The sequence below is a fragment of the Streptomyces bikiniensis genome (genome assembly GCF_000716625.1).
GTDB classification, from domain to species: Bacteria; Actinomycetota; Actinomycetes; order Streptomycetales; family Streptomycetaceae; genus Streptomyces; species Streptomyces bikiniensis.
In genome coordinates, this window is sequence record NZ_JNXJ01000005.1 from 1 (window position 1) to 206,295 (window position 206,295).

The 206,295-nt window shown below is 73.1% G+C and carries 184 protein-coding genes, 1 tRNA gene, 1 rRNA gene and 2 pseudogenes; 68 read left to right on the forward strand and 120 right to left on the reverse strand.

Translation table 11 applies throughout. The annotated features are described in order from the left end of the window. Positions 1-73: 73 nt before the first annotated feature. Positions 74-532, forward strand: a complete 459-nt coding sequence (locus OO47_RS04350; RefSeq protein ID WP_030213143.1) for an ABA4-like family protein — start codon at positions 74-76, stop codon at positions 530-532. A 66-nt stretch (positions 533-598) separates the two neighbouring features. Beyond that, complete coding sequence (locus OO47_RS04355; protein ID WP_030213140.1) at positions 599-1,528, forward strand: ADP-ribosylglycohydrolase family protein; 930 nt, start codon at positions 599-601, stop codon at positions 1,526-1,528. 117 nt (positions 1,529-1,645) lie between these two features. Here OO47_RS04355 and OO47_RS04360 read toward each other — a convergent pair whose 3' ends face one another. From OO47_RS04360 to OO47_RS04420, 13 genes are all read right to left on the reverse strand, one after another. Further along, entirely contained in the window at positions 1,646-3,082 is a 1,437-nt protein-coding gene (locus OO47_RS04360) for a cytochrome P450 (protein WP_407696281.1), read from the reverse strand. Between the two features lie 184 nt (positions 3,083-3,266). After that, a complete protein-coding gene (locus OO47_RS04365) occupies positions 3,267-6,095 on the reverse strand; it encodes a DEAD/DEAH box helicase (RefSeq protein ID WP_030213137.1) in 2,829 nt (942 codons plus the stop codon). Between the two features lie 91 nt (positions 6,096-6,186). Further along, on the reverse strand, positions 6,187-7,167 hold the full coding sequence (locus tag OO47_RS04370) for a diacylglycerol kinase (protein ID WP_030213135.1): 981 nt from the start codon (positions 7,165-7,167) through the stop codon (positions 6,187-6,189). Between the two features lie 41 nt (positions 7,168-7,208). Beyond that, positions 7,209-8,105, reverse strand: a complete 897-nt coding sequence (gene tatC / locus OO47_RS04375; RefSeq protein WP_199812270.1) for a twin-arginine translocase subunit TatC — start codon at positions 8,103-8,105, stop codon at positions 7,209-7,211. 104 nt (positions 8,106-8,209) lie between these two features. Beyond that, on the reverse strand, positions 8,210-8,500 hold the full coding sequence (tatA, locus tag OO47_RS04380) for a Sec-independent protein translocase subunit TatA (protein WP_030213125.1): 291 nt from the start codon (positions 8,498-8,500) through the stop codon (positions 8,210-8,212). A gap of 183 nt (positions 8,501-8,683) precedes the next feature. Further along, the gene (locus tag OO47_RS04385) at positions 8,684-8,881 is read right to left on the reverse strand and encodes a hypothetical protein (protein ID WP_030213123.1); all 198 of its coding nucleotides are present in this window, start codon (positions 8,879-8,881) and stop codon (positions 8,684-8,686) included. Between the two features lie 51 nt (positions 8,882-8,932). Beyond that, positions 8,933-9,196, reverse strand: coding sequence for a CpXC domain-containing protein (locus OO47_RS04390; protein ID WP_033208068.1), 264 nt, complete (start codon positions 9,194-9,196; stop codon positions 8,933-8,935). 296 nt (positions 9,197-9,492) lie between these two features. Next, on the reverse strand, positions 9,493-10,446 hold the full coding sequence (locus OO47_RS04395) for a helix-turn-helix transcriptional regulator (RefSeq protein ID WP_030213119.1): 954 nt from the start codon (positions 10,444-10,446) through the stop codon (positions 9,493-9,495). 15 nt (positions 10,447-10,461) lie between these two features. Continuing rightward, positions 10,462-11,418, reverse strand: coding sequence for a helix-turn-helix transcriptional regulator (locus OO47_RS04400; protein ID WP_030213117.1), 957 nt, complete (start codon positions 11,416-11,418; stop codon positions 10,462-10,464). 130 nt (positions 11,419-11,548) lie between these two features. Then, positions 11,549-11,929: an FKBP-type peptidyl-prolyl cis-trans isomerase gene (locus OO47_RS04405; protein ID WP_030213114.1), complete on the reverse strand. Its 381-nt coding sequence runs from the start codon at positions 11,927-11,929 to the stop codon at positions 11,549-11,551. A gap of 161 nt (positions 11,930-12,090) precedes the next feature. Then, entirely contained in the window at positions 12,091-13,071 is a 981-nt protein-coding gene (locus tag OO47_RS04410; protein WP_030213109.1) for an FKBP-type peptidyl-prolyl cis-trans isomerase, read from the reverse strand. 218 nt (positions 13,072-13,289) lie between these two features. Next, positions 13,290-14,651, reverse strand: a complete 1,362-nt coding sequence (gene pafA, locus OO47_RS04415; protein ID WP_030213106.1) for a Pup--protein ligase — start codon at positions 14,649-14,651, stop codon at positions 13,290-13,292. A 69-nt stretch (positions 14,652-14,720) separates the two neighbouring features. Next, positions 14,721-16,001: an MFS transporter gene (locus OO47_RS04420; RefSeq protein ID WP_030213103.1), complete on the reverse strand. Its 1,281-nt coding sequence runs from the start codon at positions 15,999-16,001 to the stop codon at positions 14,721-14,723. A gap of 123 nt (positions 16,002-16,124) precedes the next feature. Between OO47_RS04420 and OO47_RS04425 the strand changes: the two genes are divergently transcribed. Further along, a complete protein-coding gene (locus tag OO47_RS04425) occupies positions 16,125-17,144 on the forward strand; it encodes a LacI family DNA-binding transcriptional regulator (protein ID WP_030213100.1) in 1,020 nt (339 codons plus the stop codon). A gap of 73 nt (positions 17,145-17,217) precedes the next feature. Here the strand turns inward: OO47_RS04425 and prcA are convergent, their stop codons facing one another. The 5 genes from prcA to arc form a co-directional block, all read right to left on the reverse strand. Next, entirely contained in the window at positions 17,218-17,970 is a 753-nt protein-coding gene (gene prcA, locus OO47_RS04430) for a proteasome subunit alpha (protein ID WP_030213097.1), read from the reverse strand. Positions 17,971-18,014: 44 nt separating this feature from the next. After that, complete coding sequence (gene prcB, locus OO47_RS04435; RefSeq protein WP_030213094.1) at positions 18,015-18,854, reverse strand: proteasome subunit beta; 840 nt, start codon at positions 18,852-18,854, stop codon at positions 18,015-18,017. 161 nt (positions 18,855-19,015) lie between these two features. Then, positions 19,016-19,228 carry a ubiquitin-like protein Pup gene (locus OO47_RS04440; RefSeq protein ID WP_030213091.1) on the reverse strand — a complete coding sequence of 71 codons (213 nt, stop codon included), beginning with the start codon at positions 19,226-19,228 and terminating at the stop codon, positions 19,016-19,018. A 160-nt stretch (positions 19,229-19,388) separates the two neighbouring features. After that, positions 19,389-20,900: a depupylase/deamidase Dop gene (gene dop / locus OO47_RS04445; RefSeq protein ID WP_033208071.1), complete on the reverse strand. Its 1,512-nt coding sequence runs from the start codon at positions 20,898-20,900 to the stop codon at positions 19,389-19,391. A gap of 188 nt (positions 20,901-21,088) precedes the next feature. Beyond that, complete coding sequence (gene arc / locus OO47_RS04450) at positions 21,089-22,855, reverse strand: proteasome ATPase (protein ID WP_030213088.1); 1,767 nt, start codon at positions 22,853-22,855, stop codon at positions 21,089-21,091. Positions 22,856-23,095: 240 nt separating this feature from the next. On the opposite strand from arc, the gene OO47_RS04455 reads away from it, so the two are divergent. Next, on the forward strand, positions 23,096-23,407 hold the full coding sequence (locus OO47_RS04455; RefSeq protein WP_030213086.1) for a ferredoxin: 312 nt from the start codon (positions 23,096-23,098) through the stop codon (positions 23,405-23,407). A 4-nt stretch (positions 23,408-23,411) separates the two neighbouring features. On the opposite strand, the gene OO47_RS04460 is transcribed toward OO47_RS04455, so the two are convergent. From OO47_RS04460 to OO47_RS04470, 3 genes are all read right to left on the reverse strand, one after another. Next, on the reverse strand, positions 23,412-23,993 hold the full coding sequence (locus tag OO47_RS04460) for a hypothetical protein (RefSeq protein ID WP_030213084.1): 582 nt from the start codon (positions 23,991-23,993) through the stop codon (positions 23,412-23,414). Positions 23,994-24,178: 185 nt separating this feature from the next. Further along, entirely contained in the window at positions 24,179-25,066 is an 888-nt protein-coding gene (locus tag OO47_RS04465; protein WP_015032448.1) for a tRNA (adenine-N1)-methyltransferase, read from the reverse strand. Positions 25,067-25,084: 18 nt separating this feature from the next. Next, complete coding sequence (locus OO47_RS04470) at positions 25,085-26,218, reverse strand: site-2 protease family protein (RefSeq protein ID WP_234323082.1); 1,134 nt, start codon at positions 26,216-26,218, stop codon at positions 25,085-25,087. Between the two features lie 181 nt (positions 26,219-26,399). On the opposite strand from OO47_RS04470, the gene OO47_RS04475 reads away from it, so the two are divergent. Both OO47_RS04475 and OO47_RS04480 read left to right on the forward strand, forming a co-directional pair. Then, positions 26,400-27,302, forward strand: a complete 903-nt coding sequence (locus tag OO47_RS04475; protein WP_234323080.1) for a RecB family exonuclease — start codon at positions 26,400-26,402, stop codon at positions 27,300-27,302. A gap of 79 nt (positions 27,303-27,381) precedes the next feature. Continuing rightward, on the forward strand, positions 27,382-28,056 hold the full coding sequence (locus tag OO47_RS04480) for a response regulator (RefSeq protein ID WP_030213079.1): 675 nt from the start codon (positions 27,382-27,384) through the stop codon (positions 28,054-28,056). A 76-nt stretch (positions 28,057-28,132) separates the two neighbouring features. Here the strand turns inward: OO47_RS04480 and OO47_RS04485 are convergent, their stop codons facing one another. The 4 genes from OO47_RS04485 to metH all read right to left on the reverse strand — a co-directional run bounded on the left by OO47_RS04485 (position 28,133) and on the right by metH (position 36,184). Next, on the reverse strand, positions 28,133-29,716 hold the full coding sequence (locus OO47_RS04485) for an ABC transporter substrate-binding protein (protein ID WP_030213077.1): 1,584 nt from the start codon (positions 29,714-29,716) through the stop codon (positions 28,133-28,135). A gap of 65 nt (positions 29,717-29,781) precedes the next feature. Next, complete coding sequence (locus OO47_RS04490; RefSeq protein ID WP_030213075.1) at positions 29,782-31,371, reverse strand: ABC transporter substrate-binding protein; 1,590 nt, start codon at positions 31,369-31,371, stop codon at positions 29,782-29,784. Between the two features lie 443 nt (positions 31,372-31,814). Then, positions 31,815-32,513, reverse strand: a complete 699-nt coding sequence (locus OO47_RS04495; protein WP_030213070.1) for an HAD family hydrolase — start codon at positions 32,511-32,513, stop codon at positions 31,815-31,817. Positions 32,514-32,659: 146 nt separating this feature from the next. Continuing rightward, positions 32,660-36,184 (reverse strand): methionine synthase, encoded by a 3,525-nt coding sequence (gene metH / locus OO47_RS04500; protein WP_030213066.1) that lies wholly within the window; start codon positions 36,182-36,184, stop codon positions 32,660-32,662. Between the two features lie 243 nt (positions 36,185-36,427). Between metH and OO47_RS04505 the strand changes: the two genes are divergently transcribed. The 6 genes from OO47_RS04505 to OO47_RS04530 all read left to right on the forward strand — a co-directional run bounded on the left by OO47_RS04505 (position 36,428) and on the right by OO47_RS04530 (position 43,901). After that, positions 36,428-37,192 carry an IclR family transcriptional regulator gene (locus OO47_RS04505; protein WP_033208076.1) on the forward strand — a complete coding sequence of 255 codons (765 nt, stop codon included), beginning with the start codon at positions 36,428-36,430 and terminating at the stop codon, positions 37,190-37,192. Positions 37,193-37,482: 290 nt separating this feature from the next. Next, positions 37,483-38,241 carry an MIP/aquaporin family protein gene (locus tag OO47_RS04510; protein ID WP_030213060.1) on the forward strand — a complete coding sequence of 253 codons (759 nt, stop codon included), beginning with the start codon at positions 37,483-37,485 and terminating at the stop codon, positions 38,239-38,241. A 35-nt stretch (positions 38,242-38,276) separates the two neighbouring features. Then, on the forward strand, positions 38,277-39,812 hold the full coding sequence (gene glpK, locus OO47_RS04515) for a glycerol kinase GlpK (protein ID WP_030213057.1): 1,536 nt from the start codon (positions 38,277-38,279) through the stop codon (positions 39,810-39,812). A 27-nt stretch (positions 39,813-39,839) separates the two neighbouring features. Further along, the gene (locus OO47_RS04520; protein WP_030213055.1) at positions 39,840-41,444 is read left to right on the forward strand and encodes a glycerol-3-phosphate dehydrogenase/oxidase; all 1,605 of its coding nucleotides are present in this window, start codon (positions 39,840-39,842) and stop codon (positions 41,442-41,444) included. A 144-nt stretch (positions 41,445-41,588) separates the two neighbouring features. Beyond that, positions 41,589-42,650: an LLM class flavin-dependent oxidoreductase gene (locus tag OO47_RS04525; RefSeq protein ID WP_030213052.1), complete on the forward strand. Its 1,062-nt coding sequence runs from the start codon at positions 41,589-41,591 to the stop codon at positions 42,648-42,650. Between the two features lie 141 nt (positions 42,651-42,791). Continuing rightward, on the forward strand, positions 42,792-43,901 hold the full coding sequence (locus OO47_RS04530; RefSeq protein ID WP_078489475.1) for a PAC2 family protein: 1,110 nt from the start codon (positions 42,792-42,794) through the stop codon (positions 43,899-43,901). 89 nt (positions 43,902-43,990) lie between these two features. Here the strand turns inward: OO47_RS04530 and mshC are convergent, their stop codons facing one another. The 4 genes from mshC to OO47_RS04550 form a co-directional block, all read right to left on the reverse strand. After that, the gene (gene mshC / locus OO47_RS04535) at positions 43,991-45,220 is read right to left on the reverse strand and encodes a cysteine--1-D-myo-inosityl 2-amino-2-deoxy-alpha-D-glucopyranoside ligase (RefSeq protein WP_030213048.1); all 1,230 of its coding nucleotides are present in this window, start codon (positions 45,218-45,220) and stop codon (positions 43,991-43,993) included. 205 nt (positions 45,221-45,425) lie between these two features. Beyond that, on the reverse strand, positions 45,426-46,232 hold the full coding sequence (locus OO47_RS04540) for an SCO1664 family protein (protein WP_030213044.1): 807 nt from the start codon (positions 46,230-46,232) through the stop codon (positions 45,426-45,428). Beyond that, positions 46,229-46,819, reverse strand: a complete 591-nt coding sequence (locus OO47_RS04545) for a DUF3090 domain-containing protein (RefSeq protein WP_030213041.1) — start codon at positions 46,817-46,819, stop codon at positions 46,229-46,231. The genes OO47_RS04540 and OO47_RS04545 overlap by 4 nt, the downstream gene beginning before the upstream one ends. Positions 46,820-46,886: 67 nt before the next feature. Then, entirely contained in the window at positions 46,887-47,576 is a 690-nt protein-coding gene (locus OO47_RS04550) for a histidine phosphatase family protein (RefSeq protein ID WP_030213038.1), read from the reverse strand. A 209-nt stretch (positions 47,577-47,785) separates the two neighbouring features. On the opposite strand from OO47_RS04550, the gene OO47_RS04555 reads away from it, so the two are divergent. Next, the gene (locus OO47_RS04555; RefSeq protein ID WP_030213035.1) at positions 47,786-48,781 is read left to right on the forward strand and encodes a magnesium and cobalt transport protein CorA; all 996 of its coding nucleotides are present in this window, start codon (positions 47,786-47,788) and stop codon (positions 48,779-48,781) included. A gap of 71 nt (positions 48,782-48,852) precedes the next feature. Here OO47_RS04555 and OO47_RS04560 read toward each other — a convergent pair whose 3' ends face one another. Both OO47_RS04560 and OO47_RS04565 read right to left on the reverse strand, forming a co-directional pair. Further along, complete coding sequence (locus tag OO47_RS04560; protein WP_030213028.1) at positions 48,853-49,638, reverse strand: hypothetical protein; 786 nt, start codon at positions 49,636-49,638, stop codon at positions 48,853-48,855. Between the two features lie 343 nt (positions 49,639-49,981). After that, complete coding sequence (locus tag OO47_RS04565) at positions 49,982-51,031, reverse strand: LLM class F420-dependent oxidoreductase (RefSeq protein WP_030213025.1); 1,050 nt, start codon at positions 51,029-51,031, stop codon at positions 49,982-49,984. Between the two features lie 128 nt (positions 51,032-51,159). Here OO47_RS04565 and OO47_RS04570 point away from each other — a divergent pair, with 128 nt between their 5' ends. Beyond that, a complete protein-coding gene (locus OO47_RS04570; protein WP_078489476.1) occupies positions 51,160-52,137 on the forward strand; it encodes an aldo/keto reductase in 978 nt (325 codons plus the stop codon). Beyond that, on the forward strand, positions 52,134-54,299 hold the full coding sequence (locus OO47_RS04575) for an ATP-binding domain-containing protein (protein WP_030213019.1): 2,166 nt from the start codon (positions 52,134-52,136) through the stop codon (positions 54,297-54,299). The genes OO47_RS04570 and OO47_RS04575 overlap by 4 nt, the downstream gene beginning before the upstream one ends. A gap of 80 nt (positions 54,300-54,379) precedes the next feature. On the opposite strand, the gene OO47_RS04580 is transcribed toward OO47_RS04575, so the two are convergent. Continuing rightward, a complete protein-coding gene (locus tag OO47_RS04580; protein ID WP_030213018.1) occupies positions 54,380-55,039 on the reverse strand; it encodes a hypothetical protein in 660 nt (219 codons plus the stop codon). Positions 55,040-55,086: 47 nt separating this feature from the next. Between OO47_RS04580 and OO47_RS04585 the strand changes: the two genes are divergently transcribed. Beyond that, the gene (locus OO47_RS04585; RefSeq protein WP_015032473.1) at positions 55,087-55,275 is read left to right on the forward strand and encodes a DUF5703 family protein; all 189 of its coding nucleotides are present in this window, start codon (positions 55,087-55,089) and stop codon (positions 55,273-55,275) included. A gap of 103 nt (positions 55,276-55,378) precedes the next feature. Here OO47_RS04585 and OO47_RS38560 read toward each other — a convergent pair whose 3' ends face one another. The 3 genes from OO47_RS38560 to OO47_RS04600 all read right to left on the reverse strand — a co-directional run bounded on the left by OO47_RS38560 (position 55,379) and on the right by OO47_RS04600 (position 57,955). Further along, positions 55,379-56,089 carry a chaplin gene (locus tag OO47_RS38560; RefSeq protein WP_030213015.1) on the reverse strand — a complete coding sequence of 237 codons (711 nt, stop codon included), beginning with the start codon at positions 56,087-56,089 and terminating at the stop codon, positions 55,379-55,381. A gap of 140 nt (positions 56,090-56,229) precedes the next feature. After that, a complete protein-coding gene (gene chpH, locus OO47_RS04595; protein WP_030213014.1) occupies positions 56,230-56,463 on the reverse strand; it encodes a chaplin ChpH in 234 nt (77 codons plus the stop codon). Between the two features lie 166 nt (positions 56,464-56,629). Beyond that, a complete protein-coding gene (locus tag OO47_RS04600; protein ID WP_030213011.1) occupies positions 56,630-57,955 on the reverse strand; it encodes a M20/M25/M40 family metallo-hydrolase in 1,326 nt (441 codons plus the stop codon). A 237-nt stretch (positions 57,956-58,192) separates the two neighbouring features. Here OO47_RS04600 and OO47_RS04605 point away from each other — a divergent pair. Beyond that, positions 58,193-58,280: transfer RNA gene (locus OO47_RS04605), tRNA-Leu, on the forward strand. 41 nt (positions 58,281-58,321) lie between these two features. Further along, a complete protein-coding gene (locus OO47_RS04610; protein WP_051715943.1) occupies positions 58,322-59,269 on the forward strand; it encodes a pseudouridine synthase in 948 nt (315 codons plus the stop codon). Here OO47_RS04610 and OO47_RS04615 read toward each other — a convergent pair. The 4 genes from OO47_RS04615 to OO47_RS04630 form a co-directional block, all read right to left on the reverse strand. Next, positions 59,253-59,882 carry an MBL fold metallo-hydrolase gene (locus tag OO47_RS04615; RefSeq protein ID WP_030213005.1) on the reverse strand — a complete coding sequence of 210 codons (630 nt, stop codon included), beginning with the start codon at positions 59,880-59,882 and terminating at the stop codon, positions 59,253-59,255. The two genes, OO47_RS04610 and OO47_RS04615, sit on opposite strands and share 17 nt — an antisense overlap. After that, complete coding sequence (locus tag OO47_RS04620; protein WP_030213001.1) at positions 59,882-60,967, reverse strand: S-(hydroxymethyl)mycothiol dehydrogenase; 1,086 nt, start codon at positions 60,965-60,967, stop codon at positions 59,882-59,884. Before OO47_RS04620 ends, OO47_RS04615 begins: the two co-directional genes overlap by 1 nt. 113 nt (positions 60,968-61,080) lie before the next feature. Further along, positions 61,081-62,553, reverse strand: coding sequence for an amino acid permease (locus tag OO47_RS04625; protein ID WP_030212998.1), 1,473 nt, complete (start codon positions 62,551-62,553; stop codon positions 61,081-61,083). A 195-nt stretch (positions 62,554-62,748) separates the two neighbouring features. Then, on the reverse strand, positions 62,749-63,450 hold the full coding sequence (locus tag OO47_RS04630; RefSeq protein WP_030212995.1) for a FadR/GntR family transcriptional regulator: 702 nt from the start codon (positions 63,448-63,450) through the stop codon (positions 62,749-62,751). Between the two features lie 164 nt (positions 63,451-63,614). Here OO47_RS04630 and OO47_RS04635 point away from each other — a divergent pair, with 164 nt between their 5' ends. From OO47_RS04635 to OO47_RS04645, 3 genes are all read left to right on the forward strand, one after another. Then, positions 63,615-64,136, forward strand: coding sequence for a gluconokinase (locus tag OO47_RS04635; protein WP_030212992.1), 522 nt, complete (start codon positions 63,615-63,617; stop codon positions 64,134-64,136). A 65-nt stretch (positions 64,137-64,201) separates the two neighbouring features. Beyond that, on the forward strand, positions 64,202-65,599 hold the full coding sequence (locus OO47_RS04640) for a GntT/GntP/DsdX family permease (protein ID WP_030212980.1): 1,398 nt from the start codon (positions 64,202-64,204) through the stop codon (positions 65,597-65,599). Positions 65,600-65,651: 52 nt separating this feature from the next. Continuing rightward, on the forward strand, positions 65,652-66,083 hold the full coding sequence (locus OO47_RS04645; protein ID WP_030212978.1) for an ASCH domain-containing protein: 432 nt from the start codon (positions 65,652-65,654) through the stop codon (positions 66,081-66,083). A 148-nt stretch (positions 66,084-66,231) separates the two neighbouring features. Here the strand turns inward: OO47_RS04645 and OO47_RS04650 are convergent, their stop codons facing one another. Then, positions 66,232-67,887 carry an FAD-binding dehydrogenase gene (locus OO47_RS04650; protein ID WP_030212975.1) on the reverse strand — a complete coding sequence of 552 codons (1,656 nt, stop codon included), beginning with the start codon at positions 67,885-67,887 and terminating at the stop codon, positions 66,232-66,234. A gap of 105 nt (positions 67,888-67,992) precedes the next feature. Here OO47_RS04650 and OO47_RS04655 point away from each other — a divergent pair, with 105 nt between their 5' ends. From OO47_RS04655 to OO47_RS04695, 9 genes are all read left to right on the forward strand, one after another. Then, positions 67,993-68,643, forward strand: a complete 651-nt coding sequence (locus OO47_RS04655) for a TetR/AcrR family transcriptional regulator (protein ID WP_030212973.1) — start codon at positions 67,993-67,995, stop codon at positions 68,641-68,643. Then, the gene (locus tag OO47_RS04660; RefSeq protein ID WP_030212970.1) at positions 68,640-69,404 is read left to right on the forward strand and encodes a glucose 1-dehydrogenase; all 765 of its coding nucleotides are present in this window, start codon (positions 68,640-68,642) and stop codon (positions 69,402-69,404) included. Before OO47_RS04655 ends, OO47_RS04660 begins: the two co-directional genes overlap by 4 nt. Before the next feature lie 33 nt (positions 69,405-69,437). Next, positions 69,438-69,971 (forward strand): NUDIX domain-containing protein, encoded by a 534-nt coding sequence (locus tag OO47_RS04665; protein WP_030212962.1) that lies wholly within the window; start codon positions 69,438-69,440, stop codon positions 69,969-69,971. 324 nt (positions 69,972-70,295) lie between these two features. Beyond that, positions 70,296-70,688 (forward strand): YidH family protein, encoded by a 393-nt coding sequence (locus OO47_RS04670; RefSeq protein WP_030212960.1) that lies wholly within the window; start codon positions 70,296-70,298, stop codon positions 70,686-70,688. Positions 70,689-70,708: 20 nt separating this feature from the next. Continuing rightward, a complete protein-coding gene (locus OO47_RS04675; RefSeq protein ID WP_030212958.1) occupies positions 70,709-71,014 on the forward strand; it encodes a DUF202 domain-containing protein in 306 nt (101 codons plus the stop codon). 141 nt (positions 71,015-71,155) lie between these two features. Then, positions 71,156-71,452, forward strand: coding sequence for a hypothetical protein (locus tag OO47_RS04680; RefSeq protein WP_030212956.1), 297 nt, complete (start codon positions 71,156-71,158; stop codon positions 71,450-71,452). 93 nt (positions 71,453-71,545) lie between these two features. Then, positions 71,546-72,493 (forward strand): MBL fold metallo-hydrolase, encoded by a 948-nt coding sequence (locus tag OO47_RS04685; RefSeq protein WP_051715941.1) that lies wholly within the window; start codon positions 71,546-71,548, stop codon positions 72,491-72,493. Between the two features lie 117 nt (positions 72,494-72,610). After that, positions 72,611-73,669, forward strand: a complete 1,059-nt coding sequence (locus OO47_RS04690; protein WP_051715938.1) for a phosphotransferase family protein — start codon at positions 72,611-72,613, stop codon at positions 73,667-73,669. Between the two features lie 5 nt (positions 73,670-73,674). After that, entirely contained in the window at positions 73,675-74,889 is a 1,215-nt protein-coding gene (locus OO47_RS04695; protein WP_030212947.1) for an acyl-CoA dehydrogenase family protein, read from the forward strand. Between the two features lie 42 nt (positions 74,890-74,931). Here the strand turns inward: OO47_RS04695 and OO47_RS04700 are convergent, their stop codons facing one another. Then, positions 74,932-75,525 (reverse strand): TetR/AcrR family transcriptional regulator, encoded by a 594-nt coding sequence (locus OO47_RS04700; protein ID WP_030212945.1) that lies wholly within the window; start codon positions 75,523-75,525, stop codon positions 74,932-74,934. A gap of 78 nt (positions 75,526-75,603) precedes the next feature. Continuing rightward, the gene (locus tag OO47_RS04705) at positions 75,604-76,443 is read right to left on the reverse strand and encodes an SDR family oxidoreductase (protein WP_078489477.1); all 840 of its coding nucleotides are present in this window, start codon (positions 76,441-76,443) and stop codon (positions 75,604-75,606) included. A gap of 221 nt (positions 76,444-76,664) precedes the next feature. On the opposite strand from OO47_RS04705, the gene OO47_RS04710 reads away from it, so the two are divergent. From OO47_RS04710 to OO47_RS04720, 3 genes are all read left to right on the forward strand, one after another. Further along, positions 76,665-77,963: an exo-beta-N-acetylmuramidase NamZ family protein gene (locus tag OO47_RS04710; protein ID WP_030212941.1), complete on the forward strand. Its 1,299-nt coding sequence runs from the start codon at positions 76,665-76,667 to the stop codon at positions 77,961-77,963. A 485-nt stretch (positions 77,964-78,448) separates the two neighbouring features. Next, entirely contained in the window at positions 78,449-79,573 is a 1,125-nt protein-coding gene (locus OO47_RS04715) for a hypothetical protein (protein WP_030212940.1), read from the forward strand. 157 nt (positions 79,574-79,730) lie between these two features. Next, positions 79,731-80,345: a hypothetical protein gene (locus OO47_RS04720; RefSeq protein ID WP_030212939.1), complete on the forward strand. Its 615-nt coding sequence runs from the start codon at positions 79,731-79,733 to the stop codon at positions 80,343-80,345. A 119-nt stretch (positions 80,346-80,464) separates the two neighbouring features. Here OO47_RS04720 and soxR read toward each other — a convergent pair whose 3' ends face one another. After that, on the reverse strand, positions 80,465-80,947 hold the full coding sequence (soxR, locus tag OO47_RS04725; protein WP_030212938.1) for a redox-sensitive transcriptional activator SoxR: 483 nt from the start codon (positions 80,945-80,947) through the stop codon (positions 80,465-80,467). A gap of 145 nt (positions 80,948-81,092) precedes the next feature. On the opposite strand from soxR, the gene OO47_RS04730 reads away from it, so the two are divergent. After that, the gene (locus OO47_RS04730; RefSeq protein WP_030212936.1) at positions 81,093-81,554 is read left to right on the forward strand and encodes a MaoC family dehydratase; all 462 of its coding nucleotides are present in this window, start codon (positions 81,093-81,095) and stop codon (positions 81,552-81,554) included. Here OO47_RS04730 and OO47_RS04735 read toward each other — a convergent pair. From OO47_RS04735 to OO47_RS04745, 3 genes are all read right to left on the reverse strand, one after another. Further along, positions 81,545-82,171 carry a TetR/AcrR family transcriptional regulator gene (locus tag OO47_RS04735; RefSeq protein ID WP_030212934.1) on the reverse strand — a complete coding sequence of 209 codons (627 nt, stop codon included), beginning with the start codon at positions 82,169-82,171 and terminating at the stop codon, positions 81,545-81,547. The genes OO47_RS04730 and OO47_RS04735 overlap by 10 nt on opposite strands. An 89-nt stretch (positions 82,172-82,260) precedes the next feature. Then, positions 82,261-82,548, reverse strand: a complete 288-nt coding sequence (locus tag OO47_RS04740; protein WP_033208123.1) for a YiaA/YiaB family inner membrane protein — start codon at positions 82,546-82,548, stop codon at positions 82,261-82,263. A 71-nt stretch (positions 82,549-82,619) separates the two neighbouring features. After that, positions 82,620-83,771 (reverse strand): acyl-CoA dehydrogenase family protein, encoded by a 1,152-nt coding sequence (locus OO47_RS04745; protein ID WP_030212930.1) that lies wholly within the window; start codon positions 83,769-83,771, stop codon positions 82,620-82,622. Positions 83,772-83,841: 70 nt separating this feature from the next. Between OO47_RS04745 and OO47_RS04750 the strand changes: the two genes are divergently transcribed. Beyond that, positions 83,842-84,525, forward strand: a complete 684-nt coding sequence (locus OO47_RS04750; protein ID WP_030212928.1) for a TetR/AcrR family transcriptional regulator — start codon at positions 83,842-83,844, stop codon at positions 84,523-84,525. An 18-nt stretch (positions 84,526-84,543) separates the two neighbouring features. Continuing rightward, on the forward strand, positions 84,544-85,239 hold the full coding sequence (locus tag OO47_RS04755) for an ArsR/SmtB family transcription factor (protein ID WP_030212925.1): 696 nt from the start codon (positions 84,544-84,546) through the stop codon (positions 85,237-85,239). Between the two features lie 15 nt (positions 85,240-85,254). On the opposite strand, the gene OO47_RS04760 is transcribed toward OO47_RS04755, so the two are convergent. Continuing rightward, complete coding sequence (locus OO47_RS04760) at positions 85,255-86,214, reverse strand: hypothetical protein (RefSeq protein ID WP_078489478.1); 960 nt, start codon at positions 86,212-86,214, stop codon at positions 85,255-85,257. A gap of 205 nt (positions 86,215-86,419) precedes the next feature. After that, on the reverse strand, positions 86,420-87,625 hold the full coding sequence (locus tag OO47_RS04765; RefSeq protein ID WP_030212919.1) for a S1 family peptidase: 1,206 nt from the start codon (positions 87,623-87,625) through the stop codon (positions 86,420-86,422). A 463-nt stretch (positions 87,626-88,088) separates the two neighbouring features. Between OO47_RS04765 and OO47_RS04770 the strand changes: the two genes are divergently transcribed. Beyond that, on the forward strand, positions 88,089-88,406 hold the full coding sequence (locus OO47_RS04770) for a hypothetical protein (RefSeq protein WP_030212915.1): 318 nt from the start codon (positions 88,089-88,091) through the stop codon (positions 88,404-88,406). Here the strand turns inward: OO47_RS04770 and OO47_RS04775 are convergent. Then, on the reverse strand, positions 88,403-91,273 hold the full coding sequence (locus OO47_RS04775) for a helix-turn-helix transcriptional regulator (RefSeq protein WP_030212910.1): 2,871 nt from the start codon (positions 91,271-91,273) through the stop codon (positions 88,403-88,405). The two genes, OO47_RS04770 and OO47_RS04775, sit on opposite strands and share 4 nt — an antisense overlap. A 964-nt stretch (positions 91,274-92,237) precedes the next feature. On the opposite strand from OO47_RS04775, the gene OO47_RS04780 reads away from it, so the two are divergent. Together OO47_RS04780 and OO47_RS04785 are read left to right on the forward strand one after the other, a co-directional pair. Then, positions 92,238-93,794: an ABC transporter substrate-binding protein gene (locus OO47_RS04780; RefSeq protein ID WP_030212907.1), complete on the forward strand. Its 1,557-nt coding sequence runs from the start codon at positions 92,238-92,240 to the stop codon at positions 93,792-93,794. Positions 93,795-93,861: 67 nt separating this feature from the next. Next, positions 93,862-94,776, forward strand: coding sequence for a DMT family transporter (locus OO47_RS04785; protein WP_030212904.1), 915 nt, complete (start codon positions 93,862-93,864; stop codon positions 94,774-94,776). Between the two features lie 104 nt (positions 94,777-94,880). On the opposite strand, the gene OO47_RS04790 is transcribed toward OO47_RS04785, so the two are convergent. Continuing rightward, positions 94,881-95,549 carry a TetR/AcrR family transcriptional regulator gene (locus OO47_RS04790; protein WP_030212901.1) on the reverse strand — a complete coding sequence of 223 codons (669 nt, stop codon included), beginning with the start codon at positions 95,547-95,549 and terminating at the stop codon, positions 94,881-94,883. Between the two features lie 213 nt (positions 95,550-95,762). On the opposite strand from OO47_RS04790, the gene OO47_RS04795 reads away from it, so the two are divergent. The 3 genes from OO47_RS04795 to OO47_RS04805 all read left to right on the forward strand — a co-directional run bounded on the left by OO47_RS04795 (position 95,763) and on the right by OO47_RS04805 (position 98,360). Beyond that, the gene (locus OO47_RS04795; RefSeq protein WP_030212898.1) at positions 95,763-96,710 is read left to right on the forward strand and encodes a DMT family transporter; all 948 of its coding nucleotides are present in this window, start codon (positions 95,763-95,765) and stop codon (positions 96,708-96,710) included. A 94-nt stretch (positions 96,711-96,804) separates the two neighbouring features. Beyond that, a complete protein-coding gene (locus tag OO47_RS04800; protein WP_030212895.1) occupies positions 96,805-97,605 on the forward strand; it encodes an MBL fold metallo-hydrolase in 801 nt (266 codons plus the stop codon). A gap of 53 nt (positions 97,606-97,658) precedes the next feature. Beyond that, the gene (locus tag OO47_RS04805) at positions 97,659-98,360 is read left to right on the forward strand and encodes a DsbA family oxidoreductase (protein ID WP_030212891.1); all 702 of its coding nucleotides are present in this window, start codon (positions 97,659-97,661) and stop codon (positions 98,358-98,360) included. An 82-nt stretch (positions 98,361-98,442) separates the two neighbouring features. Here the strand turns inward: OO47_RS04805 and OO47_RS04810 are convergent, their stop codons facing one another. From OO47_RS04810 to OO47_RS04860, 11 genes are all read right to left on the reverse strand, one after another. Next, positions 98,443-99,525 carry a Zn-dependent alcohol dehydrogenase gene (locus OO47_RS04810; RefSeq protein WP_030212889.1) on the reverse strand — a complete coding sequence of 361 codons (1,083 nt, stop codon included), beginning with the start codon at positions 99,523-99,525 and terminating at the stop codon, positions 98,443-98,445. Between the two features lie 110 nt (positions 99,526-99,635). Further along, complete coding sequence (locus tag OO47_RS04815) at positions 99,636-101,027, reverse strand: aldehyde dehydrogenase family protein (RefSeq protein ID WP_030212887.1); 1,392 nt, start codon at positions 101,025-101,027, stop codon at positions 99,636-99,638. 393 nt (positions 101,028-101,420) lie between these two features. Beyond that, a complete protein-coding gene (locus OO47_RS38565) occupies positions 101,421-102,296 on the reverse strand; it encodes a class F sortase (RefSeq protein ID WP_324606507.1) in 876 nt (291 codons plus the stop codon). Between the two features lie 49 nt (positions 102,297-102,345). Then, positions 102,346-103,029: a hypothetical protein gene (locus OO47_RS04825; RefSeq protein ID WP_030212882.1), complete on the reverse strand. Its 684-nt coding sequence runs from the start codon at positions 103,027-103,029 to the stop codon at positions 102,346-102,348. A gap of 179 nt (positions 103,030-103,208) precedes the next feature. Further along, positions 103,209-104,666, reverse strand: a complete 1,458-nt coding sequence (locus OO47_RS04830; RefSeq protein ID WP_030212879.1) for a CitMHS family transporter — start codon at positions 104,664-104,666, stop codon at positions 103,209-103,211. Between the two features lie 342 nt (positions 104,667-105,008). Then, the gene (locus OO47_RS04835; RefSeq protein WP_030212877.1) at positions 105,009-107,210 is read right to left on the reverse strand and encodes a molybdopterin-dependent oxidoreductase; all 2,202 of its coding nucleotides are present in this window, start codon (positions 107,208-107,210) and stop codon (positions 105,009-105,011) included. 106 nt (positions 107,211-107,316) lie between these two features. After that, complete coding sequence (locus OO47_RS04840; protein WP_033208086.1) at positions 107,317-108,864, reverse strand: flavin-containing monooxygenase; 1,548 nt, start codon at positions 108,862-108,864, stop codon at positions 107,317-107,319. A 417-nt stretch (positions 108,865-109,281) separates the two neighbouring features. Continuing rightward, the gene (locus tag OO47_RS04845; protein WP_030212872.1) at positions 109,282-110,001 is read right to left on the reverse strand and encodes a TetR/AcrR family transcriptional regulator; all 720 of its coding nucleotides are present in this window, start codon (positions 109,999-110,001) and stop codon (positions 109,282-109,284) included. A gap of 36 nt (positions 110,002-110,037) precedes the next feature. Next, positions 110,038-111,333, reverse strand: coding sequence for a hypothetical protein (locus OO47_RS04850; protein ID WP_030212869.1), 1,296 nt, complete (start codon positions 111,331-111,333; stop codon positions 110,038-110,040). Continuing rightward, positions 111,330-112,142: a cupredoxin domain-containing protein gene (locus OO47_RS04855; RefSeq protein ID WP_106969338.1), complete on the reverse strand. Its 813-nt coding sequence runs from the start codon at positions 112,140-112,142 to the stop codon at positions 111,330-111,332. Before OO47_RS04855 ends, OO47_RS04850 begins: the two co-directional genes overlap by 4 nt. Beyond that, a complete protein-coding gene (locus OO47_RS04860; protein WP_030212861.1) occupies positions 112,142-114,274 on the reverse strand; it encodes a right-handed parallel beta-helix repeat-containing protein in 2,133 nt (710 codons plus the stop codon). Before OO47_RS04860 ends, OO47_RS04855 begins: the two co-directional genes overlap by 1 nt. 369 nt (positions 114,275-114,643) lie before the next feature. On the opposite strand from OO47_RS04860, the gene hmgA reads away from it, so the two are divergent. The 4 genes from hmgA to OO47_RS04880 all read left to right on the forward strand — a co-directional run bounded on the left by hmgA (position 114,644) and on the right by OO47_RS04880 (position 119,274). After that, entirely contained in the window at positions 114,644-115,966 is a 1,323-nt protein-coding gene (gene hmgA / locus OO47_RS04865; protein ID WP_030212858.1) for a homogentisate 1,2-dioxygenase, read from the forward strand. A gap of 39 nt (positions 115,967-116,005) precedes the next feature. After that, complete coding sequence (locus OO47_RS04870) at positions 116,006-116,755, forward strand: GntR family transcriptional regulator (RefSeq protein ID WP_030212855.1); 750 nt, start codon at positions 116,006-116,008, stop codon at positions 116,753-116,755. Positions 116,756-116,788: 33 nt separating this feature from the next. Then, a complete protein-coding gene (locus tag OO47_RS04875; protein ID WP_030212852.1) occupies positions 116,789-118,000 on the forward strand; it encodes a type ISP restriction/modification enzyme in 1,212 nt (403 codons plus the stop codon). Between the two features lie 77 nt (positions 118,001-118,077). Further along, entirely contained in the window at positions 118,078-119,274 is a 1,197-nt protein-coding gene (locus OO47_RS04880) for a CaiB/BaiF CoA transferase family protein (protein WP_030212849.1), read from the forward strand. Between the two features lie 301 nt (positions 119,275-119,575). Here OO47_RS04880 and OO47_RS04885 read toward each other — a convergent pair whose 3' ends face one another. Next, positions 119,576-119,848, reverse strand: a complete 273-nt coding sequence (locus tag OO47_RS04885; RefSeq protein WP_030212846.1) for a hypothetical protein — start codon at positions 119,846-119,848, stop codon at positions 119,576-119,578. 336 nt (positions 119,849-120,184) lie between these two features. Between OO47_RS04885 and OO47_RS04890 the strand changes: the two genes are divergently transcribed. Continuing rightward, entirely contained in the window at positions 120,185-121,258 is a 1,074-nt protein-coding gene (locus OO47_RS04890) for a serine/threonine-protein kinase (protein ID WP_030212843.1), read from the forward strand. Here the strand turns inward: OO47_RS04890 and OO47_RS04895 are convergent. Beyond that, on the reverse strand, positions 121,242-122,048 hold the full coding sequence (locus OO47_RS04895; protein WP_030212838.1) for an SGNH/GDSL hydrolase family protein: 807 nt from the start codon (positions 122,046-122,048) through the stop codon (positions 121,242-121,244). The two genes, OO47_RS04890 and OO47_RS04895, sit on opposite strands and share 17 nt — an antisense overlap. Positions 122,049-122,683: 635 nt before the next feature. Between OO47_RS04895 and OO47_RS04900 the strand changes: the two genes are divergently transcribed. The 4 genes from OO47_RS04900 to OO47_RS04915 all read left to right on the forward strand — a co-directional run bounded on the left by OO47_RS04900 (position 122,684) and on the right by OO47_RS04915 (position 126,576). Next, positions 122,684-123,514: a glycosyltransferase family 2 protein gene (locus OO47_RS04900; protein ID WP_030212835.1), complete on the forward strand. Its 831-nt coding sequence runs from the start codon at positions 122,684-122,686 to the stop codon at positions 123,512-123,514. After that, the gene (locus OO47_RS04905; protein WP_051715936.1) at positions 123,511-124,581 is read left to right on the forward strand and encodes a glycosyltransferase family 2 protein; all 1,071 of its coding nucleotides are present in this window, start codon (positions 123,511-123,513) and stop codon (positions 124,579-124,581) included. Before OO47_RS04900 ends, OO47_RS04905 begins: the two co-directional genes overlap by 4 nt. Positions 124,582-124,619: 38 nt before the next feature. Continuing rightward, positions 124,620-125,384 (forward strand): polysaccharide deacetylase family protein, encoded by a 765-nt coding sequence (locus OO47_RS04910; RefSeq protein WP_037665014.1) that lies wholly within the window; start codon positions 124,620-124,622, stop codon positions 125,382-125,384. A gap of 73 nt (positions 125,385-125,457) precedes the next feature. Then, positions 125,458-126,576: a DUF5925 domain-containing protein gene (locus OO47_RS04915; protein ID WP_030212825.1), complete on the forward strand. Its 1,119-nt coding sequence runs from the start codon at positions 125,458-125,460 to the stop codon at positions 126,574-126,576. A 3-nt stretch (positions 126,577-126,579) separates the two neighbouring features. Here OO47_RS04915 and OO47_RS04920 read toward each other — a convergent pair whose 3' ends face one another. Then, positions 126,580-126,954 (reverse strand): GntR family transcriptional regulator, encoded by a 375-nt coding sequence (locus OO47_RS04920; RefSeq protein WP_030212822.1) that lies wholly within the window; start codon positions 126,952-126,954, stop codon positions 126,580-126,582. A 73-nt stretch (positions 126,955-127,027) separates the two neighbouring features. Here OO47_RS04920 and OO47_RS04925 point away from each other — a divergent pair, with 73 nt between their 5' ends. Together OO47_RS04925 and OO47_RS04930 are read left to right on the forward strand one after the other, a co-directional pair. Beyond that, a complete protein-coding gene (locus tag OO47_RS04925; protein WP_033208099.1) occupies positions 127,028-127,951 on the forward strand; it encodes a GNAT family N-acetyltransferase in 924 nt (307 codons plus the stop codon). Then, positions 127,932-128,420 (forward strand): DUF402 domain-containing protein, encoded by a 489-nt coding sequence (locus OO47_RS04930; protein WP_030212815.1) that lies wholly within the window; start codon positions 127,932-127,934, stop codon positions 128,418-128,420. Before OO47_RS04925 ends, OO47_RS04930 begins: the two co-directional genes overlap by 20 nt. A gap of 9 nt (positions 128,421-128,429) precedes the next feature. On the opposite strand, the gene OO47_RS04935 is transcribed toward OO47_RS04930, so the two are convergent. The 4 genes from OO47_RS04935 to OO47_RS04950 all read right to left on the reverse strand — a co-directional run bounded on the left by OO47_RS04935 (position 128,430) and on the right by OO47_RS04950 (position 132,078). Beyond that, complete coding sequence (locus OO47_RS04935; RefSeq protein WP_030212813.1) at positions 128,430-128,954, reverse strand: DUF6299 family protein; 525 nt, start codon at positions 128,952-128,954, stop codon at positions 128,430-128,432. Between the two features lie 74 nt (positions 128,955-129,028). Further along, a complete protein-coding gene (locus OO47_RS04940) occupies positions 129,029-130,534 on the reverse strand; it encodes a tripartite tricarboxylate transporter permease (RefSeq protein WP_030212810.1) in 1,506 nt (501 codons plus the stop codon). A gap of 3 nt (positions 130,535-130,537) precedes the next feature. Further along, entirely contained in the window at positions 130,538-131,020 is a 483-nt protein-coding gene (locus OO47_RS04945; RefSeq protein WP_030212807.1) for a tripartite tricarboxylate transporter TctB family protein, read from the reverse strand. Between the two features lie 74 nt (positions 131,021-131,094). Then, complete coding sequence (locus tag OO47_RS04950) at positions 131,095-132,078, reverse strand: Bug family tripartite tricarboxylate transporter substrate binding protein (protein WP_030212805.1); 984 nt, start codon at positions 132,076-132,078, stop codon at positions 131,095-131,097. A gap of 135 nt (positions 132,079-132,213) precedes the next feature. Between OO47_RS04950 and OO47_RS04955 the strand changes: the two genes are divergently transcribed. Beyond that, the gene (locus tag OO47_RS04955) at positions 132,214-132,882 is read left to right on the forward strand and encodes a response regulator (protein ID WP_030212802.1); all 669 of its coding nucleotides are present in this window, start codon (positions 132,214-132,216) and stop codon (positions 132,880-132,882) included. Positions 132,883-133,051: 169 nt separating this feature from the next. After that, positions 133,052-134,071, forward strand: coding sequence for a lytic polysaccharide monooxygenase auxiliary activity family 9 protein (locus OO47_RS04960; protein ID WP_030212799.1), 1,020 nt, complete (start codon positions 133,052-133,054; stop codon positions 134,069-134,071). Positions 134,072-134,133: 62 nt separating this feature from the next. On the opposite strand, the gene OO47_RS04965 is transcribed toward OO47_RS04960, so the two are convergent. From OO47_RS04965 to OO47_RS05015, 11 genes are all read right to left on the reverse strand, one after another. Then, positions 134,134-135,360, reverse strand: coding sequence for a hypothetical protein (locus OO47_RS04965; RefSeq protein ID WP_234323081.1), 1,227 nt, complete (start codon positions 135,358-135,360; stop codon positions 134,134-134,136). A gap of 200 nt (positions 135,361-135,560) precedes the next feature. Beyond that, positions 135,561-136,442, reverse strand: a complete 882-nt coding sequence (locus tag OO47_RS04970) for an esterase/lipase family protein (protein WP_030212790.1) — start codon at positions 136,440-136,442, stop codon at positions 135,561-135,563. Positions 136,443-136,720: 278 nt separating this feature from the next. Continuing rightward, complete coding sequence (locus tag OO47_RS04975) at positions 136,721-137,614, reverse strand: S1 family peptidase (protein WP_199812269.1); 894 nt, start codon at positions 137,612-137,614, stop codon at positions 136,721-136,723. A gap of 180 nt (positions 137,615-137,794) precedes the next feature. Further along, positions 137,795-138,583 (reverse strand): DUF1684 domain-containing protein, encoded by a 789-nt coding sequence (locus tag OO47_RS04980; protein ID WP_030212783.1) that lies wholly within the window; start codon positions 138,581-138,583, stop codon positions 137,795-137,797. Further along, on the reverse strand, positions 138,580-139,896 hold the full coding sequence (locus tag OO47_RS04985) for an NtaA/DmoA family FMN-dependent monooxygenase (protein WP_030212778.1): 1,317 nt from the start codon (positions 139,894-139,896) through the stop codon (positions 138,580-138,582). Before OO47_RS04985 ends, OO47_RS04980 begins: the two co-directional genes overlap by 4 nt. Continuing rightward, entirely contained in the window at positions 139,893-140,930 is a 1,038-nt protein-coding gene (locus tag OO47_RS04990; protein ID WP_030212775.1) for an LLM class flavin-dependent oxidoreductase, read from the reverse strand. The genes OO47_RS04985 and OO47_RS04990 overlap by 4 nt, the downstream gene beginning before the upstream one ends. A gap of 183 nt (positions 140,931-141,113) precedes the next feature. Continuing rightward, entirely contained in the window at positions 141,114-142,088 is a 975-nt protein-coding gene (locus OO47_RS04995) for an ABC transporter substrate-binding protein (protein WP_030212773.1), read from the reverse strand. A 49-nt stretch (positions 142,089-142,137) separates the two neighbouring features. Further along, positions 142,138-142,938 carry an amino acid ABC transporter ATP-binding protein gene (locus OO47_RS05000; protein WP_051715933.1) on the reverse strand — a complete coding sequence of 267 codons (801 nt, stop codon included), beginning with the start codon at positions 142,936-142,938 and terminating at the stop codon, positions 142,138-142,140. After that, on the reverse strand, positions 142,935-143,819 hold the full coding sequence (locus OO47_RS05005) for an amino acid ABC transporter permease (protein ID WP_030212767.1): 885 nt from the start codon (positions 143,817-143,819) through the stop codon (positions 142,935-142,937). The genes OO47_RS05000 and OO47_RS05005 overlap by 4 nt, the downstream gene beginning before the upstream one ends. 120 nt (positions 143,820-143,939) lie before the next feature. After that, on the reverse strand, positions 143,940-145,745 hold the full coding sequence (locus tag OO47_RS05010; protein WP_030212765.1) for an FAD/NAD(P)-binding protein: 1,806 nt from the start codon (positions 145,743-145,745) through the stop codon (positions 143,940-143,942). After that, positions 145,742-146,599 carry an amino acid ABC transporter permease gene (locus tag OO47_RS05015; RefSeq protein ID WP_030212762.1) on the reverse strand — a complete coding sequence of 286 codons (858 nt, stop codon included), beginning with the start codon at positions 146,597-146,599 and terminating at the stop codon, positions 145,742-145,744. The genes OO47_RS05010 and OO47_RS05015 overlap by 4 nt, the downstream gene beginning before the upstream one ends. 541 nt (positions 146,600-147,140) lie before the next feature. Between OO47_RS05015 and OO47_RS05020 the strand changes: the two genes are divergently transcribed. Further along, on the forward strand, positions 147,141-147,638 hold the full coding sequence (locus OO47_RS05020) for a GNAT family N-acetyltransferase (protein ID WP_030212760.1): 498 nt from the start codon (positions 147,141-147,143) through the stop codon (positions 147,636-147,638). Then, positions 147,635-148,612 carry an ABC transporter substrate-binding protein gene (locus tag OO47_RS05025; RefSeq protein WP_030212758.1) on the forward strand — a complete coding sequence of 326 codons (978 nt, stop codon included), beginning with the start codon at positions 147,635-147,637 and terminating at the stop codon, positions 148,610-148,612. Before OO47_RS05020 ends, OO47_RS05025 begins: the two co-directional genes overlap by 4 nt. A 61-nt stretch (positions 148,613-148,673) precedes the next feature. On the opposite strand, the gene OO47_RS05030 is transcribed toward OO47_RS05025, so the two are convergent. After that, positions 148,674-149,939: a DUF5685 family protein gene (locus OO47_RS05030; protein ID WP_030212756.1), complete on the reverse strand. Its 1,266-nt coding sequence runs from the start codon at positions 149,937-149,939 to the stop codon at positions 148,674-148,676. A gap of 371 nt (positions 149,940-150,310) precedes the next feature. On the opposite strand from OO47_RS05030, the gene OO47_RS05035 reads away from it, so the two are divergent. Beyond that, positions 150,311-150,742, forward strand: coding sequence for a cell division protein SepF (locus OO47_RS05035; protein WP_030212754.1), 432 nt, complete (start codon positions 150,311-150,313; stop codon positions 150,740-150,742). 42 nt (positions 150,743-150,784) lie between these two features. On the opposite strand, the gene OO47_RS05040 is transcribed toward OO47_RS05035, so the two are convergent. Next, positions 150,785-152,524, reverse strand: a complete 1,740-nt coding sequence (locus OO47_RS05040) for an MFS transporter (RefSeq protein ID WP_030212752.1) — start codon at positions 152,522-152,524, stop codon at positions 150,785-150,787. 470 nt (positions 152,525-152,994) lie between these two features. Here OO47_RS05040 and OO47_RS05045 point away from each other — a divergent pair, with 470 nt between their 5' ends. Further along, complete coding sequence (locus OO47_RS05045) at positions 152,995-153,813, forward strand: phosphatase PAP2 family protein (RefSeq protein ID WP_407696284.1); 819 nt, start codon at positions 152,995-152,997, stop codon at positions 153,811-153,813. Positions 153,814-153,905: 92 nt separating this feature from the next. Here OO47_RS05045 and OO47_RS05050 read toward each other — a convergent pair whose 3' ends face one another. From OO47_RS05050 to OO47_RS05065, 4 genes are all read right to left on the reverse strand, one after another. Next, the gene (locus tag OO47_RS05050) at positions 153,906-154,121 is read right to left on the reverse strand and encodes an I78 family peptidase inhibitor (protein WP_030212747.1); all 216 of its coding nucleotides are present in this window, start codon (positions 154,119-154,121) and stop codon (positions 153,906-153,908) included. A gap of 291 nt (positions 154,122-154,412) precedes the next feature. Continuing rightward, positions 154,413-155,402: a helix-turn-helix transcriptional regulator gene (locus tag OO47_RS05055; RefSeq protein WP_030212744.1), complete on the reverse strand. Its 990-nt coding sequence runs from the start codon at positions 155,400-155,402 to the stop codon at positions 154,413-154,415. A gap of 78 nt (positions 155,403-155,480) precedes the next feature. Next, a complete protein-coding gene (locus OO47_RS05060) occupies positions 155,481-156,755 on the reverse strand; it encodes a glycosyltransferase family 4 protein (RefSeq protein ID WP_030212742.1) in 1,275 nt (424 codons plus the stop codon). 124 nt (positions 156,756-156,879) lie between these two features. Continuing rightward, positions 156,880-157,482, reverse strand: a complete 603-nt coding sequence (locus tag OO47_RS05065) for a LysM peptidoglycan-binding domain-containing protein (RefSeq protein ID WP_030212734.1) — start codon at positions 157,480-157,482, stop codon at positions 156,880-156,882. A gap of 216 nt (positions 157,483-157,698) precedes the next feature. On the opposite strand from OO47_RS05065, the gene OO47_RS05070 reads away from it, so the two are divergent. Together OO47_RS05070 and OO47_RS05075 are read left to right on the forward strand one after the other, a co-directional pair. Beyond that, entirely contained in the window at positions 157,699-158,481 is a 783-nt protein-coding gene (locus OO47_RS05070; RefSeq protein WP_030212731.1) for a hypothetical protein, read from the forward strand. Between the two features lie 212 nt (positions 158,482-158,693). Further along, positions 158,694-158,975 carry a hypothetical protein gene (locus OO47_RS05075; RefSeq protein WP_033208105.1) on the forward strand — a complete coding sequence of 94 codons (282 nt, stop codon included), beginning with the start codon at positions 158,694-158,696 and terminating at the stop codon, positions 158,973-158,975. Positions 158,976-159,056: 81 nt separating this feature from the next. Here OO47_RS05075 and der read toward each other — a convergent pair whose 3' ends face one another. From der to aroH, 5 genes are all read right to left on the reverse strand, one after another. Further along, positions 159,057-160,505, reverse strand: a complete 1,449-nt coding sequence (gene der, locus OO47_RS05080; RefSeq protein ID WP_030212719.1) for a ribosome biogenesis GTPase Der — start codon at positions 160,503-160,505, stop codon at positions 159,057-159,059. Positions 160,506-160,574: 69 nt separating this feature from the next. After that, positions 160,575-161,219 carry a lysophospholipid acyltransferase family protein gene (locus OO47_RS05085; protein ID WP_030212716.1) on the reverse strand — a complete coding sequence of 215 codons (645 nt, stop codon included), beginning with the start codon at positions 161,217-161,219 and terminating at the stop codon, positions 160,575-160,577. Positions 161,220-161,299: 80 nt separating this feature from the next. Continuing rightward, on the reverse strand, positions 161,300-161,995 hold the full coding sequence (gene cmk, locus OO47_RS05090; protein ID WP_030212713.1) for a (d)CMP kinase: 696 nt from the start codon (positions 161,993-161,995) through the stop codon (positions 161,300-161,302). Positions 161,996-162,125: 130 nt separating this feature from the next. Then, positions 162,126-163,214 carry a prephenate dehydrogenase gene (locus tag OO47_RS05095; protein ID WP_030212710.1) on the reverse strand — a complete coding sequence of 363 codons (1,089 nt, stop codon included), beginning with the start codon at positions 163,212-163,214 and terminating at the stop codon, positions 162,126-162,128. Next, positions 163,211-163,573, reverse strand: a complete 363-nt coding sequence (gene aroH / locus OO47_RS05100) for a chorismate mutase (RefSeq protein ID WP_030212707.1) — start codon at positions 163,571-163,573, stop codon at positions 163,211-163,213. The genes OO47_RS05095 and aroH overlap by 4 nt, the downstream gene beginning before the upstream one ends. A 221-nt stretch (positions 163,574-163,794) precedes the next feature. On the opposite strand from aroH, the gene OO47_RS05105 reads away from it, so the two are divergent. Both OO47_RS05105 and OO47_RS05110 read left to right on the forward strand, forming a co-directional pair. Further along, positions 163,795-164,286 carry a Rieske (2Fe-2S) protein gene (locus OO47_RS05105; RefSeq protein ID WP_030212704.1) on the forward strand — a complete coding sequence of 164 codons (492 nt, stop codon included), beginning with the start codon at positions 163,795-163,797 and terminating at the stop codon, positions 164,284-164,286. A gap of 10 nt (positions 164,287-164,296) precedes the next feature. Continuing rightward, positions 164,297-164,986, forward strand: coding sequence for a nucleotidyltransferase domain-containing protein (locus tag OO47_RS05110; protein WP_030212702.1), 690 nt, complete (start codon positions 164,297-164,299; stop codon positions 164,984-164,986). On the opposite strand, the gene OO47_RS05115 is transcribed toward OO47_RS05110, so the two are convergent. The 19 genes and pseudogenes from OO47_RS05115 to OO47_RS05205 form a co-directional block, all read right to left on the reverse strand. Continuing rightward, entirely contained in the window at positions 164,966-165,754 is a 789-nt protein-coding gene (locus OO47_RS05115; protein WP_030212699.1) for a nucleotidyltransferase domain-containing protein, read from the reverse strand. The genes OO47_RS05110 and OO47_RS05115 overlap by 21 nt on opposite strands. Before the next feature lie 3 nt (positions 165,755-165,757). Further along, positions 165,758-166,651, reverse strand: a pseudogene (locus tag OO47_RS05120) (ADP-ribosylglycohydrolase family protein); the annotation flags it as partial. Between the two features lie 15 nt (positions 166,652-166,666). Continuing rightward, entirely contained in the window at positions 166,667-167,584 is a 918-nt protein-coding gene (locus OO47_RS05125; protein WP_030212694.1) for a recombinase family protein, read from the reverse strand. Positions 167,585-167,860: 276 nt separating this feature from the next. Continuing rightward, positions 167,861-170,188 (reverse strand): carbohydrate-binding protein, encoded by a 2,328-nt coding sequence (locus OO47_RS05130; RefSeq protein ID WP_158708627.1) that lies wholly within the window; start codon positions 170,186-170,188, stop codon positions 167,861-167,863. Between the two features lie 138 nt (positions 170,189-170,326). Further along, positions 170,327-171,499 (reverse strand): hypothetical protein, encoded by a 1,173-nt coding sequence (locus OO47_RS33850; RefSeq protein ID WP_051715931.1) that lies wholly within the window; start codon positions 171,497-171,499, stop codon positions 170,327-170,329. Between the two features lie 408 nt (positions 171,500-171,907). After that, on the reverse strand, positions 171,908-175,120 hold the full coding sequence (locus OO47_RS05140) for a Tn3 family transposase (protein ID WP_051715929.1): 3,213 nt from the start codon (positions 175,118-175,120) through the stop codon (positions 171,908-171,910). Positions 175,121-175,249: 129 nt separating this feature from the next. Continuing rightward, positions 175,250-175,432 (reverse strand): annotated as a pseudogene (locus tag OO47_RS05145) (ADP-ribosylglycohydrolase family protein); the annotation flags it as partial. Continuing rightward, complete coding sequence (locus OO47_RS05150; protein WP_030212682.1) at positions 175,429-176,166, reverse strand: NUDIX hydrolase; 738 nt, start codon at positions 176,164-176,166, stop codon at positions 175,429-175,431. The pseudogene OO47_RS05145 and the gene OO47_RS05150, both read right to left, overlap by 4 nt. Continuing rightward, positions 176,163-177,272, reverse strand: a complete 1,110-nt coding sequence (locus OO47_RS05155; protein WP_030212681.1) for an AAA family ATPase — start codon at positions 177,270-177,272, stop codon at positions 176,163-176,165. Before OO47_RS05155 ends, OO47_RS05150 begins: the two co-directional genes overlap by 4 nt. Beyond that, a complete protein-coding gene (gene pnuC / locus OO47_RS05160) occupies positions 177,269-177,922 on the reverse strand; it encodes a nicotinamide riboside transporter PnuC (protein ID WP_051715926.1) in 654 nt (217 codons plus the stop codon). The genes OO47_RS05155 and pnuC overlap by 4 nt, the downstream gene beginning before the upstream one ends. Positions 177,923-178,106: 184 nt before the next feature. After that, the gene (locus OO47_RS05165; RefSeq protein ID WP_030212675.1) at positions 178,107-179,363 is read right to left on the reverse strand and encodes a pseudouridine synthase; all 1,257 of its coding nucleotides are present in this window, start codon (positions 179,361-179,363) and stop codon (positions 178,107-178,109) included. After that, the gene (gene scpB / locus OO47_RS05170) at positions 179,363-179,920 is read right to left on the reverse strand and encodes an SMC-Scp complex subunit ScpB (RefSeq protein ID WP_051715946.1); all 558 of its coding nucleotides are present in this window, start codon (positions 179,918-179,920) and stop codon (positions 179,363-179,365) included. The genes OO47_RS05165 and scpB overlap by 1 nt, the downstream gene beginning before the upstream one ends. A 62-nt stretch (positions 179,921-179,982) precedes the next feature. Then, entirely contained in the window at positions 179,983-180,774 is a 792-nt protein-coding gene (locus tag OO47_RS38715; protein ID WP_063831879.1) for a segregation and condensation protein A, read from the reverse strand. A 671-nt stretch (positions 180,775-181,445) separates the two neighbouring features. Continuing rightward, on the reverse strand, positions 181,446-181,913 hold the full coding sequence (locus OO47_RS05180; protein WP_030212667.1) for a hypothetical protein: 468 nt from the start codon (positions 181,911-181,913) through the stop codon (positions 181,446-181,448). Then, positions 181,910-182,935 (reverse strand): ParA family protein, encoded by a 1,026-nt coding sequence (locus OO47_RS05185; protein WP_030212665.1) that lies wholly within the window; start codon positions 182,933-182,935, stop codon positions 181,910-181,912. Before OO47_RS05185 ends, OO47_RS05180 begins: the two co-directional genes overlap by 4 nt. 447 nt (positions 182,936-183,382) lie before the next feature. After that, entirely contained in the window at positions 183,383-184,498 is a 1,116-nt protein-coding gene (ald, locus tag OO47_RS05190) for an alanine dehydrogenase (protein ID WP_030212663.1), read from the reverse strand. A gap of 148 nt (positions 184,499-184,646) precedes the next feature. Then, the gene (locus tag OO47_RS05195; RefSeq protein ID WP_033208108.1) at positions 184,647-186,632 is read right to left on the reverse strand and encodes a tetratricopeptide repeat protein; all 1,986 of its coding nucleotides are present in this window, start codon (positions 186,630-186,632) and stop codon (positions 184,647-184,649) included. A gap of 202 nt (positions 186,633-186,834) precedes the next feature. Continuing rightward, on the reverse strand, positions 186,835-187,461 hold the full coding sequence (locus OO47_RS05200; RefSeq protein WP_030212658.1) for an NUDIX domain-containing protein: 627 nt from the start codon (positions 187,459-187,461) through the stop codon (positions 186,835-186,837). A gap of 82 nt (positions 187,462-187,543) precedes the next feature. Continuing rightward, positions 187,544-189,193 carry a CTP synthase gene (locus OO47_RS05205; RefSeq protein ID WP_030212653.1) on the reverse strand — a complete coding sequence of 550 codons (1,650 nt, stop codon included), beginning with the start codon at positions 189,191-189,193 and terminating at the stop codon, positions 187,544-187,546. 512 nt (positions 189,194-189,705) lie between these two features. Here OO47_RS05205 and OO47_RS05210 point away from each other — a divergent pair. The 3 genes from OO47_RS05210 to OO47_RS05220 all read left to right on the forward strand — a co-directional run bounded on the left by OO47_RS05210 (position 189,706) and on the right by OO47_RS05220 (position 194,796). Further along, positions 189,706-191,508 (forward strand): glycoside hydrolase family 15 protein, encoded by a 1,803-nt coding sequence (locus tag OO47_RS05210; protein WP_030212650.1) that lies wholly within the window; start codon positions 189,706-189,708, stop codon positions 191,506-191,508. A gap of 99 nt (positions 191,509-191,607) precedes the next feature. Beyond that, positions 191,608-192,999, forward strand: coding sequence for an FAD-binding oxidoreductase (locus tag OO47_RS05215; protein WP_030212646.1), 1,392 nt, complete (start codon positions 191,608-191,610; stop codon positions 192,997-192,999). Positions 193,000-193,167: 168 nt separating this feature from the next. Continuing rightward, a complete protein-coding gene (locus tag OO47_RS05220) occupies positions 193,168-194,796 on the forward strand; it encodes a PucR family transcriptional regulator (RefSeq protein WP_030212643.1) in 1,629 nt (542 codons plus the stop codon). Positions 194,797-194,835: 39 nt separating this feature from the next. Here OO47_RS05220 and OO47_RS05225 read toward each other — a convergent pair whose 3' ends face one another. From OO47_RS05225 to OO47_RS05250, 6 genes are all read right to left on the reverse strand, one after another. Next, on the reverse strand, positions 194,836-195,915 hold the full coding sequence (locus OO47_RS05225) for a glycosyltransferase family 4 protein (RefSeq protein ID WP_030212637.1): 1,080 nt from the start codon (positions 195,913-195,915) through the stop codon (positions 194,836-194,838). Between the two features lie 109 nt (positions 195,916-196,024). Next, positions 196,025-196,744 carry a hypothetical protein gene (locus OO47_RS05230; protein WP_030212635.1) on the reverse strand — a complete coding sequence of 240 codons (720 nt, stop codon included), beginning with the start codon at positions 196,742-196,744 and terminating at the stop codon, positions 196,025-196,027. Beyond that, on the reverse strand, positions 196,741-198,489 hold the full coding sequence (gene recN, locus OO47_RS05235; protein ID WP_033208114.1) for a DNA repair protein RecN: 1,749 nt from the start codon (positions 198,487-198,489) through the stop codon (positions 196,741-196,743). The genes OO47_RS05230 and recN overlap by 4 nt, the downstream gene beginning before the upstream one ends. 89 nt (positions 198,490-198,578) lie before the next feature. Continuing rightward, positions 198,579-199,502: an NAD kinase gene (locus OO47_RS05240; protein ID WP_030212629.1), complete on the reverse strand. Its 924-nt coding sequence runs from the start codon at positions 199,500-199,502 to the stop codon at positions 198,579-198,581. Next, positions 199,499-200,314, reverse strand: a complete 816-nt coding sequence (locus tag OO47_RS05245; protein WP_030212626.1) for a TlyA family RNA methyltransferase — start codon at positions 200,312-200,314, stop codon at positions 199,499-199,501. Before OO47_RS05245 ends, OO47_RS05240 begins: the two co-directional genes overlap by 4 nt. A 7-nt stretch (positions 200,315-200,321) precedes the next feature. Then, positions 200,322-200,636 (reverse strand): hypothetical protein, encoded by a 315-nt coding sequence (locus OO47_RS05250; protein ID WP_030212623.1) that lies wholly within the window; start codon positions 200,634-200,636, stop codon positions 200,322-200,324. Between the two features lie 42 nt (positions 200,637-200,678). On the opposite strand from OO47_RS05250, the gene OO47_RS05255 reads away from it, so the two are divergent. Then, a complete protein-coding gene (locus tag OO47_RS05255) occupies positions 200,679-201,026 on the forward strand; it encodes an SCP2 sterol-binding domain-containing protein (protein WP_030212621.1) in 348 nt (115 codons plus the stop codon). Between the two features lie 6 nt (positions 201,027-201,032). On the opposite strand, the gene OO47_RS05260 is transcribed toward OO47_RS05255, so the two are convergent. Together OO47_RS05260 and OO47_RS05265 are read right to left on the reverse strand one after the other, a co-directional pair. Continuing rightward, complete coding sequence (locus tag OO47_RS05260) at positions 201,033-201,884, reverse strand: ABC transporter ATP-binding protein (RefSeq protein WP_030212616.1); 852 nt, start codon at positions 201,882-201,884, stop codon at positions 201,033-201,035. 125 nt (positions 201,885-202,009) lie between these two features. Next, positions 202,010-203,083, reverse strand: coding sequence for an HAD hydrolase-like protein (locus OO47_RS05265; RefSeq protein WP_078489481.1), 1,074 nt, complete (start codon positions 203,081-203,083; stop codon positions 202,010-202,012). A 78-nt stretch (positions 203,084-203,161) separates the two neighbouring features. Here OO47_RS05265 and OO47_RS05270 point away from each other — a divergent pair, with 78 nt between their 5' ends. After that, positions 203,162-204,457, forward strand: coding sequence for a DUF1015 domain-containing protein (locus tag OO47_RS05270; protein ID WP_030212609.1), 1,296 nt, complete (start codon positions 203,162-203,164; stop codon positions 204,455-204,457). Positions 204,458-204,525: 68 nt separating this feature from the next. Here the strand turns inward: OO47_RS05270 and OO47_RS05275 are convergent, their stop codons facing one another. The 3 genes from OO47_RS05275 to rrf all read right to left on the reverse strand — a co-directional run. Next, complete coding sequence (locus tag OO47_RS05275; RefSeq protein WP_234323083.1) at positions 204,526-205,314, reverse strand: tetratricopeptide repeat protein; 789 nt, start codon at positions 205,312-205,314, stop codon at positions 204,526-204,528. A 424-nt stretch (positions 205,315-205,738) separates the two neighbouring features. Continuing rightward, positions 205,739-205,981 (reverse strand): hypothetical protein, encoded by a 243-nt coding sequence (locus OO47_RS36760; protein WP_051736382.1) that lies wholly within the window; start codon positions 205,979-205,981, stop codon positions 205,739-205,741. A gap of 219 nt (positions 205,982-206,200) precedes the next feature. Continuing rightward, a 5S ribosomal RNA gene (gene rrf, locus OO47_RS33860) occupies positions 206,201-206,295 on the reverse strand; the annotation flags it as partial.

Below are 206,295 nucleotides of genomic sequence, written 5' to 3' on the forward strand. Positions count from 1 at the left end.
CCTAGTCTCGTGGGCTCGGAGATGTGTATAAGAGACAGACCCCTCCCACCGCCCCCACCGAGGAGCTCTCGGCATGACCGGATTCCTCTTCGAGCTGACGTTCTACCTCGCGGCGCCCGTCTGGTTCCTGATGATCCTCGCGCCCCGGTGGCGGTTCACCGAGCGCATCGCGGCCTCACCGCTGACCGTCCTCCCCCTCCTGGTCCTCTGGGCGGTGTCGGCCGCCCCGGTGCTGCCCGAGTTCTGGGCAGCGGTCGGCGCTCCGGACCTCGACGCCTTCCGGGACCTCGCGGCGCTCGCGAACGGCGCCGGCGCGATCTGGGCCCAGGTCCTCGCCTGGGACCTGCTGCTCGGCCAGTGGATGTACCGGGAGGGCCGGCGCCTGTCCGTACCGCCCCTCCTGATGGGTCCTCTGCTCTTCCTGACGATCCTCCTCTCTCCCGTCGCCCTGCCGATCTTCCTGGTGGTCCGCGCCCTCTGGACCGCACGCGCACGGCACGGGGAACGCGACCCGGCCCCCGCACCGGCGTGAACCGGCGGCTCCCCGCACCCTCCCCCGAGCCGTGGGGAGTCCGAACTCCCCGACTACGCTGGCCCGATGACGGACATCGACCGCGCCGTGGGCGCAGTCCTGGGCTCCGCCGCGGGTGACGCCCTGGGCGCCCCCTTCGAGTTCGGCCTCCCCGGCGTCTTCCGGGAACGCTTCCCCGAGGGTGCCGGCGAGCTGTGCGGAGGCGGCGGCTGGGACCCGGGCGAGGCGACGGACGACACCCAGATGGCCGTTCTGCTCGGGGAATCGCTCCTCGAACGGGGCGGCCTCGACCTGCCGGACGTCTTCGACCGCTTCCGGCGCTGGGCGGTGGCCGACCCCAAGGACATCGGCCTCCAGACCGAACAGGTGCTCCTCGGCGGCGACCCGTGGGACCTCGCCGCCGCCCGCCACTTCCAGGTCAACACGCACGCCGCCGGGAACGGTTCGCTCATGCGGGCCGCCACCTCCGCCGTGTACTTCGCGGGGCGGGGCCGCGCGGAGACCATGGACGCCGCCCGCCGCATCGCCGCCCTGACCCACGGCGACGGCGCGGCCTGGGAGGGTACGGCGGTCCTCCACGAACTGGTCCGGGTCGCCCTCCTCGGCGGGGACCCGCTCGCCGCCCTGCCCGCCGCCCTCACCGAAGTGGCCCCCGCCCACCGGGACCGGTGGGCGACGGTGCTCGCCCCGGACTGGCACCCGAACGACGCGACCGAGTTCAACGGCGCGGTCTGGCCCTGCCTCGGCTCGGCGGTGTGGGCGCTGCGCACCACCCGCTCCTTCGAGGAGGCGCTCGTCGCGGCGGTCGACCTGGGTGGCGACACCGACACGGTGGCGGCGGTGACCGGCACCCTGGCGGGCGCGGTGTACGGCGCCGTCGCCGTCCCCGCCCGCTGGCTGCCCGTCCTGCACGTCCCCCTTCCCGGCTTCGGCGGCCGCGTCCTGCGCGCCGACGACCTGCGGGACCTGGCGAGGGCCCTGGTCTCGGCCGGCTGAAGGCCCGAACCGGTCGCAGGCCCGGCCGTAGGCCCCATCACAGGCCCGGTCCCGGTCTCACTCCCGGTCCAGGCCCAGGTCCAGGCCCAGGTCCAGGTTCGGGTCCAGGTCCAGGTCTCAGCCTCTGGCCCGGACCGTCGCCAGCACGTCGCGGTCCGGCTGGAGGGTGAGGCTGGGGACCGGGCGTATCCCGTCGGCGGTGACGTCCAGGTGGAAGCGGCGGGCGAGGACCGCGAGGACGAGGACCGCCTCGACGAGGGCGAAGCGGGTACCGAGGCACACGCGGGGACCGCCGCCGAACGGGAACCAGGCGTACTCGGGTATCTCCTCCGTCCCCTCGGCCGGTCCGGCGCCCTTCCCCTCCTCCAGGTCTGCGGTCAGCCAGCGCTCGGGGCGGAAGGCCTCGGGGTCTCCGTACCAGCGGGGGTCCCGGTGGGTGACCCACTGGCTGGACCAGACACGGGTGCCGACGGGGACGGGGGTGCCTCCGACGGTGGCGCCCTCCTTCGCCAGGCCGGTGATGAGCCAGATGGTGGGGTAGAGCCGCAGGGTCTCCTTGACGACGGCCTGGGTGTAGGTGAGGGAGGCGTAGTCGTCGTATCCCGGTTCGTGGTCGGCGAGGACCCGGTCGAGTTCTTCGGTGAGGGCGTCCCGGACCCGGGGGTCGCGGGAGAGCAGGTGCCAGGCCCAGACGAGGGTGGAGCTGGTGGTCTCGTGGCCCCCGATGTAGAGGGTGACCGTCTCGTCGCGGATCTCCCGGTCGGAGAGGCGGGCGCCGGTCTCGTCCCGGGCGGCGAGGAGCCGGCTGAGCAGGTCGGGGCGCTCGGTGTCGCCGTCGCGGTGGCGGGAGACGATCCGGGAGACCTCGGCGTCGATGACGGCCGTGGCGCGTTTGATGCGGGCGCGTCCGGGAGTGGGGACCCAGTCGGGCAGCAGGGCTCCGATGCCGCTGAACTCGGCGCCGATCTCCTTCTGCGCGACGTCCATCGCCCGGCCGATGGACTCGGCGTCGGCGGCCGTGTCGACGCCGAAGATGGTGCGGACGGCGATGAGCTGGGTGAGGGCGGCCATCTCCCTCTTGACGTCGATCCGTTCTCCGTCGGTCCACCGGTCGGCGAGGTCGACGGCGCATTCGGTCATGGTCGCCGCGTAGGAGCGGACCTGCTTGGGGCGGACGGAGGGCTGGACGAGGGAGCGCTTGCGCCGCCAGTCGGCGCCCTTGGCGACGACGACGCCGTTGCCGAGGAGGGTGCGGAAGGCGATGCCGAGGTCGGGCTGGTCGAAGGTGCGCTCGACCTCGGTGAGGAGTTCGCCGATGTTGTCGGGGTGGGCGATGAAGAGGGCGTGGCTGCGGCCGAAGCGCCAGCGGACGAAGTCCCCGCGGTCCCTGAGCTGTTCGAAGAAGGCGAGGGGGTCCTTGCCGAAGGCGGGCAGGTTGCCGAGGAGGGGCACGCCCCGTGGTCCTTCCACGAAGGCCGCCGGCTTCTGGGCCGAAGTCCCCGTCGGTCGTTCTCCGTCGCGCGCCCGGGCATCCGGACCTGTGTGTACGGCCATCCGCTTCCCCTCCCCAACTGCCCTTCCCTGCATGTGAGTCCATGCAAGCGGAAGGGTCGGGCTCCGCGCCACCCCTGTGGACGACGGCCTGTGGACAACGGCGGTGAGAACACGACGGAGGCCGGGGCCCGTGGCATGATCGCCATGGGCTCCGGCCGGAACTCACCCGATGGGGTGAGGGCGGTCAGCCCACTGAGCTGTAGGCGACGACGCCCCGCAGCAGCGAGTCGACGGCCTTGCGGGCGTTCTTGGCGACGGTGCTGTTCTCCTTGGGAGCTGCGGCGGCGATCTGTCCGAGGACGTCGATCACCTGCTTGCACCAGCGGACGAAGTCTCCGGCGGGCATCTCCGCCTCGCGGAGGACCTGGTCGAGGCTCTTGTCGGAGGCCCACTGGTAGGCCGCCCAGGCGAAGCCGAGGTCGGGCTCGCGCTGGCCCACGCCTTCCGCCTGGTTGATCCTGAACTCCTCTTCGAGGGCGTCGAGGCGTCCCCAGATCCGGACCATCTCGCCGAGTGCCGCCTTGGCGTTGCCGGTGGGCAGCTTGGGCGCGACGGCGTCGTCGGCCTGGCGGGACTCGTACACGAGGGCGGAGACGCAGGCGGCGAGTTCGGGCGGGGTGAGGCCTTCCCAGACGCGGTCGCGGAGGCATTCGCTGGCCAGCAGGTCGAGTTCGCCGTAGAGGCGGGCGAGCCGCTTGCCGTTGTCCGTGACCTCGTCGCCGCGCAGGTAGTCGAGTTCGGTGAGGAGCGCGACGATCCGGTCGAAGGTGCGGGCGATGGTGTTGGTGCGGCCCTCGATGCGCCGCTCCAGCTGCCGGGTGTCGCGCTGGAGGCGGTGGTAGCGCTCGGCCCAGCGGGCGTGGTCCTCGCGTTCGTCGCAGCCGTGGCAGGGGTGGGCGCGGAGGGCGGTGCGCAGCCGGGCGATCTCGCGGTCGTCGGCGGCGGCGGAGCGGTTCTTGCGGTGCCGCTCGGGGTTGATGTGGCCGGCCTTGCTGCGGAGTGCGGAGGCGAGGTCGCGGCGGGACTGCGGGGAGCGCGGGTTGAAGGACTTGGGGATCCTCATGCGCTCCAGTGCCTCGACCGGGACGGGGAAGTCGATGGAGGCGAGTCTCTTGACCTGCCGCTCGGCGGTGAGGACGAGCGGGCGGGGTCCGTCGTGGTGCTCGAAGCCGCGGTGTCCGTTGGTGCGGCCCGCGGGGATGCCGGGGTCGAGGACGAGGGCGAGTCCGGCGAACTTGCCGGTGGGGACGTGGATGACGTCGCCGGGCTTCAGCTTCTCCAGGGAGCTCGCCGCCTGGGCGCGGCGCTGGGCGGCGCCCTGCTTGGCCAGTTCCGTCTCGCGGTCCTTGAGTTCGCGGCGGAGCAGCGCGTACTCCTCGAAGTCCCCGAGGTGGCAGGTCATGCCCTCGCGGTAGCCTTCCAGGCCTTCTTCGTTCTTCTGGACCTGGCGGGAGATCCCGACGACGGAGCGGTCGGCCTGGAACTGCGCGAACGAGGTTTCGAGGAGTTCGCGGGACCGGTGCCGGCCGAACTGGTCGACGAGGTTGACCGCCATGTTGTACGAGGGCTTGAAGCTGGAGCGCAGCGGGTACGTGCGCGTGCCGGCGAGTCCGGCGAGGTGGCCGGGGTCGAGGCCGCGCTGCCAGAGGACGACGGCGTGTCCTTCGACGTCGATGCCGCGGCGTCCGGCACGGCCGGTGAGCTGGGTGTACTCGCCGGGGGTGATGTCGGCGTGCTGCTCGCCGTTCCACTTGACGAGCTTTTCGAGGACGACGGACCGCGCGGGCATGTTGATGCCGAGGGCGAGGGTCTCGGTGGCGAAGACGGCCTTGACGAGGCCGCGGACGAACAGCTCCTCGACGACCTCCTTGAAGGTGGGGAGCATGCCCGCGTGGTGGGCGGCGATGCCCCGCTCCAGGGCTTCGAGCCACTCGTAGTAGCCGAGGACGTGGAGGTCTTCGGCGGGGATGGAGGCGGTGCGCTCCTCGACGATCTCGCGGACCCGTCGGCGGGCCTCGTCGTCGTTGAGGCGGAGTCCGGCGTGGAGGCACTGCTGGACGGCGGCCTCGCAGCCGGCGCGGCTGAAGATGAAGGTGATGGCGGGCAGCAGGCCCTCGGCGTCGAGGCGGTCGATGACCTCGGGCCGGCCGGGGGTCCAGATGCGGGAGCGCTGGCGGCGCTCGCGCTCGCGGTCGGCCTCGCGGACCATCTTGCCGCGCCGCCGGTCGCGCGGGTTGTACGTGCGCGTGTTCTCGGTGCGGGCGAGGCGGAGGAGGTCGGGGTTGACCTCGCGGCGGGAGGCGCCGCGGCCGCCGTGGTCGGTCTCCTCCTCGAAGAGGTCGTACATCCGGCGTCCGGCGAGGACGTGCTGCCAGAGCGGTACGGGGCGGCTCTCGGAGACGATGACCTCGGTGTCGCCGCGGACGGTGTCGAGCCAGTCGCCGAACTCCTCGGCGTTGGAGACGGTCGCGGAGAGTGAGACGAGGGTGACGGATTCGGGGAGGTGGATGATCACTTCCTCCCAGACGGCACCGCGGAAGCGGTCCGAGAGGTAGTGCACCTCGTCCATGACGACGTATCCGAGGCCGGAGAGGGCCTGGGAGCCGGCGTAGAGCATGTTGCGGAGGACTTCGGTGGTCATGACGACGATCGGCGCGTCGCCGTTGACGCTGTTGTCCCCGGTGAGCAGGCCGACCTTGTCGGCTCCGTACCGCTTGACGAGGTCGGCGTACTTCTGGTTCGACAGCGCCTTGATGGGGGTCGTGTAGAAGCACTTGCGGCCCTGGGTGAGGGCGAGGTGGACGGCGAACTCGCCGACGATGGTCTTGCCGGAGCCCGTGGGCGCGGCGACGAGTACCCCCTTGCCCGCTTCGAGGGCCTTGCACGCCTCGATCTGGAAGGGGTCCAGGTCGAAGTCGTACATCTCGCGGAAGGGGGCCAGCGCAGTGGCTCGCTCGGCGTTGCGGGCGAGGGCGGCCGCGTACGCCTCGGCTGGTGTGAGGTCCTCTGTCATCGTGTTGTCGAGCCTACCCGCCACCTCTGACAGTGACGCGATCTTTATCGCGGGACGTGGGGCGGCGGGGAGGGTGCCGGGGCGGCTGCGGTCAGGCGGGTCCGGGGGCGGCCGGGGCGAGGACGCGCAGGGCTCCGGGGACGCACTCCACGGCGAGGGGCAGCGGGCCGAGGGGCTCGCCGTCGGCGTAGCCGGTGGTGTCCGGGGCGTCGAGGGCGAGGGTGCGGGTGCGGTACGTGGTGACCTTGGGGTGGTCGAGGTGTGTGCCCTTGTAGACGCGGGGGAAGACCTTGATCAGGGTGGTGCGGTCGCAGTCCCCGACGACCGTGACGTCGAGGAGGCCGTCGTCGGTGCGGGCGTCGGCGCAGATCCGCATGCCGCCTCCGTAGGAGGTGCCGTTGCCGACGGCGACGAGGGTGGCGTCGACCTCCACGATCCGTCCGCCGTCGAGGGTGAGGCGGTAGGGGACGGGGCGGAAGGCGGCGAGTTCGGCGAGGATCGCGAGGTCGTACTTGAAGCGTCCGGCGGGAACGCGCATGCGGTTGCCGCGGTCGTTGACCCGGGAGTCGAAGCCGGACGCGAGGACGGTCGCGTACCAGCGGGTCCCGGCCTCCGGGATGGCGGTTCCTGCGGTGGTGGTTCCTGCGGCCGCGGCCCCTGCGGCTGTGCTCCCGCCCGTGACGCGGCCGAGGTCGACGGCCCGGCCGCCGGTGTCCTTCAGGGCCGCGGCGGCGGCGCGGGCCGCGGTGGCCGGGTCGCGGACGGGCAGGCCGAGGGTGCGGGCGAAGTCGTTGCCGGTGCCCGCGGCGACGATCCCGAGGGGGACGGAGGTTCCGGCGACGACCCGGAGGGCGAGGGAGACCATGCCGTCACCGCCGACGGCGACGAGGGCGCCGGTGCCGTCCGCGACGGCCTCGCGGGCGCGTCGCAGGGCGTCGGCGGCGTCGTGCCCGAGGACGGTGCGGACGGTGAGTCCGGCGTCCCGCAGGGCGTCGAGGGCGGGCCGGGCGGCCTGGGCGCCCCGGCCGCGGCCCGCGGTGGGGTTGACGAAGAGGGTGATGTCGCTGGTCATCGGTGGTCCCCCCGGACGGAGTCTGGGGGGACCCTACAAGATCAGGTGATGTCGTCGTAACCGTTGAGGCGCCGGACGCCGCCGTGGTCCCCGGTGGCCTGCTCGGGCAGGGCGCGGGGGGCGTTCACGGGCTCGACGGCACCGACCGTCTCGGGGGTGAGGTCGAGCACGGAGGCCTCGTCGTCGTCGAGCCCGGCGTCGGGGTTGTTGCGCCTGCGCCGCCGGTCGTTGAGGAGGGAGAAGCCGACGGCCCCGAAGTACAGGACGGTGATGGGCCCGGCGAGGGCGATCATGCCGACGGGGTCGGTGGTGGGGGTGATGACGGCGCCGAAGACGAAGACGCCCATGATCACGCCGCGCCACCAGCCGGCCATGCGGCGGCCGGTGAGGACACCGGTGAGGTTGAGCATCACCAGGACGAGCGGGAGCTCGAAGGCGAGGCCGAAGACGAGCACCATGCGCAGGGTGAAGTCGAGGACGTCGCCGAGCGAGAGGATGTTCGCGGAGCCCTCGGGCGTGAGGCTGATGAGGACCTTCACGCTGATGGGGAGGATGAGGTACGCGAGGTAGGCGCCGGCGGCGAAGAGCGGCACGGCCGCGCCGACGAAGGCGTACGTGTACTTCTTCTCGTTCTTGTGCAGTCCGGGCGCGACGAAGGCCCACAGCTGGTACAGCCAGATCGGGCTGGCGACGACGAGGCCCGTCGTCAGCGACAGCTGGATCGTCGTGCTGAAGGGGGCCATCAGCGTGTTGAAGGAGACGATCGCGCAGTTTCCGCCGTTGCTGGTGACGTCCGGCGCGCAGGTGGGCACCGACTTCGTCAGGAACTGCATCAGCTCCTCGCTGTACACGAGGGCGACGATCGTCACCGCTGCGATGGCGAGGAGGCCCTTCGCCATGCGGTTGCGGAGTTCGCGGAGGTGCTCCACGAGGGGCATCCGGCCCTCGGGGTCCTTCTCCTGCTTGCGGGCAGACTTGAGCAACCCACGTCCTCATCTCGTGCGGCAGCCGCCGCCCGGTGCGGCGGCCGCGGCGGACCGGGTCAGCGCTTGGTGGTGTCCGTGGGCTCGGTCACGGGACGCGCGCTGGTCACGTCGCCGGGAGCGGCCTGGATGGTGCGCGGGGCGGGCTGGTCCGGCGTTCCGGTTCCGGCGTGCGGCGGGTCGGCGGGCGCGCTCTGCTGGTCGTCGGACTTCATCGCCTTGGCCTCGCTCTTGAGGATGCGGGCCGACTTGCCGAGCGAGCGGGCCATGTCCGGGAGCTTCTTGGCGCCGAACAGCAGGATGATGACGACGAGAATGAGGATGATCTCGGTGGGGCCGAGCCTACCCATAGCTTTTACCTTCTTCACCGAGGCGACATGGTGTGCGTGCCCGGCGGGTCGGACAGGTGTCCGGCCACCGCGCTGTCTGCGATCGTAACCCGCAGGAGTAAACGGGGGGCAATGCCCGTGCGTACTCCCGATTGCGTCCCGCGCGCCTGGCCGGGGCCGCTTCCCGCAGCGTACGGCACAGGTTCAGCGGAGCGTCTCGCCGGTGCGGGCGAGGCCGGTGGCGGCGTCCTCCAGCTCTTCGGCGGCCCGGGTGATCCGCTCGGTGGTGCGGGCCACTTGGCGGCCGAGGCGCTGGACCTCCAGGAAGACCTTGACGGCGAGGACGCCGAGGACGGCGAGGCCGAGGAAGCCGAGGGCGATGGCGATCATGGGCCAGAACATGGGACGAGCCTAGACGTTGGGCGGCGGCGGCCGGTTCGGACGGGCGGCGGTTCAGACGGTGGTGTGGAGGCGCAGCGTCCGGACGCCGCCGCCGGTGAGGAGTTCGACGATGCGCTCGCCGGCGGGCTTGCGGACGGAGCTTCCGCATGCGGGGCAGGTGAAGGAGTAGAAGGTGGTGCGGCGGCTGGCCCCGATGGCGAGGCGCAGGGCGTTGGCCGAGAGTTCGAAACGGGAGCGGCAGTCGGGGCAGGCGGCCTTGAAGAGGACCGGGGCCACCGTCGCCGCAAAACCGTGCATCACGGACATCTCCCTCATCTCTCCCACTCCCGATCCCTTCATCCCACCGGCCTGAAACCCACCGGTCCGAGCCCTACCGGCCCGAGCCACTCCAGTCCGAGCCCTACCGGTCCGAGCCACTCCAGTCCGAGCCCTACCGGCCCGATCCCTACCGGTCCGAGCCACTCCGGCCCGAGTTCCACCGGCCCGAGCCACTTCGACCCGAGCTCCACCGGCCCGAGCCACTCCGGCCCGGAACTCACCTGCCTGGAACTCACCGGCTCGCGGCTCTCCGGCCCTCGGCGGTCCGCCCGCCGGACCGTCCCCGCCGTGCCTCACTCGCTCTCGTACGCGGCGAGCGCGGCCGCCGCCGCCGTCCTGGCGCTGTCGGCGAGCTCGGCCGGCGCGACGATGCGCCCGTCGCTGCCGAGCCGGAGCGCGAGCCTGCGCAGCGAGGCGGGGTCGGGCGTCCGCAGGGTGATCCGCAGGCCGCCGTCGGGCAGCTCGTCGGCCCGGTCGTGCGGGTAGTACTCGGCGACCCACCGGCCGCCGGGGCCGACCTCGACCACGACCTCGGGGTCGTCGGCGGAGGGCTGGACCAGGTTCTCGGAGAGGTCCCGCAGCTCCAGCTCCGGCGGCGCGGCGGGCTCGTCGAGGAGGCGGATCTCCGCGACCCGGTCGAGCCGGAAGGTGCGGCGCGCCTCGGAGAGGCGGCACCAGGCCTCCATGTAGGTGTGACCGACGGCGAAGAGCCGGATCGGGTCGACCTCGCGCTCGGTGAGCTCGTCGCGGGCGGGCGAGTAGTAGCGCACCCAGAGCCGGCGGCGCTCGGAGATCGCCCGGTCGACCTCGGCGAAGACCCCGCCCTCGGCCTCGAAGGTCACCGAGAGCCGGGCACTGGCCCCGGCGGCCTCGCCGGCCGCGGCCTCCAGCTTGGCGGTGGCGCGCAGCAGGGCCTCCCGGTCGCTCTCGCGGAGGCCCGGCAGGGTGGCGACGGCGCGGGCGGCGACGAGCAGGGCGGTCGCCTCGTCGGCGGCGAGGCGCAGCGGGGCGGCGACGTCGTCGGGGTTGTGCCACCAGATCCGGTCGCCGTCGGTGTCGATGTCGAGGAGGTCGCCGCCCCGGAAGCTGGTGCCGCACATGGGCAGCACGTCCAGGTCGGAGATCAGCTCGTCCTCGGTGATGCCGAAGGCGCGCGCCACGTCGGCGACGTGGGCGCCGGGGCGCTCGCGGAGGTAGGTGACGAGGGAGAGCATCCGCCTCGTCTGGTCGATCGCGTTGGCAGCCATGCGTCCGTCTCCCCCTCAGCCCTTGGCCACGGCGCGCAGCCGGTCCACCACGTCGGCCCGCAGATCGGCCGGTTCCAGTACGACGACGTCGGGGCCGAACTCGACGAGCCAGGCGTCGAGGCCGTGCCCGTACGGGATCTCCAGCTCGTCCCAGCCGTCGGCGCCCTCCCGCACGGACTGGGCGCGGGCCCGCAACGGGTAGCCGGCGCCGGCGCGGAGCCGGATGCGGGCGGAGCGGGTGGCGGTCTCGCCGGCCCAGCTCTCGACGGTCTCCCGCACGGTGACGACGTCGGGCACGGGGGCGGTGAAGGCGCCGGCCCGGGAGCGGACCTTGCCGGTGATCCGGGAGAGGCGGAAGACGCGCTCGGCGCCGCGGTCGCGGTCCCAGCCGGCGAGGTACCAGTGGCCGCGCCAGCATTCGAGGGTCCAGGGCTCGACGTGGCGGGTCTCCGGCCGGGCGGCGTTGGCCTTGCGGTAGTCGAAGACGACGGGCCGCCGGTCGCGGCAGGCCAGCATGAGGGGCTCGAAGGCGGCCTCGCGGACCGGGATGCGGGGTTCGAGGGCGCTGGGCTGGACGTCGTACGAGTCCTCCGCCTCGGGCATGCCGGCGGCGCGGAGCTTCTGGAGGGCGCCGCTGGCGGCCCCGGCGAGGCGGGCCTGCTGCCAGACCTTGGCGGCGAGGCCGAGCGCGGCGGCCTCCTCGGCGTCGAGGGTGATGGGTGGCAACCGGTTGGAGTCGCGGCGGGCCAGGTAGCCGGTCTCGCCGTCCAGGTTCTCGACGGTCTCGATGACGAGGCCGAGTTCGCGGAGGTCGTCCTTGTCGCGCTCGAACATGCGGTTGAAGGCGTCCTCGCCGCTCGCTTCGAGGTACGCCTCGATGGAGCCGCGCAGTTCGCGCTTGCTGAGCGGGCGGCGCGTCCCGAGCAGGCACAGCGCGAGATTCATCAGCCGCTCGGACTTGGCAATCGCCATCGACGCCCCGCACCTCTTCCGCCGGTTGCACTTCTCGGACGTCCGACCGTACCGCCCCGGGGTCCCGGGAACCAAAGCCGAGGGCCCCCGCCGTGGACGGCGGGGGCCCTCGGTGCCTCGTCGGACCGGATCAGCGCTTGCCGACGGCCACGAGGTCACAGACGAAGATCAGCGTCTCGCCGGGGGCGATGGCGCTGCCGGCACCGCGGTCGCCGTAGGCGAGGTGCGCGGGGATGACCAGCTGGCGGCGACCGCCGACCTTCATGCCCTGGACGCCCTGGTCCCAGCCCGCGATGACCTGGCCGACGCCGAGCTGGAAACCGAGCGGGGTGCCGCGGTTCCAGGAGGCGTCGAACTCCTCGCCGGTGGAGAAGGCCACGCCCACGTAGTGGACCTGCACGGCGTCGCCGGCCTCGGCGACCTCGCCGTCGCCCTCCCAGATGTCCTTGATCTCCAGGTCCTTCGGCGGCTCGCCACCCGGGAAGTCGACCTCGGGCTTCTCGATGCTCACTGCTGTGTGCTCCTTCTTGTGGTGCGTCGATCCGGAACAGTCTCACAGATCGGTGATCGGATCGGTGATGCCGGTGATCGGATCGGTGAGGGGATCGACGATCAGGCCCGCGATCGGGCCGGTGATCGGGCCGGCGATCGGGCCGGCGATCGGGCCGGCGATCAGGCGACGCCCAGGATGTCGACGGAGAAGACCAGGGTGTTCTTCGCCAGCTCGCTGCTCGGGTTGGCTCCGTAGCCCAGTGCCGGGGGGATCACCAGGAGCACGCGGTCACCGACGTTCTTGCCGACCAGGGCCTTGTCCCAGCCCTGGATGACCGCTCCGGTGCCGATCTGGAAGGCGGTGGCGCCCCCGTGGTCCCAGGAGGAGTCGAACTTCTTGCCGTCCTCCCACTTCACGCCGGTGTACTGGGCGATGAGCCCCTGGCCCGCCTCGACCTTGGGGCCGGTGCCCTTGATGAGCACCTGCTCCTTGAGCTCGGTGGGGGCCTTCTGCCCCTTCGGGATGGTGATCGTGGCGGCGGCCTGGGAGGGGGCCTTCACCTCGGGCATCCCGGCCGCGGGCGCCGCCTGGGTGCCCTTGGCCTCGGCCTTGGAGTCGACCGTGGCGGCCCCGGCGACGTCGACGACCCAGACGAGGGTGTCGGTGGCCTTCAGGCCCGACTGCGGGTTCAGGCTCTCGCCGACCAGGTCGCCAGCGGTCCCCTGGACGAGGAGGCGGGAGCCGACCTTCTTGCCCTCCACCGCGTTGAGGACCTTGTCCGGCAGCTGCTGGCTCGGCTGGCCGAGCCGTTCGACGGCCTGCGGGTGCGTCCCCTTGGCGGCGGGCGTCTGCTGGGCCCACGTGCCGCCGAGCGGCTTGTCCTCCTGCCACTTCTCGACCGTCCAGTCCAGCCTGACGAAGTCGCCCTTCTTGACCGTCGCCCCGCTGCCCTCCGTCACGGTCTCGATCACCGTCTTGTCGGCGGCCTTGGCGTCCTTGGGGACGACGACGTCGGGCTGGGCGCCGAACTTCCCCTTGACCTCGGCCACCGCGCCGTCCGAGGAGCCGCCCTTCTCCGAGTCCGAACCGCACGCGGCGGTGATCAGCAGGACGGGCACGGCGAGGAGCGCGGCGATACGTCGCTTCGTGTTGTAGTTCATCAGTCCAACTGGGAGTCGGGGCCATGGGAACGCCCACACTCTACGGTGCGGCCCCTGCCCCGCAGGGGTTCTGCCGCACCCCGACCCGCAGAACCGGGGCCGCGCCCCCGGAGGGACGCGGCCTTCGGCGCACGGAGCGGGCCCGGGCCCCGGGTCAGCTTCCGTACACCGTGTTCACCCTTGCGGTGACGCGGTGGTCCGGTGATCCGGTGATCCGGTCACATGCCGGCGATCAGCTTCTCCACCCGGTCGTCGACGGAGCGGAACGGGTCCTTGCACAGGACCGTGCGCTGCGCCTGGTCGTTGAGCTTGAGGTGGACCCAGTCGACGGTGAAGTCCCGGCGCTGCTCCTGGGCTCGGCGGATGAAGTCGCCGCGGAGGCGGGCCCGGGTGGTCTGCGGGGGCACGGACTTGCCCTCGAAGATCTTCAGATCGTTGCAGATGCGGGCCGCCTGCCCGTTCTTCTGCAGCAGGTAGTACAGGCCGCGGCGGCGGTGGATGTCATGGTAGGCGAGGTCTATCTGCGCGACCCTCGGGTTCGACATGGTCATGTTGTGCTTGGCCCGGTACCGCTCGATGAGCTTGTACTTCATGACCCAGTCGATCTCGGTCTCGATGCGGTCCAGCTGCTCGGCCTCGATCGCGTCGAGCGTACGGCCCCAGAGCTCCAGGACCTGGGCGACGGTGCCGCTGCGGATGCCGCGCCGGTCGACGAAGTCCACGGCCTTCTCGTAGTACTCGCGCTGGACCTCCAGGGCGGAGGCCTCGCGGCCGCTGGCGAGCCGGACCTTGCGCTGGCCGGTGATGTCGTGGCTGACCTCTCGGATGGCCCGGATCGGGTTCTCCAGGGTCAGGTCGCGCATCACGGTGCCGGCCTCGATCATGCGGAGGACGAGGTCGGTGGCGCCGACCTTGAGCAGCATGGTCGTCTCGGACATGTTCGAGTCGCCGACGATGACGTGGAGCCTGCGGTAGCGCTCGGCGTCGGCGTGCGGCTCGTCCCGGGTGTTGATGATGGGGCGCGAGCGGGTGGTGGCGGAGCTGACGCCCTCCCAGATGTGCTCGGCGCGCTGGGAGACGCAGTAGACCGCGCCGCGCGGGGTCTGGAGGACCTTCCCCGCCCCGCAGATGAGCTGCCGGGTGACGAGGAAGGGAATGAGGATGTCCGCGAGCCGGGAGAACTCACCGTGGCGGGCGACGAGATAGTTCTCGTGGCAGCCGTAGGAGTTTCCGGCCGAGTCGGTGTTGTTCTTGAAGAGGTAGACGTCGCCCGCGATTCCCTCCTCGTGCAGGCGGCGTTCGGCGTCGACGAGCAGGCCTTCGAGAATGCGCTCGCCGGCCTTGTCGTGGGTGACCAGTTCGGTCACGTTGTCGCATTCCGGTGTGGCGTATTCCGGATGCGAACCCACGTCCAGGTACAGGCGGGCGCCGTTCCGCAGGAAGACATTGCTGCTGCGGCCCCATGACACGACACGGCGGAAGAGGTAGCGCGCCACTTCGTCAGGAGACAGTCGGCGCTGTCCCCTGAACGTGCACGTGACGCCGTACTCGTTCTCCAGCCCGAAAATGCGGCGGTCCATGACTGAACATTACGCCTGACGGCCTGTGCTGAAACCGGGTTGGACACTCACGTTCGGATCATTTTCCGATCAGGGCGTGTTCTTTTCGCCGTGCGCGGCGGCGGGAACGTCCGCGCCGGCGGCGTGTCGCGCCCCGGCACCGGGGGTTTCGGGGGCCGTGGAGGCGTCCAGGACGCGGGTAGTGGCGAGGAGGACGGCGAAGGCGACGAGGCCGCCCGCTCCGGCGACGGCGAAGCCGGACGCCGTTCCGGCGAGTTCGACGGCGGGTCCCGCGACGGCGGAGCCGAGGGCCGAGCCGACGCCGAAGGTGGTGACGAGCCAGGAGAAGGCCTCGGTGACGGTGCCGCGCGGCGCGTGCCGGTCGACGACCACGAAGGCGCAGGCGAGGGCGGGGGCCAGGAAGACGCCGGAGAGGACCGAGAAGCCCGTCATGGCCGCGGGGCCGGGGACGAGGACCAGCGGCAGGTAGCAGACCGCGAGGAGCAGGACGAGGGCGCGCAGGCGCCGCTCGGGCTCCCCGGCCCACTGCCGGGCGCCGTAGGCGACGCCGCCGAGGAGCGCGCCGAGGCCGAGCGCGGCCATCAGCCAGCCGTAGACGGCGGGGGTGCCGCGGTCGTCGGCGTAGGCGACGGCGGCGACGGTGATGGAGCCGAGGGCGAGGCCGACGAAGAAGAAGGAGCCGAGGAGGGCGAGGAGGCCGGGCGAGCGCAGGGCGCCCAGCCAGTGGGCCTCGCGGGGCGCGGAGCGCCAGGCGCGGGAGGGCTCGGAGAGGACGACGGCGAGGGCGCCGAGGACGCCCAGGGCGTTGATGACGAGGAGGGCGGCGGCGGGCGACCACAGGGAGACCAGGAGGGTCAGGAGGAGGGGCCCGGCGGTGAACATGACCTCCTGGGCGACCGCGTCGAGGGCATATGCGCGGTGGACCCGGTCCTCGCGGCCGAGGACGCTCGGCCACAGGGCCCGCAGTCCGCCCTCCAGGGGCGGGGTGAAGAGCCCCGCGAGGACGGCGGCGGCATAGGCGAGGCCGAGGTGGCCGATGCCGGTGAGGGCGAGCAGGAGCATTCCGAGGGCGGAGAGGACGGCGGCGGGCAGCTGGACCCGGGGCTGGCCCTTGAGGTCGACGGCCCGGCCGAGGAGGGGCTGGCCGAGGGCGGTGGCGACGCCGTAGGCGGCGATGAGGCCGCCGGCGAGGGTGTAGCTGCCGCCCTGGTCGCGGACGAAGAGGGTGAGGGCGACGGGGCCGACGGCATGGGGCAGGCGTCCCACGAGGGTGCCGGCGAGCAGCCGGGCCGCGTGCGGCGCCCGGAGTATGTCGAGATAGCCGCCGTGCGGCGGTGCCTCGGTGGCCATGTCGGTCTCCCCTCGCCCGGGATCCCCCGAGGTTTTACGTATAACGTGCGACGTCATACGTACCATGTCGGCTGTACGCGGGTCCACCCCGCGCCCCTGGGACCGTCCGACGCGGAGGCTTGTGTGCAGACCCCGGAGCCGCTCGGCGGCGCCCGCCCGACCAGCCGGGACGTCGCCCGGGCGGCGGGCGTCTCGCAGGCCACCGTCTCCCTGGTGCTCGGCGGCAAGTGGCGCGGCCGGGTCTCCGAGCGCACCGCGGGCGCCGTGCGGGAGGCCGCCCGGGAGCTCGGCTACCGGCCCAACCTGGCCGCCCGCAACCTCCGGCTCGGCCGCACCAGGACGGCCCTGCTCGTCGTCCCGGCCCTCACCAACGAGTTCTTCGCCCACGTCCACACGGGCGCCGCCGCGGCGGCGGCCCGGCACGGCTTCGGCGTCGTCCTCTACCCCTCCCCCGACGGCGTGGGCCCGGCCCGGGACCCCTTCGCCTCGGCGCAGGCCGCCCTCGACGGCGTGATCGCCTCCTCCATGGCGACCGACGCCCTGGACGCCTTCCGGGGCACCGACCTGCCGCTCGTCATGCTCGACAGCGACCCGGCCGGCACCGGCGCCGCCGCCCATGTGAACCTCGACGTCGCGGACGGGATGCGCCGGGTGACCGGGCACCTGCTCGGCCTCGGCCACCGCCGCTTCCTGCACCTGGCGTCCGCGGCCCCGTCCTGGACCTTCGACGTCCGGGCCGACGCGCTCGCCCGGGAGCTGCGCGGCACGGACGTGCGCACCGTGCGGTCGCCGCTGAACGTCGCGGACGCGCGGGAGGCGGCGGAGCGGGCCCTGACCGACTCCGGGCCCCGTCCCACGGCGGTGGTCTGCGACGACGACATCCTCGCGGCCGGCGTCTACAAGGCCGCGCGCCGGCTCGGGCTGCGCGTTCCCGAGGACCTGTCGGTCACCGGCTTCGACGACATGACCCTGGCCACGGTGGTGGAGCCCGGGCTCACCACCGTCCGGCTGCCCGCCGAGGAGTTCGGCCGACGGGGCATGGAGGCGCTCCTCGCCGTCCTCGCGGGCGAACCGCCCCGTCCGGAGACCCTTCCCGTCGCCCTGGTCCCCCGGGGCTCCTCCGGGCCCGCCCCGGCCGCCTGAGGCGCTTCCGGAAGCGGACGCGCCGAGGGGCCCCGGCCGCTCGCGCGCGCCGGGGCCCCTCGGACCGTGCCGTCTACTCCTCGGGAGCCTCGTCGGAGGGCTCGTCCGTCTTCGTCACCGCCGCGTCGTCCGCCTCCAGGAGGCGGGAGAGCTGCCGGCCGACGATCCGCTTGAACTTGCGCTGCTGCGGGCGCGTGCGGTCCAGGACCGCCACCTCCAGGCGCTCGGCGGGAATGTCCCGCTCGCTGCCGTTGGTGTCCCGCGAGAGCGCCTGCACGGCCAGCTTCAGGGCCTCGGCCAGGGACATGCCGTCCCGGTGCCGCTGGTCCAGGAAGGAGCTGATCTGCTCGGCGTTCCCGCCGACCGCGACCGAGCCGTGCTCGTCGACGATCGAGCCGTCGTGGGGCAGCCGGTAGATCTGGTCGCCCTCCGGCTCGGTGCCGACCTCGGCGACGACCAGCTCCACCTCGTACGGCTTCTCCCCCGCGCTGGAGAAGATGGTGCCGAGCGTCTGCGCGTAGACGTTGGCCAGGCCGCGCGCGGTGACGTCGTCCCGGTCGTAGGTGTACCCCCGCAGGTCGGCGTAGCGGACGCCGCCGATGCGCAGGTTCTCGTACTCGTTGTACTTGCCGGCGGCCGCGAAGCCGATCCGGTCGTAGATCTCGCTGAACTTGTGGAGGGCGCGGGACGGGTTCTCGCCGACGAAGACGATGCCGTCGGCGTACTGGAGGACGACGAGGCTGCGGCCCCGGGCGATGCCCTTGCGGGCGTACTCGGCCCGGTCGGCCATGGCCTGCTGGGGTGAGACGTAGAACGGAGTGGACACCGGCGGTCCGTCCCTTTCTTCTGGGCTTCTGGAGCGACGAGTGGTCAGAGCAGGGCGGCGCGCGGCCCGTCGGGCTGCTCGAGCCGTCGCTCGGTGATCGACCGGGCAAGCTCGGAGGACTCGGCCTCGGTGAGCCTGCGGAAGCCCTCGTCGGTGATGACGGTGACGATCGGGAAGATCCGGCGGGCCAGGTCCGGGCCGCCGGTCGCGGAGTCGTCGTCCGCCGCGTCGTACAGCGCCTGCACGACCAGCGTGGTGGCCTGCTGCTCGGTCAGGTCGTCGCGGTAGAGCTTCTTCATCGAGCCGCGCGCGAAGATCGAGCCCGAGCCGGTGGCGGCGAAGCCGTGCTCCTCGGAGCGGCCGCCGGTCACGTCGTAGGAGAAGATCCGGCCCTTCTCCCTGCCCTCGTCCCAGCCCGCGAAGAGCGGCACGACGGCGAGGCCCTGCATGGCCATGCCGAGGTTGCCGCGGATCATGGTGGAGAGGCGGTTCGCCTTGCCCTCCAGGGAGAGCGTCGCGCCCTCCACCTTCTCGAAGTGCTCCAGCTCCAGCTGGAACAGCTTGACCATCTCCACCGCGAGGCCGGCGGTGCCGGCGATGCCGACCGCGGAGTACTCGTCGGCCGGGAACACCTTCTCGATGTCCCGCTGCGCGATCATGTTGCCCATGGTGGCGCGGCGGTCGCCGGCGAGGACGACCCCGCCGGGGAACGTGGCGGCCACGATGGTCGTGCCGTGGGGGGCCTCGACGATGCCCTCCGGAAGCTTCCGGTTGCCGGGGAGCAGATCCGGCGAGTGCGCGGACAGGAAGTCCATGAACGAGGACGAGCCCGGCGTCAGGAAGGCCGCCGGCAGACGCCCGGTGCTACGAGGGTTGGCTTCCACGCGATTCCTTCCGGGTGGGAGAGTCGGCCCGCCGTGGGGAGCGCGGGCCGATCTTGCTTGCTGTGCACGGACCTTACCCGTGCCACGGCCTGTCACCCGTCCCCGGACCCGCGGCTTTCTCCGGGGCTCCGGGGACGGAGGACGACAGGTGCGCGAGGGGGCTACTCGCCGCCCTTCTGCACGAACGATCGAACGAAGTCCTCGGCGTTCTCCTCCAGGACGTCGTCGATCTCGTCTAGGACGGAGTCCACGTCCTCGCTCAGCTTCTCCTGGCGCTCCTGGAGGTCGGAGCTCGCCTCCGTGGTGGTCTCCTCGACCTCCTCCGTGGAGCGCGTCGCCTTCTGCTGTCCGCCGCCGGTGTCCTTGGTCGCCATATCCCTCACCCCGCTCGAATCGGCCCGCTCGGTTGAGTCCTTGCAAGATCAGACCCTATAGGTCGGGTCCGACTTCGGCCTCGTGGTTTCCACAACGCCCGGGCACTGTTTCCATGATTCCCAGTGCCGGGGCATTTCAGGCTCGTACCGGGCTCCCGGTTCAGTCGCCCGAGAGCACGCGCACCAGTTCCTCCGCCGTGCGGCAGCGGTCCAGGAGCGATTTCACGTGCGCCTTGGTGCCCCGGAGGGGCTCCAGGGTCGGGACGCGCTGGAGCGAGTCCCGGCCCGGCAGGTCGAAGATCACCGAGTCCCAGGAGGCCGCGGCGACGTCGTCGGCGTACTGCTCCAGACAGCGGCCCCGGAAGTAGGCGCGGGTGTCCTCGGGGGGTGCCGTCTCGGCCCGCTCGACCTCCGCCTCGTCCAGGAGCCGCTTCATGCGCCCGCGGGCCGCCAGGCGGTTGTAGAGACCCTTGTCGGGGCGCACGTCGGCGTACTGGAGGTCCACCAGGTGCAGCCGAGCGGCGTCCCAGTCCAGGCCGTCGCGGCGTCGGTAGCCCTCCATGAGCTCCCGCTTGGCGATCCAGTCGAGCTCGCCGGCCAGGCTCATGGGGTCGTTCTCCAGCCGGCCCAGGGTGTCCTCCCAGCGGGTCAGGACGTCCCTGGTCTGCTCGTCCGCGTCCGTGCCGTACCGCTCGTCCACGTACTTCCTGGCCAGCTCGAAGTACTCCATCTGGAGCTGTACGGCGGTGAGTGTCCGGCCGCTGCGGAGCGTGACCAGGTACTGGAGGGAGGGGTCGTGCGAGACCTGGTGGAGGGTGCGCACCGGCTGGTCGACGGCGAGGTCGACGGTGATGAAGCCGTCCTCGATCATCGACAGGACCAGCGAGGTGGTGCCCAGCTTGAGGTAGGTCGAGATCTCGGAGAGGTTCGCGTCGCCGATGATCACGTGCAGCCGGCGGTAGCGCTCGGCGTCGGCGTGCGGTTCGTCCCGGGTGTTGATGATGGGCCGTTTGAGGGTGGTCTCCAGGCCGACCTCGACCTCGAAGTAGTCGGCGCGCTGGCTGATCTGGAAGCCGTGCTCCCGCCCGTCCTGGCCGATGCCGACCCGTCCCGCGCCGGTGACGACCTGGCGGGAGACGAAGAAGGGGGTGAGGTGGCGCACGATGTCCGAGAAGGGGGTCTCCCGCTTCATCAGGTAGTTCTCGTGCGTGCCGTAGGACGCGCCCTTGTTGTCGGTGTTGTTCTTGTACAGGTGGATGGACTGGGCCCCGGGGAGCTGGGCGGCGCGCTCGGCGGCCTCGGCCATGATCCGCTCGCCGGCCTTGTCCCAGAGGACGGCGTCGCGGGGGTTGGTGACCTCCGGGGAGCTGTACTCCGGATGGGCGTGGTCCACGTAGAGCCGGGCACCGTTGGTGAGGATCACGTTGGCCAGGCCGATGTCCTCGTCGGTGAGCTGGCTGGAGTCGGCGGCCTCGCGGGCGAGGTCGAAGCCGCGGGCGTCCCGCAGCGGGTTCTCCTCCTCGAAGTCCCAGCGGGCGCGGCGCGCCCGGTGCATCGCCGCCGCGTAGGCGTTGACGATCTGGGACGAGGTGAGCATGGCATTGGCGTTCGGGTGTCCCGGAACGGAGATCCCGTACTCCGTCTCGATGCCCATTACTCGCCGTACGGTCATGCGGCCCTCCTTGCCCGGCGGCGCTCACTGTGCGCGACTCGGCGGTACCGAAGAGCCTAGATCGGCTCCGCGCTGGTGGGGAGATCGTTTGCGGTATTTCCCTGAGCCTGTGGTGCCGGGGGAAATGCTGGATGGAATGCGACGGCTGCGGATGCCCGGTTTCCGGACATCCGCAGCCGGTGGGCGTTCTACAGGTACTGACCGGTATTGGCCACCGTGTCGATGGAGCGCCCGGTGTCCGCACCCTGCTTTCCGGTGACGAGCGTGCGGATGAACACGATCCGCTCGCCCTTCTTTCCGGAGATGCGGGCCCAGTCGTCGGGGTTGGTGGTGTTGGGCAGGTCCTCGTTCTCCTTGAACTCGTCCACGCACGCCTGGAGGAGGTGGGAGACCCGGATGCCCTTCTGGTTGTGGTCGAGGAAGGCCTTGATGGCCATCTTCTTGGCCCGGTCGACGATGTTCTGGATCATCGCGCCGGAGTTGAAGTCCTTGAAGTACAGGACTTCCTTGTCGCCGTTGGCGTACGTGACTTCGAGGAAGCGGTTCTCCTCGGACTCCGCGTACATCTGCTCGACCACGGACTGGATCATTCCGTGGGCCGCGGCGGCCTTCGATCCCGCGTGCTCGGAGACGTCGTCCTCGTGCAGCGGCAGGTTGCCCGTGAGGTACTTCGCGAAGATGTCCTTCGCCGCCTCCGCGTCCGGACGCTCGATCTTGATCTTGACGTCGAGCCGGCCGGGCCGCAGGATCGCGGGGTCGATCATGTCCTCGCGGTTGGAGGCGCCGATGACGATGACGTTCTCCAGGCCCTCCACGCCGTCGATCTCGGCGAGCAGCTGCGGGACGATGGTGTTCTCCACGTCCGAGCTGACACCGGATCCGCGGGTGCGGAAGAGGGATTCCATCTCGTCGAAGAAGACGATGACGGGGGTCCCCTCGCTCGCCTTCTCCCGCGCACGCTGGAAGACGAGGCGGATGTGCCGCTCGGTCTCGCCGACGTACTTGTTGAGGAGCTCGGGGCCCTTGATGTTGAGGAAGTAGGACTTCCCCGCGGGCTGACCGGTCACCTCGGCGACCTTCTTGGCCAGGGAGTTGGCCACGGCCTTCGCGATCAGCGTCTTGCCGCAGCCGGGCGGGCCGTAGAGCAGGATGCCCTTCGGCGGCCGCAGTTCGTGCTCCTTGAAGAGGTCCGGGTAGAGGTACGGGAGCTCGACCGCGTCGCGGATCAGCTCGATCTGGTTGCCCAGACCGCCGATCTTCTCGTAGTCGACGTCCGGGACCTCTTCGAGGACGAGCTCTTCGACCTCGCTCTTGGGGACCACTTCGTAGACGTAGCCGGACCGGGGGTCGAGCAGCAGGGCGTCGCCGGAGCGGATGGTGACGTCCAGCAGGGGCTCGGCGAGCCTCACCACCCTCTCCTCGTCCGTGTGCCCGACCACCAGGGCGCGCTCGCCGTCCTCCAGGATCTCCTTGAGGGTGACGATGTCGCCGGCGCGCTCGAACTCCATGGCCTCGACCACGTTGAGCGCTTCGTTGAGCATGACCTCCTGGCCGCGCTTGAGCTCTTCGAGCTCGATGCTCGGGCTGACGTTCACCCGGAGCTTGCGACCACCGGTGAAGATGTCGCACGTGCCGTCCTCGTTGGCCTGCAGGAAGACACCGAAGCCGGCCGGCGGCTGCGCGAGCCGGTCGACCTCCTCCTTGAGGGCCACGATCTGGTCGCGGGCCTCACGGAGCGTGTTCGCCAGACGTTCGTTCTGCGCGGACACGCCGGCCAGGTTGGTCTGCAGCTCGACGATCCGCTCTTCGAGAATCCTCGTGTGACGCGGAGAGTCGGCGAGCTTGCGGCGCAGGACGGCGATTTCCTGCTCGAGATAGGCAACCTGGCCGGCGGGGTCTTCAGACCCCCGCCCCGGCCGGATGCCGCGGTTGATGTCGTCGTCGTGGGCTGCCACGGTCCTCACCTCCTCCAAGGGGAGCTGGACGCTTCCTGACCCTACCTGCGTGGGTGGTGATTGAAACCCCTAGATCAAAAAGACTCCGGGGTGTGTCCGATCTTCACCCTTGCGCTTCCCCTCTCGCCAGGGGAATACCCACCCTTCACCATCTGAAAGCGGGCGGTTGTATCGTCGTTACCGGCCAACACCCGCCAAGGGTGGCCCGACTTAACGCGCGAAGCAGAAACGGCAGGAGACATGACCGTGCAGAACGAGGCCCCGGCGACGGGCGCCGGCGAGGCGCTGGAGGTCTGGATCGACCAGGACCTGTGCACGGGGGACGGGATCTGCGCGCAGTACGCTCCCGAGGTCTTCGAGCTGGACATCGACGGGCTCGCTTATGTGAAGAGCGCCGACGACGAGCTCCTCCAGGACACCGGTGCCACCGCCCCGGTGCCGCTGCCGCTGCTCCAGGACGTGGTGGACTCCGCGAAGGAGTGCCCGGGCGACTGCATCCACGTGCGCCGGGTCGCGGACAAGGTCGAGGTGTACGGCCCCGACGCGGAGTGACGGGTCAGGCGCCGCGCGCCTCGTCCTGCCCGGCGCGGACGAAGGCGCCGCCCTTCCAGCGCCAGCTGACCTGCTCCTTCTCGTCCGGGCAGCAGCGGGGCACGTCGAGGGACGAGTAGCCGAGGAGGGTGGCGAGCACCGCCCCGTCGCGTACGGCGAGCTCGGTGACGCTGCGGTGCCGGTCCGGTGCGACGAGCGTGGCCACCACGCGCGCGGGTGCCTCCGCCCCCTTGCCGCGGGTGAGGACGTAGACGCCGCTCGGCGGGGTGCCGGAGCCGGCTTCGCAGTGCACGACCGCAACGGTCTCGGGGTTCCCGTCGCCGTCGAGGTCCCCGGAGACCCGTTTGGCGACCGTATGGGAGCCTCCTCCGCATTCCAGGGGGTACGCGACTCCGGCGGCCTCGGGAGCGGCCGCCGGGCGCGGGGCGGCGGCGGCCGTGGCGGCGGTGGTCCCGGCGGGGCCGGGCTGGAGGAGTCCCGCGAGGGCGACGACCGCGGCGGTCGCGGTGGCGGTGGCCAGCCAGTGCATCGGCCCGGCGTGGGTGTGCGCGAGGTCGGTGAGGTCCGGGGCGGCGGGGAGCTGCACGCGAGACGTCTCCTGTGGGGTGGTGCGGCGAGGGTTTCCGGCATCGTGCCACACGTCACAGGGGGACGGAACACGTGGGGTGAGCGGCGGACGGCCGCCTCGCGGGGGCTCGAACATGAGGACGCCGCCGCCGAGTTCCGCCCGGGGCGGGAACTCGGCGGCGGCGTGCCGCGGGTGTCGGGACGTCAGCCCTTGTTGGGGCCCTCGTAGTCCTCGCCGTAGGCGCCCTTGGCGGGGCGGCGGCGGCGCATCGGGGGTTCGACCCCGTCCGCGAGGCGGCGGGCGGTGACGAGGAAGCCGGTGTGGCCGATCATGCGGTGGTCGGGGCGGACGGCGAGGCCCTCCACGTGCCAGTTGCGGATCATGGACTCCCAGGGCTGCGGCTCGGCGTAGCAGCCGAACTCGCGGATGGACTCCACGGTGCGGGCGAGCTGGGTGGTGGTCGCCACGTAGCAGCAGAGGATGCCGCCGGGGACGAGGGCCTTGGAGACGGCCTCCAGGCACTCCCAGGGGGCGAGCATGTCCAGGATGACGCGGTCGACGTCGGTGTCGGACAGGTTGTCCTGGAGGTCGCCGACGGTCAGCTGCCACGCGGGGTGGGGGCCGCCGAAGTAGCGCTCGACGTTGCCCTTCGCGATCTCGGCGAAGTCCTCGCGGCGCTCGTAGGAGTGCAGCATGCCGCTGTCGCCGATGGCGCGCAGGAGGAAGCTGCTCAGCGAGCCCGAGCCCACCCCGGCCTCCACGACGCGCGCACCGGGGAAGATGTCGGCGAAGGCCAGGATCTGCCCCGCGTCCTTGGGGTAGACCACGGCGGCGCCGCGGGGCATGGACAGGACGTAGTCGGGGAGCAGGGGGCGCAGCGCGAGGTAGGCGACGTTTCCGGTGGTGCGGACAACGCTGCCCTCGGGGGCGCCGATCAGTTCGTCGTGCGGGAAGGAACCCTTGTGGGTGTGGAAGTTCTTTCCCTCTTCGAGCGTGAACGTGTAGTGACGGCCCTTGGGGTCGGTCAGCTGAACCTGGTCCCCGACCTTGAAGGGCCCGCGTCGGCGGGCGGCACCGGTCGGTTCGGACATACGAGCAGGATACCGGGGTTACGAGCCGGGTCGTGCCATGGCCCTGACGAAGGCCCGTTCGACGTCCGCGGTGGACAGGACGCCGTAGATCTCGCCGGTCTCCTCGACCACCAGGTACTCGGTGGCCGGGCTGGCGCGGAGGTGGTCGAGGAGGGGCTGTCCGGTGAGCTCAGCCGGGACCCGCATGCCGTCGGCGAGGTCCTGGGAGAGGGCGCTGACGGCGACCCAGGGGCGCCGGTGCTGGGGCACGGCGGCGATGGCGGCCTCGCGGACGATGCCGGTGGGCTCGCCGGTGCCGTCGACTACGACCAGGGCGCGGGCGCCCGCCTCGTTGGCCCGGCGGAGGGCCTCGGAGAGCGGGGTGGCGGGCTCCACGGGGATGGCGCGCCGGGTGAGGGAGCGGGCGCCGAGCCCGGGCAGGTGCTCGCGCAGCCGGGCCATGCGGAGGCTGTTGCCGGCGCCGGTCCAGATGATGGCGGCGAGGATCGCGGCGAGCAGGGCGTCGGTGACGGTGTCGAAGCCGCTGATGTCCTCGGTGGAGTTGCCGAGGATTCCGGTGCGGGTCAGCAGGGGCAGGCCGACGAGGACGAGGACGGCGAGGGCGCGGCCGACCCAGGCGGCGGCGACGGTGCCGCTCATGGGCTTGCCGGTGATCTTCCAGATGACGGCGCGGAGCATCCGGCCGCCGTCGAGCGGGAGGCCGGGGAGGAGGTTGAAGGCTGCGACGATCAGGTTGGAGATCATCAGGCCGGCGAGGAGGACGCCGGGGACGGTGCCGGGCTCGACGGCGTACAGGGAGAGGTAGAACAGGCCGGCGAGGACGAGGGAGAGGAGGGGGCCGACGAAGGCGAGGACGAACTCGCGGCCGGGGGTCTCGCTCTCCTTCTCGATCTCGGAGACGCCGCCGAAGAACTGGAGCTGGATGCGGCGCACGGGCAGCTTGAAGCGGAGCGCGGCGATCGTGTGGGCCAGCTCGTGGACGAGCACGGAGGCGTAGAAGGCGACCGCGAAGAAGAGGGAGACGAGGTAGCGGGCGGCGCCGAGGTCGGGCAGGACGCGTTCGATCTGGTCGCCGAAGACCCAGGTGATGAGGGCGGCGACCAGGAACCAGCTGGGGGCGACGTAGACGGGCACGCCGAAGGGCCGGCCCATGAGGATGCCTCCGCCGGGCTCCTCGGTCCGCTGCGGCTTGGGCTCGTCCTGGTTCACGGGTTCCTTTCGTCGCGCCGGTGTGACCCGCGTCGGTGCGTCACGGTTCGATCATGCAGTGCGACGGGGTCCCGGGTCGATGGTATGCGGCCGGTTGTCGGTGGCGGGTCGTAGGGTCGGGGTCATGAGTACGAGCGAGCGGGTGCCGGTGGAGCCGAGGCCACCCATGTCGTTGTCGCCCTCGCGGGCGAGCGATTTCATGCAGTGTCCGCTGCTGTACCGGTTCCGGGTGATCGACCGGCTGCCGGAGAAGCCGAGTGCGGCGGCGACCCGGGGCACGCTGGTGCACGCCGTCCTCGAGCGGCTCTTCGACGATCCGGCGGCGGAGCGGACGGCGCCGCGGGCGAAGGCGATGGTGCCGGGGCAGTGGGAGCGGCTGCTCGCGTCGAAGCCGGAGCTGGGCGAGCTGTTCGCGGAGGACCCGGACGGGGAGCGGCTGGCGGGCTGGCTGGGCGAGGCGGAGCGGTTGGTCGAGCGGTGGTTCACGCTGGAGGACCCGACGCGCCTGGAGCCGGCCGAGCGCGAGCTGTTCGTGGAGACGGAGCTGGATTCGGGGCTGCGGCTGCGCGGGGTGATCGACCGGATCGACGTGGCGCCCTCGGGCGACGTGCGGATCGTCGACTACAAGACGGGCAAGGCGCCCCGGCCGGAGTACCGGGACGGCGCGCTGTTCCAGATGACCTTCTACGCGCTGGTGGTCCGGCGGCTGAAGGGGGTGGTCCCGAGGCGGCTCCAGTTGGTGTACCTGGGCAGCGGGGAGGTGCTGACGTACGACCCGGTGGAGGCGGACCTGCTGCGGGTGGAGCGGAAGCTGCTCGCGCTGTGGGAGGCGATCCGGCTGGCGACGGAGACGGGCGACTGGCGGCCGCGGCCGACGAAGCTGTGCGGCTGGTGCGACCACCAGGCGGTCTGTCCGGAGTTCGGCGGGACTCCCCCGGTCTATCCGCTGGAGATCGTTTCGGTGCGGCCGCCGGAGTCGGGCGAATCCGGGCAGGGCAGAATGGACCCGGCCCCGCCCGCACCGTAGGGGCCCGCCCGTACCTCGGGGGCCGGCCCGCGCCCCCGTGGGTCCAGCACCGTGAGTCCAGCCCCGTGAAGGAGCCCCCGTGACGATCCGCGTCCTCCTGGTCGACGATCAGCCGCTGCTGCGCACCGGCTTCCGGATGATTCTGGAGGCGGAGCAGGACATCGCGGTGGTGGGTGAGGCCGGGGACGGTCTCCAGGCGCAGGAGCAGGTGCGCGCCCTCCAGCCGGACGTGGTGCTCATGGACATCCGGATGCCGCGGATGGACGGGGTGGAGGCGACCCGGCAGATCACGGGTCCGGGGCGGGACGGTCCGGCGAAGGTGCTGGTCCTGACCACCTTCGACCTGGACGAGTACGTGGTGGAGGCGCTGCGGGCCGGTGCGAGCGGCTTCCTCCTGAAGGACGCTCCGGCGAACGAGCTGGTGCAGGCGATCCGGGTGGTGGCCGCGGGCGAGGCGATGCTGGCGCCGTCGATCACGCGCCGGCTGCTCGACAAGTACTCGGCGCACCTGCCGACGGGCGAGGAGCAGGTCCCGGACACGCTCGGTACCCTGACCGACCGCGAGGTGGAGGTGCTGAAGCTGGTGGCTCGGGGCCTGTCGAACGCGGAGATCGCCGCGGACCTGTTCGTCAGCGAGACGACGGTGAAGACGCACGTGGGGCACGTGCTGACGAAGCTGCGGCTGCGGGACCGGGTGCAGGCGGCGGTGTACGCGTACGAGAGCGGTCTGGTGCGGCCCGGCGGCAACCAGTAGCGGCGCGGACGGACGACGGGAGGGGCCCGGCGCACCCGCGCCGGGCCCCTCTCGTCGTGGGGGACACGTGTCTCCGTCAGCTCTTGCGGAGCTCCCAGAAGCGGAAGACGGTCGAGGCGTCGAGGGTCCATTCGAGGCCGGTGACGCCCGTGCGGGAGACGGCGTACTGCTTGCCCTGCCAGAGCGGCAGCATGGGCAGTTCCTCGGCGACGATGTCCTGGAGCCTGCCGTACTCGTCGGTGGTGGAGGCGCGGTCGGCCGCGGCGGCCGTCTTCGGGAGGAGGGCGCCGGTGATGGCGGCGTTCTCGTAGTGGTTGCCGAGGACGTTGTCCTCGCCGAAGAAGGGGGCGGTGAAGTTGTCGGGGTCGGGGTAGTCGGGGACCCAGCCCTTGACGTAGACGCCGTACTTGCCGGCCGCGACGTCCTTCTCGTACTGCTCGAAGGCGACGGACTTGACGTCGGCCTCGAAGAGGCCGCTGGCGTTGAGCTGGCCGGCGATGGCCTTGAGCTCCTGGTCGGTGGAGGGGCCGTAGCGGCTGGGGGTGGACCAGAGGGTGAGCTTCACCTTGTCGGTGACGCCGGCGGCGCGCAGGGCCTTCTTCGCCTTGGCCGTGTCGGGGGTGCCGTAGGTGTCGTAGAAGGCGGTGTTGTGGCCGGTGATGCCGGCCGGGACGATCGAGTAGAGCGGGGTGGCGGTCGACTTGTAGACGTCCTCGACGAGCGCCTCGCGGTCGACGAGGTGGGCGATGGCCTGCCGGACGCCGAGCTTGCCGACGACCGGGTCCTTCATGTTGAAGACGAGGTGCTGGACCTCGGCGCTGCTGCCCTGGACGACCTCGATGCCCCGGTCGTCGGTGGTCTCGGAGGTCTCCAGGGTGGCGATGTCGTCGGCGGAGAGGCCCCGGTAGGCCACGTCGACCTGGTCGTCGGCGAGGGCCTTGGCGAGGGCGGCGCGGTCGCCGCGGTAGAGCTTGAGGGTGACCGACTCGCTCTTGCGCTCGGCCTCGCCGCGGTAGCCGGTGTTGCCGGAGAAGGTGGCCTCGGTGTCGCTGAGGGAGTCCAGCTTGTACGGGCCGGAGCCGATGGCCCTGCCGTCGGTGCGCAGCGCGTCGGCGGGGTACTCGCGGTGGTCGACGATGGAGCCGGCGCCGGAGGCGATCTTGCTGGGGAAGGTGGCGTCCGGGACCTTGAGGCGGAAGACGACGGTCTTCTCGTCGGGGGTCTCGATGGTGTCGATGCCGGCGAGCAGGGGCGCCGGGCCGTTCGGGTCGGCGATCTTGATGGCCCGCTCGAAGGAGTACTTGACGTCCTCCGAGGTCAGCTTGTTGCCGTTGGAGAAGGTGAGGCCGTCCCGCAGGGTGCAGGTGTAGACCTTGCTGCCGGCGGAGAAGGCGCACTCGTCGGCGGCGTCGGGCTCGGGTTCGAGGCCGCCCTTGGGGAAGGTCAGGAGGGACTGGAAGACGTTGTTGAACAGCAGCCAGGAGCCGGGGTCGTAGCCGGCCGCCGGATCGGTGGCAAGGATCTCGTCGGACATGCCGACGCGTATGCCGTCGCCGGAGCCGCCGGAGCCGCCGCCCTGTTCGGTGCCGCAGCCGCTGAGGAGGGCGGCGGACAGGCCGGCGGCGAGCGGGGCCGTCAGCCACTTGTTGTGTGCCTTCACAGTCGTGCCTCTTGATCTCTTGCCATGACCGGCCGCGCGGGCGCGCGGCCGGGACAACGAAGGGGTCAGGCGGTGCCGCGACCCAGTTCCCAGAGCAGCAGGTCGGAGGAGGTGTTGAGCGCGTACTCGACTCCGCTGAGGTCGTTGCGGGCGGCAACGTACTGCTTGCCCTGCCACAGGGGCAGGACGGGGACGTCCTCGGCGACGATCTTCTGGATCTGCGCGTAGACGGGGGCCGCGGCGGTGCGGTCGGCCTGGCGGCGCGAGCGCGGGATGAGCTGGTCGCGGACGACCTTGTTCACGTACGGGGTGTTGAGGAAGTTGTCGCTGTCCAGGAAGGGCGCGATGTAGTTGTCCGGGTCCGGGTAGTCGGGGAACCAGCCGAGACCGTAGACGGCGTAGTCGCCGCGCTTCTGGGCGGTGCGGAAGGTGGACCACTCGGTGCCCTTGACGGTGGCGTCGAAGAGCTCGCTGGCGTTGAGCTGCTTGCCGAGGGCTTCGAACTCCTGGGCGGTCTCGGCGCCGTAGTGGTCGGTGGTGTAGTTCAGGGTGATCTTGACCGGGGTCTTGATGCCGGCCTTCTTGAGGATCCGGGCGGCCCGGTCGGCGTCGGGCTCGCCGTACGCGTCGAAGAAGGGGGTGGCGTGGCCGGTGATGCTGGAGGGGATCAGCGAGTACAGCGGCTGGGCGGTGGGGCCGTAGACGAGGTTGACCAGGGCGCCGCGGTCGACGACGGCGGCCATCGCCTGGCGCACGGCCTTCTGCTCGACGGAGGGGGCCTTGGTGTTGAAGCCGAGGTAGCGGATCTCCAGGCCGGGGACCTCGACCGTCTTGATGCCCTCCTTGGGCTTCTCGGCGAGGTCCTTGATCTGCTTCTGCGACAGGGAGCGGGCCATCATGTCGATGTCGTTGCTCTCCAGGGCCTTGCCCATGGCGGCCGAGTCGGCGAAGGGGCGCAGTTCGACCTTGTCGTTGCGCAGGGTGATGTCGCCCTTGTACTTCGGGTTCTTGGTGAAGACGAAGCGGTCGACCTTGTCGCCCTGGCGCTCGACCTTCATGGTGTACGGGCCCGAGCCGTCGACGTCGAAGCCGTCGCGGAGGCTGTCGCCGGCGTACTTGTCCTTGCTGAGGATGCCGGCGACCGGGGTGGAGAGCTTGTACGGGAAGGTGGCGTCGGGGGTCTTGAGGTGGAAGACGATCCCGTCGGCGCCCTGGGTCTCGACGGTGTCGACGTTCGAGAGGAGGGCGGCCGTTCCGTTGTCCGACTTGATCTTCAGGACGCGCTCGATGGAGTACTTGACGTCCTCGGCGGTGATGGGGGTGCCGTCGGAGAAGGTGAGGCCGGGGCGGAGGGTGCAGCGGTAGCTCTCGCTGGCCTTGTCGGAGAAGCCGCAGCTCTCGGCCGCCTCGGGGACGGGCTCGCCGCCTTCGCGGGGCACGTGCAGCAGGGTCTGGACGGTCTGCCGCAGGATGTTCCAGGCGCCGGTGTCGTAGGCGTAGGCCGGGTCGAGCGGGGCGGGGGCGTCCTCGGTGGCGATGAACTGGTCCGTGGTGCCGACCACGATGGCCCGGTCGCCCTCGGATCCGCCGCAGGCGGCGAGAAGGGGGGCGAGCAGGCCGGCCACGGCCGGGAGCACCAGGGTCTTGCGGTTCATCAGGGACGATCTCCTCATCCGGCACTGGGTTGCAGCGTTCAGTGACACTCCGCCGCCTGCCGCCCGGTCGGGGCGGGAGCGATCGGGCCGGGTGTTGCGATCGGTCCTGTGTTCACGGCGACTTGGGTGTGCGCCGGTGCACGCGGTTATGCGGCGAAGTACTCGCGAAAGATTAGTGGGCCGCGCCCCTATTGCCGGACCACGGCCCGGGGGCGGGGGTAATCGCACAGTGATCATGAATGCGCGCGGTTCGATAGTCATGCGTCGGACGATGCGGACGGGCGCGAGCGAATCGGGGCACATGGGGGCGTCGAAAGCACGCATTCCGGGCCTTGGACGAGGACGGGCCACCCGCCGTCCGGCACTCTGAGTGACCAAGGTCACGCGGGGTTCTTTTCGGCAAATGACCTGATCGTTTTCCCGGGGGAAAGCTCAGTGAAAGCTCAGATTCCCGTGATCAACGTGCGGAGAAAGGGCACGTCGACCTCTTCGAGCGAGCGCACGACGACCCGGCCCGGGGAGGGCGCGATCGGGGCGACGGAGGGCACGGCGACGACCCGGCAGCCGGCCGCCTCCGCCGCCGCGACACCGGTCGCGGTGTCCTCGACGACGGCGCAGAGCGCGGGGTCGGCCCCGACGCCCCGGGCGGCCGCGAGGTACGGCTCGGGGTGCGGCTTGGTCCGTACGACCTCGTCGCCCGCGACGGTGAGGGAGAAGCGGTCGTGGCCGAGCGAGGCGAGGACCCGGTCGATGATCCGGCGGTGCGAGGCGGAGACCAGGGCGGTGGGGATGGAGTGCCGGGCCAGCTCGGCGAGGAGCCGTTCGGCGCCGGGCATGAGCGGGACGCCCCGCTCGATGCGCCGCTCGAACTTCTCGTTGAGGAGGACGGTCAGCTCGGGGAGCGTGATGTCGGCGCCGGTGGCCTCGATGAGGTAGCCGGCGCTGCGGGTCATCGGCCCGCCGACCACCACGTCCCGCCAGGCCTCGTCGAGCCGGTGCCCGAGGTCGGCGAAGGCCTCGACCTCCGCGTCCCACCAGAAGCCCTCCGTGTCCACGAGGGTCCCGTCCATGTCGAGGAAGACCGCCTGCAGGGCGGAGCTGCCGTTCGCACGGAACAGGGACGCGGGAACCGTACTGGTCATCCGGCACACCTCCATGAAGGGACGAGAAGGCCGGTCTTCCTCCCGTGCGGGAGGAGGACCGGCCTGCTGGACGGACAAGTGTACGTCCCGATCAGTGGAAACGCGTCCCTTTACGCGTCGGCGGCTTACGGGAGGTCAGCGATCCGTCACCGCGCGTTGAAGTACTTCGCCTCCGGGTGGTGGAGGACGATGGCGTCGGTGGACTGCTCGGGGTGGAGCTGGAACTCCTCCGAGAGGTGCACGCCGATCCGCTCCGGCCGCAGCAGGTCCGCGATCTTCGCGCGGTCCTCCAGGTCGGGGCAGGCGCCGTACCCGAGGGAGAAGCGGGCGCCGCGGTACTTGAGCGCGAACATGTCCTCGACATCGGCCGGGTCCTCGCCGGCGAAGCCGAGCTCGGCGCGGACGCGGGCGTGCCAGTACTCGGCGAGGGCCTCGGCGAGCTGCACGGAGAGGCCGTGGAGTTCGAGGTAGTCGCGGTAGGAGTCGGACTCGAAGAGCTTGGCGGTGGCCTCGCCGATCCTCGAACCGACGGTGACGACCTGGAGGCCGACGACGTCGGTCTCGCCGGACTCCTCCGGGCGGAAGAAGTCCGCGAGGCAGAGGCGGCGGCCGCGGCGCTGGCGCGGGAAGGAGAAGCGGGTCCGCTCGTTGCCGGCCTCGTCCAGGAGGATCAGGTCGTCGCCCTTGGAGACGCAGGGGAAGTAGCCGTGCACGACGGCCGCCTCCAGGAGGTTCTCGGTGTGCAGGCGCTCCAGCCAGCCGCGCAGCCGGGGCCGGCCCTCGGTCTCCACCAGTTCCTCGTACGCCGGTCCGTCGCCGGCCCGGTTCTGCTTCAGGCCCCACTGGCCCTTGAACAGGGCGCCCTCGTCGAGCCAGGAGGCGTACTCCTTCAGCGGGATGCCCTTGACGACGCGGGTGCCCCAGAACGGCGGGGTCGGGACCGGGTTGTCGACGGCGACGTCGGAGCGGCCGCCGGGCTCCGGCTCCTCGACCTGGAGGGCTGCCGCGTCCCGCTTGGGCACGCGGCGCTGCTTGAGCTCGGGCAGGGCCGCGCCGGGCACGCCGCGCTTGATGCCGATGAGGGCGTCCATGAGGCGCAGGCCCTCGAAGGCGTCGCGGGCGTAGCGGACCTCGCCCTGGTAGATCTCGTGGAGGTCCTGCTCGACGTAGGCGCGGGTCAGGGCGGCGCCGCCGAGGATCACGGGGTACTTGGCGGCCAGCTCGCGCTGGTTGAGCTCCTCCAGGTTCTCCTTCATGATCACGGTGGACTTCACCAGGAGGCCGGACATGCCGATGACGTCGGCGTTGTGCTCCTCGGCGGCCTCCAGGATCGCGGAGACCGGCTGCTTGATGCCGATGTTGACGACGTTGTAGCCGTTGTTGGACAGGATGATGTCCACGAGGTTCTTGCCGATGTCGTGGACGTCGCCGCGGACGGTGGCGAGGACGATGGTGCCCTTGCCCTCGGCGTCGGACTTCTCCATGTGCGGTTCGAGGTAGGCGACGGCCGTCTTCATGACCTCGGCGGACTGGAGCACGAACGGCAGCTGCATCTGACCGGAGCCGAACAGCTCGCCGACGACCTTCATGCCGTCGAGCAGGATCTCGTTGACGATGTCCAGGGCGGACGTGGTGGTCAGGGCGTCGTCGAGGTCGGCCTCCAGGCCGTTCTTCTCGCCGTCGACGATCCGCCGCTTCAGGCGCTCCTCCAGCGGCAGGGCGGCCAGCTCCTCGGCCTTGCCGGCCTTGAGGGACTTGGTGGTGGCGCCCTCGAACAGCGCCATCAGCTTCTGCAGCGGGTCGTAGCCCTCCGCGCGCCGGTCGTAGATCAGGTCCAGGGCGGTGGTGACCTGCTCCTCGTCGAAGCGGGCGATGGGCAGGATCTTCGAGGCGTGCACGATCGCCGAGTCCAGGCCGGCCTTCACGCACTCGTCCAGGAAGACCGAGTTGAGCAGGATGCGGGCGGCCGGGTTGAGGCCGAAGGAGATGTTCGACAGGCCCAGGGTGGTCTGCACCTCGGGGTGGCGGCGCTTGAGTTCGCGGATCGCCTCGATGGTGGCGATGCCGTCCTTGCGGGACTCCTCCTGCCCGGTGCAGATGGTGAAGGTCAGGGTGTCGATGAGGATGTCCGACTCCTGGATCCCCCAGTTGCCGGTCAGGTCCTCGATCAGGCGCTCGGCGATCGCGACCTTGTGCTCGGCGGTGCGGGCCTGGCCCTCCTCGTCGATGGTCAGCGCGATGAGAGCGGCGCCGTGCTCCTGGGCCAGCCGGGTGACCTTGGCGAAGCGGGACTCGGGTCCGTCGCCGTCCTCGTAGTTCACCGAGTTGATGACGGCCCGGCCGCCGAGCTTCTCCAGGCCGGCCCGGATGACCTCCACCTCGGTGGAGTCGAGGACGATCGGGAGGGTGGAGGCGGTGGCGAACCGCCCGGCCAGCTCCTCCATGTCCGCCACGCCGTCGCGGCCGACGTAGTCCACGCAGAGGTCGAGCATGTGCGCGCCCTCGCGGATCTGGTCGCGGGCCATCTCGACGCAGTCGTCCCAGCGGGCCTCCAGCATGGCCTCGCGGAACTTCTTGGAGCCGTTGGCGTTGGTGCGCTCGCCGATCGCCATGTACGAGGTGTCCTGGCGGAACGGCACGGTCTGGTAGAGCGAGGCGGCGCCGGGCTCGGGCCGGGGGGAGCGCTCGGGGGGCGTGAGGTCCCGGACCCGCTCGACGACCTGCCGCAGGTGCTCGGGCGTGGAGCCGCAGCAGCCGCCGACCAGCGACAGGCCGTAGTCGCGCACGAAGTGCTCCTGCGCGTCGGCCATCTCGGACGGGGTCAGCGGGAAGTACGCGCCGTCCTTGGTCAGCACCGGCAGGCCCGCGTTCGGCATGCACATGAGCGGCGTGCGCGAGTGCCGGGCGAGGTAGCGCAGGTGCTCGTTCATCTCGGCCGGGCCCGTCGAGCAGTTCAGGCCGATCAGGTCGATGCCGAGCGGCTCCAGGGCGGTCAGGGCCGCGCCGATCTCCGAGCCGAGCAGCATGACGCCGGTGGTCTCGAAGGCGAGCGAGCAGATCAGGGGCACGTCCACGCCCAGGGCGTCCATGGCGCGCCGCGCGCCGACCAGGCTCGACTTGGTCTGCAGGAGGTCCTGGGTGGTCTCCACGATCAGGGCGTCGGCGCCGCCGGCGAGCAGGCCCTCGGCGTTCCGCTGGTAGCCGTCGCGGAGCACGTCGTACGTGATGTGGCCGAGCGACGGCAGCTTGGTGCCCGGGCCGATGGAGCCCAGGACCCAGCGCTGGCGGCCGTCCCCCGCGGTGAACTCGTCGGCGATCCCGCGGGCGATCCGGGCGCCCGCCTCGGAGTGCTCGAAGATCCGGTCCGCGATGTCGTACTCGCTCGCGGCCGAGTGGTTGGAGCCGAAGGTGTTCGTCTCGACGCAGTCGACGCCGGCCTCGAAGTACTCCCGGTGCACCGAGCCGACGATGTCGGGCCGGGTGACGTTCAGGATCTCGTTGCAGCCTTCGAGGTCCTGGAAGTCCTCCAGGGTGGGGTCCTGGGCCTGGAGCATGGTTCCCATGGCTCCGTCGGCGACGACCACCCGGGTCGCGAGTGCCTCGCGGAGGGCGGCGACGCGGTTCCGGCTGTCTCCGGAGACGGCGGCGGAAGGGGACGGCAACGAGGCCATGGGCGATCTCCCTGGGATGCGACGGCTGTCGGCTTTGCACGCTCGGTGGAGGGTGCACGGAGCCAGCGTAACCGCGCTCGGGCCGGGGTGGACACGGCGTCCCACGGGCCGGACGGCATCCTGTGTCCGGGGACTCCCGGTCCTGCCCCTCCTTGACCGACACTGTGGAATGTGACGCGAGGTCGGCATCGACCGATAGTGTTCAGCATTGTCGAACAGCGTGAGAGGGATAGGGGCCGGGCGATGGCGAAGAACATCCAGTCGCTTGAAAGAGCGGCGGCCATGCTGCGACTGCTCGCGGGCGGCGAGCGCCGGCTCGGCCTTTCCGACATCGCGTCCTCGCTCGGGCTCGCCAAGGGAACGGCCCACGGGATCCTGCGCACCCTCCAGGCGGAGGGCTTCGTGGAGCAGGAGGCGGCCTCGGGCCGCTACCAGCTGGGCGCGGAGCTGCTGCGGCTGGGCAACAGCTACCTGGACGTGCACGAGCTGCGGGCGCGGGCCCTGGTCTGGACGGACGACCTGGCCCGGTCCAGCGGCGAGAGCGTGCACCTGGGGGTGCTGCACCAGCGGGGCGTACTGATCGTGCACCACGTCTTCCGGCCGGACGACAGCCGCCAGGTCCTGGAGGTGGGGGCCATGCAGCCGCTGCACTCCACGGCCCTGGGCAAGGTCCTCTCGGCGTACGACCCGGTGGCGCACAGCGAGGTGGTGGAGGCCGAGCGGGAGGCGCTCACGCCCCGGACGACGACGGCCCTGGGGGACTTCGAGACGCTGCTCGACACGGTGCGGGCCCGGGGCTGGGCGGCGGACGTGGAGGAGACCTGGGAGGGCGTGGCGTCGGTGGCGGCGCCGATCCACGACCGGCGGCGGATGCCGGTGGGGGCGGTCGCGGTGACGGGCGCGGTGGAGCGGCTCTGCCCGGACGGCGAACTGCGCCCGGAGCTGGTGGCGGCGGTGCGGGACTGCGCCCGCGCGGTCTCGCGGGACCTGGGGGCGGGCCGCTTCTGAGACCTCCGGGGCCCCTGCGCCCCGCCTCCCCCGCACCCCCTCCTCACCCCCTGGCGGCCCGCCGGTAACGATCGCGTTATCGGCGGGTTTTTCACTTCCCAGACCCTTGACGCGCTGTTAACCCCGGGGCAAAACTTCCGTTCATCGGTCGGCATTGCCGAACACCTAACGGCAATACGCGCTAGAGTGTGGCAGTGCCAAGGGCCGGCAACGCCCTCAACACGAGGGTGCGGACCATCGGAGGGACCCGTGGTTCGCCTTCCCCTGGACGAAGGACAAAGGAGTCGCGGGTGTCCAGCTCCGACATCTTCCTCGGCGAGACCATCGGTACCGCCGTACTCATCCTGCTCGGCGGCGGTGTGTGCGCCGCCGTCACGCTCAAGAGCTCCAAGGCCCGGGGCGCGGGCTGGCTCGCGATCACCTTCGGGTGGGGCTTGGCCGTGATGACGGCCGTCTACATGACGGCTTCCCTCTCGGGCGCCCATCTGAACCCCGCCGTCACGGTCGGAATCGCGATCAAGGACGGGGCCTGGGGCGACGTGCCCGTCTACTTCGCCGGCCAGATACTCGGCGCGATGATCGGCGCGGCGCTGGTCTGGGTGGCCTACTACGGCCAGTTCCGGGCCCACCTCACGGACCCGGAGACCATCGGCGAGAAGCCGATCGAGGGCCCCGGCCCGGTGCTCGGCATCTTCTCCACGGGCCCCGAGATCCGCAACACCTGGCAGAACCTGGCCACCGAGGTCATCGGCACCGTCGTGCTCGTGCTCGCCGTGCTCACCCAGGGCCTCAACGACAGCGGCAAGGGCCTGGGCACCCTGGGCGCCCTGATCACCGCCTTCGTCGTGGTCTCCATCGGCCTCTCGCTCGGCGGCCCGACCGGTTACGCCATCAACCCGGCCCGCGACCTCGGCCCGCGCATCGTGCACGCCCTGCTGCCGCTGCCGAACAAGGGCGGCTCCGACTGGGGCTACGCCTGGATCCCGGTCGCCGGTCCCCTGATCGGCGGCGCCCTCGCCGCGGGTATCTACACCCTCGCGTTCGCCTGAGCCGTCCTTCTTCCAGACCCCCCTTGGAGCACACCGTGACCGACGCCCACACCTCCGGCCCCTTCATCGCCGCCATCGACCAGGGCACCACCTCCTCCCGCTGCATCGTCTTCGACAAGGACGGCCGGATCGTCTCCGTCGACCAGAAGGAGCACGAGCAGATCTTCCCCAAGCCGGGCTGGGTGGAGCACGACGCCGCCGAGATCTGGACCAACGTCCAGGAGGTCGTCGCCGGCGCCCTGGAGAAGGCGGAGATCACCGCCGCCGACGTCAAGGCCATCGGCATCACCAACCAGCGCGAGACCACGCTGCTGTGGGACAAGCACACCGGCGAGCCCGTCCACAACGCCCTCGTCTGGCAGGACACCCGCACCGACGCCCTCTGCCGGGAGCTCGGCCGCAACGTCGGCCAGGACCGCTTCCGCCGCGAGACCGGCCTCCCCCTCGCCTCGTACTTCTCCGGCCCCAAGGTCCGCTGGCTGCTCGACAACGTCGAGGGGCTGCGCGAGCGCGCCGAGCGCGGCGACATCCTCTTCGGCACCATGGACTCCTGGGTCATCTGGAACCTGACCGGCGGCGTCGACGGCGGCGTGCACGTCACCGACGTCACCAACGCCTCCCGCACCATGCTGATGAACCTCCACGAGATGGCGTGGGACGAGCGCATCCTGCACTCCATGGACGTCCCGGCCGCCGTGCTGCCGGAGATCCGCTCCTCCGCCGAGGTGTACGGCACGGTCAAGGGCGGCATCCTCGACGGCGTCCCGGTCGCCTCCGCGCTCGGCGACCAGCAGGCCGCCCTGTTCGGCCAGACGTGTTTCGCCGAGGGCGAGGCCAAGTCCACGTACGGCACCGGCACCTTCATGCTGATGAACACCGGCGAGAAGATCATCAACTCCTACAGCGGCCTGCTGACCACGGTCGGCTACCGGATCGGCGACGAGAAGCCGGTCTACGCCCTGGAGGGCTCGATCGCCGTCACCGGCTCCCTGGTGCAGTGGATGCGCGACCAGATGGGCCTGATCAAGTCCGCCGCCGAGATCGAGACCCTCGCCTCCTCGGTCGAGGACAACGGCGGCGCCTACTTCGTCCCGGCCTTCTCCGGCCTGTTCGCCCCGTACTGGCGCTCCGACGCGCGCGGTGTCATCGCCGGCCTCACCCGGTACGTCACCAAGGCGCACATCGCCCGCGCCGTCCTGGAGGCCACCGCCTGGCAGACCCGCGAGATCACCGACGCCATGACGAAGGACTCCGGCGTCGAGCTGACCGCGCTCAAGGTCGACGGCGGCATGACCTCCAACAACCTGCTGATGCAGACCCTCTCGGACTTCCTGGACGCGCCCGTCGTGCGCCCCATGGTCGCCGAGACCACCTGCCTCGGCGCCGCCTACGCCGCCGGCCTGGCCGTCGGCTTCTGGCCGGACACGGACGCGCTGCGCGCCAACTGGCGCCGCGCCGCCGAATGGACCCCCCGCATGGACGCCGACAAGCGCGACCGCGAGTACAAGAGCTGGCTGAAGGCCGTCGAGCGCTCCATGGGCTGGCTCGAAGACGAGTCCGACGAGCAGTAAGAGCGAGCAGTAAGAGGAGTAAGCGACATGACCACCCTGCAGAGCGTCCCCGCCCTGGGGACGCGCCCGGCTGCCGGTTCCCTGCCGAGCCGCGCCGAGACCCGGGAACAGCTCTCCAAGGCGACGTACGACCTCCTGGTGATCGGCGGCGGCATCCTGGGCATCTCCACCGCCTGGCACGCCGCGCAGTCGGGCCTGCGGGTGGCCCTGGTGGACGCCGGCGACTTCGCCGGCGCCACCTCCTCCGCCTCCTCCAAGCTGCTCCACGGCGGCCTGCGCTATCTGCAGACCGGCGCGGTGAAGCTGGTGGCGGAGAACCACTTCGAGCGGCGCGCGGTCTCCCGCCAGGTGGCCCCGCACCTCGCCAACCCGCTCACCTTCTACCTGCCCGTCTACAAGGGCGGCCCGCACGGCGCCGCCAAGCTGGGCGCCGGCGTCTTCGCGTACTCCGCGCTCTCGGCGTTCGGCGACGGCGTCGGCCACCTGCTCTCCCCCGCCAAGGCCGCGCAGGACGTGCCGGAGCTGCGGACCGACGACCTGAAGGCCGTGGCCGTCTACGGCGACGACCAGATGAACGACGCCCGGATGGCGCTGATGACGGTCCGCGCCGCGGTCGACGCCGGCGCCACCGTCCTCAACCACGCCGAGGTCACCGGTCTGCGCTTCACCCGCGGCCGGGTCACCGGCGCCGAGCTGAAGGACCGCACCGGCGGCGAGGAGTTCGGCGTGAACGCCCGTCTGGTCCTCAACGCGACCGGCCCGTGGGTGGACCACCTGCGGAAGATGGAGGACCCGAACGCGGCCCCCTCCATCCGCCTCTCCAAGGGCGCGCACCTGGTCCTCAAGCGGACCTCGCCGTGGAGGGCCGCGCTCGCCACCCCGATCGACAAGTACCGCATCACCTTCGCCCTCCCCTGGGAGGACATGCTGCTGCTCGGCACCACCGACGAGGAGTACGAGGGCGACCCCGGCCAGGTCGAGGTCACCGAGAAGGACACCGCCCAGATCCTGGACGAGGCCGCCTTCTCCATCCGCGACCAGCAGCTGTCGCGCGACCTGATCACGTACGCCTTCGCCGGTCTGCGGGTGCTCCCCGGCGGCCCCGGTGACACCTCCAAGGCCAAGCGCGAGACGGTCGTGACCGAGGGCCGCGGCGGGATGCTGTCGGTGGCCGGCGGCAAGTGGACGACCTTCCGCCACATCGGCCGCACGGTCATGAAGAAGCTGGAGTCGCTGCCCGGGCACCCGCTCGGCGAGGACTACGAGCCGGTGTCCGCGCTGCCGAAGCGGCTGCCGCTGCCCGGCATAGCCAACCCGAACGCGGTCGCCCACCGGCTGCTCGTCGACGGCCCGGCGCCCGGTCCGCGCATGGCCGCCGACACCGCCAAGCACCTGGCGACCCACTACGGCTCGCTCTCCTTCGAGATCGCCCGCATGGCGAACGAGAACCCGGAGCTGGCCCGCCGCGTCCACCCGGACGCGCCGGAGATCTGGGCGCAGGTCGCCTACGCCCGCGACCACGAGTGGGCCGAGACGGCCGACGACGTGCTGCGCCGCCGCACGACGCTGACCATCCGCGGCCTGGCGACGGACGAGGTCCGCGCCGGGGTCGAGGCGATGCTCGGCAAGTAACGCGCCGCGGAAGCGAGTCACCCCCAGCGGGTCACCCGCGGCAAGTCGCCCGCTTCCAGGGGCGGTTCCTCTCCGAGGGACCGCCCCTTCGGCGTGCCACGTCCCGTCCACACGCCCGCAACACTCCGCGCGCAGAGTTGAAGCATGAAGTTTCAGGTGCTCACGATCGTCCACCACTCCCCGCACCCGCTCACCGGCGAAATCCTCTCCGCCGCCGACCGGTTGGAGCAGGTCGTCACGCTCGGCGAGACCGCCGAGCGGCTGGGGTTCGACGCGTACGCGGTCGGCGAGCGGCACGCGGGCCCGTTCCTCTCCTCCGCCCCGACCGTGCTGCTCGCCGCGCTCGCCGCCCGCACCACCCGGATCCGGCTCCTCACCGGCGTGACCGTGGTCGCGATCCTCGACCCGGTCCGGGTCGCCGAGGACTACGCCACCCTCGACCAGCTCTCCCGGGGCCGGGTCGAACTCGTCGTCGGCAAGGGCGCGGAGGCCGGCCACTTCGACCTCTTCGGCCTGGACGAGGAACGGCAGTGGGACCTCCAGAAGGAGAAGTACGAGCTGCTGCGCCGCCTCTGGACGGAGGAAGGCGTCGACTGGGAGGGCGAGTTCCGTCCCGCCCTGAAGGGCGTGACCACGGTGCCGCGCCCGTACGCCGGCCCGCCCCGGGTCTGGCACGGCTCGGCCACCAGCCTCAACTCCCCCGAGCTCGCGGCGAAGGACGGCGACCCGCTCTTCACCGCCAACGCGATCCAGCCCCGCGAGGCGTACGCGCGGCTCGTCGCCCACTACCGCGAGAAGTTCGAGGAGTACGGGCACGATCCGGCCCACGCGCGCGTGGCGGCCGGTTCCGGCGGCCTGCTCATCGCCGACACCCCCGAGCAGGCGGTCGCCCGCTACAAGGACCTGTACGAGGCGAAGGTCCGGCAGAGCTTCCGGCCGCACCTGGAGGGGAAGGCCGGCTACAACACCCCGTTCCGCACGATCGAGGACGCCGTCGCGGGCGGCCCCCAGCTGATCGGCTCGCCGCAGCAGATCATCGACAAGATCCTCGGCTACCACGAGCACTACGGGCACGACCTCCAGTCCGTCACGGTCGACACCTTCAACCAGTCGACGGCCGAACAGATCGAGACGCTCCAGCGGTTCGCCGAGGAGATCGCGCCGGTGGTCCGGAGGGAGGCGCCCAGCACGCTCTGGGAGGAGTGACCCCGCCGTGTGCGGAGGCGAGTTCCTGGGTAGTCGATCAAGGCCGCACGGGTTTTCGGGGACGTCCGGGGGCTGCGGACGGACCGCCGGAAAGCCGTAAGGTTGGTCCGTACGACAGGAACTTCGAGAAGGAGGCGCTGGGTGATCGAGCTCGAGGGGGTGCCCGAGCTGATCGACCCGGTCATGGTGGCCGCGTTCGAGGGCTGGAACGACGCCGGGGACGCCGCCTCCACCGCGGTCGCCCATCTGGACCGGGAGTGGAAGGGCGAGGTGTTCGCGGCGCTCGACGCCGAGGACTACTACGACTTCCAGGTGAACCGGCCCACGGTCTTCCTGGACAACGGCGTGCGGAAGATCACCTGGCCGACGACCAGACTCTCCGTGGTCCGGGTGGGCGGCGACAAGCCCCGTGACCTGGTGCTCGTGCGCGGGATCGAGCCCTCGATGCGCTGGCGCTCCTTCTGCAACGAGCTGCTCGCCTTCGCGCACGAGCTGGGCGTGGAGATGGTGGTGATCCTGGGCGCGCTGCTCGGGGACACCCCGCACACCCGGCCGGTCCCGGTCAGCGGGGTGACCTCCGACCCGGACCTGGCGCGCACGATGGACCTGGAGGAGACCCGCTACGAGGGCCCGACGGGCATCGTGGGCATCCTCCAGGAGGCGTGCACGCACGCGGGCGTGCCGGCGGTGAGCCTGTGGGCCGCGGTGCCGCACTACGTGTCGCAGCCGCCGAACCCGAAGGCGACGCTGGCGCTGCTGAACCGCCTGGAGGACCTGATCGGGCTGCGCATCCCGCTGGGCGAGCTGCCCGAGGACGCGCGGGCCTGGCAGCTGGGCGTGGACCAGCTGGCCGCCGAGGACAGCGAGGTCGCCGAGTACGTGCAGACCCTGGAGGAGGCGCGGGACACCGCGGAGCTCCCGGAGGCGTCCGGCGAGGCGATCGCCCGCGAGTTCGAGCGGTACCTGCGGCGGCGCGAGCCGGGCGCGGGGCCGGGCTCCGGTCCCGGGGTGGCGACGGAGGGCGGGGACTCCCCGTTCCTGCGGGACCCCGGCAGCGGCCGCACGCGCCCGCCGAAGCCGGAGCAGCCGGGACCGGAATCGGTGCCGGGCGCCACCGGGGACGCCGGGGGGAACCAGCCCGACGAGGGGCCCGAGAACGAGGGTCCGGAGAAGGAGAGTCCGGAGAGCGAAGGCCCGGACGGCGAGGGCCCGGAGAACGGTGGGGCCCCGGACGGCGACTCCGGCACGTAGCCGGCGAAGGGCGATGCGGAAGGAGGGGCGTCCGGTTCCGGGCGCCCCTCCTTCATGCCGTCACGTGCGTACGGGACCTCTCCGGCGTCCTACAGGGCGACGCCCAGGAGCGCGTCGACCGTGCGGGAGACGAGCCCGGGGGCGGACTCGTCGGTGCCGCCGCCGGACTCCTGGAGCGCGGCCCAGCGGTCGACCGCGGCGAGCGCGGCCGGCGCGTCGAGATCGTCGGAGAGGGCCTCGCGGACCTCCTCGACGAGGGCGTCGGCGGACGGCCCGTCGGGGCGGGAGACCGCGGCGCGCCAGCGGCCGAGGCGCTCCACGGCGTCCTGGAGGACCCGGTCGGTCCACTCCCAGTCGGCGCGGTAGTGGTGGGAGAGGAGCGTGAGCCGGATGGCGGCCGGGTCGACGCCGTCGCGGCGCAGCTTCGAGACGAAGACCAGGTTGCCCCTGGACTTGGACATCTTCTCGCCGTCGAGGCCGACCATGCCGGCGTGGACGTACGCCTTGGCCATCGGGAACTCGCCGGTGAGGGCCTGGGCGTGCGAGGCGCCCATCTCGTGGTGCGGGAAGACCAGGTCGGAGCCGCCGCCCTGCACGTCGAAGCCCATGCCGAGGTGGTCGAGGGCGATGGCGACGCACTCGATGTGCCAGCCGGGTCGGCCCGCGCCGAGGCTGCCGCCGTCCCAGCTCGGCTCGCCCTCGCGGGCGGCCATCCAGAGCATGGGGTCGAGCGGGTTCTTCTTGCCGGGGCGCTCGGGGTCGCCGCCGCGCTCGGCGGAGAGGTGGCGCATCAGCTCGGTGTCGTAGTGCGAGACCTGGCCGAAGTGCGGGTCGGCGTCGACGGAGAAGTAGACGTCGCCGTCGAGCTCGTAGGCGGCGCCGGAGTCCCGCAGGCGCTCGACGAGCGGGACGATGCCCGGTATGGCCTCGACCGCGCCGATGTAGTGCTGCGGCGGCAGCATGCGCAGGGCGGTCATGTCCTCGCGGAAGAGGGCGGTCTCGCGCTCGGCGAGACCGACCCAGTCGATGCCGTCGCGGATCGCGCGCTCCAGGAGGGGGTCGTCCACGTCCGTCACGTTCTGGACGTAGTGAACCTGCCGCTTGGTGTCGAGCCACACGCGCTGAACGAGGTCGAACGCGTTGTAGGTCGCCGCGTGACCCATGTGGGTCGCGTCGTACGGGGTGATGCCGCAGACGTAGATACGGGCGACGGGGCCGGGGGCGAGGGTGACTCGTCCGCCGGTCGCTGTGTCGTGGATCCGGAGGTCGCGGCCCTTGCCGGGAAGGGCGGGGACCTCAGAAGCGGGCCAGGCATGCATGACCCGAGCGTAACCGGACAGGTGTTCCGGATACGAACCGGATCCGGGATCTTGACCGATTAGGCGGTCTTGCGGGACGAATGCGTGCGTGCGTACCCCTGGGGGGTGCCTTTCGACGCCGCTCGGCTTGGCCGAAACCTTTCGGTCGAACCCCTGGGGTGCCGGGGTCGTACGGGACCGGGAGCGACGTCCGGGACGGCGGTTCTCAGACGGGCGGCCAGGGGATGGCGGGCCACTGCCCCGAGGGCTCCGGGTGGCGGCCGCTCGCCCGCATCGCCTCCACGCGGGCGCGTACCGCCGCCACTTCGGCAGCGGTGAGCAGTTCGGCCAGTCGGGTGGCGAGCGGCGCCCCCGGCTCCAGGGACCGGCCGAGCCCGTCGAGGACCTCGACCGCCTCGGCGGGCAGCTCCTCGCCCGCCCACCCCCACAGCAGGGTGCGCAGCTTGTCCTCGACGTGGAAGGTGACCCCGTGGTCGATGCCGTACAGGTGTCCGCCGGCGGCCGGCAGCAGGTGACCGCCCTTGCGGTCGCCGTTGTTGATCACGGCGTCCAGGACGGCGAGCCGCCGCAGCCCGGGGGTGTCGGCGTGGACGAGGAGGGCGGTGCGGCCCTCGCCGACCTCGGCCTCCCCGACGGCCTTCCAGCCCTCCCCCGGTTCCCCGTCCTCGGTGAGGGCGAGCAGCCGCGCCCCGGGGTCGGCCTCGATCCAGAGCTGGACCATGCCCTCCCCGTACGGGCCGTCGCGCAGGACCGTCGGCGGGACCAGGCCCCAGCCGGTGGCCTCGGAGACCTCGTACGCGGCGACCTCGCGCCGGGCGAGGTTCCCGTCGGGAAAGTCCCACAGGGGCCGCTCCCCCGCGACCGGCTTGTAGACGCAGGCCGCCTCCTGGCCCTCGTGGGCGACGGAGCAGTACAGGACGGCGTTGGAGGCCTCGCGGATCCTGCCGCGCACGGTCAGCTCACCGCGGGCGAGCAGGTCCGCGCCCGGCAGGGTCTGGGGGCTGCTGCTCATGCTCCGCGGCGGTATCCGTTCTGGCGGGGGCAGACGTGCCCCTCGGGGTCGAGCGGCAGGCTGCACAGCGGGCACGGCGGCCGGCCGGCGTTGACGACGTCCAGGGCGCGCTTGGCGAAGGCCCGGGCCTGGGCGCCGGTGAGGCGGACCCGGAGCATCGGCGGGCCGTTCTCCTCGTCCTGGAGCAGTCGCTCCTCGGCCTCGGCGAGGTCCTCCTCGGACTCCGCGTCGAGCTCCACGAGGGCCTGCGCCTCGACGATCATGCGCTGCTCCTCGCCGTCCCAGGCGAGCGCCATGGTGCCGACCCGGAACTCCTCCTCGACGGGCACGTCGAGGGGGGCGGTGTCCGCGATCTCGGCGGGGGCGACGGCGGGCACGGGCGCGTTGCCGCCGGTGCGGCGCACGACCTCGTCGAGGAGTTCGTCGATGCGCTCGGCGAGGGCGGCGACCTGCATCTTCTCCAGGGCGACGCTGGTGACCCGGCCGCCGGCGGACGCCTGGAGGAAGAACGTACGGCGGCCAGGCAGCCCGACCGTACCGGCCACGAAACGCTCCGGTGGGTCGTAGAGGAACACCTGACGGGACACGTTCCCGGCTCCCTTGCGTCTCGACGGTCGTACTACAGCGGCGCGTCCACCCTACTGCGCGGAGGGATCACGGTGCGCCCGCGCCGCCACCGACCTCGGCCGCCCCGGCGTCCCCCGGGCGCTCGCGGGGCGCGAATCCGGCGAAGTCCCCCGTGTCGCCGAGCCGGAGGAGGAAGGGACGCAGGCGCGTGTAGCGGATGACGGTGACCGAGCAGGGGTCGACGTGGAGGCGCTGGAAGAGGTCGAGGTGGAGGCCGAGGGCGTCCGCCACCAGCGACTTGACGATGTCGCCGTGCGAGCACATGACGTAGCAGGCGTCCTCGCCGTGCTCGGCCTCGATCCGCGCGTTCCAGTCCCGTACGGCCTCGACGGCGCGGTTCTGCATGGCGCGCATGGACTCGCCGCCGGGGAAGGCGGCGGCGGAGGCGTGCGCCTGGACGACCTCCATCAGGGGCTCGTCGTTGAGTTCGGCGAGCTTGCGGCCCGACCAGTCGCCGTAGTCGCACTCGTTGATCCGGTCCTCGACGTGGAGCGGGAGGTCCGGGCGGGCGTCGAGGAGGGGTCGCAGGGTCTCCCGGCAGCGCTGGAGGGGGCTGGAGACGGCGGCGGCGAGCGGGACGTCCGCGAGGCGCGCGGGGAGGGCCGCGGCCTGCGCGGCCCCGCGCTCGTCGAGCGCGATCCCGGGCGTGCGCCCGGCGAGGACCCCGGAGGTGTTGGCGGTGGAGCGTCCGTGCCGGACGAGGATCAGCGTGGCCATGGCGGCCAGCCTAGGCGGTGTCCCGGACGGACCCTCCTCCCCGGCCGTCCGTACGCGCGTGCGTGCGTGCGGAACGGTCAGGACGTCCGGTGGGCCCGTACGCGCGCGTGCGGAGCGGCCGGAGGGCCGTGGACCCGTACGCGCACGTACGGAGCGGCCGGAGGGCCGCGCGAGCCGTACGCGTGCATGGCGGGTCCGCACCGGGGAAAATGCGCCCCGTGATCGTGGACTCTGCCATCTACCGGGACGGGCACCGCACGGACGGACCCGCCGACCTCTCCGACGCCTTGAAGGAGGCGCGGACGACGGGTGACGACGCGTTCCTGTGGGTGGGTCTGCACGAGCCCTCGGAGGAGGAGTTCGACCACGTGGCCTCGGAGTTCGCGCTGCACCCGCTGGCCGTCGAGGACGCCCTCAAGGCCCACCAGCGGCCCAAGCTGGAGGTCTACGACGACTCACTGTTCATGGTGCTCAAGCCGGTCGTGTACGAGCCGGAGAGCGACCGGGTCTCCTCGGGCGAGCTGATGCTGTTCGTGGGCGACTCGTTCGTGGTCACGGTCCGGCACGGCGAGGGGGCTCCGCTGGCGGAGGTGCGCCGGCGCCTGGAGGCCGACCCGGAGGTCCTGAAGCACGGTCCGACGGCGGTCCTGTACGCGGTGAGCGACGCGGTCGTGGACCACTACCTGGAGATCGCGGGCGAGCTCCAGGTGGACCTGGAGGAGCTGGAGGCGGACGTCTTCGCGCCCACCGGGGACGCGGCCTCCAACACGGCGGCGCGGATCTACACGGCGAAGCGGCAGGTCCTGGAGTTCCGGCGGGCCAGCGGTCCGCTGGCCGGGCCGATGGCCCGCCTGACGGCCGGTTCGGTGCCGTTCGTGAACGAGCACTCCCAGCCGTTCTTCCGGGACGTCAACGACCACCTGATGCGCTCCAACGAGCAGGTGGAGGGCCTGGACCGGCTCCTGTCCGACGTGCTCTCGGCCCATCTGGCGCAGATGGGGGTGCGGCAGAACGACGACATGCGGAAGATCTCGGCGTGGGCGGCCATGGCCGCGGTCCCCACCATGGTCGCGGGGATCTACGGCATGAACTTCGAGCACATGCCGGAGCTGCGCTGGGGGATGGGGTACCCCGCGGTGATCCTGGTGATGACGGGCGTCGTCGTCGTCCTGTACCGGATGTTCAAGCGGCGCGGCTGGATGTAGGAACGTTTCCGCCGCGCCGGAGCCCGGGCCGGAGGGCGGGGCCCGGAAGGCGGGGCCCCGAAGGCGGAGGCTCAGAAGGCGGGGGCGGGGGTCATGGGGCCCCCGAGCGCGTCGAGCCGTTCGGGCATCCTGAGGTCGATCATCTTGTGCCAGCCGGCGAGGCGCTCGTACGCGTACATGCCGTGGATGCCGGCGGCGAGGGCGAGGGCCTTGGGCTTCGGCCACTCCAGGATGCGGCCCATGTGGCGCATCACGGCGAGGCTGACGTCCCGGTAGACCCGGATCTCGACCAGGGCGGACTCGCGCAGGGTCTTCTGGATCAGCCGGCCGTGGCCCTGGCGGGCGAGCCGGAGCAGTTCCTCGTGGCAGTAGGCGAGGTGGTTCGCCTCGTCGTTGTCGATCATGTGGATGGCCCTGCCCAGTTCGGGGTGGTCCCCGAAGTACGTGACGAGCATGTCCATCTGGTCGGCGGCCCGCTGCTCGGTGACCCGGCTGTGGGCGAGGTAGACGATGATGTCCCGCTCGGTCAGCGGCTCGTCGCGGCGGAGCTTGTCGTGCGCGAGGCCGATGCCGCGCTGTTCGAGCAGCATCGTGTAGTCGGTGTCGGGGGGCACCGGGACGGGTTCGAGGCCGCGTTTCCTCATCAGCGCGTTGAAGATCCGGCCGTGCTTGTCCTCGTCGGCGCCGTGCCGGGTGATCTTGGGCGCGAGTTCGCGCATCCCGGGGGCGACGAGGGCCGCGATCCGGCCGTTCTCCCAGCCGCCCTGGGCCTCGCCGCTCGCCGCGATCGAGCAGAAGAGCCGGAAGGACTCGTCGTTGTCGATGATTTCCTGGAACAGGCCCTTGGCCGTGAGCATCGCCGCCACCTCCGTGCGGACGTTCGCACTCCGGTACGTCCGGGGAGCACCCCGTCCGGGGAGAACGAGTCAAGTCCGGTCCCGGACGGCGGGCAACACGGGGGCGGGAAGGGCTCGGCCGAAAGAGTGACCCCCGGAGCCGTAACCGGGGACCCGCCGGAGCCGTTGTGCTGCGTGACGGCCGTGGCGGGGAAGACCCCCGAGCCCCCACCACGGCCGCAGACCTCTCCGGCGGCTCCGTACGGGACATGCGTACGGAGCCGCCGACACGTCACGTGCTCGGCGCGTCACGTACGGAGCCGTCAGCGCGCTGCGTACGGAGTTGTCGGCGTGTATCGGCGTGTCACGCCAGCCCGGCCCGCTCCAGGGCCTCGACGCCCGCCCGCAGGGCCGCCACCCGCTCGTCCAGGGTGAGGCCGGCCGGGGCGACGGTGAGGGTGGTGACCCCGGCGGCGGCGTAGGCCGCCATCCGGTCCGCGATCCGCTCGACGGAGCCGAGCAGGGTGGTCCGGTCGATCAGCGAGTGCGGCACGGCGGCCGCGGCGCCCGTCTTGTCGCCGGCCAGGTACTTGTCCTGGACCTCGGCGGCCTCCTTCTCGTACCCCATGCGCCGCGCGAGCTGGTTGTAGAAGTTCTGCTTGCGGCTGCCCATGCCGCCGACGTACAGGGCGGTGTACGGGCGGAAGACGTCGGCGAGCGCGTCGACGTCGTCGCCGAGGGCGAGCGGCACGGTGGGACAGACGTCGAAGCCGTCCATGGTCAGGCCGGCCTTCTCGCGGCCCGCGCGGATGTGCCGCAGGGCCGTGTCCTCCAGGTGGTCGGCGGAGGGGAAGATCAGCAGGGCGCCGTCCGCGATCTCGCCGGTCTGCTCCAGGTTCTTGGGGCCGATCGCCGCGATGTAGAGCGGGATGTGCTCGCGCTGCGGGTGCACGGTGAGCTTGAGGGGCTTGCCGGGGCCGTCCGGGAGCGGAAGGGTCCAGTGCTCGCCCTCGTAGCTGAGCCGCTCGCGGGTCATGGCCTTGCGGACGATCTCGACGTACTCGCGGGTCCGGGCGAGCGGCTTGTCGAACTTCACGCCGTACCAGCCCTCGGAGACCTGGGGTCCGGAGACGCCGAGGCCGAGGCGGAAGCGGCCGCCGCTGAGCGAGTCGAGGGTGGCGGCGGTCATCGCCGTCATGGCGGGCTGCCGGGCCGGGATCTGCATGATGGCGGAGCCGATGTCGATCCGCTCCGTCTTCGCCGCGACCCAGGCGAGGACGGTGGGCGCGTCGGAGCCGTAGGCCTCGGCGGCCCAGCAGACGTCGTACCCGAGGCGGTCCGCCTCCTGCGCGACGGCGAGGTTGTCGCCGTCCATACCGGCGCCCCAGTAGCCGAGGTTGATGCCGAGCCGCATTCCACGCACCCCTTACCCATCGGTAACGTCTCTTGGGCCGGACTCTAGCGCGCGGTCGGCGCCGCCGACAGGACGTGGTTGTCCACAGGCCCTCTCCGCGTGCTGCCCCGGCCAGTAATCTCGCGCCCATGGAGCAGAGGCATCTCGGACGTACGGGCCTGCGCGTGTCGCGCATCGGACTCGGCACCCTCACCTGGGGCCGGGACACCGACGAGCACGACGCCGCCGAACAGCTGAAGGCGTTCTGGGACGCGGGCGGCACGCTCGTGGACACCGCCGACGTGTACGGCGGGGGCGAGGCGGAGTGCCTGCTCGGACGCCTCATGGAACGCCTCGTGCCCCGGCAGGACCTCGTCCTGTCGACCAAGGCGGGCAGCGTCCCCGACCCCGACCGGCGCACGGACGGCTCGCGCGGCCATCTGCTCGCCGCGCTCGACGCCTCCCTCGCCCGGCTCGGCACGGACCACGTGGACCTGTGGCAGCTGCACGCCTTCGACCCGCACACGCCCCTGGAGGAGTCCCTGCAGGCGCTCGACATCGCCGTGCGCAGCGGCCGGGCCCGGTACGCGGGCGTGGCGAACTTCTGCGGCTGGCAGCTCGCCAAGGCGGGCACCTGGCAGCTCGGCGGGGACCGGACCCGGCTGGCGGGCGCGCAGCTGGAGTACTCGCTGCTCCAGCGGGGCGTGGAGCGCGAGGTGCTGCCGGCCGCCCTGGACCTGGGGATGGGCCTGCTGCCCTCCTCGCCGCTGGGGCGCGGCGTCCTGACCGGGAAGTACCGGAGCGGGACGCCGTCGGACTCGCGGGGCGCGTCGGAGACGATGGCGCCCTTCGTGGAGCCGTACCTGGACGACGCGGCGAGCCGGATCGTGGACGCGGTGACGACGGCGGCCGACGGCCTCGCGACGACCCCGCTGCACGTGGCGCTCGCCTGGGTCCGCGACCGGCCCGGGGTGACCGCCCCGATCGTCGGCGCGCGCACGGCGCGCCAGCTCACGGCCGCGTTGTCGGTGGAGACCCTTAGTCTTCCTGACGAGATCTGCCGGGCGCTGGACGACGTGTCGGCGCCCGTGCACCGCTATCCGGATCACGACTGGAGCACCTTGTGACCGAGCCTTCCGGGGAGACCGCGCCCGAGGCACCCGAGGACGTGGAGCCCACCGAGGACGTACGGGAGGGGACCGGGGAGTCCGACGCCGCCGAGGAGGCCGGGGAGACCTCCGGGGAGCCGGCCGGGGACGCCGTGGGCTCCGACGCGCCCGGGCTCAGCGAGGCGCAGGCCGAGCTGGCCGCGCAGCGGGAGCTGCGGGCGAGGATCGAGGCGCGGAAGGCCGAGAAGGGCGGCCCGGTCGCGGCCGGCGCCAAGCTGAGCGGCACCGCCGCGGACCTCCTCGCGGCGGTCCGGGCCGTGGAGGGCGGTGCGGCCAGGGGCAGTGCCTTTTACGAGGCGGCCGACCCGGTGCCCGAGCCCTCCGTCCCCGAACGGGCCCCGGTGGCGGCCCCCCGGCCCCCCGCACCGGAACGACCGCCGACCCCGGCACCCGCCACCACGGCCGCCGTCCGCGAGGTCCTGGCCCGGGGCGGCGCCCCGGAGGCGCTGACCGGGCCGGTGGCCGCCGCGCTCGGCGAGGGCGCGGCCGCGCTGCTGCTCGACGACCCCTGGCAGCTCCTCGCGGTGGCGGGGGTGCGCCCGGAGCAGGCCGACGGCTTCGCGCGGGCGCTGCTCGGCCCCGAGTGCGGCCCCGGCGACCCGCGCCGGGCGGTCGCCCTGACCGTGTGGCTGCTGGAGCGGGCCGCGCTCCGGGGGCACACCGCCCTGGAGGCCGGGACCGTGCGCGCCGGCCTCGCCGCGCACTCCGTGCCCGACCCCGGGGAGGCGGTCGACACGGCGGTCTCCGAGGGGGCGGTCCACCTCTTCCAGGAGGAGCGGGAGGTCCCGGAGGAGACGGAAGAGGAGGGTGCGGAAGAGGAGGCGGAGGGAGCCGGCGAGAACGGCGGGAGCGGCGAGAGCGGCGAGAGCGGCGGGAGCGGCGGGGAGCCGCCCGCCCTGCTCGGCCTCGACCGGTACGCGCTCGCCGAGGAGAGCCTCGCGGAAGGCCTCGCCCGCCTCGTCAGGACGGCGACGGCCGACGCCTGGGAGGGCTCCGAGCTGGAGCGGGCCGCCGGGACGCACGGTCTCGTCCTGCACACCGGCGGCGAGGCCGCCCGCGCCGAACCGGTGGCGCTCGCGGCGGCGGCCCGCGGCCGGGGCCTCCGCACCCTGGTCGCGGTCCACTCCGACGACGGGCGGCGCGCGCTCGGCGCCGGGGGGACGGAGGCCGTGACGGTCGCCGCCCTGCTGTCCGGGGCGGCCGGTCCGGGCCGGGACGAGGACGGGGCCCTCGCCCTGGACCTCCTGGTGGTGCTCGACGCGCCGCAGCTGGACGTGGAGACGGCCGCGACGCTCGTGGAGTCGCTGCCGGACGGCTGCCGCCTGGTCCTGAGCGGCGACCCGGAGGTCCTCGGGGCGCCGGGCGCGGGCCGGGTCTTCGCCGACGCGCTCGCCGCCAAGGTGTGCCCCCGGATCGCCTCGCGCGTCCCCGACCCGGGTCCGCTCGGCGAGCTGGTGTCGGGCATCGGCGTCGGCGAGCTGAACCAGGTCGAGGCCCCCGGCAAGGAGATCGTGATCGTCCCGGTGCGGGACGCGGGCGAGGCCGTGCACCGCACCGTCCAGCTGGTGGCCGACTCGGTGCCCCGGGCGATCGGGGTGCCGCCGGAGCGGACGCAGGTCGTCACGGTCGGCCACGGCGGCTCGGCCGGGACGCGCGCGCTGAACGCCGCCCTCAAGCAGCGGCTCAACCCCGGCCCCGGCCGGTTCGGCGGCTACGACCCCGGCGACCGGGTGGCGTACGCGCCGGTGCCGGGGCGGACGGTCACCGGCACGGTCCTGTCGGCCGACGCCGAGGGCCTGCGGCTGCGCTGCGGGGACGAGGAAATCCTCGTGCCGAAGGAGCGGGTGGAGGCGGCGCTGCGGCACGGCTGGGCGCTCACCGCGCACCAGGCGGCCGGGACGCGCTGGCCCGCCGTGGTCGCGGTGCTGCCCGGGGACGCGGCCGGGGGCCTGAGCCGGCCGTGGGTGTACACGGCCTTCGGCCGGGCGGAGCGCCATCTGTCGGTCGTGCACGGCGTGGACCAGGCGCTGCCCCGGGCGGTGGCCGAGGGGGTGGCCCCGGAGCGCACGACGCGGCTGCGGCCGCTCCTGGAGGCGCTGCTCGCCGCTCCCGGGGAGTAGGACGGCGCCGGAACGACGGGAGGGCCGGGACGCCTCGTACGGTGTCCCGGCCCTCCCGCGTTCCCGCGTCGGCCGCGGGGTCAGGCGCGGGCCCTCCCGGCGGGGCCGTCGCCGTCGTCGCCGTCGTCCTCCTCGTCGAAGACGGAGCTGACGTCGAAGCGGCAGACGATCCGCTCCGGATCGGCGTGCTCGAAGGGGGCGTTGAGCCACTCCCCCGGTTCCGGGAGCTCGTCGGCCGCGACGACCCAGAGCGTGGAGTCGCCCTCCTCCAGACCGAAGTCCTTGTGCCGGGAGGCGATCTCGTCCGGTTCGTACTCGCCGAAGAGCACGCCGAGCGCGGCGAGGGGCGAGACGCCGGCCTTGGCGGCCGCCCCGGTGACGTCCTCGCCGCCGCTCTCGGCGACGCGGCGGGCCTGGGCGAGCAGGCGTCGGGGTTCCGCCACGGCGTAGTCGCGGCGGATCAGGAGGCTGAGGGCGTGGGGTTCGTCGGGCCCGGTGTACGGCGGCAGGGAGCCGTCCGCGCCGGGGATCTCGAAGGGGGTGACCTCGTCGTAGCGTTCGTAGAGGAGTTCGTCGTAGGTCTCGGCCGCCGAGGCCAGGGCGTTGAAGGCCTCGTAGACGGCCGGGTCGTCGTCCCCCGTGCGGCGTTCGACCGCCGCGAGGTGACGGTCCAGTGCGGCTTTGACCGCCTCGGCGGCGGCACGTACCTCGGCAGCGGTGGGCTGCGCAGCATCAGACATGGGAGAGACGCTATCCGTACCGGGGCCGTGCCCGCACAATAGATGCGATGCCGGAATACGAATTTGTCGACGTGTACGTGCCGCGCGGTGTCTCCCGCAAGGAGGCGACGCGGCTGCTGACCGACCATGCCGAGTACGGACACTGGGAGTTGGACCGCCTGAGCCTGCACAGGGACGGGAGCCGCAGGGTGCGGCTGAAGCGGCGGATCATCCGCCAGGTCAGGGCGACCTGGTAGACCGGAGAACGACGAGAAGGGGCCCCGCGGTGTGCGGGGCCCCCGTGCGTGGTGCGCGTCCGCGCGTGGTGCTCGTCACACGGCCCCGGGCCGTGCGGCCGGTTCAGCCGGCGCGGCGGGCGCGGCGGTAGATCAGCGAACCGGCGAGCAGCAGTCCGGCGCCGGCGGGGACGATCACGCCGAGCGGCCCGGAGCCGGTCTCGGCGAGTTCCTCGACGGCCCGCGGCGGCGTCACGACGTGCGTACTGGGGGTGTTCGACCCGCCGTCGGTCCCGGGGGTGCCGGGGTTCCCCGGGTTGCCCGGATTTCCGGGGGTCTCCGGCGTCCCGGGGGTCTCCGGCGTCTCGGGAGTCTCCGGGTTCCCCGGCCGCGTCGGCTCGACGCCGTTGGCGCAGTCGTTGCCCGCGGCCGGGTTGAGGAGCCCGACGACCGAGACGCTGTTGCCGCACACGTTCGCCGGGACGTCGACCGGCACCTGGACGTTGTTGCCGGAGCCCACTCCGGGCGAGCCGCTCGTGTGGCCCCCGGCGGAGGACCCGCCGCCGGGCTTGCCCGGCTTCCCGGAGTCGGAGACGTTGGCGCACTTGTTGCCCATCGCCGGATTCAGCAGTCCGACGGCGCTGACGGTGTTTCCGCAGACGTTCACCGGCACGTGCACCGGGACCTGGACGGAGTTCCCGGACGCGATGCCCGGGGAGTTCACGGCCGCACCGTTCGCGCCGGAGTCGGCGTGCGCATGGCCGCCGCCGACCGCGGCGAAGACGCCACCGGCGGCCGCGACGGTGATGAGGCCCTTGCGCGTGACCTGTCGCATAGCTTGTTCCCTGCCTGCTCGGCTTCCAAGGAGTGCCACCGGGCCGAGGGCCCGGGGCGGAAATGGCCACCGGCCCCGGAGTGCATGGCACGCACTCCGGGGCCGGACCGGCTCACACCCTCACGGGGCGAGGGACGACGTCAGTCGTTGACGCAGGCGTTGCCGAAGGCGGGGTTCAGCAGACCGATCACGGAGACCGTGTTGCCGCACACGTTCACGGGAACGTGAACCGGCACCTGGACGACGTTGCCGGAGAGGACACCGGGGGAACCGATGGCCGCACCCTGGGCACCCGCGTCGGCGACGGCCATGCCCGCACCCGCGAGAACGAGACCGCCAGTGGCAGCCGCAGCAGCGACGACCTTCTTGATCATTATTCCTCCTAGTTGGCAATGCGGCCCCAGCCGCGGACCGCACACCTGTAACGAGGGGGAAGGGTGGGGGCTACGAGCCTCCGGGTTCATTCACTCTTTTCGGGCAAAGGCGAACGCACGGACGAATGCGGCGCGCATCGGCGGCGGCCCTTCCGGCGGAGCCCCCTCAGCAGGCGTCCAGGAAGCGGTCCAGGACGCGGGCGCCGAACCTGAGGCCGTCGACCGGGACCCGCTCGTCCACGCCGTGGAACATGCCGGCGAAGTCGAGCTCCGGCGGCAGCTGGAGCGGGGCGAAGCCGAAGCAGCGGATGCCGAGGTCGTCGAAGGACTTGGCGTCGGTGCCGCCGGAGAGCATGTACGGCACGGCACGGGCGATCGGGTCCTCGGCGCGCAGGGCCAGCTGCATGGCGTCCACCAGGGCGCCGTCGAAGCTGGTCTCCAGGGCCTTGTCGCCGTGCACGTCCTCGCGCTTCACGCGGGGCCCGAGGATCCGGTCCAGGTCGGCCAGGAACTCCTGCTCGTACCCGGGCAGGAAGCGGCCGTCGACGTGCGCCGTGGCCTGGCCGGGGATCACGTTCACCTTGTAGCCGGCGCCGAGCATGGTCGGGGCGGCCGAGTTGCGCAGGGTGGCGCCGACCATCTTGGCGATGCCGCCGAGCTTGGCGAGGGTGGCGTCCATGTCCTCGGGGTCGAGGGGGGTGCCCAGGGCGTCCGAGAGCTCGTCCAGGAAGGACCGGACGGTCTTGGTGACCCTCACCGGCCACTGGTGGCGGCCGAGGCGGCCCACGGCCTCGCAGAGCTCCGTGATGGCGTTGTCGTCGTTGGTCATCGAGCCGTGGCCGGCGGTGCCCTCGACGGTCAGCCGCATCCAGTGCATGCCCTTCTGGGCCGTCTCCACCAGGTAGAGGCGCAGGTTCTCGTTGACGGTGAAGGAGAAGCCGCCGACCTCGCCGATCGCCTCGGTGACCCCCTCGAAGAGGTCCCGGTGCTCGTCGACCAGGTACCGGGCGCCGTAGGTGCCGCCGGCCTCCTCGTCGGCGAGAAAGGCGAGGACGACGTCGCGCGGGGGCTTGCGGCCGCTGCGCAGCCGGTCCCGCACGACCGCGAGGGTCATCGCGTCCATGTCCTTCATGTCGACGGCGCCGCGGCCCCAGACGCAGCCGTCGGCGATCTCCCCGGAGAAGGGGTGGTGGGTCCAGTCCCCGGCGTCGGCCGGGACGACGTCGGTGTGGCCGTGGATCAGCAGGGCGGGCCGCGACGGATCCTCGCCCTCGATCCGGGCGACCGTGGAGGCCCGCCCCCGGTGCGACTCGAAGATCTTCGGTTCGAGGCCGACCTCGGCCAGCTTCTCGGCGATGTACTCCGCCGCCGCCCGCTCCCCCGGCCCCGAGTGGTCGCCGTAGTTGCTGGTGTCGATGCGGATGAGGTCGCGACAGAGGTCGACTACCTCGTCCTCGCCGCGGACGCTCCCGGACGTGTTCGACTCGCTCACGCTGCTTCCTCCCACTACGTGCCCCACGTGATTGCTGGTGGTCGCCCCCATCCTCGCGCGTGGCCCCCTCCCCGCCCAAGACCGGCCGCCGGCCGACATGCGGCCGTCACACGCCGGGGGGACCGGGGGCGCGTCGGGCCGGACCGGGGCCGGCCGGGGGTGGTGATCGACCACCTCGAATGTTTGCTATGGTTTTCCTCGTCGGAAGGGCCCAGCGGCCAGGAAGACAGACACCTTGTCCGGGTGGCGGAATGGCAGACGCGCTAGCTTGAGGTGCTAGTGCCCTTTATCGGGCGTGGGGGTTCAAGTCCCCCCTCGGACACCACACGGAGTCCCGGTCGAGATCTTCTCGGCCGGGACTTCCGCATGAGCGCGCGAGGCGGAGTGGTGAGACGCAGGACCAAGGCCCCCGCGTCGCCACTGCCCCAGCGGGACGGGATCGATCCCGTCCGGGTGCGGCTGCCGGAGGATCCGGAGGGCTCCTGGGCGACCGTGCGGGACCACCTCCTCGGCCGGTACGGGGCGGCCGTCGGCGCCGGGCGGGTCGAGGAGATGCTGCGGGAGGGGCGGTTCGTCGGGACCGACGGGCCGGTCTCCGGGGACGAGCCGTACGCCGAGGGGCGGTGGATCTGGTTCCACCGGGACTTCCCGCCGGAGGTGCCGGTGCCGTTCGGGGTCGGGGTCGTGTACCGGGACGAGCGGATCGTGGTGGCCGACAAGCCGCACTTCCTGGCGACGGTGCCCCGGGGGCGGCACGTCGTGGAGACCGCGACGGCGCGGCTGCGCCGGGACCTGGGGCTGCCCCGGCTGCAGGCGGCGCACCGGCTCGACCGGCTGACGGCGGGGCTCGTCCTCTTCGTCGTGCGGGAGGAGGACCGGGGGGCGTACCAGACGCTGTTCCGGGACCGGGCCGTGCGCAAGGAGTACGAGGCGGTGGCGCCGTACGACCCGGCGGTGGGGCTGCCGGTGACGGTGCGGAGCCGGATCGAGAAGGAGCGCGGGGTGATGGCCGCCCGGGAGGTCCCGGGCGAGCCGAACGCCGAGAGCAGGATCGCGCTGGTGGCGCACGCGGGCGGGCTCGGCCGGTACCGGCTCGAGCCGGTGACCGGGCGGACGCACCAGCTGCGGGTGCACATGAACGCGCTCGGGCTGCCGATCCTGAACGATCCGGTCTATCCGGTGGTCCGCGAGGACGGGCCGGAGCACTTCGGGCGTCCGCTGGGCCTGCTGGCGCGGACGCTGGAGTTCACCGACCCGTTCTCGGGCCGTGCGGTGCGCTTCGAGAGCCGGCTGCGGCTCAGTGGCCCCGGCTGATCCACTCCTGGAGGTGGGGGGCCTCGGCGCCGATCGTGGTGGTGTCGCCGTGACCGGTGCGCACCACGGTGTCCGGCGGCAGGGTGAGGAGCTTGTCCCGGATCGAGTCGACGATCGTGGGGAAGTCCGAGAAGGACCGGCCGGTGGCGCCGGGGCCGCCCTGGAAGAGGGTGTCGCCGGTGAAGACCGTGCCGAGGTCCGGTGCGTACAGGCTGACCGCTCCGGGGGCGTGGCCGGGGGTGTGCAGGACCGTGAGGTCGGTGCCGGCGATGGTGAGGACCTGGCCGTCGGCGAGGTCGCCGTCCGGGCTGTGGTCGGGGTGGGTCTGCTTCCACAGCGGCAGGTCGGCGGGGTGGAGCAGGATGCGGGCGCCGGTGGCGGCCGCGAGCGCCGGGGCCGCGTCCACGTGGTCGTCGTGGGCGTGGGTGCAGACGATGGCGCGCAGGGTGCGTCCGTCGAGGGCGGCGAGGATGGCCCCGGCGTCGTGGGCGGCGTCGATGACGATCGCCTCGGTGTCGTCGCCGACGATCCAGACGTTGTTGTCGACGTCCCAGGTGCCGCCGTCGAGGCTGAAGGTGCCGGAGGTGACGAGGTGGTCGATGCGGGCGCCCATCACAGCACCACCACCGAGCGCAGGACGTCGCCCTCGTGCATGCGGGCGAAGGCCTTCTCGATCTCGCCGAGGCCGATGGTCTCGGTGACGAAGGCGGCGAGGTCGATGCGGCCCTGCCGGTGCAGGTCGACGAGCATCGGGAAGTCGCGGGAGGGCAGGCAGTCGCCGTACCAGGAGGACTTGAGCGCGCCGCCGCGGCCGAAGACGTCGAGGAGGGGCAGTTCGAGCTTCATCTCGGGGGTGGGGACGCCGACGAGGACGACGGTGCCGGCGAGGTCGCGGGCGTAGAAGGCCTGCTCGTACGTCTCCGGGCGGCCGACGGCCTCGATGACGACGTCGGCGCCGAAGCCGCCGGTGAGTTCGCGGATCGCCTCGACGGGGTCGGTGGAGCGGGAGTTGACGGTGTGGGTGGCGCCCATCGTCTTCGCCGTCTCCAGCTTCCGGTCGTCGATGTCGACGGCGATGATCCTCGCGGCTCCGGCGAGGCGGGAGCCGACGACCGCCGCGTCGCCGACGCCGCCGCAGCCGATGACGGCGACGGTGTCGCCGCGGCCGACGTCGCCGGTGTTGATCGCGGCGCCGATGCCGGCCATGACGCCGCAGCCGAGGAGGCCCGCGACCTCGGGGGCGACCTCGGGGTCGACCTTGGTGCACTGGCCGGAGGCGACGAGGGTCTTCTCGGCGAAGGCGCCGATGCCGAGGGCCGGGGAGAGTTCCGTGCCGTCGAGCAGGGTCATCTTCTGCTTGGCGTTGTGGGTGTCGAAGCAGTACCAGGGGCGGCCGCGCAGACAGGCGCGGCAGTTTCCGCACACGGCGCGCCAGTTGAGGATCACGAAGTCGCCGGGGGCGACGTCGGTGACGTCCTCGCCGACCGACTCGACGATTCCGGCGGCCTCGTGGCCGAGGAGGAAGGGGAACTCGTCGTTGATGCCGCCCTGCTTGTAGTGGAGGTCGGTGTGGCAGACGCCGCACGCCTGGATCTTCACGACGGCCTCGCCGGGGCCGGGATCGGGGATCACGATCGTCTCGACCCGTACCGGTTCGTTCCTGCCGGGGGCGATGACCCCCTGGACGTGCTGCGGCATCGCGAACTTCCTTCTCTGCGAACGGATCTTGTAAGGCTCCTGCGTACCACTATCTCCTGACAAAAGGCGAGACCCCCGCAGGCCGTGCCCGCGGGGGTCTCGTGGGGGGCGCGTCAGTCGCGCGGGGTTCCGGCGGTCGCGCGGACCCGGCCGCGGACCAGGAACCAGCCGCCGACCAGGGCGGCGGCGATGAGCGGGAGGCAGTTCACGGTGGTGCGGCTGATGCCTTCGTCCATCCACATCAGGACGAGGACGGAGCCGAGGAAGAGCAGGGTCACGATCTGGGTGTACGGGGCCCAGGGCAGCCGGTAGCCGGGCCGTGCGAGCCTGCCCTCCTCGGCCCGGCGCCAGAACAGCAGCGAGCAGACCATGATCATGGCCCAGGTGCCGATGATGCCGATCGAGGCGAGGTTGAGGACCAGTTCGAAGGCCTCGCCGGGCATGACGTAGTTGAGGCCGACGCCGAGGACGCCGAAGCCCGCGGTGAGCAGGATGCCGCCGTAGGGGACGCCGCCCTTGTTCATGACGCCGGTGAAGCGGGGCGCGGAGCCGGCCAGCGACATGGAGCGCAGGATGCGGCCGGTGGAGTACAGGCCCGAGTTGAGGCTGGAGAGGGCGGCCGTGAGGACGACGAGGTTCATCACGCCGGCGGCGCCGGGGACGCCCAGCTTGTCGAAGACGGTGACGAAGGGGCTCTGGTCGCCGGAGTAGGCCGTGTACGGCAGGAGGAGGGCGAGCAGGACGACGGAGCCGACGTAGAAGAGGCCGACGCGCCACATGATCGAGTTGATCGCCTTCGGCATGATCTTCTCGGGGTTCTCGGTCTCGCCGGCGGCGACGCCGCACAGCTCGACGGAGGCGTAGGCGAAGACGACGCCCTGGATGAGCAGCAGCATCGGCATCGTGCCGTGGGGGAAGACGCCGCCGTTGTCGGTGATGTTGGCGAGGCCGGGGGTGCTGCCGCCGACGTCGTGGGAGGTCACGACGAGGAAGATGCCGACCAGCATGAAGACGACCAGGGCGGCGACCTTGACGATGGCGAACCAGAACTCCATCTCGCCGAAGTACTTCACGGAGATGAGGTTGGCGGCGAGGACGACCGCGAGGGCGATCAGGGCGAGGATCCACTGCGGGACGTCGCTGAACATCGACCAGAAGTGGGCGTAGGTGGCGGCCGCGGTGATGTCGGCGACGGCGGTGGTCGACCAGTTGAGGAAGTAGAGCCAGCCGGCCGTGTAGGCGCCCTTCTCGCCCATGAACTCGCGCGCGTAGGAGACGAAGGCGCCGGAGGAGGGGCGGTAGAGGACCAGCTCGCCGAGGGCGCGGACCACGAAGAAGGCGAAGACGCCGCAGACGGCGTAGGCGATGAAGAGGGAGGGCCCGGCCTGGGACATGCGGCCGCCGGCGCCCAGGAAGAGCCCGGTGCCGATGGCGCCGCCGATGGCGATCATGTTGATGTGCCGGGACTTGAGGTCCTTGCGGTATCCGGCGTCGCCGGCGTCGACGTGGGGGGTTGCGGCCGTGGTCCCGCCGGATGCCGCCGGTGCGGCGGACAGCGGGTCGGCCGCGGTGACGCGGTCACTCATGGAGTTGTTCGCCTTCGTGAGGGGGCTGTGCGGTACCCGGTCGCACCCGGTGGGGGGTCTCCCCGGTACGACCAGCGCACATCCTCACGGCAGGGGGCGGTGACTGACTGTGGCGCATGTCACTGAACGCCCATATTTGAGCTAGTTCAGAGCTTGCGCCCGGTACTCACGGCTCCCCATGGCTTCTCACGGCCTTCACGGGGCGAGGACGTCCAGCTCCTGGAGGGCGCCGACCGCGATCTGCCGGGTCAGCTCCTCGGCGCGGGCCGCGTCCCGCTCCCTTACGGCCTCGGCGACCTGGACGTGGAGGGTGACGGCGGCCGGGTCGGGGTCCTCGAACATCACGTGGTGGTGGGTGCGGCCGGTGAGGACCTCCGCGACGACGTCGCCGAGGCGGGCGAACATCTCGTTCCCGGAGGCGTTGAGGACGGCCCGATGGAAGGCGATGTCGTGGACGAGGTACTCCTCCAGGCGCCGGCCGCGCGAGGTGGCGACCATGCCGAGGGCCTGCTCGGTGAGCTCCCGGCACTGCTCGGGGGTGGCGTTCTCGGCCGCGAGGCCCGCGGCGACGGGCTCGACGGCGGAGCGGAGGACGGTGAGCGAGCGGAGCTGGCGGGGGCGGTCGGCGCCGGCCAGGCGCCAGCGGATGACCTGGGGGTCGTAGACGTTCCAGCTCGCGGCGGGGAGCACGGTCACGCCGACGCGGCGGCGGGACTCGACGAGGTGCATGGACTCCAGGACCCGGACGACCTCGCGGACCACGGTCCGGGAGACGTCGAAGCGCTGGGCGAGCTCGTCGGTGCGGAGCACGGTGCCGGGCGGGTACTCGCCCGCGGTGATCGCGAGGCCCAGGGCGGCCAGGACGTGGGAGTGGAGCCCCTGGGCCTGTGTCGTCATGGGGTCAGCCTATGCGGGTACGCGGGAGTGATCACCCCTGAAGCACACCCCCGAACAAAAAGTACGACTTTTATGTCACAGTCTCTTGAATACGTCGTACTCAATGGGTTTCATGAGCGCGACGGACAACGGAATCGATGTCGAAGAAGACAGCGAGGCACCCCATGAGCACCACTCCCCAGGCCCCTCCCGTCGTCGTCGTGATGGGCGTCTCGGGGACCGGCAAGACCACCATCGGTCCGCTGGTCGCCGATGCCCTCGGCCTCCCCTACGCCGAGGGCGACGACTTCCACCCGGCGGCGAACGTCGCCAAGATGTCGGCCGGCGTCCCGCTGGACGACGAGGACCGGGGGCCCTGGCTGGACGCCATCGGGAAGTGGGCGCACGGCCGGGCCGGACTCGGCGGCGTGGTGAGCAGCTCCGCGCTGAAGCGGGCGTACCGGGACCGGCTGCGTGCCGCCGCGCCCGGTGTCGTCTTCCTGCATCTGACCGGTGACCGGGAGCTCATCGAGGGCCGGATGGCCGAGCGCAAGGGGCACTTCATGCCGACGGCGCTGCTCGACTCGCAGTTCGCCACCCTGGAACCGCTCCAGGACGACGAGGCCGGCGTCGCCGTCGACGTGTCCGGCACCCCGGAGGAGATCACCGCCCGCGCCGTCGCCGCCCTGCGCGGCCGGACCGGCTGACCCCCTCCGCCCCTCCTTTCCTCTCTCCTGCTTTCTTCTCTCCTGCCCGTACGAAGGACACCACCGTGACCAGTCTCAGCGTCGAGATCCTGGCAGCGGACGCCGCCGAACCGATCACCTCGGCAGGCAACGCCCAGCTCGGAATCGCCGTGCTCGCCGGCATCGCCGTCATCGTCCTGCTCATCACCAAGTTCAAACTGCACGCGTTCCTGGCGCTGACCATCGGTTCCCTGGCGCTCGGCGCGTTCGCGGGCGCGCCGCTCGCGGACACCATCAAGTCCTTCACCGCGGGCCTCGGCAGCACCGTGGCCGGTGTGGGCGTGCTGATCGCCCTCGGCGCCATCCTCGGCAAGCTGCTCGCGGACTCCGGCGGCGCGGACCAGATCGTGGACACGATCCTGGCGAAGGCGAGCGGCCGGGCCATGCCGTGGGCGATGGTGCTCATCGCCTCCGTGATCGGCCTGCCGCTCTTCTTCGAGGTCGGCATCGTGCTGCTGATCCCGGTCGTGCTGCTCGTCGCCAAGCGCGGCAACTACTCCCTGATGCGGATCGGCATCCCGGCCCTCGCCGGCCTCTCCGTGATGCACGGGCTCATCCCGCCGCACCCCGGCCCGCTCGTCGCGATCGACGCGGTCGGCGCCAACCTGGGCGTCACCCTGGCCCTCGGCCTCGTCGTCGCGATACCGACCGTGATCATCGCCGGTCCGGTCTTCTCCCGGTACGCGGCCCGCTGGGTGGACATCCCGGCCCCCGAGAACATGATCCCGACGCGGCCCTCCGAGGACCTGGAGAAGCGTCCCGGCTTCGGCGTCACCGTCGCGACCGTGCTGCTCCCGGTCGTCCTGATGCTGGTGAAGGCGCTCGTCGACATCGTCGTGGACGACCCGGAGAACGGCGTCCAGAAGGTCACCGACGTCATCGGCTCGCCGCTGATCGCGCTGCTCGCCGCCGTCATGGTCGCGCTCTTCACCCTGGGCCGGGCGGCCGGCTTCACCAAGGAGCGCCTGTCCTCGACCGTCGAGAAGTCGCTCGCCCCGATCGCGGGCGTCCTGATGATCGTCGGCGCGGGCGGCGGCTTCAAGCAGACCCTGATCGACATCGGCGTCGGACAGATGATCCTGGAGTTCTCCGAGGACTGGTCCATCCCCGTCCTGCTGCTCGCCTGGCTGATCGCGGTCGCGATCCGGCTCGCGACGGGTTCGGCGACGGTGGCGACGATCTCGGCGGCGGGGCTCGTGGCTCCGCTGGCGGAGGGCATGTCGACGGGCGAGACGGCGCTGCTGGTCCTCGCGATCGGTGCCGGTTCGCTCTTCTTCAGCCATGTCAACGACGCCGGGTTCTGGCTGGTGAAGGAGTACTTCGGCATGAGCGTCGGCCAGACGATCAAGACGTGGTCGGTGATGGAGACGATCATCTCGGTCGTGGGCATCGTGTTCGTGCTGCTGCTGTCGCTGGTGTTGTAGCGGCGCGGGAAACGAACGGTGAGGGCCGGTCGTGGCTGACAGACTGTCGGCCATGACCGGCCCTCACGCGCTCAAGCCCTTCCTGCTCGCCTTCCCCGGCCCCCTCCGGGACCGGCTCGTCGCGGCGGTCCTCTCCGGGGAGAAGACCGCCACGACGGGGCTCCTCCTGGAGTACGAGGCCGAGAAGGAGGAGCTGCCCGAGGTCGGCGAACGGTCGGCGGTGATCGACTCGGACGGCCGCGAGGTGGCGGTCGTGGAGATCACGGAGGTCCAGGTCCTGCCCCTGCGCGACGCGGACCTCCGCCTCGCACGCGCCGAGGGCGAGGGCTACCGCTCGGTCGCGGAGTGGCGCGCGGGCCACGAGGACTTCTGGCACGGCGAGGAGATGCGGGAGGCGCTGGGGGACCCGGGGTTCGTGGTGGACGGGGACACGATGCTGGTGGTGGAGTGGTTCCGGGTGGTGGAGGCCCGTCAGGGCTCCTGAGGAGCGAGGAAGGTCGCCAGGCCGCCCAGGGCCAGGGCCGCGCCGACTGCGGTGAGGACCACGCGTTTTGTCACACCGTCATCTTGCCCCGGCACGGGACCCCGCGTCAGCCCACCGCCTTCGCCGCCGCCCGGCGCAGGGCCCCGCGTCAGCCCACCGCCTTCGCCGCCGCCCGGCCCGCCGCGCGGCCCGAGAAGATGCAGCCGCCGAGGAAGGTGCCTTCGAGGGAGCGGTAGCCGTGGACGCCGCCGCCGCCGAAGCCGGCCGCCTCGCCCGCCGCGTACACGCCCGCCAGGGGTTCGCCGCCCTCCGTCAGGACACGGGAGTCGAGGTCGGTCTCCAGGCCGCCGAGGGACTTGCGGGTGAGGATGCTGAGGCGTACGGCGATCAGCGGGCCCGCGCCGGGGTCCAGGATGCGGTGCGGGGTGGCCGTGCGGATGAGCCGGTCGCCCAGGTACTTGCGGGCGCCCCGGATCGCCGTGACCTGGAGGTCCTTCGTGAAGGGGTTGGCGATCTCGCGGTCGCGGGCGGTGATCTCGCGGCGCAGGGCGGCCTCGTCGATCAGCGGCTCGCCGGTGAGCGCGTTCATGCCCCGGACGAGGGCGGAGAGGTCCTTCTCGACCACGAAGTCGACGCCCTTGTCCATGAAGGCCCGGACGGGTCCGGGCACGTCCGCCCGCGCGCGCCCGATGACGTCGCGGACCGACTTGCCGGTCAGGTCCGGGTTCTGCTCGGAGCCCGAGAGGGCGAACTCCTTGCCGATGATCTTCTTGTCGAGGACGAACCAGGTGTGGTCGTGCCCGGTCCGCGTGATGTGTTCGAGGGTGCCGAGGGTGTCGAAGCCGGGGAAGAGCGGCACGGGCAGGCGCTTGCCGGTGGCGTCGAGCCAGAGGCTGGAAGGTCCGGGGAGGATGCGGATGCCGTGGCGGGCCCAGACGGGGTTCCAGTTCTCGATGCCCTCGGTGTAGTGCCACATCCGGTCGCGGTTGATGTGGCTGGCGCCGGCCTTCTCGGCGATGCCGAGCATCAGGCCGTCGACGTGCGCGGGGACGCCGGAGAGCAGCTTGGCGGGCGGGGTGCCGAGGCGGGCGGGCCACTGGGCGCGGACCAGGTCGTGGTTGCCGCCGATGCCGCCGGAGGTGACGACCACGGCCTGGGCGCGCAGTTCGAAGGAGCCGGTGGCCGCGCGGCCGCTGGCGGTGCCGCGCGGGACGGCGGAGGGTTCCAGGACCTCGCCGGTGACGGTGTCGACGGCTCCGGCGGTGCGGCCGAGGCCGGTGACGCGGTGGCGGAAGCGGAACGTGACCAGGCCGCGGGCGACGCCCTCGCGGACCTTCCGCTCGAAGGGGGCGACGAGGCCGGGGCCCGTGCCCCAGGTGATGTGGAAGCGGGGGACGGAGTTGCCGTGCCCGGTGGCGTCGTAGCCGCCGCGCTCGGCCCAGCCGACGACGGGGAAGAAGCGCACCCCGCGCGCGTGGAGCCAGGCGCGCTTCTCGCCGGCCGCGAAGTCGACGTACGCCTCGGCCCACTTCCTCGGCCAGTGGTCCTCGGTCCGGTCGAAGCCGGCGGTGCCGTACCAGTCCTGGAGGGCCAGGGCGTGGCTGTCCTTGACGCGCATCCGGCGCTGCTCGGGCGAGTCGACCAGGAAGAGGCCGCCGAAGGACCAGTGGGCCTGGCCTCCGAGGGACTGCTCGGGCTCCTGGTCGAGGAGGATCACGGTGCGGCCGGCGTCGACCAGCTCGGCGGTGGCGACGAGTCCGGCGAGGCCGGCCCCGATGACGATCACGTCAGCGTCGTAGGACATGGACCGCATCTTGGATACACCGGTGTATCGAGTCAACCGTTCGGGCGTTCTCCCGTTCACGGAGGACCCTCGTCGCTTTTTAATGCTCAGCATTAACATGGTCGCATGGCCAGGACATCGGGTCCCGAGACCCGGGAGAAACTGATCCGCGCGGCCGAGGAGCTCTTCGCCGCCCAGGGCGTCCACGGCGCTCAGTTGCGGGACGTCGTGGCCCGTGCCGGGCAGGCGAATCCCTCCGCCGTGCAGTACCACTTCGGCTCGCGCGCCGGGCTGCTCGACGCCGTGATGGCCGGGCGCCAGGCCCGTACGGAAGCGGTCCTCGCGCCGCTCCTGGAGGGCGCGGACGGCGATCTGAAGGGGCTGGTCACGGCCCTGATCACCGCCGAGGCCGGTGAGCTGCGCACCGAGCGGGGCCGGCGCTGCCTGCGGATCTCCGCGCAGCTCAGCCACGAGAGCGGGGTCCGCGCCCGCACGCCCCATCCCGCGCTCGCCGGCACCGCCCACTGGCGCCTGATCGAGCGGATCGCGGACCGCCTCGCCGCCGCGGGACTGCCCGAACCCCTCCTCCTGGAACGCCTCGACCTGGCACTGACCGTGGTCGGCGCGGCCCTGGCGGACCGGGCCCGGCAGTACCTCGACGGCACCGAACCCCTCACCGGCGAGGCGCTCTTCCTCGCGGACCTCGCCGAGACCACCACCGCCCTGCTGCGCGCCCCCCGGCCGGAGCCGGCGGACCACCGAAAGGATTCCTCGTGAACGACCTCACCGGCAGGACCGTCCTCGTCACCGGCGGCGCCCGGGGCCTGGGCGCCGAGGCCGCCCGGCAGGCCGTGGCCGCCGGGGCGAACGTCGTGCTCACCGACGTCCTGGACGAGGAGGGGGAGGCGACCGCCGGCGAGCTCGGCGAGCGGGCGCGGTTCCTCCACCACGACGTGACCTCCGAGGAGGAGTGGGCGGCGGCCGTCGCGTACGCGGTGGCGGAGTTCGGCGGGCTGCACGGCCTGGTGAACAACGCCGGCGTCTCCACCGGCGCCCTTCTGGAGACCGAGTCCGTCGAGCACTTCCGCAAGGTCCTCGACGTCAACCTGACCGGCGTCTTCATCGGCATGAAGGCCGTGGTCCCCGCGATGCGGGAGGCGGGCGGCGGCTCGATCGTCAACATCTCCTCGGCCGCCGGTCTGATGGGCCTGGCCCTGACCGCCGGTTACGGCGCCTCCAAGTGGGGCGTGCGCGGCCTGACGAAGATCGGCGCGGTGGAGCTCGGCACGGCGCGGATCCGCGTCAACTCCGTGCACCCGGGCATGACCTACACCCCGATGACCGCCTCCGTCGGCATCGAGCGCGGCGAGGGCAAGTACCCGAACACCCCGATGGGCCGGGTCGGCGAGGCCGGGGAGATCGCGGGCGCGGTCGTCTTCCTGCTCTCGGACGCCGCCTCGTACGTGACGGGCGCCGAGCTGGCGGTGGACGGCGGCTGGACGGCCGGTCCGACGGTCGAGTACGTCATGGGGCAGTGAGGCCGGGCCGCGCGGCTTTGTTTGGATGGCGGCATGAGTTCCGCTGAAGAGATTCTCGATGTCGTCGACGAGCAGGACCGGGTGATCGGGCGGGCCCCGCGCGGCGAGGTGTACGCGCGGGGGCTGATCCACCGCTGCGTCTTCGTCCGCGTCCGGGACGCCGGGGGCAGGGTCTTCGTCCACCGCAGGACGCCGACGAAGCTGGTCTTCCCCTCGATGTACGACATGTTCGTCGGCGGTGTCGTCGGCGCGGGCGAGTCCTACGACGAGGCCGCGCTGCGCGAGGCCGAGGAGGAGCTGGGGGTAAGGGGGCTCCCCCGCCCCGAGCCGGTGCTGCGCTTCCTGTACGACTCCGGGGGCGTGGCCGGGAAGTGGTGGTCGGCCGTGTACGAGGTCCGCTGCGAGCTGCCGGTGGACCCGCAGGTCGAGGAGGTCGCCTGGCACGCCTTCCTGACGGAGGACGAGCTGGCCGCGCGGCTCGGCGAGTGGGAGTGGGTGCCGGACGGGCTCGCCGCGTACGAGCGGCTGCGGGCGGAGGAGGAAGCGGCGACGGAGGGGCGGGGCTGAGGGGTCGGCTCCCGGGAGCCCCGGCGGAGGGTCTGAAGGGTCGGCTCCTGAGAGCCCCCACGGGGGGTCTGAAGGGTCGGCTCCCGGGAGCCCCCGCGGGGTGAGTACGGCACCCCCTTCGACGTGCCGCAGGAGGGCCGGGCTCCCGGAAGCCCCGGCGAGGGAGCCGAGGGGTCGGCCCCCGGGAGCCCCCCTGCGGGGCGGGGCCGGGGAGGGCCTGACCCTCGGAGCCCGGCCGGGCAGGGCCTTTCGGGCACGTCCCGGGGCCCGGTTCGGGGCCGGACGTGCCGGGCGGGGCGATCATCCGGCCGTTAGGGTGCACGTGTGAGCGATTTCGTGCAGAGTCTGCGGCTCTGGTTCGCGCCGCAGCGGATCCGGGACGAGGGGGACACCCCCGACTACCGCTTCTCCCTCGCCAACGAACGGACCTTCCTCGCCTGGATCCGGACCGCGCTCGCCCTGGTCGGCGGCGGCTTCGCCGTCGACCAGTTCCTCCCCGACCTGCGCTGGGGCGTACGGGTCGGGCTCGCGCTCGCGCTGCTCGCCGCCGGTGTCCTCTGCGCCCTGCGCGCGGTGAACCACTGGGTGCGCTGCGAGCGGGCGATGCGGCGCGGCGAGGACCTGCCGGTCTCCCGGTTCCCGGCGCTGCTCAGCCTCGCGGTGGCCGTGGTGGCGCTCGCGATGGTGGTGGTCGTCCTCTTCGGCTGGGCCGGGTAGTGGAGGGGACGCCGGACGCGGTGGTGACCCGGGACCCCGGCCTCCAGCCGGAGCGGACCCGGCTCGCCTGGCGGCGCACCACGCTCTCCTGCACGGTCGTGGCGGTGCTCGCCGTCAAGCTGGCCGTCCAGGACGAGGCCACGCCCAGGGGCCTTGCCGGACTCGCCCTCTCCGCCCTCGCGTGGCTCCTGTTCCTGGGGGTGGCCCACCGCCGGATCCGCTCCCTGGACGCGGCCCGGCCGCGTCCGCTCACCCACCGGGGCGCGCTGCTCGCCGCCCTGTGCACGATCGGGCTGGCCGCCTTCGGGGCGGCACTGATCTGGTGAGCCCGGCAGGGCCCCCGTAAGGGAATCCGCAGGGGAGACCGCAGGGGGAGACACGGACGCGGTGGACCTTCCGAACCAGGACGAGACGGTCGTATCGGACTAGCCTGGAAAGGTCAGCCGCTCCCTCACAGAGGCCATGTGATGACCGTTCTCCACCACGAACACCCCACGCACGCCCACGCCCACGGCCCGGACTGCGGCCATCGGGCGGTGGACCACGGGGACCACGTCGACTACGCGCACGACGGGCATCTGCACCGCGAGCACTCGGGCCACTGGGACGAGTGCGAGCCGGCCGGTCACGTCTCCCACGAGGCGCACGCGCACGAACACGGGCCCGACTGCGGCCACCGGTCGGTGACGCACGGCGACCACCTCGACTACGTACACGACGGACACCGGCACGCGGCGCACGACGGGCACTGGGACGACCACTGATCCGGTGAACGAACCCGCTCCTCCTTCCCCCGGCCCGGGGCCGACTGGCACTCTTCCCCCCTGTCAGGTCCGGCTCTCACCCGGGGGAATCCCTTGTCTTCCAACGGCCCTTCCAGCGGTTCTTCCCGCGCGTTCTCCACCGACCCCTACGTGGTGGCCCTCGCCCCGCGCGTCCACGCCTTCGTCCAGCCCGACGGCGGCTGGTGCCTGAACAACGCCGGCTTCCTCGGCGACGCGGACGAGTCGCTGCTCGTCGACACCGCCGCCACCGAGCGGCGGGCCCTGCTGCTCCGCGAGGCGGTCCTCGCCGCCGGCCTCCCACTGCCCCGGACCGTCGTCTCCACCCACCACCACGGGGACCACACCTACGGGAACGGGGTGTTCGCCCCCGAGGCGCGGATCGTGGGCCACGAGAACTGCCGGACCGAGCAGCTCGCGGCCGGGCGCCAGCTCCATCTGATCTGGCCGCAAACCGACTTCGGGCGGGTCGACGTCCTGCCCCCGGCCGTCACGTACACCGACCGGCTGACGCTGCACGTCGGCGGGATCGAGGTGCGGGTGATCCACCCGGGCGCCGCGCACACCACGGGCGACTCGATCGTGCACCTCCCGGAGCAGGGGATCGTCTTCACCGGCGACCTGGTCTTCCAGGGCGGGACGCCGTTCCTGCCGATGGGTTCGCTCGCCGGTTCGCTGCGCGCCCTCGCCCTGCTCCGCTCGCTCGACGCGCCGACCGTGGTGCCGGGCCACGGCCGGGTGACCGACCCCTCCGCGTACGACGCGACGGAGCGGTACCTGCTGTGGGTGCGGGAGCTGGCCGCCGAGGGGTACGCGAAGGGGGACCCGCCGCTGGAGACGGCGCGGCGGGCGGAGCTCGGCGAGTTCGCCGCGTGGCGGGAGAGCGAGCGCCTGGTGGCGAACCTGCACCGGGCCCACGCGGAGCTGGCGGGCCTGCCGGAGGGGCACCCGCTGGACCCGGTGGCGGTGTTCGGGGACATGGCGGCGATGAACGGCGGGGAGCCGGTGGCCTGCCACGCCTGAGCGGCGCGGAGGGCGTGCGGGGGGCGTCCGAGGAGTGTGGCGGACACCCCTCTGGACGACATACCGACTGGTCGGTCATCATGAGGGCCGACCGAAGCCGATCCGGAGGTACGTCCGATGAGCTCCGCCCCTGACCCGCGGTCCACGACGCGGGAGGTGCCCCCACCAGGTCTCGACCCCGAAGGGCTGCGCCGTTTCCTCGACCGGGAGCGGCCCGGCCTGGTGGCCGGCCCCCTCGAAGCCCGGCTGATCGAGGGCGGGCGCTCGAACCTCACGTACGCGGTGACCGACGGCACCGCCGCCGGCCGCTGGGTCGTCCGCAGGCCCCCGCTCGGCCACGTCCTGGCCACCGCCCACGACATGCGGCGCGAGCACCGGGTGATCAGCGCCCTGCGGGCGACGGACGTGCCCGTGCCCGCGACGGTCCTGCTCTGCGAGGACGAGTCGGTGCTCGGCGCGCCGTTCTACGTCATGGAGTTCGTGGAGGGCACCCCGTACCGCTCGGCCCGCGAACTCGCCCCGCTCGGCCCCGAGCGCACCCGCGCCGCCGTCCTCGGCCTGGTCGACACCCTGGTCGACCTGCACGCCGTGGACCCCGACGCGGTCGGGCTCGGGGACTTCGGGCGCCCCGACGGCTTCCTCGACCGGCAGCTGCGCCGCTGGGGCAAGCAGCTCGACGCCTCGCGGGGCCGGGAGCTGCCCGGCGTCGACGAGCTGCACGCCGCCCTCGGCCGGGCGCTGCCCGCCTCTCCCCCGCCCACCGTGATCCACGGCGACTACCGGCTCGACAACGTCCTCGTCGGTCCCGACGACCGGATCCGGGCCGTCCTCGACTGGGAGATGTCCACGCTCGGCGACCCGCTCACCGACCTCGGCCTCCTCGTCATGTACGGCACCCCGCTCGACCTGCCGGGCTCCCCCATCTCCACGACCGCCACGGCCGCCGGGCACCCGAGCACCGCCGAGCTGGTCGAGCGCTACGCGGCCCGCTCGGGCCGCGACACCTCCGCCCTCGCCTGGTACACGGCCTTCGCCTGGTTCAAGCTCGCCGTGATCCTGGAGGGCATCCACTACCGCTACACCCTCGGCCAGACGGTCGGCGCCGGCTTCGACCGCATCGGCGAACTCGTCCCCGTCTTCATCGAGCACGGCCTGACCACCCTTCAGGAGGGCTGAACCCCATGGACTTCGCCTACGACGCGCGCACCGAGGAGCTGCGCGCGAAGCTCCTCGCCTTCATGGACGAGCACGTGTACCCGGCCGAGGCCGTCGCCGAGGAGCAGCGCGCCCTGCTCACCTCCCCGTGGGACACCCCGGCGGTGGTCGAGGAGCTGAAGGCCGAGGCCAAGCGGCAGGGCCTGTGGAACCTCTTCCTGCCGGACGCCGGGTACGGGGCGGGCCTGACGAACCTCCAGTACGCGCCGCTCGCCGAGATCACCGGCCGCAGTCCGCAGCTGGCCCCGACCGCCCTCAACTGCGCCGCCCCGGACACCGGGAACATGGAGCTGCTCGCCGAGTTCGGCGACGAGGCGCAGAGGAAGCAGTGGCTGGAACCGCTGCTCGCGGGCGAGATCCGTTCGGCGTTCGCGATGACCGAGCCCGAGGTCGCCTCCTCCGACGCCACCAACATCGAGACCCGCATCCGGCGCGACGGCGACTCGTACGTCGTCGACGGGCGCAAGTGGTACATCTCCGGGGCGATGAACCCCGACTGCAAGGTCTTCATCGTCATGGGCAAGACCGACCCCGACGGCGCCGACCTCCGCCGCCAGCAGTCGATGGTCCTGGTGCCGCGCGACACCCCGGGCGTCGAGGTCCGGCGCGCGATGAAGGTGTACGGGTACGAGGACCACTACCACGGCGGCCACGCCGAGGTGGTCTTCGACGGCGTCCGCGTCCCGGCCGCGAACCTGGTGGGCGAGGAGGGCGGCGGCTTCGCCATCGCGCAGGCCCGGCTCGGCCCCGGCCGCATCCACCACTGCATGCGCCTGATCGGCATGGCGGAGCGGGCCGTGGAGCTGATGTGCCGGCGCGCGGTCTCCCGTACCGCCTTCGGCAAGGCGCTCGCCCAGCAGGGCGTCGTGCAGAACTGGATCGCGGACGCCCGGGTCACCATCGAGCAGCTGCGGCTGCTGGTCCTCAAGACGGCGTGGCTCATGGACACCGTCGGCAACCGGGGCGCGCACACCGAGATCCAGGCCATCAAGATCGCGACCCCGCGCGCGGTGGTCGACATCATCGACAAGGCCGTGCAGGCGCACGGCGCGGGCGGGGTGTCGCAGGACTTCCCGCTGGCCGAGCTGTGGGCGGCGGCGCGGACGCTGAAGCTGGCGGACGGGCCGGACGAGGTGCACCAGCGGTCCCTCGCACGCCGGGAGCTGAAGAAGTACCTGTAGGCCTCGCGGTCGGCCGCGCCCCCCTCTGCGGGGGGGGTGCGGTCAGGGGCGCAGGGCCCGGAGCAGCAGGTCGGCGAGGTGGCCGGCGACCTGCTCGGGGCTGAGGGGGCCGTCCGGGCGGTACCAGGTGGACAGGTGGTGCACGGAGCCGAAGTGGTAGTCGACCACCAGGTCGGCGGGGGTCGCGGAGGAGAACACCCCGGACTTCTGGCCCTCCTCGATCAGGGCCCGGAACCGCTCGTGGTAGCGGCGCCGCTCGGCCCGCACCCGCTTGTTCTTCTCCGGGCTCAGGTGGTGCATGGAGCGGAAGAAGATCGAGGCGTCGTCCAGGTTCTCGATGGTGGTGACGACGACGTCGGCGGCGGCGTCGCGCAGCCGCTCCTCCACGGGCGCGTCGGCGTCCGCGAAGGCGTCGAGCCGTTCCTGCTGGAGGCGCAGGACCCGGGAGTAGACCTCCTGGAGCAGGTCTTCCTTGGAGCCGAAGTAGTGGTAGAGCGCGCCCTTGGTGACTCCGGCGGCCTCCACGATCTCCTGGACGGAGGTGCGGTCGTAGCCCTGCTCCGCGAAGAGCCGGGTGGCGGCGGCGAGGAGCCTCTGGGGGACGGGCGTGCCGCTCCCTTCCGTCGTCCTGGCCATGCTCCGCCGCCTTCCTTCGTGCTGCTTCGACAAGTGTTCTCGGTGATCGTTTTCGGTCGGGGGAACGCGTTCCCGCCGCTAGATCTTCCCATCCGCCGGAGTCTGCGGCCGACCGGCGCCCGTCTCCCAGGTCCGCTGGACGTGGTTCATGGTGCCGAGCCAGCGCTCGGGGTCGGTGGCGCGGTTGCGGTAGTAGCCGGCGACCTCGGGGTGGGGCAGCACGAGGAAGCGGTCCGCCGCGATGGCCTCGATCAGGGCGTCCGCGACGTCCTCGGGCTCGATGGCGGTGGGCGCGAGGACCAGCTCGCCCGCGCTCCCGGCGGCGGTGAGCATGTCCGTGCGGACGCCCTGCGGGCAGATGGCGTGGACGGAGAGGCCCCGGTGCCGGTAGGTGAGGGAGAGCCATTCCGCGAAGGCGTACGCGCCGTGCTTGGAGACGCTGTACGGCGCCGCGCCGATCATGGTGAGGAGTCCGGCGGCGGAGACGGTGGAGACGAAGCGGCCGCCGCCGCGCTCCAGCCACTCGGGGAGCAGGGCGCGGGCCGCGCGGACGTGGGCCATGACGTTGACGTCCCAGGCGGCGGCCCAGACGTCCTCGTCGGCGAGGGCGTCGCCGGGCGAGGAGAGGCCGGCGTTGGCGCACCAGACGTCGACGGCGCCGCCGAGGGCCTCGCGGGCCTCGTCGACGACGGCGGAGGCGTCACCGGGGACGGCGACGGCGCCGATCTCGGCGGCGACCGCCTTCGCGCGGTCGGCGTCGAGGTCGTTGACGACGACGCGGGCGCCCTCGGCGGCGAAGCGGCGGGCGAGGGCGGCTCCGATGCCGCCGCCCGCGCCGGTGACGACGACTCCGGCGCCCCGGAGGTCCGCCCCGGCGCCCCCGGCCGTCTCCGTGCCCGTGCTCGTGTCCGCGCCCATGTCTGGACCCACCTCTCCGCGACTCTCCGGCCCGTCCGGCTTCCCCGGGACGACGACCCCGGCAGACTAACCGGTCGGTATGCAGGGAGGGAAGGGTCGCGGGAAGGGCGGCGGAAGGGAGGACCCCTCCGCACGCCTCGTTCCCCCGGGCGGCCGGGGACGCTAGCGTGCGTGCCCCTGTCATGCGCCCCGGCCGGGGCCGCGATCGAGGAGGTTCGCGCATGGGTCTGTCGCGACGGAGTCTGCTGGCCGCCGGAGGCGCCCTGGGGGCGGTGGCGGCGACCGCGCACCCCGCCACCGCCGGGACACCGGGCCGGGAGACGGTGGCTCCGGGCCGGGAGGCCGGGGCTCCGGGCCGGGAGAACGGGCGGCGCCGGGTGCGGACCGGCTTCGAACGGCTCGCGGCGGACGGGTACGCGCGGCTCGCCGGGCAGCGGGTCGGCGTCGTCACCAACCCGACCGGCGTGACCCCCGACGCCCGCCACCTCGTGGACGTGATGCACGCCGACGAGCGGGTGGACCTGACCGCCGTCTTCGGCCCCGAGCACGGCTTCCGGGGCACCGCCCAGGCGGGCGGCTCGGAGGGCCGGTACGACGACCCGGCGACCGGACTGCCCGTCTACGACACGTACCTGAAGAGCGGGCAACCGCTCGCGGACGTCTTCACCGCCTCCGGCGTGGACACGGTCGTCTTCGACGTCCAGGACGCCGGCGCGCGCTTCTACACCTACATCTGGACGCTGTACGACTGCATGGAGGCCGCCGCCCTCGCCGGGAAGCGGTTCGTGGTCCTGGACCGGCCGAACCCGGTGACCGGGCGCGCGGCGCTCGGGCCCGTCCTGGACCGGGCGTTCGCCACCTTCGTCGGGCGCGAGCCGATCGCGCAGGCGCACGGCATGACGGTGGCCGAGCTGGCGCTGCTGTTCAACGGCGAGTTCCTGGCCGCGCCCGTCGCCCTGGAGACCGTACGGATGTCGGGGTGGCGGCGGTCGGACTTCTTCGACGCCACGGGGCTGCCCTGGGTGCCGCCGAGCCCGAACATGCCGACGCCGGAGACCGCGCTCGTCTACTCCGGCACCTGTCTCTTCGAGGGCACGAACCTCTCCGAGGGCCGGGGCACCACCCGCCCCTTCGAACTCCTCGGCGCCGAGGGGATCGACCGCCGGTGGGCGGAGGCGGCGAACGCGCTCGGCCTGCCCGGGGTCCGCTTCCGCGAGGCGTACTTCGCGCCGACCTTCTCCAAGTTCCAGGGGAGGACGGTGGGCGGGGTGCAGCTGCACGTCCACGACCGGGAGGCCTTCGACCCGGTACGGACCGGGATCGGGCTCCTGGTCACCGCCCGCCGCTCGTGGTCCGGCTTCGCCTGGCGGCCGGACCACTGGATCGACAAGCTGACCGGCTCCACCCGGGTGCGGACCCTGATCGACGCGGGCGCGGACACGGACGAGGTCGTCGGGGCGTGGCAGAAGGACCTGGCGGCCTTCCGGGCGGTGCGGAAGGAGTACCTGCTGTACCGCTGAGGACTGTCCCGGGAGGGGGTCGTCCCCCGCGTCCCGACCCGGCGCGCGCGACCGCCCGGGCCGGTACCGAGTGCGCGCACGGCACCGGGGCGCCGGGCGAGCCGCTGCGGGTCTCCGCCGTCGGCCCGCTCGGGCCCGACGGCGGCGCCCACGCCCTGGACCGGGTCGCGGACGAGCCGTTCCACCCGGACCCGCGGCGGACGACTCCCGCCGCGCGCGACCGGCCGGGGACGCCCCGGCAGACCCGGCACCTCGGCACCGCCCACCCCCGGCCCGGCGCCGTCCTGCCCCTCCGGGTCTCCGCCTCGTACGACCTGCCGGTCCACTTCCCCCGGATCTCGGCGGCCCGGCCGCGCCGACTCCCCGTCGCGGGTCTGGGAGGGCCCGTGCGCGGGCATGCTGGCCGTGGAGCCGCCGCCCGCGCACGGGGCGCACTCGGTGCCGCGGCCCCCTCGAAGCGGAGGGACGGTCGTGCCGTGGCCGGGATGAGTGTGGAGCCGTACCGGGAGATCACCTTCGACCAGGACGGCGACGGTCCTCCGGAGCAGGCGGCGGCGCTGGCCGCGCTGGCCCGGCAGGGGGTCTCGGACCTGTTCCTCCTCGCACACGGACGAAACGGTTCGCCGTCCGGCGCGACCCGGCTCTGTTCGGACTTCTTCGCCCCCTTCCCCGGGCTGCTCGCCCCGGGGGCCGAGGCCGGGTACGCGGGGGTGGTGTGGCCCTCGGCGGTGTGCACGGGCGAGCCGGGGCCCGACTACCGGGCGCTCGCGACGGTCCTCCCGGAGAAGGAGCCGGTCCTGGAACGGCTCACCGACCTCCTCACCTCGGCACCGGCGGGGGAGGCGGCGTTCGCCGAGTTCGGTTCGCTGCTGCGGGAGCTGGCGGGCGTGGCGGACGCCGAGGGGCCGGTGCCGGCGTTCCTGGCGGCGGACCCGGCGGAGGTGTGCGACCTGTTCGCCGAGGCCCTGGACCCGGGGCTCCCGGAGGGGCCGGAGCGGCGTCGGCAGGGGGCCCGGGAGGCGCTGCGGCAGGCCGCGTACCACGTCCTCGGACGGCGGGCCGGACACGTCGGGGAGTACGGGCTCGGGCCGTTGCTCGGCCGGGTCGCCCGCGCGGCCCCCGGGCTCCGGATCCACCTCGTCGGGCACGGCACGGGCGCCCGGCTCGTCGCGTACGCGCTGCGGGGGCTGCCCGCCGGGGCCCGGCCGGTCGCCTCCGTGACGCTCCTTCAGGGCGCCTTCCCGCAGTACGCGTTCGCGGCGCGGCTGCCGGACGCGCCCGAGCGGTCCGGGGCGCTGCGGGACGTGCACCACCGGGTCAGGGGGCCGGTGGTGGCCTGTCACTCGCGGTACGACACGGCGCTCGGGGTGCTGTACCCGCTGGCGTCGCGGCTCGCGGACGGCCCGGGCCCCGCCGGGGCGGTCGGGTTTGGCGGGATGCGCGGGGTGCCGGGGACCGTGGCGCGGAGCCTGGCGGCGGTCCTGCGCACGGGGGTGCCGGGGGCGGGATGCGTGAACGTGGACGTGGCGGAGGCGGTCCGCTCCCACGACGACCTCTGCCGGCCGGAGCTGGCCCGGGTGGTGGTGGCGGCGTCGGGGACGGGCCGGTGAGCCCGACCCGGCCGCCCCCGGACTCAGTGGTTCCGCCCCGTCCCGCGGGACCCTCCCGCCCCACTGATGGCTGCCATCCGCATTTCGATGGAACACAGACGGCTTCCCGTTCGTCCCTCTGATACCGCGGAAGGACCAGCGACGGAGGTGGCGGGAGATGGCCGGTTTCCGGAGTCTCGCGAGACAGGTGCGCGATCCGGGGTGCGACACGGCGCTGCGCAGGTACTCGCTGCGCAAGTGCCTGGAGCGGTTCGCCCCGTACGGGCACCGCGCGACCTGGGACCACCTGTGCCGCAGGCACAGGTTCGGGCCGGAGGACCGGGAGCTCGACCCGGGACGGCTCGTGGCGGCGCTCGACGAGCTGGAGGAGGCGCGGGCCGTGTGGCTCGCGTACGAGGAGGAGTTCGCCGCCCGGCGGCGGCGCGAGAAGCACGAGGGGCTGCGCCGGCCCGGCGCGCTCGACGACTGGCACCGGCGGGTCTGGGGCGGCAACGGCGTGGTCCGGTGCGGCGATCCCGAACTGCACCCGTCGGACCCGCTGCCGGAGGTGCTGCGGCGGCTGATCGCGGCCCTGGAGCGCGGTCCGGGCGAGGCGTGCCCGGTGTGCGCGGGGCCCCGGATCGCGTGGGCGGACCCCGCCGACCGGTACGAGCCGTGGCACGGCCCGGTGTGCGCGGACTGCGGCGTGGGCGTTCCGCGCGCGGTGCTCACCTCGGGGGCGCTGGCCCGGGCGCGGGCCGACCGGGGCCGGCGGCTGGCGTCGGCGGCGTGACCTCCGGGGCGCCGGGTTCGGGAGGTCCCTGAAGCGCCCCGTACACGCGTCTTCGAGCGCCGTACGAACGCCCTCGGCGCCGTACACGCGTCCTCGCGGGCGCCGGCCGTCCGCGCCGCCTACCCCTCGGCGCTCTCCGGGGCCGGGCGGCGTACCGGGAGGAGGCGGGAGCCCGCCATCCGCTCGCCGAAGACGTCGTCGGGGTTGGACAGGACGCAGGTCTCCAGGGAGAGGCAGCCGCAGCCGATGCAGTCCGTCAGGTGGTCGCGCAGCCGGCCGAGCTGCTTGATGCGCTCGTCGAGTTCGGCGCGCCAGGCCGCCGAGAGGCGGGCCCAGTCCTCGTGGGTGGGCGTGCGCTCCTCGGGGAGCCGGGCGAGCGCCTCGCGGATGGTGGCGAGGGGGATGCCGACCCGCTGCGCGGCGCGGACGAAGGCGACCCGGCGGAGGGCGTCGCGGCCGTAGCGGCGCTGGTTCCCGCCGGTGCGGCGGCTGCTGATGAGCCCCTTGGCCTCGTAGAAGTGCAGGGCGGAGACGGCGGCCCCGCTGCGGGCGGAGAGCTGGCCGACGGTGAGCTCGTGGATCTTCTCTGGAATCTGCGGCACCCCGCGACCCTACGGGAACGGACCCGCCGTCCGGCCGGGCGTTGACAGGGGTCCGCCCGCACCACAATGCTGAGCAAGCGCTTGGACAGCGCGACCGGAGCGTGCGGGGGCGTCCGGGGAGAGCGTGACGAGAGGGAGCAGGGACATGGCCGAGCCGAGGATCTTCACCTCCGCCGAGGAGCTGCGCGCGGGGGTCGGCGAGCAGCTGGGGCACAGCGACTGGCTGGAGGTCGACCAGAAGCGGATCGACCTCTTCGCGGAGGCCACCGGCGACCACCAGTGGATCCACGTCGACCCGGAGCGCGCCGCCGCCGGTCCGTTCGGCACCACCATCGCGCACGGCTACCTGACGCTGTCGCTGCTGCCGGTGTTCGTCCCGCAGGTCCTGGCGGTCGAGGGCGTGAAGATGGGCATCAACTACGGCACGGAGAAGGTGCGCTTCCCCGCCCCCGTGCCGGTCGGCTCACGGCTGCGCGCCACGGCCGTCCTGGCGAAGGTCGAGGAGGTCGCGGGCGGCGTGCAGGTGACGGCGGCGGTGACCGTGGAGCGCGAGGGCTCCGAGAAGCCTGTCTGCGTGGCCGAGTCGGTCTCCCGCTACTACTTCTGAGCGCCGACCATCCTGAGGACGAGGTCGGCGTAGAGCGCGCCGACCTCGTCGGGCGTCCGGCGCCCCTGGGTGTTGAACCAGCGCGAGACGTCGATGCAGAGGGACAGCACGGCGACGGTGGTGCCGGCCACGTCGGGGACGTCGAACTCCCCCGCCGCCACGCCCTCGTCGATGATCCGGCGCACGGTCGCGTCGGACTCGCGGCGCAGCTCCACGATCTCGGCGCGGTGCTCGGGGCCGAGGGCGTCGAGCTCGTACTGGACGACGCGGGCGGTGGTGTGGCGCTCGGCGTGCCAGCGGACGAAGGAGCGGACGGCGTCGGCGAGCCGCTCGGCCGCCGTGCCCCCGCCGTCGGCGGCGGCCCGGAGGATCTCCAGGGCCCTGTCGTGACCGATGCGGCTGATCCGGTGGAGCAGCTCTTCCTTGGTCTTGTAGTGGATGTAGAGCGCGGCCGGGCTCATGCCGGCGCGGCCGGCGATGTCCCGGGTGGTGGTGGCGTGGTAGCCGCGCTCGGCGAACGCCTCGACGGCGGCCACCAGCAGCCGCCGCGCCGCCTCGGGCGTGACCTCGCCCCAGGGCACGTCCTCGCCCCCGGGCGTCTCCTCCGCCGCGCTCATCCCACACTCCTCCTCGGTCCCCGTCAGCACGGACACCTTATCAACGAGGGTGAGCAAGCGCTTAGGGTCGCCGCCGGGGCCGGACGGGCTCAGAGCTTCTGGAAGGGGTCGTGTTCGGCGAGGAGCTTCTCCAGGCGGGCCTGGTCGACGCGGCTGACGATCCGGCCGGCCTCCTGGCGGTCGCGGACGACCTTGGCGAGGGTGAAGGCCGAGGTCGTGAGGTAGAGGACCGAGACCGCGAGGAAGGCCCGCACCCAGGCGCTGGCGTCGAGCTGGTAGACGCCGACGGCCACGGCCGCGAGCGCGATCCCGAAGGAGATGACGGCCTGCATGTAGTAGGCGGCGGTGTTCTGCTGCTTGACCGGTGTGTCGCTCATGCCGGACAGCATCGGACGGATGTGGTCCCCGCCACATCCGTCCGTGTACTCAGGGGCGCGCGGCTCCGTACTCAGAAGGCCGAGACCCCCGTCAGCGCCCGGCCGATGATGAGCTTCTGGATCTGGCTGGTGCCCTCGTACAGGGTCATCACGCGCGCGTCGCGGACCAGCTTGCCGACCGGGTACTCGTCGATGTAGCCGTAGCCGCCGAAGACCTGGAGCGCGTTGTTGGCGGCGCGGACGGCGGCCTCGGAGGCGTACAGCTTCGCCTGGGAGGCGGCGGTGGCGAAGTCCCGGCCGCGGTCGATCAGGTCGGCGACCCGCCAGGTGAGCAGCCGGGCGGCCTCCACGTCGACGGAGATGTCGCTGATCAGCTCCTGCACCAGCTGGTACGAGGCGATCGGCTTCCCGAACTGCCCGCGCTCCCCCGCGTACCGCAGGGCCGCGTCGAGGGCCGCCCGGGCGATGCCGACGCAGCCGGCGGCCACCGACATGCGCCCCTTGGCGAGGGCGGACATGGCGACGGCGAAGCCCTTGCCCTCGGGGCCGAGCATGGCGTCGGCCGGGACGCGGACGTCCTCCAGGACCAGTTCGGCGGTGGCCTGGCCGCGCAGCCCGAGCTTGCCGTGGACGGGGCGGCGGGTGAGGCCGGGGCTGTCGGCGGGGACGAGGAAGGCGGAGACGCCCTTGTGGCCGGGGGTGTCGTTCGTGCGGGCGAAGAGCAGCACCACGTCGGCCCAGGTGCCGTTGGTGATGAACATCTTGGTGCCGTTGACGACGTAGTCGCCGCCGTCCCGGACGGCCCGGGCGGCCAGGTTCCCCGCGTCGGATCCGGTGCCCGGCTCGGTGAGCCCGAAGCAGCCGAGGGCCTCGCCGGAGGCGAGCCGGGGCAGCCACGTCCGCTTCTGCTCCTCGCTCCCCCAGGAGGCGATCGTCTTGGCGACCAGGCCGAGCGAGACGGAGACGATGCCGCGCACGGAGGAGTCGCCGCGGCCCAGCTCCTCGGTCACCAGGCAGTACGCGAGGTGGTCGCCGCCCGAACCGCCGTACTCCTCCGGGATCGTGAGGCCGAGGAAGCCGACGGCGCCGAGCTTCTTCACGATCCCCCGGTCCACCTCCTCCGCGCGGTCCCACGCGGTGGCGTGCGGGGCCACCTCACGTGCGACGAAGTCCTCGGCGAGCCGCCGTACGGCCTCCTGCTCCTCGCTCAGCGCCAGATCCACCGTGCCACCTCACCCGTCCGACCGCGGTCACTTTAATTACCACTGCTAGTTTTCCAAGCGCAGGCCTACTATGTGCGCCATGGCCCGACCGCGCAAGCCCCTGCTCAGCCGAGACCGCATCGTCGAGACGGCGGGCGCGCTGGTCGACGCGGAGGGGCTCGCCGCGCTCTCCACCCGCCGGCTCGCGGCCGAGCTCGGGGTGAGCGGGCCCTCGCTCTACAACCACTTCCGCACCAAGGACGAGATCCTCGACGCCGTCGCGGACGCGGTGAGCGCGAAGGTCGACCTGTCGATGTTCGCGGCGGACGACCCCCGCGACTGGCGGACGGCGCTGCACGACTGGGCGGTCTCCTACCGCGCCGCCCTCGCCGACCACCCGCACATCGTCCCGGTCCTCGCCCGGGGGCCCGGCCGCCGCCCGGCCGGACTGCGGGTCGCCGACGCCGTCTTCGGCGCGATGGTCCGCGCGGGCTGGCCCCCGGCCCAGGCCACGCACATCGGCGCCCTGATGCGGTACTTCGTCACCGGCTCGGCCCTCGGCTCCTTCGCCGGCGGCTTCGTCGACGACGAGACGGCGTACGACCCCGCCGAGTACCCCCACCTCGGGCAGGCCCACCTGCTCGCGGAGCACCGCCGGCAGGTGGACGAGGGCGCCTTCGAGACGGGCCTGCGGGCGCTCCTCGACGGCCTCGCCGCGCAGTACGCGGCCCGGACGGCCGGAATCCGCGACGCTTCGGCCGCCGCCGAAGGGTGAGTACGGCAGCCTGGGGGCATGACGGCCAGTGACCTCGCCGCGCTCGCGGCGCTCTTCGCGGACGGGACCCGCGCCGCGTTCCTGCTCGCCCTGCTCGACGGGCGGGCCTGGACCGCCGGGGAGCTCGCCCGGCACGCGGGGGTGGCCCCGTCCACCGCGAGCGAGCACCTCGGAAGGCTGGTCGGGGGCGGGCTGCTCACCGAGGAGCGGCAGGGCCGGCACCGGTACGTGCGGCTCGCCGACCCCGGGATCGCGCAGCTCGTCGAGGACCTGGCCGCCCGGTCGGGTCCCCCGGTGCCCGCGCGGCCCCGCTCGCTGCGGGAGGCGAGCGCCGGGGAGGCGATGGCCCGCGGCCGGACCTGCTACGACCACCTCGCCGGGCGGCTCGGCATCGCGATCGCGGAGGCGATGACCGTCCGGGGACTGCTGCGGCAGGACACCGGGTTCGCGCTCACGGACCGGGGCCTGGCCTGGTTCGGAGAGCAGGGCATCGCCCTCGTACGGAAGGGGCGGCGGCCCGTCGCGCGCGGCTGCCTCGACTGGACCGAGCGTCGGCCGCACCTCGCGGGGGCGGCCGGCGCCGCGCTCTGCCGCCACGCGCTCGGCGCCGGATGGTGCGTACGGATCGGGTCCGGGCGGGCCGTGAAGGTGACCGCGGCGGGCGAGGCCGCGCTGCGGGCGTGCCTGGGGATCACGGCGGGGGCGCTGCGGTGACGGTTGCGGCGGGGCTCAGTCCGTCCACTGCCAGGCGATGCCGTACGCGCCCGGTGGGCACTTCACGGGCAGCAGGTGCGCCGTGCGGAAGCCGTCCAGGGGCGCCGGCTGCCGGTTCCGGGGCTCGGCGCCGAGGTGCCCGCGGTAGTAGTGCCAGCACCTCGACGGCACCGCCGAGGGGTGGAAGCGGACCTGGAGCAGATAGGTCCGCAGGGGCGTGGTGACACGGCGTTCGTGGTGGTGGGAGACGCCCTCGGCGGGGGCGGAGCGGAGCGTGTACTCGACGACCGCGGTCTCGTTCCTGGCCAGTCGGCGGCCGAGCGGGATCTCGGCGACCACGCAGTTCAGCTCCGGCCGCGCCCGGACGCTCGGGGGCGGCCCGTGGGGGACGGCGAGGTCGACCGCGCCGGCCTGCGCCGTGTCCAGGGTGTGGACGACCGTCAGGTGCCGCACGTCGTCGCGGACGGCCCTGACCACGACGGTGACGCGCATCTCGTCCACGAGGCGGTGCTCGTTCACGTTCACCGCCTCGTGGACGACCAGCTGCCGCAGACCGGCGTTGAAGTACGGGAAGGTGTCGCCGAGGGCCTTTTCGAGGTCGGAGTCCTCGCCGTAGAGGCCGCGGAGGGCGGCCGGGTCGTGCTGCGGGACCCAGCCGCGCGGCCGGCGCCTCAACAGCGAGCGCAGAGCGCCGCGCGGGAGGCCGAGGAAGGGCTCCAGGACGTCGACGGCGCGCAGGGACTGGGGCTTCTCCGGCAGGCTGCGGCCGCTCTGCCAGTAGCTGAGGGTGGCGAGGCTGAGGGTGATCCCGTACGACTCCAGGTGGTCGCGCACGCGGTCCAGCGGCAGGCCGCGCCGCCGCAGGGCCTCTCTGAACACGGCAGCGAACATGGCATCCGGGCCGTCGGGGCGGGGAACGTTCGGGCCGTCGGTGTGGGAGGTGTCCGGGCCGTCGGTGTGGGGGGTGTCCGGCATGGCGTCTTCCAGCGGGCGGGGACGACGGGCGGGTGGGGCGCGGGCTTCTGTCGAAGGGCGGGCGGGACGCGGGGCGCCGGCGGAGAGCGGGTGGGACGCGGGGCGCCGGCGGAGAGCGGGTGGGACGCGGGGCGCCGGCGGAGAGCGGGTGGGGCCGCTCGCCTTGTTCCGCGAGCGGCCCCGGCCGTTCCTCTTACGGATGCGCTCAGTTGGTGTTGAGCGTCAGACCGTAGTACTTGAGGGCGTCGTCGAGCGGCTGGAAGTACGAGGAGCCGCGGGAGTTGACCCCACCGGTGCACTCCTGGCCGATCGGGCCGCCGGAGGTCATGCCCTGGGCCTGGTTGCCGGAGATGTACGCACCGCCGCTGTCACCGCCCTCGGTGCAGACGCTGGAGGTGGCGAGGCCGGTGATGACCGTGTCGGGGCCGCCGTTCAGGTCCTTGTAGGTGACGGTGTTGTTGTAGGAGCCCACCTTGCCGCAGGTCCAGCCGGTGGTGGCGCCGGACTTGCAGAGCGCGGCGCCGGACGCGGCGCGGCTGTAGCCCTTGACGGCGACCGTGCTGGTGCTGCCCTGGCCCCAGGTGCCGACGGCGGTGGTGATCGAGTGACCGGAGTTGACGGTCAGGATGCCCATGTCGACGCTGTTGGTGCCGAGCTTGTAGCGGGTCTTGTACCCCTGGGCGAAGGCCGTCCCGTCGTAGCGCAGGGTGTTGGTGACGCAGTGCCCGGCGGTCACCAGGTACTGCTTGCCGGAGCTGTCGCGGGCGCCGTAGCCGACGGAACAGTAGTTGCTGGTGTTGTTGAACGTCATCTTGCTGCCGGGGTAGATCGCGGCCTGGGGCGCGAACTCCTGCTGGCCCCGCACGATCCGGACGGCGGCGCCGTGCTTCGCGGCCGCGGCGAGGAACGCCTTGGCGGCGGCGCCCCGGTCGTTGTTGACCTTGACGGTCACCTTGTCGGAGGCCAGGTCCACGGACCAGCCGACGACCCCGGAGGGGGTCTTCTTCGCCGCGAGGGCGTCCAGCTCGGCCTTGATCCCGTCGAGTGCGGCCTGGCCCCGGGCCGGCACCCGGGCGGCGAGGCCGGCCTTCTCGATCCTGGTCGCCTCCGCCTTGTCGCCGGCGTTGACGGTCAGCTTGCCGGAGGCGTCGAAGAAGGCGCCGTCGCCGGATATCCCGCTCTTCACCAGCTCGGCGAGCCTGGCCTGCTGGGCGTCCTGCCGGTCCAGGCGGTCGACCGCGGCCTTCTCGCTCACGCCGAGCGAGGCGGCCAGCGCCTTGACCATCTCGGGCTGGTAGCGGGGGGTGGACGCCGTGTCCTGCGCCTGCGCCAGGGTCTGGGTCCCCAGGACCGCCGAGGCCGAGAGCGCGATGCCCGCCGCGGCCAGGCGGTACTTACGAGAGTTACGCACGTTGATTCCTTCCGGATGACAGCCAGGAACCCGATGGGGGGTGTATCGCCGAAATGCGTCAAAAACGCACCGTCGAAGGGCAGTTCCTGCCTGACGGAGAGTGGGAAACTCGCCGCGGTCCGAACTATCGCCCAGCGGTCGAATGAACTTCAAGACACGCGCGCCGGGCAGTTTTCAACAGAATTCACGGAGTTCCTGTTGACCGGAGAGCGCACCGCCGAAATCGGATCGTCGTGCGCCGGGGCACCGACCGGCCCGCGCGGCGATCGGGATACGTACGGGCCGGGATACGCGGGACGCGTGCGGGATACGTATAGGTGATTCGCCGTTTCCGGATATTCAGGACCCGGTCCGGTTCGTAGGTTGATGGGGTCCGGCCGGCGGTCGAGCGGACGTGAAGCCGAACGGCCCGAAGGGGCGCAGCCCGCCGCACGGGAAAGCGCGGAACCGAGGAGACGGCACCATGGCCAAGGTCTACTTCCAGGTCAATGTCCCCATAAAGAACTCCGTACGGCCCGAGCAGTGCGGGCTGCACGTCCTCACCGGGCCGGCCGACACCTGGTCGGACGCCCTCCGCATCGCGCGCGAGACCTGCGACACGGCGGCCGCAGCGCAGAGGGCGGGCTTTCCGCTGCCCCGCAGGCGCCCGGACGGCTGGGGAGCGCGCGGGCTGCGCCCCGGCTGGGTCTTCGACTGGACGGCCGCGACCGTGGACGCCTGGGCCCACGACGGGACGTTCCGGGACTACGGGTCCGCCCTGCCCCGGCGGGGCCTCCTCTAGGAAGAGGCCCCCAGCCGGTGGGCGAGGTCGCGGCGGGAGAGCGCCCCGGTCTTCCGCATGGCACGGGCGATGTGCTGCTCCACCGTCCGGGGTGAGAGGTGGAGGGTGGTGGCGATCTCCCGGTTGGTCAGGCCGGAGACCGCGAGCTGGGCCACCTCCGCCTCCCGGGGGGACAGCTCGTCGGCGTACGAGGGGCGTCCGGGGGGCCGCCCCTTCTTCGCCGGCAGGCGGGTGCGCAGCAGGGCCCTGGCCCGCGCCGCGTCCCAGACGGCCCCCAGCTCGGTGAAGCTCCAGGCGCAGTCCTCCAGTTCGGCGATCGCCGCCGGGGTGGCGGAGCGCTCGGGGGCCGGGTCCGGTGACGCGGCGGTGTCCCCGGTGTCCGGCTCGACGCCCGCCCCGGTGCCGGGCCCTGCCTCCGGTCCGGCGCCCGGCCCGGTGCCGGACTCCGCGCCCGGCCCGGCGTCCGGCCCGGTGTGCGCCGCGAGTACGCAGCGCGCGGCGCCCTCCGCGGTCAGCGCCCGGGTGTAGGGGCGGGGCAGCTCCGCGTAGGCCGCCGAGGCCTCCCGGTACAGCTCCGCGGCCCGCAGCAGTTCGTCCCGCCCTTCCCGTACTTCCCGCCCTTCCCGTCCGTCCTGCCCTTCCCGCTCCGGCGCCTCCGTCTCTGCGAGTACGGCCCTGCTCCAGATCAGCGCGGCCCTGGCGGCGGGCGCGTCGCTCCGCCCGAGGCCCCGGGAGAAGTCCCGTACCACGGCGTGCGCCGCCGCCCCGTCACCCGCGCGCGCCAGCGCCTCCACGGCCCACGGCGCGAGCTCCGCGGCCCACGGCCACACGCCCTTCCCGGCCACCACCGCCCAGGCGGCACGCGCCTGTTCCGCCGCGGCCTCCACCTCCTGGCGGGCCAGGGCGAGGCGGATCATGCCGCCGGCCGCCGTCGCGCCCAGGGGCACGGGCAGCTTCTCCGTCCCGAACGTCCCCCGTTGGGACAGCCAGGACACCGCCTCTCCCCAGTCCCCCTGGGCGACCGCGAGCAGGCCGCGCACGACGTAGGCGTCGGAGGCGATGAACGGCATGTCGGCGGTGGCGGCGACGAAGTCCTCGCACCGCTCGGCGAGCCCGGGCCACCGGCCGGTCCACCACTCCTGGAGCAGCCGCGTCCCCAGTGCGTTGTACTCCGTGTACGGCGCGCCGCTCCGGGCGGACAGGTCGCTCCCCGCCGCGAGAAGGTCCTCCGCCCGCTCGTAGAAGCCGAGCCAGACCGCGAAGTCCGCCGTGTTGCACAGGCCGCGCGCCGCCTGCCGGGCGCACGCGGGGTCCGTGTCCTCCGCGGGCAGTTCCCTCGCCAGTTCCCACGCCCCCGGGTCGGCGCAGCTCATGGCGAGTCCCGCCCGGCCGGCCAGGACCGCCGTGCGCATGGGTTCGTCCCCGCTGGCGTCCGCCGCGGCGGTGGCCTCGGCCAGCCATCTCCGGTGGACGTCGAGGGAACTGCCCGGCCAGTAGGGGCTGGACAGTGCCGTCATGGCGCGCGCGGCCAGGCCGGGCCGGACCTCGCGCAGCTCGGCGGCGGCGATCTCCAGCATCCGCCATCCCTCGGGGAAGCGGCCCATCTGGTTGCACAGCATCAGCCCCAGGTCGAGCCGCAGCTCTCCGCGTACGGCCGGGGGCAGGGACGCGTCCCGCACGATCTGCGCGAGGACCTCCACGGTCCGGTCCGAGCGCAGTCCGGTCACCGCGCTGCGGGCGAGGAGCGGTGCGAGACGGGCCCGGCTCCGCGGGGGCAGGCCGGGCGTGGCGAGGGTCCGTTCGAGGAGCGCGACGGCCTGCTCGTGCCGGCCGGACGCCGCCGCCGACTCGGCCGCCCGCTCCACCGCCCCGAGCCATCTGCGGGTGTCGCCGGCCGCCCTGTGGTGTTCGGCCACGTCGGCCCAGGGCACGGGCCGTCTGCCGCTCAGCGTCCTCGCCGCCCGTCCGTGCAGGTCCTGGCGGACGGGTCCGGGCACGGAGGCCCGTACGGCAGGAGCGGCCAGCGGGACGGCGAAGCCGTAGCGGCCCTCGACCGGCTCCGCCAGGGCGGCGGTCTCCAGGGCCCGCAGCAGCGCGTCGCCTCCCGCCGCGGCTCCGAGGCCCGAGACCGCGACCAGCTCGTCGCGGCCGGCGGGTTCGCCGAGGACGGCGGCCGCCCAGACCACCGGGCGGTGGGCCGGGGACAGTGCGTGCGTACGGCTCAGCACCAGCTCGGCCAGGCGGGCCGGCACCCCGGCCGCCTCCACCTCCGCTGCCGTACCGGCGAAGGGCGGATGCCGTTCCCCCAGTACGGCGAGGAGGTCGACGACCACCCGGGGGACGCCGCCGGTCAGTTCGCGCAGCCTGCGCACCGCTTCGGGGGTGCAGTCGGCCTCCAGCGCCTCCGCGGCGGCGCGGCGGACGCGTTCCTCGTCCCAGGGCGCCGGGCGGTGCCGGAGCACCGTCAGGCGGGAGGGGTACGTCAGCGGCGGGCCGCCCAGCGGCAGTCCGGGCACGGGAAGTTCCTCGGGGCGATAGGCCACGGCCGCCGCCGAGCCCGGCCCCAGGCCCTCCAGGACCCGGCGCAGCCGCCGCAGCTCGTCCTCGTCCGCCCGGTGCACGTCGTCCACCAGCCACAGGGTCGGCACCCGCCGGTGCGCGTCCCCGTCCGGCGGCCCGCCGTCGGCCCCGCACCGCCACCGCACGCGGACCGTGTCCACCGTCCCGGGCAGGTCGGCGAGTTCCTGGAGCAGATGGCTCTTCCCGGTGCCGGCGGGGCCTTCGACGAACAGCAGCACCGGTTCGGCACGCCCGTCGGCGAGGACCCGGGCCAGGGGCCGCAGAGCGGAACCACGCGCCTCGTTCACGCCGCCATCCCCGCTCTCCCTCTTCCGACCTCTGTCGCCCGCTCTCGACTTCTGCCGAGCTCTGCCGACCTCTGTCGCCCGCTCTCGACTTCTGCCGACCTCTGCCGACCTCTGCCGCCCGCTCTCGGCCTCCGCCGAGCTCTGCCGACTCCTGCCGTCCTCTGCCGACTTCCGTCGGCGGAATTCCGCGCGAGTCGATTCCGGAACCGTATCAAGGAGCCGACGGCGGCACACGGAAACGGGAGCGGGATTTCCACCTCCCTTCCCGCACGAAACAGAAAAAGGCCGCGCGATGTGAAGCGCGGTCCGAAATCGGCGGTGGGAGGCGGCGCGGATTCGCGAGGGGCTGCTCGCGTTCTTCCCGGAATTCCACGGGAACGAGTGCCCGGGCGCGCGGAAGAGCCTTCGGCGACGGGCGCGCCGCGGAGCACGCCCGTCGCCGACTGCGAAAAGCAGGGCGCAATGCCATCCGGCCGGGACTGCCCGAGGGCGGCGCGCACAGCTCGTTCCGCACGCCCGTGCACCATACCGGCCGACCGAGGCTGGACCGGTCCCGCGCAGCTTTCGTACGGAACCGCGAGTCCGGTCGGCCGGCACCCGAACCTAGGGTCCCGCCCGCACCCCCGAACATCCGGAGAGCCGGTTCCACGGATACGCAATCAACCCTCCGGTGCCGCCCCGGGCGCCGCCCACCGCTCCCCGGCCGTCGCGGTCCGCGTCGAGATAAATAGGTGTCCGTATGTGCGGCTCCCCGGATGGTCTTCCGGCCGCCCCCGTTCGTAGGTTTCCGCCCACCGGTCGATCACCCGCCCCCCACGGCGGCCGACCGCGCCACGACGGGCCCGGGCGCACCGGCCCCTCCCCCGGTGCCCGAGCGGCCCCGGCGGCCTGCCCCGCCGGGGCCGCTCGGCATCGCGTCGGCCGTCCGCCGACGACTCCCCCCACGCAGAAGGAAGACGATCACATGAAGCGCAGAGGCCTCGGCATCACGGCGGGAGCCTGCGTGTTACTGGCGGCCTGCGGGTACCGGCTGCTGCCGTTCACGACCCCGCCCGAAGAGCCCGTCGTCATCGGAACGGCGAACGGCCTCACCCACCTCGACCCCGCCGGGGGTTACGACAGCGGGTCCTGGGCGCTGTACAGCAACATCTACCAGGCCCTGCTCACCTTCGACCCCGGGGCGACCGTCCCCCGGCCCGACGCGGCCGAATCGTGCGGGTTCACCGAGTCCCTGACCACCTACCGGTGCAAGGTGCGCGGGGACCTCACGTTCTCCAACGGGCATCCGGTCACCGCCGAAGCCGTGAAGCACTCGTTCGACCGCATCCTGGGCATCCGGGACCCGCTCGGGCCCTCGCCGCTGTTCGCGAACCTCCTCTCGGTGGAGGCGAGCGGCCCCTTCGTGACCTTCCGCCTCTCGGCGGAGGACGCCACCTGGCCCTCCAAGATCGCCACACCGGCGGGGTCCATCGTCGATCCGGCCGAGTTCCCCCGGAGCGGGCTCCGGACCGGGCGGACCTTCCCGGGCTCGGGGCCGTACGTCGTCTCCTCCTACGAGAAGGGCGCCCGGATCGCGCTCGTACCGAACCCCTCGTACAGGGGTGCCGTCCCCGGGAAGGGCCGGCCGGTCGAGATCCGCTACTACAAGACCTCCCAGGAGGTGGAGAAGGCGTGGAACGCGAAGGAGATCGACATCGCCCACGCCGGGCTCACCGCCGCGACGCTGGCGACCCTCGAGAACGGCGAGGACCCGGACGTGCGCCTCTCCGTCGGGGAGAGCACGGTGGCGCGCCACCTCGTCCTGAACACGCGCCCGCCGCACCGCCCCCTGGGGAACGTCGCGGTCCGCGGAGCCGTCGCCGCGCTCGTCGACCGGGGGCGCCTGGCGGACGCGGTGTTCAAGGACACCGTGTCGCCGCTCTACTCGCTCGTCCCGCGAGGCGTCACGGGGCACAGCACCGACTTCTACGACGTGTACCCCGAATCGGACCCGCGGTGGGCGGCGCGGCGGCTGCGCGAGGCGGGCGTTCGCACTCCGGTACGGATCACCCTGGGCCACCAGGTCGGCAGCGCCGCCGTCGAGGCGCGCGAACTGAAGACGCAGTTGGAGCGGAAGGGTCTGTTCCGGGTCGAACTGGTCGAGGAGGCCGACTGGGTCACGTACCAGGAGCGGTACAAGAGCGGTGAGTTCGACGCCTACGTCCTGCAGTGGAGTCCCGACTTCCCCGATCCCGACACGTTCGTCCAGCCGCTGGTGGGGAGCGGCAACGCCCTTCACAACGGCTACGCGTCGGCCGAGATCGACGGCTCCATCAAGGTGACGCAGCGGTTCGTCGAGCGCGACAGGAGCGTCGACCGGTTCCGGGCGATCCAGCGGGTGGTGGCGAAGGAGGTCCCGCTGGTGCCCCTCTGGCAGAAGAAGAACTACGTGGCGGCCCGGCCGGCGGTCACCGGAGGCCACTACCTCGTCGCGGACAACAGCGGGGTGTGGCGCCTGTGGGAGCTGCGCCGGGAGCGGTAGACGGGGCAGCCGCGTCCTCGGGGATATTGCGGTGGGCCCCGAACGGTCCTCCGCCTACCGTCGGGGCATGCAGAAGTCGTCCTCCCGGCTCGCGTTCGCCGCGGCCGGTGTCACCGTCGTCCTGTGGGCCTCCGCCTTCGTCTCCATCCGCACCGCGGGGGCCGCCTACTCCCCCGGCGCGCTCGCGCTCGGACGGCTCCTCTCCGGGGCTCTGGTCCTCGGCGCCGTCCTCCTGGTGCGGCGGGAGGGATTGCCGCCCCGGGCCGCGTGGCCGGGGATCGCGGTCTCGGGGCTGCTCTGGTTCGGGGTGTACATGGTGGTGCTCAACTGGGGCGAGCAGGAGGTCGACGCGGGCACGGCCGCGATGGTGGTGAACGTCGGGCCGATCTTGATCGCCCTGCTCGGCGCGCGGTTCCTCGGGGAGTCCCTGCCGCCCCGGCTGCTCGCGGGCATGGCGGTCTCGTTCGCGGGCGCGGTGACCGTCGGCCTCTCGATGTCCCGGGGTTCCGCCGGCGGCCACGCCTCGGTGCTGGGGGTCGCCCTCTGCCTGCTCGCGGCGGTGGCGTACGCGGGCGGGGTCGTCGCCCAGAAGCCGGCGCTCGCGCACGGCAGCGCGCTCCAGGTGACGACGTTCGGCTGCCTGGTGGGGGCGGTGGCGTGCCTGCCGTTCGCCGGGCAGCTGGCCGGGGAGGTGGGGCGGGCGCCGCTGTCCGCGACCCTGAACATGGTCTACCTCGGGGTGTTCCCGACCGCGCTCGCGTTCACGACCTGGGCCTACGCCCTGGCCCGTACGACCGCCGGACGGATGGGCGCGACGACGTACGCCGTGCCCGCCCTCGTGGTGCTGCTCGCGTGGGCTTTCCTGGGCGAGCTGCCCGGGCCGCTCACCCTCGCCGGGGGCGCGCTGTGCCTCGCGGGCGTGGCGGTCTCCCGCTCCCGGCCGCGGAGTTCCGCCGCCACGGCGCCGACCGAGTCCGCCTGACGGGGCGGGCTCCGGGACGGACGTTCGAGTCCGCCTGACGGGCCGGGCTCCGGGGCGGACGTTCGTACGACTCCGCTCCGGAGCCCGGCCCTCCCGAGGAGTTCTCAGACCGCGTTCCCCGACCGCAGCAACTGGCGGGCGAAGGACGTCAGCGAGCGGCCGACGCGTTCGACCGACAGGCCGAGTTCACGGCGCTGGAACTGGAAGAGCTCCGGCGACAGGGGGCTGAGCGCGATGTCGGTCAGCGGGTCCGGGTCCTCGACCCCGTGGTCGACGAGGAGCGTCCGGACGTGGACGCGCCAGAAGCCGTACGCGCCCGTCCGGAAGCGCGCCGGGCCCGTCTCCGCCCCCAGGGCCAGCGGCAGGTGCCGTTCGAGGAGGTCGAGCATCGCCAGGTAGAACGCCGCGAGCCGCTCGTCCGGCGGCGCGCCGGGTCCGAGCGGCGGGGGTCCGTGGACGAGCTGCCCCTGGAGCCGGCGCTCGTGCTCGTCGAGCAGCGCGACGGCGACCGAGGAGGGGTCGGCGAAGCTCCGGTACAGGGTGGCGCGCCCCACTCCGGCGGCCTTGGCGATCCGGTCCATGGTGACCGACCGGGGGTCCTGTTCGGCGAAGAGCCGCTCGGCCGCGGCCAGGATCTGGGCGCGGTTCCGCTCGGCGTCCGCGCGTCTGCGCGGGGCGACCGGCCGCTCGTCCGCGGCCTGGAGGTCGCCGAGGAGCCCGCCGGCCCGGTGCGCGGAGCCGGCCCCGCCGCCCCGCTGCTCGTCGTCGCTCATGGGCCCGACCCTACTTCCCTCATGTTCTCCCTTTTCCTTTCCGACTTCCTCCCGGCTCCCTCCGGCTTCTTCCAGCTCCTTCCGGGTCTCTTCGGCTTCCTTCCGACTCCCTTCCAGAATAAGTGGACACCTTGTCCACTTGGCGTATTGAGTGGCATGCTAAACGGACTCAGTGTCCACTTGCTGCTCGCCATCCCGCCCCAGGGAGATCCCATGCACACCGCGCTCCTCGCCGCGGCCCTCCTGGTCGGCTGCCTGCTGGCCGTCCAGGCCTCGGTGAACCTCCAGCTCAACTCGGCCGTGGGCACCCCCTACGGCGCCTCGACCCTCCAGCTCGGCGTCGCGACCGGCCTGCTCGTCGTCCTCGCGGTGGCGGCCGGGGCGCTCGGCGCGCTCGGCGGACTGCCCGACGTCGAGCCCTGGCAGCTGCTCGGCGGTCTCGCCAGCCCGCTCTACATCACCAGCGGCATCCTGCTCTTCCCCCGGCTCGGCGCCCTCGCCGCCGTCGGGCTCTTCGTCACCGGCCAGATGTTCGCCTCGCTCGCGCTCGACCTCTTCGGCCTCCTCGGCCTGGAGCGGCAGGAGCTGAGCGCCGGCATCGTCCTGGGCGCCGTGGCGGTCCTCGCGGGCATCGTCGTGATCATCCGGGGCATGAAGGCCGCGGCCCCCGCCGGCGCCCCCGGGACGTCGAGCGCCGGACGCGCCGGGCGCGCCGGACGGCTCGCCCTCGGCATCGTGGCCGGCGGCGCGCTGCCGGTGCAGGGTGCGGTCAACGCCCAGCTGCGCGCCCAGCTCAAGGAGCCCCTCACCGTCGCGGTGATCAGCTTCGCCGTGGCGACCTTCACCATCGCCGTCGTCCTGCTCGTGCTCTACGCGACCCGGCGCACCCCGAAGCCCAGGATCGCCCCGCTGAAGAAGATGCCCTGGTGGGGCTGGCTCGGTGGCGCCTGTGCCGCCGCCTACGTCACCGGCACCTTCCTGCTCATCCCGTCCATCGGCGCGGCGGTGACCATCGCCCTGACCGTGACGGGCCAGCAGCTGACCTCCGCGCTCATCGACCACAAGGGCCTGTTCAAGCTCCCGCAGCGCTCCCTCACCAAGCCGCGCGCCCTGGGCCTCGCCCTGCTCCTCGCCGGCTCCCTGACCATCCAGCTCGTCTGACCGGGGTGTCACGAAAGACACGACGTGAAAGCCAGGACGTGCAAGACACGTCACGAAAGCTGCGTCACGAGAGGTGCGTCATGAAAGGTGCGTCATGAAAGCGTCGTACACCGCCGGGCCGGACCTCCACGTCCTCCCCTCGGCCCTGCCCGTCCCCGGTCTCGGCGACCAGCCGGTGAACGCCTTCCTCCTACGGTCCGGACAGCCCGTCCTGGTGGACACCGGCATGCCCGTGGACCGGGAGGGCTTCCTGGACTCCCTGTGGTCGCTCCTCGACCCCGCCGACCTGCGCTGGATCGTCGTCACCCACGACGACCGCGACCACACCGGCGCCCTCACCCGCGTCCTGGAGGCCGCCCCGTGCGCGAAGGTGCTCGCCAACGCGACAGCGGTGACGCGCATGTCCGAGGAGTTCGGGATTCCGCAGGAGCGCCTGGTGACCGCCAACCCGGGGAACCGTGTGAGGACCGGCGACCGCGAGCTGAGCTTCCACCGGCCGCCCACGTTCGACTCGCCCGGGACCCTCGCCGTGTTCGACCACTCCGACGGCACGCTCTACAGCTCCGACAGCTTCGGCACGGTGGTGGAGGGGAGGGTCCAGGACTTCGCCGACCTCGACGAGGAGGAGTTCTTCCACGGGTTCGAGGTGCTGAACCGGGCGATAGCGCCCTGGACCGCACTGGTCGACGAGGCGAAGTTCCTCCGGCCGGTGCGGGAGCTCGCCGCCCTGAAGCCCGCGCGCCTGCTGAGCGCGCACGGGCCGACCGTGCGCGAGGACGCCGTGCCCCGGCTCTTCGACGCCATGGCCCGCATCCCCTCGCTGCCCGCCTGGCTGCCCGGCGCCGACCTCGACCTCGAAGCGGCGCTCGACGCCCACGAGTCCCCTGCCGGCTGAGCCCCCTGCACCGCCCCCCGTTCGCTTCCGCCCTCCACGAACCGAGGAGAACCATGCCCGGCCCCGCCCTCACCGACCCGGCCCCGCCGCCCGGCACCATCACCGTCTTCTCCGACATCTGGTGCTCCTTCGCGCACATCGCCGTCCACCGGCTGCACACCACCCGGGCCCGGCTCGGCCTGGAGGAGCGGGTCTCCTTCGATCTGCGCGCCTTTCCCCTCGAACTGCTGAACGACGCCCCGAGCCCGCGCCCCGGCACGGACAGCGAGGTGGCCCGGATGGCCGGCCTGGAGCCGGGCGCCGGCTGGCAGTTGTGGCAGGCCAAGGACTGGCTGTACCCCTCGACCACGCTGCCCGCCCTGGAGGCGGTCCTCGCCGCGAAGGAGCAGGGCCCGCGCGCCTCGGAGCGGCTCGACCTCGGGCTGCGCCGGGCCTTCTGGGCCGAGTCGCGGTGCATCAGCCACCGCAAGGTGATCCTGGACGTGGCCGCGGCCACCGGCGCGGTGGACGTCGACGCCCTCGCCGAGGCGCTGGACGACGGGCGGGCCCGCCGGGCCCTCGCGGACCAGACCGCGCTCTCCCGGACCGACCGGATCGACTGCAGCCCCCACCTGTTCCTGCCCGACGGCTCCGACCACGCCAACCCCGGCATCGACGTGCGCTGGGAGGGGGCGTACGGCATCGGCTGGCCGGTGGTCGCCTCCGACGACCCGGAGGTGTACGAGGACATCCTGCTCCGGGCCGCCGCCGGGTGACGGCCGCGGTGCGGTCGGATCCGCCGCCGTCACCGCGCGGGCCGCTCGCGCGGCCCACGCCCCGTCCTCGGTCCGTACCGCCTCAGGGGAAGACGACCAGGGCCCGGCCGCCCTTGCCCGCGAGCATGTTGTCGAAGGCGCCGGGGATGCCGTCCAGGGTGATCCGCTCGGTGACCAGGGAGCCCATGTCGAACCGGCCGGCCCGGATGTGTCCGGCGAGCACCGGCAGGTCCTCGGCCGGGTTCGAGTTGCCGTAGACGCAGCCGGCCAGGGTGCGGCCCCAGTGGAAGATCTCCAGGGCGTTGAAGGTGACCTGCTGGTCCTTGCCGCCGATGCCGACGACCGTGGTCCGGCCACCGCGCCGGGTCGACTCCCAGGCGGTGCGGATGGTGACGGCGCGGCCCACGCACTCCACGGCCACGTCGACGCCCTGACCTCCGGTCAGCTTCCTGACGTCCTTCGCCGTGGTGTCGGAGGCGACGACGTACTCGGTGGCCCCGGCCGCCCGCGCGAGGGCCTCCTTCTCCGGGGAGACGTCCACGGCGACGATCGTCGGGGCGCCCGCGATCCGGGCGGCCTGGAGCGCGGCGAGGCCCACGCCGCCGACGCCGTACACCGCGACGGTCTCGCCCTCCCGGACCCGGGCGGAGTGGTGGACCGCGCCCCAGCCGGTGAGGACGGCGCAGCCGAGCAGGGCGGCGTCGGCGAGCGGGACGCCGTCGGGCACGGGCAGGACGCAGCGGGCGGCGACGACCGTCTCCTCGGCGAAGGCGGCGACGTTGAGGCCGGGGTGGAGCTCGGTGCCGTCCTGGGTGCGGGCGTGGACGTTGCCCGCGCCGGTCAGGGCGTCGGCGCAGAGCCAGACCTCCCCGAGCGAGCAGGCGTGGCACGCGCCGCAGGAGGGGGCCCAGTTGAGGACGACCCCGTCGCCGGGGGCCACGTGCGTGACGCCCTCGCCGACGGAGACGACGGTGCCGGAGCCCTCGTGGCCGAGGACGGCCGGGACCGGTACGCGCATGGTGCCGTTGGAGAGGGAGAGGTCGGAGTGGCACACGCCGGCGGCGACGAGGCGGACCCGGACCTGGCCGGGGCCGGGCTCCGGGAGCTCGATGCCGGCTATCTCCAGCGGAGCACCGACGGCGGGCAGGACGGCGGCGCGGATCAGGCTCACGTGCGGTGCTCCTCGGGACTCGGGACTTGGGACTCGGGACTTGGGACTCGGGACTTGGGGCTTGGGGCTTGGGGCTGGGGACCGTGTCGAGGAAGGGCGCGGGCTCAGAACTGCAGGGACTTGGTCTGGAGGTACTCGGCGAGGCCGTGCGCGCCCAGCTCCCGGCCGACGCCGGACTGCTTGTAGCCGCCGAAGGGGGCCAGCGGGTTGAAGCGGCCGCCGTTGATGTCGACCTGGCCGGTGTCCATGCGGCGGGCGAAGGCGACGGCCTCCTCGGGGTCGCCCCAGACGGCCCCGGCGAGTCCGTAGACGGTGCCGTTGGCGATGGCGAGGGCCTCCTCCTCGTCCTCGTACTTCAGGAGCGAGACGACCGGCCCGAAGATCTCCTCCTGGGCGATGGTCATGTCCGGGGTGACGTCGGCGAAGACGGTCGGGAAGACGTAGTAGCCGGTCTCGCGCGGGGCCTCGGGGCCGCCGGCGACGAGCCGGGCGCCCTCCTCGATGCCCTTCTCGATGTAGCCGCGGACGCGCTCCTGCTGCTTGGCGTTGACCAGCGGGCCGACGCGCTCGCCGGGGACGTACTTGGCGACGGCCTCGGCGGCGAGCGCCACGGCCTCCTCGTACCGGTCGGCGGGGATCAGCATGCGGGTCCAGGCGCTGCATGTCTGGCCGGAGTTGGACATGACGTTGGCGACGCCGACGGCGACGGCCTTGGGCAGGTCGGCGCTCGGCAGGATGACGTTGGCGGACTTGCCGCCGAGTTCGAGGGCGACCCGCTTGACCGCGCCGCCCGCGAGGGCGCCGATGCGGCGGCCGACGGCGGTGGAGCCGGTGAAGGAGACGAGGTCGACGTCCGGGTGCTCGGCCAGCGCCTGGCCGGCGACCGGGCCGAGGCCGGTGACCAGGTTGAAGACGCCGGCGGGCAGGCCCGCCTCGTGGACGGCCTCGGCGAAGAGCTGCGCGGTGAGCGGGGTGTCCTCGGCGGGCTTGAGGACGGTGGTGCAGCCGGCCGCGAGGGCCGGGGCGACCTTGGCAACGATCTGGTGGAGCGGGTAGTTCCAGGGGGTGATCGCGGCGACGACGCCGACCGGCTCGGCGTAGACGGTGGAGTTGCCGACCTTCTCCTCGAAGGGGTGGGTGGCGGCGAGTTCGGCGTACGTGCCGGCGACGGCGATCGGCAGTCCGGCGTGGACGGCGGCGGCGAGCTGCGGCGGGGCGCCGAGCTCGGCGGTGACGGTGGCGGCGATCTCCTCCGCGCGGGCGGCGAGCGCGTCGCGCAGGGCGGCGATGCGGGCGGAGCGCTCGGCGGGCGGGGTGGCGGCCCAGCCGGGCAGCGCGGCGCGGGCGGCGCGTACGGCGGCGTCGACGTCCTCGGCGGTGCCGGCCGGGACGTGGCCGACGACCTGCTCGTCCGCCGGGTTGACCACCGAGATGGTCTCCGTGGAGGAGGCGGGGCGCCACTCCCCGCCGATGTACATCGCGTCGTGCGCCTTCATCCGCTGTCTCCTCACGTTACCGACGGGTTCGTCGCCCATCCAAACTAGCGCCGTTAGTTTTCCGGCGCCAGGGTGGTGGAGCGTGCCCCGGGTCTCAGTGCCGGACCGGCCCCGGCGCCTCTGCGGGGTTCCGGTACGGAGCCGATCGTGCCGCCCGGGGCCGGGCGCCGTCCACGGCGGAACCGGACAGGCGCGGGGCGGCGGAACTGGGACGTTCCGCCTTGCCGCCGGGTCCGCGGCCCGGGCATGCCGCCGCGTCCGGTGGGCACGCGCCGGGCGGCGCGGCCCGCCGGACGCGGCGGGAGGGGGGTGGCGGAGCGGAGGGCGGGCCGACGGAGCGAAGGGTGGGTCGACGGAACGAAGGGTGGGTCGACGGATTTTCTGCGCGATGTCTCAGATCTTCTGGGCGATGTCGGTGAGGTGGGCGAAGACGACGATGTTCGCTTCGTAACCCGTCTTGCGGTCGAAGGCTCCGCCGCAGGTGAGCAGCCGCAGTTCGGGCCGCTCGGTGGCGCCGTACACCTCCTTGTCGGGGAAGTCGTCCTTGGCGTACGTCTTGACGCGGTCGACCGTGAAGACGGCCACCTTGCCGTCGGCGCGGGCGACCCGGACGGTGTTGCCGGGGTTGAGCACGCCGAGGTTGAGGAAGACCGCGGGCCCGGTGAGGGTGTCGCGGTGACCGACGACGATGGCGTTCCCGCGCTCCCCCGGCGTGACTCCCTTGGCGTACCAGCCGACGACGCTGGGGTTGTCGACCGGCGGGGCGGCGAGCTGGCCCTTGGCATCGAGGCCGAGGTCGATGACGGGGGCCTCGATGGTGATGGCCGGGACGGCGACGGCGGTGGGACGCGAGCGGGGGAGCGGCGCGGGCGCCCCCTGGGACGTGCCCTTCGACCGGGGCGCGGCCTTCGGAGCGGGCGCGCTCTTCGGTGCCGGGGCGGGCTTCGGCGCCGGGGCGGACTTCGCGGTGGGCGCGGACTTCGGGTCCTGAGCGGGCTTCGGGTCAGGTGCGGACTTCGGAGCCGGGGCGGACCTCGGAGCGGGCGCGCCCTCCGGCGGGGACGCGTTCTCCGGCGGGGACGCGTTCTCCGGCGGGGCCTCGGGGTTCGCCTTGCGGTCCAGGGCGGCCGGCGCTCCGGCCGCCGCGGCCGCCCCCGCCGCCCCGGCCTCGCCGGAGGCGGCCGGAGCGGCGGCGAGGGGCGGGGCGGGGGGCTCGTCGTCACCCGCCCACCAGAAACCTCCGACCACCAGGACCACGAGCACCGTCACGGTCCTGGCGAGCCGGAACAGGCGCCGGCACCTGCGCGTGATGCGGGACCTACGCGGCGCCATCGTTGCGGCGGCGCGAGCGGCGGATCATGACCAGTCCGGCCGTGCCGGCGAGACCGGCGGCGACGGCCGCCCCGACGCCGAAGGCGGAGGACTCCTCGGCGGCGGCGAGTTCCACGCCGCCACCGCCCGCGCCGACCGGGCCCTGCGGGGGCCGGCCCTGGCCGTTGCCGGACCAGTTGTTGTCGCTGCTGTTGTGGGCGCCGTTGTTGCCGTTGTTGCCGTTGTGCGGGCCGTTACCCGGACGTCCGCCCGGCCCGTTGCCGTGGCAGTCGACCGTGAAGACCTTCTGCTTGCCGGTGGGGGTGGCGCCCGGGAAGGTCCAGGTGACCCGGTACTGCCCCTCGGGCAGCGTCAGCGGGTTGGTGTGGCCCATCCCGGTGTTCAGCGCGACGCGGCCGCTGAGGGTGGGGACCTCGGGCCGGGGCGGCTGCGGGGTGATCTCCCAGCTCACCTCCTGGAGGATGTCGAAGTTGAAGGCCGCGAGGTAGAACTTGCAGACCCTCGCCTCGTCGTTCAGGTCGCCGTAGGGGCTGCCGACCTTGTGGACCTTGATGTCGCCGTTGTCGCCGGGCGCGGCGAACGCGGCCGGGGCGCCGGCGAGGGCGAGGCCGCCGATGGCCGCCGTGGCCACGAGGGTGGCGGCGAGGGGGCGGAGAGCACGAGCAGGCATGCGGGTTCCTCCAGGAAAGGACATGTCGGGTGTTTCAGCCGATAATCCGACTATCCGTCAATATCCAATTTCAGAGGGTAGCGACATGCGTGTGTCGATCTCCGAGTCGCCCGTCCGGCCCAGAGGCCACCGGATCCGCCCGTGTCCCCCACCGGGACGCCCGCCCGTGACCGGACACTTCAGACGATCCCGAAGAGGACCGCCGCCGCCAGCACGACCAGCGAGGTCAGCGCGGCCCACTTCACCGTGAACCTGGTGTGGTCGCCGAACTCCACCTTCGCCATGCCCACCAGCACGTACACCGCCGGCACCAGCGGGCTCGACATGTGCAGGGCCTGGCCGACGATCGACGCCCGGGCGATCTCCAGGGACGACACCCCGTGGGCCGCGCCCGCCTCCGCGAGGACCGGCAGCACGCCGAAGTAGAACCCGTCGTTCGACATGAAGTAGGTGAGCGGAAGACTCAGCACACCGGTGACCAGGCCCATGTGGGGCCCCATGCCTTCGGGGATCGCGCCGACGAGCCAGTCCGCCATGTGCTTGACCATGCCCGTACCGGTGAGGACACCGGTGAAGACGGCGGCGGCGAAGACCATGCCGGAGACGTTGAGGACGTTGTCGGCGTGGGCGGCGATACGGGCCTTCTGCTCGGCCATGTCCGGATAGTTGACGGTGAGCGCGAGGGCGGCTCCGAGGAGGAACAGCACCGGGATCGGCAGCAGTTCGAGGATCATCGCGGTGAGCAGCGCGACCGTCAGCCCGGCGTTGAACCAGTACAGCCGGGGACGGAGCGTGGCACGGTTCGAATCGAGCCCCTGGAACCCGTCACCGTCCCCGTCCCCCTCCCCCGCACCGGAACCGGAACCGCGACTGGAATCGGAACCGACCTCGGTCCCAACCCCGGCCCCGGTTCCAGCCCCCGCGCGGCCGCCCGCGTCCTTGCTTGCGCCTCCTGCGCCGCCCCCACCGGCCGCGACCAGCACCGTACCGGTCTCCGGCACCAGAGCCTCGTCGAGCGTGAGGTAGCCGATGCGCTTGCGCTCGCGGCGACCCAGGACGTACGCGAGGGCGAAGACGAAGAGCAGGCCCACGCCGAGCGCGGGGATCATCGGCACGAAGATGTCGGCGGCGTCCAGTTTCAGGGCGGTCGCGGCGCGGGCGGTGGGGCCGCCCCAGGGCAGGGTGTTCATGACGCCGTTGGCGGTGGCGGCGACCCCGGTCATGACGACCAGGCTCATCCCGAGCCGCTTGTAGAGCGGATACATCGCCGAGACGGTGATCATGAAGGTGGTGGAGCCGTCGCCGTCCAGGGAGACGATCGCGGCGAGCACCGCCGTACCCACGACGATCCGTACGGGGTCGGCCTTGCAGAAGCGCAGGATGCCCCGGACGATCGGGTCGAAGAGGCCGACGTCGATCATGACGCCGAAGTAGACGATCGCGAACATCAGCATCGCGGCCGTCGGCGCCAGGTTGCCGACGCCGTCGATGACGTAGTCGCCGAGGCGGGCGCCCTGTCCGACCGCGACGCAGAAGAGCGCGGGAATCAGCACGAGCGCCGCGATCGGCGACATCTTCTTCGTCATGATCAGGACCAGGAAGGTCGCGATCATGGCGAAGCCGAGGACGGTCAGCATGGAGGACACCTCACGTTCACCCTTGAACTGCCGCCGAGCGGCGGTCCGGACGACCGTAGGTGCCCCCTTCCGTCGTTAACAAGGTGTTGACGCGTGAGCAATACGAGCAAAACCCCAGGTCAACACAGGGTTGCAGCTCGGAGCCACAGCAGGACGGCGTCCGATCACGGCGGGGCGGCACTCCGGATCACGGCACGGCAGCGCTCCAGATCACGGCACGGCAGCGCTCAGGACCACGGCACGGCAGCGCTCCGGAAGCCGACAGAGGCCCTCCGGGCACCGACAGGGGCCCTCCGGGTGCCGACAGGAAACCCTCCGGATCACGGCAGGAAACCCTCCGGATCACGGCAGGGGCGACACCTCGACGGGGAAGCCGTTGAGCACGGCGGTGCCGGAGAGGGGGTCGATCCGCGACCCGTCGAGCAGCTGGTTGACGTTGACGCCGGGGCGGGCGGACGCCACGGCGAGCCGGGTGCCCGCCCGGTCGTGACCCCAACCGTGCGGGAGGCTCACCACCCCCGGCCGCACCCCGTCGGTGACCTCGACCGGCACCTCCAGCTCGCCGCCCTCCCCCTTGACCCGGGCGAGCCCGCCGTCGGTCAGCCGCAGCCGGTCCGCGTCCCGGGGGTGCACCTGGAGGGTGCAGCGGTTCGAACCCCCGCCGAGCGCCGGCGTGTTGTGTAGCCAGCTGTTGTTGGACCGCAGGTGCCTGCGCCCGACGAGCCGGAGGGTGCCCGGGTCGGGTACGGCGTGGAGCGCGGCGCGCAGCCGGGGCAGGTCGGCGGCGAGCGGCGCGGGGAGGAGCTCGATCCGCCCGCTGCGGGTCTTGAGGAGCTGGGGCAGGCGGGGCTTGAGCGGACCGAGGTCGATGCCGTGCGGGTGTGCCTTCAGCTCGTCGAGGGTGAGCCCGTACGGTCCGAGCCGCAGCATCAGGTCGAGCCGCCGCTCGGCTCCGGTGTCCCCGGTGAGCCGGGCCGCGAACTCCTCGGGGTCGGCCCCGTACGCCGGCGAGTGCTCCTGCGTCACGGCCTTGGCGAGGGTGGTGCGGACGGCGAGGTCGTCCACGGCCGAGGGCGGCGTGCCGTGGAGGCCCGAGACGGCGAGGATCAGCCGGGCGTGGATCTCGCACTCGTCCATCCGGTCCGGTTCGAGGGGGACGGCCGCCGGGGTGTGGCGGACCTGGTCGCGGACGGCGAACCCGTTGAAGGCGAAGTCGAAGTGGGCGCTCCGGGAGGGCGGGGGCGGGGGCAGCAGGACGTCGGCGTGGCGGGTGGTCTCGTTGAGGTACGGGTCGACGGCGACCATGAGGTCGAGGGAGCCGAGGGCCGTGTCGAGGCGGTCTCCGTCGGGGGCGGACAGGACGGGGTTGGCGGCGAGGGTGAGGAGGGCCCGGACGCGCCCCTCCCCCGGGGTCTCGATCTCCTCGGCGAGCGCGACCAGCGGCAGCTCCCCCTTGACCTCGGGGTGGTGCGAGACCCGGCTGTGCCGGCGGCCGAGGGCGAACCCCCTGCCGGGTCCCGCGGGGCGCGGGGCGGGCGCGGTGGCGGAGAGCGGGAAGAGCGCGCCGCCGGGCCGGTCGAGGTTGCCGGTGAGGACGTTGAGGACGTCGACCAGCCAGTTGGCGAGGGTGCCGTACTCCACGGTGGAGCTGCCCATCCGCCCGTAGACGGCGGCGGTGGGCGCGGCGGCGAGCTCCCGGGCGAGGGCGCGGACGGTGGCGGCGTCCACGTCGCAGGCGGCGGCGACCGCCTCGGGGGTGAACTCCCGTACCGCGGCCCGTACCTCCTCGACGCCCTCGACGTGGGCGGCGAGCGGTCCGAGGTCGGTGAGGTCCTCCGCGAAAAGGGTGTGGACGAGGGCGGCGAGGAGCAGCGCGTCGGTGCCGGGGCGGATCGCGACGTGCCGGTCGGCGAGGCGCGCGGTGCGGGTGCGCCGGGGGTCGACGACGGTGAGGGTGCCGCCGCGTCCTCGGAGGGCCTTGAGCCTGCCGGGGAAGTCGGGGGCGGTGCACAGGCTGCCGTTGGAGGCCAGCGGGTTGGCGCCGAGGATCAGCAGGTGGTCGGTGCGGTCCAGGTCCGGCACGGGGACGGCGAAGGGGTCACCGAAGAGCAGGCCGCTGGAGACGTGCTTGGGCATCTGGTCGAGCGTGGACGCCGTGAAGAGGTTCCTGGTGCGCAGCGCGCCGATGAGCAGGGGCGGGTAGAGGGCTCCGGCGATCGTGTGCACATTGGGGTTGCCCAGGACGATACCCACCGCGTCCGGCCCGTACTCCTCGATGATCGGACGGATTCGGGCGGCGATCGTGTCGAACGCCTCGTCCCAGTCGACCTCCCGGAGCTCGCCGCCCTTCCTTACCAGGGGGCGGCGGAGCCGGTCCGGGTCGGCGTCGATCTCGGGGAACGCGGCGCCTTTAGGGCAGACGAACCCCTGGCTGAAGACGTCGTCGCGGTCGCCGCGCGCCCCGGTGACCCGGCTCCCTTCGAGCGTCAGGGTCAGTCCGCAGGTCGCTTCGCAGAGGGGGCAGATACGCAGGGCCGTGGGCATGGCGTCTCCCTGGGGCGTCGGGTGGCGCCGAGCATACCGACCGGTAGGGAGGGAGGGGAGGGGTGTGCCCGAAGCAGGCGTGCGCCCGCACTCCTCCCCCCGCTCGTCAGGAGCCCGCCGTCGCGGGGCGGGAGGCGCTCGTCGTGGTGCGGGAAGCCGTCGTCGCGGCCCCGGCCCCGGCCCCGGTGAAGTGCAGTTCCGGGTCGGCGACGCTGTCGGTGCGGAGCAGCTTGACGTCCGAGTGGTAGTCCATCGAGGTCAGCCACGGCATCCGGTCCCCCTGGCGGGGCAGTCGGTCGACCGCGCGCCGGATGTAGCCGGCGTCGAAGTCGAGGAACGGCCGGGTCGGCATCGCCGGATCGGCCGGCTCGGGCCGGCAGACGTCGTGACCGGAGGCGTCCATGTGGGCGAGGAGACGGCAGAAGTGCTCGCACAGCAGGCCGACCTTGAGCGTCCAGGAGCTGTTGGTGTAGCCGATCGAGAAGGCCAGGTTGGGCACTCCGGAGAGCATCATGCCCTTGTAGGCGACGGTGTCGGGAATACGGACCTCCTCGCCGTCGACGGTGATCCGGATGCCGCCGAACGCCTGTACGTCCAGACCGGTCGCGGTGACGACGACGTCGGCCTCCAGCTCGCGGCCGGATGCGAGCCGTACCCCGTTCTCGGTGAAGGTGGCGATCCGGTCGGTGACGACCGAGGCCTTCCCGGCGCGGAGGGCCTTGAACAGGTCCCCGTCTGGCACGGCGCACAGACGCTGGTCCCAGGGCTCGTACGGCGGGTTGAAATGCTCGTCGACCGGGTAGCCGGCGGGCAGCTGCCTGGTGTTGGCCCACCGGATGAGCCGGCGCGCGGCCTTCGGGTACCGCCGGCAGAAGGCCCAGACGAAGCGCTGCCGGGCGATGTTCTTGCGCCGGGTCAGCGCGTAGCCCCGCTCCTGCCCGAGGCACTTCTTCAGGGCGTTGGCGATCACGTCCCGCTTCGACACCGGCATGATGTAGGACGGGGTCCGCTGGAGCATCGTCACGTGCGCGGCGGTTCCGGCCATCGCGGGCAGCAGCGTGACCGCGGTGGCTCCGCTGCCGATCACCACCACCCGCTTGTCGGCGTAGTCGAGGTCCTCGGGCCAGTGCTGCGGGTGCACGATCGCGCCGCGAAAGCGCTCCCGGCCCTCGAAGTGGGGGGTGAACCCCTGGTCGTAGCGGTAGTAGCCGCCCGCGCAGAACAGCCAGGAACACGTCAGCGTCGTCCGCTCGCCGGTGTCGGCGCGTTCGACGTGCACCGTCCACCGCGCCGGGTCGCTCGACCAGGCCACGGAGAGCACCTTGTGGTGGTAGCGGATGTGGTCGTCGAGGCCGTTCTCGGTCGCGGTCTCGCGCAGGTACGACAGGATCCGGGGCGCAGCGGCGATGGACTCCTCGTCCCGCCACGGCTTGAACTCGTAGCCGAAGGTGTGCAGGTCGGAGTCGGAGCGGATCCCCGGGTAGCGGAACAGGTCCCAGGTTCCGCCGGAGGCGGCCCGGGCCTCCAGGATCGCGAAGGTCTTCGACGGCAGTTCGGTCTTCAGGTAGTGGCCGGCCCCGATGCCGGAGATCCCGGCGCCGACGACCAGGACGTCGAGGTGTTCGGCGGCGGGCTGGGCTGAGGAAGCGGGCATGGACGACGACTCCAGACGACGAGAACGAGCCGGGGCGAAGCGCGGGCGGGGACGCGAGAACGGTACGACAGGGGCGGCCGTACGAACGGAGCAGCAGGACGACGCCGTACAGTCCGATTTTTCGCGGTCCGACGCCTTACAGACCGGTATTGCGCGGTCCGATGCCGTACGGTCCGATATTCCGCGGTCCCACGCCGTACGGTCCGGTATTCCGCGGTCCGAGGCCGTACGGTCCGGCCATGGCGGGGCGTGGACGGCGGGGCGGCCGAGCACGGAGTGCGCCGGAACGGCGTGCGTACGGTGCGATGTGCCCCACTGGCACGAACGCGGCTGACCTGGGGCGGGCCCCGGGAACCGGCACTTCCAAGAACCCCACGAACTCCACGGCCTCCACGAACCCCACAGGCCCCACGCGCCCTACGAGAGAGAGGGCCCCAGATACGCGTAGAGGAGGAGGCGGGTCTCGTCGACGAGCGCCGGGTCCCCGGCGGGGTCCGTGCGGAAGGCCAGCCGGACGAGGGCGTCGGCGGTCTCGACCCCGACGAGCACCTTCCGGTGCAGTTCCTCGTCGGCGGGGCGGCCCAGGTGCGCGGCGAGGAGACCGCAGATCCGCTCGGCGACGAGCCGGTTGGGATCCTCGGTCTCGTCGTGCGGGGCCACGTCGTCCCCCGGGGCGGCGCCGGGGTCACCGGCGACGCCGGGCCCCTGGTCGGCGGGGGTGTCGGAGGCTTCTCCCGGTGCGGCGGCGGGCACGCCGAAGTCGACGAGGGCGAAGCCCGGGACGGTCCGCTTCATCGCGATGAACTCGTCGAGGACGCCGTCGATGGCGCCGTGCGCGTCGAGGAGCGGTGTCGCGGCGAGGCGTTCGGAGACCCGCTCGGCGTACCGGTCGAGGTTGCGGAGGGCGAGGGCCGCGACCATCGCCCGCTTGTTGCCGAAGAAGCGGTAGACGGAGCCGATGGGGACACCGGCGCGGACGGCGACGGCCCGGGTGCTCAGCCGCTCGTACCCGGTCTCGTCGAGGAGTACGGCGCAGGCGTCGAGGATCCGGGCGAGCCGCTCGGCGCTGCGCTGCTGCACGGGGGCGCGGCGGAGTGCCGGAACGGTCTGGGGACGGGTCTGGGGCACGGGGTCCATGATGCCGCTCCGGTGGGGGCGGGCGAAGCCGGGGCCTCAGGCGACGAGCAGGCCGATGCCTCCGAGGGTGTACGCGATCATCAGCAGGAACAGGGGGAGTTGGCCCGCGACGGCCCTGGCCGGCGGGAAGAGGCGCACGGACCGGTCGTGGGCGGCGACGACGCCGAGGACGTGGCCGGTGACGACGGCGCCGACCTGAAGGGCCGCGAGGCCGCCGGGGTCCAGGGGTGGAGCGGGGGCGGGGGCGTTGTCAGCACCTCCTGCCATGATGACGATCCGTGAAAATTCGGTGACTAGGAGTGAGAAGTAGTGGGCAGTGAGATAACCGAGGGCGATGGGCAGCAGGGAGTGGGCGAAGGAGGTGAGGGGGGTGGTGAGTTCGCGGTCCGTGAGACGCAGGACGCCGGCGCAGAGGCCGTAACAGGCGGAGACGAGGGCGACGGCGGCGAGGAGGCCGAGAGTGGCGGTGGGGACGGGGCCGAGGGGTGAGGTCTGGAGGGTGGTGATCCAGCGGGGGTTGTCGGAGAGGCCGTCGTAGGCGGTGGAGCCGAGGAGGACGCAGACGGTGGCGACGAGGCCGGGGAGCCGGGGGGTGGAGTCGAGGCCGTCGAAGGGGGAGCGCAGGACCAGCCGGCCGTCGGCGCGGCGGCCGAGCGGGGAGAGTCGGGCGAGGAGAGAGGAGTACACCTCGAAGGGGTCGGCGTGGGCGAACCAGCGGTCGCCGTAGCGGGCGGCACCCAGGAGCTGGACGCCGAGGTGGAGGGCGAGGGCGGTGAGGAGGGTGGCGCGGGAGGTGTTGTCGGGGGCGACGAGTTCGAGCCAGGCGAAGAGGAGGAGGCACGCGGCGGCGGGGCGGAGGCCGAGGGCGGCGGGCAGCGGGCGGGGGTTCCGCGGCGGGTGGAGCGCGTGGAGGGTGCGCAGGGGGTTGAGCAGGCGCCAGACGGGACCGAACAGGAGGGAGGCGGGGACGAGTCCGACCCAGAGGAGGACGTAGAGGGCGCCGGGGGCGGGGTTGCGGTCCGGGTCGTCCGGGCCGAGGAGGAGGTGGAGGAGGAAGACGAGGGCGACGGCGGCGCCGAGGAGCCGGAGTGCGGTGCGGGTGGACGGGGCGTCGGCGGCCCGTTGGAGGGCGGTGGGGAGCGGGCGTCCGGCCAGGTCGCCGCGGAAGCGGGAGGAGGACCAGAGCAGGCCGAGGGCGAGGAAGGAGACGAGGAGAGCGGTGAAGGCGCCGGCGTAGGCGTAGAAGGGGGAGAGGGGGAGGTCGTGCCGGGAGCCCACGCCGTGAGCGAGGGCACGGGTGGGGACGGAAACAGGGGCGAGGAGCGCGGTCATCGGACGACGAGCTGGGTCAGCACGAGTCCGGAACCGTGCGTCTCGACCTCGAAGAGGCCGGTGCGGTCCGCGGTGAGGGTGAGGGTGGCGGGGATGCCGGCGGAGAGCGGCAGTTCACGGTCGTAGCCGTGGACGTGGAGGGTGTCGTCGCGGTCGCTGGTGACATGGAGGGTGAGCCGTTCGCCCTTCTTCAACTCGATGCGGGAAGGAGGCGGTTGGACGGTTCGACCGGTGATGGTGAGGGTGGCGGTCCGGCCGGGTTCGGTGGGGCGGGGGCTCGGCGGGGAGGATGCGGCGGGGGTTCCGGCCAGGGGGACGGTGGCCTGGACGGGGACGCCGTCGGCGGCCCAGACGGTGTGGTCGTCCGCGTGGAGCCGGACGGTCAGGGTGCGGGCACCGGCCGGTACGTGACCCCAGGGGCCGTAGAGGCGGCCGGTCTCGCGGCCGTCGACCAGGAGGCGGGCGTGGCCACGGCCCGGGACGGCCGCGCCGCCGGTGCTCTCCGGGGTGAAGAGGAACCTCTCCACGGTGAGGTGGACGTTCCAGCCGCCCTCGGAGTCGGGGCGGACCTCGGCCCGGACGGTGGGGGCTTGCGCCGCGGGAAGCTCCCGGAGCCGGTGCCCGGTCTCGTCCCGGGCCGGCAGCAGGGTGCCGCTGCCGCCGGTGGCCTCCTGGTGGCCGGTACCGGGCTTGTGATGGGTGGTGGCCCGGCCGCCGCAGCCCGCGAGGACCGGCGCGGCGGCCAGGACCAGCACCAGGCAGAGACCGCCGAACCGGCGCCCGAGGGGCAGTGCTCCGGGTATGCGCATCATGCGGGCCCCTCCCCGCGATGCGGACGGGCCTCGGAGGCCTTCGGGGGCACGGGGCTGGGGGCAGGGGCGGAAGCGGAGTCGCTGCTGGGGGCGGCGGCGTCCCCGGGTGCGGTCGGTTTTGGGGTCGGGGGGCGGGTGCCCGCCGCCACCACGGCCCAGAGGATCCAGACGACGCCGAGGAGGAGGCGGAGCCAGGCGGGGCTCACGGGGATGCCGGGGATCATGAGGACCGCTTTGTCGAAGGCGTCGAGGAGGGTGAGGGCGCCGAGGGCCAGGGTCGTCAGGCCGAAGGCGGGGCGGGTGGGGCGGAGGGTGAGGCCGAGCAGGGTCCACCAGGCGCCGGTGAGCAGGAGCGCGGCGGCCGGGACGGCGGTCGGGGTGAGGGCGAGGGTCGAGCCGGCCACGTCCAGGGCGAGGCCGGCCAGGCCGAGGAGGGTGGCGGCGCCCGCGAGCCGGTTGCCGCGCAGTCGGCGCCACCACAGGGCGCCGCCGGTGAGGGCGAGGAGGAGGGCGCTGCCGAGGGCGAGTTGGGTCTCGACGCGCTGGACGCCCCGGGCGCCGTACCAGTCGCAGCCGGCCGGGAGGCGGCGGGCCTGGACGTCGTAGTCGGCGCAGACGAGGAGCTGGGCGAGTTTGACGGGTTCGCCGATGAGGCGGTCGGCGGCGCCGGAGACCTCGCCGCACCGGGCGCCGCACTCGGGGAGGGCGCCGGGGCTGGTGGCGCCGGCGTCGGCCTGCCAGCAGTTGCCGCTGCCCTGGCCGTCCCACCAGACGTCGGTGCGGTTGGGGCGGGAGGCGCCGGAGCGGTCGGTGCCGAGGTGGTTGCCGGCGTAGCGGTTGTGGTGGGAGGTGTCGGTCTGCTTGCCCCAGGCGGACTCGCCGCGGATGAAGGCGGGGACGGCGTTCAGGTGGAAGGCGGCGCGCTGGTGGCCGTACACCCAGTTGTCCTCGTAGAGGTTCCAGTTGCCGCCCGCGGTGATGATGCCGGTGCCGGGCGGCATGGAGATCTGGGGGCAGACGACGCCCCGTTCGTAGCCGCGTTCGACGGGCGGCTTGGCGCAGGTGCCGTCGGCGACGTACGGGTAGTAGTTCTGGTTGTTGTCGTGGATCAGGTTGCGTTCGAAGCGGGCGTGGTTCTGGGGCAGGCCGGGGTGTCCGGGGAAGGCGGAGTCCATGGAGGCGCCGCCCATGTTGTGGTCGAACTCGTTGTCGTGGACCCAGACCGAGTCCCCGGCGGTGCCGGAGTAGCCGACCATGTTGTGGTGGCTGCGGCAGCCGGTGATCTCGATGGAGTAGCGGGGGACGTCGTAGCCGCGCCCGTCGTTGATGTTCGAGGCCGAGCCGGGGTAGATGCCGGAGTCGCCGTTGCCGTAGGACTCGCAGTTCTTGTAGAGACCGTGGTCGGAGGCGAAGGTGAGGAAGCCGTACTCGTCGTTCCAGCGGGTGAGGACGTCGTCGATGACGAAGCCGTCGGCAGCGAGGACGTACAGCGAGTTGAAGGTGGTGCGCTGGGCGGTGAAGTTGCGGAAGTAGACGCCGTCGGAGCCGTCGGCCCGGATCGCGTTGAGCTTCTGGTACTTGGCGTCGATGACGACGTCGAGGCGGGAGGCGCCGGTGCCCTCGATCTGGAGGTCCTTCTTGCCGAGGATGGCGACCAGGTTCTGGTTGTGCGGGCACTGCCGCTGCTGCTCGTAGCTGAGGATCTGGTAGCCGAGTGCGGAGTCCGGGGCGTCGAGGGAGGCACAGGCCCCGGTGGGCGGGGGCTGCGAGGGCTCCTCCTCGTAGAGGCCGGGGAGGATCGCGATGGTGAGGCCGGGCCGGTCGACGGCGTCGACGGCCTGCTGGAGGTGGCGGTACCCGGAGGCCGCGCAGCGCTCGAAGAGGGCGAGGTTGCGGGCCTTGAGCGCGGGCGGGAAGGCGGAGGTCCGGCGCGCGAAGCCGGCCCGGTCGGTCTTGCAGACGAGGAGGTCGGGTTCGCCGGTGCGAAGCTTCGGCACGCTGCCGGAGCCGTCGGGGAAGGTGACGGGCCGCTCCTCGTGGGCCTGGGCCCCGGGGGCGGTGAAGAGGGCCGCGGCGAGCGCCGCGAGCACGACCGAGAGCGCGAGGACGAACCTTCGGGTCCGGGACATGCGCGTGAGAGTAGAGCAATGTTCATCTTTTTTGACCCCCTCGCGCACGCATCGGCCCTCACCCCCTCACGCGCGTCAGCCCTCGCCCCCTCACATGCATCAGCCCTCGCCCCGCCCACATGCGCCGACCCGAGCCCCCTCGCGCACGCTGAGCCGAGCTCCCTCGTGCACACCGGCCCATGCGCCCTCGTGCACACCGGCCCGCGCCCCCGCACACACCGGCCCGCGCGCCCCCGTGCACACCGGTCCACACCCCCCGCACACACACCGACCCACGCGCCCTCGTACCCACGCACCGTTGACGGGAGGCGCGCAGAATCCTACGGTCTCCCATAGGATTCCCTTGCGGGCTCAGGACAGGAGCGGGCGATGACCACGGAGCAGGCCAGGAAGACGGCCGAGGCGCTCACCTACGGCACCGGTTTCGGCAACGAGCACAGCTCGGAGGCGATCCCCGGCGCACTGCCGCACGGCCGCAACTCGCCGCAGCGCGCACCACTCGGCCTCTACGCCGAGCAGCTCAGCGGCAGCGCCTTCACCGAGCCGCGCGCGCACAACCGCCGCTCCTGGCTCTACCGCATCCGCCCGTCGGCCGCACACCCGCCGTACGCCCGGATCGACAACGGGGCGCTGCGGGGCGCCCCCTTCACCGAGACCGTGCCCGACCCCAACCGGCTGCGCTGGAACCCCCTGCCCGACCCGGCGCCGGGCACCGACTGGCTGGCCGGCCTGTGGACGCTCGGCGGCAACGGCGACGCGACCCAGCGCACCGGCATGGCCGTGCACCTCTATCACGCCAACGCCTCCATGGAGCGGGTCTTCGGCGACGCGGACGGCGAGCTGCTGATCGTCCCCGAGCGCGGCGGCCTCCTGCTCCGCACCGAGCTGGGCCTGCTCGCCGCCCGCCCCGGCGAGGTCGCGCTGGTCCCGCGCGGGGTCCGCTTCCGCGTCGAGCTGCTCGACGAGACCGCCCGGGGCTACGTCTGCGAGAACTACGGCGCCCCCTTCCAGCTCCCCGACCTCGGCCCGATCGGCGCCAACGGCCTGGCCAACGCGCGTGACTTCCGGTCCCCGGTCGCCGCCTACGAGGACGTCGAGGGCCCGGTCGAGGTCGTCAACAAGTACTGCGGCAACCTCTGGTCCGCGACGTACGGGCACTCCCCGCTCGACGTCGTCGCCTGGCACGGCAACCACACCCCGTACGTCTACGACCTGCGCCGCTTCAACGTCATCGGGTCGATCTCCTACGACCACCCCGACCCGTCGATCTTCACGGTCCTCACCTCGCCCACCGACACCCCGGGCCTCGCGAACGTGGACTTCGTGGCCTTCGCCCCGCGCTGGCTGGTCGGCGAGGACACCTTCCGGCCGCCGTACTTCCACCGGAACGTGATGAGCGAGTACATGGGCCTGATCGAGGGCGCGTACGACGCCAAGACGGCCGGGAAGGGGGGTTTCGTGCCCGGCGGCGGCTCGCTGCACAACATGATGTCCGCGCACGGCCCCGACCGGGAGACCTTCGACAAGGCCAGCGCCGCCGACCTGAAGCCGCAGAAGGTCGACGACGGCCTGGCCTTCATGTTCGAGACCCGCTGGCCGGTGACCGCGACCCCGCAGGCCGCGAACGCCGACCATCTGCAGAAGGGGTACGACGACGTGTGGCAGGGTCTGGAGCGCCATTTCCGGCCGTGACGTCCCGGCCGTAAGCCCGTAGCCCCGTACGGAGGACCCGTGACCGCCTTCGCTCCCGACTCGCTGGTCCTGAACCGCAAGCTGCCGCTCTGGTACCAGGTCTCGCAGTCGCTGCGCGCCTCGATACTGGGCCGCACGCCCGACGCCTCGCTGCGGCTGCCCACCGAGGAGCAGCTCGCCGCCCACTACGGCGTGAGCCTGCTGACCATGCGCCAGGCCCTCAAGGAGCTGGAGGAGGAGGGCCTGATCAGCAGGCACCGGCGGCGCGGCACCTTCATCGAGCCGGGAGCCCGCCGCTCCACCCCGCGCCGGCTGCTCGGCTCGATCGACGCGATCGTGGCCCAGCAGTCGGGCGAGCGGACGACGGTCCTCGGGCACGGCAGCGAGCCGGTGCCCGGGGAGCTGGCGGAGTTCTTCCCCGGCGTGCCGGAGGTCGTGGCGTACCGGCGGCTGCGCAGCGACGGGGAGAGCGGCGAGCCGACGAACTGGGCGGAGAACGCGGTGCTCCCCGAGCTCGCCGCCACGATCGACCCGGCGGACCTGGAGCGCTGGCCGATGACCAAGGTGCTGCGGGACGTGGTCGGGGTGCGGATCAGCCGCATCACGGACACCGTCGAGGCCCGCCTCGCCGACCCGGAGACGGCGGGCCTGCTCCAGGTCCCGCTGCTCTCCCCGATCCTCCACTACACGGGCGTGACCTACGACGAGGACGGCAGGGTCGTCGACGTGGCCCGCATCCGCTACCGCGGCGACCGCTTCTCCTTCACGGTCACGGTCGAAGCCCACTGACGTGCTGGAGGCGCACCGACGGCGGTCGTTAGCATGCGGGGCGTGACCGATGACGCCCGGCCGCAGGACGCGCCCCTCCTCGACGAGTTGATGCCGTGGTCCGTGGCCCCGCTGCGGTTCGGCCGTTCCTGGATCGTCGCCCCCGACGTGCGGACGCTGCGGACCCGCTGGGACCGGCTCACGGCCGCCGAGGGGGCCGAGCGGGAGGCGCTGTTCCGGCCCAGTCGGGCGCGGACCCCGGCGAGCGCGGTGACCTCGCTGCCCGGACAGCGCACCGGGACGGTGCGGTTCGCGCGCGAGGCGGGCCCGTGCCCGGCGCCGGTGCGGGTGGCCTCCGGGCCGTTCGACGAGCAGTGGCTGCTCCCCGACCACCGGCTGATCGACACCGCGCGGCCGGAGCTGTGGCGGGTCGCCGGGGAGCCGCAACTCTTCGCCGTCGAGCAGGGGTACGTGCCGGGGGCGGCCGGGCCCGCGCTCCTGGTGACGGCCGCGCTGCCGGAGGGCCGATCCCCGGCGGGCCGTCCGGGCCGGATCCGGCCGCTGTTCCGGCGCCCCGGCGGCCGCGAGCCCAACCTCGCGCCCGGCCTTCTGGACTTCCTCGGGCAGCGGTACGGAAACGGGGTCGGCGCCCGTGACTGGCTGGCGTGGACGGTGGCGGCGGCCCGCCCCTCCCCCGCCGGGTGCCGCGTCCCGCTCCCCGCCGACCCGGAGGTCTGGGCGGCGGGCGTGGCGCTCGGCCGGGACCTCCTCGACGTGCAGCTGCGGGGCGCCCTGAGCGGGACGAAGCCCCGCCTGCCGGGCGGCCGCCGCCCCTACGTGCGGGCCGCGGTCCCGGCGCGCCCGACGACGATGGCGTACGACTCCGAGGACGAGGCGCTGGTCCTCGACGGGGGCCGGATCTCCCCTGTACCGGCGGAGGCCTGGGAGTTCCGGGTGGGTGGGGCCCGGATCCTGGAGCAGTGGTTCGCGCACCGGACCGCTCCGGCGGAGCCCGGCTCCCTGGAGGCGATCGGGCCGGCCGCCTGGCCGCAGGAGTGGACCTCGGAGCTGCTCGACCTCGTCACCGTGCTCGCGCTGCTCGGGGCGCGGGAGCCGGAGCGGGCGGCCCTCGCGGCCGGGGAGGGCGGGGGTGCGGCGGCCCTGCGCGCCGCCGGGGTGCTGCCGCCGCCCGCCCGGGCCCGCCGCCCCGCCTCCGTACTGGACCACCGGGAGGAGGGCCCGGAGGGGCAGTGCGCGCTCCTGTGACCGCGACGGGACGACAGGGAGCGGGTGACGCATCCCCTGATGACAAGGGCCGGTCCGGCAGGGTAGGCAGGGCGGTCATGAGCACTCAGCCACTCCCCCTCGAAGGGATCACGGTCGTCGCCGTCGAGCAGGCGGTCGCCGCGCCCTTCGCCACCCGCCAGCTCGCCGACCTCGGTGCCCGCGTCGTCAAGGTCGAGCGCCCGGACGGCGGCGACTTCGCCCGCGGGTACGACACCGCCGCCCGGGGCCTGGCCTCCCACTTCGTGTGGTGCAACCGCGGCAAGGAGTCGGTGGCGATCGACCTCAAGGACCCCCGGGGCCTGGCCCTCGTCCGGCGGATGGCGGCCGGCGCCGACGTCTTCGTGCAGAACCTGGCGCAGGGGGCGGCGGCCCGCCTCGGCCTCGACGCCGCCACCCTGTGTGCCGCGCACCCGCGGCTGATCGCGGTGGACGTCTCGGGGTACGGGGCGGAGGGACCGTACGCGCACCGGCGGGCGTACGACATGCTCGTCCAGTGCGAGGCGGGCCTGGTGTCGGTGACCGGCACCCCCGGGCAGCCCGTCAAGTCGGGCATCCCGGCGGCCGACATCGCCGCCGGGATGTACGCCTTCTCGGGCGTCCTCGCCGCGCTGGTGCGGCGCGGCGCTACCGGCCGGGGCGGGCCGGTGGAGGTCTCCCTGCTCGACTCGCTCGCCGAGTGGATGGGACATCCGCTCCACCACGGGATGCACGGGGGAACGGCCCCGGCGCGCACGGGGCTCGCGCACGCGGTGATCGCCCCGTACGACGCCTATCCGACGGCGGACGGGGGCCTGGTGCTGCTCTCCGTGCAGAACGACCGGGAGTGGCGGCGGCTCGCCGGGCAGGTGCTCGGCAGGGCCGACCTCGCCGACGACCCGGCCTTCGCGACGAACGCGGCGCGGGTCGCGGGGCGCGCGGCGACGGACGCGGCGGTCGCGGAGGCGCTGGCTCCGCTGACGGCGGAGGAGGCGCTGGCCCGGCTCGACGCGGCGGGCATCGCCTGCGCCCGGCTCAACTCGGTGGCGGAGCTCGCGGACCATCCGCAGCTGACGGCCCGGGGCCGGTGGCGGGAGGTGGAGTCGCCGGTCGGGCCGCTGCGGTCGCTGCTCCCGCCGATCGTGTTCCCGGACGCGCCGGAGCCGCGGATGGACCGGATCCCCGCCCTCGGGCAGGACACGGACGAGGTGCTCGCCGAGCTCGGGCTGCGGGAGGCGGAGGTGAAGAAGCTCAGGGAAGCGGGCGTGGTCGCCTGACAGGCGCCTGGCGGCACCGGTGGAGCCGACGGAGCTGATGGGGCCGACGGAGCTGGTGGGGGCGGCAGGACCGATGCGGCCTACAGGACCGGTGCGGCTGGTGGGGCGGGTGGGACCGACGGGGCCGGTGGGCCGCCCGACGGGTCGGGGTGCGGACGGCCGGAGAGGCTGCGGGCGGCCGGGAGGAGGGCGAACGGCCGGAAAGAGGCAGGCGGTACGGGCACGACGAACGCCGGACGGGCGGGGACACGTCCGGCGGAGTCGTGGTCGGGGCCGTACGGGCGGCCGGGACCCGGTCGGGCTAGCGGCGGGTGCCGAAGAGGGAGCGGCGGAGTCGGCGGAGCGGGGCGAAGAGCGAGACCCGGGCGCTGCGGCTGCGGTGGCCGTGCACCGGTGCCTCGTGCGTACGCGTCGTCAGCTCCCGCATCAGCAGGGTCGCCTCGGCCGCCTCGCGCTGGGGCACGGCGGGTCCGCCGAGCACCGCGAGATGACGGTCGAGCCGCGAACTGGTCGCGCTGCTCCCGCAGGTGATGGCAGGCACTCGGGGCCTGCTGCGCATTGCTATCTGTTCCATGTCACTCCCCACCCGTACAAGGGCACCCGACCCGGGCAGGTTAACCCTATCGCCCCGTCATGACACCCGTGTATCCCGGCGACGGGATTCAACGCACTCGTACGGGGGTTGACGATCACCCTCCGAATACATGCGATTCCAGGGCGAGTTGGACAGGGCTCGAACACCTGTCGAACCGTCACGAACCATCCTGCACTCCGGGACGGCCGCCGGGGGTACGGAGGCCCCTGTGATCTCCACCACCAAGATCCGCCGCGAGACCCGCCGACGGTTCGCGTCACCCCGGGCCGGTGCCGGACGGGGGCCGGAGGGGCGCCCCTCGGCTACCGTGGATCCATGACGGTGATCGCGGGTCGTTACCGGCTTCTGGACGTCCTGGCCGAGGGGGCGACGGGCACCGTCTGGCGCGCCCTGGACGAGACGAACGGCCGCGAGGTGGCCCTGAAGGAGTCCCGGGTCCCGCCCGGACTCCCGGCCGACGAGGTGCCCCTGCTCCACGCGCGGCGGGAGCGCGGCGCGCGGGCCGTCGCGCGCGTCTCCCACCCCTCCGTCGTACGGGTCCTCGACGTGGTCTCCGAGGACGGCCGGCCCTGGGTGGCGACGGAACCGGTCCGCGGCCTCACCCTCGCCGAGACCCTGGAGGCGGGCGGGCCGCTGCCGGCGCGCGAGGCCGCGCGCGTCGGCGCCGAGGTCCTGGCCGGGCTGCGGGCGGCACGGGAGGCGGGCGTCCCCCACCGGGGCGTGGAGCCGGGGGACGTCCTCCTGGGGAACGACGGCCGGATCGTCGTCACCGGCTTCGGCGGCGCGCCGGAAGCAGGCTCGGGCCCGGAAGCAGGCGCGGACGCGGGTCCGGCGGCGGAGCTGCGCCTCCTCGGCGCGCTCCTGGAGGCGGCGGCGGACGACCGGTCCGGCCCGCTGGGCGCCGTGATCGACGCGCTCCTGGGCGAGGCCCCGGAGGGCCCGGTCACGGCGGACCGGGCCGAGCGGGAGCTGCGGCGGGTGGCGGGCGGCGGCACACGGACGCCCGCGGGCGGCGCGGGGGCGGTCGGGGACGGCTCACGGAAGGACGGGGGCCGCTCACGGGCGGACGGGGACGGCTCACGGGAAGGCGGGGGCGCGCCGAGGACCGGGGCCGGACCGGCAGGCGCGTCCGTCCCGCACCGGAGCGCCCGCGAGGACGGCACGGGCGGCGCTCCACCGGCCCGGAAGGACAGGGCGCCCCGCCGGGTCCCCGTCCTGGTGGCCGGGGTCGTCGGGGCGCTGCTCATCGCGGGGGCGCTGATCTACCACGCCGTACGGGACGAGGGTCCGGGCGCCGGTCCGGGCGCGCCGGGCGGTGTCACGAGCACCGTTCCGGCCGGTTCCGGCGCCACGGGGGCGGAGGGCGTACCGGCTACACCGCGTTCCTGAACGGCGGCAGGTAGCCGCCGGACTGCCCGGCGGCGGTCGGGTGGTACGACTCGCCGATGTTGAGCCAGTTGACGCTGTGCAGCCAGGCCGAACCGGAGCAGATCTCGTGCCCGGTGAAGGCGGAGACGACACTGGCGAAGGTGTAGCCGTGGTCGGCGGCGCGCTTGGCCACGGCCGCGTTGAGGTGGTCGGAGGCTCCGTTGATGGCGCGGCGCTCGCCCTCGCTCAGACCGGCGACGCAGCTGCCGTTCAGCTGGTAGAAGCGCGGGTAACCGAGCACGACCACACGGGCGTTGGGCGCCTTGTTCCTGATGGCGCTGTACACGGAGTCGAGCTTGCCGGGCAGGGTGGAGTCGACGTAGGCCTTGGCCTGATTCACGCGGTTGACGCAGGTGGACTCGGACTGGAGCACACAGGTCGTCATGACGTCGGCGAAACCGGCGTCATTTCCCCCGATCGTGAGGGAGACCAGGTCGGTGGCGGCCGAGAGCGGTCCGAGCTGATTGGCGGTCACATCACCCGTTCGGGCACCCGAGCAAGCGGTGAAGGCGAACGAGGAGGGGGCGTTCGCGTTCTTCCAGAGGACGGGGTACGCCTTCGTGGAGCGCTTGCAGTCGCCGCTGGCGCTGTCGTAACTGCCGGCTCCCACGCCGGAGGAGTACGAGTCGCCCAGGGCCACGTAGTCGAGTGCGGCGGACTCCGCCGCCTGGGCGGCGCCCGCCCCGGTGAGGGCGAGGACGGCACCGAGCAGGAGCGAGGAGGAAAGCGCAGTGAATCGGGACAGTCTCATGGAACCTCCTGTAGCAGGGTCTCTGCGTTACCAGGTAGTAGCAGTGAAACCGCCGAGCAGGAAGTGTTCATGCCAAAACTGGGGGTGAACTTCCTCCGCTCCACCCTCAGGGACCGGCGAAATCCGGCCACTAGAGGAAGCGGACCCTCCGGTCCCGCTCAGGGCCCGGTCGGAACCGCGGCACATTCACACTTCCATGCACAGGGGTAAGCCCTCGCCCCACCGTTCCCCGACGCGTCACGGGACTGATCGAATCCGATCGGGACGGTCGCACATTCGATCACTGAAGCGCCGTCAAAATACAGAAAAGCGGGCCACCGAACCGGGACTTGCCATACAGTCCCATTCATCAATACCGTCGTACATCTCACCCGCACCGGTTCCTCATGCAAAGTGGCCCAGGGGAGGGCTCCAGCATCACGAGGGTTCCGGTACGGGGCGCGGTAGGGGGGTGCCGTGCTCGGTGTTCGAACACGAGCCGAGCCACGGGTACCGCGCGGCCGGCCATGCCAACTCGGCGATCCCGCAAGGCGATCGCCTCCGTGCGGCATGGCGACAACCCCCCTTTCGCACCGGACACACCATCGGGTCGCCCAAGGGGTGGGCGGCCCACCGGACGAGAGGGAAAAAGACCCATGAGCTCGTTCCTGCGCCCGGCCGCCACGGGCCAAGAAATGACCGAGCCGAGTCGAATAGCCGCCCAGTACCGGGCCATCACCTCGCACCTCGCGATCACTCCACCGGTGAGCGTCGTCATTCCCGCCATGAACGAGGCCGAAAACCTTCCGTACGTCTTCAAGACGCTGCCGGAATGGATTCACGAAGTCGTCCTCGTCGACGGAAATTCCACCGACGACACGGTCGACGTCGCCCGTGGGCTCCGGCCGGACGTCAAGGTCGTCAAGCAGGTCGGAAAAGGCAAGGGCGACGCGCTGATCAGCGGTTTCGCCGCCTGCACCGGCGACATCATCGTCATGGTCGACGCGGACGGATCGGCCGACGGCCAGGAGATCGTCTCCTACGTCTCCGCACTCGTCGGCGGCGCGGACTTCGCCAAGGGATCCCGTTTCGCCAACGGCGGCGGAACGGACGACATGACGCCCCTCCGAAGGCTCGGGAACTGGGCCCTCTGCACCCTCGTCAACCGCAAGTTCGGCGCCCGCTACACCGACCTCTGCTACGGCTACAACGCCTTCTGGCGCCACTGCCTCGACAAGGTCACCCTCGACTGCACCGGATTCGAGATCGAGACCCTGATCAACATCCGGGTCGTCAAGGCCGGCCTCAAGGTGCAGGAGGTGCCGAGCCACGAGTACAACCGCATCAACGGCGTCAGCAACCTCAACGCCGTGCGCGACGGCATCCGGGTCCTGAAGGTCATCCTCAAGGAGAAGTCCCCCGCCAGGGCGGCCCGCCGCCGGCCCGCTCCCTTCTCGGTCAGCGTCCCCCGGGGAGAGGCGTCTTGAGCGACGGCACGTCCCCGCACGGCTTCTCGGTGGTGATCTGCGTCTACACGGAGGACCGGTGGGAGGACGTCCTCGCCGCCGTCGACTCCGTACGGAAGCAGTCCCTGCCGGCCCTGGAGACGCTCCTCGTGGTCGACCACAACGAGCGTCTGCGCGCACGGCTCGCCGAGGAGTACGCGGACGCACGGCTCGGGGAGGAGGTGCGGGTGCTCGCCAACGCAGGCCCCCGCGGGCTCTCCGCCGGCCGCAACACCGGAATCGCCGCCGCCCGCGGCGCGTTCGTGGCCTTCCTCGACGACGACGCCGTCGCCGAGCGGGACTGGCTCCACCACTTCGCCGCCGCCTACGACGACCCGCGCGTCATGGCCGTCGGCGGCCGGACCCTGCCCGCCTGGGCCTCCGGCCACCGCCCGGCCTGGTTCCCGGAGGAGTTCGACTGGGTCGTCGGCTGTACGTACCGGGGCCTGGCCCCGGGCCGCGTCCCCGTGCGGAACGTGCTCGGCGGCAACGCCTCCTTCCGCCGTACGGCCTTCGACGCGGCGGGCGGCTTCGCCACCGGCATCGGCCGGGACGGCGACCGGCGGCCCCTGGGCGGCGAGGAGACCGAGCTGTGCATCCGGCTCTCCAGGGCGCTGCCCGGGGCGGTCCTGCTCATGGACGACCGGGCGGTCGTCCACCACAAGGTGCCCGCAGCCCGCGAGCGCTTCGACTACTTCCGCACCCGCGTGTACGCCGAAGGGCTCTCCAAGGCGCTCGTCGCGCAGAGCGTCGGCGCGCAGAAGGGCCTGGAGTCCGAACGGCGCTACACCACCCGGGTGCTGCCCGCCGGCGTCCTGCGCGGGGTGGGCGACGCGCTGCGCGGCCGCTCCGGCGGCGCGGGCCGCGCCGGGGCCATCGTCACCGGGGTCGCCCTCGCGGCCGGCGGCTACGCCCTCGGCCGGCTCCGGGCCCGCCGCTCCGGCACCACCTTCTCCTGGGGGCCGATCGAGCGCGCCGACGGGCCGACCGCCCCGCGCGCCGGGGACGGGGCCGCCACGAGCGGAGCCGCCGGGGGAGCGGCCGCGTGACCGGGACAACGGCCGGTGCCGGCCCCGTGCCCATCCTCATGTACCACGCCGTCGACCGGGACCCGGCCCCCGCCGTCCTCGGGCTCTCCGTGACGCCCGAGGCGTTCGCCGCGCAGATGGCGGTGGTCGCCGAGCGGGGGTTCACGCCGCTGACCACCGCCGGGCTCGCCGCCGCCTGGCGGGACGGGGCGCCGCTGCCCGCCCGGCCGCTGCTCATCACCTTCGACGACGGCTACGAGGGCGTGCACCGGCACGCCCTGCCGGTCCTCGCGAAGCACTCCTTCGCGAGCACCGTCTTCGTCTCGACCGGCTGGCTGCGCGGCAGGCACGACGAGGGCGGCGCGCCCGACACCATGCTCGACTGGGCGCAGGTGCGCGAACTGGCCGACGCCGGGGCGGAGATCGGCGGCCACAGCCACAGCCACCCGCAGCTCGACCAGCTCGACGCGGCACGGCTCCGGTTCGAGACGCTGCGCTGCCGGGAGGTCGTCGGCGAGGAGCTGGGCACCGCCCCCGTCTCCTTCGCCCACCCGTACGGGTACTCCAGCCGGCGGGTCCGCCGGGCGGTCCGGGAGGCCGGGTTCGCCCAGGCGCTCGCCGTCGGCAACGCGCTCGCCCGCCGCCGCCAGGGGCCGTACGCCCTGGAACGGGTGACCGTGCGCCGCTCCACCGGCACCGAGGAGTTCGTCCGGCTGATCGAGGGCCGCGCGATCGCGCGGAACTTCGCGGCCGACCGGGCCATGACGAAGGGGTACGCGCTCGCCCGGCGCGCCCGGGGCGCGCTGCGGGGCCACTGGATCTGACGTACCGCCACTCCGGCGACCGGGGGCGCGCCCCGCCCAAAAGACGGTGCGCCGCGCACCCGGTTGCCGGATCATGGGCGCCATGGCTGACACCCCACCGGCACCGTCCGCACCGCAGCGGTCGCTGCCGATCCGGCTCAACCTCGACGACAGCGACTCGCCGTCGGACGTCGTCGACGCGCTGTTCCTCGGCCGCTTCGCGACCGGCGAGCAGCCCCACGCGCACAGCACCACCCTGGACCGGGTCAAGCCGGAGGCGACGCTGCTCCCGGCGGGCGCGCGCGTGCTGCGGGCCTCGAAGGACGACGACCGCAGCGCCCTGCTCGCCGAGGGCGAGGGCTGGACGCTCCTGGTCTCCCGCTGGAACCGGGGCGCGGACGTCACCGTGACGGCCACGGACGAGGAGCTGGCGAAGCGGATCCTCGGCGAGGCCACGGACGGGGCGAAGGACGAGCCGGAGCCGCAGCCCGAGAACGTGACGATGGGCTTCTGGCACATGTCGCCCCGGCGCGGCCCGCACCGCACCACCCGGCAGATCAGCGCCGGGACGTGGGAGGAGGTCCGGCCCCACTACGCGGCGCCGGTGGCCGAGTCCATGGACCGGCTGATGAAGGTGACGCCCGACTCCGTCGCGGGCCGCCTCCTGCTGCTGCACGGGCCGCCGGGCACCGGCAAGACGTCCGCGCTGCGGACCCTGGCGCGGTCCTGGCGGGACTGGTGCCAGGTGGACTGCGTGCTCGACCCGGAGCGGCTCTTCAACGACGTCGGCTATCTGATGGACATCGCCATCGGGGAGGACGAGGGCACGGCGAAGGGCCGCTGGCGGCTGCTGCTCCTGGAGGACTGCGACGAGCTGATCCGGGGCGAGGCGAAGCACACCGCGGGCCAGGCCCTGTCCCGGCTGCTCAACCTGACGGACGGGCTGCTCGGGCAGGGGCGGAACGTCCTGGTCGGGGTCACCACCAACGAGGACCTGGAGCGGCTGCATCCGGCCGTGGTCCGGCCGGGCCGCTGCCTGGCCCGCATCGAGGTGGGGCCGCTGAGCCGGGCCGAGTCGGTGGCGTGGCTCGGGCGCGAGGAGGGCGTGCCGCGCGAGGGCGCGACGCTGGCGGAGCTGTTCGCGCTCCGCCGAGGCACGCCCCCGGCGGACCTCCCGGAGCCCCGCGCGGCGGGGGCGGGGCTGTACCTGTAGGGGTCAGTCGTCGTACGCGGCCCGCAGGGCCTCGTTCATCGCCGCCTCGGCGGCCTCGCGGCTGAGGCCGAGGCGGCGGGTCTCCTCGGCGTACTGGGCGGCGGCGCTGGCGGCCCGGCGGCTGGCCGCGTCCCCCGCGGCGGCGACGAAGGTCCCGTGGCGCCCGCGCGTCTCGACGACCCCGTCCGCCTCAAGGGCCTTGTACGCCTTGGCGACCGTGTTCGCTGCGAGCCCCAGCTGCTCCGCGAGTCCCCGTACCGTCGGCAGTTTGTAGCCGACCGGCAGTCCGCCCGACCGGGCCCGCTCCGAGATCTGGGCACGCAGTTGTTCGTAGGGAGCGGTGGTGGATTCGTGGTCCACGACGATGGTGAGTGTCACCCGCCGATTCTGCCCCCACCCCACCGGAAAAGGGGAGGCGGCGGTGCGTCCTCTGCCCGTAGCGTGCGCCCACATGACTCTGATCGTCCGTTACGTGCGGGACGGGGACGCCGAGGGCTTCGCCCGGGTCCGCCGTGCCGCGCTCCCCTTCATGCTCGCGACCGCCGAACAGCTCGTGTTCGACTGGGCGCACGCCCACCCCGACAGCCACGCGCGCCCGCTCGTGGCCGTGGACGGGGACGGAGAGGTCGTCGGCACCGTCCAGCTGCGGATCGCCCACGACTCCCCGGAACCGGGCATCGGCTCCCTCAACGTGTACGTGGACCCCGCCCACCAGGGGCGCGGCGCGGGGACGCTGCTGCTGCGCGCCGCCGAGGAGCACCTGGCCGCGCACGGCGCGCGCACCCTCTACAGCTGGGTCCTGGACGCGCCGGAGCACCGGGCCTGGGCGGAACGGCGGGGGTACTCCCCCAGCCGGTCGGCCCACTTCCTCCGGCTCGACCTGGCACGGGCCGGGCTGCCGCCCCTCCAGGCGCCGCCCGCCGGTGTCGAGCTGCTGACGGCCGAGGACTTCGCGGCCGATCCGCGGCCGCTGTTCGAGCTGGACGCGGTGACGACCGCGGACGAGCCGGGCGACGTGACGGTCGAGCTGGACGACTACGCGCACTGGCGGGAGACCACCTGGGAGCACCCCCTCCTCGACCGGTCGCTGACGACGGTGGCGGTGGTGGACGGGGTGCCGGCCGCGTTCAGCGTGGCGCAGACGGACGGTCTCGGCCAGTACCACACGGGGATGACGGGCACGGCGCCGGCCTTCCGGGGCCGGGGGCTCGCCAAGCTGGTGAAGAACGCGTCGCTGCACCGGGCCCGGGAGGCGGGCTGTACGGAGGCGTTCACGGGGAACGACGCCGGCAACGGGCCGATGCTGGCGATCAACGCGTGGTTCGGCTACGAGATCGCGGCGACGGAGGTGCGGCATGTCCGGACGCTCGGTTGAGGTCACCCTGACGAAGGCGGGCCGGACGAAGATCCGCTACCCGGCCGAGGTGCTCGTGGAGGGGCCCGGCCGGCTCTCGGTGCGCGCGCCGTGGGCGGCCGAGGGGGTGCGGGACTTCGGCTTCGTGCGGTTCGAGCCGGGCGACGTGTTCGTGGAGCACTACTGGCGGGGCCGCTGGTTCACGGTCAAGGAGGTGCGGTCCGGCGACGGCGTCCTCAAGGGCTGGTACTGCGACGTCACCCGGCCGCCGGTGATCGGCGGCTCCGGGGTGGTGGTCGAGGACCTGGACCTGGACCTGTGGGTGTCGGCGGACGGCAGCGAGGTGCTGCGGCTCGACGAGGACGAGTTCGCGGCGAGCGGCCTCGCCGCCTCCGATCCGGAGGCGGCGGACCGGGCCGTGGCCGCCCTCGACGAGCTCGAGGCACTCGGCCGCTCCGGTCTGGTCGGCCTGCTGGGCGGGTCCCGGTAGGGAGGCGCGTCAGCGCAGCTCGACGTCCGTCTTCTCGGTGGCGAGGAAGCGGGGCAGCGGCAGGCCGGTCCCGCTGAGCTGCATGAGGGTGGCCTCCACGCGGGCGGCGCCGCGGACGTAGGCGGGGTCCTTCACCACGGAGCTGTTGGTCCAGGTGTGGAGGTGCCCGTCGCAGACGGCACGGGTGCCGCCGATGCCGGTGGAGCGGTCCCCCTGGACGAGGGTGGAGCCGACGAAGACGGGGCCCGCGCTGTCGTCGAGGCACCGGTAGCTGCCGGAGAGGGTGACGGTGCTGTCGTCGGCGACGGTTCCGTACGCGTCGACGAAGAGGCCGTTGGTGAAGTGGCCGTCGCGGAGGCGACCGTCGGTGAGGAGGCCGTTGGTGAAGCGGCCGTCATGGAGGTGACCGTCGCGGAGGTGGCTTCCGGCGGGCCGGTCGATGGTGTGGTGGCCGTCGGCCCCTCCCGCGTGGGCGAGAGGGGCGACGGCGGCGGTGAGCAGGGCGGCTGCGGCGAGAACGAGCCGGACGCGCATGGGGGGTCCCTTCGGGGTGGGGGATGGTACTGCCCGCCAGGGATACCCGGATCCGGCCGTCGAATGGCCGAAGTTCATCCCTTCGGTGGGGCGGGGTCCTCACGCCGGGTGACCGCCCGCCGCAGGAGCGGCCAGGCGAGCAGGAGGACGACGACCGCGTACACGGTGATCGAGAACGGGGTGTTCACGAGCCCGGCCGGGGAGCCGTCGCTGATCTGGAGGGCGCGGCGCAGCTGCTGTTCGGCGGCCGGGCCGAGGATGACGCCGATGACGGCGGGCAGCACCGGCAGGCCGTAGCGGCGCATTCCCAGGCCGATCAGGCCGATGACGAGCAGGACGACCAGGTCGAGCGCCTCGCCGCCGACCGCGTACGCGCCGACGGCGGCGAAGAAGAGGATGCCGGCGTAGAGGTACGGGCGGGGGATGCGCAGCAGCTTGGCCCAGACGGGGGCGAGCGGCAGGTTGAGCGCGAGCAGGAGCACCATGCCGACGAAGAGCGAGGCGATCAGGCCCCACACGAGCTCGGGCTCCCGCTCGAAGAGCAGCGGGCCGGGCTGGATGCCGTACTGCTGGAACGCGGCCAGCATCACGGCGGCGACGGCGGTCGTGGGCAGGCCGAGGGTCAGCATGGAGACGAGCGTGCCGGCGGCGGAGGCGGAGGCCGCCGCCTCGGGCCCGGCGACGCCTTCGACGGCGCCCTTGCCGAACTGCTCCCCGTGCTTCGAGAGGCGCTTCTCGGTGACGTACGAGAGGAAGGTCGGGATCTCGGCGCCGCCGGCCGGGATGGCGCCGAAGGGGAAGCCGATGAACGGGCCGCGCAGCCAGGGCTTCCAGGTGCGCTTCACGTCCTCCCGGCCCAGCCAGGGGCGGCCGACCGGGATGGCCTCGCCCGCCGTGCGGCGCAGGTGCGCGGCGACCCACAGGGCCTCGCCGATGGCGAAGAGGCCGACCGCGACGATGACGACGTCGACGCCGTCGGCGAGCTGGAGCGAGCCGAAGGTGAGGCGCTGCTGCCCGGTCATCGCGTCCAGGCCGACCAGGCCGATGGTGAGGCCGACGAGCAGGGAGGCGAGGCCGCGGACGCGGGAGGAGCCGAGGACGGAGGTCACCGCGATGAAGGCGAGGACCATGAGGGCCAGGTAGTCGGGGGCGCCGATGTCGACGGCGAGCGCGGCGACGGTCGGGGCGAGGACGACGAGCAGGATCGTGCCGATCATGCCGCCGGCGAAGTGACCGACGGCCGCGGCGGCGAGGGCCTGCGCACCGCGCCCTGCCTTGGCCATCGGGTTGCCCTCGATGGCGGCGACGACCGCCGCGCTCTCGCCGGGGGTGTTGAGCAGGATGGAGGTGGTGGAGCCGCCGAACATGGCCCCGTAGTAGATGCCGGCGAACATGATGAAGGCGCCGGTCGGGTCGAGTCCGTAGGTCACCGGGAGCAGCAGGGCGACGGCCATGGCGGGGCCGATGCCGGGCAGGACGCCGATGGCGGTGCCGAGGAGCACGCCGAGGGCGGCCCAGAGCAGGTTCACCGGGGTGAGGGCGGTCCCGAAGCCGTCGATGAGGGAGTTCAGGGAATCCACGGGTCAGATCACTCCCATCAGGGGGCCGCCGGGCAGCGGGACGCCGAGCAGCTTGTCGAAGACGGCGTAGGTGAGGAGCGACAGGCCGGCCGCGATCAGCGGGTCGCGGTGGAGGTGGCGGCTGCCGAGGGCGTGGGCCGCTCCCCAGAAGAGGAGGGCGCCGGCGACGGGGAAGCCGACGGGGCCGATGAGGACGGCGAAGCCGAGGAAGACGCCGGCCAGGAGCAGGACGGTGCGCCAGTCGGCGGGTTCGGTCAGGTCGACGTCCTCGCCGCCCTCGGCCTCGCCCCGGCCGCCGCGCAGGACGTCGACGGTGAGGAGGACGGAGACGGCGAGGAGGCCGCAGCCGACGACGAGGGGGACGGTCGCGGGGCCGACCGGGCCGCGTCCGGTGACGGTGTCGTCGAGGGTGAGGGCGTCGGTGAGGACGAGGACGCCGAGGAGGAAGAGGAGGGCTCCGACGCCGAGTTCGGAGCGTCCGCGCAGCCAGGCGGGGACCGCCGGCTTCCTGAGAACGGTCGGCTTCCTGGGAGCGGTCGGCTTCCTGGGGGCGGTCGGCTTCACAGTCCCAGCTCCTTCAGGACGGAGGCGACGCGCCGGTCCTGCTCGGCGAGGAAGTCGCCGAAGCGCTCGCCGGGCAGGAAGGCGTCGTCCCAGCCGTGGGTCTTCATCGACTCGCGCCACTGCGGGGAGCCGTGCAGGGCGGTGACGAGGGCGACGAGCTTGTCGCGCTCGGCGTCGGAGAGGCCGGGCGGAGCGACGATGCCGCGCCAGTTGGTGAACTCGGTGTCGAGTCCGGCCTCGCGGAGGGTGGGGGCGTCGAGGCCGGGGACGCGCTTCGGGCCGGTGACGGCGAGGAGGCGCAGTTCGCCGGCCTCGATCTGGTCGAGGTACTCGCCGACGCCGGAGACGCCGAAGGCGACCTTGTTCCCGAGGATGGAGGCGAGGAGTTCGCCACCGCCGTCGAAGGGGACGTAGTTGACGTCCTTGGGGGCGATGCCTGCGGCGCGGGCCATCAGCATGGGGGCGAGGTGGTCGGGTCCGCCGGGCGAGGAGCCGCCGCCGACGGGCAGCTTGCCGGGGGCCTTCTTCCAGGCCGCGAGGAGGTCCCGGATCGTCTTGTACGGGGAGTCCTTGGCGACCACGACGATGTCCTGCTCCTCGGTGAGCCGGGCGATCGGGGTGGTGTCGGTGAGGGTGCTCGGGGTCTTGTTGGTGTGGACGGCGCCGACGACGCCGAGGCCCATGGACATGGCGAGGCGTCCGTTGCCGCGTTCGCCGACGAGCCGGGTGAGGCCGACGGTGCCGCCGGCGCCGGGCAGGTTGAAGACCTCGACGTCGCCGGTGAGTCCGGCTTCCTCGGCGTTCTTGGCGGCGGTGCGGGCGGTGATGTCGTAGCCGCCGCCGGGGGTGTTGGGGACCATCAGGCGCAGGCCGGGGATCCGGGTGCCGGTGTCGGAGCCGCTGCCCGGGCTGAGCAGCGGCGGACCCACCAGCACGAGCAGCGCCGCTCCGAGGAGGGCGAAGGGGGTGCGCAACCGCACGTGTGGCCGCCTCTCAGGTAGGAGGGAAAGGGGGTGTGAGGTGGCCCACATGTTGCCCGCGCGTTAAGAAGCTGTCTCTCTTCCGCAACCAACGGACGTTGTGGTCGTTGTGGTCGGGACCTAGCGTGGGTCGGCGTGACGAAGGTGCTGGTGGTCGACGACGACTTCATGGTCGCCAGGCTGCACTGCCGCTATGTCTCGGCGGTGGCGGGCTTCACGGTGGCCGGGGTCGCGCACAGCGGCGCCGAGGCCCTGCGCGCGGCCGAGCGGCTGCGGCCCGACCTGGTACTGCTCGACGTGTTCCTGCCCGACATGGACGGCGTCCGGGTGCTGCGGGAGCTGCGCGCGGCGGGGCACGCCACGGACGCGCTCTTCATCACGGCGGCGCGGGACGCGGGGACGATCCGCTCGGCGCTGCGGGCCGGGGCGCTGCACTACCTGATCAAGCCGTTCAGCCAGGCGGCGCTGCACGAGCAGCTGCGGCACGTGGCCTCGCTGCGCAGCCGCCTCGACGACCTGGACGAGGCCCGGCAGGAGGACGTCGACCAGATCTTCGGCACCCGCCCGCGCGGCTCCCGCGAACTCCCCAAGGGCCTCGCCGCCCCCACCGCCGACCTGGTCGACTCGGTCCTGCGCGCCCACCCGGAGGGCCTTTCGGCCACGGAGTGCGCCGAGGCCGGCTCCCTCTCCCGCGTCAGCGCCCGCCGCTACCTCGAATACTTCGCGGAGACGGGCCGCGCGGAGGTCACCCTCCGCTACGGCGGCACGGGCCGCCCGGAACGGCGGTACCGGCGGCTGGGCTGACGGGGGCCCGGAGGGCCGGCCGGGACGGTTCCTCAGGCGTCGCTTAGTGGTTCCTTAAAGGGGGCCTAAGGATGGGCCTCCGCCGCTTCTCACGGGGGTTTTCGCGGTCGTGGGCGGCTAGCTTGCTGGGCGACCCCCGCGTTCACCCCCGTGAAGGAGCTGTCCTCCCATGACCTCTCGTCGTTCGGCCGCAGTCGTCACCGCCGGTACCGTGCTGGCTCTGGTCGGGCTGCCGGCCGGGCCCGCGTTCGCGCACGGGTCGATGACGGATCCGGTGAGCCGGGTCTCGGCCTGTTACGCGGAGGGGCCGGAGTCCCCGAAGTCGGCGGCCTGCAAGGCGGCGGTGGCGGCGAGCGGGACGCAGGCGTTCTACGACTGGAACGCGGTGAACATCGCGAACGCGGCCGGGCAGCACCGGCGGCTGATCCCGGACGGCAAGCTGTGCAGCGCGGGCAACGACAAGTACCGCGGGCTCGACCTGGCGCGGGCCGACTGGCCGGCGAGCAAGCTGGACGCCGGGGCGCACACCTTCCGCTACAAGGGGACCGCGCCGCACAAGGGCTCGTTCGAGCTGTACGTGACGAAGGACGGCTACGACCCGTCGAAGCCGCTCACGTGGTCCGACCTGGAGGAGAAGCCGTTCGTGACGGTGACCGACCCGGGGATGCAGAACGGCGACTACGTCTTCCAGGGGACCGTGCCGAAGAAGTCCGGCCGCCACCTGATCTACTCGGTCTGGCAGCGCTCCGACTCCCCCGAGGCCTTCTACACCTGCTCCGACGTGGTGTTCGGGCAGGACGGCGGCTCCCCGGCGCCGAGCGCCTCCGCCCCCACCGACCAGCAGATCGAGGACGGCAAGGGACAGTCCTCGGTCGAGCACGGCGGGCACGGGGACGACGACCCGGCGACCGGCGCCGGGGACACGGGTGCCGGGACCGGGGGTGCCGGGGGGACCGGCACCGCGGGGACGGGTGCCGAGGGGGCGGCGGCCCCCGCATCGTCCTCCTCGGCGCCCGCCGCCCCGTCCTCGCCCAACGCGCCCGCCCCCGCCGGCACGTCCGGCTCCGGCGTGGAGCTGGCCGAGACCGGCGGCGACGCCGGCACCCCGTACCTCGCGATCGGCGGCGCCGCCGTGCTCGCGGTCGGTGCGGCCGTGCTCTTCGGGACCGCCCGGCGCCGCCGGGCCTGACGCCCGTCCGCTCGGGCAGCCTGGGGCTGCCCGAGCGGGGACGGTGTTCGGCGGCCGGGGCGTCAGGCGTTGCCCGCCGTGCCGGCCGCCCTCGTGTGCCGCACCACGACCGAGGCGGCCAGGGCGACGACGGCCACGGCGCCCAGCAGGGCCACCGCCTTCGCCCAGGCGGACGTGGCACCGAGGCTGCCGCTCAGCAGGTCGACCGTACGGGCGCTCGCGACTCCGTGGAGCGCGATGACGGCGACGCCGAGGCCCGCGGCGGCGGCCCAGGCCACCAGGGTGTCCCGTGCCGCGAGCCACACGCCGCCCACCAGGCAGAGCACGGTGACGACCACGGACAGCGTCTCCGTGTCGCCGCCGGCGCGCAGGCCCGTGAGGTCCGTCGGCAGGTGGACGAGGCCGCAGGCGAGCAGCGCGAGCGCCGCCGGCCAGCGCAGGGCCGACCGCAGCGCCGGGGAACTGCTGTGGCTGCCGGGGCCCGCGGCCAGCGCGCCGTCCAGGGACGCCCCCGTCCGCTTGGCGGCGTCCCGGGAGCGCTGCGGACCGGCGGGAGCCGGGGCGGGCTCCCCGGCGGACCCGGCCTTCCATTCCGCGGTGTTCCCGTGCTCGGTGGGCTGCCAGTCGCTGCTGTCGGTGCCGAGGATGCCGACGAGCCGCACCACGTCCTCGATCGGCCTGCCCACCGCCGCGGCGCGCAGCGTGGTCTCGGCCTGGTGGAGCTCGTATCCCGAGGCGTTCAGGAGGGCGAGCAGCTCGCGCACCTCGTCCAGGGGGCGGGTGACGGCGGCCGCGCGGAGCGCCACGTCCGCGGGGCTGGACAGCTCACCGGTCTCCTGGAGCCGGGCCACGAGCGCGGCGACCTCGTTCACCGGGCGTTCGGTCGCCGCCGTCGTCAGAAGGGTGTGGACCGCCTCGTCGCCGGTCTCGTGCTGGTCCGGGACCTCCGGGACGGCCCGCGCCTCCTCACCGGGCTCGGCCGGGGCGGTCGGCGGGGCGGCCGGGGGGTCGACCGGGGGGTCGACCGGCGGACCGGCCGGCGGATCGAACCGCCACGTCTCCGGCGGGGCCGCGTCGCCCCGGTGGGCGGGATCGACCGGGGCCGCCGGCAGGACCGGGACGTCCGGCGCCGCGTAGGGCAGGGCCGGACGAACGGGAAGGTTCGGCGCGTCGGGTGCCGGGGACGGGGAGACAGCCGACTGAGAGTGCGACCCGGAGACGGGCCCTTCGATCGGCTCTCTTCCTATGTCCTCTTCCGTCGGATGGGTGTGAGGAAGGTCGGTGGTCATGTCACAGGCTCCGTTCGTGGACGCCTTCGGGACGCCCACCATGGCTGTCTCTCGGTGTGCCGGAAACACACACCTGATGACATTTAGAACCCATGTCACGAGGTTGCACCATCAGAGGGCGTTTCTGTTGGGCCGACGGAGCGAAGGCGGACACGGCCGGGTCCCCTTCCGAAGGGCCCGGCCGTGTGTCGAGCGGCGTCTCAGCCGATCACGGAGAGGCAGGTGGTCGGGGTCGCGCGGGCCGGGTCGAGGGCGTTGGCCACCTCGTGGAAGGTCACCCGGTCCACCGTGCCGATCGCCACGTGCTCGGACAGGTCGAGCGCGCACTTGTCCTGGATGAGCACGTTGGTGACGTTCGGGCCGCTCAGGAACTGCGAGCGGTACGGCGTGACGACCTCGTCGTACTGGGTCGCGATGACGTGGTAGCGGACCCCCGGCACGGTGTCGCCGCCCTCGTTGAGCCTGGTGACGAAGGGCGAGCCGGCGACCTGGTCGGCGAGGCCCGGAGTGCTGGAGCTGATGAGGTCCTCGACCCCGGGGAAGTACGGCAGCAGCCTGGTGAGGCCGAGCAGGGTGGTGCCGTGGCTGTTCGGGGCGATGCCGACGAGCGCGTTCACCTTGTCGGCCCCGCCGAGGAACTTCAGGTACCAGCGGGGCATCATGCCGCCCTGCGAGTGTCCGACGAGGTCGACCTCGGGGGCGCCGGTGGCGGCGAGGACCCGGTCGACGTAGGTGGCGAGCTGTCCGGCGGAGGCCTCGACGGGGCCGAGGCCGTGGAAGAAGGGCACGCCCGGGAGCTGCCCGTAGTCGAGCGAGAAGACGCAGTACCCGCGGTTGACGAGGTACGGCGCGAGACCGAGCCAGTTGTCGACGGAGTTGCCGAAGGTGCCGTGGACGAGGACGACGGGGCGCGGGTGCGCGGCCGAGGGCTTGCAGGAGAAGTCGTTCCAGCCACGGCTGGACGCGGCGGCGACGGTTCCGGCCCGGTCGGGGGCGGCGGAGGCGGCGGTGGGGGCGAGGGTGGCGGCGGCGGTCAGCAGCAGGACGGACAGCGCTCTGACGGCGTGCTTCCAGGGCAGCATCGGGCGATCTCCTTGCGGCTCAAGGGGAAAGGTGGGGTGCTGTGCCCTGCGGTCCGGACCACAAGTGGGGATGCGCTTCAGCCAAGCTACGCACGGGTAGCCACGGCTGGGAAGTTACGCGTCGGTAAAAAGTGATGCGCCGTCATGACGATCTGATAATGCGGGAGTTGGCGGCGGCCACGGGACGTATGACGCGGGACGCGGGAAGGCCCCGGCACAGGAGTGCCGGGGCCTTCCGCCTTCCTCACGCCGGGGCCGCTCGCCCCCGCGCGGTTCGCTCAGTACACGCTCACCCCGTACGCGTTCAGCGCCTCCGTCACGGGCTGGAAGAAGGTCGTGCCGCCCGAGGAGCAGTTGCCGCTGCCGCCCGAGGTGAGGCCGATGGCCCGGCTGCCCGAGTAGAGCGGGCCGCCGGAGTCGCCGGGCTCGGCGCAGACGTTCGTGCGGATCAGGCCGGAGACGATGTCGCCGCCGCCGTAGTTCACGGTGGCGTTGAGGCCCGTCACGCTGCCGCTGTGGATGCCGGTGGTGGAGCCCCGGCGGGTGACCGACAGGCCGACCGTGGCGTTGCCGGCGCTCGTGATGTCCACGCTGCCGACGTTGCCGGGCTTGGCGATGGAGCTGTTGGTGTAGCGGACCAGGCCGTAGTCGTTGCCCGGGAAGCTGGACCCGGCGGTGGTCCCGAGGACGGTGGTCTTCGCGGAGTTGGCGTACCAGGTGCGGGCGCCGTCGGTGCAGTGTCCGGCGGTCAGGAAGTAGGAGGTGCCCGCGCTGTCGCGGACGTTGAAGCCGAGCGAGCAGCGCCAGCCGGCGTCGGCGTAGATGGCGTCGCCGCCGGAGATCAGCTTGCTGAAGCGGCCCGGGGTCCGTTCGACCTCGATGGCCGCGGCGTTGGCCCCGGCCCGCTCCTTGATCTTCGCTATCTCCGCCGCGCTGACGGTGGAGTCGGCGGTGAGGACGAGCCGGCCGGTGGCGGTGTCGACGTGCCAGGCCGTGCCTGCCACGTCGGCGGCGCGGACCGCGTCGCCGGTCGCCGCGAGGGCGGCGGCGCTGTAGGTGCCCGCGGTTCCGGCGGAGTCGGCGTTCGCGGTGGGGACGGCGAGCGCCGCGGCGGCGGCGAGGCCCGCGGTGACGGCGAGCAGCCGGATCGTTCTCGTGGGGGTGGTGCGCATGGTCCTCACTTCTCGTTCCTCCCGAGGGGAATCGGGGGCCCGCAGTGGGGTGTCGGGCCCGTGAGGCGCGGCCCGGAGGCCGGCGCTGTGGGGGAGTCTCCGACCGTACGACTTCACGCCGCAAGGGCGCCTTTCAGCCGTACAGCCGTCAACCACCCCGCCGCACCGCGCGGTTGCCGATCAGCCCCGCGCGAGCCGCCGCTCCCCCGCCGGGACGGCCACGTCGAGCGTGTTCCCCGGCGGCGGGAACGGGCAGAGGAAGTGGTCCGCGAAGGCGCACGGCGGCAGCAGCGCCCGGTTGAAGTCCACCGTCACCGTGCCGTCCGCCGCCGGGGCCGGGGGCTTCAGGAAGCGGAAGCGGTGGCTGTCGCCGCCGCTGGTGGCGTCCGCGAAAACCGCCCACAGGGAGCCGCCCTCCTCGACCGCCACCCGGAGCGTGCGCTCGCCGCCGTCCACCTCGAAGACCAGCTCGCCCGCGAGGTCCAGGTCCCGCTCACGGCCGTCGGCGTTCTCGACCCGCACGCCACGGATCTCCCCGTACGGACGGAAGACGCCGGGCACCACCCAGCGCTCGTCGTACGGGGTGGCCTCGATGCCCCGGAAGGTGCGGCGCGGCTCCGCGCCGGGGTCGAAGTCCCGTACGGCCCACTCCCCTTCGCGCCGCAGCACCACGAACCGGCGCTCGCCCGCCGCGACCCGGGACTCCTCGGTGGGCCCCTGGTCGGCGGCGAGCCGGACGGTGCCGGTGAACGGCTTCCCGTCGACGGCGAGGCCGTCCCCGTCGGACGCCGTCAGGACCACCTCGTCACCGTCCGCCCGCCACTCCCCCGGAACGGCCGGAATTCGCCCCTCCGGGTGGCCGGAGAGCCAGTGGTGACCCGTGAGGGAGAGCGGGCCGTACGGGGCGGAGACCGCGGCCTCGCGCGCCTCGTGCCACTCCCGCCAGTCCTGCCGTGGATCCGTGCTCATGCCTTTTCAACCCTTTCGTACGGGCTCGGGAGCCCGAGGTGGGACCGCAGCGTCGTGCCGGTGTACTCCGTGCGGAAGACCCCGCGCTCCTGGAGCAGGGGGACGACCCGGTCGACGAAGTCGTCGAGGCCGCCGGGGGTGAGGTGCGGGACGAGGATGAAGCCGTCGGCGGCGTCCGTGGCGACGAACTCCTCCAGGGCAGCCGCGACCGTCTCCGGGCTGCCGACGAAGGACTGCCTGCCGGTGGCCTCGATGACGGTCTGCCGGATCGACAGGCCCTTGGCCTCGGAGAGCGCCCGCCACTTCCGGGCCGTGCCGACCGGGTCGGCGACCCGCACCCTGCCCTGCACGAGCGTCGAGTCCGGGTCGGGGTCGACGTCCGGCAGCGGCCCGTCGGGGTCGTGACCGGACAGGTCGCGGCCCCAGATCTGCTCCAGGGCGAGGATCGCGTTCTGCGGCGAGACCTGCTGCGCGCGGATCTCGGCGGCCCTCTCCCGCGCGTCGGCGTCGGTGTCACCGAGGACGTACGTCACGCCCGGCATGATCTTCAGGTCGCCCGGCTCCCTGCCGTGGCGGGCGAGCCGGCCCTTGACGTCGGCGTAGAACTCCCGGCCCGCCTCCAGGGTGGAGTGCCGGGTGAAGACGATGTCGGCGCCGGAGGCGGCGAACTCGCGGCCCTCGGGCGAGTCCCCGGCCTGGATGACGACCGGATGGCCCTGCGGGGAGCGCGGGACGGTGAACTCGCCGTCGATCCGGAACTGCGGCCCGCTGTGCGCGAAGGGCTTCGGGGTGCCCTCCGGGGTCCAGGAGTCCCACAGCTCCCGCGCGGTGGCGAGGAACTCGGCGGCCCGGGTGTACCGGTCGGCCCGGTCCAGGTAGCCGCCGCGCCGGAAGTTCTCGCCGGTGAAGGCGTCCGAGGAGGTGACCACGTTCCAGGCGGCCCGGCCCGCGCTGAGGTGGTCGAGCGAGGCGAGCCGCCGGGCCAGTTCGTAGGGCTCGTTGAAGGTGGCGTTGACCGTGGCGGCCAGGCCGAGCCGGTCGGTGACGGCGGCCAGCGCGTTCAGGACGGTGATCGACTCGGGCCGGCCGACGACGTCGAGGTCGTGGATGCGGCCCGCGTGCTCGCGCAGCCGCAGCCCCTCGGCCAGGAAGAAGAAGTCGAAGAGTCCGCGCTCGGCGGTCCTGGCGAGGTGTTCGAAGGAGGAGAAGTCGATCTGCGAGCCGGAGCGCGGATCGGCCCAGACGGTGGTGGAGTTGACGCCGGGGAAGTGCGCGGCGAGGTGGATCCGCTTGCGGGGCTCCCGCGTGCTCATGCGCCCGCTCCCGTCCGGACGCGCGCGCCGGCGGCGTACTGGCTCTCGGGGCGTTCGAGGCCGAGGTGGTCGCGGAGGGTGGTGCCCTCGTAGGACGTGCGGAAGAGGCCCCGGCCGGCGAGCAGGGGCACGGTCACGGCGGCGAACCGCTCCAGGTCCCGCTCCGGGACGACCGGGACGAGGTGGAAGCCGTCGACGGCACCGCCCGCGTGCCAGTCCGCGATCAGTCCGGCGAGCGCCCCGGGCCCGCCCTCGTACGCGTCTGGGTCGACGGTCAGCGAGAGCAGGACGCGCAGCTGCCCGGGGTCGCGGCCGTGGGCGCGGGCGCCCCGGTGCAGTTCGGCGCGGAGCGCGGCGGCCTCCTCGGCGGTGGCGGCCGCGATCAGGGCCACGTCGGCGTGGTGGGCGGCGGTCTCCCGGGCGGCGGGGCGGGTGGCGTCGACGACGGTCACCGGGTTGCCCTGCGGGGGCCGCGGGACGATCGAGGGGCCCTTGACCGAGAAGGTCGCGCCCTGGAAGTTCACGTGGTGCAGCTTGCGGCGGTCGACGAACCGCCCGGTCGCCGCGTCCCGTATCTCGGCGTCGTCCTCCCAGCTGTCCCACAGTTTGCGGGAGACCTCGGCGACCTCGCCCGCCTCCTGCCACAGCTCGGCGGTCGGCGGGGCCGGGCGGCGGCCGAAGAGCCGGGCCTCGGCGCCGGTCGGGGAGACGTCGATCCGCCAGCCCGCCCGGCCCCGGCTGACCCAGTCGAGGGTGGCGACGGCGGCCTGGACGTGGAAGGGCTCGGTGTGCGTGGTGGTCACGGTCGGCACCAGGCCGACGGAGCGGGTCTCCGGGGCGACCCGGGCGAGGACGGCGAGCGCGTCGAGGCCGGGGCGGGCGAAGGAGTCGTCGTGGGTGAGGAAGTCGAGCCCGGCGGCCTCGGCGAGGCGGGCGAGCGCGACCGTGCGCGCGGCGGTGTCCGGGCCGGGGGCGGCCCGGCCGTGGCCCGGGGCGAGCTCGGCGGCGAGGTGGAGCGGTCGGGTGCTGGTCATGCGGTCTCTCTCGGAAGGGTTCTCGCGGTGCGGTGCGGGACCGGACGGCCGGGGCGGCTCGTACGGGGCCGGGGTGCCGGGTTCGCGGTACGGAGCCGGTCACCCGGTCCGCCGTACGGGGCCGGGCGGACCGGCCGGTGGTACGGGGCCCGGCCGGCCGGCTCGCGGCGCGGGGCCGACGGTTCAGTTCTTGGTGCGGGGCAGCCCGGGCGGGTTGATCTCCGACTTCTGCACGGACTCGCCGTCGAGGCCCCAGCGCTTGAGGACCTGCGCGTAGGTGCCGTTCCGGATGACGTGGTCGAGCGCGGCGGCGTAGGCGGCGACGAGCCCGCTGCCCTTCTTCGTGGTGGCCGCGATCTTGCCCTGGAGTCCGGCGCCCGCCCCGGAGAACTTGCCGACGACCTCCGTCTGCCCCGCCGAGAGCACGTGGTAGGCGGCGACGGGGTTGGGGCCGAGGTAGGCGTCGATCCGGCCGGACTGGAGCGCCAGGTAGTAGTCGGAGGTGTTCTGGTAGTACTTGATGTCGACCGGCTTGCGCCCGGCCTTCTCGTTCTGCGCGGACCAGTCGACGAGGATCTTCTCCTGGTTGGTGCCGGAGCCGACCGCGATCGCCTTCCCGGCCACGTCCTCGGGCCCCTTCACCGTCCAGCCGGAGCCCTTCTTGGCCTCGAAGGCCAGGTTGTCCAGGCGGTAGGTGGCGAAGTCGTACTTGTCCTTGCGCTCCTCGGTGACGGTGACGTTGGAGAAGACGCCGTCGTACTTGCCGCTGTCCAGGCCGACGAAGAGGTTCTCCCACGAGACGGCGTTGAAGTCGGGCTTCAGCCCGAGGGTGTCGGCGACCAGGGTGGCGATGTCGACCTCGACGCCGATCAGCGTCTTGTCGTCGGTGGCCCGGAAGACGAGGGGCGGATTGCCGGAGGCCGAGACGCCGAGGACGAGCGTGCCTCTCTCCCGTACGGCCGCGGGGAGCTTGGCGGCGATGGCGTCGACCTTGGCGGTGCGGACGCGGTTCTGCTCCGGGCTCAGGTTGATGCCGTTGCCCTTCTTCCCCTCGGACTTGGCCTCGTTGACGGCGGCTTCGCCCGAGCCGCAGGCGGTGAGGACGCCGAGGGCGGTGAGCGAGGCGAGGGCGGTGAGAAGGGTACGGCGGGACTTCATGGTGACGCTCCTGTCGTGAAAGGAGAAAGCAAGGGGAAGGGAAGGCGGGTCAGAGGACCTTGGAGAGGAAGGCGCGGGTGCGCTCGTGGCGCGGGCTGTCCAGCACGTCGGCGGGCGGCCCCTGCTCGACGATCCGGCCCTCGTCCATGAAGACCACGGTGTCGGCGACCTCGCGGGCGAAGCCGATCTCGTGGGTGACCACGATCATGGTGGTGCCGGTGGCGGCCAGGTCCTTGATGACGTCGAGGACCTCGCCGACCAGTTCGGGGTCGAGCGCGGAGGTCGGCTCGTCGAAGAGGAGCAGGCCCGGTTCGAGGGCGAGCGCGCGGGCGATGGCGACCCGCTGCTGCTGTCCTCCGGAGAGCTGCTTGGGGTACGACTCCGCCTTGTCGGCGAGCCCGACGCGTTCGAGGAGCCTGCGGGCCGCGGCCTCGGCCTCCTTGCGGGGGCGCTTGAGGGCCGAGACGGGGGCCTCGACGACGTTCTCCAGGACGGTCAGGTGCGGGAAGAGGTGGAAGTTCTGGAAGACGAAGCCGATCCGGGTGCGCTGCTTGAGGATCTCGCGCTCGCGCAGCTCGTAGAGCTTGTTCCCGGAGCGCCGGTAGCCGACGAGGACGCCGTCCACGCTGACCGTGCCGCCGTCGACCTTCTCCAGGTGGTTGATGGTGCGCAGGAGGGTGGACTTGCCGGAGCCGGAGGGGCCGAGGACGACGGTGACCTCGCCGGCCCGCACGTCGAGGTCGATGCCGCGCAGGACGTGCAGGGGGCCGAAGTTCTTGTGGACGGCTCGGATCTCGACCTTGGCGGTGGTGCCGGCGGGGGTCTTCTCGACGGTGGTGGCGGAGCTCATCGGGTGCTCCCCTTCGCGTAGTGGCGCTCCACGTAGTGCTGGACGACGGAGAGCGCGGTGGTGAGCAGGATGTACCAGGCGGTGGCGACCATCAGGAGCGGGACGACCCGCCCGTTGCGGCCGTAGACGACCTGGACCTGGTAGAAGAGTTCGCCGATCGCCATGACGGAGACGATCGAGGTGCCCTTGAAGAGCGAGATGACCTCGTTGGCGGCGTTGGGCAGGATGGAGCGCATCGCCTGCGGCAGGACGATCCGGCGCACCTGCCGGAGCTTGGGGATGCCGAGGGAGGCCGCGGCCTCCAGCTGGCCCTCGTCCACGGCGAGGACGCCCCCTCGGACGATCTCGGCCGCGTAGGCCGCCTGGTGCAGGGCGAGTCCGAGGACGGCGGCGCTCATCTCGCCGACCAGGCCCATCGTGTCGAAGGAGAAGAAGCTCGGCCCGAAGGGGATGCCGACGCTCAGCTCCTTGTAGAGGTAGGCGAGGTTGAACCAGAAGAGGAGCTGGACGATGAGCGGGATGGAGCGGAAGGCCCAGATGTAGCCGAAGGCGACCGAGCGCAGGAAGGGATTGGCCGACAGGCGCATGAAGGCGACCACGATGCCGATCGCGAAGCCGAGGGCGGTGCCGTGGAAGGTGAGCTGGAGGGTGACCCAGACGGCCTTGAGGACCGTCTCGGTGGTGAAGAACGCGGCGAAGACGTCCCACTCCCAGCCGGGGTTGGTGACGAGCCCGTGGGCGAACTGCACGAGCAGGACGGCGGTGGCGGCGACGGCCACCCAGCGCCAGGGGTGGCGGACGGGGACGACGACGAGGTCGGTGGCGGGGGCGGCCGGTTCCTTCGTGAGCGGTGCGGCCGGTGGGTCGCTGGTGAGAGCCATGGCGGTTCCTCGGGAGAAAAGCAGGCGGGGTACGGGAGGGGGTCGGCCGGTCGGGTGCGCGGCGGTACGGGAGGGGGGGCCGGCCGGGTGCTCGGCGGTACGGAGGGGGAGCGCGACCGGTCAGGCGCTCAGCGGGGCCGGGAGACGACACTCCAGGTCGCGCAGGAAGGCGAGCGCGGCGCGTGCGGTGGCGTCGTTCTGCCCGAAGGCGACCCCGCCGGTACGGGGCCGGGTGAAGGCCCCGCCGGCGCGGGCGGTGGTGTGCGGGCCGAGCGCGAAGCGGCGCGGGTGCGGGCGCCCGTCGCGCTCCAGGACCCGGCCGTCGACGGGGTCGACGACGAGGAGGCCACTGGCGGTGGCGCGGGCCCCCTCCTCGTAGAGGGTGCGCAGCAGCGGGCTGCCGGTGAACTCCAGGGTGGGGTCCGGCAGTCGGGCCTCGACCAGGGCGCGGGCCTCGGTCCACTCCCCCGGCAGGGCCTCGGAGGAGGCCCGGAAGAGGCCGCGTTCCTCGTCGGTCCCGACGGTGACGCGGGGGCCGAGGAAGCGGACGACGCCGGCGCGGGAGAGCGCGAGGAGCCGGCGGAGCCGGGGTCCGGGCGGCCCGGAGGCGAGGTAGCTGAAGAAGCCGTGCCACCAGCCGCCGGGGTCGATGCGGTCGCCGAGCCGCAGGAGCTGCGCGTAGACGGAGAGTAGTCCGGCGAAGACGGCGGCGTCGGCGCTGTGGGAGGGGTCGTGGCGGCGGGCGAGGTCGGCGGTGATGTAGGCGCGCAGGCCTTCCTGGAGGGCTTCGGCGGTGGCGAAGCGGACGCCGTCCAGGGGGTGGTCGAGGGCGTCGAGGTCGAGCCGGTCGGCGGGGTCGGGGACGGCGTCGGCGACGAGCGCGGCGCGTTCGGGGCCGAGCGGTTCGGCCGCCTCGTAGGCCTTCTCGAAGTCGTCCCAGGGGAGCGCGGTCCGCTCGGGGTGGGTGGAGAAGAGGCGGTGGTAGTGGGCCCAGCCGAGTTCCTTGACGACGAGCGGCCACACGTCGCGCCGGAAGTCGAGCGGGCGGCCGAGCGCGAGCAGGGCGTCGGTCTGCCCGGGGCCGAAGAAGCGGGGCAGCGGGGGCCGTTCGCCGTCGAGGACGTAGCCGATCTTCGAGTGGTACGGGACGCCCCGGCGCGATCCGACGTACAGGACGGGCTCGCGGCCGGAGGGCACGTACACGAGGTCGTCGCCCTCGCCCTCGTACCGGCCGCCGCGGCCCTCGGTGAGGAGGACCATCAGGTCGACGAAGGCGAGGCCGAGGCCGCGGACGAGGACGGGTTCGCCGGCGGGGAGCGCGCCGAGGTCGGTGTCGGCGGTGAAGTCGGGCGGCAGGTGGACGAGGCCGTGGCGGGCGGCGAAGTCCGCGAGGGCCCGCTGCTCCCGGTCGGGTTCGGCGTCGAGGTGGCCGACGGTGAGGACGACCAGGTCGGCGGGGAGGGGCGCGGCGGCGCCCTCCAGCCAGACCCGCTGGCGCCCCTCGCGGGGGCCGGCGACCCGCAGCGCGCCGGTGCGGTGCTCGTGGACGGTGACGGAGGGGGGCAGGGCGGCGCGGGTCCGCTCGTACACCCAGCGCAGGTAGGAGCCCTGGAGGGGGCGGGTGGGGAAGGTGCGGCCGTCGATGCCGGCCCATTCGGCGAGGGTGGGTCCCGGCCGGACGGGCCCTTCGAGGTCCACGGTCTCGTCGGTGAACATGGTGACGTCCTCGGCCTGGGAGTTCATCCAGAGCAGCGGGGACTGTTCGGTGCGCCATATCCGGCCGGGGCCGGGCGGGTGCGGGTCGACGAGGTGCACGTCGAGGGGCCGGTCGCCGTACAGCTCGGGCAGGTTGGCGGCGAGTCGTTCGAGGAAGCCGGTCCCCCGCGGCCCGGCGCCCACCACGACGAGGGAGGGGCGGGTGCTCATCGGGCGCCGGCCGTTCCGCGGGCGTAGTGCCGCTCGACGTAGTACTGGCCGACGCTCAGCACCGAGGTGACGGCGACGTACCAGAGGGTGGCGACGAGGAGGAGCGGGATGACCTCGTAGGTGCGGTGGTAGACGAGCTGGGTGGAGTAGAGCAGGTCCTGGACGGCGATCACGGAGACGATCGAGGTGCCCTTGAGGGTGCCGATCAGCATGTTCCCGGCGGGCGGGACGATGGCGCGCATGGCCTGCGGGAGGACGATCCGGGAGAGGCGGCGCCACCGGCCGAGGCCGAGGGACTCGGCGGCCTCGATCTGGCCCCGGTCGACGGAGAGGATGCCGCCGCGGACGACCTCGGCGGCGTAGGCGGCCTCGTGCAGGGTGAGGCCGACGACGGCGACGGCGATGGGGCCGAGGAGGTTGACCGTGTTCACGCCAAGGATCTGCGGGTAGAGCATGCCGATGTTGAACCAGAAGAGCAGCTGGACCAGGATCGGCGTGGACCTGAAGAACCAGACGTAGCCCCAGCTGACCGCGCGGAGCACGGGGTTGGCGGAGAGCCTGCAGACGGCGAGCAGGGTGCCGAGGACGAACCCGAGGACCATGACGAGGGCGGTCAGCCACAGGGTGAGGCCGAGGCCGCGCAGGACGGACGCCGAGGTGAAGTACCGGGCGATGACGTCCCACTGGAAGGCCTCGTTGCGGACGACCGAGACGAGGCCGAGCGCGAGCAGGACGATCACGGCGCCGGCGGCGGCCCACTGCCCGGTGCGGCGGGTGGGGACGATCCGGAGGGGCGGTCCGGCCGGCGGCGGGGCCGCGGCCTCCTTGGCGAGGGTGGCGAGGGGGGTCGGCATGCGAAGGCTCCGTGGATGCCAGGGGGCGGATCGAACACGGGAGGACGCGGGGACGCGGGGGCCGTTCACGCGGGACCACGGACGGCCTTCCCCACGGGGAGGAGGCGGTGGTGGTTCCGGCGGGAACGCGCGGGGCGTCCTCGCGGGTGCACCTTCACACGCACGGCGAGCGGCGAGCGCGGGACCGGGCCCCTCAGCCCGGTGTCCGCCCCGTGAGGCTACGGCCGTCGAGCGGAGTCCTGTCAAGTCCGTCCGGTATATGAGCCGTTCGTCTCACGGCGGTTGACGGGGAAACGGATGCCTGCTCCACTGGGCCCATGCCTTCGCAGCAGCTGGTCACGCGCTCCCACATCGACTTCGGTCGTGTGTGGTCCTCTTCCTGTTGAGCCGACCCCTGCGTCTCCTTCCGCTTCCTTCCCCGCCCGTGGTGTCCCTTCCGACGCCGCCGGCGGCGTTTCCTTCACCCGTGCGGCACTGAGCTTCCCTCCCCTCGCCCCTCCCCTTTCCCGGTTCTCCCGGTTCTCTTGTCCGAAAGAGACGCATGCCTCTCACGCCCAGTCGTGAGTCCGCGCTGTCCGTGCGCCGGACCACGACCGACGACCCGTTGGCGCACCCGCTCCTCGACGAGCTGGCACACGAGTACACGACCCGGTACGGCTCCGCGCACGATCTGAGCCGTTATCCGGCGGAGGAGTTCGCCCCTCCGCACGGCGCCTTCCTGCTGCTCCTGGAGCAGGGCCTGCCCGTGGCGGGCGGCGCCTACCGCCGCTACGACGAGCGCACCGCCGAGCTGAAGCGGATCTGGACCCACTCGGCGCACCGCAGGCGCGGGCTCGCCCGCCGCGTCCTGACCGTGCTCGAACGGGAGGCCGCCGCCCGCGGCTACTCCCGCATCCACCTGACGACCGGACCGCGCCAGCCCGAGGCCAGGGGCCTCTACCTGGCGAGCGGCTACCGACCGCTCTTCGACGTGTCCGCCGATCCCGAGACGATCGGCCCGCTGCCGTTCGAGAAGTTCCTGGAGAACCCGAAGCCATGAGTACGCGCACGAGTTCCGGCCACGCCCGCGCCACCGTCGTCTTCGCGCTGATCACCGCCGCCGCGCTCGGCCTCACCGCCTGCGCGGGCGGTGATCCCGCGACCGCTCCGGCCGGGGCCTCGGGCGTCCCGGGCGGGGCGAAGGACGCGCTGCCCACGGAGGACGTCGTGGCGGGGGTGGAGAAGAACGAGGCGGCGGCGAAGCTGCTCCCCGCCGACGTGCGGGAGCGGGGCAGCTTCGCGGTCGCCGCCTCGGTCGGCTCTCCGCCCAGCTCGTCCTACCTGCCCGACGGCAGGACCGTGGTGGGGGTGGACGCCGACTTCACCGCGGCGGTGGCCAAGGCGCTCGGCCTGGAGGCGAAGCGCGAGGCGGTCGGCTTCGAGGCGATCCTGCCGGCCCTCGGCAGCGGCAAGTACGACGTGGGCACCGGGAACTTCGGCGTGACCGAGGAGCGGCGGAAGACCATCGACTTCGTCACGTACGTCAACGACGGGCAGGGCTTCGCGGCCCGGGCCGACAGTCCGCTGAAGGAGATCACCGCGCTCACCCAGCTGTGCGGCCTGAAGGTGGCGGTGGACGCCGGCACCACCTTCGAGCGGACCCTGGAGGAGAACAGGGGCCGGTGCGCGGCGGAGGGGAAGAAGCCGTACGGGATCGACGTCTACAACCAGACCGGGGCCGTCTGGATGGCGCTCCAGCAGGGCCGCAGCGATGTCGTGATGAGCACGATCAACGGCCTGCGGTACGCGGTGACGCAGCAGAAGGGCATGAAGTTCCTCAACGAGTACCGGCGCCTCGACGTCGGCTTCGCCTTCAAGAAGGGCACCCCGCTCGCTCCGGCCTTCCAGGCAGCGGTGAACGGCCTGAAGGCCGACGGGACGTACGACCGGATCCTGGAGAAGTGGGGGGTGACGGGCTCGGGCATCGAGCGCTCGCGGATCTCCCCGCCGGAGATCCCCGCGCCGGAGCAGTAGCGGTGCGGGCCCCGGCGGAACCCGCGCCGGGGCTTCCCGGCGGGGCCCCTCCGACGTCCCGTCAGCAGTCGCAGCCGCAGTTGCAGTCGCAGCAGCCGCCGTCCCCCCCACCGCAGGAGCAGCAGTTGCTGGAGCAGTCACAGCAGTCGCAGCAGTCCCCGGGGTCGCACTGATTGCAGAGGCCGTCGCGCCGCTCCCGGCTCCAGGGGTCCTCGTACGTTCCGCAGCACATCTGGCAGGTGCAGGCGAGGCCGACCCAGAGGGCGCAGCCGGCGATCAGTCCGCGCCGGCCGGGCGGTCCGGGCGGGAACGGCCCGCCGGGACCGCCGGGCCCCGGGGCGTAGGGTCCGCCCGGTCCGCCGGGGCCGCCGGGTCCGGGCGCGAACGGGTTGCCGGGCCCGGGCCCCTGGGGGGTGTACGGGTTCCCCGGCACCGGCCCCTGCCCGGCGCCGTGCGCCCCGTGCGAGCAGGTGGTGGTGCCGAAGGCGCGGTCCACCGAGGTGCGCAGTTCGTGGGCGAGCAGGACGTGGACCAGCTTGCCGTCGGCGAACCGGGCGTCCTTCAGGGCGAGGCGTATGCCGTGCAGGGCGTCGTCGGCGAGCCGGCGGGCCTCCTCGCGGGAGGTGCCGGTCGCGGTGAGCGGGTTCCAGGCGCCGCTCGCCGCGTCGGCGGCCTGGTCCTCCACGGCGTCGAGGAGGTGGGCGAGCCGGCCGAAGAGGCGGCCGGCCTCGGCGAGCGGCGCGGCGTTCTCCGGGCGGCCCGCGAGGACGGCGGTGTGGGCGAAGGCGGCGGCGGTCGCGGTCTCGGTCGGCTCGGTGACGGCGAGCAGGGACGTGCCGGTCCCGGCGACGGCCTCGATGCCGGTCTGGCGGTCGACGGCGTCGACGAGGACGGCGGTGTCGAAGCCGAGGTCGCGGCCGGTCCTGGCGCCGGCCCGGTCCCAGGAGCGGGCGACCCGGCGGGCCGCGGCGGCGACGGGCCGGCGCGCCAACAGGCCGTCCCGGTCGGCGACGTGGTCCCGTACCTTCGCCGAGGCGAGGACGAGCGAGACGGCGGCGGCGAGCCTGGCCCCCTCGCCCCGGGCCACGGGCGCGGTCCGCATGCCGCGCAGCGGGCAGGGCCCGGCGGTGCGGCGGCCGCTCGCCACGGCGCCGGTCTGAGCCTCCGTCAGGACCGAGACGATGAGCCCGTCGTAGTTGGTGACGACCCGGGCGAACTGGCCGTGGTCGGCGCGGAGCGCGAGGCAGAGGCCGCAGAGGTGGGCCATCCACTCGACCTTGAGGTCGTCGGTGAGCCGGTGCGTGCAGGGTCTGACGATTCCGAACAAGGACTCCCCCGTGAGTCGTGGGCCGGGGCCGCCCGGAGGCCGCCCGGGGACCGGTGCGCAAGGTCGTACGGAGGACCGTACGGAGGACCGCCGAGCGGCCTCGCGGCATCGTAGCGAGCGGTCCCGTTCACCCGTACGCGCCCATCGTCACTCTTCCGGCACGACTTTCATATTTTCATCTGCATGGCCCCTCGCCAGGGACCGCATACCGCACGTTTCCTGACGAATCGCCAGGAAAGGGCCCTCACGTTCTGCACCAGTACCGTCACGAATCCCCTGCACGGCGCTTATCCGCTTGGCGCGCGATCCGCATCATGGACGACGATGGGGACATGCGGAACCACAAGTGACCGCGTTGAAAGGAGGCGTCGATGGGATCGGTGCGCAAGGCAAGTGCCTGGCTGGGACTCGTCGAGGACAACGACGAGCGTTACTACGACGACGAGTACGCCGACGGTGCCGAGAGCGGCGACGCCTGGGTGACGGACCCCCGGGTCCGGGTGGCCACGGACACCGCCGAGGAGCGGGGCCGCCGGATCGCCACCGTCTCCCCGGCCGGCTTCCGGGACGCGCGGGGCATCGGCGAGCTCTTCCGGGACGGCGTCCCGGTCATCGTGAACCTGACGGCGATGGAGCCGGACGACGCCAAGCGCGTCGTCGACTTCGCCGCCGGTCTCGCCTTCGGCCTGCGCGGTTCGATCGAGCGCGTGGCGACGCGGGTCTTCCTGCTGACCCCAGCCGACACCCAGGTCGTCAGCGAGTCCGGCCGGCGCCCGCAGGACGGCTTCTTCAACCAGAGCTGAGCGGGTCCGCCGGTCCGCCCGGACACCTCCCGACGCGTCGGGTCAGTGCGCCGGCCGTCCCCCCGAGCCGGCGGGCTCGATCGCTTCCCGGGTCGCGGGCACCCGCGGCTCGGCCGCCCCGGGCGACCCCGCCTTCCCGACGCGCTCCGTGCTCCGCGGCGGACCGTCCGGGACCGCCCGCACGTCCGCGGCCTCCACGGCCGCCTCCGGGCGCTCCGCTTCCCCGGGCCCCCCGGGGTCCACCGGGCACTCCATGACGCGGGGCAGGCGCAGGGCCATCACCGCGCCGGCGAGCAGCAGCGCGGCGCTCACGCAGAGCGTGACGTGCAGACCGCTCACGAAGGACTGCCGGGCGGCCTGGTGCAGGGCCCCGCCGGCCGTTCCGCCGAGCTGTTCGGCCACCTTGTAGGCCTCGCCGAGCGAGTTCGCGGCGGCCCGGCCCGCCTCCTCGGGCACCCCGGGGACCCCGCGGAGACCGGGGGCGTACGCCGCGTTCATCACGCTGCCGAGCAGCGCGATGCCCATGCCGGCCCCGAGCTGGTACGAGGTCTCGCCGATCGCCGCCGCGCCGCCCGCGCTCCGCGGCGGCGCCTCGCTGAGCATCGACTCGTACGCCGAGAAGAGCGTGGTCTGCAGGCCGAAGCCGAGCAGCACGAAGCCCACCGTGAGCAGCAGCGGCCGGTCGTGCTCCCCCATGAGGACGAGCAGCAGCACGGCACCGGCCGTGAGCACGAACCCCCAGCCGACCATCCGGCGCGGCCCGATCCTGCGCAGGGTGTACGAGCCGGTGGCGCCGGCCGCCATGGCGGCGAAGGTCAGCGGCAGCAGCCGCAGACCGGTCTCCAGGGGGCTGAGGCCGAGGACCAGCTGGAGGTACTGGACGGCGATGAGCTCCAGGCCGACCAGGGCCAGCATGGCGAGGACGATGCAGCCGACCGAGGTGGTGAAGGCGGGGCGGGCGAAGAGGCCCGTGTCGATCAGCGGGTGCGGGCGCCGCTTCTGGCGCCGCACGAAGAGGACGAGGAGCGCCGCGCCGAGCAGCAGCGGCCCGGCGGTGGGCAGGGCGAGCAGCGGGTCGCCGGCCCCGGCGCGCTTGACGCCGAGGACGCAGCCGAGCACGCCGGCCGCGGCCATGAGGGCGCCGAGGACGTCCCAGGGGCCGTCGGCGGCGCCCCGGGACTCGGGCAGCAGGCGGCGGCCGAGCGGCAGGATCAGCGCCATCAGCGGGATGTTGATGAGGAAGACGGAGCCCCACCAGTAGTGCTCGACGAGGAAGCCGCCGAGGACCGGACCGGTGGCGGCGCCGATCGCGGCGACCGCCGTCCAGATCCCGATGGCGGTGGCGCGCTCCCGCCGGTCGGGGAAGACCGCCCGGAGGATGGAGAGCGTGGCGGGCATGATCATGGCGCCGCCGACGCCGAGCAGCGCGCGGGCCGCGATGAGGACGGAGGGCTCGGTGGCGAGGGCGGCGACCGCGGAGGCGACGCCGAACAGCGCGTAGCCGAGCAGCAGGACCCTGCGCCGTCCGACCCGGTCCCCGAGGGTGCCGAAGAGGATCAGGAGCGAGGCGCAGATCAGGGGGTAGGCGTCGACGATCCAGAGCAGCTCGGTGGAGCCGGGCCGCAGGTCCTCGGTGAGCGAGGGGACGGCGACGTGGAGGATGGTCGCGTCCAGGGCGACCAGGAGGAGGCTGACGCAGAGGACGACGAGGACGACCCAGCGGTTGGCACCACCGCCCGCGGCGGCACGGGGTCGTGCTGGGGCCGTGTTCGTCCGCGACATGTACGTACCTCCCGGTGGAACTCTCGCGCTCGGTGGGCCCCGACCAGGGGTTGCCTCCCCCGGAGCGGCCCGGCATCGACGGGCGAGCGAGTCGCCAGCGTACGCGAGTTCAAGCGTCGAGCGCGTGGTGGACCTCTCACCCCGGCGGGGGCACGGGTGTGGCGTACGCCACTCGGGGCGGTCCGCGGGCCGTGCGGAATTCCGCGCGGGCACCCGTTCGGCACAATTCCCGGGCGCTCAAACATTCTTCCGGAACGCCTCTTCGGGAATGGATCCGCAGGTCATCCGATTTCCGGACGGACGTCGGTAATGAGCGGCCCACGAGACGCACTCCACATCACATCGTCATCACGAAGGGAGCGGTTTGACGGGGTCGGCTTCTCACTCCCTGTAACGTCGATTGGGTGCGTACCGACATCTTTGCCCGGCTGGACCGGGAGCCGGAACCGCCGAAGATAGAGGTCCCGGGGATGACCCGCACGCGTCTCGCCCTCTTCGGCGGGACGTCGGCGTTCTATCTCGCCATCGTCGTGGCCGTGCTGCTCTCGACCTGGCTGGTGACCCTCGACTGGAAGATCATGCTGTTCCGGCCCTACCAGCAGTGGCCGGAGCTGCACGCCTTCCTCGACTACTACGTCGTCCTCGGTCAGCGCGGCCCCACGGCCGTCATGGTGGCCGCCTGGCTGGGCTGGCGCTCCTGGCGCCAGCACACCCTGCGCCCCCTGCTGTGTCTCGGCGCCGCCCTCCTGCTGCTCAACGTCTCGGTCGGCTCGGTCAAGCTCGGACTCGGCCGGCTCGGACCCCACTACGCGACGCAGGTCGGCTCCGCCGAGCTCTTCGCCGGCGGCGACATATTCCCCTCCGGTCACACCGCCAACGCGGTCGTGACCTGGGGAATCCTGGCCTATCTGGCGACCACCCCGCGGGCCCGGCGCTATCTGTCGGCGCTCTCCGCCGTGGTCGCGCTCGGCGTCGGCCTCACCACCGTCTACCTGGGCACGCACTGGCTGAGCGACGTGCTGCTCGGCTGGGCGGCCGGCCTCCTGGTCCTGCTCGCGCTGCCCTGGTGCGAGCCGGTCCTGGCCGTGGCGGAGTCGTGGATCCTCGCCGCGCGCGACCGGGTCCGGGAGCGGCTGCGGGACCGCCGTCGGCTCGTGCCCTCGCTGCCGGTGGCGTCCGGAGGGCCCCGGCCGGGGTTCTTCCCGACGCGCCCGCCCGGCCCCGAGGAGCCGGCCCGGGAGCCCGTGGGGGTGGCCAGCGGCCGGCGCACCCCGGCGACCGGGGGCTGAGACCCCGCGCCTCCCCCGTGCACGAGGAATCCTGCGCGAAGAAGGGCCCCGGCCGGGTCGGCCGGGGCCCCTTCCGCGTCCGGGGGCGGGCGTCAGCCGAGCCAGCAGCGGGTGACGGCGCCGTCCTGGACCTCGAAGTTGATGCGCCCGGAGAGGTACTCCATGGTGATGATCGAGCCGGGCGGCAGGGTGCGGACGACGCTCCAGCCCCGGGTCCTGGCGAGCTGCTCGGCGCCTTCCGCGTCGAGGCCCACATAGGACTCGGGGGCGTCGCGGGGCGGTTCGGGAGTGCGCGATGTGGGTGCCATGAGTCTCACGTTAGTACCTTGCCGGTCACGCTTGTGTCACAGGTTCTCGACATATGTCCGCCGCGCTCCGCGCTCTGCGCGCGGGCGGTTAACCGCCGCTTCCCCGGTGCTTCTCCGGTGATTTCCGGGGAACGTCCGGCCCTTCCCGCGCGGGGCCGCGAAGGGCCGATAGGGCGCGGGGAATTCCCTTCCGCCGCGCGGGCCCCGCGAATTGTTCCGGCGGTGCCCGCGCGGGGCGCTCACGCTTTCCTCACACCATGCTTACGCCGCCCGAACATCCGGGAGCACCCGTCAGGAGCCCGCGCGGGGCCCGCCGCCGTCCGCCCGGTCGAGGGCGCGGGAGAGGCGGTCCCTGAGCTCGCGGACCTGCCCGGTGAGCTCCGGCGGCTCGACCACCTCGAAGTCGAAGCCCAGCATCGCCACGTGGATCAGCAGGACGTCGAGGCCGTGCGCTCCCGTCCGCAGCAGGCAGGTGCCCTCCCCGTCGGCCTCCAGGACCCCGTGCAGCGGGCCGACGGCCCCGGCGGCCTCGGCCAGCGGCACCAGCAGCCGGACCGTCCCCTCCGTCGTGTAGGCACGGCTCGACACGCCCTTCGCCACATAGGCGGCCAGGTCCGCGGCGGGCGGTTCGCGGGGCGGGAAGCGGGGGCCGTGCGGCGGGGTGGGCTCGATCCGGTCGACCCGGAACGTACGCCAGTCGGCCCGGTCCAGGTCCCAGGCGACCAGGTACCAGCGCCGCTCGGTGCAGACCAGGCGGTGCGGCTCCACGGTTCTGCGGGTGGTGGAGCCGCCGTGGTCCCGGTAGGCGAAGCGGAGCCGCTCGCTGTCCCGGCAGGCGTGGGCGAGGTCGGTGAGGACCTCCGGGTCGACCCGCTCGTCCGGGGTGCGCAGCAGGGGGACCGTGAAGGCGTTCAGGGCCCCGACGCGCCGCCGCAGCCGGCCCGGCAGGACCTGCTCCAGCTTGGCCAGGGCGCGTACGGAGCTCTCGCCGATGCCCTCGACGCCCTGCCCCGCGGCGGCGCGCAGCCCGACCGCGACCGCCACGGCCTCCTCGTCGTCGAGGAGGAGCGGCGGCAGCTCGGCCCCGGCCCCGAGCCGGTAGCCGCCGCCGGTGCCGGGGGTCGCGTGCACGGGATAGCCGAGCTCCCGCAGCCGGTCGACGTCCCGCCGCACGGTGCGCGGCGTGACGTCGAGCCGGTCGGCGAGGTCGGCGCCGGACCATTCGCGATGGGCCTGGAGCAACGAGAGCAGACGCAGCAGCCGTGCGGAGGTCTCCAACATGCGCCCGAGTCTGACACCCCTCGCGGACAGCTGCGGTCCTCGATACGAACCGCCCGTTCCCGGCCGGGCCCCGTCGGATCAGCGGAAGCGGCGGACCAGGCGGCCCGCCCGGGCCTTCTGGGCGTAGACGGCGTCAACGGCCCGGCCCACGCCCCGGTGGAGCGCCGTCCGCGCCGGTGAGTGCGTGCGGCGGCCCGCGCCCCGGTCGAGGAGTTCCGTCCAGAGCGCCTCGTGCCGGGCCGCGATCCGGGCCGGGTCGAAGCGCTCGGAGGCGGCGAGGGCCGCCCGCGCCGTCTTCGCCCGCAGTTCGTCGTCCTCGATCAGCTCCCGCAGCGCACCCGCGACCGCCGCCACGTCGTCGACCGGCACGAGCCGCCCGTCGACCCCGTCCTCGATGATCTCGCGCGGCCCGTTCGGGCAGTCGGTGGAGACCACCGGGAGGCCGCAGCGCATCGCCTCCACGATCGTCATGCCGAAGGACTCGCGCTGGGAGGTCACGGCGGCGATCGAGCCCTTGACCCACTCCGGCTCCAGCGGGGTGACCGACCCCATGAGGAAGGCCCGCTCCTTGAGGCCCCGCTCCTCGATCAGCCGGGCGAGCGGGGCCCTGAGGTTCTGGACGGCGTCCCCGGAGCCGTAGATCCGCAGCTTCCAGTCGGGGTGGTCCCCGGCCACCCGCGCGAAGGCCTCGATCAGCACGTCGTACCGCTTGACCCGGGTCAGCCGGCCCGCCGCGACGACCGTCTTCGCCGCCGGGTCGGCCGGCGGCAGCGAGGGCGCGGGCACGCTGTTGGGCACGGCCTCGATCCGTACGCCGGGAAGCCCCAGCTTCCGGTAGGCGCGCGCGTCGGCCTCGGTGACCGTGGTGACGGCGTCGAGGAGCGCGTACTCGTGGGCGATGTCCCGGCGCAGCCGGTAGGTGTGGCCGTCCAGGGTCAGGTGCTCCTGGCCGATCAGGACGGGCCCCCGACGGGCCTGCCGGGCGAGGTGGACGTTGAGCCCGGGGCGGGTGGCGACCAGGACGTCGGTCTCCACCCCGCGCAGGTGCTCCCCGATCCGGGCGTCGGTGAGCGCGCTGTACTGCTTCCACCGCCCGTCGCCGCGCGGGAAGACCCGGGCGGGGCGGTGGAAGTCGGGGTGCTCCCCGTCGTACCCGGGGCTGTCCTTCCGCAGGTCGACGAGGTGGCGCAGCGTCACCCCGGCGGGCAGGTCGAGCAGGGGGCGGTCGCGGTGGCGGAACACCGACACGATCTCGACCTCGTGACGCTCCGCCAGTTCCTCGGCGAGCGTGAAGGTGGTGCGGATCGTGCCGCCGTAGTGGTAGCCGTTGTGGAGCAGAAAGGAGATACGCATCGCGCTGCCGGTTCCCCCCGGTCAGTTGGTCGGTCGCCCGACTGTACTTGCCGGGCGGCGCCGGTGCTCACGGACGGTCGGACGGACGGACACCGGACGCTCCGGCGGCCGTCCGGACGGGGCGTCAGAGCGGGGCGATGCGCAGCATCATGCCGACGGCGATCCGGTTCGGATCGGCCCCGATCAGGCTCCGGTTCGCCTTGTGGAGCGCCTGCCAGCCGCCCTTGACGCCGAAGCGGCGGGCGATCGAGCCGAGGGTGTCGCCGGGCTGGACGGTGTGGACGCGCCCGCTCAGGCCGTACCGCTTGGAGCAGACGGGCCAGGCTCCCCAGCCCTGGGTGCGCAGCACCTCCTCGGCGACCTTGATCTGCTGCGCGCGGGTCGCCAGGTCGGCGCGCGGGGCGTAGGCGAGGCCGCCGTGCTCGACCCAGGTGGGCTGCCAGAACTGGAGGCCGCCGTAGAAGCCGTTGCCGGTGTTGACGTGCCAGCGCCCGCTGCTCTCGCACTCGGCGACGCAGCCCCACGGCCACTGGTCCGCGGCACAGGCGTACGCGGGCACGGAGGCGGCGGTCGTACGGGGTGCGGTGGCCGCGGTCGTACGGGGTGCGGTGGCGGTCTGCGCCCGTGTCTGCGCCTGCGCCTGGGCGGGGGCCGGCGCCAGGGTGAGGAGCGCGGCCGCGGAGGCCGCCACGAGGGAGCCGGCCGTCAAAAATCTGATCTTCGACATCGACGCAGGCTAGGCAGCCCCCCGGCGCCCCCGGCCCGTGCCGCGCGGGACTCCGCCGACACCCCACCCGGTCGGCGGCACCCTCCCGCCCCGGGCCCCGGCGGCAACTTGCCCCGCATCCGCGCGTGACCCCGGCCGAGCCTGGCCCGTTGAACTCGGCATGAGACGACCGGGAACGGCCCGGCGTCCGCCCGTACCGAGTCCAGGGAGCCCCCCGTGCCGCGCATGCTCGACGTCAGCGAGGACGTACGCGCCGAGATCGGCGACGAAGAAGCCGACCGGCTGCTCGACGGCGACAACGCCCCGGGCAACTACGACTGCACCTCCTGCCGCACGCCGGGGGACTCCGAGCAGGAGCGCACCAGCACGGTGCTGTTCGTCGGCGAGGAGACGGCGGTCCTCGCGTTCGCCCACGCCAGCTGCATCCCGTCGCAGGTCGTCCGGGTCGCCGAGGAGCAGCTCCAGGGCGCCGTCGCCTCCATCACGGCCTCGGACGCCGCCGACGCGCTGTCCGCCTCCCACCCCGAGCAGGCCGTGCTCGGGGTCACCAGCGGGCTCGTCCTGATCCAGGGCGAGCTGCACCCGGCCCTGGTGGTGGAGCCGACCGCCCCGGTGGCCCGCCCGGGGTCGGACGGCCTCGTCGACGAGTTCCTGCCGCTCCTGGCCGAGCAGGGCTTCCAGCAGGTCATGGACCTCGACACGAAGCCGGCGGTACTGCCGGGCTGGTCGGTCCTGGTCGCCATGGGCCAGCTGCACTCGGTGCTCCAGCCGGGGCCGGGCGGCGCCGGTCAGGCCGCCTGGTGGCAGGCGCACCAGCCGCTCCAGGTCACCGACGGCTGGCGCACGGCGGCCAACAAGTCGCACACGGTCCTGGTCTTCGCCGCCCCGGTGGGCTCGATCGGCCAGCAGCCGCGCGAGGACCTGCTGCGCGACGCCCTGGAGAAGGCCGCCGCGAACGGGCGCCTGGTGGCCGCCGCGATGCCGCTGGCCGGCACGTGACGAAGGACGCGCGGCGGGGCTCGGGGTGGGTGCGGGTCGCCGGTGTGCCGGCGGAGCGGGGGACGCCGGGACCGGGTGCTCCGACCGTGCCGCGCCCTCGGCGGGCGGCCCTTTCGGAGAGCCGCCCGCATCCGACGGGCGGCGGGGTCGTTGGCACCTACGTGCACCCATACGACCCTTTCTCCCCACCGCATCCGAGTCAGATCCCCTCCATGCGCCCCGCGTCGGACGTCACGGCGGGCCCCTCGCCCACGCCGATCTACGACGCCCTGTACTCGGAGTACCGCAGGTCGTTCCGCACCTTGCCGGGCGACCGCAGCGGCGAGGAGGGACTGGCCTTCCGGGCCTTCGGCACGACGCTGGGCGCGGGCGGATCCGGGCAGGGGCGGCGGCACGCGGCGCCGCCCGCGGCGTGGGCGGCGCACGCCCCGGCGCCACCGCCTCCGCAGATTCACCGGGCGGCGCTGCCGCCGGGGCCCCGCGGAGGGCTCTGAAGGGGCCCCTGGTCCCGGAAGGAACCGCACGGCCGGGGGCCGGGACCCGATGCGGGTCCCGGCCCCCGGCCGTGTGCGGTCCTACTTCTTGCGGCCGCGCTTCTCGCGCACCCGGACCGAGATGTGGATCGGGGTGCCCTCGAAGCCGAACTCCTCGCGGAGGCGGCGCTCGATGAAGCGGCGGTAGCCGGCCTCCAGGAAGCCCGAGGCGAAGAGGACGAACCGGGGCGGCTTGGTGCCCGCCTGCGTGCCGAAGAGGATGCGGGGCTGCTTGCCGCCGCGGATCGGGTGCGGGTGGGCGGCGACGATCTCGCCGAGGAAGGCGTTCAGCCGGCCGGTGGGGACGCGGGTCTCCCAGCCGGCGAGGGCGGTCTCGATGGCCGGGACCAGCTTCTCCATGTGGCGGCCGGTCTTGGCGGAGACGTTGACCCGGGGCGCCCAGGAGACCTGCTGCATCTCGGTCTCGATCTCGCGCTCCAGGTAGTAGCGGCGCTCCTCGTCCAGCTCGTCCCACTTGTTGTAGGCGATGACGATGGCGCGGCCCGAATCGACCGCCATCGTGATGATGCGCTGGTCCTGGACCGAGATGTTGTCGGTGGTGTCGATGAGGATGACGGCCACCTCCGCCTTCTCGACGGCGGCCGCGGTCCGCAGGGAGGCGTAGTAGTCCGCGCCCTCCTGGAGGTGGACCTTCTTGCGGATGCCGGCGGTGTCCACGAACTTCCACGTCACGCCGCCGAGCTCGATCAGCTCGTCCACCGGGTCGCGGGTGGTGCCGGCCAGCTCGTTGACGACGACCCGGTCCTCGCCCGCCACCTTGTTGAGCAGGGAGGACTTGCCGACGTTCGGGCGGCCGATGAGGGCGATGCGGCGCGGGCCGCCGACGGCGTTGCCGAAGCGCTGCTCGGGGGCGTCGGGCAGGACCTTGAGGACCTCGTCCAGGAGGTCGCCGGTGCCGCGGCCGTGCAGCGACGAGACCGGGAACGGCTCGCCCAGGCCCAGGGACCAGAGCATGGCGGCGTCGGCCTCGCCGGACTGGCCGTCGACCTTGTTGGCGGCGAGGACGACCGGCTTCCCGGAGCGGCGGAGCAGCTTGACGACGGCCTCGTCGGTGTCGGTGGCGCCGACGGTGGCGTCCACGACGAAGAGGCAGGCGTCGGCGGCCTCGATGGCGAACTCGGCCTGGGCGGCGACGGAGGCGTCGATGCCGAGGACGTCCTGCTCCCAGCCGCCGGTGTCGACGACCTTGAAGCGGCGGCCGGCCCATTCGGCCTCGTAGGTGACGCGGTCGCGGGTGACGCCCGGCTTGTCCTCGACGACGGCCTCGCGGCGTCCGATGATGCGGTTCACCAGGGTCGACTTGCCGACGTTCGGGCGGCCGACGACGGCGAGGACGGGGAGCGGGCCGTGCCCGGCCTCCTCGATCGCGCCCTCGACCTCCTCGGCGTCGAAGCCCTCTTCCGCGGCGAGCTCCATGAACTCCGCGTACTCGGCGTCGCCAAGTGCCCCGTGGTCGTACTGGTCGTTCATGAAGTCCGTTCCTCGATCATTCGTGGTCGGTGGTTCCCGGTCGACGGGTTCCACTACTGAAAGTCTCGCTCAGCGCCCGGTGAGGCGCCTGGCGTTTTCCAGGTGGGCGGTGAGCTTCCCCTGGATGCGTACGGTGGCCTCGTCCAGCGCCTTGCGGGTGCGGCGGCCGGAGCCGTCGCCCGCCTCGAAGGCGTCGCCGAAGACGACGTCCACGCGGCCGCGCAGCGGGGGCAGGGCCTTGACGAGCCGTCCCCGGCGGTCGGTGCTGCCCAGGACGGCGACCGGGACGATCGGCGCGCCGCTGCGGACCGCGAAGTACGCGAGGCCCGCGCGCAGCGACGCGAAGTCGCCCTCGCCCCGGGTGCCCTCGGGGAAGATCCCGAGGACGCCGCCCTGTTCCAGGACGCCCAGGGCGCCCGCTATCGCGGTGCGGTCGGTGCTGTCCCGGTCGACCTTGAGCTGCCCGATGCCCTCCAGGAAGCCGCCGAGCGGGCCGACGAACGCCTCCTTCTTGATCAGGAAGTGCACGGGGCGCGGGGCGGTGCCCATGAGCATGGGGCCGTCGATGTTGTGCGCGTGGTTGACGGCGAGGATGGCGGGGCCGGAGGCCGGCACCCGCCAGGCGCCGAGGACGCGCGGCTTCCACAGCCCGTACATCAGCCCGATGCCGATGCCCCGGCCGACGGCGGCGCCCTTCGCGGAGGGCACGGTCACCTGACGGCCGCCCGCTTCTCCGCGCCTGTGGTCGCGCTCCGCCTCGACTCCGCTCCCGCCGAGTCGCCCTCGCTCGTTCCTCACTCGGAAGCCTCGGCCTGCGCTGCGTCCCGGCCGCGCCGCTCGTCCACCAGGGTGACGACGCACTCGATCACCTGGTCGAGCGTGAGGTCGGTGGTGTCGACCTCGACGGCGTCGTCGGCCTTGGCGAGCGGGGAGGTCTTGCGGCTGGAGTCGGCCGCGTCCCGCTTGACCAGGGCCTCCTGGGTGGCGCGCACGTCGGCGCCCTTGAGCTCGCCGGAGCGGCGGGCGGCGCGGGCCTCGGGCGAGGCGGTGAGGAAGATCTTGAGGTCGGCGTCGGGCAGGACGGTGGTGCCGATGTCCCGGCCCTCGACGACGATGCCGTGCTCGGCGCCCCGGGCGATGGTCCGCTGGAGCTCGGTGATGAGCGCGCGCACCTCGGGGACGGCGCTGACGGCGCTGACCCTGGAGGTGACCTCCTCGGTGCGGATGGGGCCGGAGGCGTCGACGCCGTCCACGGTGATGGTGGGCCGGGACGGGTCGGTGCCGGAGACGATGACCGGCTTGGCGGCGACGGCGGCGATCGCCCCGGCGTCGGAGACGTCCACGCCGTTGCTGATCATCCACCAGGTGATCGCCCGGTACTGGGCGCCGGTGTCGAGGTAGCTCAGCCCCAGCTTGGCGGCGACCGCCTTCGAGGTGCTCGACTTGCCCGTGCCGGACGGCCCGTCGATGGCGACGATCACGGATTCCACGGTGGGAACACCTTCCTGGGGTGGGGTGGCAGGACCCGGCGGGGTCGCGACGGGCTTCCCCCAAGGTTACCGAGTCCCACGCACCCGTTCGGCCCAGCCCGGTTGCGGCCGCGCACGGGGGCGGGCCGCGTCAGCCCGTACGGAGCGCCCAGCCGCGTTCCTGGAGGGCGGTGCCGAGGACCGGGGCGGCCGAGGGCTCCACCATGAGCTGGACCAGGCCGGCCTGCTGGCCGGTCGCGTGCTCGATGCGGACGTCCTCGATGTTGACGCCCGCGCGGCCCGCGTCGGCGAAGATCCGGGCCAGCTCGCCGGGCCGGTCGCTGATGAGGACGGCGACGGTCTCGTAGGCGGCGGGGGCGGCGCCGTGCTTGCCGGGGACGCGGGAGCGGCCGGCGTTGCCGCGGCGCAGGACGTCCTCGACGCCGGTGGCGCCGTCCCGGCGCTCGTCCTCGTCGGAGGACTGGAGGGAGCGCAGGGCGCGGACGGTCTCGTCGAGGTCGGCGGCGACGCCGGAGAGGACGTCGGCGACGGGGCCGGGGTTGGCGGAGAGGATCTCGACCCACATGCGGGGGTCGGAGGCGGCGATCCGGGTGACGTCGCGGATGCCCTGGCCGCAGAGGCGCACGGCCGACTCGTCGGCCTCCTCCAGGCGCGCGGCGACCATGGAGGACACCAGCTGCGGGGTGTGGGAGACCAGGGCGACGGCCCGGTCGTGGGCGTCGGCGTCCATGACGACGGGAACGGCCCGGCAGAGGGCGACCAGCTCCAGGGCGAGGTTCAGGACCTCGGTGTCGGTGTCCCGGGTCGGGGTGAGGACCCACGGCCGGCCCTCGAAGAGGTCGGCGGTGGCCGCGAGCGGGCCGGAGCGCTCCTTGCCGGACATGGGGTGGCTGCCGATGTACGCGGTGAGGTCGAGGCCCAGGGCCTCCAGCTCCCGCTTCGGTCCGCCCTTGACGCTGGCGACGTCCAGGTAGCCGCGGGCGAGGCCGGTGGTCATGGCCTCGGCGAGGGTGGCGGCGACGTGGGCGGGGGGCACGGCGACGACGGCGAGGTCCACGGGGCCCTCGGGCGCCTCGTCGGTGCCGGCGCCGAGCGCGGCGGCGGTGCGGGCGCGGGCCGGGTCGTGGTCGCGCAGGTGGACGGTGACGCCCCGCCCGGCGAGGGCGAGGGCGGCGGAGGTGCCGATCAGGCCGGTTCCGATGACGAGCGCTGTTCTCACTGGGCGATGTCCTTGCGCAGGGCGGCCGCGGCACCGAGGTAGACGTGCGCGATCCGGGGCTTGGGCAGCTCGGTCTCGACGTGGGCGAGGAGCCGGACGACCCTCGGCATGGCGCCCTCGACGTCGAGTTCCTGGGCGCAGATCAGGGGGACGTCGACGATCCCGGTGTGCCGGGCCGCGGCGGCGGGGAAGTCGCTGTGCAGATCGGGCGTGGCAGTGAACCAGATGCTGATGAGGTCCTCGGCGGTGAGGCCGTTGCGTTCGAGGACGGCGGTGAGCAGCTCCTCGACCCGCTCGCGCATGTGCCCGGCCTCGTCCCGGTCCAGCTGGACGGCGCCTCGGACCGCTCGTACCGCCACGTCGTGCTCCTTCGCCTGCGTCAGTGCTCCGTTCAGCCTAGTCAGCGGCGGGGGCCGGGGAGGACGGCGCCCGCTCTCCGAGACGGGGCGGGCGTACGGGACGGGGCGGGCGTACGGGAGAAGGGGGCCGGTGCCACGCGCACCCGCGCGCTCCGCCACCCGGGGTACGGGCGCAGGCGTGTCGCGGGACCCGGCGGCGGGCGCGTGGCCAAGCTGGCGCCATGACGTCCCACAGCACGAGCCGCCGCACCGTCCTGTTCGCCGCCGCGGCCCTGACGACGACGGGCTGCGGCTCGGACGGGGGCGGGGACGGGGGCGACGGCGGTACGACGGCGGGCACCCCCGAGGCGCCGGACGCCCCGGAGACGCCGGAGGCCCCCGATTCCCCGGACACCCCGGACACCCCGGAGGCCCCCGAGGAGGACGGCGAGGCGCTGGCCAGGACCTCCGAGATCCCGGTCGGCGGCGGAACGGTCTTCCGGGAGGAGAAGGTGGTGGTCACGCAGCCGACGGCCGGCGAGTTCAAGGCGTTCTCGGCGGTCTGCACCCACCAGGGGTGCCTGGTGGACAAGGTCGCGGACGGCACCATCGACTGCCCCTGCCACGGTTCGAAGTTCCGTGTCGCGGACGGCTCGGTGGTGACGGGCCCGGCCACCCGCCCGCTCCCCGCCGAGCAGATTATCGTCTCGGGTGAAACGATCACCCTCGCGTAGCCTGCCCGGCATGACTCCGGACGAGCTGGTGCGCGAGCACACGATCTACTCCTGCGTGATGGGATCGCGCGCCTTCGGTCTGGCGACCGAGGGCAGCGACACGGACCTCCGGGGCGTCTACCTGGCCCCGACGCCGCTCTTCTGGCGCTTCGACAAGCCCCCGGCACACGTGGAGGGCCCGGCCCCGGAGCAGTTCAGCTGGGAGCTGGAACGCTTCTGCGAGCTGGCCCTGCGCAACAACCCGAACGTCCTGGAGTGCCTCCACTCCCCCGTGGTCGAGTACGCCGACGACCTCGGCCGCGAGCTGGTCGCGCTGCGCGGCGCCTTCCTCTCCCGGCAGGCGCACCGGACGTTCGTGCGGTACGCGGGCGGCCAGCGCCGCAAGCTGGACGCGGACGTGCGCCAGTACGGGCAGCCGCGCTGGAAGCACGCCATGCACCTGCTGCGGCTCCTGGCGAGCTGCCGCGACCTGCTGCGCACGGGCGAGCTGAGCATCGGCGTCGGGGAGGACCGCGACCGCCTCCTCGCGGTCAGGCGCGGCGAAGTGGCCTGGCCGGAGGTCGAGTCCTGGATGAACCGCCTCCAGGAGGAGGCCGACCGGGCCCACGACGCCTCCCCGCTGCCCCTCGCACCGGACCGCGCGCGCGTGGAGGACTTCCTGGCCCGCGCCCGCCGCGCGTCAGCCCTGCGGGAGCTGTAGCCGGGCCCGTACGACGAGGTCGTGCAGGGCGTCGTGGGCGCGGACCGCATCCGGGAGGCGGGAGGCGGCGCGGGCCTCGTCCAGGACCGCGTGCAGGGCCTCCGTCTCGGCCCGTACGGCCTCGGGGTCCACCTCGGCCCGCCCGTGCTCGGCCGCCGCCTTGGCGGCGACGAGGCCGGGGATCCGGGCGGGGGCCTCGGGGACCTCCTCCACCAGGGTCGGCAGGTGCGCCTGCACCTCGCCCGCCCGCATCAGGTGGATGCCGGTGAGCAGGGCCCGGTAGGTGTAGAGCAGGGGCTTGAGCTCGCCGCTCTTCTCGTACAGCCGCCACTGCGTCCCGGCGAAGCCCCGGTAGTGGTGCGCGTGGTGGTGGGTGAGCACGTCGGGGACGAGCGCGACCAGCTCCGCGTGGACGTCGGAGGTGTGCGCCACCAGCGGGGAGGTGAGCTGCTCCAGGACGTAGCCGTTGCGGCGCAGCATCAGGCGGGCGAACTTCCGCAGGTCGTGGGTGACCAGGTCCATCTCGACCCCGTCGCGGTCCCACATCCGGCTCCGGGTCTCCTCCGGTTCGCGCAGCCCGACCAGCGCCTCGGCCGGCAGCAGGTGCGCGCCGCGCAGGTCCACGTCCGAGTCGCGGGACGGGAACCCGTACAGGTGCGCGCCCGAGACGGTCGCGAAGAGGAGCGGGTCGGGCTGCTCCGCCACGACGGCGGACAGGTCCGTGCCCCGGGAGGGGTCGAGCTGCGAGGGATCGAGGGCGAGCGTCATGGCTCAAGCGTCCCAGAGGGCGCCGAAGGCGAGGAGGTCGCTCCGGTACTCGACGCGGTCCGCCCACTCCGCCGGCCAGGCGTCCGCGCCGAGGTGGGCCCCGGCGAAGGCGCCCGCGAGGGCGGCGATCGAGTCGGAGTCGCCCCGGGTGCAGGCGGCCCGGCGCAGGGCGGTGAGGGGGTCGCCGGGGAAGAGCAGGAAGCAGAGCAGCCCGGTCGCCAGGGCCTCCTCCGCGACCCAGCCGTCGCCGGTGTACGTGCAGGGGTCGAGCTCCGGGTCGGCCGTGCGCTGGACGGCGTCCAGGCGCTCCAGGACCGCCAGGCACTCGTCCCAGCCGCGCTCGGTGAAGTGCCGGGCGGAGGGGTGCTGGGAGCGGGTCCACAGGTCCCCGAGCCACTCCTCGTGGTAGCGGGAGCGGTTCTCGTACGCGTACGAGCGGAGCTGTCCGACGAGTCCGGCCGGGTCCACACCCCGCGCGAGCAGGTGCACGGCGCGGGCGGTCAGGTCGGAGGCGGCGAGCGCGGTGGGGTGGCCGTGGGTCAGCGCCGACTGGAGCTGCGCGGCGCCCGCCCGCTGCTCGTCGCTCAGACCGGGGACGAGACCGATGGGGGTGACCCGCATGTTGGCGCCGCAGCCCTTGGAATGGATCTGGCCGGCGTCCTGCCAGGGCACGTCGGTCGTCAGCAGTTGGCAGGCGACCATGCAGGTGCGGCCGGGGGCGCGGTTGTTCTCCGGCGACCGGTACCAGTCGACGAACTCCTCGCGCACCGACCGGGCGAGGCGCCTCGGGGCGAGGACGCCCCGGTCCATGGCCGTGCGGATGCCCCGGGCGAAGGCGAGGGCCATCTGGGGGCATGACCCAGATACGCCAGAAACCCGCCACGGGATGATCTTGGAGCGAGCGAATCGCTCTCAGCGCGGGTTCCCGGCCACGAGAGCGTTGACGCGGTTCTCGTACTCGCGGCGAGCCTTGCGCTGGGCGGGGATCGCCCCGGCTCCGTCGAGGACCTGGCAGCGATCGAGGAGCTGGCGGTGGACTGCTGGCACGGTGGTGACGCGGAGGGTGTAGCCCGTGCCGCGTCGTACGGCCTGGCCCTGGTCGAGCGCGGCTCGCTCGGCGTCGTCCAGCTCGGCGGTGCGGAGGAAGTCGGCGACCTTGCCGGGCACGTCGAGGGTGACGAGCAGTTCCGGGGGCGGGACAGCTTCGTCGGTGACGTGCTCGGGCAGGAGATCGGCGACGGCGGTACGGATAGCGCCGCGGCTGACGCCCTGCTCGCGGGCCAAGGCGGCGATGGACTGGCCCTCCAGGTATGCGGTGCGTACGTCGGTGACCGTCTCGCCCGCGAGGGCGGGCCGGCGCCCGCCCCTGTTGCCTTTGGCCTCGGCGGCGCGCAGTCCGTCGTACGTCAGCTCGCGCTGGAGGTCGCGCTGGAGTTCGCCGGCGGCGGCGAGGGTCTGCACCATGAACTTCACGGTGGACAGCAGCTCGCCGGTGCGCGGGTGGCGGGCGGTGAGGTCCATGCCGGAGAACGCCCCGTCGTGGATGCGCAGGGCGAGACGGTCGCGGTGCAGGACGTCGAGCACGTCGAGGATGTGCCCGGTGCCGCGTACGAGGCGGAACATCTCGGAGATGTGCACGGTGTCGCCCGGCCGCGCGTAGGTGAGCAGGTCGCCGAACTTCGGGCGCTCCAGTGGGTGGAGGCGGCTGGAGGTGCCGGCCTCCTCCTCGAAGACGACCGGGTCCTCGATTCCGGCCTCGTGAAGGACGAGGTTCTGGCGGTCGGTCGACTGCTGGTCGGTCGACACCCGCTTGTAGACGAGATTGGCCACGCTGTCCCTCGCTTCTGCCGCCCCATCGGACCTCGGGTGTCATCTAACCCTGTCCTCAACGGCCATCGGATCTCATTGGATCCGGGCCGCCGTGAGGCCCCGGAAAGTCCGGGTTCATTGGACGCGGACCGCTCCTGTCTTCATTCGATCCTTTCCCGACAGGCGGAGAGGCTGCAACCTTGGGGAACACTTGTGCCACCGAGCGCTGGTTGTGAACCCGCGGCCCTTCGTCGTCCACGATCTCGGGTCACGGTGGGCTCGGTACGTCGGCGGGTATCAGTTCACCGTAGCCGTGGCGCCCGCGCTGGCGGAGAGGACGACGGTGGTACGGGTGCACGGGCGGCCGTGGACAGTGGCGTGCTCGGCGGGGGCGGTGTGGCCGTTGACGGTGATGGTGGGGTGGGTGCCGTCGAAGTGCGGCTGCCATTTGTAGGCGCGGGTGGCGGAGTGGTTGGTGGCGGTGCTGGAGGTGTGGCCGTCGTGGCGGACGGTGATGCTGTCGGGGCCGAGGGGGATGTGGGCTGCTTGCAGCCAGTCGATGCCAGCGGGCAGGTGGGAGTGAGTGGCAAATGCGTTGCCCGGGGCGTCGGGGGTGATGCCGAGGAGACCTTCGATCGTCTGGTGGATAAGGGTGTAGGAGACCTCGGGGTACTCGCCGTTGGTGCCTTGGCGGGGTACGGGGTGGTCGTCGTTTCGGGCGTCGTAGATGCGCTGCATCCACTGCCAGGCGCGGTCGTTGTGGCCGTGGGGGAAGAACGTGTCGGGAAGGTAGGTGAGGGCCTCGATGTTGTGTGGGCGGGTGTTGGGGTCGCCAACCTGCTGGTGGATGAAGTTGAGGTAGTCGGTGGTGCGCTGGCCTGGGGCGGTGATGTCCTTCATGGGCATGAACCAGCTGTTCTCGCGGCCCCAGCCGGTGAGCGCCTGGCCGCTGGTGGAGTAGGCGCGGATCATGTCGTGGCCGTGGCCGCTACCGGCCCAGGTGGTGTTGAAATAGTCCTTCAGGTCGCGGGCCTCCTGGGCGGCGTGGTCAGCGAGGGTGGTGTCGCCGCGGGCCTGGGCGAGGACTGAGACGGCGAGGTGGGCCTGGTACTGGGAGGCGATTGCGTCCCCGGCCTCTGCAAGTGGCTGGCCGCCTTCGTCGTAGCTGGCGACGCCGCGAAAGATGTCCTGGCCTGGGGCGCGGGCGATGGTGACGCGGTCGTTCTTCGCGGTCCCGTGGGAGCGGAGGAAATCGTCGGTGGTGTGGCGGTAGAACGCCCACAGGGTCTCGTCGGTGATCCAGGTCCGGTCGCCGGTCCATCGGTAGGCGTGGGCGGCTCTTTCGACGAGTTCGAAGGGTGCGGGCAGTTCGCGTACGAAGGAGTCGGTGCCGCGGTAGTCGATGGCGTGCGCGGTGGTGGTGTCGAAGTTCATCGACCACACCGGGTACCAGCCGCGCTCAGAGGTGGCGGAGCGTGCGAAGGACCGCAGCATGGTGAGGGTTTCGGTGTGCAGGCCGAGGAGGAGTGCGCCGGGGACCTGGTGGGCGAAGTCGCGCATGTAGTAGGCGCTGCGGTGGGCATAGCCGGCCCAGAAGCTGGGTCGGTAGGTCGCGGTGGAGGTGCCGGTGGGGTGGTTTTCGTCGGCGTTGACCGGGCCTGGTGTGCCGGCGAGGTGGACCCAGCTGTTGGCCTTGGTTTTCGCCCAGGCGAACATGGCGGCGGCTGTGGGGTTGGAGGAGGTCACCACGGGGTCGGCGGGCGCGGCGGGCGACAGCATCGCGTCGTCGGCGTTGACCCAGGCGTGGGCGTTGGTAAGGGCGACGGTGAGTCGGTCACCGGCCGCGACGGCAACGGCGGGGGTGGTGGAGCGTGTGTAGCGGGCGCGTCCTGGCAGCGGTGTGCTGGCGGGTGCGGTGTTGTCGGTGGAGGCTTGCAGGGTGCCGCCGTCGTTGCCTGCGGCGGTCCAGATCGAGGCCATGACCCGGCACGGGCCGGTTGCGGTCATGGTCTGGGAGACCTGCGTTCCGGGTGTGGCGTCGAGGTAGGCGTGGCGGGTGCCGGTGTGGGGGTTGTTGGTGCCGATGCCGGCGTGTGCGGTGAAGGTCCAGCCGTGCGTGCCCTCCTCGAAGCCGGGGTTCGTCATGAGGAGGGGAGCAAACGGGAGGGCGTTGATCGCGATGTCGTCGATGTTGGTCCAGCCGTCGCCGGACTGGACCGCGATGGTAAGCCGGTCACCGGCGTTTACCGTGATCGCGGGCAGGGTGTGTCGGGTGTAAGGCTGCGCGCTGCTGAGAGGGAACGTCTCGATCAGGATGTCGTTGCGGCTGAGGCTGAAGGTCGCGCCGCCTGCGCCGGTGGCGATCCACGCTGAGGCTTCGTAGGTTCCTGGCGCGGCGGCGGTGACCGTCTGGGTGAGGGCTCTACCCGGCCCCGCGTCGAGGTAGGCATGGTGGATGCCGCTGTGCGGGTTGTTGGTGGCCACGCCCGCGCCGGTGGTGAACGTCCAGCCGAGCGTTCCGTCTTCGAATCCGGGATTGGCCAGGTCCAAGGGCGGCGGTCCCGTGGGGGCGGGCTCGGTGGGAGCAAAAGTGGTGGGGGCTGTGTTGCGCACCGCTTCGGTCATGGAGATTCCTGTTCGCTGGGGCAGGAGGCGCCGGCCCGGGCATACCCCGGAGGGTGCGGTGGCCATGAGGGCGGTCGCGGGCGCGGCACCGAACGCGCTGACAGGCGCAGGGTGCAGCGCCCGCGTGGGCCGGGTCAGTCAGTTGTGGCCGCGGTGGACACAGAGCAGCTGGTCTTTGCGGTCGGAGGGGGCGTGCTTGTCGCGGTAGGCGATCAGCGCCGGGTCGGAGGCCGTCTGGTGACTGGGGAACTTCTGGTCCGGGGACCAGGTGCTCCCGTCGAAGGTCAGCCAGTACATGTTGGTGTCGGTGTGGGCGCCGCGGTGCGCGCAGTACAGCTTGTCCTGGAAGACTTCCAGTGCAGCGCCGGTGGAGGTGCGGTGCTTGCCGCTGCTGGTGACGATCTCCTCGTCCTTGGTCCACGACGACCCATCGAACCGGGTCCACCACAAGGTGGTGTTGGTGTCGGCGCCCTGGTGAACGCAGTACAGGCGGTCCCTGTAGACCGCCAGGCCCGGCTCCGAGGCGGTGGCCTGCCAGTCTGGGAACTTGTGGTCATCAGACCACGAGCTGCCGTCGAAGGTCATCCACCACAGCTGCGGGTCGCCTGCGCCGCGGTGCACGCAGTACAGCCGGTCCCGGTAAACCGCCAGCGCTGGCCCGGTGCGCGAGAAGCCGGGCATTTTGGTGTCGGAGCTCCACGAGCTGCCGTCGAACACGGTGTACCACAGCTGGTCGTCGCCTGCGCCGCGGTGCACGCAGTACAGCTTGTCCTGGAACACCGCGAGCGCTGGTCCTCCGGCGCTGTGGTGCCCAGGGAATCTGTTGTCCTCGCCCCAGCCCTTGTCCGGGTCGTAGACCGCCCACCACAGCGAGTCGTCGTTCGCGCCGCGGTGCACCGCGTACAGCTTCCCGTGGTACTCCGCCAGCGCCGGCGCGTCCCAGCTCTCGTGGCCGGGGAACGCCTGGTCCTTGTTCCAGTGCCACGCGCTTTTGTCGGAGTCCCACGCATAAGTGGTCCACCACAGCTTGACGTCCTGGACCGGCGCGTCCTCGCGCGTGGGGATCAGCATCGCCGGTGACACCCACGGCGAGCTCAGCTTCACCCCGTTGTCCCCCGCCACCGCCTCGATCCACTTGGTCTGCGCCATGACGGCGACCTCGACGACCTCCTTGATCCCCTCAGGCAGAAACGGCTTGAGGACTTCACCGAGGAGTTCGCGGCCCTTGATGTAGTACTTCACCGCCTCGTGGTCGAGATGGAGGTCGAACCCCCACCAATGCGTCTCAACCCACACCTTGCCGTTACTCACCCGCGAACTCCTCACACTCGCAGAAACCGCCGAATGCCGACCATTTAGTCGGCTGTTTGATCCTTGCCCGCTGGTCACGGCCTGCCCAGGGACGATCACCCGGTTGCAGCGCCCGAACGGCGGGCGCACGAATGCGTATACGGGGGCGCATACGTACGGGTCCCGAGCGCCCCAGCTTGAGGCGCACCCGACGCAGTGGAGTCGATCGCGCATGCATTGGCCTGCGCTGACCTCGCCGGGGGCACGGTTGGCGCCCTATCGACTGCCCAGGACGCTCCTGTGTGGGTCTGCCGCTGACGGTCGGCTGCCTCGGTTACTCGGTGCCGGTCTCGTCTTCGTCCAGCTCCGGCGAGTCGACGCGGTGAAGCTGTAACGTCCGACGCGGGACCGTCCACGACACTGGGTTGGTCAGGCCGCCCGGCCGTAGCTGTCCGACGCGGGCGTCGCCTCACCGCGCAGCGGGCTGAAGTCGACGTCCAGGTGCGGGTCGTACGCCTCGGGCTGGATGCCGAGTTCGTGGGTGGAGTACTCGCCGAAGCGGCGGATGTGCTCGGTCAGGTACGGCGAGATGTGGGCCAGGTCCTCGGGGTCGACGACGTAGCCCTCCTCCTGGAGCTGGCGCACGATCTCGGCGATGTCCAGGGCGTTGTGAAAGATCACCGCGTTCGTGAGCAGGGCGTTGAATTTCGCGGTCTTCTCCTGCTCGACGGGGTCGTTGTCGGTGATGACGCCGCCGTTGCCGAAGCCGATCCACTGGGAGAAGCCGTTGAACGCCTCGACCTTGTTCGTGGCGGCGGTCACCCGTCGGCGCAGCGGAGCGTCCGAGAGGTAGCGCAGGAGCTGGATGGTGCGGATGACGCGGCCGACCTCGCGGAAGGCGGTGTAGGTGGCGTTCTTGCGTGAGCCGGCGCGCAGGCGCCGCAGCAGCAGCGTGGAGGAGATGGCGCCCTCGCGTACGGAGACAGCCACGCGCATCAGGTGCCGGAACTGGGATTCGATCAGGTCGAAGTCGATGACGTTGCGGCCCGGCTCTCCGAACAGGGCGTCGATGTGCACGTACTCGGTCCGCTTCGTGGGCCGGTAGAAGGTCAGGTCCTTCCAGTTCCTGATCCTGGGCATCAGGTCGAAGCCCAGCAGGTGGGCGAGCGCGAAGACCGGGAACGACTGGCCCTGCGTATCCGCGTGCACCGTGGTCGGCTTCACCTCGGAGGTGTTCTTCAGCAGGCCCTCGATGATGTAGACGGCCTCCCACACCCCGCACGGGATGAAGTGCGTGAACAACGCGATGTAAGTGTCCGAGATGTGGTGGTAGGCGATGCCGCCCGGCTTGCCGTACCGCACGGACGTCTCGGACAGCAGGTTGTTGAGGTAGGTGTCCATGTGGGTGCCGTCCGCGGCGACCGCGGAGCCGTCGCCCCACGCCTGGGAGATGTCCAGGCGGGCGTGCGCGTTGACCAGGTCGGCGATCGCCTCGTTCAGCGTCGGGATGGAGAAGTGCCGGTTCGCGGCCAGCGACAGCTCGTGCCCGCTCACGCCGGGAATGTGGCGGGCGGCCTCGTAGGGGCCCATGTTCGTGCCCTTCACGAACGTGGTGATCACGTACCGGCCGAAGGGGTCCTTCAGCTTCGGCTCGTTGCCGGAGGCCGGGCCGAAGCGGCGCCACCACTCCACCCAGTACGCCGTGCGGGAGATGATCCCGAGCAGGGAGCGCTCCGGCATCCGGGCCTTGATCTCCTGCTCCAGGGCCTTCGCCGAGGCCCGCTGGCCCTCGGAGCGGTGGGCCTTGAGGGAGGGGATGCCGGTCTCCGGATCGATGACCAGGCCCTCGTTGTCCGGGTACCCGGCATCCGCCGCAGCGGCAGCCGCGGTGAGCTTGTCCTCCAGCTGCCGCCGGAACGTCACCGCGTCGTACGGCGTCGTGTCGCCGGGCTCGGCGAGACCGACCTCCGCCAGGTAGTCGCCCAGCTTTGCCTCGACGGCCTCCCACGGCAGAAGCTGCTCGCTCCAGTCGGCGTACTCCTCGGAGTCGGCCACCGCGACGTCACCGATCCGCAGCTCCTCGGCGAGTGCGGCGAACACCATCGCCTCGAAGTGCTTGCGCACGAAGGCACCCGGCCGGTTCTTGTCCCGTACGGCCTTCTGCCAGTTCAGCGTGGCGAACGAGATGTCGACCGGGCGGCCGTCCTCGTGCCGCTCGGGGATGTAGTCGCGCAGGTTCTTGTGGCGGCGGGCGTGCGCGAGCGCGTCCAGGACGCGGTTGTCCTCGGAGGTTGCCCGCAGTTCCAGGCGGCTGGTCAGGTCGTACATGGTGGAGCGGTCCTTGAGCAGGTGCCCGTACAGCAGCACCTCCCAGTAGTTGCCGTGATGGGCGGCCACCTTCTCGATCTGCTCGTACTGCCCCTCGAACCCGCCGAAGTCGTCCACCGCCGCAGCCGGTGCTCCCAGGGCGCCGGCCTGTACGCGCAGGGCCTTCGCCATCGTGTGCAGCGCGGGTGCGAGCCCCTCGCCGAGCCGGTCCGCGACGGTGTCAGGCCCGGCATCCTGACCGAGCTCCCCGACCACCGTCAGGATCTCGGCAGTCAGCGCGGCCGCCTTCTCCCGCGCGGCCTGCACGGGACTGTCGGAGTCGATGTGCTGGAGCACCGTACGGTAGTTCCCGATCAACGCCTCGACGATGGCCTGCTGCTGATCCCGGATCTGCTCCAGCTCCGCCTTGGCCCGCTTGACCTGCAACGCGATCCGCTTGCAGAACATCGTGGTCAGGTCGTCCCGGGCCCGCATCCGTGCCTTGTGGACCAGGCACACCAGCAGCGCGAGCCGCTTCACCAGGTTGTAGTCCCGCAGCCCCGGCGCATCTGCGGCATCCGCCTCACCGGCGAAATCCGTGATCTTCCCCGAGGTGACGCCAGCCAGCCACAGCCCGGTCTCGCCCAGCTCGTCCACCCACCCCAGATGCTCGGCCTGGGCACGGAAGTGCGACCACGTCGGGGCCTTCGCCGACTGCTTCAGCCGGTTGTACTTCGTGGTGCCCGAGGGGTCCTTCTCCGACAGCAACGCAAGCAGCCGCTCGCGGTGGGCCTCGCTGAGCTGGTCGTAGACGCCCATGCAGATTGAGGCGTTCACCTCGGTGCGGACCTTCGCCGCGAGCGCGTCCAGCGTGGTGAAGCCCGGCAGCTCCAGCCCGGCCTCGACGACCTTCTCCAACGCGATGTTGATCAGATCGGCCGGCCGGTTCTTCGACACCGCCTCGCTCCGCATCACCGCCTCGGCGATCTTCCGGGCCCTCGCCTTGTCGTACGACAGGCCCGTCCGCTGGCGTACGGCGGTTCGCTGCCGTTCCGCCGTACGGTTCGCGGCCTTCGGCACCGTGCCCTCCTGCAGGTCCACAGCGCGGCGGACGAAGTCGACCACTGTCTCCGGGATCTCATCCAGCTTCGGGAAGCACCCCATGCGCTGGTACGACTTCAGAGCGAGCAACTGGGCCAAGAGGTGCTCGTCGCAGTCGGTGCGGGCGGCGGCCCACTCGACCTCGTCCCGGCTCGGCGCGAAGAACAGATGCAGCTCATGCGCGGTGATCAGCCGCTTGAACCGCGGATACGCGGTCCGCTCGATCGAGGTCACAGCCCACCCCGCCCCAGACGAAACCCAACATCACCACCAACGACACTGAGCCGAACGAGTGACGGGACAGGGCACTCAACAACTCAAGATCATCCCGTGGCGGGTTTCTGGCGTATCTGGGTCATGCCCCATCTGGGTGTCGTCGGTGACGCGGCCGTTGCCCGGCAGGTCCAGCTCCCGCCACGGGCCGTACCAGCTGATGATGCGCGGCACGTCGATGAACTCCGTGGGGAGTCCCAGCGCGTCGCCGAGCGCGAGTCCGATCAGGGATCCGGTCGCGGCCCGCTTGGCGGCGGTGCGTGCGTGGTTCACGAGGAGCGTCCTTCCGGTCGCAGGAGGGGCGGGTGGAGGGCCGTGGCCCCGCCCGCCCGGTAGAGGGCGGCCGGTTTCCCCCGTCCGCCGGTGAGGCGCGGCGGCCCCTCCACGGCCCGGACGAAGCCGGGCGTGGCGAGGACCTTGCGCCGGAAGTTGGGGCGGTCGAGCTCGACGCCCCAGACCGTCTCGTAGACCTGCCGCAGCTCGCCGAGGGTGAACTCGGGCGGGCAGAAGGCCGTGGCGAGGCAGGTGTACTCGAGTTTGGCGCCGACCCGTTCGTGGGCGTCGGCGAGGATCCGGTCGTGGTCGAAGGCGAGCGGCGCGTGCGTCCCGTACGGGATCCACCGCGCCTGGGCCGCGTCCCCGCCGCCGCGCGGCTCGGGCGGGTCGGGGACGAGCGCGGTGAAGGCGACGGAGACGACCCGCATCCTCGGGTCGCGGTCCGGCTCGGTGTAGGTGCGGAGCTGTTCGAGGTGGAGTCCGGCGACGGTGGTCCCGGAGAGGCCGGTCTCCTCGGCGAGTTCGCGGCGGGCGGCGGTCTCGGCGGACTCGCGGGGCAGCACGAAGCCGCCGGGCAGGGCCCAGGACCCGGCGTACGGCTCCCGGGCGCGTTCGACGAGCAGGACGCGGAGGCTTTCCTCGCGGATCGTGAGGACGGCGAGGTCGACGGTGACGGCGAACGGCTCGAAGGCGTGCGGGTCGTAGCCCTCGGGGGCCCGGTGGGCGGTCATCGGCGCTCCGGCAGGGGGTCGGTGAGGCGGGGGCCCTCGGCGAGCAGCGCGTCCACGGCGGCGACGGCGGTGGCGAGCCGTTCCTCGTGCGGGCCGGTGAGCACGACCGTGCGGCGGCCGGAGTGCGCGAGCTGGGTGAGGAAGCGGGCGGTCATCCAGGGCCGCAGGTGCTCCCCGTCGCGCAGGCCGTCGTCCTCGAAGTCGACGCCCCGGTGGTCGGTGAGCAGCCAGAGGTGCTGGCGGCCGCGGGCGGCGATCTCGCCGGTGTCGGGGCTGGTGGTGCCCATGTAGCGCTCGTGCCAGATGGTGGTGGCGAAGGCGTCGGTGTCGCAGAAGAGGACGGGCGAGCCGTCGCGGGCGGCCTCCTCCTCCAGTTCGGCCTGGCGCTGGGCGATGACGGGGAAGTCGGAGGAGCGGAAGGCGACGTCCGGCCAGGTGGCGCCGGGGCGTTCGGCCCTCAGCTCGGCGAGCTTGAGTTCGCTGTACTCGCGGCCGTACTCCGGTACGTACCGGGTGCGGGCCCAGACGCCGCCGCGCCGCCGGTAGTGGTCGGCGAGGGCGAGGGCCATGGTGGTGGTGCCGGTGGACTCGGCGCCGAGGACGACGACCCGGCGGGTGAGCGCGGCCCGCACGGGGGCCTCCAGGAAGTCCCAGCAGCCGGCGGGGTCCGCGCGGACGGCGGTGCCGGAGACGGGGAAGCGGGCGCGGTCGGGGTCGACGAGGACGGACGCGGCGCCGAAGCGGCGGCCGAGTTCCTCGCCGTAGGGCTCCGAGGTGAAGACGGCGTCGACGCGTTCGGGCACGGCGGCCCGGAAGACGCGCATGTGGGCCTCCCACACGTCGGGGTCGTGGAGGTCGACGGGGTGGTCGTCGACGGCGCCGACGACGAGGGCGTCGGGGTGGACCTCGCGCATCCAGGCGACGCGCTCCTCCAGCGGCACGGACTCGGCGGAGGAGGCGCAGACGAGGACGGTGAGGCGGTCGCAGCGGGCGAGGGCGGTGCGGACGAGGTGGTGGTGGCCGGCGTGCGGCGGATAGAACTTGCCGAGGACGAGGCCGTGCCCGTAGCGCTCCGGCCGCCCGGTGCCGGGGTCGTCGTGCGTCACGCCGCCGCCTCCACCTGTCGCCGGGCGGTCCCCGCGAAGTCCCTGCTCCAGCCGCGCAGGCCGCTCGCGCAGAGCGCCATGAAGCCGACGTACAGCAGGGAGGTCAGGTACAGGCCCTTGTGGGCGTACAGCGGCACGTAGACGACGTCCGCGGCGATCCAGAGCCACCAGGACTCCAGGCGCTTCCGGCACTGGCCGTAGGTGGCCATGAGGGAGAGCGCGGTGGTCAGGGCGTCCCAGAAGGGGACGGTCGAGTCGGTGGCGCGGTCGAGCAGCAGGGTGAGGGCGAGGGTCCCCACCACCCCCGCCGCGAGCAGCCACGCCCATTCGGTGCGCGTGGTGCGGCGCACCGGAAGGGTGTCGGAGCCTGGTCCACCCCCGTGGGTCCAGGTCCACCAGCCGTACGCGGCGAGGGTGATGAAGACGATCTGGAGGCCGGCGTCGGCGTAGAGCCCGGCCTGCGTGAAGAGCAGGACGAAGAAGAGGTTGTTGGCGATGCCGATCGGCCAGTTGGCCACGTGCTGGCGGGCCACCAGCCAGACGCAGAGCGCTCCGCTGCCGAAGCCCAGGACCTCGGTCCAGCTGACCGGGGTGTCCAGGACGGTGAAGAGCGGTTGCTGCAGGGGTTCGAGCAAAGTCGCGAGGCTCACGCCCGCCTCCTTAAGAGTCATGTTGACTATAAAGGGTGGCGGGCCGCGCCCACAAGGGCCGGGCGGGGACGCGAAGGAGCGGACACGCACACGGAAGGGCCGGGCGGGGACGCGAAAGGGGCCCGTGACCGCCGGAACGGTCACGGGCCCCTTCGTACGGATGCGTACGGGCGCCTCGGCGGCGCTACATGCCGACTTCCTTCATCAGCATGCCGACCTCCGTGTTAGTCAGGCGGCGCAGCCAGCCCGACTTCTGGTCGCCCAGCGCGATCGGGCCGAAGGCGGTGCGGACCAGCTTCTCGACCGGGAAGCCCGCCTCGGCCAGCATCCGGCGCACGATGTGCTTGCGGCCCTCGTGCAGGGTGACCTCGACCAGGTAGTTCTTGCCGGTCTGCTCGACCACGCGGAAGTGGTCGGCGCGGGCGTAGCCGTCCTCCAGCTGGATGCCGTCCTTGAGCCGCCGGCCGACCTCGCGGGGCAGCGGGCCGGTGATGGCGGCCAGGTAGGTCTTCTTCACGCCGTACTTGGGGTGCGTGAGGCGGTGGGCCAGCTCGCCGTGGTTGGTGAGCAGGATGATGCCCTCGGTCTCCGTGTCGAGCCGGCCGACGTGGAAGAGCCGGGTCTCGCGGTTGGTGACGTAGTCGCCGAGGCACTGGCGGCCGTCCGGGTCCTCCATGGTGGAGACGACGCCGGCGGGCTTGTTCAGGGCGAAGAAGAGGTACGACTGGGTGGCGACGGTCAGGCCGTCCACCTTGATCTCGTCCTTCTCCGGGTCGACGCGCATGCCCTGCTCGACGACGATCTCGCCGTTGACCTCGACCCTGGCCTGCTCGATCAGCTCCTCGCAGGCGCGGCGCGAGCCCATGCCGGCGCGGGCGAGGACCTTCTGCAGCCGCTCGCCCTCCTGCTCGGCGCCGGGGAAGGTCTTGGGGGTCTTGATCTCGGGCTTGCCGGCGTACCGCTCCCGGTTGCGCTCCTCGGTGCGGGCGTCGTACTCGCGCGAGCGGGCCGGCGCCGTACGGCCGCCGCCGCGCTGCGGGGACTGCCGGGGGCCGCCCTTGGCCCCGCCGCGCGCCGCGTCGCCGCGACCGCGCCGGGGGGCGTCCGAGCGGCCGGCGAGGCCGTCCACGTCGTAGCTGCGCTCCTCCGGGCGCGGCCGGCGCGTGTTGGCACCGCCCTGGCCTCCCTGGCTCCCCTGCCGGAAGCCGCCGCCCTGGCCGCCGGGGCGACCGCCGCTCTGACCCGGACGGCCACCGCCCTGGCCCGGACGCCCGCCGCCCTGGCGGTCGTCGCGCCCGTTGCCGGCGCCGCGGTAGTTGCCGCGTCCGCCGCCACCGCCGCCGCTTCCACGGCCGCCACCGCTGCCGCCGCGGCCGCCGCTGTTGCCACCACGGCTCCCGCCGTTGTTTCCGCTGCTGTTCCTGCCGCTGCTGCTTCGCATCAAAGTTCCGTCTTGTCGTCTACGTCTGCGTCGGGTTCGAACGACGGGACGCCTTCGAGGGAGTCCGGCTCGACCGCCTCCGCCTCGGGGAGGAAGGGGGCGAGCTCGGGGAGTTCGTCCAGGCCGCGCAGGCCCATCCGCTCCAGGAAGTAGTTCGTCGTCCTGTACAGGATCGCACCTGTTTCGGGTTCCGCGCCCGCCTCCTCCACCAGACCCCGCTGGAGGAGGGTCCGCATCACGCCGTCGCAGTTGACCCCGCGCACCGCCGAGACGCGGGAACGGCTGACCGGCTGGCGGTACGCGACGACCGCGAGGGTCTCCAGGGCCGCCTGGGTGAGCCGGGCCTGCCGGCCCTCCAGGACGAAGGCCTCGACGGCCGGGGCGTACGCGGGGCGGGTGTAGTAGCGCCAGCCCCCGGCGACCTGGCGCAGCTCGAAGCCGCGGCCCTGGGCGGTGTACTCGTCGGCCAGCTCGCGCAGGGCGTCGGCGACCTCCCGGGGAGTGCGGTCCAGGACCTCGGCGAGGTGGGCCTCGGTGGCGGGCTCGTCGACCACCATGAGGACGGCTTCGAGGGAGGGCTTGAGGCCGGTGCCGTTGTCGGTGCCGGTGTCGGGGACGCTCACGCGCGGGCCTCCGTTTCCTGTTCCTGTCCTGGTTCCTGGTCGAACTCGTCGGTGACCCCGGTCTCGCCGTCCCCGCCGGTCCAGGAGACGGTGAGGTCACCGAGGGCGGTCTCCTGGTCGAGGGCGACGGCCCGCTCCCGGTAGAGCTCCAGGAGGGCGAGGAAGCGGGCGACGACGGTGAGGGTGTCGCCGGCGTCCTCGATCAGCTCCCGGAAGGCCGCCGTGCCGCGCTCGCGCAGCAGAGCGGCGACCACGGCGGCCTGCTCGCGGACGCTGACGAGGGGGGCGTGGACGTGCTCGACGTACACCTGCGGCTCGGCCTTGGGCTGCATGGCCTTGACGGCCAGCTTGGCGAAGCCCTCGGCGCCGAGGGAGATGACGACCTCGGGGAGCAGCTCGGCGTGGTGCGGTTCGAGTCCGACGGTACGGGGGTGGCGGCGGCCCTCGCTCTCCCACCGCTCCTCGAAGATCGCCGCGATGCGCTTGTACGCGCGGTACTGGAGGAGCCGGGCGAAGAGCAGGTCGCGGGCCTCCAGGAGGGCGAGGTCGGCCTCGTCCTCCACCTCGGCGGCGGGCAGCAGCCGGGCGGTCTTGAGGTCGAGCAGGGTGGCGGCGACGACCAGGAACTCGGTGGTCTGGTCGAGGTCCCCGTCGGGCCCGAGGGCCCGCAGGTGCGCCATGAACTCGTCGGTGACCTCGGAGAGCGCGACCTCGGTGACGTCGAGCTTGTGCTTGGTGATCAGCTGGAGCAGCAGGTCGAAGGGCCCCTCGAAGTTCGAGAGGCGCACGGTGAACCGCCCCTCGGCCCCACCGGGACCGCCGGCCGGGAGCCCGTCCGCGACGGCCGGAGGCCCGTCCGTGGCGGCCGGGGGCCCGTCGCCGGGCTCCGGGTGTTCCCCGTCGGGCGCGGATCCTCGCGCGGCCCCGGGCTCCCCCGCTGCCGGGGACGCCGCGTCCGGGTCACCGGGACGTACGGTCACGGCCTCTGCGGGGCCGGGTTCCCCGGCGGGGGCCGGGTGCCCCTCACGGGGGGCCGGCTCCACGGGCGCGGAGGGCTCGGAGGGGAACGCCGGGAGTTCCCGGCCGCCCGCGGGCCCTCCCGCGGGCGCGGGGGGCTCGGCGACGGGCCCTGGGGGCTCCCGATCAAGCGCGGGGGCCCGTACGGCCGCCTCGGGGACCCCGGCGGGCGCCGCAGAGGTCCCGGCAGGCACTCCGGGAGTCCCGGCGGGATCCACAGAGGTCCCGGCAGGCACTCCGGAGGTCCCGGCGGGAGCCACAGAGGTCCGGGAGGGTTCAGGGGCCCCGGCCCCCTCCCCCGCCCCCCGCAGGGGTCCCGTGCCCCCGCCGTGCCCCAGAGCGCGGCGGCGCGGCGGGCGGGACGTTTCGTCGGGGGTGGAGTCGGGGGCGTGGTGCATGGAGGTCCAGGGGAGCGGAGGGCGCGGCAGCCCGCAGGCTACCGTCAGCGGCCGCGCAGACGGCGGACGAGGATGCTCGCGTCGCCGCGGGACTCCAGGTCCGCCAGGACGACCGCGACGGCCTCCCGGACGATCCGGCCCCGGTCGACGGCGAGGCCGTGCTCGCCGCGCAGCACGAGCCGGGCGTGCTCCAGGTCCATCAGCTCCTCGGCGGAGACGTAGACCGTGATCTTCTCGTCGTGGCGCTCGCGGCCGCTGGGCCGCCGGCTCGCGGTGCGGCCTCCGCCGCGCCGCCGGGGGGCGGCGGCCGGGGCCGCCTTCTCGGTCTCGGGGGACGTCCGGGCGCGCGGTTCCGCGGCCTCGGAGTCCGCCGCCGTGTGCTCCGCGGAGCCCTCGGCCGCCGCCGGGTCGCTCTCGCCCGCCGGGGCCGGGACGGCCCGGCGGGGTGAGGACGCCTGCAGCGCCGTCCCCCCGGTCGTACGGAAGAGTTCGTCGGCGCCGGGCAGACTCACTCGGCGTGACACCGGGCGAGCACCTCCCTGGCGAGCTGGCGGTAGGCGGCGGCGCCCACGGAGTTGGAGGCGTACGTGGTGATGGGCTCGCCGGCGACCGTGGTCTCCGGGAAGCGCACGGTCCGCCCGATGACCGTGTGGTAGACGTGGTCGTCGAAGGCCTCGACGACGCGCGCGAGCACCTCGCGGCTGTGCACGGTCCGGGAGTCGTACATCGTGGCGAGGATGCCGTCGAGCTCCAGCTCGGGGTTAAGCCGCTCCTGGACCTTCTCGATGGTCTCGGTCAGCAGGGCGACGCCGCGCAGCGCGAAGAACTCGCACTCCAAGGGCACGATGACCTTGTGAGCGGCCGTCAGGGCGTTCACGGTCAGCAGGCCGAGCGAGGGCTGACAGTCGATCACGATGTAGTCGTAGTCGTTCATCAGCGGCTTCAGGGCGCGCTGGAGGGTGGACTCGCGCGCGACCTCGCTCACCAACTGCACCTCGGCGGCCGAGAGGTCGATGTTGCTCGGCAGCAGGTCCATGTTGGGCACGGCGGTCTTCAGGAGGACCTCGTCGGCCGACATGCCCCGCTCCATGAGCAGGTTGTAGACGGTGAGGTCGAGCTCCATGGGGTTCACGCCGAGGCCGACCGACAGGGCTCCCTGCGGGTCGAAGTCGACGAGCAGGACCCGCCGTCCGTACTCGGCGAGCGCGGCGCCCAGGTTGATGGTCGACGTGGTCTTGCCGACGCCGCCCTTCTGGTTGCACATCGCGATGATCTTCGCGGGTCCGTGGTCGGTCAGCGGACCCGGGATCGGGAAGTACGGCAGGGGCCGTCCGGTCGGGCCGATCCGCTCGCGGCGCTGGCGGGCGGCGTCGGGCGCGAGGGTGGCCGCGTACTCCGGGTCGGGCTCGTACTCGGCGTCGGGGTCGTAGAAGTGCCCCTCGGGCACCTCGTCGTAGGCGGCGAAGTGGGTGGACTCTCGGCCCATCTCGTTGCCGGCCGTGGCGTTCACGTGTAGGCCGTCCATCGTCTTCATCGTGTGGGCTGTCGTCACGGGCTGGTGCGTCGCGAAGGTCCGCACCGCGACGGAGCCGATCGGAGCTCCCGGCGCACCACTCCCGGGAGTAAATGTCGACTTATTCACAAGTCGTCTTACCTCCTTGAGCGTGACCAGGAACATTTATCGATAGGTCAGCGTGGCACCATGCCGACGGTTGGCGACTCTATGGCGTGTCACCGGTCCGCAGCAACACAATCCGCCGGACCCGGCCCGATGTGTCGGCAACCGAACACGTCTCTGTCAAGGGTGCGCGGCCACGCATCCGCACGTTTCCGGGGTGTGCGAAACGGTTAAAGAGTTACGTTCGCCGCGAGTTGCCCGAACGTTTCGGCGTGGCCGGAGACACGGCCGGCCGGACCTTGTCGAACAAGGTCCGGCCGGGTGCGCGGTATTGACGGCGCGCGTTGACGCGGTGCCGCGGGGTCAGCCCAGGAGGCTGCTCAGCTCGACGTGCTCCAGGCCGTGGGCCTCGGCGACCTCCTTGTACACCACCTTGCCGTCATGGGTGTTGAGACCCAGGGCGAGGGCGGCGTCGCGGCGCAGGGCCTCGGCCCAGCCGTTGTTCGCCAGCGACACGATGTAGGGAAGCGTGGCGTTGGTGAGGGCGTAGGTGGAGGTGTTCGGGACCGCGCCCGGCATGTTGGCGACGCAGTAGAAGACCGAGTCGTGGACCCGGAAGGTCGGCTCGGCGTGGGTGGTCGGGTGCGAGTCCTCGAAGCAGCCGCCCTGGTCGATCGCGATGTCGACAAGGACACTTCCGGGCTTCATCTTGGCGACGAGCTCGTTGGTGACCAGCTTCGGGGCCTTGGCGCCCGGGATGAGGACGGCGCCGATGACGAGGTCGGCCTCGACGACGGCCTTCTCCAGCTCGTAGGCGTTGGAGACGATCGTCTGCACCTTGGTGCCGAAGATCTTGTCGGCCTCGCGGAGCTTGTTGATGTCCTTGTCGAGCAGGGTCACGTGGAAGCCCATCCCGACGGCGATCTGGGTGGCGTTCCAGCCGGAGACGCCGCCGCCGATGACGACGGCCTTGCCGGCGTGGGTGCCGGGGACGCCGCCGGGCAGGACGCCGCGGCCGCCGGCCGAGCGCATCAGGTGGTAGGCGCCGACCTGCGGGGCCAGGCGGCCCGCGACCTCGGACATCGGGGCGAGCAGCGGGAGGGCGCGGTTCGCGGTCTCGACGGTCTCGTACGCGATGGCGGTGGTGCCGGAGGCGAGCAGCGCGTCGGTGCACTCGCGGGAGGCGGCGAGGTGCAGGTAGGTGAAGAGGGTCTGGTCCTTGCGGAGGCGGTGGTACTCCTCCGCGATGGGCTCCTTGACCTTGAGCAGCAGGTCGGCGGTGGCCCAGACCTCGTCGGCGGTGGGGAGGATCTCGGCGCCGGCGGCGACGTACTCCGCGTCCGTGATCGAGGAGCCGACACCGGCGTTCTGCTCGACGAAGACCTGGTGGCCGTGGCGGACGAGCTCGTGGACACCGGCGGGGGTGATGGCCACGCGGAACTCGTTGTTCTTGACCTCGCGGGGGATGCCGACCTTCATCGTCGATCACGGTCCTTGAATCAGGGAGGGATAACTGGCGCACTGCGATACATACCCGGATGCATCGCGACGCACCGGGGCAGACCACGTTCGAACGCGGCAGAACCAGTCTAATGAAGGAGTTCCTGCTGTCTAGCCTTTCAAAGTACTAATCTTCACCGAACCCACTGCGGATTTCGTAGGCAGATGGTTCCGTTTCCAGCAGTCTCTCCGCCCCGGCCCGGTGCAGCCGGGCCGCCGCCGGGTCGCCGAGCCGGTCGAGGGTGTCGGCGAGGCGCAGCCGGAGCGCCGCCTGGAGCCGGACGTCCTGGGCGCGGCGGGCCCACTCCACGGCCTCCTCGCAGGTCCGCAGGGACTCCTCGGGCCGCCCCGCGTACTCCTGGACCCGGGCCGCCTCGCTCAACGCCCGTGCGTAGCCGGGGAGATCGGAGAGCCTGCGGTAGCCGGCGGCGGCGGCCCGCCAGTTCCGCAGGGCCTCCCCGTACCGCCCGGCGTAGGTCTGCACGGCGCCGAGGCGGGCGTACAGCCGGGCCTGGTCGGCCCGCTCGTCCCGGGCGAGGCGCTGGGCGAGCGCCCGCCCGTACCAGTCGCCGGCCCGCTGCCAGTCCCCCAGCTCCTGATAGGACCCGCCTACGGATTCCATCGCCCGGCCGGTCGCGTACGGGTCATTTGCTGCGCGTCCGGCCTCCAAAGCAGACCGATACCGCAGCAGAGCCTCCTTCGTCCTGCCGGTACGGGCGTCGAGGTCGGCCAGGTTCAGCAGGGCCGCGGCCCGCTCCCGGTGCAGTCCGCGCCGCTCGGCCACGTCCAGGACGAGCCGGTGGAGCCCGTACAGCTCGGGGGCGGCCGCCTCGGCGCCCCGGTGCGCGGTGAGCGCCCGGACCAGGGAGGCGATCAGGCGGCGGGCCAGGGTGTCGAGCTCCCCGTCGGCGACGGCGAGGCGGGCGGAGGCCAGCAGGACGGGCCGCCGGGAGTCCAGCCAGGCCGCTCCGGCGGCGGCGTTCGGGAAGCGCAGGGCGCGCGGCAGCCCGGCCAGCTTCCTGCGGGCGGGCGAGCCCTCGGGTTCGGTGACCGCGCGGCAGGACTGGAGGAGCCGTACGGTCCGCTCCAGCATCCGGGCCCGGGCGAGCTGCACCTCGGCGGGCCGGTCGCGCTCCTCCAGTTGCGCACGGAGGAGGGGCACCAGATGGGAGCGGACCTCGTACTGCCCGTCCTCGCCGGCCGAGACGAGTCCCAGGGCCTCGAAGTCGGCGAGCGTGGTCGCGGCCGCCGAGACCGAGCAGCCGGCCAGGGCGGAGGCGGTGTGGGCGTCGGCCCGGCCGAGCGGGGCGAGGACGAGGAAGCGCAGTATCCGGGCGGCGGTGGCGGGCAGCGCCTCGTGGGCGAGCAGGAAGGCCCGGGTGAGGGGGTCGCCGCCCGGCCCGTGCAGCCGCTTGGCGAGGTCGGCGACGGAGGCCTTGGGGTGGGTGGAGAGCCAGCCGCCGGCGAGGACGACCGCGGCGGGCAGTCCCCCGCACTCCTCGACCAGGGTCTCGGCGGCCTGCGGGTCGACGGTGATGCGGACGGAGCCGGTGAAGGAGGTGAGCAGTTCGATGGCCGACTTGGGGTCGAGGCCGCCGAGGGTGCAGGGCCGTACGTCGGGGATGCCGGTGAGCGGCCCCCCGGCGACCCCGATGACCAGGGTGCCGGGCTCGTCGGGGATCAGCGGGTCCGCCTGCTCGGCGTCGACGGCGTCGTCGAGGATCAGGACGGCCCGGCGCCCGGCGAAGGCCCCGCGGACCAGTGCGGTCAGCTCGTCCTCGGCGGCGCCGGGGGGTTCGGCGACGCCGAGGGCGGCGAGGAGTTCCCGGGCGGCCCGGCCGGTGGGGACGGGCTCGCCGCCGGGCTCGGCGAGCCGGACGCGGAAGGTCCCGTCGGGGTACCGGTCGGCGACCGCGGCGGCCAGTTCCTCGGCGAGGGCGGTACGTCCCGAGCCCGGCTTCCCGGCGACGAGCAGGACCCGGGAGCGGGGTGCCTTGCGGCCGGTGAGGGTGTCGAGACCGGTCCGTTCGATGTCGGCGCGCAGGGCCTTCAACTCGCGCTGGCGGCCGAAGAACCGCCTGCTGCCGGTTGCCGCCACCGCCTGATCCGTCACGGGCCACGCTCCCGTCCACCTGCGCACGAGCCGATCCCGCGGGAGGGGCTCCGCGCGGGCGTTTCCGAGCGTAGTTCAGCGCGGGACGCATACCCGGCGGAGCAGGGCGGACACATCCCTCGATCGGATCAACAGATGGTCACACCGGGACCTGCGTCCGCTCCCGCCGCACCCGGCACGGACCCGGCGGTCCGGCCGGGGCCTACGCCTCGAACGGGCGCGCCGGCCAGGGCGCCTCCGCCGGGCGGAGGGCGTCGAGGCCGTCGCCGGCGCGGGCGGCGGCCAGCGCCAGGACGCCGTTCACCAGGCAGCTGTTGTGCAGGTCGCCCGCGAGGACACCCCGTACGAGGTCCCCGAGCGGCACCCGCGCCACCTCCATGTCGGCCTCCTCCTCGGCCACCTCGAAGCGCTCGCCCTCCGCCTCCGCGAGGTCCCGCGCGAGGAAGATCCGCACGGCCTCGTCGCTGCCGCCCGGGGAGGTGTAGAAGTCGGTGAGGACCCGCCAGTCCTCCGCCTTGACGTGCGCCTCCTCGTACAGCTCGCGCCGGGCGGCGTGCAGCGGGTTCTCGCCGGGCACGTCGAGCAGCCCGGCCGGGATCTCCCAGAGCCGGTGCCGCACCGGGTGCCGGTACTGCTTGATCAGCAGCACCCGGTCCTCCGCGTCCAGGGCCAGGACGGCCACCGAGCCGGGGTGGACCTGGTAGTCGCGGCGCGCGACCGTGCCGTCCGGCATGACCACGTCGTCCGTGCGGACGCCCGTCTTCCCGCCCTGGAAGGGGGTCGCCGTCGCGGCGATCCGCCACTCCTGCGGGGTGTCCTGCAACTCCATCGGTCGTCCTCCCGTAGACACACGAAAACCGGGGTGCGGGACCCGAACGGGCCCGCACCCCGGCAACGTTAGCGCCTGCGCCCTACTTGCCCGTCTTGCGCTCCACCGCGGCCTTCACCAGGCCCGCGAAGAGCGGGTGCGGACGGGTCGGGCGGGAGCGGAGCTCCGGGTGCGCCTGGGTGGCGACCAGGTAGGGGTGGACCTCGCGCGGGTACTCGACGTACTCCACCAGCTTGTTGTCCGGGGAGGTGCCGGAGAAGACCAGGCCGGCCTTCTTCTCCAGCTCCGCGCGGTACGCGTTGTTCACCTCGTAGCGGTGGCGGTGGCGCTCCTCGACGTACGGCTCGTCGCCGTAGACCTCGCGGACGATCGAGCCCTCGGCGAGCTTCGCCGGGTACAGGCCCAGGCGCATCGTCCCGCCCAGGTCGCCCGCGCCCTCGACGTACGCCAGCTGCTCCTCCATCGTGGAGACGACGGGGTGCGCGGTGGCCGGGTCGAACTCGGTGGAGTTGGCCTCGGGGATGTCGGCCAGGTTCCGGGCGGCCTCGATGACGATGCACTGGAGGCCCAGGCAGATGCCGAGCAGCGGCACCTTGTGCTCGCGGGCGTACTGGATCGCGCCGACCTTGCCGCTCACGCCGCGGTCGCCGAAGCCGCCGGGGATGAGGATCGCGTCGACGTCGCCGAGCTGCTTCTCGGCGCCGGCCGGGGTCTTGCAGTCGTCGGAGGTGACCCACTTGACCTTGACCCGGGCCTTGTTGGCGAAGCCGCCGGCCCGCATGGCCTCGGTGACCGACAGGTAGGCGTCGGGCAGGTCGATGTACTTGCCGACGAGCGCGACGGTGACCTCGTGCTCCGGGTTGTGGACGCGGTCCAGGAGGTCCTCCCAGACGGTCCAGTCCACGTCGCGGAAGGGCAGGTCGAGCTTGCGGACGACGTAGGCGTCCAGGCCCTCGGTGTGCAGCACCTTCGGGATGTCGTAGATCGACTTGGCGTCGATGGCGGCGACCACGGCGGCCTCGTCCACGTCGCACATCAGCGAGATCTTGCGCTTGATGGCGGTGGGGACGTCGCGGTCGGCGCGCAGCACGATCGCGTCGGGCTGGATGCCGATGTTGCGCAGGGCGGCGACCGAGTGCTGGGTCGGCTTGGTCTTCAGCTCGCCGGACGGGCCGATGTAGGGAAGCAGCGAGATGTGCACGACGAAGACGTTGTCGCGGCCGACCTCGTGGCGGACCTGGCGGACGGTCTCCAGGAACGGCAGGGACTCGATGTCGCCGACGGTGCCGCCGACCTCGGTGATGACCACGTCGACGTCGTCGGTCGCCATGCGGCGGATCCGGGACTTGATCTCGTTGGTGATGTGCGGGATGACCTGCACGGTGTCGCCCAGGTACTCGCCGCGCCGTTCCTTGGCGATGACCTGCGAGTAGACCTGGCCGGTGGTGACGTTGGCCGAGCCGTCGAGGTCGACGTCGAGGAAGCGCTCGTAGTGGCCGATGTCCAGGTCGGTCTCGGCGCCGTCGTTGGTGACGAACACCTCGCCGTGCTGGAACGGGTTCATGGTGCCGGGGTCGACGTTCAGGTACGGGTCGAGCTTCTGCATCGTGACCCGCAGGCCGCGTGCCTTGAGGAGCGCACCCAGGCTGGAGGCGGTCAGGCCCTTGCCGAGGGAGGAGGCGACACCCCCGGTGACGAAGATGTGCTTGGTCGTCGTGGTGTTGGGCGGCATCGCCAAGAGGGGGCTCCCGTGGTCGCGTTCTGGAGGTGCGTACCGGCGTCCCCTCCGGAAGAATCGGGGGGTGCCGTCGCTGCGGTTGCGGGGTCCTCGGCTGTCGCCGTTTCCCACCGGTCCACGGGGTACCAGGGTATCAGCGACCCGGGGAGACCGCTTCCGGCCACACGTGGCAGCCGGGTGTTCACGGACGGCGACGCACCCGGGGCTCCGGCCGGCTCCGGACGGGGAAAGGGGGTTCACCCGATTGGAGCAGCGACGTCACTGGTGTGATCAACGGATGGTGCGGGCGCAACGTATCCTGCTCGGACATGGCCCGCCGAGCCGGCCGGCCGACGACGCCACCGCCTGTCCCCCCGGGGCCGGACCCCGGGGACCCATCCCGGACCGAGGCTTGTCGCAGACCCCCCGACCGCTGACACACTCGGACCCCGGCCGGCATATGCGGCCGGGCATCTGGAGCAAGCGCCCCGAGGGGCGGACATGGCCGTTCGACTGGAGTGAAGCACGTGGCCGGGCGCATCGAGGATTACGCACTCATCGGAGACATGCAGACCGCTGCCCTGGTCTGCCGGGACGGCAGCGTGGACTGGCTCTGCCTGCCCCGCTTCGACTCGCACGCGATCTTCGCGGGACTCCTCGGCACCGAGGAACACGGGTTCTGGCGGGTGGCCCCCGCGGGCCCCGAGGACGCCGAGCCGGCCCCCGCCGACCGGCGCCGCTACCGGGGGGACTCGCTCATCCTGGAGTCCGAGTGGGACACCCCGCGCGGCACGGTCCGGGTGACCGACTTCATGCCTCCGCGCGACGGCGCGCCGCAGCTGATCCGGATCGTCGAGGGCGTCTCCGGCCGGGTCCCGATGCGGTCCGCGCTGCGGATGCGGTTCAGCTACGGCCGGATCGTGCCCTGGGTGCACAAGGTCGGGGACCGCACGGTCGCGGTCGCCGGGCCCGACTCGGTGTGGCTGGACACGGAGGCCGAGACCCACGGTGAGGACCTCACCACGTACTCCGAGTTCACCGTCGGTCCCGGGGAGCGGGTCGCCCTCACGATCTCCTGGCAGCCCTCCCACAAGGAGCCGCCGGGCCTGCCGGACCCCGAGGGCTCCCTGGAGGCGACCGCCGACTTCTGGCGCGAGTGGGTCGACCACTGCACGTACCACGGCCCCTACCGGGAGGCCGTGGTCCGCTCCCTGATCACCCTGAAGGCGCTGACGTACGCGCCGACCGGCGGGATCGTCGCCGCCCCGACGACCTCGCTGCCCGAGGAGATCGGCGGCGTGCGGAACTGGGACTACCGCTACACCTGGCTGCGGGACGCGGCGATCACCCTCTCCTCGATGCTGCGCACCGGCTACCGCGAGGAGGCCCGCGCCTGGCGGGACTGGCTGCTCCGCGCCGTCGCGGGCGACCCGGAGAACCTCCAGATCATGTACGGCATCGCGGGCGAGCGCGAGCTGGGCGAGGCCGAGCTGGACTGGCTGCCGGGGTACGAGGGCTCCACCCCGGTCCGGGTCGGCAACGGCGCCGCGAACCAGCTCCAGCTGGACGTGTACGGCGAGGTCACCGAGGCCCTGCACCTGGCGCACATGACGGGTCTGTCCCGGAACGACTACGCCTCCCTGCTCCAGCTGAAGCTGATCGAGTACCTGGAGAAGAACTGGGACCAGCCCGACGAGGGCATCTGGGAGGTCCGCGGCCCGCGCCGGCACTTCGTGCACTCCAAGGTGATGGCCTGGGTGGCGGTGGACCGCACGATCAAGCTGATCGAGTCCGGGGACGCCGACGGGCCCCTCGACCGCTGGCGCGAGCTGCGCGACGAGATCCACCGGGACGTGTGCGAGAAGGGCTACGACAAGGAGCGGAACACCTTCACGCAGTCGTACGGCTCCAAGGAGCTGGACGCCTCGCTGCTGCTGATCCCGCAGATGGGGTTCCTGCCGCCGGACGACAAGCGGGTCATCGGCACGATCGAGGCGATCCAGCGGGAGCTGTCCACGGAGGACGGCTTCGTCCTGCGCTACCCGACGGCGGGCGAGGAGGCCGGCGTGGACGGCCTGGAGGGCGACGAGGGCGCGTTCCTGGCGTGCTCCTTCTGGCTGGCCGACGACCTGGCGATGATCGGCCGGGTCGACGAGGCCCGGACCCTCTTCGAGAAGCTGCTCGCGCTCCGCAACGACCTGGGGCTGCTCGCCGAGGAGTGGGACCCGGTGCGCCAGCGCCAGGTGGGCAACTTCCCGCAGGCCTTCAGCCACGTCCCGCTGATCGACACGGCCCTGCGGCTGACGGCGAGCGGCGCGTACGGCGGCTGAGGGGGCGCGCGGCGGCCGGTGGTGCGGCCGGGGCGCACGGGCAGGGGGCCGGACCTACGATGAAAGGGTCCTGTCCCCCGCAAGGAAGGGGGGCACCCCATGGCTCCCCGAACGCCCGTCCCCGACAGCGCCCTGGCCGGTCTCCGCGAGGACCTGGCGGGTGAGGTCCTCGTGCCGGACGACCCCGGCTACGACGCGGCGAGGACCGTCTTCAACGGCATGATCGACCGGCGTCCGGCCGTCGTCGCCCAGTGCGCCACCCCCGAGGACGTCGCCAACGCGGTGCTCTTCGGCCGGGAGACGGGCCTGCCGGTCGCGGTGCGCGGCGGCGGCCACTCCGTCGCCGGCACGGCCCTCAACGACGGCGGCCTGGTGGTGGACCTGCGCCGGATGCACACGGTGGTCGCGGACCCCGAGCACATGACGGTACGGGTCGGGGGCGGGGCGACCATGGCGCACCTGGACCGCGCCTGCCAGCCGTTCCACGTGGCGGTGACCGGCGGCCGGGCGTCCACGACCGGGGTCGGCGGGTTCACGCTCGGCGGCGGTTCGGGCTGGCTGGAGCGGAGGTTCGGCCTCGCCTGCGACAACCTGCTCTCCGCCGAGCTGGTCACGGCCGGGGGGCGGCACGTGCACGCGGACGCCGAGGAGAACCCGGAGCTGTTCTGGGCGCTGCACGGCGGCGGCGGGAACTTCGGGGTGGTGACCTCGCTGACGCTGCGGGTGCACGAGCTGCCGGAGTTCTGCTTCGCGCTGCTGGTGTTCACCCCGGACGCGGGCCCCGAGGCGGTCCGGGCGTACCGGGACGTGTTCGACGCCCCGGCCCCCGACGCGGCGGGCGGCGCGGTGCTCTGTCTGACGGCCCCGCCGGAGGACTTCGTACCGCCGGAGCTGGTGGGGACACCGGTCTACGTCGTGCTCACCACGTACGCCGGGCCGGAGGAGGAGCTGCGGGAGGCGGTGGCGCCGCTGCTCGCGCTCGGCCCGGCGGCGACGGTGGTGGCGGAGATCCCGTACGCCGACTTCCAGTGCATGCTGGACGACCCTCCCGGGCAGCGGAACTACTGGTCGGCCGAGTACCTGGACGCCTTCCCCGACGGGGCCGTGGACCGCTTCTGCGCGCGGGCGGCGGACATGCCGGTGCCGACCGGGACGCAGCACCTGGTGTTCCCGATGGGCGGGCGGGTGGCGGGCGGGCCCCCCGGATACCCGCTGCCGTGGCGCACGGCCCCGTGGGGCGTGCACCCCTTCGGGGTGTGGGAGGACCCGGCCGAGGACGAACGGGTGATCCGCTGGGTGCGGGACGTCCGGGCGGACATGCGGCCGTGGGCGGTCGGCGCCGTGTACCTGAACTTCATCGGCTCCGAGGGCGCGGACCGGGTGGCGGCGGGCCTCGGCGCGGAGAACGTCCGGCGGTTGGCCGGGGTGAAGGCGGCGTACGACCCCGAGAACGTGTTCCGCTTCAACCACAACATCGTCCCGGCGGCCTGAGGGGCGCCCGCCGACCGCCCCGTCCGGGGTGACGCAGGACACACTCGACACACGATCGCGCAATCCCCTCCCGGGGGCGACGAGTTGTCGGGCCGGTGGACGAAGTGTCCGGCGCCGTGACCGTGGGGTGATGTCGCCGGAAGTCGGACGCGGGTAGCGTCCGGGGCCATGGACAACCAGGGCGGGATCACCGTGCAGCGGGCCCTCGAACTCCCCGGCCTGCGCGGCGGGCTCCCGGAGGTCGTCGTCGGCGCGGACCGGCTGCACCGGACGGTGCGCTGGGTGCACGCGGGCGAGGTGCCGAACATCGCGTCGCTGCTCAAGGGCGGCGAGCTGCTGCTCACCACGGGCCTCGGGCTCGGGACCCGGCCGGCCGAGCAGCGGGCCTTCGTGCGGCGGCTCGCCGACCGGGGCATCGCCGCGCTCGTGGTGGAGCTGGGGCCGCGCTTCGCCCGCCTCCCGGCGACGATCGTGGAGGCCGCGCGGACGGCGGGCCTGCCGCTGGTGCAGCTGCACCGCGAGGTGCCGTTCGTGACGGTGACGGAGGAGATCCACACCGAGATCGTCAACGGCCACTACGCCCTCCAGCGACGGGCCGAGGAGGTCCACCGGCAGTGCACGGAGGCCCTGCTCGGCGGCGGCGGGGTCCCGCAGGTGCTGCGGATCCTCTCCGACTTCGCCGCCAACCCGGTCTTCCTGGAGACCCCAGACGGACAGCTCCTGTACGCGGCGGGCACCGAGTCCGCGCCCGCCGACCCGCTCCAGGTGTGGGACGGGCTGCGCGGCGGCCGGGCGGCCCGCGAGTCGGGCCCGCCCACCGGCACGGTCCTGGTGGACGTGCCCGGCGGCGGCCCCGGTACGGGCTCGGTGCGGGCCCGCCTGGTGCTCCTGGCGGTCTCCGGCGCCCTCTCCCCCGTCCACCGGATGGCGGCCGAGCGGGCGGCCGGGCTCCTCGCGGTCGTCCTCATGCAGGCGCGGCAGGAGGAGGAGCTGGCCGCGCGCGGCCGGGGCGACTTCCTGACGGACCTGGCGGAGGGCAGGATCACGGCCGAGGACGCCCCGGCACAGGCCCGGGTCCTCGGCTTCAGGCCCGGGGACGGCCCGCTCCTGCCGGTGGTGATGCGCCTCGCCCCGGAGCTGTCCCCCTCGGGGAACTGGGCGCTGCTGGCCCGGGCGGTCCTGGAGGAGCTGTCCTCCGTCGGAGTGCCCGTGCTGCTCGGTGTCCGCCCGGTCGAGGGCCGGGTCCCGCTCCTGCTCGGCCTGCGTTCGGAGACCGAGCGCACGGCGGTCGCGGACCGGGTCGCGGCGGCGCTGCGCGCGGGCGTGGAGCGGGCCGGCCTGGAACGGGCGGGCACGCACCCGCCGGTGATCGTGGTGGGCGTGGCGGGCGGCTGGGCGGCGGCCTCGGCGGGCCTGCGGCACGCGGCGGAGACGGCGACGGCGGCGCAGGGCCTGTCGGACCTGCCCTGGTACGACGCGCGGCGCCTCGACATCGACCTGCTGCTCTGGCGGCTGCACTTCCACGGGGACACGGTCCTCGCGGCCTTCGTGGACCGCGCGATCGGCCCCCTCCAGGAGCACGACCGCACCTCCCGGCCGCCGCTGCTGCCGACCCTGGAGACGTATCTGGCGCACGCGGGCCGCAAGGCGGAGACGGCCCGCGAGCTGCACCTCAACCGGCAGACCCTCTACAACCGCCTGGCCCGCATCTCGGAGCTCCTGGGCACGGACCTGGACGACCCCCAGACGGTCCTGGCCCTCTCCCTGGCCCTCAGGGCCCGCCGCCACACGCCGTGACCCCTGCTCGGCGCCCGACCAGCTCGGCGTGACCCCCGCTCAGCGCCCCACCAGCTCGTCGTACACGCTGAGCACGTGGGCGACCGTGTCGTCCTCGGTCGGCCACGTGCCCGCCTGGACCCGGCCCGCGGCCGCCAGGTCCATCCGCCGGTCGGCGTCCTCCAGGAGTCCCCGCACCACCGCCGCGAGGGCCGCGGAGTCCCCGTACGGGACCAGTTCGGCGGCGTCGCCGACGAGTTCGGGCACCCCGCCGACCGCCGTGGCGACGAGCGGCACGCCGAGGCGCAGCGCCTCCTGGGCGAGCGGGGAGCGGGCCTCCCAGCGGGACGGGAGGACCGCGACGTCCGCCGCCGCGAGCAGTTCGGCGACGTCCTCGCGGCTCCCGATCAGCCGGACCGGCAGGTCCTCGTCGGTGATCCGCCGCTGGAGCAGGGCCCGTTCGCGCCCCTCTCCGGCGATGACGAGGAGCGGCTGCGGGTCGAGGTCCCGCCACCGCCGGGCCGCGTCGAGCAGGGTCCGGTACCCCCGGCCGCGTTCGAGCGCTCCGACGGCCATCAGCAGCGGCCGGTCGACGGCGCCGAGTTCGGCGCGCGCCTTGCCGTCGTGGAGGCAGACCGGGCCGCGGGCGGCGGGCAGGGTGACGGGGGCGAGCCGGGCGTCGCGGGCGCCGCGCCGCCGGGCCCGGTCGACCAGTTCGGAGGTGGTGGCGAGGACGACGCTCGCGGCCCGCACGGTCCGCCGTTCGAGGAGCCGGAGGACCCCGCCCCGCGCCCCCTCCGCACGGCCGCGGGTGTGCCAGGTCGTCACGAGCGGGACCGGCGCCCCGCCGGAGAGCGCGAGCGCGGCCCGTACGGAGGCCTGGAGGCCGTGCGCGTGGACCACGTCCGCGCCGATGCAGGTGTTGCGCAGGGCGGTGACGGCCGCGGGGTCGCCGAGGCGCGGCAGCGGCACGAAGTGCGCGCCGGCGCCGGGGTAGTCGTGGAGGCGGTCGAGTTCGGGAGGGGCGCACACGGTCACCCGCACGCCCCTCGCCACAAGCCCCGAGGCGAGTGATCGGACGTGCGCGCTGCTGCCCGCGCTGCCGCCGCCCAGCACGTGGACCGTACGGAGCTGTGTCACGCGCCCAAGAATGCCAGTCCGGGCCCGGGACCGTACGCACGTTCCGGCACCGAGATGGAGCCGTTCCCTTGCGCGGAGGGCGCCCGACGCCCCCGCTCACCCCACGGGTTCACCCACACGGGTGAGCGCGTGAAGAGGTCGCGCGCTCCCCCCACACGGCGGCGGCGACGAGCGCGACCGCGTGCGCGGCGAGCCCGAGCCGCCCGCTCCCGGCCACGACGGCGCCGCCGACGGCGGCGCCGAGCGCGTGCGCGCCCGCGTCGCCGAGCATGGTCGACTCCCCGAGGTCGTCCGCGAGGACCGCGGCGACGGCCCCCATGGGGGCGGCGGCGGGCGAGCCGCGCAGCAGTCCGGGGGCGGCGAGCGCGAGCACGGCCAGACCGGCGCGCCCCGGCCGCACGTCCACGAGGTTCACCAGGTGGGCGCTGCCCGCGACGACGATCCCGGCGAGGACCTTGTCCACCGGCCGCTCCTTGAGGAGCGCCCCGGCCACGAGCGAGGCGGCCCCGATCCCGAGGAGCTTGACGGCCCCGCTGGTCACCTCGCCGTCCCGCAGCGCCGCCGAGTGCGCCCGGAGACCGCGCCGGTGATCCCCCCTCACGTCGTCGTACGCCCCGCACGCCCCGGCCGCGAGCACGGCGAACGCGACGGGCGCGCTGCCGCTCCCGGCCGCCGTCCCGAGGACGACGGCGGGCCCGGCGTACAGGTCGACCTCGCGCCCGGCGTGGTTCGTCCGCGTCCACCGCGCGTCGCGCGGGAGCCTCCGCAGCCCCTCGTACACCCCCCGCGTCACCGCGCCGGCCAGGCCGAACGCGGCGAGGCGCCTCACCCGTCCGCCCGTGCCGCCGCGAGGAGTTCCTCCGCGTGGGCGCGGGCCGTCTCGGAGTCCTCCTGGCCCGCGAGCATCCGGGACAGCTCGCGGACCCGCTCCTCGCCCTCCAGGACGGTGACGCCCGAGCGGGTCACGGAGCCGTCGTTGGTCTTCTCCACGAGGAGCTGGCGGTCGGCAAAGGCCGCGACCTGCGGGAGGTGGGTGACGACGACGACCTGCGCGGTCCTGGCGAGCTTGGCGAGGCGGCGGCCGATCTCGACGGCCGCCTTGCCGCCGACGCCCGCGTCGACCTCGTCGAAGAGGTACGTGGGCACCGGGTCCACCCCGGCGAAGACGACCTCGACGGCCAGCATCACCCGGGACAGCTCGCCGCCCGACGCGCCCTTGGCGATCGGGCGCGGCGGGGCGCCGGGGTGCGGGGCGAGCAGCAACTCGACCTCGTCGGCCCCGGACGGCCCGTACGCGACCCGCCGGCCGCCGACCTCGACGCCCTCGGGGTCCTCGGTCTGGGCGAGGGAGAAGGACACGCGCGCGTGCGGCATGGCGAGCGAGGCGAGTTCGGCCGTGACGGCGGCCGCGAACCGGTCCGCCGCCTCCGTCCGCGCGTCGGTGAGCCGCTGCGCGAGCGCCGACAGCTCGTCGCGCAGCCGGTCCCGCTCGGCGGTCAGCTCCTCGATGCGGTCGTCGTCGTTGTCCAGCTCGCCGAGCCGGGCCGCGCTCTCCTCCGCCCAGGCCAGGACGGCCGCCGTGCCCTCCCCGTCCCCGTACTTCCGGATCAGCTGGGTGAGGGCCGCGCGCCGCTCCTCGACGGCGGCGAGCCGCAGCGGGTCGGCGTCCAGGTCGTCGGCGTACCCGGCCAGCTCGGTCGCCACGTCGGCGAGCAGGATGGAGATCTCCCCCATCCGGTCCGCGAGCGCGGCGAGCGCCGGATCGTGCGACCGCACGGCCTCCAGGGCCCGGCCCGCACCCGCGACGAGCGTGGTGGCGTCCACGGACTCGGGGTCCTCGGGCGAGCCCGCGAGCGCGGCGTGCGCGAGCGCGGCGGCGGAGGCGAGGGCCTCGGCGTGCCCGAGCCGCTCGGCCTCGGCGGCCAGTTCGGCGTCCTCGCCGGGCAGCGGGGCGACGGCCTCGACCTCTTCGAGGCCGAAGCGCAGCAGATCGGCCTCCTGGGCGCGTTCCCTGGCCCGGGTGGTGATCTCGTCCAGCTCGGCGGTGACGGCCCGCAGCCGCCGGTACGCCTCGCCGTAGGCCGCGAGCGGCACCGAGACGGCCTCGCCCGCGTACCGGTCGAGCGCGCCGCGCTGCCGGGCGGGCTTGAGCAGGCCCTGCTGGTCGGTCTGGCCGTGGACGGCGACGAGTTCGTCCGCGAGCTCGGCGAGCAGCCCGACGGGCACGGAGCGCCCGCCGAGGTGGGCCCGGGAGCGCCCCTCGGCCGAGACGGTACGGCTGACGAGCAGGACCCCCTCGTCCAGCTCGGCCCCGGCCTCCTCGGCGCGCACGGCGGCGGGCGCGCCCGGGGGCACGCTGATCCGCCCCTCGACCACGGCCGAGGCCGCGCCGATCCGTACGAGCGCCGGGTCGGCCCGTCCGCCGAGCAGCAGCCCCAGACTGGTCACGACCATGGTCTTGCCCGCACCGGTCTCACCGGTCACCGCGGTGAAGCCGGGCGACAACTCGACCACAGCGTCGTCGATGACCCCGAGCGACCGTATCCGCATCTCCTCCAGCACGCCCCAGACCATACGAGGTTTCCCTGGTCCGATGCGACATCGCCCCGGCCGTAACCCTCCGGCGCGCCGATCGTTCCGGTACCCGGCGGGTGCGGGGCCGGTCAGCGCGGGGCGCCCCGCCACCCCGACACGGGAAGGGCGAACTTGGCGACGAGCCGGTCCGTGAAGGAGGCGTGGTGCAGCCGGGCGAGCCGGACCGGGACGGCACCCCGCCGGACCTCGACCCGCGCGCCCGCCGGGAGCTCCACCGTCCGCCGCCCGTCGCACCACAGCACCCCGTGCGGGGTGTGCGGCTCGACCTCGACGGCGAGCACCGACTCGGGGGTGGTCACCAGCGGCTTGGCGAAGAGGGCGTGGGCCCCGATGGGGACCATGAGCAGCGCCTCGACCTCGGGCCAGATCACCGGCCCGCCCGCCGAGAAGGCGTACGCGGTGGAGCCCGTCGGTGTCGCGCAGATCACCCCGTCACAGCCGAAGCCGGTCACCGGGCGCCCGTCGATCGCGAGCACGACCTCCAGCATCCGCTCCGGTGACACCTTCTGCACGGCCGCCTCGTTGAGCGCCCAGTCCCGGTGCAGGACGTCGCCGTTCTGGTAGACGGTGACGTCGAGGGTCATCCGCTCCTCGACCTCGTACGCCCGGGTGACGACCCGGTCCACGACCTTGTCGAGGTCGTCGCGCTCGGCCTCCGCGAGGAAGCCGACCCGCCCCAGGTTGACGCCGAGCATCGGCACCCCGGACGCGCGGGAGAACTCGGCGCCGCGCAGCAGGGTGCCGTCACCGCCGAGGACGACGAGGAGTTCGCAGTCGTCGATCGCCTCGGAGCAGGCCTCGGGGACCTTCTGCACGGAGGACGGCAGCGGCAGGTCCGCCGCCTCGGCCTCCAGGACGCGGACGCCGAGACCGGAGCGCAGCAGCCCCTGGACGACCAGTTCGGCGCTGCGCACGGCGGCCGGCCGGCCGGTGTGCGCGAGCAGGAAGACGGTACGTGGTGCGGTCTCTGGTGGTGCTGTCGTTGAGCTCAACGAGGTCCCTCCGCCACGGCGCGGTCGACATCCGCCGGATCCAGCGCGGGCGCCCCTGCCCGCAGCCACAGAAAGTACTCGACGTTGCCGGAGGGGCCGGGCAGCGGGCTGGCGGTGACGCCGAGGACACCGAGCCCGAGCTCGCCGGCCCGCCGGGCCACGTTCTTCACCGCGTCGGCCCGGAGTTCGGCGGAACGGACGACCCCGCCCGAGCCGAGCCGCTCCTTGCCCACCTCGAACTGCGGCTTCACCATGAGGACGAGGTCGGCGCCGGGCGCCGTGCAGGACGCCAGGGCGGGCAGGACGAGGCCGAGCGGGATGAAGGACAGGTCTCCGACGACGAGGTCGACGGGGACGCCGTCGAGGGCGTCCAACGTCAACTCGCGTACGTTCGTACGGTCCTTCACGGTGACCCGCTCGTCGCTCTGCAGCGACCAGGCGAGCTGCCCGTAGCCGACGTCGACGGCCACGACGTGGGCCGCGCCCGCCCGCAGCAGGACGTCCGTGAAACCGCCGGTGGAGGCCCCGGCGTCGAGGGCGCGCCGCCCCTCGACCACGAGCCCCCGCGGCACGAAGGCCTCGAAGGCCCCTGCGAGCTTGTGGCCGCCGCGCGAGACGTAGTCGGGGTCGGAGGCGTCCTGCGCGACGACGATGGCCGCGGCGGTCTCGACCTGGGTGGCGGGCTTGGTGGCGACGGTCCTGCCGACGGTCACCCGGCCCGCGGCGATCAGCTGCCCCGCGTGCTCCCGCGAGCGCGCGAGCTTGCGCCGGACCAGCTCGGCGTCGAGACGGCGGCGTGCCACTCCTGCCACGTTCTGTTCAGCTCCTGTTGTCGTACGGACGGGGGGCGGGGTGCGCGTCGAGCGAGGTCAGCTCGTCGCGCAGGCCACGGTGTACATCCTCGTACACCTCCAGGTGTCCGTCCGCCGGGAGGGCGTCGACCCCGGCGAGACGCGCGAGGCGGGCGTCGACGGCGGGGTGGCCGGTCGGCTCCCGGACGACCCCGAGCGGGGCGGCGGCGGCAGGCTCGTCCGACGCCTCGCCCGCCGCCGTCCCGAACCCTTCCTCGGCCGGCCCTTCCTCGGCCGGTTCGGTCACCGGTCCCACCACCGGCTCCGGCATCGCGTCGCTCATGCCCCGACGCTACCGCGAAGCCCTGGGGTACCGTCGACGGCGATGGCGACGATCACGGAGTGCCGCGGCGCACTGGACAGACTTTCCGACAACCTCGCGCGGGCCGACGGCGACGTGCGCGGCGCGGCCGCGCTCGACCGCAGCCTGAGCTGCCACGTCACCGACCTGGACACGACCTTCACGGGCCGCCTGGCGGACGGCCGGATCCGGGTGGACTCCACCGTGCAGGGCCCGCCGCAGGCCAAGGCGCAGATCCGGCTCGCGATGACCGGGGACGACCTGGTGGCGATGGTCGACGGGCGGCTGAACTTCGCGAAGGCCTGGGCCTCGGGCCGGGTCAGGCTGGAGGCCGGCTTCCGCGACCTCCTGCGGCTGCGCTCACTTCTGTAGCGCGGCTCACTTCCGCAGCGCGGGCCCCGCCGTCGCGGCGGTGGTGGCGCGCGCCCTCCGCCCGGCGGGCACGACCAGCGGCGTCCCCGTCTCCGGGTCCTCGATGACCTGGCAGCGGAGCCCGAAGACCCGCTCGACCAGCTCGGCGGTCACGACCTCGGACGGCGGCCCCTCGGCGACCACCTCGCCGGCGCGGACGGCGATGAGATGGGTCGCGTACCGGGCGGCGTGGTTGAGGTCGTGCAGGACGGCGACGAGCGTGCGCCCCTGCGTCTCGTGCAGTTCGGCGCACAGGTCGAGGACGTCGATCTGGTGCTGGATGTCGAGGTACGTCGTCGGCTCGTCGAGCAGGAGCAGCGGGGTCTGCTGGGCGAGCGCCATGGCGATCCAGACGCGCTGGCGCTGGCCGCCGGAGAGCTCGTCCACGTACCGGTCGGCCAGCTCGGCGACGCCGGTCGCCTCCATCGACTCCCGGGTGATCCGCTCGTCCTCGGGGGACCACTGGCGCAGCAGCCCCTGGTGCGGGTAGCGGCCGCGCGCGACGAGGTCGGAGACGGTGATGCCGTCGGGGGCCAGGGAGGTCTGGGGCAGCAGCCCGAGGGTCTTGGCGACCTTCTTGGCGGGCAGGGAGTGGATCGACTGCCCGTCGAGCAGGACGCGCCCCTCGGTGGGCTTCAGCATCCGGGAGAGGGCGCGCAGCAGGGTGGACTTGCCGCAGGCGTTCGGCCCGACGATGACGGTGAAGGAGTTGTCGGGGATCTCGACGGACAGATCGCGGGCGATGACCCGCTGCTCGTACGCCAGGGTGACCGCTTCCGCGCTCAGGCGCTGCGCCTGCCGACCGTCCGTACCCGTCATACCCGCGACTCCCGTTGTCCTCGTCCGTGACCGTGGCGGGCGACGACGACCACGAACCACGCGGAGTTAGGTTAGCCTACCCAATTTCCCCCACCGCCCCGCAGGCGCCCGCCACCGCTCCGGGGCTACAGGCCCAGCCGCGCGAGCGCCTTCCCGCCGTCCGGGACGCCCCCGCCGGACTCCGCCGCCGACCACGCGGCCCCGCACAGCGCCCGTACGCCGTCCATGGGATCGGCGTCACCGGCCGACACGGGCTCGACCACCAGCACGCCCCCGCTCACCGAGGCCCGCCACGCCCCGCACACGAACCCGCCGTCCCCCTCGGCGACCACCTCCGGCTGCCCCGTGAGCAGCCCCCGCAGATCGGCCGCCACATAGGTCGGCCGGTGCTCGGGCGCGGCCGCGAGCAGCTGCGGCACGTCCGTCACCCCGGTCAGGACGAGCAGCGAGTCCACCCCGCCGTTGAACGCGCCCTCGATGTCCGTGTCGAGCCGGTCCCCGACGACGAGCGGCCGCTCCGCCCCGGTCCGCAGCACCGTCTCCCGGTGCATCGGCGGCAGTGGCTTCCCCGCCACCTTCGGCTCGTGACGTCCACCGGTGGCGATCCGCACGACCTCCACGGCCGCCCCGTTCCCCGGCCCGATCCCGCGCGCCCCGGGGATCGTCAGATCCGTGTTGGAGGCGTACCACGGCACGCCCCGCCCCACCGCGTACGCCGCCTCCGCGAACCGCTTCCACGGCAGCTCGGGCCCGCCGTACCCCTGTACGACCGCCACCGGTTCGTCGTCCGCCGACTCCACCGGCACCAGACCCCGCTCGCGCAGCGCCACCGCGAGCCCCTCGCCGCCGATGAGCAGCACCCGTGACCCGGCCGGCACCTCGTCCGCGATCAGCCGGGCGACGGCCTGCGCCGAGGTGACCACGTCCCCGGCCTCCGCCGGCACCCCCAGCTCCGTGAGGTGCTGCGCGACCGCCTCCGGCGTCCGCAGCGCGTTGTTGGTGACGTACGCGAGGCGCATCCCGCCGTCCCGGGCCGCCCCGAGGGACTCGACGGCGTACGGGACGGCCAGACCGCCCGCGTACACGACCCCGTCCAGATCGAGGAGGGCCGTGTCGTACGCCCCGCTCAGCGGCTCCGCGCTGCCCCCCGGCCGCGTCCTGCCGCCGCCCTGCCGTCCCTGGCCACCGTGCACCGTCACGCTCGCTCCTCGCCTCACCGGTCGTGGTTCCCGCTCCCCCGATCATCGCTCATGCCCCGGCCCACATACGATGTCGAGATGAACACCTCAGGTCACGCGGCCGCCGATGTCCGCGACGACACCGCAGGGCTGCGCCTGGCCCCGTTCCGCGGGCTCCGGTACGTCCCCGAGCGGGTCGGCAGCCTCGCCGCCGTGACGTCCCCTCCCTACGACGTCGTCGTCCGACCTGACGGGCTGCTCCACCTGGAGTCGGCGGACCCGCACAACATCGTCCGGCTGATCCTCCCTCAGGCGCTCACCGCCGGCACCCGCCACCGCAAGGCCGCCGTCACCCTCGACCGCTGGCTCGCGGACGGCGTCCTGGCCCCCGACCCGGCACCCGCGCTCTACGTGTACGAGCAGCGCGGCGACGGGATCCTCCAGCGCGGGATCATCGGGGCCCTGGAGCTCTCCCCGCCCGAGGCGGGCGTCGTCCTCCCGCACGAGGACGTGATGCCGCACGTGGTCGAGGACCGCGCCGCCCTGATGCGGACGACCGCGGCCAACCTCGAACCCCTGCTCCTCACCTACGTCGGCGAGGAGAACGGCGGCGCGGGCGCGGTGATCGAGCGGACCGCGGAACGCGAACCGCTCCTCTCCACCACCACCGAGGACGGCTTCTGCCACCGCCTGTGGGCGGTGACCGACCCGGCCGAACAGGCGGCCGTCGCCGCGGACCTCGGCCGCCACCAGGCCCTCATCGCCGACGGCCACCACCGCTGGGCGACGTACCTGCGCCTGCGCGAGGAGCACGTCGCGCCGGGCCCCTGGAACTACGGCCTGGTCCTCCTGGTCGACACCGCCCGCCACCCGCTGCGGGTCCGCGCCATCCACCGCCTCCTCAACCGCCTCCCGGTCGCCGACGCCCTCGCGGCCGTCGAGGGCTCCTTCCGGGTGCGCCGCCTCGACGCGCCCCTCCCGGAGGCCCTGGAGGCCCTCGCGTCGGCCGCGGCCGACGGCAACGCCTTCCTCCTCGCGGGCGACGGCGCCTTCCATCTCCTGGACCGCCCGGACCCGGCCCTCCTGGACCGCGCGGTCCGCACGGACCGCCCCGAGGCTTGGCGGACGCTGGACGCGACCGTCCTGCACTCCGCCCTCCTGGAGCACGTCTGGCACGTCCCGGACGCCCCGGAGGACATCGCCTACATCCACGACGCCGAGGCCGCGGTCGCCCAGGCGGAACGCCGCGGCGGTACGGCGGTCCTCATGCACCCGGTGCGCGAGGAGGTCGTCCGGGACCTGGCCCGCCAGGGCATCACGATGCCCCGCAAGTCGACCTCCTTCGGCCCGAAGCCGGCGACGGGCCTGGTCCTCAGAAGCCTCGCGCTGGACTGAGGAACACCGGAGACGCAGAAGGGCGGCGCCCCCGGAGGGGTGCCGCCCTTCTCACTCACCGACCGGGATCAGCCCTTGTCGCCGTCACGGTCGTCACGGTCGTCACGCCTGTCGCCGTCGAGCTCGACGTCACCGGCGACAACGCCGCCGGTCTCCTCCTCGGAGTCCTCGTCGGAGTCGTCGAACGCGTCGACGAACTCGACACCGTCCAGCTCGGCGAGCCGGTCGGAGGCGTCCGTGGCGCCGTCCTTGTCGGCCTCCAGGGCCTTCCCGAACCACTCCCGGGCCTCCTGCTCGCGCCCGGCGGCGAGGAGCGCGTCGGCGTACGCGTACCGCAGGCGCGCGGTCCACGGGTGAACGGCGCCGGAGGCGAGCTCAGGGCTCTGCAGCGTCACGATGGCGGCGTCGAGCTGCCCCATGTCCCGGCGGGCGCCGGCGGCCACGAGCCGCATCTCGACCTGCCCTGCCTTGTCCAGCTTCTGCACCTCGGGCTCACCGGCCATCGCGAGCGCCCGCTCGGGCCGGCCGAGGCCGCGCTCGCAGTCGGCCATGACGGGCCACAGCTCGACACCGCCGCTCATCCGCCGCGCGGCCCGGAACTCGGCCAGCGCCTCGGAGTACTTCTGCGTGGCGTACGCGGCGAAGCCGGCGGCCTCGCGGACGGCGGCGACGCGGGAGGCGAGCCGCAGGGCGACCCTGGAGTACCCGTAGGCCTTCTCCGGGTCCTCGTCGATGAGCTGGGCGACCATGACCAGGTTGCGCGAGACGTCCTCGGCGAGCCCCTTGGGCAGGCTCATCAGCTCCTGGCGCACGTCCGGGTCGATCTCCTCGCCGGTGACCTCCGGCGGGATCGGCAGCCGCTTGATGGGCGCGCGGTCACCACGGTCCCGGTCACGGTCCCGACCGCCCCGGTCGTCACGGCGCCCGTACCCACCACGGCTGTCGCCGCCCCGGTCGTCCCGCCGGAAGCCACCGCCCCGGCTGTCGTCCCGCCGGAACCCGCCGCCACCCCGGTTGTCGTCACGCCGGAAGCCACCGCCCCGGTCGTCACGCCGGAACCCACCGCCACGGTTGTCGTCCCGACGGTCGTCACGCTGGTACGAGGGACGGTCATCGCGCCGGAACGACGGCCGCTCGTCACGCCGGAAGCCACCACCACGGCTGTCACCACCCCGGTCGTCACGACGGAACCCACCGCCACGGTTGTCGTCCCGACGGTCGTCACGCTGGTACGAGGGACGGTCGTCGCGCCGGAAGGAGGGCCGGTCGTCACGACGCTCATCACACGCCGGTCGTCACGGCGGAAACCACCGCCACGGTTGTCCCCGCCACGGCTGTCCCCACCGCGCTCGTCACGGCGGAACCCGCCCCGGTTGTCGCCACCCCGGTCGTCACGGCGGAAGCCGCCACCGCGGTTGTCGTCACGCCGGAACCCACCGCCACGGTTGTCGTCCCGACGGTCGTCACGCTGGTACGAGGGACGGTCGTCGCGCCGGAAGGAGGGCCGGTCGTCACGACGCTCATCAAGCCTCCCCGGTCGCCACCAGCACCGTCCCTGCGACGCGGCTCGCGCTCCGGACGGTCGTCGGGAGAGTTGGTGGGCATGGTCGTGACTCCTGTCTTCGGGTACTGCAGTCATTCTCGCGCAGCCGGCACTCCGCCGCGCAGTGGAGAAAAATCAGGGAAAAACAAAAGGACCCCTGGTCCCAGCATGAACGCTGGGACCAGGGGTCCTGAAGAATTGTTCGGCGGTGTCCTACTCTCCCACAGGGTCCCCCCTGCAGTACCATCGGCGCTGAAAGGCTTAGCTTCCGGGTTCGGAATGTAACCGGGCGTTT

Bases quoted from the DNA above. Each gene is read 5' to 3' on its own strand.
- OO47_RS04540 (WP_030213044.1), bottom strand. From the start codon at position 46,232: ATGAGCAGCAGCCCCCAGACCCTGCCGGGCGCGGACCTGCTCGCCCGC.
- OO47_RS04370 (WP_030213135.1), bottom strand. From the start codon at position 7,167: ATGACCAGCGACATCACCCTCTTCGTCAACCCCACCGCGGGCCGCGGC.
- OO47_RS04785 (WP_030212904.1), top strand. From the start codon at position 93,862: ATGCAGAAGTCGTCCTCCCGGCTCGCGTTCGCCGCGGCCGGTGTCACC.
- OO47_RS05150 (WP_030212682.1), bottom strand. From the start codon at position 176,166: ATGACCGCCCACCGGGCCCCCGAGGGCTACGACCCGCACGCCTTCGAG.
- OO47_RS04855 (WP_106969338.1), bottom strand. From the start codon at position 112,142: ATGCGCATACCCGGAGCACTGCCCCTCGGGCGCCGGTTCGGCGGTCTC.
- mshC (WP_030213048.1), bottom strand. From the start codon at position 45,220: ATGCATGCCTGGCCCGCTTCTGAGGTCCCCGCCCTTCCCGGCAAGGGC.
- OO47_RS04705 (WP_078489477.1), bottom strand. From the start codon at position 76,443: ATGGGCGCGGACACGAGCACGGGCACGGAGACGGCCGGGGGCGCCGGG.
- OO47_RS04800 (WP_030212895.1), top strand. From the start codon at position 96,805: ATGAAAGCGTCGTACACCGCCGGGCCGGACCTCCACGTCCTCCCCTCG.
- OO47_RS04710 (WP_030212941.1), top strand. From the start codon at position 76,665: ATGGGTCTGTCGCGACGGAGTCTGCTGGCCGCCGGAGGCGCCCTGGGG.
- OO47_RS04580 (WP_030213018.1), bottom strand. From the start codon at position 55,039: ATGTCTGATGCTGCGCAGCCCACCGCTGCCGAGGTACGTGCCGCCGCC.
- OO47_RS04645 (WP_030212978.1), top strand. From the start codon at position 65,652: ATGACCGGCCCTCACGCGCTCAAGCCCTTCCTGCTCGCCTTCCCCGGC.
- OO47_RS04690 (WP_051715938.1), top strand. From the start codon at position 72,611: ATGAGCTCCGCCCCTGACCCGCGGTCCACGACGCGGGAGGTGCCCCCA.
- OO47_RS04565 (WP_030213025.1), bottom strand. From the start codon at position 51,031: ATGCGGCTCGGCATCAACCTCGGCTACTGGGGCGCCGGTATGGACGGC.
- OO47_RS04715 (WP_030212940.1), top strand. From the start codon at position 78,449: ATGAGTGTGGAGCCGTACCGGGAGATCACCTTCGACCAGGACGGCGAC.
- OO47_RS04895 (WP_030212838.1), bottom strand. From the start codon at position 122,048: ATGAGACTGTCCCGATTCACTGCGCTTTCCTCCTCGCTCCTGCTCGGT.
- OO47_RS04720 (WP_030212939.1), top strand. From the start codon at position 79,731: ATGGCCGGTTTCCGGAGTCTCGCGAGACAGGTGCGCGATCCGGGGTGC.
- OO47_RS04880 (WP_030212849.1), top strand. From the start codon at position 118,078: ATGAGCACTCAGCCACTCCCCCTCGAAGGGATCACGGTCGTCGCCGTC.
- OO47_RS05065 (WP_030212734.1), bottom strand. From the start codon at position 157,482: ATGTCGAAGATCAGATTTTTGACGGCCGGCTCCCTCGTGGCGGCCTCC.
- OO47_RS05050 (WP_030212747.1), bottom strand. From the start codon at position 154,121: ATGGCACCCACATCGCGCACTCCCGAACCGCCCCGCGACGCCCCCGAG.
- OO47_RS04970 (WP_030212790.1), bottom strand. From the start codon at position 136,442: ATGCTGCCCTGGAAGCACGCCGTCAGAGCGCTGTCCGTCCTGCTGCTG.
- OO47_RS04935 (WP_030212813.1), bottom strand. From the start codon at position 128,954: ATGCGCGTCCGGCTCGTTCTCGCCGCAGCCGCCCTGCTCACCGCCGCC.
- OO47_RS04455 (WP_030213086.1), top strand. From the start codon at position 23,096: ATGACCGTGCAGAACGAGGCCCCGGCGACGGGCGCCGGCGAGGCGCTG.
- OO47_RS04835 (WP_030212877.1), bottom strand. From the start codon at position 107,210: ATGCCCACGGCCCTGCGTATCTGCCCCCTCTGCGAAGCGACCTGCGGA.
- OO47_RS04700 (WP_030212945.1), bottom strand. From the start codon at position 75,525: ATGGCCAGGACGACGGAAGGGAGCGGCACGCCCGTCCCCCAGAGGCTC.
- OO47_RS04385 (WP_030213123.1), bottom strand. From the start codon at position 8,881: ATGTTCTGGCCCATGATCGCCATCGCCCTCGGCTTCCTCGGCCTCGCC.
- OO47_RS04625 (WP_030212998.1), bottom strand. From the start codon at position 62,553: ATGAGTGACCGCGTCACCGCGGCCGACCCGCTGTCCGCCGCACCGGCG.
- OO47_RS04915 (WP_030212825.1), top strand. From the start codon at position 125,458: ATGGGCGCCATGGCTGACACCCCACCGGCACCGTCCGCACCGCAGCGG.
- OO47_RS04850 (WP_030212869.1), bottom strand. From the start codon at position 111,333: ATGACCGCGCTCCTCGCCCCTGTTTCCGTCCCCACCCGTGCCCTCGCT.
- OO47_RS04525 (WP_030213052.1), top strand. From the start codon at position 41,589: ATGAAGTTTCAGGTGCTCACGATCGTCCACCACTCCCCGCACCCGCTC.
- OO47_RS05035 (WP_030212754.1), top strand. From the start codon at position 150,311: ATGGGATCGGTGCGCAAGGCAAGTGCCTGGCTGGGACTCGTCGAGGAC.
- OO47_RS04440 (WP_030213091.1), bottom strand. From the start codon at position 19,228: ATGGCGACCAAGGACACCGGCGGCGGACAGCAGAAGGCGACGCGCTCC.
- OO47_RS05215 (WP_030212646.1), top strand. From the start codon at position 191,608: ATGGCTCCCCGAACGCCCGTCCCCGACAGCGCCCTGGCCGGTCTCCGC.
- OO47_RS04665 (WP_030212962.1), top strand. From the start codon at position 69,438: ATGAGTTCCGCTGAAGAGATTCTCGATGTCGTCGACGAGCAGGACCGG.
- OO47_RS04680 (WP_030212956.1), top strand. From the start codon at position 71,156: ATGACCGTTCTCCACCACGAACACCCCACGCACGCCCACGCCCACGGC.
- OO47_RS04890 (WP_030212843.1), top strand. From the start codon at position 120,185: ATGACGGTGATCGCGGGTCGTTACCGGCTTCTGGACGTCCTGGCCGAG.
- OO47_RS04635 (WP_030212992.1), top strand. From the start codon at position 63,615: ATGAGCACCACTCCCCAGGCCCCTCCCGTCGTCGTCGTGATGGGCGTC.
- OO47_RS04615 (WP_030213005.1), bottom strand. From the start codon at position 59,882: ATGGGCGCCCGCATCGACCACCTCGTCACCTCCGGCACCTTCAGCCTC.
- OO47_RS05005 (WP_030212767.1), bottom strand. From the start codon at position 143,819: ATGGCTCTCACCAGCGACCCACCGGCCGCACCGCTCACGAAGGAACCG.
- OO47_RS04610 (WP_051715943.1), top strand. From the start codon at position 58,322: ATGAGCGCGCGAGGCGGAGTGGTGAGACGCAGGACCAAGGCCCCCGCG.
- OO47_RS04550 (WP_030213038.1), bottom strand. From the start codon at position 47,576: ATGGCCACGCTGATCCTCGTCCGGCACGGACGCTCCACCGCCAACACC.
- OO47_RS04365 (WP_030213137.1), bottom strand. From the start codon at position 6,095: ATGACAGAGGACCTCACACCAGCCGAGGCGTACGCGGCCGCCCTCGCC.
- OO47_RS04505 (WP_033208076.1), top strand. From the start codon at position 36,428: ATGGCGAAGAACATCCAGTCGCTTGAAAGAGCGGCGGCCATGCTGCGA.
- OO47_RS04400 (WP_030213117.1), bottom strand. From the start codon at position 11,418: ATGGCGATTGCCAAGTCCGAGCGGCTGATGAATCTCGCGCTGTGCCTG.
- OO47_RS04470 (WP_234323082.1), bottom strand. From the start codon at position 26,218: ATGGGCCGGCCCTTCGGCGTGCCCGTCTACGTCGCCCCCAGCTGGTTC.
- OO47_RS05060 (WP_030212742.1), bottom strand. From the start codon at position 156,755: ATGCGTATCTCCTTTCTGCTCCACAACGGCTACCACTACGGCGGCACG.
- OO47_RS04655 (WP_030212973.1), top strand. From the start codon at position 67,993: ATGGCCAGGACATCGGGTCCCGAGACCCGGGAGAAACTGATCCGCGCG.
- OO47_RS05000 (WP_051715933.1), bottom strand. From the start codon at position 142,938: ATGAGCTCCGCCACCACCGTCGAGAAGACCCCCGCCGGCACCACCGCC.
- OO47_RS04740 (WP_033208123.1), bottom strand. From the start codon at position 82,548: ATGAGCGACACACCGGTCAAGCAGCAGAACACCGCCGCCTACTACATG.
- OO47_RS04395 (WP_030213119.1), bottom strand. From the start codon at position 10,446: ATGGCTGCCAACGCGATCGACCAGACGAGGCGGATGCTCTCCCTCGTC.
- OO47_RS04900 (WP_030212835.1), top strand. From the start codon at position 122,684: ATGAGCTCGTTCCTGCGCCCGGCCGCCACGGGCCAAGAAATGACCGAG.
- OO47_RS04520 (WP_030213055.1), top strand. From the start codon at position 39,840: ATGACCACCCTGCAGAGCGTCCCCGCCCTGGGGACGCGCCCGGCTGCC.
- OO47_RS04930 (WP_030212815.1), top strand. From the start codon at position 127,932: ATGTCCGGACGCTCGGTTGAGGTCACCCTGACGAAGGCGGGCCGGACG.
- OO47_RS04585 (WP_015032473.1), top strand. From the start codon at position 55,087: ATGCCGGAATACGAATTTGTCGACGTGTACGTGCCGCGCGGTGTCTCC.
- OO47_RS36760 (WP_051736382.1), bottom strand. From the start codon at position 205,981: ATGAGCGTCGTGACGACCGGCCCTCCTTCCGGCGCGACGACCGTCCCT.
- metH (WP_030213066.1), bottom strand. From the start codon at position 36,184: ATGGCCTCGTTGCCGTCCCCTTCCGCCGCCGTCTCCGGAGACAGCCGG.
- OO47_RS04770 (WP_030212915.1), top strand. From the start codon at position 88,089: ATGGCCAAGGTCTACTTCCAGGTCAATGTCCCCATAAAGAACTCCGTA.
- OO47_RS04980 (WP_030212783.1), bottom strand. From the start codon at position 138,583: ATGAGCACGGATCCACGGCAGGACTGGCGGGAGTGGCACGAGGCGCGC.
- OO47_RS04490 (WP_030213075.1), bottom strand. From the start codon at position 31,371: ATGAACCGCAAGACCCTGGTGCTCCCGGCCGTGGCCGGCCTGCTCGCC.
- OO47_RS04975 (WP_199812269.1), bottom strand. From the start codon at position 137,614: ATGCGCACCACCCCCACGAGAACGATCCGGCTGCTCGCCGTCACCGCG.
- der (WP_030212719.1), bottom strand. From the start codon at position 160,505: ATGAACGACCAGTACGACCACGGGGCACTTGGCGACGCCGAGTACGCG.
- OO47_RS04825 (WP_030212882.1), bottom strand. From the start codon at position 103,029: ATGCCTGCTCGTGCTCTCCGCCCCCTCGCCGCCACCCTCGTGGCCACG.
- OO47_RS05075 (WP_033208105.1), top strand. From the start codon at position 158,694: ATGCGCCCCGCGTCGGACGTCACGGCGGGCCCCTCGCCCACGCCGATC.
- OO47_RS05040 (WP_030212752.1), bottom strand. From the start codon at position 152,524: ATGTCGCGGACGAACACGGCCCCAGCACGACCCCGTGCCGCCGCGGGC.
- OO47_RS04910 (WP_037665014.1), top strand. From the start codon at position 124,620: ATGTACCACGCCGTCGACCGGGACCCGGCCCCCGCCGTCCTCGGGCTC.
- OO47_RS04965 (WP_234323081.1), bottom strand. From the start codon at position 135,360: ATGACCACCGACCTTCCTCACACCCATCCGACGGAAGAGGACATAGGA.
- OO47_RS04875 (WP_030212852.1), top strand. From the start codon at position 116,789: ATGCGGGGCGTGACCGATGACGCCCGGCCGCAGGACGCGCCCCTCCTC.
- OO47_RS05250 (WP_030212623.1), bottom strand. From the start codon at position 200,636: ATGAGCGACGCGATGCCGGAGCCGGTGGTGGGACCGGTGACCGAACCG.
- OO47_RS05200 (WP_030212658.1), bottom strand. From the start codon at position 187,461: ATGGAGTTGCAGGACACCCCGCAGGAGTGGCGGATCGCCGCGACGGCG.
- OO47_RS04390 (WP_033208068.1), bottom strand. From the start codon at position 9,196: ATGAGGGAGATGTCCGTGATGCACGGTTTTGCGGCGACGGTGGCCCCG.
- OO47_RS05105 (WP_030212704.1), top strand. From the start codon at position 163,795: ATGACGTCCCACAGCACGAGCCGCCGCACCGTCCTGTTCGCCGCCGCG.
- OO47_RS05260 (WP_030212616.1), bottom strand. From the start codon at position 201,884: ATGACGGGTACGGACGGTCGGCAGGCGCAGCGCCTGAGCGCGGAAGCG.
- OO47_RS04555 (WP_030213035.1), top strand. From the start codon at position 47,786: ATGCGCCCCGTGATCGTGGACTCTGCCATCTACCGGGACGGGCACCGC.
- recN (WP_033208114.1), bottom strand. From the start codon at position 198,489: ATGGTCTGGGGCGTGCTGGAGGAGATGCGGATACGGTCGCTCGGGGTC.
- OO47_RS04360 (WP_407696281.1), bottom strand. From the start codon at position 3,082: ATGGCCGTACACACAGGTCCGGATGCCCGGGCGCGCGACGGAGAACGA.
- OO47_RS05020 (WP_030212760.1), top strand. From the start codon at position 147,141: ATGCCTCTCACGCCCAGTCGTGAGTCCGCGCTGTCCGTGCGCCGGACC.
- OO47_RS05015 (WP_030212762.1), bottom strand. From the start codon at position 146,599: ATGCCGACCCCCCTCGCCACCCTCGCCAAGGAGGCCGCGGCCCCGCCG.
- dop (WP_033208071.1), bottom strand. From the start codon at position 20,900: ATGACCGTACGGCGAGTAATGGGCATCGAGACGGAGTACGGGATCTCC.
- OO47_RS05055 (WP_030212744.1), bottom strand. From the start codon at position 155,402: ATGTTGGAGACCTCCGCACGGCTGCTGCGTCTGCTCTCGTTGCTCCAG.
- OO47_RS04795 (WP_030212898.1), top strand. From the start codon at position 95,763: ATGCACACCGCGCTCCTCGCCGCGGCCCTCCTGGTCGGCTGCCTGCTG.
- OO47_RS04780 (WP_030212907.1), top strand. From the start codon at position 92,238: ATGAAGCGCAGAGGCCTCGGCATCACGGCGGGAGCCTGCGTGTTACTG.
- OO47_RS04735 (WP_030212934.1), bottom strand. From the start codon at position 82,171: ATGAGCGCGGCGGAGGAGACGCCCGGGGGCGAGGACGTGCCCTGGGGC.
- OO47_RS04620 (WP_030213001.1), bottom strand. From the start codon at position 60,967: ATGCCGCAGCACGTCCAGGGGGTCATCGCCCCCGGCAGGAACGAACCG.
- OO47_RS05010 (WP_030212765.1), bottom strand. From the start codon at position 145,745: ATGAGCACCCGCCCCTCCCTCGTCGTGGTGGGCGCCGGGCCGCGGGGG.
- pafA (WP_030213106.1), bottom strand. From the start codon at position 14,651: ATGGACCGCCGCATTTTCGGGCTGGAGAACGAGTACGGCGTCACGTGC.
- OO47_RS05110 (WP_030212702.1), top strand. From the start codon at position 164,297: ATGACTCCGGACGAGCTGGTGCGCGAGCACACGATCTACTCCTGCGTG.
- tatA (WP_030213125.1), bottom strand. From the start codon at position 8,500: ATGGGTAGGCTCGGCCCCACCGAGATCATCCTCATTCTCGTCGTCATC.
- OO47_RS05025 (WP_030212758.1), top strand. From the start codon at position 147,635: ATGAGTACGCGCACGAGTTCCGGCCACGCCCGCGCCACCGTCGTCTTC.
- OO47_RS04960 (WP_030212799.1), top strand. From the start codon at position 133,052: ATGACCTCTCGTCGTTCGGCCGCAGTCGTCACCGCCGGTACCGTGCTG.
- OO47_RS04805 (WP_030212891.1), top strand. From the start codon at position 97,659: ATGCCCGGCCCCGCCCTCACCGACCCGGCCCCGCCGCCCGGCACCATC.
- chpH (WP_030213014.1), bottom strand. From the start codon at position 56,463: ATGATCAAGAAGGTCGTCGCTGCTGCGGCTGCCACTGGCGGTCTCGTT.
- OO47_RS04925 (WP_033208099.1), top strand. From the start codon at position 127,028: ATGACTCTGATCGTCCGTTACGTGCGGGACGGGGACGCCGAGGGCTTC.
- OO47_RS05165 (WP_030212675.1), bottom strand. From the start codon at position 179,363: ATGCGAAGCAGCAGCGGCAGGAACAGCAGCGGAAACAACGGCGGGAGC.
- OO47_RS04730 (WP_030212936.1), top strand. From the start codon at position 81,093: ATGGCCGAGCCGAGGATCTTCACCTCCGCCGAGGAGCTGCGCGCGGGG.
- tatC (WP_199812270.1), bottom strand. From the start codon at position 8,105: ATGCCCCTCGTGGAGCACCTCCGCGAACTCCGCAACCGCATGGCGAAG.
- OO47_RS04495 (WP_030213070.1), bottom strand. From the start codon at position 32,513: ATGACCAGTACGGTTCCCGCGTCCCTGTTCCGTGCGAACGGCAGCTCC.
- OO47_RS04990 (WP_030212775.1), bottom strand. From the start codon at position 140,930: ATGACCAGCACCCGACCGCTCCACCTCGCCGCCGAGCTCGCCCCGGGC.
- OO47_RS04845 (WP_030212872.1), bottom strand. From the start codon at position 110,001: ATGGACCCCGTGCCCCAGACCCGTCCCCAGACCGTTCCGGCACTCCGC.
- OO47_RS05045 (WP_407696284.1), top strand. From the start codon at position 152,995: ATGACCCGCACGCGTCTCGCCCTCTTCGGCGGGACGTCGGCGTTCTAT.
- OO47_RS04420 (WP_030213103.1), bottom strand. From the start codon at position 16,001: ATGGCCACCGAGGCACCGCCGCACGGCGGCTATCTCGACATACTCCGG.
- OO47_RS05205 (WP_030212653.1), bottom strand. From the start codon at position 189,193: ATGCCGCCCAACACCACGACGACCAAGCACATCTTCGTCACCGGGGGT.
- OO47_RS04885 (WP_030212846.1), bottom strand. From the start codon at position 119,848: ATGGAACAGATAGCAATGCGCAGCAGGCCCCGAGTGCCTGCCATCACC.
- OO47_RS04355 (WP_030213140.1), top strand. From the start codon at position 599: ATGACGGACATCGACCGCGCCGTGGGCGCAGTCCTGGGCTCCGCCGCG.
- OO47_RS04755 (WP_030212925.1), top strand. From the start codon at position 84,544: ATGACGGCCAGTGACCTCGCCGCGCTCGCGGCGCTCTTCGCGGACGGG.
- OO47_RS04750 (WP_030212928.1), top strand. From the start codon at position 83,842: ATGTGCGCCATGGCCCGACCGCGCAAGCCCCTGCTCAGCCGAGACCGC.
- OO47_RS05115 (WP_030212699.1), bottom strand. From the start codon at position 165,754: ATGACGCTCGCCCTCGATCCCTCGCAGCTCGACCCCTCCCGGGGCACG.
- OO47_RS04410 (WP_030213109.1), bottom strand. From the start codon at position 13,071: ATGAACTACAACACGAAGCGACGTATCGCCGCGCTCCTCGCCGTGCCC.
- OO47_RS05270 (WP_030212609.1), top strand. From the start codon at position 203,162: ATGAACACCTCAGGTCACGCGGCCGCCGATGTCCGCGACGACACCGCA.
- OO47_RS04860 (WP_030212861.1), bottom strand. From the start codon at position 114,274: ATGTCCCGGACCCGAAGGTTCGTCCTCGCGCTCTCGGTCGTGCTCGCG.
- OO47_RS04630 (WP_030212995.1), bottom strand. From the start codon at position 63,450: ATGACGACACAGGCCCAGGGGCTCCACTCCCACGTCCTGGCCGCCCTG.
- OO47_RS04760 (WP_078489478.1), bottom strand. From the start codon at position 86,214: ATGCCGGACACCCCCCACACCGACGGCCCGGACACCTCCCACACCGAC.
- OO47_RS38560 (WP_030213015.1), bottom strand. From the start codon at position 56,089: ATGCGACAGGTCACGCGCAAGGGCCTCATCACCGTCGCGGCCGCCGGT.
- OO47_RS04465 (WP_015032448.1), bottom strand. From the start codon at position 25,066: ATGTCCGAACCGACCGGTGCCGCCCGCCGACGCGGGCCCTTCAAGGTC.
- OO47_RS04985 (WP_030212778.1), bottom strand. From the start codon at position 139,896: ATGAGCACGCGGGAGCCCCGCAAGCGGATCCACCTCGCCGCGCACTTC.
- OO47_RS05220 (WP_030212643.1), top strand. From the start codon at position 193,168: ATGGACAACCAGGGCGGGATCACCGTGCAGCGGGCCCTCGAACTCCCC.
- OO47_RS05185 (WP_030212665.1), bottom strand. From the start codon at position 182,935: ATGAAGACGATGGACGGCCTACACGTGAACGCCACGGCCGGCAACGAG.
- OO47_RS04995 (WP_030212773.1), bottom strand. From the start codon at position 142,088: ATGAAGTCCCGCCGTACCCTTCTCACCGCCCTCGCCTCGCTCACCGCC.
- hmgA (WP_030212858.1), top strand. From the start codon at position 114,644: ATGACCACGGAGCAGGCCAGGAAGACGGCCGAGGCGCTCACCTACGGC.
- OO47_RS05255 (WP_030212621.1), top strand. From the start codon at position 200,679: ATGGCGACGATCACGGAGTGCCGCGGCGCACTGGACAGACTTTCCGAC.
- OO47_RS04790 (WP_030212901.1), bottom strand. From the start codon at position 95,549: ATGAGCGACGACGAGCAGCGGGGCGGCGGGGCCGGCTCCGCGCACCGG.
- OO47_RS04560 (WP_030213028.1), bottom strand. From the start codon at position 49,638: ATGCTCACGGCCAAGGGCCTGTTCCAGGAAATCATCGACAACGACGAG.
- scpB (WP_051715946.1), bottom strand. From the start codon at position 179,920: ATGGTGGTCGACGAGCCCGCCACCGAGGCCCACCTCGCCGAGGTCCTG.
- OO47_RS04695 (WP_030212947.1), top strand. From the start codon at position 73,675: ATGGACTTCGCCTACGACGCGCGCACCGAGGAGCTGCGCGCGAAGCTC.
- OO47_RS04840 (WP_033208086.1), bottom strand. From the start codon at position 108,864: ATGCCCGCTTCCTCAGCCCAGCCCGCCGCCGAACACCTCGACGTCCTG.
- ald (WP_030212663.1), bottom strand. From the start codon at position 184,498: ATGAAGGTCGGCATCCCCCGCGAGGTCAAGAACAACGAGTTCCGCGTG.
- OO47_RS04350 (WP_030213143.1), top strand. From the start codon at position 74: ATGACCGGATTCCTCTTCGAGCTGACGTTCTACCTCGCGGCGCCCGTC.
- OO47_RS04830 (WP_030212879.1), bottom strand. From the start codon at position 104,666: ATGCTGACCGTCCTCGGCTTCGCCATGATCGCGACCTTCCTGGTCCTG.
- OO47_RS04570 (WP_078489476.1), top strand. From the start codon at position 51,160: ATGGAGCAGAGGCATCTCGGACGTACGGGCCTGCGCGTGTCGCGCATC.
- OO47_RS04475 (WP_234323080.1), top strand. From the start codon at position 26,400: ATGAGTACGAGCGAGCGGGTGCCGGTGGAGCCGAGGCCACCCATGTCG.
- OO47_RS04815 (WP_030212887.1), bottom strand. From the start codon at position 101,027: ATGAAGGCGCACGACGCGATGTACATCGGCGGGGAGTGGCGCCCCGCC.
- OO47_RS05130 (WP_158708627.1), bottom strand. From the start codon at position 170,188: ATGACCGAAGCGGTGCGCAACACAGCCCCCACCACTTTTGCTCCCACC.
- OO47_RS04650 (WP_030212975.1), bottom strand. From the start codon at position 67,887: ATGTCCTACGACGCTGACGTGATCGTCATCGGGGCCGGCCTCGCCGGA.